General features: G+C 39.8%; 179 protein-coding genes, 1 tRNA gene and 1 pseudogene. 60 read left to right on the top strand and 121 right to left on the bottom strand.

The window, feature by feature from the left end:
- Positions 1-216: 216 nt before the first annotated feature.
- Complete coding sequence (locus tag AC0UA9_RS10660) at positions 217-480, bottom strand: hypothetical protein (RefSeq protein ID WP_475659893.1); 264 nt, start codon at positions 478-480, stop codon at positions 217-219.
- Positions 481-702: 222 nt separating this feature from the next.
- Between AC0UA9_RS10660 and AC0UA9_RS10665 the strand changes: the two genes are divergently transcribed.
- The gene (locus tag AC0UA9_RS10665) at positions 703-834 is read left to right on the top strand and encodes a hypothetical protein (RefSeq protein ID WP_475659894.1); all 132 of its coding nucleotides are present in this window, start codon (positions 703-705) and stop codon (positions 832-834) included.
- Positions 835-892: 58 nt separating this feature from the next.
- Here the strand turns inward: AC0UA9_RS10665 and AC0UA9_RS10670 are convergent, their stop codons facing one another.
- Positions 893-2,011 carry a PilT/PilU family type 4a pilus ATPase gene (locus AC0UA9_RS10670; protein WP_475659895.1) on the bottom strand — a complete coding sequence of 373 codons (1,119 nt, stop codon included), beginning with the start codon at positions 2,009-2,011 and terminating at the stop codon, positions 893-895.
- 52 nt (positions 2,012-2,063) lie between these two features.
- A complete protein-coding gene (locus AC0UA9_RS10675; protein ID WP_475659896.1) occupies positions 2,064-3,107 on the bottom strand; it encodes a type IV pilus twitching motility protein PilT in 1,044 nt (347 codons plus the stop codon).
- Positions 3,108-3,220: 113 nt separating this feature from the next.
- Here AC0UA9_RS10675 and AC0UA9_RS10680 point away from each other — a divergent pair, with 113 nt between their 5' ends.
- From AC0UA9_RS10680 to tadA, 7 genes are all read left to right on the top strand, one after another.
- Positions 3,221-4,000 (top strand): YggS family pyridoxal phosphate-dependent enzyme, encoded by a 780-nt coding sequence (locus tag AC0UA9_RS10680; protein ID WP_475659898.1) that lies wholly within the window; start codon positions 3,221-3,223, stop codon positions 3,998-4,000.
- Between the two features lie 105 nt (positions 4,001-4,105).
- Positions 4,106-4,915, top strand: coding sequence for a pyrroline-5-carboxylate reductase (gene proC, locus AC0UA9_RS10685; protein ID WP_475659899.1), 810 nt, complete (start codon positions 4,106-4,108; stop codon positions 4,913-4,915).
- A gap of 56 nt (positions 4,916-4,971) precedes the next feature.
- A complete protein-coding gene (locus AC0UA9_RS10690; protein ID WP_475659900.1) occupies positions 4,972-5,517 on the top strand; it encodes a YggT family protein in 546 nt (181 codons plus the stop codon).
- 107 nt (positions 5,518-5,624) lie between these two features.
- A complete protein-coding gene (locus tag AC0UA9_RS10695; RefSeq protein WP_475659902.1) occupies positions 5,625-6,065 on the top strand; it encodes a DUF4426 domain-containing protein in 441 nt (146 codons plus the stop codon).
- A 152-nt stretch (positions 6,066-6,217) separates the two neighbouring features.
- Positions 6,218-6,820 carry an RdgB/HAM1 family non-canonical purine NTP pyrophosphatase gene (gene rdgB, locus AC0UA9_RS10700; RefSeq protein WP_475659903.1) on the top strand — a complete coding sequence of 201 codons (603 nt, stop codon included), beginning with the start codon at positions 6,218-6,220 and terminating at the stop codon, positions 6,818-6,820.
- Between the two features lie 80 nt (positions 6,821-6,900).
- On the top strand, positions 6,901-8,160 hold the full coding sequence (hemW, locus tag AC0UA9_RS10705) for a radical SAM family heme chaperone HemW (RefSeq protein WP_475659904.1): 1,260 nt from the start codon (positions 6,901-6,903) through the stop codon (positions 8,158-8,160).
- A complete protein-coding gene (gene tadA / locus AC0UA9_RS10710) occupies positions 8,160-8,672 on the top strand; it encodes a tRNA adenosine(34) deaminase TadA (protein WP_475659905.1) in 513 nt (170 codons plus the stop codon). The genes hemW and tadA overlap by 1 nt, the downstream gene beginning before the upstream one ends.
- Here tadA and AC0UA9_RS10715 read toward each other — a convergent pair.
- A complete protein-coding gene (locus tag AC0UA9_RS10715; protein WP_475659906.1) occupies positions 8,669-8,803 on the bottom strand; it encodes a hypothetical protein in 135 nt (44 codons plus the stop codon). The two genes, tadA and AC0UA9_RS10715, sit on opposite strands and share 4 nt — an antisense overlap.
- A 212-nt stretch (positions 8,804-9,015) precedes the next feature.
- Entirely contained in the window at positions 9,016-10,572 is a 1,557-nt protein-coding gene (mltF, locus tag AC0UA9_RS10720) for a membrane-bound lytic murein transglycosylase MltF (protein WP_475659907.1), read from the bottom strand.
- Between the two features lie 241 nt (positions 10,573-10,813).
- Here mltF and purL point away from each other — a divergent pair, with 241 nt between their 5' ends.
- A complete protein-coding gene (purL, locus tag AC0UA9_RS10725; protein WP_475660210.1) occupies positions 10,814-14,797 on the top strand; it encodes a phosphoribosylformylglycinamidine synthase in 3,984 nt (1,327 codons plus the stop codon).
- Between the two features lie 274 nt (positions 14,798-15,071).
- A complete protein-coding gene (locus tag AC0UA9_RS10730) occupies positions 15,072-15,935 on the top strand; it encodes a TatD family hydrolase (RefSeq protein ID WP_475659909.1) in 864 nt (287 codons plus the stop codon).
- Between the two features lie 2 nt (positions 15,936-15,937).
- On the opposite strand, the gene AC0UA9_RS10735 is transcribed toward AC0UA9_RS10730, so the two are convergent.
- Positions 15,938-16,591 carry an AhpA/YtjB family protein gene (locus AC0UA9_RS10735; RefSeq protein ID WP_475659911.1) on the bottom strand — a complete coding sequence of 218 codons (654 nt, stop codon included), beginning with the start codon at positions 16,589-16,591 and terminating at the stop codon, positions 15,938-15,940.
- A gap of 60 nt (positions 16,592-16,651) precedes the next feature.
- Between AC0UA9_RS10735 and serB the strand changes: the two genes are divergently transcribed.
- Positions 16,652-17,671, top strand: coding sequence for a phosphoserine phosphatase SerB (gene serB / locus AC0UA9_RS10740; protein WP_475659913.1), 1,020 nt, complete (start codon positions 16,652-16,654; stop codon positions 17,669-17,671).
- Between the two features lie 73 nt (positions 17,672-17,744).
- On the opposite strand, the gene AC0UA9_RS10745 is transcribed toward serB, so the two are convergent.
- The gene (locus AC0UA9_RS10745) at positions 17,745-18,404 is read right to left on the bottom strand and encodes an MBL fold metallo-hydrolase (protein ID WP_475659915.1); all 660 of its coding nucleotides are present in this window, start codon (positions 18,402-18,404) and stop codon (positions 17,745-17,747) included.
- 159 nt (positions 18,405-18,563) lie between these two features.
- On the opposite strand from AC0UA9_RS10745, the gene AC0UA9_RS10750 reads away from it, so the two are divergent.
- Positions 18,564-19,904: a sodium-dependent transporter gene (locus AC0UA9_RS10750; RefSeq protein WP_475659917.1), complete on the top strand. Its 1,341-nt coding sequence runs from the start codon at positions 18,564-18,566 to the stop codon at positions 19,902-19,904.
- A 49-nt stretch (positions 19,905-19,953) separates the two neighbouring features.
- Here the strand turns inward: AC0UA9_RS10750 and AC0UA9_RS10755 are convergent, their stop codons facing one another.
- Entirely contained in the window at positions 19,954-21,309 is a 1,356-nt protein-coding gene (locus AC0UA9_RS10755; RefSeq protein ID WP_475659919.1) for a DNA recombination protein RmuC, read from the bottom strand.
- Between the two features lie 230 nt (positions 21,310-21,539).
- Here AC0UA9_RS10755 and ybeD point away from each other — a divergent pair, with 230 nt between their 5' ends.
- From ybeD to lipA, 3 genes are all read left to right on the top strand, one after another.
- On the top strand, positions 21,540-21,803 hold the full coding sequence (gene ybeD / locus AC0UA9_RS10760; RefSeq protein ID WP_475659921.1) for a DUF493 family protein YbeD: 264 nt from the start codon (positions 21,540-21,542) through the stop codon (positions 21,801-21,803).
- Between the two features lie 123 nt (positions 21,804-21,926).
- Positions 21,927-22,562: a lipoyl(octanoyl) transferase LipB gene (lipB, locus tag AC0UA9_RS10765; protein WP_475660211.1), complete on the top strand. Its 636-nt coding sequence runs from the start codon at positions 21,927-21,929 to the stop codon at positions 22,560-22,562.
- A gap of 64 nt (positions 22,563-22,626) precedes the next feature.
- Complete coding sequence (gene lipA / locus AC0UA9_RS10770; RefSeq protein ID WP_475660213.1) at positions 22,627-23,595, top strand: lipoyl synthase; 969 nt, start codon at positions 22,627-22,629, stop codon at positions 23,593-23,595.
- Between the two features lie 265 nt (positions 23,596-23,860).
- Here the strand turns inward: lipA and AC0UA9_RS10775 are convergent.
- Positions 23,861-25,029 (bottom strand): IS3 family transposase gene (locus AC0UA9_RS10775; protein WP_475659923.1). Its coding sequence is split into 2 segments (ribosomal slippage): positions 23,861-24,780 and positions 24,780-25,029, totalling 1,170 coding nucleotides; the frame shifts between segments, so codons are not numbered across the junction.
- Positions 25,030-25,254: 225 nt separating this feature from the next.
- Between AC0UA9_RS10775 and AC0UA9_RS10780 the strand changes: the two genes are divergently transcribed.
- The 3 genes from AC0UA9_RS10780 (at position 25,255) to AC0UA9_RS10790 (ending at position 28,874) form a co-directional block, all read left to right on the top strand.
- Positions 25,255-25,638, top strand: coding sequence for a hypothetical protein (locus tag AC0UA9_RS10780; protein WP_475659924.1), 384 nt, complete (start codon positions 25,255-25,257; stop codon positions 25,636-25,638).
- Positions 25,639-25,799: 161 nt separating this feature from the next.
- A complete protein-coding gene (locus AC0UA9_RS10785; protein ID WP_475659926.1) occupies positions 25,800-27,086 on the top strand; it encodes a S8 family peptidase in 1,287 nt (428 codons plus the stop codon).
- A gap of 1,029 nt (positions 27,087-28,115) precedes the next feature.
- Positions 28,116-28,874, top strand: coding sequence for a hypothetical protein (locus AC0UA9_RS10790; protein WP_475659928.1), 759 nt, complete (start codon positions 28,116-28,118; stop codon positions 28,872-28,874).
- Positions 28,875-29,001: 127 nt separating this feature from the next.
- On the opposite strand, the gene AC0UA9_RS10795 is transcribed toward AC0UA9_RS10790, so the two are convergent.
- Positions 29,002-31,395, bottom strand: coding sequence for a Lon protease family protein (locus tag AC0UA9_RS10795; RefSeq protein ID WP_475659930.1), 2,394 nt, complete (start codon positions 31,393-31,395; stop codon positions 29,002-29,004).
- Positions 31,396-31,570: 175 nt separating this feature from the next.
- A complete protein-coding gene (locus AC0UA9_RS10800) occupies positions 31,571-32,056 on the bottom strand; it encodes a zinc ribbon-containing protein (protein ID WP_475659931.1) in 486 nt (161 codons plus the stop codon).
- A 250-nt stretch (positions 32,057-32,306) separates the two neighbouring features.
- On the opposite strand from AC0UA9_RS10800, the gene leuS reads away from it, so the two are divergent.
- The 10 genes from leuS to AC0UA9_RS10850 all read left to right on the top strand — a co-directional run bounded on the left by leuS (position 32,307) and on the right by AC0UA9_RS10850 (position 43,799).
- Complete coding sequence (gene leuS, locus AC0UA9_RS10805; protein WP_475659932.1) at positions 32,307-34,973, top strand: leucine--tRNA ligase; 2,667 nt, start codon at positions 32,307-32,309, stop codon at positions 34,971-34,973.
- 9 nt (positions 34,974-34,982) lie between these two features.
- Positions 34,983-35,534 (top strand): LPS-assembly lipoprotein LptE, encoded by a 552-nt coding sequence (locus tag AC0UA9_RS10810; RefSeq protein WP_475659933.1) that lies wholly within the window; start codon positions 34,983-34,985, stop codon positions 35,532-35,534.
- Positions 35,535-35,568: 34 nt separating this feature from the next.
- Entirely contained in the window at positions 35,569-36,648 is a 1,080-nt protein-coding gene (holA, locus tag AC0UA9_RS10815; RefSeq protein WP_475659934.1) for a DNA polymerase III subunit delta, read from the top strand.
- Between the two features lie 33 nt (positions 36,649-36,681).
- Positions 36,682-37,365: a nicotinate-nucleotide adenylyltransferase gene (gene nadD, locus AC0UA9_RS10820; protein ID WP_475659936.1), complete on the top strand. Its 684-nt coding sequence runs from the start codon at positions 36,682-36,684 to the stop codon at positions 37,363-37,365.
- 189 nt (positions 37,366-37,554) lie between these two features.
- Positions 37,555-37,878, top strand: coding sequence for a ribosome silencing factor (rsfS, locus tag AC0UA9_RS10825; RefSeq protein WP_475659938.1), 324 nt, complete (start codon positions 37,555-37,557; stop codon positions 37,876-37,878).
- Between the two features lie 149 nt (positions 37,879-38,027).
- Positions 38,028-38,498 (top strand): 23S rRNA (pseudouridine(1915)-N(3))-methyltransferase RlmH, encoded by a 471-nt coding sequence (rlmH, locus tag AC0UA9_RS10830; protein WP_475659939.1) that lies wholly within the window; start codon positions 38,028-38,030, stop codon positions 38,496-38,498.
- Positions 38,499-38,501: 3 nt separating this feature from the next.
- Entirely contained in the window at positions 38,502-40,481 is a 1,980-nt protein-coding gene (gene mrdA, locus AC0UA9_RS10835; protein ID WP_475659940.1) for a penicillin-binding protein 2, read from the top strand.
- Complete coding sequence (gene rodA, locus AC0UA9_RS10840; RefSeq protein ID WP_475659941.1) at positions 40,481-41,596, top strand: rod shape-determining protein RodA; 1,116 nt, start codon at positions 40,481-40,483, stop codon at positions 41,594-41,596. Before mrdA ends, rodA begins: the two co-directional genes overlap by 1 nt.
- A gap of 11 nt (positions 41,597-41,607) precedes the next feature.
- Positions 41,608-42,426 (top strand): septal ring lytic transglycosylase RlpA family protein, encoded by an 819-nt coding sequence (locus tag AC0UA9_RS10845; RefSeq protein ID WP_475659942.1) that lies wholly within the window; start codon positions 41,608-41,610, stop codon positions 42,424-42,426.
- 170 nt (positions 42,427-42,596) lie between these two features.
- Positions 42,597-43,799 (top strand): serine hydrolase, encoded by a 1,203-nt coding sequence (locus tag AC0UA9_RS10850; protein ID WP_475659943.1) that lies wholly within the window; start codon positions 42,597-42,599, stop codon positions 43,797-43,799.
- A gap of 66 nt (positions 43,800-43,865) precedes the next feature.
- On the opposite strand, the gene AC0UA9_RS10855 is transcribed toward AC0UA9_RS10850, so the two are convergent.
- The 5 genes from AC0UA9_RS10855 to AC0UA9_RS10875 all read right to left on the bottom strand — a co-directional run bounded on the left by AC0UA9_RS10855 (position 43,866) and on the right by AC0UA9_RS10875 (position 47,818).
- Complete coding sequence (locus tag AC0UA9_RS10855; protein WP_475659944.1) at positions 43,866-44,984, bottom strand: beta-ketoacyl-ACP synthase III; 1,119 nt, start codon at positions 44,982-44,984, stop codon at positions 43,866-43,868.
- A 207-nt stretch (positions 44,985-45,191) separates the two neighbouring features.
- A complete protein-coding gene (gene rraB, locus AC0UA9_RS10860) occupies positions 45,192-45,542 on the bottom strand; it encodes a ribonuclease E inhibitor RraB (protein ID WP_475659945.1) in 351 nt (116 codons plus the stop codon).
- Position 45,543: 1 nt separating this feature from the next.
- Positions 45,544-46,122, bottom strand: coding sequence for a 1-acylglycerol-3-phosphate O-acyltransferase (locus AC0UA9_RS10865; RefSeq protein WP_475659946.1), 579 nt, complete (start codon positions 46,120-46,122; stop codon positions 45,544-45,546).
- 255 nt (positions 46,123-46,377) lie between these two features.
- Positions 46,378-46,887, bottom strand: a complete 510-nt coding sequence (locus tag AC0UA9_RS10870; protein ID WP_475659948.1) for a YcxB family protein — start codon at positions 46,885-46,887, stop codon at positions 46,378-46,380.
- 109 nt (positions 46,888-46,996) lie between these two features.
- A complete protein-coding gene (locus tag AC0UA9_RS10875) occupies positions 46,997-47,818 on the bottom strand; it encodes a crotonase/enoyl-CoA hydratase family protein (protein ID WP_475659949.1) in 822 nt (273 codons plus the stop codon).
- A 308-nt stretch (positions 47,819-48,126) separates the two neighbouring features.
- Between AC0UA9_RS10875 and nagB the strand changes: the two genes are divergently transcribed.
- A complete protein-coding gene (nagB, locus tag AC0UA9_RS10880; RefSeq protein ID WP_475659951.1) occupies positions 48,127-48,933 on the top strand; it encodes a glucosamine-6-phosphate deaminase in 807 nt (268 codons plus the stop codon).
- Positions 48,934-49,025: 92 nt separating this feature from the next.
- On the opposite strand, the gene AC0UA9_RS10885 is transcribed toward nagB, so the two are convergent.
- The 5 genes from AC0UA9_RS10885 to rppH form a co-directional block, all read right to left on the bottom strand.
- Positions 49,026-49,877 (bottom strand): thymidylate synthase, encoded by an 852-nt coding sequence (locus tag AC0UA9_RS10885; protein WP_475659952.1) that lies wholly within the window; start codon positions 49,875-49,877, stop codon positions 49,026-49,028.
- A complete protein-coding gene (lgt, locus tag AC0UA9_RS10890) occupies positions 49,877-50,737 on the bottom strand; it encodes a prolipoprotein diacylglyceryl transferase (protein ID WP_475659953.1) in 861 nt (286 codons plus the stop codon). The genes AC0UA9_RS10885 and lgt overlap by 1 nt, the downstream gene beginning before the upstream one ends.
- A 45-nt stretch (positions 50,738-50,782) precedes the next feature.
- Positions 50,783-51,574 (bottom strand): sulfite exporter TauE/SafE family protein, encoded by a 792-nt coding sequence (locus tag AC0UA9_RS10895; RefSeq protein ID WP_475659956.1) that lies wholly within the window; start codon positions 51,572-51,574, stop codon positions 50,783-50,785.
- Positions 51,574-53,892 carry a phosphoenolpyruvate--protein phosphotransferase gene (gene ptsP / locus AC0UA9_RS10900; protein ID WP_475659960.1) on the bottom strand — a complete coding sequence of 773 codons (2,319 nt, stop codon included), beginning with the start codon at positions 53,890-53,892 and terminating at the stop codon, positions 51,574-51,576. Before ptsP ends, AC0UA9_RS10895 begins: the two co-directional genes overlap by 1 nt.
- An 83-nt stretch (positions 53,893-53,975) precedes the next feature.
- Complete coding sequence (gene rppH, locus AC0UA9_RS10905; protein ID WP_475659964.1) at positions 53,976-54,488, bottom strand: RNA pyrophosphohydrolase; 513 nt, start codon at positions 54,486-54,488, stop codon at positions 53,976-53,978.
- A 139-nt stretch (positions 54,489-54,627) separates the two neighbouring features.
- On the opposite strand from rppH, the gene mutH reads away from it, so the two are divergent.
- Entirely contained in the window at positions 54,628-55,314 is a 687-nt protein-coding gene (gene mutH / locus AC0UA9_RS10910) for a DNA mismatch repair endonuclease MutH (RefSeq protein ID WP_475659968.1), read from the top strand.
- A 198-nt stretch (positions 55,315-55,512) separates the two neighbouring features.
- On the opposite strand, the gene AC0UA9_RS10915 is transcribed toward mutH, so the two are convergent.
- Entirely contained in the window at positions 55,513-56,397 is an 885-nt protein-coding gene (locus tag AC0UA9_RS10915; protein WP_475659972.1) for a D-hexose-6-phosphate mutarotase, read from the bottom strand.
- Positions 56,398-56,615: 218 nt separating this feature from the next.
- Positions 56,616-57,458, bottom strand: coding sequence for an HDOD domain-containing protein (locus AC0UA9_RS10920; RefSeq protein ID WP_475659976.1), 843 nt, complete (start codon positions 57,456-57,458; stop codon positions 56,616-56,618).
- 297 nt (positions 57,459-57,755) lie between these two features.
- Here AC0UA9_RS10920 and trhP point away from each other — a divergent pair, with 297 nt between their 5' ends.
- The 3 genes from trhP to AC0UA9_RS10935 all read left to right on the top strand — a co-directional run bounded on the left by trhP (position 57,756) and on the right by AC0UA9_RS10935 (position 59,812).
- Positions 57,756-59,168 (top strand): prephenate-dependent tRNA uridine(34) hydroxylase TrhP, encoded by a 1,413-nt coding sequence (gene trhP, locus AC0UA9_RS10925; RefSeq protein WP_475659981.1) that lies wholly within the window; start codon positions 57,756-57,758, stop codon positions 59,166-59,168.
- A 10-nt stretch (positions 59,169-59,178) separates the two neighbouring features.
- Complete coding sequence (locus AC0UA9_RS10930) at positions 59,179-59,424, top strand: YfhL family 4Fe-4S dicluster ferredoxin (RefSeq protein WP_475659984.1); 246 nt, start codon at positions 59,179-59,181, stop codon at positions 59,422-59,424.
- A gap of 61 nt (positions 59,425-59,485) precedes the next feature.
- A complete protein-coding gene (locus tag AC0UA9_RS10935; protein ID WP_475659989.1) occupies positions 59,486-59,812 on the top strand; it encodes a GIY-YIG nuclease family protein in 327 nt (108 codons plus the stop codon).
- On the opposite strand, the gene hemH is transcribed toward AC0UA9_RS10935, so the two are convergent.
- From hemH to AC0UA9_RS10960, 5 genes are all read right to left on the bottom strand, one after another.
- The gene (gene hemH / locus AC0UA9_RS10940) at positions 59,813-60,883 is read right to left on the bottom strand and encodes a ferrochelatase (RefSeq protein WP_475659992.1); all 1,071 of its coding nucleotides are present in this window, start codon (positions 60,881-60,883) and stop codon (positions 59,813-59,815) included. It lies immediately after the preceding gene.
- Between the two features lie 196 nt (positions 60,884-61,079).
- Positions 61,080-62,345, bottom strand: a complete 1,266-nt coding sequence (gene ccmI / locus AC0UA9_RS10945) for a c-type cytochrome biogenesis protein CcmI (protein ID WP_475659993.1) — start codon at positions 62,343-62,345, stop codon at positions 61,080-61,082.
- Between the two features lie 9 nt (positions 62,346-62,354).
- A complete protein-coding gene (locus tag AC0UA9_RS10950; protein ID WP_475659994.1) occupies positions 62,355-62,906 on the bottom strand; it encodes a cytochrome c-type biogenesis protein in 552 nt (183 codons plus the stop codon).
- A 2-nt stretch (positions 62,907-62,908) separates the two neighbouring features.
- Complete coding sequence (locus AC0UA9_RS10955; protein ID WP_475659996.1) at positions 62,909-63,457, bottom strand: DsbE family thiol:disulfide interchange protein; 549 nt, start codon at positions 63,455-63,457, stop codon at positions 62,909-62,911.
- Positions 63,450-65,450 carry a heme lyase CcmF/NrfE family subunit gene (locus AC0UA9_RS10960; protein ID WP_475659997.1) on the bottom strand — a complete coding sequence of 667 codons (2,001 nt, stop codon included), beginning with the start codon at positions 65,448-65,450 and terminating at the stop codon, positions 63,450-63,452. Before AC0UA9_RS10960 ends, AC0UA9_RS10955 begins: the two co-directional genes overlap by 8 nt.
- Before the next feature lie 402 nt (positions 65,451-65,852).
- Here AC0UA9_RS10960 and ccmA point away from each other — a divergent pair, with 402 nt between their 5' ends.
- From ccmA to ccmE, 5 genes are all read left to right on the top strand, one after another.
- On the top strand, positions 65,853-66,518 hold the full coding sequence (gene ccmA, locus AC0UA9_RS10965; RefSeq protein ID WP_475660000.1) for a cytochrome c biogenesis heme-transporting ATPase CcmA: 666 nt from the start codon (positions 65,853-65,855) through the stop codon (positions 66,516-66,518).
- A 171-nt stretch (positions 66,519-66,689) separates the two neighbouring features.
- Entirely contained in the window at positions 66,690-67,379 is a 690-nt protein-coding gene (gene ccmB, locus AC0UA9_RS10970) for a heme exporter protein CcmB (protein WP_475660002.1), read from the top strand.
- Positions 67,380-67,482: 103 nt separating this feature from the next.
- Positions 67,483-68,250 carry a heme ABC transporter permease gene (locus tag AC0UA9_RS10975; RefSeq protein ID WP_475660004.1) on the top strand — a complete coding sequence of 256 codons (768 nt, stop codon included), beginning with the start codon at positions 67,483-67,485 and terminating at the stop codon, positions 68,248-68,250.
- Positions 68,250-68,486, top strand: coding sequence for a heme exporter protein CcmD (gene ccmD, locus AC0UA9_RS10980; RefSeq protein WP_475660005.1), 237 nt, complete (start codon positions 68,250-68,252; stop codon positions 68,484-68,486). Before AC0UA9_RS10975 ends, ccmD begins: the two co-directional genes overlap by 1 nt.
- A complete protein-coding gene (ccmE, locus tag AC0UA9_RS10985) occupies positions 68,483-69,007 on the top strand; it encodes a cytochrome c maturation protein CcmE (protein ID WP_475660007.1) in 525 nt (174 codons plus the stop codon). The genes ccmD and ccmE overlap by 4 nt, the downstream gene beginning before the upstream one ends.
- A 98-nt stretch (positions 69,008-69,105) precedes the next feature.
- Here ccmE and hpf read toward each other — a convergent pair whose 3' ends face one another.
- From hpf to AC0UA9_RS11175, 38 genes are all read right to left on the bottom strand, one after another.
- Positions 69,106-69,462, bottom strand: a complete 357-nt coding sequence (hpf, locus tag AC0UA9_RS10990) for a ribosome hibernation-promoting factor, HPF/YfiA family (RefSeq protein ID WP_475660008.1) — start codon at positions 69,460-69,462, stop codon at positions 69,106-69,108.
- 234 nt (positions 69,463-69,696) lie between these two features.
- A complete protein-coding gene (locus AC0UA9_RS10995) occupies positions 69,697-70,170 on the bottom strand; it encodes a phosphatidylglycerophosphatase A family protein (RefSeq protein ID WP_475660010.1) in 474 nt (157 codons plus the stop codon).
- 50 nt (positions 70,171-70,220) lie between these two features.
- Complete coding sequence (gene thiL, locus AC0UA9_RS11000) at positions 70,221-71,195, bottom strand: thiamine-phosphate kinase (RefSeq protein ID WP_475660011.1); 975 nt, start codon at positions 71,193-71,195, stop codon at positions 70,221-70,223.
- 24 nt (positions 71,196-71,219) lie between these two features.
- Entirely contained in the window at positions 71,220-71,639 is a 420-nt protein-coding gene (gene nusB, locus AC0UA9_RS11005) for a transcription antitermination factor NusB (RefSeq protein WP_475660012.1), read from the bottom strand.
- A 10-nt stretch (positions 71,640-71,649) separates the two neighbouring features.
- A complete protein-coding gene (gene ribH, locus AC0UA9_RS11010) occupies positions 71,650-72,114 on the bottom strand; it encodes a 6,7-dimethyl-8-ribityllumazine synthase (protein WP_475660013.1) in 465 nt (154 codons plus the stop codon).
- A 169-nt stretch (positions 72,115-72,283) separates the two neighbouring features.
- On the bottom strand, positions 72,284-72,970 hold the full coding sequence (locus AC0UA9_RS11015) for an MlaA family lipoprotein (protein WP_475660016.1): 687 nt from the start codon (positions 72,968-72,970) through the stop codon (positions 72,284-72,286).
- A 201-nt stretch (positions 72,971-73,171) separates the two neighbouring features.
- The gene (locus tag AC0UA9_RS11020) at positions 73,172-73,636 is read right to left on the bottom strand and encodes a DUF2802 domain-containing protein (RefSeq protein WP_475660017.1); all 465 of its coding nucleotides are present in this window, start codon (positions 73,634-73,636) and stop codon (positions 73,172-73,174) included.
- A gap of 148 nt (positions 73,637-73,784) precedes the next feature.
- Positions 73,785-74,279, bottom strand: a complete 495-nt coding sequence (locus tag AC0UA9_RS11025) for a chemotaxis protein CheW (RefSeq protein ID WP_475660018.1) — start codon at positions 74,277-74,279, stop codon at positions 73,785-73,787.
- A gap of 98 nt (positions 74,280-74,377) precedes the next feature.
- A complete protein-coding gene (locus AC0UA9_RS11030) occupies positions 74,378-75,166 on the bottom strand; it encodes a chemotaxis protein CheW (protein ID WP_475660019.1) in 789 nt (262 codons plus the stop codon).
- 5 nt (positions 75,167-75,171) lie between these two features.
- Positions 75,172-75,945 (bottom strand): ParA family protein, encoded by a 774-nt coding sequence (locus tag AC0UA9_RS11035; RefSeq protein ID WP_475660020.1) that lies wholly within the window; start codon positions 75,943-75,945, stop codon positions 75,172-75,174.
- Positions 75,946-75,960: 15 nt separating this feature from the next.
- Positions 75,961-76,965 carry a flagellar motor protein MotB gene (locus AC0UA9_RS11040; RefSeq protein ID WP_475660023.1) on the bottom strand — a complete coding sequence of 335 codons (1,005 nt, stop codon included), beginning with the start codon at positions 76,963-76,965 and terminating at the stop codon, positions 75,961-75,963.
- Complete coding sequence (locus tag AC0UA9_RS11045) at positions 76,962-77,708, bottom strand: flagellar motor protein (protein WP_475660026.1); 747 nt, start codon at positions 77,706-77,708, stop codon at positions 76,962-76,964. Before AC0UA9_RS11045 ends, AC0UA9_RS11040 begins: the two co-directional genes overlap by 4 nt.
- A complete protein-coding gene (locus tag AC0UA9_RS11050; protein ID WP_475660029.1) occupies positions 77,701-78,858 on the bottom strand; it encodes a protein-glutamate methylesterase/protein-glutamine glutaminase in 1,158 nt (385 codons plus the stop codon). The genes AC0UA9_RS11045 and AC0UA9_RS11050 overlap by 8 nt, the downstream gene beginning before the upstream one ends.
- A gap of 32 nt (positions 78,859-78,890) precedes the next feature.
- Positions 78,891-81,017: a chemotaxis protein CheA gene (locus AC0UA9_RS11055; protein ID WP_475660032.1), complete on the bottom strand. Its 2,127-nt coding sequence runs from the start codon at positions 81,015-81,017 to the stop codon at positions 78,891-78,893.
- Positions 81,018-81,030: 13 nt separating this feature from the next.
- The gene (locus AC0UA9_RS11060; protein WP_475660033.1) at positions 81,031-81,774 is read right to left on the bottom strand and encodes a protein phosphatase CheZ; all 744 of its coding nucleotides are present in this window, start codon (positions 81,772-81,774) and stop codon (positions 81,031-81,033) included.
- A gap of 74 nt (positions 81,775-81,848) precedes the next feature.
- The gene (gene cheY, locus AC0UA9_RS11065) at positions 81,849-82,232 is read right to left on the bottom strand and encodes a chemotaxis response regulator CheY (RefSeq protein ID WP_475660034.1); all 384 of its coding nucleotides are present in this window, start codon (positions 82,230-82,232) and stop codon (positions 81,849-81,851) included.
- Between the two features lie 55 nt (positions 82,233-82,287).
- Positions 82,288-83,007, bottom strand: a complete 720-nt coding sequence (locus tag AC0UA9_RS11070) for an RNA polymerase sigma factor FliA (RefSeq protein WP_475660035.1) — start codon at positions 83,005-83,007, stop codon at positions 82,288-82,290.
- 92 nt (positions 83,008-83,099) lie between these two features.
- Positions 83,100-83,942 carry a MinD/ParA family protein gene (locus AC0UA9_RS11075; RefSeq protein WP_475660036.1) on the bottom strand — a complete coding sequence of 281 codons (843 nt, stop codon included), beginning with the start codon at positions 83,940-83,942 and terminating at the stop codon, positions 83,100-83,102.
- 57 nt (positions 83,943-83,999) lie between these two features.
- Entirely contained in the window at positions 84,000-85,619 is a 1,620-nt protein-coding gene (gene flhF, locus AC0UA9_RS11080; RefSeq protein ID WP_475660037.1) for a flagellar biosynthesis protein FlhF, read from the bottom strand.
- A 105-nt stretch (positions 85,620-85,724) separates the two neighbouring features.
- Positions 85,725-87,827, bottom strand: a complete 2,103-nt coding sequence (gene flhA, locus AC0UA9_RS11085) for a flagellar biosynthesis protein FlhA (protein ID WP_475660039.1) — start codon at positions 87,825-87,827, stop codon at positions 85,725-85,727.
- A 158-nt stretch (positions 87,828-87,985) separates the two neighbouring features.
- A complete protein-coding gene (gene flhB / locus AC0UA9_RS11090) occupies positions 87,986-89,116 on the bottom strand; it encodes a flagellar biosynthesis protein FlhB (RefSeq protein ID WP_475660042.1) in 1,131 nt (376 codons plus the stop codon).
- Positions 89,117-89,205: 89 nt separating this feature from the next.
- The gene (gene fliR, locus AC0UA9_RS11095) at positions 89,206-89,988 is read right to left on the bottom strand and encodes a flagellar biosynthetic protein FliR (protein ID WP_475660043.1); all 783 of its coding nucleotides are present in this window, start codon (positions 89,986-89,988) and stop codon (positions 89,206-89,208) included.
- Positions 89,988-90,257, bottom strand: a complete 270-nt coding sequence (gene fliQ / locus AC0UA9_RS11100; protein WP_475660044.1) for a flagellar biosynthesis protein FliQ — start codon at positions 90,255-90,257, stop codon at positions 89,988-89,990. The genes fliR and fliQ overlap by 1 nt, the downstream gene beginning before the upstream one ends.
- Before the next feature lie 72 nt (positions 90,258-90,329).
- On the bottom strand, positions 90,330-91,091 hold the full coding sequence (gene fliP, locus AC0UA9_RS11105; protein ID WP_475660047.1) for a flagellar type III secretion system pore protein FliP: 762 nt from the start codon (positions 91,089-91,091) through the stop codon (positions 90,330-90,332).
- A gap of 2 nt (positions 91,092-91,093) precedes the next feature.
- A complete protein-coding gene (fliO, locus tag AC0UA9_RS11110; RefSeq protein WP_475660049.1) occupies positions 91,094-91,708 on the bottom strand; it encodes a flagellar biosynthetic protein FliO in 615 nt (204 codons plus the stop codon).
- On the bottom strand, positions 91,708-92,115 hold the full coding sequence (fliN, locus tag AC0UA9_RS11115) for a flagellar motor switch protein FliN (RefSeq protein ID WP_475660050.1): 408 nt from the start codon (positions 92,113-92,115) through the stop codon (positions 91,708-91,710). Before fliN ends, fliO begins: the two co-directional genes overlap by 1 nt.
- A gap of 71 nt (positions 92,116-92,186) precedes the next feature.
- Positions 92,187-93,251: a flagellar motor switch protein FliM gene (gene fliM, locus AC0UA9_RS11120; RefSeq protein WP_475660052.1), complete on the bottom strand. Its 1,065-nt coding sequence runs from the start codon at positions 93,249-93,251 to the stop codon at positions 92,187-92,189.
- Positions 93,252-93,395: 144 nt separating this feature from the next.
- On the bottom strand, positions 93,396-93,953 hold the full coding sequence (gene fliL, locus AC0UA9_RS11125; RefSeq protein ID WP_475660054.1) for a flagellar basal body-associated protein FliL: 558 nt from the start codon (positions 93,951-93,953) through the stop codon (positions 93,396-93,398).
- Between the two features lie 153 nt (positions 93,954-94,106).
- Entirely contained in the window at positions 94,107-96,086 is a 1,980-nt protein-coding gene (locus AC0UA9_RS11130) for a flagellar hook-length control protein FliK (RefSeq protein WP_475660057.1), read from the bottom strand.
- Positions 96,087-96,373: 287 nt separating this feature from the next.
- Positions 96,374-96,829: a flagellar export protein FliJ gene (gene fliJ / locus AC0UA9_RS11135; RefSeq protein ID WP_475660058.1), complete on the bottom strand. Its 456-nt coding sequence runs from the start codon at positions 96,827-96,829 to the stop codon at positions 96,374-96,376.
- Between the two features lie 35 nt (positions 96,830-96,864).
- A complete protein-coding gene (gene fliI / locus AC0UA9_RS11140) occupies positions 96,865-98,229 on the bottom strand; it encodes a flagellar protein export ATPase FliI (RefSeq protein ID WP_475660059.1) in 1,365 nt (454 codons plus the stop codon).
- 98 nt (positions 98,230-98,327) lie between these two features.
- Positions 98,328-99,113, bottom strand: a complete 786-nt coding sequence (gene fliH, locus AC0UA9_RS11145; protein ID WP_475660060.1) for a flagellar assembly protein FliH — start codon at positions 99,111-99,113, stop codon at positions 98,328-98,330.
- A gap of 117 nt (positions 99,114-99,230) precedes the next feature.
- Positions 99,231-100,286: a flagellar motor switch protein FliG gene (fliG, locus tag AC0UA9_RS11150; RefSeq protein WP_475660061.1), complete on the bottom strand. Its 1,056-nt coding sequence runs from the start codon at positions 100,284-100,286 to the stop codon at positions 99,231-99,233.
- A complete protein-coding gene (gene fliF / locus AC0UA9_RS11155; RefSeq protein WP_475660214.1) occupies positions 100,279-102,015 on the bottom strand; it encodes a flagellar basal-body MS-ring/collar protein FliF in 1,737 nt (578 codons plus the stop codon). Before fliF ends, fliG begins: the two co-directional genes overlap by 8 nt.
- A gap of 115 nt (positions 102,016-102,130) precedes the next feature.
- Positions 102,131-102,493: a flagellar hook-basal body complex protein FliE gene (gene fliE, locus AC0UA9_RS11160; RefSeq protein WP_475660063.1), complete on the bottom strand. Its 363-nt coding sequence runs from the start codon at positions 102,491-102,493 to the stop codon at positions 102,131-102,133.
- A 226-nt stretch (positions 102,494-102,719) separates the two neighbouring features.
- Positions 102,720-104,060: a sigma-54-dependent transcriptional regulator gene (locus tag AC0UA9_RS11165; RefSeq protein ID WP_475660064.1), complete on the bottom strand. Its 1,341-nt coding sequence runs from the start codon at positions 104,058-104,060 to the stop codon at positions 102,720-102,722.
- Entirely contained in the window at positions 104,047-105,369 is a 1,323-nt protein-coding gene (locus tag AC0UA9_RS11170) for a sensor histidine kinase (protein WP_475660067.1), read from the bottom strand. The genes AC0UA9_RS11165 and AC0UA9_RS11170 overlap by 14 nt, the downstream gene beginning before the upstream one ends.
- Before the next feature lie 191 nt (positions 105,370-105,560).
- Entirely contained in the window at positions 105,561-107,078 is a 1,518-nt protein-coding gene (locus AC0UA9_RS11175) for a sigma-54 dependent transcriptional regulator (RefSeq protein WP_475660068.1), read from the bottom strand.
- 340 nt (positions 107,079-107,418) lie between these two features.
- Here AC0UA9_RS11175 and AC0UA9_RS11180 point away from each other — a divergent pair, with 340 nt between their 5' ends.
- The 10 genes from AC0UA9_RS11180 (at position 107,419) to pseI (ending at position 116,718) form a co-directional block, all read left to right on the top strand.
- A complete protein-coding gene (locus tag AC0UA9_RS11180) occupies positions 107,419-107,724 on the top strand; it encodes a hypothetical protein (protein ID WP_475660069.1) in 306 nt (101 codons plus the stop codon).
- Positions 107,725-107,847: 123 nt separating this feature from the next.
- Positions 107,848-108,246, top strand: a complete 399-nt coding sequence (gene fliS, locus AC0UA9_RS11185; RefSeq protein ID WP_475660070.1) for a flagellar export chaperone FliS — start codon at positions 107,848-107,850, stop codon at positions 108,244-108,246.
- Entirely contained in the window at positions 108,246-108,641 is a 396-nt protein-coding gene (locus AC0UA9_RS11190; RefSeq protein WP_475660071.1) for a hypothetical protein, read from the top strand. The genes fliS and AC0UA9_RS11190 overlap by 1 nt, the downstream gene beginning before the upstream one ends.
- A gap of 211 nt (positions 108,642-108,852) precedes the next feature.
- On the top strand, positions 108,853-109,854 hold the full coding sequence (pseB, locus tag AC0UA9_RS11195; RefSeq protein ID WP_475660072.1) for a UDP-N-acetylglucosamine 4,6-dehydratase (inverting): 1,002 nt from the start codon (positions 108,853-108,855) through the stop codon (positions 109,852-109,854).
- A gap of 8 nt (positions 109,855-109,862) precedes the next feature.
- Positions 109,863-111,065 carry a UDP-4-amino-4,6-dideoxy-N-acetyl-beta-L-altrosamine transaminase gene (gene pseC, locus AC0UA9_RS11200; protein WP_475660215.1) on the top strand — a complete coding sequence of 401 codons (1,203 nt, stop codon included), beginning with the start codon at positions 109,863-109,865 and terminating at the stop codon, positions 111,063-111,065.
- Positions 111,065-111,976: an aldo/keto reductase gene (locus AC0UA9_RS11205; protein ID WP_475660074.1), complete on the top strand. Its 912-nt coding sequence runs from the start codon at positions 111,065-111,067 to the stop codon at positions 111,974-111,976. The genes pseC and AC0UA9_RS11205 overlap by 1 nt, the downstream gene beginning before the upstream one ends.
- 63 nt (positions 111,977-112,039) lie before the next feature.
- On the top strand, positions 112,040-112,816 hold the full coding sequence (locus AC0UA9_RS11210; RefSeq protein WP_475660076.1) for a cytidylyltransferase domain-containing protein: 777 nt from the start codon (positions 112,040-112,042) through the stop codon (positions 112,814-112,816).
- Positions 112,809-114,092, top strand: coding sequence for an aminotransferase class III-fold pyridoxal phosphate-dependent enzyme (locus tag AC0UA9_RS11215; RefSeq protein WP_475660078.1), 1,284 nt, complete (start codon positions 112,809-112,811; stop codon positions 114,090-114,092). The genes AC0UA9_RS11210 and AC0UA9_RS11215 overlap by 8 nt, the downstream gene beginning before the upstream one ends.
- A complete protein-coding gene (gene pseG / locus AC0UA9_RS11220; RefSeq protein WP_475660079.1) occupies positions 114,092-115,669 on the top strand; it encodes a UDP-2,4-diacetamido-2,4,6-trideoxy-beta-L-altropyranose hydrolase in 1,578 nt (525 codons plus the stop codon). The genes AC0UA9_RS11215 and pseG overlap by 1 nt, the downstream gene beginning before the upstream one ends.
- Positions 115,666-116,718, top strand: coding sequence for a pseudaminic acid synthase (pseI, locus tag AC0UA9_RS11225; RefSeq protein ID WP_475660080.1), 1,053 nt, complete (start codon positions 115,666-115,668; stop codon positions 116,716-116,718). Before pseG ends, pseI begins: the two co-directional genes overlap by 4 nt.
- 36 nt (positions 116,719-116,754) lie before the next feature.
- Here the strand turns inward: pseI and AC0UA9_RS11230 are convergent, their stop codons facing one another.
- From AC0UA9_RS11230 to AC0UA9_RS11340, 23 genes and pseudogenes are all read right to left on the bottom strand, one after another.
- On the bottom strand, positions 116,755-117,840 hold the full coding sequence (locus tag AC0UA9_RS11230) for a hypothetical protein (protein WP_475660082.1): 1,086 nt from the start codon (positions 117,838-117,840) through the stop codon (positions 116,755-116,757).
- Positions 117,801-118,706 carry a PLP-dependent aminotransferase family protein gene (locus AC0UA9_RS11235; RefSeq protein ID WP_475660083.1) on the bottom strand — a complete coding sequence of 302 codons (906 nt, stop codon included), beginning with the start codon at positions 118,704-118,706 and terminating at the stop codon, positions 117,801-117,803. The genes AC0UA9_RS11230 and AC0UA9_RS11235 overlap by 40 nt, the downstream gene beginning before the upstream one ends.
- A complete protein-coding gene (locus AC0UA9_RS11240; protein ID WP_475660085.1) occupies positions 118,706-119,425 on the bottom strand; it encodes a class I SAM-dependent methyltransferase in 720 nt (239 codons plus the stop codon). The genes AC0UA9_RS11235 and AC0UA9_RS11240 overlap by 1 nt, the downstream gene beginning before the upstream one ends.
- Before the next feature lie 75 nt (positions 119,426-119,500).
- Positions 119,501-121,510, bottom strand: a complete 2,010-nt coding sequence (locus AC0UA9_RS11245) for a motility associated factor glycosyltransferase family protein (RefSeq protein WP_475660086.1) — start codon at positions 121,508-121,510, stop codon at positions 119,501-119,503.
- 439 nt (positions 121,511-121,949) lie between these two features.
- Positions 121,950-124,034, bottom strand: coding sequence for a flagellar filament capping protein FliD (gene fliD, locus AC0UA9_RS11250; protein WP_475660090.1), 2,085 nt, complete (start codon positions 124,032-124,034; stop codon positions 121,950-121,952).
- 121 nt (positions 124,035-124,155) lie between these two features.
- A complete protein-coding gene (locus tag AC0UA9_RS11255; protein WP_475660092.1) occupies positions 124,156-124,575 on the bottom strand; it encodes a flagellar protein FlaG in 420 nt (139 codons plus the stop codon).
- A 190-nt stretch (positions 124,576-124,765) separates the two neighbouring features.
- Entirely contained in the window at positions 124,766-126,208 is a 1,443-nt protein-coding gene (locus AC0UA9_RS11260; protein WP_475660093.1) for a flagellin, read from the bottom strand.
- 340 nt (positions 126,209-126,548) lie between these two features.
- The gene (locus AC0UA9_RS11265) at positions 126,549-127,526 is read right to left on the bottom strand and encodes a flagellin (RefSeq protein WP_475660216.1); all 978 of its coding nucleotides are present in this window, start codon (positions 127,524-127,526) and stop codon (positions 126,549-126,551) included.
- A 78-nt stretch (positions 127,527-127,604) separates the two neighbouring features.
- Positions 127,605-128,015: pseudogene (locus tag AC0UA9_RS11270) on the bottom strand (flagellin N-terminal helical domain-containing protein); the annotation flags it as partial.
- A gap of 412 nt (positions 128,016-128,427) precedes the next feature.
- A complete protein-coding gene (locus AC0UA9_RS11275; RefSeq protein ID WP_475660095.1) occupies positions 128,428-129,870 on the bottom strand; it encodes a flagellin in 1,443 nt (480 codons plus the stop codon).
- A gap of 198 nt (positions 129,871-130,068) precedes the next feature.
- Positions 130,069-131,301, bottom strand: coding sequence for a flagellar hook-associated protein FlgL (gene flgL, locus AC0UA9_RS11280; RefSeq protein WP_475660098.1), 1,233 nt, complete (start codon positions 131,299-131,301; stop codon positions 130,069-130,071).
- A gap of 10 nt (positions 131,302-131,311) precedes the next feature.
- Positions 131,312-133,306, bottom strand: a complete 1,995-nt coding sequence (flgK, locus tag AC0UA9_RS11285; protein ID WP_475660100.1) for a flagellar hook-associated protein FlgK — start codon at positions 133,304-133,306, stop codon at positions 131,312-131,314.
- 43 nt (positions 133,307-133,349) lie between these two features.
- The gene (gene flgJ / locus AC0UA9_RS11290) at positions 133,350-134,492 is read right to left on the bottom strand and encodes a flagellar assembly peptidoglycan hydrolase FlgJ (RefSeq protein WP_475660101.1); all 1,143 of its coding nucleotides are present in this window, start codon (positions 134,490-134,492) and stop codon (positions 133,350-133,352) included.
- A 12-nt stretch (positions 134,493-134,504) separates the two neighbouring features.
- Positions 134,505-135,587: a flagellar basal body P-ring protein FlgI gene (locus AC0UA9_RS11295; protein WP_475660102.1), complete on the bottom strand. Its 1,083-nt coding sequence runs from the start codon at positions 135,585-135,587 to the stop codon at positions 134,505-134,507.
- 77 nt (positions 135,588-135,664) lie between these two features.
- The gene (gene flgH, locus AC0UA9_RS11300; protein ID WP_475660106.1) at positions 135,665-136,372 is read right to left on the bottom strand and encodes a flagellar basal body L-ring protein FlgH; all 708 of its coding nucleotides are present in this window, start codon (positions 136,370-136,372) and stop codon (positions 135,665-135,667) included.
- Positions 136,373-136,421: 49 nt separating this feature from the next.
- A complete protein-coding gene (gene flgG, locus AC0UA9_RS11305) occupies positions 136,422-137,210 on the bottom strand; it encodes a flagellar basal-body rod protein FlgG (protein WP_475660108.1) in 789 nt (262 codons plus the stop codon).
- 53 nt (positions 137,211-137,263) lie between these two features.
- On the bottom strand, positions 137,264-138,037 hold the full coding sequence (locus AC0UA9_RS11310) for a flagellar basal body rod protein FlgF (protein WP_475660110.1): 774 nt from the start codon (positions 138,035-138,037) through the stop codon (positions 137,264-137,266).
- A 225-nt stretch (positions 138,038-138,262) separates the two neighbouring features.
- Positions 138,263-139,567 carry a flagellar hook protein FlgE gene (gene flgE, locus AC0UA9_RS11315; RefSeq protein ID WP_475660113.1) on the bottom strand — a complete coding sequence of 435 codons (1,305 nt, stop codon included), beginning with the start codon at positions 139,565-139,567 and terminating at the stop codon, positions 138,263-138,265.
- A 98-nt stretch (positions 139,568-139,665) separates the two neighbouring features.
- A complete protein-coding gene (locus AC0UA9_RS11320; protein WP_475660115.1) occupies positions 139,666-140,442 on the bottom strand; it encodes a flagellar hook assembly protein FlgD in 777 nt (258 codons plus the stop codon).
- A 139-nt stretch (positions 140,443-140,581) separates the two neighbouring features.
- Complete coding sequence (gene flgC, locus AC0UA9_RS11325; protein ID WP_475660118.1) at positions 140,582-141,001, bottom strand: flagellar basal body rod protein FlgC; 420 nt, start codon at positions 140,999-141,001, stop codon at positions 140,582-140,584.
- Between the two features lie 2 nt (positions 141,002-141,003).
- Complete coding sequence (gene flgB / locus AC0UA9_RS11330; RefSeq protein ID WP_475660121.1) at positions 141,004-141,399, bottom strand: flagellar basal body rod protein FlgB; 396 nt, start codon at positions 141,397-141,399, stop codon at positions 141,004-141,006.
- A gap of 260 nt (positions 141,400-141,659) precedes the next feature.
- Positions 141,660-142,505, bottom strand: a complete 846-nt coding sequence (locus tag AC0UA9_RS11335; RefSeq protein WP_475660123.1) for a CheR family methyltransferase — start codon at positions 142,503-142,505, stop codon at positions 141,660-141,662.
- Between the two features lie 43 nt (positions 142,506-142,548).
- Positions 142,549-143,475, bottom strand: a complete 927-nt coding sequence (locus tag AC0UA9_RS11340; protein WP_475660124.1) for a chemotaxis protein — start codon at positions 143,473-143,475, stop codon at positions 142,549-142,551.
- 246 nt (positions 143,476-143,721) lie between these two features.
- Between AC0UA9_RS11340 and flgA the strand changes: the two genes are divergently transcribed.
- The 3 genes from flgA to flgN all read left to right on the top strand — a co-directional run bounded on the left by flgA (position 143,722) and on the right by flgN (position 145,432).
- On the top strand, positions 143,722-144,426 hold the full coding sequence (gene flgA / locus AC0UA9_RS11345; protein ID WP_475660126.1) for a flagellar basal body P-ring formation chaperone FlgA: 705 nt from the start codon (positions 143,722-143,724) through the stop codon (positions 144,424-144,426).
- Between the two features lie 191 nt (positions 144,427-144,617).
- Positions 144,618-144,920: a flagellar biosynthesis anti-sigma factor FlgM gene (gene flgM, locus AC0UA9_RS11350; protein WP_475660129.1), complete on the top strand. Its 303-nt coding sequence runs from the start codon at positions 144,618-144,620 to the stop codon at positions 144,918-144,920.
- A gap of 80 nt (positions 144,921-145,000) precedes the next feature.
- Positions 145,001-145,432 (top strand): flagellar export chaperone FlgN, encoded by a 432-nt coding sequence (gene flgN, locus AC0UA9_RS11355; protein WP_475660132.1) that lies wholly within the window; start codon positions 145,001-145,003, stop codon positions 145,430-145,432.
- An 83-nt stretch (positions 145,433-145,515) separates the two neighbouring features.
- Here flgN and AC0UA9_RS11360 read toward each other — a convergent pair whose 3' ends face one another.
- Positions 145,516-145,983, bottom strand: coding sequence for an LPP20 family lipoprotein (locus AC0UA9_RS11360; RefSeq protein WP_475660134.1), 468 nt, complete (start codon positions 145,981-145,983; stop codon positions 145,516-145,518).
- Positions 145,984-145,998: 15 nt separating this feature from the next.
- Entirely contained in the window at positions 145,999-146,649 is a 651-nt protein-coding gene (locus AC0UA9_RS11365; protein WP_475660135.1) for a FlgO family outer membrane protein, read from the bottom strand.
- A gap of 360 nt (positions 146,650-147,009) precedes the next feature.
- On the opposite strand from AC0UA9_RS11365, the gene AC0UA9_RS11370 reads away from it, so the two are divergent.
- From AC0UA9_RS11370 to AC0UA9_RS11385, 4 genes are all read left to right on the top strand, one after another.
- Positions 147,010-148,182, top strand: coding sequence for a flagella assembly protein FlgT (locus tag AC0UA9_RS11370; RefSeq protein WP_475660137.1), 1,173 nt, complete (start codon positions 147,010-147,012; stop codon positions 148,180-148,182).
- Positions 148,183-148,231: 49 nt separating this feature from the next.
- A tRNA-Arg gene (locus AC0UA9_RS11375) sits at positions 148,232-148,308 on the top strand.
- 245 nt (positions 148,309-148,553) lie between these two features.
- Entirely contained in the window at positions 148,554-148,772 is a 219-nt protein-coding gene (locus tag AC0UA9_RS11380; protein ID WP_475660139.1) for a hypothetical protein, read from the top strand.
- Positions 148,763-148,990, top strand: a complete 228-nt coding sequence (locus AC0UA9_RS11385) for a hypothetical protein (RefSeq protein ID WP_475660141.1) — start codon at positions 148,763-148,765, stop codon at positions 148,988-148,990. The genes AC0UA9_RS11380 and AC0UA9_RS11385 overlap by 10 nt, the downstream gene beginning before the upstream one ends.
- A gap of 28 nt (positions 148,991-149,018) precedes the next feature.
- Here the strand turns inward: AC0UA9_RS11385 and AC0UA9_RS11390 are convergent, their stop codons facing one another.
- Positions 149,019-151,208 (bottom strand): tRNA(Met) cytidine acetyltransferase TmcA domain-containing protein, encoded by a 2,190-nt coding sequence (locus AC0UA9_RS11390; protein WP_475660143.1) that lies wholly within the window; start codon positions 151,206-151,208, stop codon positions 149,019-149,021.
- Positions 151,209-151,405: 197 nt separating this feature from the next.
- Here AC0UA9_RS11390 and AC0UA9_RS11395 point away from each other — a divergent pair, with 197 nt between their 5' ends.
- Complete coding sequence (locus tag AC0UA9_RS11395) at positions 151,406-151,618, top strand: PA3496 family putative envelope integrity protein (RefSeq protein ID WP_475660144.1); 213 nt, start codon at positions 151,406-151,408, stop codon at positions 151,616-151,618.
- A gap of 230 nt (positions 151,619-151,848) precedes the next feature.
- Positions 151,849-152,502 carry a pyridoxamine 5'-phosphate oxidase gene (gene pdxH / locus AC0UA9_RS11400; protein ID WP_475660148.1) on the top strand — a complete coding sequence of 218 codons (654 nt, stop codon included), beginning with the start codon at positions 151,849-151,851 and terminating at the stop codon, positions 152,500-152,502.
- 188 nt (positions 152,503-152,690) lie between these two features.
- Here pdxH and AC0UA9_RS11405 read toward each other — a convergent pair whose 3' ends face one another.
- From AC0UA9_RS11405 to AC0UA9_RS11420, 4 genes are all read right to left on the bottom strand, one after another.
- On the bottom strand, positions 152,691-153,527 hold the full coding sequence (locus AC0UA9_RS11405) for a M48 family metallopeptidase (RefSeq protein WP_475660151.1): 837 nt from the start codon (positions 153,525-153,527) through the stop codon (positions 152,691-152,693).
- Between the two features lie 240 nt (positions 153,528-153,767).
- Positions 153,768-154,901: a sodium ion-translocating decarboxylase subunit beta gene (locus tag AC0UA9_RS11410; RefSeq protein ID WP_475660152.1), complete on the bottom strand. Its 1,134-nt coding sequence runs from the start codon at positions 154,899-154,901 to the stop codon at positions 153,768-153,770.
- An 8-nt stretch (positions 154,902-154,909) separates the two neighbouring features.
- On the bottom strand, positions 154,910-156,688 hold the full coding sequence (oadA, locus tag AC0UA9_RS11415; protein WP_475660156.1) for a sodium-extruding oxaloacetate decarboxylase subunit alpha: 1,779 nt from the start codon (positions 156,686-156,688) through the stop codon (positions 154,910-154,912).
- Positions 156,689-156,698: 10 nt separating this feature from the next.
- The gene (locus AC0UA9_RS11420) at positions 156,699-156,986 is read right to left on the bottom strand and encodes an OadG family transporter subunit (protein ID WP_475660158.1); all 288 of its coding nucleotides are present in this window, start codon (positions 156,984-156,986) and stop codon (positions 156,699-156,701) included.
- Between the two features lie 417 nt (positions 156,987-157,403).
- Between AC0UA9_RS11420 and AC0UA9_RS11425 the strand changes: the two genes are divergently transcribed.
- On the top strand, positions 157,404-158,216 hold the full coding sequence (locus AC0UA9_RS11425; protein WP_475660161.1) for an alpha/beta hydrolase: 813 nt from the start codon (positions 157,404-157,406) through the stop codon (positions 158,214-158,216).
- 36 nt (positions 158,217-158,252) lie between these two features.
- On the opposite strand, the gene AC0UA9_RS11430 is transcribed toward AC0UA9_RS11425, so the two are convergent.
- The 13 genes from AC0UA9_RS11430 to AC0UA9_RS11490 all read right to left on the bottom strand — a co-directional run bounded on the left by AC0UA9_RS11430 (position 158,253) and on the right by AC0UA9_RS11490 (position 174,794).
- Positions 158,253-158,561 carry a hypothetical protein gene (locus AC0UA9_RS11430; RefSeq protein ID WP_475660164.1) on the bottom strand — a complete coding sequence of 103 codons (309 nt, stop codon included), beginning with the start codon at positions 158,559-158,561 and terminating at the stop codon, positions 158,253-158,255.
- 209 nt (positions 158,562-158,770) lie between these two features.
- Positions 158,771-159,460: a PEP-CTERM sorting domain-containing protein gene (locus AC0UA9_RS11435; RefSeq protein ID WP_475660167.1), complete on the bottom strand. Its 690-nt coding sequence runs from the start codon at positions 159,458-159,460 to the stop codon at positions 158,771-158,773.
- 655 nt (positions 159,461-160,115) lie between these two features.
- Entirely contained in the window at positions 160,116-162,923 is a 2,808-nt protein-coding gene (locus tag AC0UA9_RS11440; RefSeq protein ID WP_475660171.1) for a bifunctional aconitate hydratase 2/2-methylisocitrate dehydratase, read from the bottom strand.
- Between the two features lie 224 nt (positions 162,924-163,147).
- Positions 163,148-163,693, bottom strand: a complete 546-nt coding sequence (locus AC0UA9_RS11445; RefSeq protein ID WP_475660174.1) for an SCO family protein — start codon at positions 163,691-163,693, stop codon at positions 163,148-163,150.
- Between the two features lie 2 nt (positions 163,694-163,695).
- A complete protein-coding gene (locus tag AC0UA9_RS11450) occupies positions 163,696-164,460 on the bottom strand; it encodes a formylglycine-generating enzyme family protein (RefSeq protein WP_475660175.1) in 765 nt (254 codons plus the stop codon).
- A complete protein-coding gene (gene nirK, locus AC0UA9_RS11455; protein ID WP_475660177.1) occupies positions 164,460-165,884 on the bottom strand; it encodes a copper-containing nitrite reductase in 1,425 nt (474 codons plus the stop codon). The genes AC0UA9_RS11450 and nirK overlap by 1 nt, the downstream gene beginning before the upstream one ends.
- A gap of 423 nt (positions 165,885-166,307) precedes the next feature.
- The gene (locus AC0UA9_RS11460) at positions 166,308-167,039 is read right to left on the bottom strand and encodes an AsmA family protein (RefSeq protein ID WP_475660180.1); all 732 of its coding nucleotides are present in this window, start codon (positions 167,037-167,039) and stop codon (positions 166,308-166,310) included.
- Positions 167,040-167,194: 155 nt separating this feature from the next.
- A complete protein-coding gene (locus tag AC0UA9_RS11465; protein WP_475660182.1) occupies positions 167,195-168,319 on the bottom strand; it encodes a DUF3083 family protein in 1,125 nt (374 codons plus the stop codon).
- A 146-nt stretch (positions 168,320-168,465) separates the two neighbouring features.
- A complete protein-coding gene (locus tag AC0UA9_RS11470; protein ID WP_475660183.1) occupies positions 168,466-169,326 on the bottom strand; it encodes a PA4780 family RIO1-like protein kinase in 861 nt (286 codons plus the stop codon).
- A 3-nt stretch (positions 169,327-169,329) separates the two neighbouring features.
- Positions 169,330-170,934, bottom strand: coding sequence for an ABC-F family ATPase (locus AC0UA9_RS11475; RefSeq protein WP_475660185.1), 1,605 nt, complete (start codon positions 170,932-170,934; stop codon positions 169,330-169,332).
- Positions 170,935-171,203: 269 nt separating this feature from the next.
- Positions 171,204-171,863 carry a DsbA family protein gene (locus tag AC0UA9_RS11480; RefSeq protein WP_475660186.1) on the bottom strand — a complete coding sequence of 220 codons (660 nt, stop codon included), beginning with the start codon at positions 171,861-171,863 and terminating at the stop codon, positions 171,204-171,206.
- Positions 171,864-171,942: 79 nt separating this feature from the next.
- Positions 171,943-173,916, bottom strand: coding sequence for an AsmA family protein (locus AC0UA9_RS11485; RefSeq protein ID WP_475660188.1), 1,974 nt, complete (start codon positions 173,914-173,916; stop codon positions 171,943-171,945).
- Positions 173,917-173,972: 56 nt separating this feature from the next.
- The gene (locus AC0UA9_RS11490; protein WP_475660190.1) at positions 173,973-174,794 is read right to left on the bottom strand and encodes a M90 family metallopeptidase; all 822 of its coding nucleotides are present in this window, start codon (positions 174,792-174,794) and stop codon (positions 173,973-173,975) included.
- Positions 174,795-175,060: 266 nt separating this feature from the next.
- Here AC0UA9_RS11490 and AC0UA9_RS11495 point away from each other — a divergent pair, with 266 nt between their 5' ends.
- Positions 175,061-175,597 (top strand): hypothetical protein, encoded by a 537-nt coding sequence (locus AC0UA9_RS11495; protein WP_475660218.1) that lies wholly within the window; start codon positions 175,061-175,063, stop codon positions 175,595-175,597.
- A 107-nt stretch (positions 175,598-175,704) separates the two neighbouring features.
- On the opposite strand, the gene AC0UA9_RS11500 is transcribed toward AC0UA9_RS11495, so the two are convergent.
- From AC0UA9_RS11500 to AC0UA9_RS11515, 4 genes are all read right to left on the bottom strand, one after another.
- Positions 175,705-176,649, bottom strand: coding sequence for a sugar kinase (locus tag AC0UA9_RS11500; protein WP_475660191.1), 945 nt, complete (start codon positions 176,647-176,649; stop codon positions 175,705-175,707).
- A 155-nt stretch (positions 176,650-176,804) separates the two neighbouring features.
- Complete coding sequence (locus AC0UA9_RS11505) at positions 176,805-178,103, bottom strand: MFS transporter (RefSeq protein WP_475660192.1); 1,299 nt, start codon at positions 178,101-178,103, stop codon at positions 176,805-176,807.
- Positions 178,103-178,501 (bottom strand): cupin domain-containing protein, encoded by a 399-nt coding sequence (locus AC0UA9_RS11510; RefSeq protein WP_475660194.1) that lies wholly within the window; start codon positions 178,499-178,501, stop codon positions 178,103-178,105. Before AC0UA9_RS11510 ends, AC0UA9_RS11505 begins: the two co-directional genes overlap by 1 nt.
- 249 nt (positions 178,502-178,750) lie before the next feature.
- Positions 178,751-182,083, bottom strand: coding sequence for a TonB-dependent receptor (locus tag AC0UA9_RS11515; protein WP_475660196.1), 3,333 nt, complete (start codon positions 182,081-182,083; stop codon positions 178,751-178,753).
- Between the two features lie 368 nt (positions 182,084-182,451).
- Between AC0UA9_RS11515 and AC0UA9_RS11520 the strand changes: the two genes are divergently transcribed.
- Entirely contained in the window at positions 182,452-183,183 is a 732-nt protein-coding gene (locus AC0UA9_RS11520) for a FadR/GntR family transcriptional regulator (RefSeq protein ID WP_475660197.1), read from the top strand.
- 380 nt (positions 183,184-183,563) lie between these two features.
- Here the strand turns inward: AC0UA9_RS11520 and AC0UA9_RS11525 are convergent, their stop codons facing one another.
- The 8 genes from AC0UA9_RS11525 to galU all read right to left on the bottom strand — a co-directional run bounded on the left by AC0UA9_RS11525 (position 183,564) and on the right by galU (position 195,180).
- Positions 183,564-184,445, bottom strand: coding sequence for an NAD(P)-dependent oxidoreductase (locus AC0UA9_RS11525; RefSeq protein ID WP_475660198.1), 882 nt, complete (start codon positions 184,443-184,445; stop codon positions 183,564-183,566).
- Positions 184,446-184,885: 440 nt separating this feature from the next.
- Positions 184,886-187,987 carry a TonB-dependent receptor gene (locus tag AC0UA9_RS11530; protein WP_475660219.1) on the bottom strand — a complete coding sequence of 1,034 codons (3,102 nt, stop codon included), beginning with the start codon at positions 187,985-187,987 and terminating at the stop codon, positions 184,886-184,888.
- Between the two features lie 654 nt (positions 187,988-188,641).
- Complete coding sequence (locus AC0UA9_RS11535) at positions 188,642-188,968, bottom strand: YbaB/EbfC family nucleoid-associated protein (RefSeq protein WP_475660200.1); 327 nt, start codon at positions 188,966-188,968, stop codon at positions 188,642-188,644.
- Between the two features lie 99 nt (positions 188,969-189,067).
- Positions 189,068-191,278: a DNA polymerase III subunit gamma/tau gene (gene dnaX, locus AC0UA9_RS11540; RefSeq protein ID WP_475660202.1), complete on the bottom strand. Its 2,211-nt coding sequence runs from the start codon at positions 191,276-191,278 to the stop codon at positions 189,068-189,070.
- A 3-nt stretch (positions 191,279-191,281) separates the two neighbouring features.
- Complete coding sequence (gene apt, locus AC0UA9_RS11545; RefSeq protein ID WP_475660204.1) at positions 191,282-191,845, bottom strand: adenine phosphoribosyltransferase; 564 nt, start codon at positions 191,843-191,845, stop codon at positions 191,282-191,284.
- 61 nt (positions 191,846-191,906) lie between these two features.
- Positions 191,907-192,290, bottom strand: a complete 384-nt coding sequence (locus AC0UA9_RS11550; protein ID WP_475660205.1) for a response regulator — start codon at positions 192,288-192,290, stop codon at positions 191,907-191,909.
- Between the two features lie 171 nt (positions 192,291-192,461).
- On the bottom strand, positions 192,462-194,165 hold the full coding sequence (gene pgi, locus AC0UA9_RS11555; RefSeq protein ID WP_475660207.1) for a glucose-6-phosphate isomerase: 1,704 nt from the start codon (positions 194,163-194,165) through the stop codon (positions 192,462-192,464).
- Between the two features lie 115 nt (positions 194,166-194,280).
- Entirely contained in the window at positions 194,281-195,180 is a 900-nt protein-coding gene (gene galU / locus AC0UA9_RS11560; RefSeq protein WP_475660208.1) for a UTP--glucose-1-phosphate uridylyltransferase GalU, read from the bottom strand.
- Positions 195,181-195,606 lie beyond the last annotated feature (426 nt).

A 195,606-nucleotide genomic window follows, 5' to 3' on the forward strand; every position in this document is an offset into this window, starting at 1 on the left:
ACCGACGAAATTACTTGCTTCATCTACTGCGTTAACTCATTTTTTAAACATAAAGCGAATATGGCTCGAAAAAAAGCAGAGATTTTTATGGTTTAACTTGACGTGGGGAGTCATACCAACGCCCCAATAAGGGGCTAAGTAATAGTTGGCTAAGATGTGTAGCGGAGCGAAACCTAGCCAACTGTTGCGTGTCCCGCTTGATTGACTTGTTATGTGTTAACTACGACAAGCCAGTTCTTTTTTATATTTATGCTCGGTAACGTACCACATAATTACACCAAAAAATAAACCAGCAATAGGCCAGACAACACAGTGGATAATTGCTGCTTTGGAAGTAAAGCCATCGGCAAAAGGCTTGTTCATAAATGCCATCATTATAAACATCGGTAAGCCGTAAGATAAAACACCACTAAATAGAAAAAAGTTTAATTTACCCTTCGCGCGTGTGATTTCCCACGCTTTGAATTGATCATCCTTCACCTAAATATTCTCCACAATTGATTAACACATAACAGCTTATTAGACTGGATAAAAACCTTTTTTGTGCAAGGTTCAACCAACTAACATTTAATTTATTGCTTGGTAATCTATAATTTTAATGTATTTATTTCAACTGGTTATTTTCGTGTCACAATCGAAAACAATTTAATACACAATAAATTTACACTTTTTCTGGTGAAAGTGTGCAATTGGCGCTGTATTATGGTTACACTACAAGCGGGTTTCTTTTTACCTATTGTTGATAAACAAAACTTCCCCATAGGCATTATTACATGGCGTGACCTGCTCAAGGTGCTTGCGTTAAGGTATAAAAAGCGCTTAACACCTAAATAAGCTGAGTTAGACTTAACTCATGCTACCTTAAGCAATTGTTTTGTTTACTGATTGTTTTTTAATCATCAAAACCATCTAAGGTAACTCCTGCCAACCCACCTGTTCTGCCTTGTTCGTTACTGCGCAGTTTAATCATTAAGCGTAAATCATTGGGTGAGTCTGCATGATGTAAGGCATCAGCGTAAGTTATAAGCCCTTGCTGATAATGCTTAAATAACGCTTGGTCAAACGTTTGCATACCCAGTTCATTTGATTTTTGCATCACTTCTTTAATGCTACCTACATCCCCTTTTTTAATAAGTTCACTAATATAAGGAGAGTTAAGTAGTATTTCGATGGCAGCAACACGGCTATTACCGTCTTTTGTTGGTACTAATTGCTGTGCGATAATGCCGCGCAGATTTAATGCTAAATCAAATAACAACTTAGCGTGTTGGTCTGAAGGCACTAAGTGCATAATCCGGTCAATCGCTTGGTTAGCATTATTGGCATGTAAGGTGGCAATACATAAATGGCCGGTTTCAGCAAAACTTAAGGCATGTTCCATTATTTCTCGACTTCGAATTTCGCCAATAAGAATAACATCGGGCGCTTGTCGCAAAGAGCTTTTTAACGCAGCGTCAAATGATTCAGTATCTAGCCCCACCTCACGCTGAGTAATCATACTTTTACCGTGTTCATGCACAAACTCAATGGGGTCTTCAATGGTTAAAATATGACCACGGGAATTACGGTTTCGATAACCAATGAGTGATGCCATTGACGTTGATTTACCAGTACCTGTACCCCCCACAAACAGCACCAAGCCACGTTTTGACATGACCACATCTTTAAGAATTGGCGGTAAGCCAAGGTCGTCGGCGTTGGGGATTTCGGTAACAATGCGACGGACCACCATACCCGCCATGTCTCGTTGCCAAAAGGCAGAGATACGAAAACGCCCTATGCCTTCAACTGAAATGGCAAAGTTACATTCTTTTTCTTCATCAAATTGACGAATTTGCTTTTCGCTCATGGCATTATGCACTAAACCTAACGCTTCTTCTGCGCTTAATGCATGGTCAGAAATAGACACTAACTCGCCATTAATTTTTGCACTAACAGGTAACTTAGCAGTGACAAACATATCAGAAGCACCTTCGGCAACCATTTTTTCTAATAACTGATGAAAAGTCATTGGTATTCCTATCGTATTAATTTACACCTGATTCACTTGAACCGGTTACCCGTTAAAAGCTTTTAAATTGATTTTTATCGACTGCTTTCTCCATTGCTGCTGCCTTGGTGATAAGACCACGGCTCACTAAGTTCTGTAAGCATTGATCCATTGTTTGCATACCATGAGACATACCCGTTTGAATAGAGGAATACATTTGTGCAATTTTATCTTCACGAATTAAGTTACGTATTGCTGGTGTCCCTATCATAATCTCATGCGCAGCCACACGGCCGCCGCCCACTTTTTTAATCAGTGTTTGAGAAATAACTGCCCGAAGTGACTCTGACAACATAGAGCGCACCATCGACTTTTCCGCGGCAGGAAACACATCAATAATACGGTCAATAGTTTTAGGTGCTGAGGTGGTGTGTAAGGTACCAAAAACCAAATGCCCTGTTTCTGCGGCTGTCATGGCAAGACGAATGGTTTCTAAGTCACGCATTTCACCAACAAGAATAACATCTGGGTCTTCGCGAAGCGCCGAGCGTAATGCTGCTTCAAAGCTTAGCGTATCACGGTGAACCTCACGCTGGTTAATTAAACACATTTTATTTTCGTGAACAAACTCAATTGGGTCTTCAATGGTTAATACATGGTCATTTTTTGAATCATTAATGTAATCAACCATGGCGGCTAAGGTAGTAGACTTACCCGAGCCGGTAGGGCCTGTTACCAACACTAACCCCCGTGGCGTGTCTGAAATTTCCCTAAAAATATCGGGACAGCCTAACTCATCAAGAGATAAAACCACACTAGGAATGGTACGAAATACTGCTGCTGGGCCCCTGTTTTGGTTAAAGGCGTTCACCCTAAAGCGGGCCAAATTAGGAACTTCAAAAGAGAAATCCACTTCTAAGTTTTCTTCATACTCTTTGCGCTGACGGTCATTCATAATGTCATACACTAACGCGTTGACGTCTTTAGCGTCAAAAGCAGGTATATTGAGTTTACGCACATCGCCATCAACGCGAACCAAAGGTGGACTTCCTGTTGATAAATGTAAATCGGACGCTTTATGTTGCACACTAAAGGCAAGTAATTCGGTAATATCCATAAAAAACCTCGGTGGTGTATCAGTTAAAATATCAGTGGTAACGTTTTATACCAATCTAACAAACTGGTAGTATTAATAAAAATATAGTTGACCCAATGCTTAGTAATTAAAAAATGAACCAAATTAACGAAAATATTCACCTTGTAAAATCACAAATCAATCAAGCTTACCGTGCAGCAACCGCGGCAAATGCTACGACTAACCTCAGCGTGGCTGAACAAGCAGTTACTCAGAAAACTCAGCCAAACACAAAACCACAAACTCACAGTGAACAAAACCTGATTAAACTGCTCGCCGTAAGTAAAACAAAACCTATAACGGCGATAGAACAAGCGTACTTAGCAGGGCAACGTGACTTTGGTGAGAACTACTTACAAGAAGCGATAGAAAAAATCACCAAGTTGTCACATTTACCTGATCTTTGCTGGCACTTTATTGGGCCAATTCAATCAAATAAAACCAAACAAATCGCACAACATTTTCACTGGGTTCATAGTGTTGATAGAATTAAAATAGCGCAGCGCTTAAATGACCATTTAACGAATGTAAATCAACAAAATCCTTCTCAAGATACCTCGCTAAACATTTGTTTACAAGTCAATATTAGCGAAGAAGCGTCAAAATCTGGCATTATGGCCGACCAGGTATTTTCTTTAGCTGAAGCCGTTAATAAATGTGATAAACTCATCTTGCGTGGCTTAATGGCGATTCCACAAAAAAATGCTGGAGCGGCAAGTTATGCAAAAATGCAGCACTTGTTTAACGCGTTACAAGCCCAATATTCAAGTGTAGATACGCTTTCTATGGGAATGTCGAACGATTTAGCCTTAGCCATTGCTCATGGTTCAACCATGGTTAGAATTGGCACCGCCATTTTTGGGGCAAGAAGTTAAGCCCAATGAGTACTAAATAGTAAAGACCGTAAACAACTATCGCCAACGTAAATTCAATAAAAACACTGGTTGAACAGTGTTTGAACAAAAAAGGTAAGAAATTTTATGAAAAAAATAGCATTTATTGGTGCAGGTAACATGGCACGTGCAATTATTGCTGGGTTAGTTAACGCTGGTGTAGCCGCCAATAATATTATGGTTGCCAACCCTTCCCCTGAAAAAAGAGTACAACTTGCTAAGGACTTTGGCGTACAAGAAACCAGTGACAATATTGCTGCAGCAAGCTTTGCCGATATTATTGTGCTCAGTGTAAAACCACACTTTATTTGTGATGTATGCACACAGCTAAGTAGTGCGCTTGAGGTAAACAGCAAGTTATTTATTTCTGTCGCGGCTGGCACAAAGGTTGAACAAATTCAGCAAGCGTTAAACTGCAAGGCTGCCCTTGTTCGTGTTATGCCAAATACGCCATCACAATTAGGCCTAGGGATGAGCGGATTATTTGCTTCAAAAGAAGTAACCGACGAACAAAAAGCGGCCAGTGATAAGTTAATGTCTGCTGTCGGCAAGGTTATTTGGTTAGCAACTGAAGAGAAAATTAACGACGTTATTGCTGTTGCCGGCTCTGCCCCTGCCTACTACTTCTTATTTATGGAAGCAATGGAAAAACATGCGATAGCATTAGGTTTTACTGCCCAAGAAAGCCGTATGTTAGTGCAACAAACCGCGCTAGGCTCTGCACAAATGGTGGCACAAAATAGCGAGGACGACATTAGCACTTTACGCAGTAATGTTACCTCTAAAGGGGGAACAACACATGCGGCTATTGAGCAATTTAAACGCGAAGGGTTAGATGAAATAGTGAAAAATGCCATGAATGCTGCTATTGCGCGCGCGCAAGAAATGGCAAAATAGTGTTTTATAACACAACGATTAGTTTATAATAATTTTATTTACGTAAAGGAAAAACAATGGAAGCAATTATTTATTTGCTTAGATTCGTCTTCGACGCGCTGTTAATGATATTGATTATGCGAGTTTGGTTACAATGGGTAAAAGCTGATTTTTACAACCCGTTGAGCCAATTCATTGTAAAAATAAGTAACCCATTGGTTGTTCCGGTGCGCCGCGTTATTCCTGGTTTAGGTGGGCTAGACTTAGCCACAGTATTAATAGCCTATGTCGTTGCTAGTTTAAAGTTTTTCACCTTAGCTGCAATAGCAGGTGAAAGCTTAGGCGTATTGTCATTTTATATTGGTTTATTAGTCTTGTTTAAACAAGCTGGCTTTTTACTGTTTATGATCATGATAATTATGGCAATAATGAGCTGGGTAGTACAAGGCTACAACCCAACCTTGGCGATATTCTATCAACTCACCGAGCCGTTTTTAAACCCGATCAGGCGTGTTATTCCTAATATTGGTGGCTTAGATCTTTCCATGATTGTTGCCTTTTTAGCGATGAACGTGATTAATATTTTTCTTGCTAACAGTTTGCCTTACTGGGGCGCATTGTAGTAAAAAATATTGGTTTTACGCTATAAAAAGTACTGTAAAAGGTCTATTCTGTTATAGCCTAGTTTATAACAGAGCAGACCCTGTACCCGCTATTATTAGGAGCAAACATGAACTTTTCACTCATTAAATTGTTAGTCGCCATCACATTGGGCTTATTTACAGTAACCAATGCTAACGCCGAAAACATGAAGTCTTTAGGCTCAATGAACGTACACTACATGGCAATAGGCTCTACTTTTTTTACACCTGAAGTAGCCAAAGCCTATGGCATAACACGCAGCCGATACAATGGTTTAATCAATATTTCAGTACTAGATAACACCAAAGCTGGCAAGCCTGCTAAAACGGTCAGCATTGTCGGCAAAGCCAAAAATAATTTAGGCCAATTTAAAACGCTAGCGTTTGAAGAAGTCAAAGAAGGTGATGCAATTTATTACTTAGCTCAAGTGAGTTATCGCGATGAAGAAACCATGCATTTCACACTGGAAATTAACGACGGTAAAGAACAACAAACGTTAAAGTTTTCACAAAAATTTTACGCTGATTAAGCACAAAACACTGGGTGCTAAGTGCTATCAAACCCACTTAGCGTCTAGTTACCTAAGCTAACATCTTAAACCTAGTGTCTCAAACCTAGCACCTATTCACTTTTTGCCGTATTATAAGCGGCAATAATTTTCTGCTACAGCGTATTTTTCCTATGTCGACAATAGTTCTAGCCACGGGTAACCAAGGTAAAGTTAAAGAATTGGCCAGCCTACTCACTCAACACTCAATAGAAATTGTGCCACAAAGTAACTTCAATGTTCCTGACATCGCAGAGACAGGAACTACCTTTGTCGAGAACGCCATTATTAAAGCGCGTCATGCCGCTAAAGTAACAGGGTTACCGGCAATTGCTGATGACTCTGGCCTTGAAGTCGATGCATTAAATGGTGCCCCAGGCGTACACTCTGCCCGCTATGCTTGTGATCTTATTGGCGAGCATGTCACCGATGACGACAACACAAATAAACTACTTAAGGCTTTAGAGGACACGCCTGACGACCAACGCCAAGCTCGCTTCCATTGTGTACTTGTGTATATGGCACATGAAAATGACCCTACCCCTATTATTTGTCATGGGGTTTGGCAAGGGAGTATTAGCCGAGAAAGGAAGGGAGAACAAGGTTTTGGTTATGATCCTGTTTTTTGGCAGGCTGATTTACAACTGTCTTCGGCGCAATTACCCCGCGATGTTAAAAACAAGCTAAGCCACCGTGGCCAAGCGTTAGCGCAGCTTGTTAAAAAACTAGCGACATAATGCTTGATAACTCTGAGCGCTAAGCTTGATAAAATATAAAAACTTTTATCAAGCCAATAACAGAAACAGACTAAACAATAGTGAGTACCAACTTGTTAACAGCACCACCGCTTTCTTTATATATTCATATCCCTTGGTGTGTAGAAAAATGCCCTTATTGTGATTTTAATTCTCATGCTTTAAAAGCACAAATTCCTGAGCAAGATTACGTTCAAGCCTTAATTGCTGATTTGGACGCCGATATTACCCGTTTTTCCCTGCAAGATAGACCTCTACACTCTATCTTTATTGGCGGCGGCACCCCCAGTTTATTTTCAGCAAGTGCAATTGAGTCGTTACTGAACCAGGTTTTTGCACGTTTTGCCAACACCCGTACTCACACCAGCAATAAAATAGAAGTAACCCTAGAAGCAAACCCCGGTACAGTAGAAGCTGAAAAATTTATCGGCTTTGCTAAAGCTGGCGTTACCCGCTTATCTATTGGCGTACAAAGTTTTGAATCGGAAAAACTGCTTAAGCTAGGTAGGATTCATGACGTTAATCAAGCCAAACAAGCTGCTCAGCTGGCTAAAGCTTGTGGTGTTAATAGCTTTAACTTAGATTTAATGCACGGTTTACCTAATCAAAGTATTGAAAATGCGTTAGACGACTTAACAACAGCCATTAGCCTCAAGCCAGACCATCTCTCATGGTACCAACTTACCATTGAGCCTAATACCGCGTTTCATTCTAAGCCGCCTAAGTTGCCACAAGATGACACCTTGTCGGATATTCAAAATCAAGGCTTTAAGCTATTAGCCGATGCTGGCTATAAACAATATGAAATATCTGCGTTTTATTTAGAAAAACCAGCCACAAAAACAGATGAGCAAGCAAGTAGTTATCAATGCCAACATAACCTTAACTACTGGCAGTTTGGTGACTACCTAGGTATAGGATGTGGTGCTCATGGTAAAATTACTGATGTGGTTAACCAAACAGTACAACGTACAGTAAAAGTAAAACACCCTAAAGGCTATCTTGAGCCAAACCGTGACCCATTAACCCAGTTAACCCGGGTAACTGAGCAAGAGTTACCTTTTGAATATATGATGAACCAACTACGCTTGTTTTCTCCTTTTACCCTGACTCACTTTCAACAACGCACAGGCTTAGCTGCAAATACTATTTTACCAATATTAGCGCAAGCACAGCAGAAGTCATTAATGATTTGCACTGATGCACCACTTAACCATGGTGAAAAAAATAAGCAAACGGCGCCATTGCCACGCCAAGAGACTTGGCAAGTAACACCGCTTGGCCAACGTTATTTAAACGATTTATTAGCGCTGTTTCTCTGATGACACTTGTTAATAGCCAACACGATCAAGCCTTTATGCAACGGGCATTTGAACTTGCTCAACAAGCTGAGCAGCATAATGAAATACCGGTGGGCGCTGTGGTTGTGTACCAAGGGAAAATTATTGGTGAAGGGTTTAACCAGTCTATATTACTTAACGACCCCTCTGCCCACGCAGAAATGCTAGCGATACGCCAAGCAGGGCAACATTTGAATAATTACCGGTTAGTCGACTGTACTTTATACGTAACCCTTGAGCCCTGCCCTATGTGTGCCGGTTTACTGGTGCATAGTAGAATACAGCGCTTGGTGTATGCGTGCCCTGATTTTAAAACAGGTGCTGCAGGCACGGCGTTCAACTTGGTCGACTCTCCGCTACTAAACCACCAAATTACCGTAGACAAAGGGGTTATGGCGGCGCAATGTAGCGCACTATTATCTCACTTTTTCAAGCGCCGACGCAGCGAAAAAAAGTTAGCAAAGAAAATGAGCAAAGAAAACAATAACCGTTAACTGTGCGTTATTGTTTTTTCACCTTTGACTAGTTGATTAAAAAAGAATTGACGCCGTGCATTCATTTTATGATGCTGTACTTTCAATTGCTTTTTTCTTGCAGTTGATAATGCTTGTCTTCTGTTTTTCATAAAATTACCTCTTTATTTGAAGCCTGACTCAAGGCAAAAAGCGCTTACTTATTGCCATAATTAACAATGGCTAAACCGAGTTCAGGTTGATTAATCACTTTTTATCTTTCGCTAATGATTATTATCGATAAAGATGACATTAATATGACAATAATATAAATACTCTCCACACAGAGCAAGGCAATATGAGCAACCCTACTGATTTAGCTAAGTTATTTATTATCAGTGCTGTTTTCGCTATTGTTTTCGGTATTGTTTTCGGTATTGTTTTTCGCACCAATGGCTGCCTCTATCGCGGCTTTTTCAGCAGCCGCAATAGCGTCTTCAATCGCCGCATTTTCAGCAGCTTCCATTGCCGCTGTTGATTTATCGTCTAGCCAAGTTAACGTGTCGTAGTAGCGACGAATATTGTCAACATAGTGAACAGGCTCGCTACCGCGTGCATAGCCATACTTAGTATTTTTATAATATTGCTTTTGTTGTAGTAAGGGTAAGCGACTTTTAACTTCAACCCAACGGTCAGGGTCGCCTCCTTGTCGCTGTGTGATAATGCGGGCATCATTTAAATGACCAAAACCAACATTATACGAAGCTAAGGCAAACCAAATACGATCTGGGTGTGGAATTCTATCTGGCATTTTAGCTATCATGCGCCGAAAGTACTTACTGCCACCTCGGATACTTTGCTCTGCATCTAAGCGACTTTTAATACCCATTTGTTTTGCCGTGGCCAAGGTTAACATCATCATACCTCTAACACCGGTATGAGAGCGTGCATGGGGTTTCCAATGAGACTCTTGATAACTAATGGCGGCCAGTAAGCGCCAGTCAATATCTTGGCTATACTTTTCAAACAGTGGTTGATATTGAGGTAAACGCGTTTTAACGGCTTTAATAAATGTACGTGTTTCTACATAATTAAATTGCTCGATATGTCCATAGTATTTATCATCAAGTGCGAGCAAGCTACCGTTATGATGAACTTGACCAAAAAATTCAACTAAACTTGCCAAAATAGCATCATCACTCTTTTTATTAAGCATCCAAGCTAAAGGCTCAGCTTCTTGTATAGTAAAACCCACGCTTATTTCAGGGTAATACCGACGGTTAGTGGCTAAGGTATTACTGTCAACAATGGTGTAATCAATCTCGTCATCCAGTAATTTAGCCAGTAACTCTTCTCGGTCAAAATCGGTTGTTTCAACCCAGCTAAGGTCTGGGTTAACGCGCTTTAGCTCATTTAAATTTTCTACATGGCTAGAGCTAGCGGTCACCATCAACTCCCCTGTTAAATCATTAATTTTTCTAGGCCTTTTGTTCCCTTGTTTAAAGACTAATTTTTGACTCACTTTACTATAACTAGGCGCAAAGTTATAACGCGACAAGCGCTGTGTGGTAACCGATAAACCGGCTGCTAATATGTCTACTTCACCCGTGTCTAACTTACTAAACAGCTCATCGAGTGAATAACTGGCAACAACTTTCAACTTTACATTAAGGTAATCCGCATATTGTTTGGCTAGTTCATACTCAAACCCTGCATAAGCATCGGCTTGAGCACCATTGCTTTTAAGGTCATTCCCTTGAGTATAGAAGCTGTTCGCGCCATATAAAGTGCCCACGGTAACGTAGCCACGTTTAATAATACGTTCAAGACTTACCTGCTGGCTTTTTTCACCACAAGAAGACAATGTGCTTAGCAAAATAAAAGCGAATAAAGTATGCTTTATTACGCGCGCTAATGTTAGGTTACTACTGATAAATTTCATACGCTAATTGTGTCGTGTATTTCCTTGTTAGCCAAGCATTTTTTTTTAATGTTAATTTTTCACCTAAACATAAAGCTTTAACCCTTACTAAAAGTAGAGTTTTCAACTATACTACGCGCGAAATTACAACGCGTTATCAACGCAAAACTTTAACTTGTGTGAAATAATTTTCGCTTAGGCTAGTCCCAATGCTTAGCCTGCTTAAAAAACCCTATACAAACTTGGTGATTACCCTATGACGATGCCTAAGACTACGTTAATTAAAAACCTTCGTGGCGCTCCAGCACTTTCTGATTTCAGAGTTGAAAAACTCTTAGCTCAATGTGAAAAATTACAACTGCCTGTAAACGACATTTATGCTGAATTTGCCCATTTTGCTCACCTTAGTGACGCATTAAGCCCAAGCGAAGATAAAGTTTTACAACAATTACTCACCTATGGGCCAACCATCGAAGAACACCAGCCTAATGGTTTATTTCTTTTGGTAACGCCACGTCCGGGTACTATTTCTCCTTGGTCGTCAAAGTCGACTGATATTGCCCATAACTGTGGTCTTGCCAGCGTGATTCGTTTAGAGCGCGGCATTGCTTATTACATTACTTTGCAAGACGGTGCTGTATTAACGACCGAGCAAGAAGTACAACTTAATGCGTTATTACATGATCGCATGATGGAAAGTATCTTTAATGACTTTGACCAAGCCCATTTATTATTTGCCAGCAGCGAACCAGGTAAATTAACCGTTATTGATATTGAACATGGCGGGAAAGCGGCTTTAGTTAACGCGAACGTTGAGTTAGGTTTAGCCTTAGCTGATGACGAAGTAAATTATCTTTTTGAAAATTTCACAAAGCTTGGTCGAAATCCGCATGATATCGAGCTTTACATGTTTGCCCAAGCAAACTCTGAGCATTGTCGCCATAAAATATTTAACGCTGACTGGACCATTGATGGCGTTAAACAAGAAAAGTCATTATTTAAAATGATCCGTAATACCCACGAAGTTAACCCTGATTACGTGTTAAGTGCGTACAAAGATAACGCGGCGGTCATGGTAGGGAATAAGGCTGGTCGCTTCTTCCCTAACCCGCAAACTAATGTTTATGGCTATCACCATGAAGACATTCAAATATTAATGAAGGTCGAAACCCATAACCACCCTACGGCTATTTCTCCCTACCCTGGCGCAGCAACCGGTAGTGGTGGCGAGATTCGTGATGAAGGCGCAACGGGTATTGGTTCAAAACCCAAAGCCGGTTTAGTGGGTTTTTCTGTCTCTAATTTACGTATTCCTGAGTTTGTCCAACCGTGGGAAACAGACTTTGGTAAACCAAGCCGTATTGTTACTGCATTTGACATCATGATGGAGGCTCCGCTTGGTGGCGCAGCTTTTAATAATGAATTTGGTCGTCCCGCTATTTTAGGGTATTTCCGTACTTACGAAGAAGAAGTGAACTCATTCAATGGGGTTGAAGTACGTGGCTACCACAAACCTATTATGCTCGCCGGTGGTTTAGGTAATATTCGTGATGAGCATGTACAAAAGCGTGAAATTATCGTTGGCGCGCACCTAATAGCGTTAGGTGGGCCAGCGATGAATATTGGTTTAGGTGGCGGCGCAGCCTCTTCAATGGCTTCGGGGCAATCGGCTGAAAACTTAGACTTTGCCTCTGTACAACGCGAGAACCCAGAAATGGAGCGCCGTTGCCAAGAAGTTATTGATAAGTGTTGGCAGTTAGGTGAACAAAACCCAATCGCCTTTATTCATGATGTAGGGGCTGGTGGTTTATCTAACGCTTTCCCTGAATTAGTCGCAGACGGTGGACGTGGCGGTATTTTTGAACTGCGTAAAGTACCAAACGACGAGCGTAGCATGGCACCACATGAAATTTGGTGTAATGAGTCTCAAGAGCGCTATGTTATTGCTGTTTCAGACCACAACCTCGCCGTTTTTGAAGAAATATGTCAACGTGAGCGTGCTCCGTACGCAATTGTTGGCCGTGCAACTGAAGAAGAGCATTTAACGGTAACCGATGAGCATTTTGCAGACGATGAAGCTCTTAATACCCCCATTGATTTACCCCTTGATGTACTGTTAGGTAAAACTCCTAAAATTATCAAAGATGTGAAGTCAGCAAACGCGGTTGGTGATGTGTTAGATTTTACTGATGTAAGTCTAGCAGATGCTGCAACAAGAATTTTAAGCCTGCCCACTGTTGCAGAAAAAACGTTCTTAATCACCATTGGCGATCGCAGTGTGACTGGTATGGTAAACCGTGATCAAATGGTTGGCCCTTGGCAGGTGCCTGTTGCTGACTGTGGTGTTACCGCAGCAGCACTTGACTCATACCACGGCGAAGCCATGTCATTAGGTGAACGCACTCCCGTGGCATTACTTAACTTTGGTGCGTCGGCGCGTTTAGCAGTTGCTGAGTCATTAACCAACATTGCCGGTACTGATATTGCAGGTGCTGATGGTGAAAGATTAAACCGTATTAAGCTTTCTGCTAACTGGATGTCGCCAGCTGGCCACCCAGGTGAAGACGCTGGGTTATACGAAGCTGTTAAAGCGATTGGTGAAGAGCTTTGTCCTGCTCTTGGCTTAACAATCCCTGTGGGTAAAGATTCAATGTCGATGAAAACCCAATGGGAAGAAAACGGTGTAGAGAAGTCTGTCACCTCGCCTTTATCACTTATTATCACCGCTTTTGGTGCTGTAGAAGATATTCGCAAAACCGTTACGCCTGAGCTTCGCTCTGATCTAGGCGACACGTCACTGATTGCTATTGATTTATCACAAGGTAAAAAACGTTTAGGGGGGTCGTGTTTAGCGCAAGTTTATAAACAATTAGGTAATGAAACCCCCGATGTTGATAACCCTGAAGTGTTAAAAGGCTTTTTTAATGCTATGCAAACCCTGGTTCGCGCAGAGAAACTGATTGCTTACCATGATATTTCAGACGGGGGATTATTTACCACTGTTGCTGAAATGGCTTTTGCTGGTCACACCGGCGTTGATATTGATATTAGCAAGCTATCCAAGGGCGCAAGTGATGATTTAGCCACATTATTTAGTGAAGAGTTAGGGGGCGTAATTCAAGTCCTTAACAGTGAACTTGACGCAGTAAACGCAGTATTAACTGAGTTTGGTATTGCAGAGCACGCAAACGTTATTGGTACATTGAATAATGAAGATACAATTCGCTTTAGCCGCGACGGCGAAGTGGTGCTAGAAAACTCTCGTACGTATTACCGTACAACTTGGGCACAAACAACTTATAAAATGCAATCTCTGCGTGATAACCCAGAGTGTGCCCAACAAGAGCATGACGTTAAGTTTGACACTGAAGATCCTGGTTTAAATACTGCACTGACCTTTGATATTAACGAAGACATCGTTGCTGATTTAATTGTCAAAGATGCAGCTAATTCTGCTAACGGAAAGGCTACTAACCCTCGTATTGCTATTTTGCGTGAGCAAGGGGTTAACTCGCACGTTGAAATGGCGGCAGCATTTGACCGGGCAGGCTTTGTTGCTATTGATGTACACATGTCAGACATTTTATCTGGCCGCACAGACTTAGCAGACTTTAATGGTTTAGTCGCTTGTGGTGGTTTCTCTTATGGTGACGTACTCGGCGCTGGGGAAGGTTGGGCAAAATCAATCTTGTTTAACGCCAATGCGCGTGCCATGTTTAAAGCCTTTTTTGAGCGCGAAGATACCTTTAGTTTAGGTGTTTGTAACGGTTGCCAAATGTTGTCTAACTTAAAAGAGATTATTCCAGGTACGGAACACTGGCCTCACTTTGTACAGAATAAGTCAGAGCGTTTTGAAGCCCGCTTTTCATTAGTTGAAATTCAAGACAGCCCGTCTGTACTCTTTAAAGGGATGGCAGGCTCTCGTATGCCAATTGCTGTTTCTCATGGTGAAGGCCATGCTGAGTTTGCCTCTGAAGAAGCAATTGATGCAGCCAATAACTCAGGCACAGTATCAATGCGCTTTGTTAATAACTATGGTGAAGTGACAGAAACCTATCCTGCAAACCCTAACGGCTCTGCGGACGGTATTACCTCCTTAACAACCACCGATGGTCGCGTAACCATTATGATGCCACACCCTGAGCGTGTCTTTAGAACGGTAGCTCATTCATGGCACCCTGACAGCTGGGGTGAAGATTCACCTTGGATGCGTATGTTCCGCAATGCACGCGCATTTATTGGGTAATACTTTACTAATAAACGCTAATACCGCGATTAAAAGCACAGTGCTGATATACTTCAGTACTGTGCTTTTTGCTTTTTACCCTTTAAGATCAGCTTGAACACTCACCCATGTAAGCAAGGCGCTTGATTGAGCAATAGCGAGCTCTTGTGATTAAGAGCAACGACGCCATGGAATTGTTTAATCAGCACACGTGGGTAATAATTTAGTAAAATTGGTCTTCATTGTGATTACTATTTTATACAATAGGATATTACTGACAAGTTAAAGGACAATAATGAAATTTACTGATAGCCACTGTCACCTTGATTTCCCCGAGTTTAGTGACAACCTCACCCCCCTTTTACAGCAATGTAACCTTGAGGGCATTCACCAAATTATTGTCCCTGGCGTTGAGCCCCAGCATTGGCAAAGGGTGTTGTCGCTGACAGAAAACGCACACTTAACCATTGCTTGCAGCTTAGGTATTCACCCTTGGTTTATCATAGAGCAAGACATGCGCAGCGCTTGTATAGGGCGCAGTATAAACCTGGCTTGCTTAACCGAGCAACTACAGCAAGCTATTGCCACCCATCGTAAAAAAATTGTCGCCGTGGGTGAGTGTGGTATTGATGTTGTAAAAGCAAAAAACAGTATGCCAGACGAGCATGCATTGAAAAAGAACCTCAGTTTACAACAACGTTTATTTGAAATGCAGCTCATGCTCGCCCAAGCCAATGATTTACCTGTTATAGTACATCATTGTAAGTCTCATGCCTTAATACTGCCTTTATTAAAGCAATATAAGCTTGATAACGCTGGGGTTATTCATGCTTTTTCCGGCAGTTATCAACAAGCGAAAGACTATGTAGATTTAGGTTTTAAGCTAGGTGTTGGCGGCACGATTACTTACCCAAGAGCCAAGAAAACCATCAACGCAATAAAACGCTTACCGTTATCCAGTTTGTTATTAGAAACCGACGCGCCCGCTATGCCTATTTTCGGTATGCAAGGACAAAAGAATTCACCTTTACGAATTATTGCAATATTCAAAGCGCTAGCTGCGATCAAAGACGAGCCTGAAATAGTAATTGCTAAGCAAATAGAGCAAAATGTGGCGCAACTATTTTTTAAACATCGCGCAACGTTTGTTCAACGCTAGCCTTAGTAAGTTTTGGGCGCTCTATACCCTTGTCGACTAAAACGATTTAAGCCGCGTGTTAGTAAAAAGCCTACTAAACCTGCGGCAATTAACAATAGCCGAAAAAGCGTATTGCTTTCATGGTTAGTTTTACTCAACGCCTGAGTTAAATAAGATTTTTCAATGGTTAGGCGCAAGTACCCGATTAATTCACCTTGACGGATTTCTTTAATGACAGGAATGTATTGCTTACTTTTATCTAATGTTAACAAGCTTTCATCAATACCATAAAGTAGCTTAATGGTATGGCTAGTTTCACCAGCAGAGTTTGACTTTACCATTAAGGCGCCAGTGCTTTCATACAAGTGTACATGCTTAATGTAGTCAGCGTTGGCCAGGTTATTGACATAAGCCTGCAACTGCGCATTGCGCTCTTTTTTACTTACTGGGGTATTACTGTCAGTTAAAAGCACCAGAATACCCGCAATGGCTTGTTGCAAAAGTTTGTCAGCCACTTGTTCAAAGTGCTGGTTAATCACGCGGTCATTTTTTTCTGTGTTAGCCACTAAAAAGGCCAGTAAAATCACAATTATTAAAATAGCACTAACTAATTGCAGAATTTTATTATAAATTGACGAGAGTTTAGGGTATAAAGGCTGTTCTAATTTAGTCATCATATTCATTCATCATAAACGTGCATGGTATCGATATACTTACACCTATAATAGAGAGTTAACGTGTCTTTTTCTACTACTGTATCTTTTTCTACTGAAATTTCATCTTTATCACTTGAAGATTATTTTGCCAAAAATGCAATTAACTGTGAGCTGCCCCTTAACTTTAGCGTAAGCGATGAGCAGTTAATATTAAATGATAACCATACGAGTAAGTCGCTTAAACCAGAATTAGTTGTTTTTTCAACCTTATCACTACATCATTTACGCTTATTGCAGCGTGATTGTCATTTGAATATTGAAGCCTTAGCAGCCATCAACACGCGCAACAACCAAACCAGTTATCGCTTTAGCGTAAGCTGCGATAACTTTAGTAAGTCGCGCCATGCCCTCGCTGATTTTGCCTTAGCAAATAAAATAGAAGCAGCCTTAATTCAGAGTGCGCCTAAGTTAAATGAGCCTGGCTTGTTAGTCATGGATATGGACTCAACCACAATAGAAATTGAGTGCATTGATGAAATAGCAAAGTTAGCCGGTGTTGGTGAACAGGTTGCTGCCGTAACAGAGCTTGCTATGCAAGGCGCGTTAGATTTTTCGCAAAGTTTGCATCAACGGGTTGCCACCTTAACCAACGCACCAGCACAAATTCTAGAGGATGTTGCCAAAAATATCCCACTCATGCCAGGTTTAGAAACCTTAGTCAGTGAGCTTAAAAAACATCACTGGCGTGTTGCCATTGCTTCAGGCGGTTTTACCTACTTCGCTGATCACCTTAAAGACATGTTAAAGCTTGATGCCGCGTTTGCGAATGTGTTAGAAATTGTTGACGGTAAACTGACCGGTAAAGTCTTAGGCGATGTGGTTGATGCTCAAGTAAAAGCAGACTCCTTACATTTATTGGCAGCAGAATACAAAATACCTAGTGCTCAAACCGTTGCTATGGGCGATGGCGCTAATGATTTAGTTATGATGGCGGCGGCAAGTTTTGGCGTGGCGTTTCACGCTAAACCTATTGTGTTAGCACAAGCTGACAGCAGTATTAACCAACAGGGGTTAGACTGCTTGTTACATTGGTTAGCTTAACTTACTGCGCTATAAGCTAGACTGAGTGCAAGGTGATTACCTTGACATGCACTCAGTCTACTCGCAACACCTGCTAACTGCTTTTATTGGCGACTGCATGGTCACTGACATAAGGGTTGTTAATGCGCTCTTGTCCAAAAGTACTCATAGGGCCGTGTCCTGGAATAAAGCGCACTTCATCACCCAATGAAAACAGATTGTTTCTAATTGAGCTAATTAAGGTCGCTTTATCGCCGCGAGGGAAATCCGTTCTACCAATCGATCCTTTAAATAATACATCGCCAACTTGTGCTAATTTCGATGCACGATGAAAAAAGACAACGTGGCCCGGCGTATGCCCTGGGCAAAAATAAACTTCTAGCGTGATATTACCAAAACTAACGGTATCACCTTGGTTTAAGAAGCGATCTGGTGTGAAAGATTGGGCATCAGGAAAACCAAAGTGTTGCTTTTGCTCTTCCACCAAGTCAATCCAGAACTGGTCCTCTTTATGCGGCCCTTCTACTGTTACCTGATAATGTGTGGCTAATGCATCCGTTGCCCCTGCGTGGTCAATGTGCGCATGGGTGAGGAATATTTTGCTTAATGTTAATTGATGTTGGTCAATTGCAGTGATTATTTTATCAAGGTCACCACCGGGGTCAACCACCGCTGCTTGTTTGGTTTCGTTGCACCAAAATAAGGTACAATTTTGCTGAAACGGTGTTACGGGAATAATTTGATACTTGAGCATACTTGTTTACTCTCAATGCTAAATGTTTCGGATGATAATACCATAAGACAAGATATTTTAGAGAAAAGCGCTAACAACTCGGATTACTGCTTCCCCTGAGCCTTTTTACTAGGTAAGCTCAGCAACTATTATTTTTTTAACAACATAATTATACTCTTTATGCCATCTTCTAGTGTTTCTCGTGATTCTTTCCATTCTCGGTTAGGTTTTGTTTTAGCTGCGGCAGGCTCTGCCATTGGTTTAGGAAATATATGGGGTTTCCCAACACAAGCGGCGAATAATGGCGGTGGTGCATTTTTATTTGTTTATCTTATTGTTACTGTATTGCTTGCTTTACCTGCTTTATACGCTGAGATTTATATTGGTAATCAAGCACAAAAAAATCCTGTAAGTGCGCTTGCAGAAGCTTGTGGGAAGCGCTTTAATACTGTAGGCCGTAACGCCGGTATTATCGGTTTAGTGGGCGCTATGATGATGTTAAGTTTTTATAGTATTGTAGCTGGGTGGATGTTAGCACACGCCTTAAGTGCTTTATTTAATCTACTTGGCTTTAACGATATTGCAACCTGGTTGGCAACATCAAGTACACTGCGTAATGTTATGTTTACCCCTGTGTTTATCTTACTTGGGGCGGCAATTATTCATCAGGGCGTTCATGCTGGTATAGAGCGCTGGTCAAGCCGTTTAATGCCACTTTTATTAATGATGCTTATTGGCCTGATCGTTTATATTTTGCAACAGCAAGGTGCTGCACAAGGTGTGGCTTTATATCTTATTCCTGATTTTTCACAAGTAACGAACCCAAAACTTATTATTTCAGCCATGGGGCAAGCATTCTTTTCATTGTCTATTGGTGTTGGCGGTATGATGGTTTATGGCTCTTATATGAAAAAAGGGCAAGATATTGGCAAACTGGTTGTCTCTATTGCAGCCCTTGACACTTGTATTGCTTTTTTAGCCGGTTTACTTATTATTCCCGCCTTGTTTGTTGCACAACACGCAGGCCAAGAAGTGTTTACCAATGGCCACCTCATTGGCGAGGGACAACTTATATTTCAAATTCTTCCGTCGTTATTTAGCTCTATGGGCACGACCGGTTTAATTGTTGCTTTTAGCTTTTTTACTTTACTCTCAATTGCCGCGCTCACTTCAACTATTTCAACAACGGAAGTGCCCGTGGCCTATTTGGTCGAAAATAAACGTCTGAATCGTAATGGCGCTACTTGGTTAGTGTCTATTGTGGTTTTAGCCGCCAGTATGACTTTAGTTGCCTTTTTTGAGGTGTTATTTGGCTTAGTTGTACAGGCGCTAACGACAGTATTGCAGCCATTAATGTCGTTGTTTTACTTTATAGTTATTGGTTGGATTTGGCAGCGAGGCAATAAACTAAGCAATATTGCTTTAATAAATAATAATGTAAAATTGAAGGTGTTTGGCTTTTACCTGCGCTTTATCTGCCCTGTTTTGCTACTGATCGTGTTCGTCAATGTCGCCTTTTAAGGTACTAGAGGTAAGGACTAAAGTCTTCCTAGTAACTAGTTACTAGTTACTAGGATCTAGTCTCTTCCCCAGCGCCTACTTCTTCTCTATGCGTTTCCTTAGCCATTAAATTCTCTTGAGACTGTTGCAGCTCTACCTGTTCAATTTTTTCAAACCGTCCTGATATTTTATCCGCCGACGTGTGAATTTGTCTTACATCAACTGCAGCTTGGTCAATATGTTTGGCTAAGTTGGCAAAGCGCACCTTAAAGCGGTCAAAGTCTTTGGCTAGATAAGACAGGTGTGCTTGAATAATGTGAATTTGCTTTCTCGTTGCTTCGTCTTTTAAAACAGAGCGAGCCGTGGTTAATATCGCCATCAGTGTGGTTGGTGAGACTAACCAAACCCGTTTTTTATTCGCATAATCAACTAAATCACTTTGATGCCCGTGTATTTCAGCAAATATTGCTTCTGCTGGAATAAACATAATCGCACCGTCTGCTGTTTCATTTTCTATTAAATATTTCTCACTAATGTCATTGATATGTTTTTTTATGTCTATTTTAAATTGTTTTTGTGCGGTTTTTCTGTCTGACTCAGCTAATTCAAAGTCCATCATTTTACGGTAACTTTCTAAAGGGAACTTAGCATCGACAACAACATTGCCGGTAGGGTCAGGTAGCAACAACACACAGTCGGCAATTTTGCCATTAGACAAGGTGTGCTGCATTTTAACGTGTTGTTCTGGCAGTACATTACGAATTAAACCGCTCAGTTGCACTTCACCAAACGCCCCTCTAGAGCGTTTATCGTTTAACACTTCTTGCAAACTGACCACATTGGTTGATAATTCAGTGATTTTTTTCTGTGCATCGTCAATCAACGCTAAACGCTGTAAAATATCACTAAACGTTTTAGTGGTTTTTTCAAAGCCTTCTGCAAGACGTTTTTCAACTTGGGCACTGATGTCTTGCAAGCGTTTATCCGTCGCGTTAGTTAACACGTCAATGCGCTTAGTCATTTGCTCACTGCTTTGTATTAATGACTTACTCAGCTCTTCTCGGTTAGCTTGAGTCGTTTGGTTTAAATGACTAATTAGTTGGTCAAGTGTTTGGTTTTGGTTTTGGCTTAACGTTTGGTTGAGCTGTTCTTTTTGGCTGCTTAATTCCCTTAATAATTTAAGCCGAAGATCAGCTATTTGTTGCTCAAATGAATTGGATAGCTGTAGCTGCTGCTTGTCAAATAACTGTGTTAAAGCGCTCTGTTGTGCGGTGTTTGACAATTCAAGCTGGGCATTGAGCAGAGAAATCGCACCTTGTTGTTGCAAGTTTTGTCGGATAACAAATAACAAGCATAATAATAACACCGTGAGTATTGCATAAATAACAAGCACGGTTATTTCAGATTGTTGCAAAAGTGATAACATTAATAACCTTATGGTTTATAAACAAAAAATCCAGTGTCAGCTGCACTGTAAATAAACACAGTTATTTAATCATAAGTTTTCCCTAACGGCTAGTTATATATTAACGTTACTTTTTGTAAACGCTCATAGCACTTTGAGCTAAATTAATGATAAAATAATACGATTATTACGGTAACTACTTATATCAGAGTAATTACTGCTTATTTGCATTAGCTTTTGTAGAGAAAAACATGAAAACCCATTTCGACGAACTATTAGACTTCCCCACTGTACTTAACTTTAAAGTGATGGGTGTTGCCTGTGATGAACTACCCGACTTAATTATTGCTGAGCTGCAAAAACATACCCCTGGCGATTATACAACTAAGATAACGCCGAGCGCCAAAGGGAACTATCATTCTGTTTCTATTCCAGTCACAGTAACGAGCAAAGCTCATATAGAAAAAATTTACACAACATTAAACGCCATAGAGCAAGTGCGTTACGTTTTATAATGTTACTCACGGCTTTAACTTTACTATAAACAATAATATTATCACGTCAGTACGAGGTTTGTTTTGCCTGCTTCAGCCACTACGGTCAATAAAAGCAACTTAATTGTTCGTCAATTAAATACTATGGATTACAGTAGAGTGTGGCATGCCATGCAAAACTTTACTGACAACCGTGATGAGCAAACACCGGATGAACTTTGGCTAGTTGAGCATCCCCCTGTTTTTACCCAAGGGCAAGCAGGTAAAGAAGAGCACCTACTCATGCCGGGTGATATTGAAGTGGTTAAAGTTGACCGTGGCGGCCAAGTAACCTACCACGGCCCTGGCCAGCAAGTGATATATTTTATGATTAACTTGCGACGCAAAAAAATAGGTATAAGGCAGTTGGTTACCCTTATTGAAGACGCTATTGTTGCTGCACTTAATGACTTCAACATCAAAGCTTATCCTAAGCCTGACGCCCCTGGGGTTTACGTTAACGATAAAAAAATTGCCTCACTTGGGCTAAGAGTTAGAAAAGGTTGCTCTTTTCATGGCTTAGCACTTAATGTAAACATGGATTTATCACCTTTTTTGCGGATAAACCCATGCGGTTATGCTGGTCTTGAAATGATTCAAACATGCGATATTCAAGGCCCACAAAATATGGCTGATGCCTCAAAGGCATTGGTTAAACATATCATCACTTTGTTAGCTGCTAACGAAGTGTCTTACCCAACAGGATTACCGAGCAATTATGAGCAACGACATGTCAAATAACACGATGCCAACGAGTGACAGCAAAGTAGTAAACGCTGACATTGCGGTAAAAAAATCATCTAAAATGGCGCCTGGTACAAAATTACGTGATGCCGATAAACTAGCGCACATCCCTATTCAGGTTGTCAGCTCTACCAAAGAAACCATGCTGCGCAAACCGAGCTGGTTGCGCATAAAGCTGCCCCGCTCTAGTGATAAAATTGATAGTATTAAGGCGAACTTGCGCAAAAATAACCTTCATTCTGTTTGTGAAGAAGCATCATGCCCTAATTTGGCTGAGTGTTTTAACCACGGCACAGCAACCTTTATGATTTTAGGTGATATTTGTACACGTCGTTGTCCATTTTGTGATGTTGGCCATGGTCGCCCATTAGCACCTAACAGTGAAGAGCCTAAAAAACTGGCAAATAGCCTAAAAGATATGGGCTTAAAGTATGTTGTTATTACCTCCGTTGACCGCGATGATTTACGTGATGGTGGCGCGCAACAATTTGCTGATTGTGTTAAAGAAATTGGCGAGCAAGCCCCCAACACTAAAGTAGAAATTTTAGTACCTGATTTTCGCGGCAGAATGGATAAAGCCCTTGAAATTTTGAACCAACATCCACCGCATGTGTTTAACCATAATATGGAAACAGCGCCTCGTCTTTACACTAAAGTTCGTCCCGGGGCAAATTACCAATGGTCGTTAGATTTACTTAAGCGTTTTGGCGAAGCTAATCCTACGGTGAATACCAAGTCAGGTTTAATGGTGGGTTTAGGTGAAACTAACGAAGAAATTTTAGAAGTGATGCAAGACCTGCGCGACCATGGTGTTAGCATGTTAACCATTGGGCAATACTTACAACCCAGTAAAGATCACCTTGCCGTTGAACGCTATGTTCACCCTGATGATTTTGCCATGTTCGAACGTGAAGCCAAGCGCATGGGTTATAAACATGCCGCTTGTGGGCCCTTAGTCCGTTCTTCATACCATGCTGATAAACAAGCTGCGGGTGAAGAAGTTGTGAGTTACAACGCTAAGGACTACTAAACAACGATGTTTTGTACTCACATCGTTATAGTGTACTGGCAGGTTGTCAGTTAATGGCAGGGAACATTCCTAAAATAAGGGAATTTCCCGCTGATGATCACTGCTGGCGAGTAGACGCCTTTGGTGCAATTCTTCGTAATCCCAATGTTCCTTCCGAACCTTTCATCCAAATCGTTATCAGTCCCTTTGTTGATAATGATTTACATACGGTGTTTTTCAAGATAGTTGACACTGTGACCTGGTCAAGTAAATTCAGTCACCCTAGTTAAGCTACTTTTTCTAACTCATTAATTTTCAATTCAAAATCATTTGGGCTTTGATACCTTAAGTAGGAATGCAATCGGTTACTGTTGTACCACATGGTTATGTAATTCATTACGTCCTGCTGTGCTTCATAGCGTGTTTCATAGTTTCTCCAATGAACACCCTCTTGCTTTAAACTACCAAAATAGCTTTCTGCAACGGCATTATCCCAGCAACAGCCTTTTTTACTCATACTGCCAATAAAACCATTATCTTTTAGTAAGTTTCTGTACTGGTGGCTTGCGTATTGAACACCTTGATCTGAATGAATAATAAGCCCTTTATCGGGTTTTCGTTGCCAAATAGCCATTGTTAACGCATCACAGACAAGTTGAGCTTTCATTCTTGACCCCATACTCCAACCAACGACCTTACGGGAATACAGGTCAATAACAACAGCTAAATAGAGCCAACCTTCTGCTGTCCAAATGTAGGTGATATCACCGACAAATGCTTGGTTCGGTTGCTCTGTGGTAAAGTTTTGTTCAAGCTCATTTTTATAGAGCGGTTTATTGTGATCGCTATTGGTTGTTGATTTATATTTCTTTTTGTAACGAACCCAAACATTAGCCTCTTTCATTAATTTGGCTACTTTCCATCGACTTACAGGGAAACTCAACGCATTCAGTACCGCTTTAATACGCCTTTCGCCATAGGTATTGTCACTAAATTTGGCAATATCTTTTACTAACTCAAGCATTTCTTGGTGCGTTGTATCATTTACTTTATCTGTATTACGCTTTTGATAACTATAATAATTATTACTTTTTACGCCCAATACCTGACACATTAATGTAACAGGCCAGATCTTCTTATATTGGGTAACAAACGAATATTTTACTTCGTTTCTTTTGCAAAGAAGACCGTCGCTTTTTTTAATATCTCACGCTCCATCTCCAGGCGCTTTACTTGGGCTTTTAATTTACGTATTTCTTCTTGATCGGGTGTTAGCTTACCGTTACCTCGAAAAGCTTGACCATCTTCACTTTCTTCTTCTTTAATCCAGCGACCAAGCATTTGAGGGCTGACACCTAAGTTTCTACTAGCCTCAGCAACACTAATATTTTGATCTATGACTAAAGAAATTGCATCAAGTTTAAATTCTTTGGTATATTTTTTACGTTTTGTCATTTCTCTTCTCCAGTTAAGCTTATTATGTCTTAACTGGGGTAGTCGAATCCATTAAACCACGTCAGGTTATATGCAACCTATAATATGTTTTACTTTTAGTTTAGCAAAACTAATAACTATCACTTCAAATATAGACTGAGACATTATATTATTCGCGTTAACTCGCACGAATTAACGTTGAGTTATTATCCATATAGAAAATTCTATTTCTCAAAAGGAAGTGTTATGAAAAATTTTAACAAAAGCTATTTACTTACCTTCGCATTATTATTTGGTTGTAATGAATCTAAAAATGATGGAATCGTTTGTGCAACGGTTAAGACACCCGCTTTATCTATAGATGTTAAAGATAAAGAAACGAAACAATCAGTTATTTGCGGTGCGACTATTATCATTGAAGATACAAACTACTCAGAAGAGTTATCAAACCCAAACTCTCAGACCTGCGAAAATAACTATGTGTTAAGCGGCGCGATAGAGCGTGAAGGCATATATAACGTGCATGTTTCTAAAGAAGGTTATTTAGATTGGTCAAAATACAATATAGAAGTAGCATCGGGTACATGTGGTGTAGAGACTGTTAATATTGAAGTTTTACTTGAAAAATAAAAAAGAAACAAATACCGAGGCTTTATTAATTATTTATAAAACAATTGATTAAGCCGAAAAAAACGATCTATAATAGACACTCACTTATCAAGGAAGATTAGTTGAAAAGTATGAACTTTCTTTCTTGATTGTAATAATTGCTAAAAATATGGATATATTTCATGAAAAGAAAACTAATCACTTTAGCATTTGCGCTGGTCTTAGCGTCAACCTCTATTTCATCTTTTGCAAAATCTGATATTGCCGAGTCCTATATAATTAAGTTTAATGATGTATTTATAGGAAAAACTCACATTCCAAAAGAACTTTTAAAGCAAGTTCACTCAGGGAAACTAAATAAAACATTCAAATCTGTCTTTTCTGGAGTTGTTTTAGATTTAACTGAAAAACAAGTTAAGCGCTTATCAAAAATGCCCTTTATCGATATGATAGAAAAAGATGCTATAACTGAAACCAATGTAGATAAGTGGGGGTTAGATAGAATTGACCAAAGAGATTTACCTTTAGACGATTCGTATAGTGTTACAAACGGGGGTAATGGTGCCAATATATACATAATAGATTCAGGTATTAATGTAAACCATAGTGAATTCGCTGGAAGGATTGGAACAGTAACTTCAACTATTTCAGGAGGTGCAACTGCTGATTGTAATGGGCATGGAACACATGTAGCAGGTATTGCAGCTGGGACAAACTACGGTGTAGCTCCTGATGCTACAATACATTCTATTCGTGTCACGTATGACTGTGGGAAAAATGGTCATGCTTCAGATGTTATTGAAGCATTTGAATGGGTAATAGATAATGGCCAACCAAATTCAATTATTAACTATTCCTCGACTTACCCTGGTTATTTAATCAAAAACGTTTTAGCTAGAGTAGTAAAAGCTGGGCATGTTGTTGTTACATCAGCTGGTAACAACGATAAAAACGCTTGTGATGACACTGACAATAAAAATAAAGCAGAGCATTCTATAATGGTGGCGTCGTCTACTAAACTAGATACTGAAAGTGTTGATAGCAACTTTGGCGCCTGTATAGACTTGTATGCTCCTGGGGATCTTATTTGGGCGGCAAATTATGATGACAATTCTAATTTAAGACTTTTGAGCGGAACATCAATGTCTTCACCTTTTGTGGCCGGTATAGCGGCAGGCTATAGGTCGGCACATCCAAATTCTTCTCCGCAGGAAGTTCTTCAAGCTATATCAGATGCTTCATCAACAGGAAAATTATCAGGAATTGTTTCAAATAGCCCAAATAAATTAGCATATAATGTTGTGCCTGCTCCGTCTGTCTACTGGCAGCCAACAGAGGAAATTTTTTATCCTGAACACGATTTTTACGTGGATGAACCCTTTCGTACATGTACTGCCGGAGAGCTAGCTTTAGTAACCGTTGGGCGAGATAGCTGGGGTTATTATCACCGTGTTTGGGAGTGTAAATAACTAAATGTATATTTAATTACTGTTAGTTTTAATATTTAAGCGACTCTAGGGATGGGTCGTTTTTTTATTCTTTAATTATTTTATAAACAGTAGCTCCGCCAATTCCTAATTGGGATTTTGCGCATCCCCTCGAAATCGGCACTAAGCCAATTTCGAGGACTTATTTCATATAAAATCTGTAAAGATAGATGTTGTTTTATGGGGGAAACTTAAAAAACACTGTCCTTTTAAAGCAATAATCTACGTAAAAAGACCATTTATTTAAACCTACACAATAAAACACCACTTAAATGAACCTAAAAAGTCTCTAAGGTTAATTTCGAGAGGGTGTTACAACCCCCCTAATTAAGCCATCACTTTGAATACAAATAAAAATAAGAATAAAATGGACTAAGCCAACGAAAAACCTAGCAGTTTCATAGTGACGGTTAGGTTTTGTTAGAGAATTTTTAATTAATGACTCTATTTCGTTCTTAGCTATATGTGTTCTTAATTTTGCAGACCAATCCATTAATAAGTCCTTAACAATGGAAGTTAGAGCTATATACTATCTTAACAAGCGGATAAGATATCTAACACAGGTTAATATTTTAGATTAAACTTTTTCTTTAAATTTGAGCTTATTTAATGAATCTTCAAGTAACTTTCCACTTTGGTCATATACTTTACATTCAACGTGGCTACTTAAATTTAAAATTTTATTTAAATCTCGTTCAATTGAAGGCATTGCCATAACATTGGCAATTTGCTTTACACTTAAATTGTACTCTTTCCTTAATTTAAGAGTAGCTAAAAGCTATGTAATAATGAATGTAATTGTTTAATATAGTACAACAGAACGTTGTAATTCACAGAAGTAAAGTAAATAAATTATGCATTCTCAAATAGTATACAAAGTTAACGACGAATCTTTTGTTTGGTAGTGACAATTAAACGTGTCACTACCGCACTTATTATTTGACATAGCCTGGTAAAGTAAATAGTCTTAAAGAAAACTTTACAAGAGAGATTAAGGGGTTAGCTGCACTTATGTCCAATAAACTATCCTTTATACTGTGCGCTATTTTGTTGCTCTTTTTCTCCGTTAGTAGCGATGGTCAAGAAAGCTATACCAAAGAGTTCGTTGACCTTTATACTTATATGGACAAACCGCCTTTTATTGTTGATAGCAGTAAAAAAATTGGTTTAAATTATGATTTTGCTAATTTCCTTAGCCAGCATTCAAAAAAATACACTTATCGCGTTGTACTAATCCCTAAACAGCGGGCATTGAAGTTGTTAATTAACCAAGGTGTTCTATTGTGGGTTGAGCCCAGTTGGGTTAACGATACGCAAAAAAATAAGTATTGGTGGATTGACGACTTAGTACCGGATACTGAGCTTTATATTACCAACGATGCTACCTTAAAATATAAAGATCTCACCACACTGATAGGAAAAAAGGTCGTTGGCGTGCGCGGTTATAGCTACTCAACATTGGAAGAAAGTATTCAACAACAAAAGATAACGCGTATTGATATAACAAAAGAAATTTTAGTGCCGTTGATGCTTTACAAAAACAGAGCAGACATTGGTATTATTGATGCTCATACCTATTTTTATTTTCAACAAAAATACCCGCTAATAGCGGCCAGGCTCTATATTTTAGAAGGCTACCAACGCAATTTTTTCAGAAGTATTTTAATTGCCAAAGCACAGGTAAATGTTAAAAATGATATTCATCACAGTTTATCGTCCAAAGCTGGTAAAGCTCATTGGTTGTCTATCAAAGATAAATGGTTGCACTGAGTAGCGACTACTGCCCAACCTGAATAGCCCACCTTTAATCTGAGCACCCTGTCGAAACCAATCTCGCAGCATTAAGTATTGATAAAACAACTCGCTAGGGCGCTTAAACTGTTAGCCACTATTGTCGTTACTCTTCATCTCCTTCGAGCAACTGCGCAAAGTGTGATAGTTTAGCTAAAGCTAACCCATGAATAGACTGTCGAGGGTAGCGACCGGTACTATTCATTTCGCCTGCTTTGGTTTGCATGAGTAACTCCAGTGCTTGGTCAATAGTTTCTACCGCATAAATAGCGAACTCTCCACGTTCAACGGCCTGAATTACCTCGGTGTCGAGCATTAAGTTGATTACATTAGTTTTGGGAATGATCACACCTTGCTTACCTGTTAACCCTTTGTCTTTACACAATTGAAAAAATCCTTCAATTTTTTCATTAGCGCCCCCAATGGATTGCACTTCACCGTGTTGGTTAATAGAGCCTGTAATCGCTAAGCTTTGATCAATAGGTAATAAAGTGATCGCAGAGATCAAGGCACAAAGTTCGGCCATAGAAGCACTATCTCCGTCGATATGGCCATAAGATTGTTCTATGGCAATATTTGCTGAAATAGCAACAGGGAAGTTTTGCCCATATTTATGCCCTAGGTAACCTGTGAGTAATAAGACACCTTTGGAGTGGATCGACTTGCCTAAATCAACCTCACGTTCAATATCAGTAACCCCCTGACTTCCGGCATAAACTGTCGCGGTGATACGTGCCGGCGTCCCAAAAACACTGTCGCCAATTTCTAAAACAGTTAAGCCATTGACCTTACCGATAAATTGTCCTTCGGTGTTGATCAGTACTTGTTGTTCTTTAATTTCATCAAGCCAGGTTTCACTTAAGCGACCAGTACGACGTTTTTTTGCCGCGAGCGCCATGGCAACATGCGTTGAGTTCAATGTGCCAACAGCGCCACTTTTATGCCACCAATAATTCGCTTCATCTAATAAGTCGTTTGTTTGCACAATATTGGCAGAAATTTTATGTTGATGCTCTGCCCGTCTGAGCGCATAACGTACTAATTCAAGTACTGCTGCGTCGTCAACTTCAGGGTAATGGTATTTTTGCGCACGTTGACGAATTAAATTACCAAACGCGATCAGGTTGTCATCCGTTTTGTCGAGGTGGCGATCAAAGTCAGCTAACACTCTAAATAATTCGGTAAACTCTTGGTCGTAATCTTGTAAAGTATAATAAACTTCAGCGTCACCAAGTAAAATAACCTTGATCGCTAATGGAATTTTTTCAGGTTGTAAGCTATAAGCACCTGGCTGGCTTAATTCAGAGTAAGGGTTTTCTATGGTTATTTGCCCTGTTTTAAGCGCTAGTTTTAACCGAGACCAAACCAAAGGTTGTGTTAGCAATTTGTCAACATCAAGTAATAAGTAGCCCCCATTGGCTTTATGCAAAGCCCCAGGGCGAATGAGCCGATAACTGGTGTAAACACTGCCTTGAGAGCTTGAGTAATCAACATGGCCAAACAAGTTTTGAAAAGTAGGGTTTTGCTCATAAATAACCGGCGCCCCGTCGTTTTCATTTCTCGCGACCAATAAGTTTGGCAGGAAACGCTCAACCATTAATTTACGTAATTCTTTGTCACTTGGCCTGTCTTCTTCGTTACTGACTAAAATTTCTAATGACGCATCAACGATATTATTCTTTACTTTAGTTAAATATTTCAATATCCCTGGGTTTTCTTTAAACTCTTGCGCTAATTCTTGTAAATAAGGCTGTATCGCTTGCTCTGCTGTTTCTATTTTTAGCTTACGTAGTAAGTCTGATGATTTTCGTTTCCATAAGGGCAGCTCAATTAACTGCTCTGCCAACACCACTTCCATTTCAGTTAGAATTTGATAAAACTGTGTCCGCTCGGTATCAGAAATTTCAGCAAATTCTTTATCATTTAATGGTTTTCCATCAACTAATGGGGCAAAACTAATTTCACCGTTTTCTTCAAATAATGAAATGTTATTTTGCAAGGCAATGGCTTCAACCACAGCAATCGCCTCGTCATATTTTTTGTTAAAATCACGGTCTATCACCGACTTATGTCTTTGGTAGCTGGGGTTGTCAAAAATTTCAGGAAACAGATCCATTAATTCATCAATAAATTTGTTCATTCTTGACAAGAGTTGTTTGCCATCACCTGGGTTAACATACAGCTTATACGGTGCATGGTTCTCGTCAAAATTATTAATATAGCACCACTCTACGGGGGTTTTTTGCGTTTTCGCTAAACTCGCTAACATTTGCTTAATTAAGGTTTGCCTACCTATACCGTGCTCTCCCATAGCGAAAACATTAAAGCCGATAGATGACATTGAAAGGCCAAAGTCTAATGCTTCTTTGGCACGTTCATGGCCAACAAAAATTTGTTGGTGCTTATCGGTGTTTTTATTTTGGCAGAAAAGATCGCTAGATAAAGTTGAACTAAGTTGTGCAGCAGTAAGTTTACATTGCAGAGCAGGTGTTATGATCATGTAGTTCCTTGAGAAGATAACTTTTTTAAATTGTGGCACGAGAAAAACAATGGCAATAGTGTACTCGTTAACGGTTAAGCGAACAATATAAAGCTAATTTCCACCAAGTTAATTTACCCGCGACTTAACGACAATATTGCTGAGCTGGCAATAAGCAAATATTAAAGTATTGAGGCTAAGGATCTAAAGGCAGACGAATAAAGCTATTGCCGCCACAGCGGGTGCATTCAGTGACTTCACTCAGGTAAACAATATGTTTTGTTTCATCACAGTCTTGGCAGACCAACTCTCCAAAACCAATGATATCGCCGGTATGGTATATGCCGTCGTGTTCAAAGTCTTCTACTAGCTCGGCCCATTCAACTTGTGATTTGTCGGTTAACTGAGCAAGGTTTGACCATAACGTTTCTTTAAGCAAGCCTAAATAGGTTGAACTTTTAGCTTCCGCTTGATTTTGCTGATAAAAATCATATAAATCTAGTTTTAAGTTATGGGTAAATTGATTAAGCTTTTCTTCTGACATATCTCCTGCGGCTTGGGCATATAACTTTGCCTGCTTTATTAATTCCATTACCCTAGGCTTTTGCTCTATTTTCACTTCATTAAGCCAGCGATTAAGATCTTGATAAACTTGCATCAGATACTCTTTCTTGTCAGACATACTTACTTCCTATTACGTTTATTAATTGCCTTGTTAAACACAATGGTAACGCTACTTAACCACAGTATAGACAAAATTTTGCTCTAACAGACAAAATTGCCAATTAAGCTTGTTGTTAACACGCTAGATAAGGTATTCTATCGTGATAATGTAAACTGAATTTTATTTTGTGTTTTAACGACTTTTTTACCATAAAAAAGCAAGTTAAACACGCTCAAATAACACCTAAAACAGCGTTAGAGACCCCTTAATGGAAGCCATTTATAATCCCCAATCGATTGAAGCAACAGTACAAAAGTTTTGGACTGACAACGACACATTTACAGCAATAGAAGACGATAGCAAAGAGAAGTTTTATTGTCTCGCCATGTTTCCATACCCCAGTGGTCGATTACACATGGGCCATGTACGTAACTACAGCTTAGGTGATGTTATTTCACGTTACCAGCGTATGCAGGGTAAAAATGTAATGCAACCTATGGGTTGGGATGCTTTTGGTTTACCGGCTGAAAATGCTGCAATTAACAATAACAGTGCCCCTGCTGCATGGACTTATAAAAATATTGACTATATGCGTAACCAGTTAAAATCATTAGGTTTTGGTTATGACTGGAGCAGAGAGCTAGCAACCTGTAAACAAGATTATTATCGCTGGGAGCAATGGTTTTTTACTCAGCTATATGAAAAAGGCTTAGTGTATAAGAAAAATGCGACCGTCAACTGGGATCCTGTTGATCAAACCGTGCTTGCCAACGAGCAAGTTATTGACGGTCGGGGTTGGCGCTCTGGCGCGCTTGTTGAGAAGAAAGAGATTCCACAGTGGTTCATAAAAATTACCGATTATGCACAAGAACTACTTGATGATTTAGATAAACTCACTGATTGGCCCGAACAAGTAAAAGCCATGCAACGCAACTGGATTGGGCGTTCGCAAGGCGTTGACATGACTTTTCAAATTGACGGTTTAGTTGAAGGGGAACAAGCAAGCTTTGATATATACACCACTCGCCCTGACACCTTAATGGGGGTGACTTATGTAGCACTTGCTGCCGAACACCCACTTGCCTTAATCGCCGCCAAAAATAACACTGCATTAGCGGATTTTATTCAAGAATGTAAAGGCAACCAAACCACTGAAGCCGATATGGCTACTATGGAGAAAAAAGGCGTTGATACAGGTCTACAAGCTATTCACCCGTTGACCGGAGAACTTGTGCCCGTTTGGGCTGCTAACTTTGTATTAATGGATTATGGCTCAGGAGCGGTTATGTCTGTGCCAGGCCACGACCAACGTGACTATGAATTTGCAACCAAGTATGGCCTTGACATCAAGCAAGTCATTGTTCCCTCAGAGCCAAGTAATGACAGCAGTAATGTGGCTAACGCCCCGGTTGCAGACATCAGCAAAGCCGCTATTACTGAAAAGGGTATTTTAATCAATTCTGGTGAGTTTGACGGCTTAAATTTCGAACAAGCATTTACTGCCATTAGTGATAAATTAGCCAGTGAAAACAAAGGTAAAGTAACCACTAATTTCCGTTTAAGAGACTGGGGCGTTTCACGTCAACGTTATTGGGGTACTCCTATTCCCATGATAAACCTTGCAAATGGTGAGTCGGTACCTGTGCCTGAAAACGAGTTACCTGTAGTATTACCTGAAGAGGTGGTAATGAATGGTGTAACCTCGCCGATAAAAGATGACCCAACATGGGCACAAACCACTTATAATGGTGAAGCCGCATTGCGTGAAACCGACACCTTTGACACCTTCATGGAGTCTTCATGGTATTACGCCCGTTATTGCTCGCCCAACGATAACACCCAAATGCTTGACCCAGCCAAAGCCAATTACTGGTTGCCAGTTGATCAGTATATTGGTGGTATTGAACATGCTATCTTACATTTACTTTACTCGCGCTTTTATCATAAGTTGTTACGTGATGTTGGCTTAGTAGCAAGTGATGAACCTTACAAAAAGTTATTATGTCAAGGCATGGTATTAGCCGACACTTATTACCGTGAAGCAGATAACGGCGCACAAGAGTGGATTGCGCCAAGTGATGTTAGCGTTGAGCGTGACGATAAAGGCGATATTATTTCAGCTATCAGTAATATTGATGGTGAACCTGTGATATCTGCTGGCATGAGTAAAATGTCAAAGTCTAAAAACAATGGTATTGATCCACAAGAAGTCATCAATAAATATGGTGCTGACACTGTACGTTTATTTATTATGTTTACTTCCCCACCAGAGCAAACACTAGAATGGTCTGATGCGGGCGTTGAAGGTGCGCATCGCTTTGTTAAGCGTGTCTATAAAATAGTACATGACTTTAATGAAAACCATGGCGCACAGTTATCTGAGTTAAGCTTAAAATTAAACCAAAACTTAACATTGACTTCGCAGCAGAAAAACCTGCGCCGCGAGTTACATAAAACAATTGCGAAAGTGACCGATGACATAGGCCGTCGTAATACTTTCAATACCGCTATAGCTGCCATCATGGAGTTAATGAACCACTTAAATAAAGCGCCACTTGCCAGTGACGAAGACCAAGTTGTGATGCTTGAGTCTTTACGCGCAGTCGTGTTGATGTTAACGCCAATTACACCGCACATGTGTCACTATTTATGGAATACGTTAACGCAACAAACGAGTCCTACCAATGCAAATTCAGTGGAAAACGCACCATGGCCAATCGTTGATGAAAGTGCTTTAGTGGAAGATGAAAAACTTATTATTGTTCAAGTCAATGGTAAGTTACGTGCAAAAATAACGGTTGCTGCAGATGCCAGTAAAGACGTGGTTGAAGCCTTAGGTTTAAAAGAGGAAAGCGTATTAAAATTCACCGAGGGCTGTACTATCCGCAAAGTGATATATATTCCAGGTAAATTATTAAATATTGTCGCTAACTAAGAGCACACTATGATAAACATTTCACCCAAGCAGTATGGAAGTAGCAGACCCTCTAAACACAGGCGTAGTTTATTGCTGGTACTCTTATTGACTAGCTTATTAAGTGCTTGTGGCTTTCATCTGCGCGGTGATTATTTACTCAGTGATGAATTGCAAACTCTGTATGTTAGTTCAAGTGATGTTCATGGCGAACTAACCCGCTTAGTTAAACTGCACCTTACTAACAACCAAGTAAAGGTACTTAAGCATAAAAGCGCTAAAGATCCCGAGCTACGAATCGTCTCTGATAAGCTTGATAGAAGAACATTATCTGTTTTTCAAAATGGTCAAGTCGCTGAGTATGAATTAATTTACTCGGTTCATTATCAGCTACGCTTTAGCCCTGAAGAAGGCAAGCCACTTGAAGAACCGCTAGATTTTACCTTTGAATTAAACCGTGATTATCAAGACGATCCTAATTTTGCCCTAGCAAAATCTCGCGAGCTGTCATTACTGCTAAGTGAAATGAGAAAGGCTGCTGCTGATAAAATTTTGCGGGACATGGCACGAATTCAACGCTAATAGAGCTAACTTAGGTTAAATAAACAATACTTTTATGAAAATTTATCATAACCAGTTACAAGCCACACTTATGCAAAGGTTTATCCCTGTGTGGTTAGTTTTTGGTGATGAGCCTTGGCAAAAAAATGATAGCTTAGCCACCATTAAAAACCACGCTTTACAGCAAGGTTTTAATGAGGTTATTCGCTTTAGCAGTGATAATAGCTTTGATTGGCAGTTATTGATTGACGAATATCAATCAATGAGTTTATTCTCTAACCAACGCATTATTGAAGTTGAATTTAACTCGGTTAAAATTGGCGACAAGGGCAACAACACGTTATTAGCCTTAAGTGAATTAATGACCAAAAACGCCGCTGTACAGGATGTTATTTTCATTTTTCACGGACCTAAACTTGACGGGCCTAGCGCAAATAGGAAATGGTTTAAAACCTTAACTCAACTAGGCTGCTACCTCCCCTTATACGACATAGAGGCAAAGCACCTCCCCCGCTGGCTACAAACGCAAGCCCGAAACCACAATGTTAATTTAGCCAGTGAATTATCGTCACTATTAATCACGCTCTGTGAAGGTAATTTACTTGCCTTAGACCAAGAGCTACAAAAGCTGGCATTATTATTCCCTAATAATAAAATACACCCTAACCAGCCAGCAATTAGCTTATACGATGCCGAACATTTAGTGACTAAGCAGGCTAAGTTTAACCCATTTCAAATAATTGATGCGTTGTTATTAGGACATTGTGAAAAGTGCATTCTGATGTTAGATCAATTACAACAAGAAGGTGTCGCTGTTGGACAAATTACCTGGGTACTTCATAAAGAAGTAAAGCAACTTTATGCCATGTTAACCGCCTTAGCACAAGGAAAATCGCTTAATGAGTTATATAAAGAATACCGTATTTGGGATAAACGAAAACCCTTATACCAACATGCCCTAACCCACATTAGTTTGCCTAATGTAAAGCTGACTATCGTGCGCCTTGCTGAAATTGACTTGATCAGTAAAACCAGCAGTGAGTTTAACGCCTTTATTTTATTGGCTGATGTTTGTGTTAGCCTTTACCATGGTGAAACAACAAAGCACTTTTCGTTAAATTATGAGTACAGTTAATCATGCACCTAGTCATTAGGTATTTTATCTATTATGCGTAATATTGGCATATTAGGGGGTACTTTTAATCCTATTCATTTTGGCCACACCTTACCTGCCAAAATGGTGGCAGCGCATTTGTCATTAGATCAGGTGCTGTTAATTCCTGCGAGCATTCCGCCACACAAAGCATCTCCCAATGTAAGTGCCAAACACAGGGCAACTATGGTTAAACTTGCTTGTGATGACGAGCCATTGCTCAGTTGTGATGAGCGCGAGTTATCACGTGAGGGTTATTCATACACTGTCGACACCTTAACAGAGCTATCGCAGTTATACCCTGATTCAACTTTATACTTTATTATGGGGTTAGACTCCTTACTTACATTTACCCGTTGGCACCACTATCAAAAAATATTAACCCTATGCCACTTAGTGGTAAACACTCGGCCTAACTATCACCTAGCAGATATGAACCAAGCCACTCAACAGCTACTTAAGCAGCATCAAGTTGACGACATTAATACCCTACAAACAATGAATGCCGGCGGGATTATATTACTCACTGAACCCTTGTTAAAAGAACACTCGGGTCGAGAAACTCATCAGGATAAACCGTTAGATATTAATCTTTCATCGAGTGAAGTACGCCAACGCTTATTGAACAATAAAAGCTGTAAAAACCTTTTACCTGCAAAAGTATTAGCTTTTATTAACAAAAATCAGCTTTATCGTTAACGACTGCGTTAAAAAGTGTTATTATTATCCACTTATGCGGCGTGTACTCTCAAGTTACGATTATGTCCCGCACCAAAAGGTAATTTTTACGGTGAGTAAACCTCACTGGTTACCTCAATAACTAAGCGTAACCATAAACAATACCTAATTTTCAAACTAAACCATAAAGCTGATACTAGGAATAACACCTTGCAAACTGAAGAACTTAAAAATTTTATTATCGAAAAACTTGAAGACATGAAAGGCCGAGATATTATTTCTCTTCATATAACTAAAAAAGCGAGTTTTGCGGATTATATGATTATCTGTTCAGGTAACTCGAACCGCCATGTAAAATCTATTGCCCAATCTATTGCAATAGACTGCCGCGCTGCTGGTGTAGAGCCTTTAGGCATGGAAGGAAATGATGTTGGCGAGTGGTCGTTAGTTGATTTAGGCGATATTATTGTGCATGTCATGACGGACGAGCAACGCGATATATACAACCTTGAGCAGCTTTGGGCTGAAGACTAATTATTACTATTTAAAGACATTGCACCTGCTTTAATGTGCCCCACATTAGCTAAATAACCGCTTATTTTCTCCTTAAATTTAGCCGTTTGGGGTAAGTGGTACGCTAGCAGTTTGTTGTGATATTTTTATTTAACTTAACTAATTGATTTATGAAACTAACTTTATATGCCGTAGGCACTAAAATGCCTAACTGGGTCACACAAGGCTTTAGCGAATACACTCGGCGTTTTCCTCGTGACTTAGCTTTTGAGTTAGTTGAAATACCTGCCGGTAAGCGGGGTAAAAATGCCGATATCGCCAGGATTTTAGAAAAAGAGGGTGAGCAGTTACTAAACGCAATTCCTAAAGATAACCGCATAGTAACCTTAGAAGTCACAGGGAAACCTTGGGACACACCACAACTTGCTAAGCAACTTGAACGCTGGCAACTCGATGGTCGAGATGTTGCCTTATTAGTAGGCGGCCCAGAGGGTTTATCACCGGCATGCATTCGTGCTAGTGAGCAAAAGTGGTCTTTATCAGCGTTAACTTTACCCCACCCTATGGTGAGAATTCTCATTGCGGAAAGCTTATATCGTGCTTGGAGTGTTAATAACAACCACCCCTACCATAGAGAATAACCTATGGCTCCTCGTCGTATTGCTATTAGAAACCATACTGCTGAAGCAAACCTGTTTGCACGACGCACTTTTATTATTTTTGTCGGTGTATTATTCCTGATCTTACTGTTATTTAGTAATATTTATACCTTACAAATTAGTTCTTTTGAAAAATACCAGACTCGGTCAAACTCTAACCGTATCAAGCTGTTACCTGTCGCACCCAACCGCGGATTAATATACGACCGTAATGGCGTTATTCTTGCCGATAACAAGCCCGTTTTTAGTTTAGCCGTTATTCCTGAGCAAACTAAACATTTAGCTGACAGCATTGTAAAAGTAAGTGCGCTACTTGACATCAGTAAAGATAGACAAGATAAATTTTTCAACGCTGTCAAAAACAAACGCCGCTTTAAACAAGTTGAATTACATCCACGTTTAAGTGAGCAGCAAGTGGCTATTTTTGCTGTTAATCAACATAAATTTCCAGGTATTTTTGTTGATGCTCGTTTAAAACGCTATTACCCTTTTGGTAAGTTAACCACACATAATTTAGGCTATGTTGCACGGATCAACCGTAAAGATGCCAACAGGCTGGAACTAGAAGGTAAATCTGAAAACTATGCAGCAACACACGCCATAGGAAAGCTGGGCATAGAAAAATACTATGAAGACATTTTACATGGCACCATAGGCCATCAGGAAGTGGAAATAAATAACCAAGGTAGAATTATAAGAACATTAGACTATAAGCCACCTAAGCCTGGGAAAGACCTCACCTTAACCTTAGATATTGAATTGCAAATGATTGCGAAGCGTGCCCTCCTAGGAAAGCGTGGCGCAGTTGTTGCGATGGATCCTCGCACCGGTGGTGTGTTAGCTATGTATTCTAACCCAAGTTATGATGGTAACTTATTTGTTCATGGCATTAGCAGTAAAAATTGGGATAAAATTCGTCATTCTACAGATTTACCCTTAATCAATAGAAGTGTGCAAGGCTACCCTCCTGCTTCAACAGTAAAACCCTTCTTGGCGTTAACAGGCTTAGAAGAAGGGATTATTACCCCTGAAACTAAAATTTGGGACCCAGGCTGGTACCAACTTAAAGGCCTACCTAATAAATACCGCGATTGGAAAAAGTGGGGCCACGGCTGGGTTGACTTAAGCCACGCTATTGAACAATCTTGTAATACCTATTTCTTTGATTTAGCTTTTAAACTCGGCATTACTAAAATGAGTACTATGATGGAACGGTTTGGTTTTGGTGACTACACTGGCATAGACATACACGAAGAAAGTAGCGCCATCATGCCAAGTGTAGAGTGGAAGCGCGCGCGTTACAATAAGCCTTGGTACACCGGTGAGACTTTATCGGTTGGTATTGGGCAAAGCTATTGGACAGTGACCCCATTACAGTTAACACAAGCATTAACAACCTTGGTAAACCATGGCCAGCGCAAAGTACCACACTTACTAAAATCGATCCAGCATCCTGCCATCAGCTCAAATAACGAAAAAACCAATAGTAGCGAAGAGGTTATTTATGAAGAGCAACCGCCTTTAGTGCTAAAACAAGAAGCCCATTGGGATATAATACTTGACGCGATGCACAATACTGTCCAAGACCCTAGCGCCACAGCTTACAGTGCTTTTAAGGGGACAACCTACGATGCTGCTGGTAAAACGGGCTCTGCACAGGTTGCTCGTATCAAACAAGACGAAAAATACGACGCTGAAAACGTTCAAGAAAACCAACGAGATAATGCTATGTTTATTGCTTTCGCTCCTTTTGACAAGCCTGAAATTGTTGTAGCGGTCGCAATAGAAAATGTTGCTAAAGGCGGTGGCGGTACAAACGCCGGCCCGGTAGCGAGACAAATAATGGACCAATACTTTGGCTCTCGCGTGATCACATCTAAGAGCAATGAATCAGACGCCAACCTTGCTGCATTAGATCAGCATAAGCGCCCCCTTCAGCCAACAATGGAAATTGAATCACAGTAATGCGCCCTTCAAGTCACGAACAACAAAAAGTGCGGAGTTTATGGCAAAAACTCCATATTGATTTACCCTTATTATTAGGCATATTATCATTGATGGCGCTTGGTTTATTTATTGTCTACAGCGCTGGCGGTCAAGATATTGACCTTGTTTATCGACAAGCGATTCGGCTCGGTATTGCCTTAGTGGTGATGCTGGTTGTGGCACAAATTCCGCCGCTATCCTACCGAAAGTGGGCGGTACCTATGTTTGTCATAGGTATTTTACTGCTTATTGCCGTATTACTCTTTGGCCATGTTGGCAAGGGGGCACAACGTTGGCTAGATATAGGTTTTATGAAATTTCAACCTTCAGAAATTATGAAGCTCATTGTTCCTATTATGATTGCTTGGTTTATCAGCCAAGAAAGCCTGCCAGTTAAAATACCCACTATTATAATCGCGTTTGTTTTAGTCTTAATGCCTACACTGCTAATTGCTAAACAACCCGATCTAGGCACTTCATTACTGATTGCCAGCTCAGGTATTTTCGCGATATTTCTTGCTGGTGCAAGTTGGAAGTTAATTGGAGTTTGTGCCGGTTTAGCTTCAGCATTTACCCCTATTTTATGGATGTTTTTGATGAAAGACTATCAAAGACAACGCGTGATGACTTTTTTAAACCCTGAGCAAGACCCTCTAGGCTCTGGCTACCATATCATTCAATCCAAAATTGCCATTGGCTCAGGTGGTATGTCAGGAAAAGGCTGGTTACAGGGAACACAATCACAACTGGAATTTCTCCCTGAACGACACACTGACTTTATTTTCGCTGTGTTTAGTGAAGAATTTGGCTTAATTGGTGTGGGGATTTTATTAACCGTATACTTATTTATTGTCATGCGTGGTTTATGGGTTGCCGTTAATGCCCAAACGGCTTTTACTAAATTGTTAGCCGGCAGTATAACACTGACCTTCTTCGTCTATGTTTTTGTTAATATAGGTATGGTGTCTGGCTTATTACCTGTAGTTGGGGTACCACTCCCTTTAGTGAGTTATGGTGGTACATCAATGGTAACGCTACTCGCTGGGTTTGGCATGCTAATGGCGATCAGTACCCACCGGCGTTTTCACGTATAAAGAGTCTTTTGATGAAAAACTTAAACACACTGCTCGTAATGACTTTATTGGTACTACTGACTGCATGTAGTACTGGCCGTTATCAAGATAAGCATGACAGTATTCCCACTAGAGTACCTAATCCGAGTGAATTACAAGATGCCATTGCGCGCGCTGAGCCTTACAGTCGAGGTGGCAATAAAGATTATCAAGTTAGAGGCGTAAACTATAAGGTTTTAAGCAGTGCCCAAGGTTTTGAGCAAACCGGAATTGCCTCTTGGTATGGAAAGAAATTTCATGGCCATCTTACATCTAATGGTGAGATTTATGATATGTATGCCATGAGTGCAGCACATAAACATTTACCGCTACCGACCTACTTAAGCGTAACAAACCTTGCTAATAATAAGTCTGTTGTTGTGAGAGTTAACGACCGTGGCCCTTTTCATCAAGACCGTATTATTGATTTATCATACAGTGCAGCTTATAAACTGGGTATGTTAAAAAGTGGCACAGCAAAAGTAAAGATCAGCGCTATTACAACGTTTGATGAAAAAACACATCTGTTAAGCCCCCGCATTGCCAACAACACTATTGCTAGCCATTTACTTGAAAAAACTCGCAATAAACAAAAAAACCACATTCAAGTGTTTGCAACAACTAAGCATGAGTTAGCACAACAAATTGCGAACGATATAACAACAAAACATCAGCATACGGTTAAATACCCAAAAGAAAATGGTATTTACCGTATTCAAATAGGCCCAATTGCTGACCAAAAAACGCTCAGTGAATTATTAAGTAAGTTACAGTTAAGTGGTTACCCTAATGCCTACTTAAGAGCGTTATAGTAAGGTGTTAAAGAATAACGCTTTATCAACTGTTATCTTTTGTCATTATTTCTTGCAATTTACTTTGCATCAACCGTAGCCAAGTAAATTTGAGGTGGTATACTTTCAAGCAGCTTTATATAAATTAATCCTTCTATTCAACCCAGTATTAACTAATTGTGTCCTTAACTATGCCCATACAGTCAAAAAATATTACTCGTAAGTTTTTTAATCTCATCAATCGCTCCTTATTTGGCGCTGTTTTAACTGTTGCCTCTATCACTATAAGTAACGCGAAAACAATTATCCCTGACGCGCCATCAGTTGACGCCAAGGGCTATATTTTAATTGATTACACTACAGGCAAGGTTATCGCTGAAACAAATGCTGACATACAGCTAGCGCCCGCAAGCCTCACTAAAATGATGACAAGCTACATCATAGGGAAAGAATTAAAAAGCGGTAATATATCAAATAGTGATAAAGTGTTGATCAGTGAAAATGCTTGGGCAAAAAAATTTCCTGACTCGTCAAAAATGTTTATTGAAGTGGGTACAGAAGTTACCGTAGATGATTTAAACCAAGGGATCATCGTCAGCTCCGGCAATGATGCTTGTGTTGCTATGGCTGAGCATATCGCCGGAAGCGAAGGGGCATTTGCTGACTTAATGAACGCACATGCTGAGCAACTCGGTATGTCAAGCTCGTATTTTGAAAACAGCCATGGGTTAGATAGCTCCTCTCATATGACAACAGCACGCGATATGGCAACCTTGGCTCGCGCTATTATCCGTGATGTCCCGCAAGAGTATGCTTTATACAAACAAAAGTCTTTTACCTATAACAACATTGAACAATATAACCGTAACTCTTTATTATGGGACAAAAGTTTAAACGTTGATGGTATGAAAACAGGCCATACCTCAAATGCAGGTTACAGTTTAGTTACTTCAGCAACCAAAGGTAATATGCGACTTATTACTGTGGTAATGGGCACTGACAGCGAGCGCGCTCGTAAAATGGAAAGTAAAAAGCTACTTAACTATGGTTTTCGCTTCTTCGAAACTTTCACACCTTACAAAGCCGGTGAAAAATTTGCGACAAATCGTATTTGGATGGGGGATAAAGCTGAGGTTGATTTAGGCATAGTCGTTGACACGCCTATCACCATTCCTCGTGGCCAGCGTAAAAACTTAAAAGCGACCTTTGAACTCGATCAACAATTAACCGCCCCCATCGCTAAAGGCAGCGTAGTCGGTAAGTTATTCTTACAAATTGAAGGGGAAGATATAGCACAATACCCGCTAGTAACCTTACAAGAAGTGAATGAAGGTAGCTTTTTCTCTAAGATAATAGATTATATAAAGTTATTTTTTGCGCAGTTTTTTGAGTAAAAACTCTGTGTTAGATGTTAGTTGCTCAGTCGTTTGGCAGCTAACATCTACAGTTGATTATATTAATTAAACGTAAGATAAAATTAAGCAACACGCTGAATACCCTGCCCCAAATGAACACAGTACTGACTTATCACCCGAGTTAAATCCATCACTGTATTTGTGCAGTGCAATAATACAACCCGCTGAGCTCGTATTGGCATACTCATCTAAAATTATTGGCGCTTCTGCTGCGCTAGGCTCACGCCCTAGCACCTTTTTGCCGATGAAGTTATTCATATTAATATTGGCCTGGTGTAAATAAAGGCGCTTTATATCTTCTGGTGCTAAATTAACTTTTGCCATTTGCGTTGTAATTAAATGAGACACCATAGGCAGTACTTCTTTAAATACTTTACGCCCTTGTTGAATAAAGTACTTATCCATATCGTCTGCCGTTTCAGGGCTACACCGATTCATATAACCAATATTACTGCGAATATTATTAGAAAACTGAGTGATGGGCTGCTCTGCAATAATGTTAAATTGATGCTTCCCTGTTGCTGTTGATGAATCCTCAATCACGGTGGCAGTAGCAACATCACCAAAAATAAAATGACTGTCTCGGTCTCGGTAGTTAATTTGCGGTGATAATATTTCAGGATTAATAACCAGCACAGTTTTAGCAGTACCACTGCGGATAGCATTGGCCGCATTAATAATACCAAAGGTTGCTGCAGAGCAAGCCACTAACATATCAAAGCCCCAACCAGAGCAACCAAGTGCTTGTTGTATTTCAATAGCGATAGCAGGATAAGAGCGTTGTGTATATGCACAAGCAACAATGATAAGGTCAATATCTTCAGCGGTTTTATTGGCCGCTAGCATTGCTTCTTTTGCCGCCGCAACACCGATTTCAGCCTGTAGAGACAACTCATCATTTGAGCGTTCAACTAGCGTTGGTCGCATAACATCAATATTTAATATGTCTTTTTTTGACATAACATAGCGGCTTTTGATCCCAGAGGCTTTTTCAATAAAAGCACTGTTTGAGTGCGCTAATGCGCTTAGTTCGCCACGGGCAATGGCTTGCTCATGTTCACTATTAAATTGATCAACATACTGATTAAAACAAGTCACTAACTCATCATTTGAAATGCTTTCAGGGGGTGTGAATAACCCAGTACCACTAATTACAACAGACATAAGACACTCTAATAAATACAAATAAGGTATATAGGTTAGTGTATTTTATTTACCTAGTGTTGTCGATTTTGAATGTTAACAGTTCAAGGTAATAGTAAAAGGTTAGGGAAAAAGTGCTGGTGTTGAGACAGGAAGGCTTTAGCTTACAAAGCTGATAGCGCCTAGGCGAGCTAAAACCTTGTTAAACCAGCTACAGCTTAGCCTAGACTACTCTTCAAAATAGGTGCCCCATCCGTCGTAATCTACTTTACACTTTTGTGCTAACTCAAACATGGCTTTGGTTTCAGCGCGAAGTAATGCTGTGTTAAGCATTTGCTCAGTTACAATATCAAAGGCAAACACTTTCTCGCCATTTTCAAGCTCAGCTTCTTCAGGCTCTTCTACTTCTAATCCTAATTTAAAGGCAGCGATAGCGGCTTTTTCAAGTAAGTCAAAGTTTTCACTGGCAAAGTGATGCTCTATGGTGTGATACACTTCATCATTGGTGCCATCTTCTAGCAATTCATTTACCAATGCATCTGTGTGGTCTAACCACCCTTGTAGTTCTTCATTATTCATTTTATTTATCCTTGGCAATTTCGTCATCAAGCAGGCTGATTTCTTTTTTCATTAACGCATGTACTTCATCTGCTATCGTCCGTGCGTTAGCACTGTCGTCTGTAATATAAATGGGGTCTAACAGCGTGATAATAATTTTACCATTATTCCATCGCCCGAGCTTAATTGTGCCCACCTGGTTACTAGCGCAAATAGGCACAATAGGAACATTAGCTTGTATTGCTGTGCGAAAAGCCCCTGTTTTAAAGGGTAAAAGTCCGCGACCTCTATTTCGAGTACCTTCAGGAAACATCCAAACCGACAATTTATTATTGATAACTTTTTTAACCGTTACATTCATGGTACTCATGGCTTTATTACTATTTTTACGGTCAATGAGTATGTTCCCTGTTAGCCAATACATCTGGCCAAATAGTGGGATCCACTTTAAGCTTTTTTTACCTACTGTTACCGTGCCAGGTTGTACTGCATTAGCAAGTGTAAAAATATCATAATTATTTTGATGGTTGGCGACATAGACCGCAGGCCCTAAGTGTTTAATGGACTCGGGAATTCTCACTTCAACAGTAAAGCCAAGCAAACGACTTATTTTGCCTAAGTATTTAGCGCTATGGTAAACATTGTTACGATGAAACGGCCTGAACAAGCAATAAAGACAGGAAACGATGCAAATAAACAGAAACGTAAAAGACATCAAAAAACAGCGTAAAATAATTAACAATAGCTCAATCTCTAGTAAATTTTAAGGAGGCGAGTATAGCAAGTTTGCCCGAGCCAATAAAACAATTACTTTTTTTGGCCATGATGACAGGGAATTCTCTAGAAAGTCGTCTTGTTAAGGTGAATTATTGGCACTTGCTTTTTTTTGAAGCTGAAGATAGCTTTGTGCCTCTTCTGATAAATACGATTTAGATAAATAGCTTTTTCCTTTACTTTTCCCAGCCTTAAAGTGTAAAACATAACCTAAGCGAGTTTCTTCTATAGTTGTCATGTCGCGCCAGAGGATTTTTCCTTGATGATAAAAGGATTCGGTTAACACTCCTTGCGCATCTAGCGTAAGTTTAACTTCACTATTAGACGCCCTACTGAGCATCTGTCTTAACACCCACCAGGGTTTATGATAATACAAGCTTACCGCCTCTAATATCCCTAACGCTACGACAAACCATGCCGCATAAGCATTAACGGGCGTAAACATGAGAATAATCAAACCAAATAACATTAGAACGCCTGACTTTAAAAAAGCTTTTGGGGTAAGTTTTAAGGTTGCCGACTCAGTATAGCACTCAGTGAAATGCGCCTTGTCTAGGGTAAATGTTGTGGTAAAAATAGGTGATTCGTTCATTACTGGCTGATAGATAAATAAAAAAATAATTCTAACAGAAATAATGCATGTTTAACAATTACCACGCCATGACAAGGTATGACGCTTAATACTTATTGACCTGACACGATTAAAAACCACTACGATCAATAAAGGCTTGCTGCTTTTGTCCTTTTGCTAAACCATTTTTCATCGCAATGCGTTGATTTTTCCTCCCTAGTAACCGCAATTGAGTCATACGCTCCCAAAATAATGCAGCCCGGGTGTCCTTTTGCCATGTTTTTTTAAATAGATATTTTGCTGCTGCAATGGCGTCGGGGCTTTGTTGGCAAATGTTATTCGCCAGTGTTTGTGCTTCAACGAGTGGTGTTGTACTTATTTTTGACACAATGCCATATTGTTCTGCCTCGACCCCTGAAAAAAATCGACCTGTCATGGTTAACTCTTGTGCTATATCGACACGGGTTAATCTGGACAAGGTAACCATACCGCTCATGTCGGGGATCAAACCCCATTTCATTTCTAAAATGGATAAGTTAGCATCAGGCGTAGCTATGCGGTAATCGCAGGCTAAAATAATTTGCATACCAGCGCCAAAACAATTGCCCTGCACTACGGCAATGACTGGCATGGGTAAGTCACGCCAAACGTGCGCCACTCGCTGAAACATATTGTCTTTTCGCCAAGGTAACTTAAGAAAAAATTTAGCGATCATTGAAGGGTTTTTGGCCACATAATTAAAATCTAGTCCCGCGCAAAAAGAGGCGCCGGCGCCTTGTAAAATAACACAACGTATGGCTCGGTCTTTTTTAATTTTTTTGGCGGTTGCAACCAATTGCATAATCATAGGTTTGTCTAAACCATTATGCTTGTCTGCCCTATTTAAAGTGACATAAGCGACACTGTCTTCAACGTGAAGTTTAACTCTGGCGTTAGTCATAATATTTATCATGTTAAGGTTCGTTTTCACTGAGTGTGCCACAAAGCAACTGGTACTACCACTATGAAGAGATATTTACTTTACACAAGTAATTTTCTGATCAAAAAACCGATAAATACGATTATTATCTCCCATGTGCTGGTCATTTTGTGGTAAAGTTACCATACGCACCTAGATTTTTTATCATTGCAATAATAAAACAGCTCAAAGCTGTAGCGGTTAAAGATAAATGCCATGCAATGATTTCTGATATTTTGGAAGACTCTCCCCTTTGGTATCAATCCCTTGGGGTAATAGTTTAATTTTTCTAAGGAAATTACATGCAAGTTATTATTTTTGACGATGCCCAACAAGTTGCCGAAAATGCTGCCAATTGGGTAGCCGAATTAATAAAGACAAAAACAGATCCCGTACTAGGTTTAGCGACAGGCAGCACTCCTATAAGCCTGTATCAACAACTCATTAATAAATACAATGCTGGTGAATTAAGTTTTAAGAATACAACGACCTTTAATCTCGATGAGTATTTAGGTATTGATGCGAATAACAAGCAAAGTTATCGACATTTTATGAATGAAAACTTGTTTGACCATGTTGATATTGATAAAAGTAAAACCCACCTACCAACCTGTGGCCAAGGCGAAAACCCGAGAGCGCAAGGCTTAGCTTATGAAGCAAAAATTAAGCAAGCAAACGGCATAGATTTACAAATATTAGGTATTGGTGCTAATGGGCATATTGGTTTTAACGAGCCAACGTCAAGCCTAGCATCTCGTACACGTATCAAAACCTTAACCCAGCAAACACTTAACGATAATTCTCGTCTGTTTGACAAAGACGAATTTCAACCAACGCTTGCGATGACCATGGGGATTGCTTCAATTTTAGATGCGAAGCATGTACTGCTTATGGCAACCGGTCAAAATAAAGCCCAAGCCGTTAAAAACATGATAACCGGCCCGCTCACTGCTAGCTGCCCTGCTTCATCGCTGCAAATGCATGAAAAGGCGATTATATTATTAGATAAAGCCGCAGCAAGTGAGTTAGAAGATCAAGATTATTTCCACTTGGCAAATAGTCAAAATATTAAAGTTACTCAAGAGTTTGGTTTATACCATAACGCTTAAATTAATAATAATATAACGATAATAGTTTTATAAAAAAACCGGCGCTTTAGCCGGTTTTTTTTATTGTGACTCATTAGCCAAGGAGCGCTTACTTACACAGCGAATGGATACTTTATCGGGGGATGGCTTTGATAGCCTTCTACTGAGAAATCATCCATAGTAACCCAAGTTTCTAAATCTTTTAATGATTTAATCTTTGGGTTTATCAATAACTTAGGGGAAGGTAGCGGCTCTCGCTTAAGTTGTACCTCTCTCATTAATGCGAGTTGATCTTCATAAATATGCGCATTGACTATTTTATGATAAGCAATGCCCGGCTTTAGACCAGTAATCTGCGCCATTATCGCTAAAAAGAAAAACACCTGCACTTGATTAAAGTTTAAGCCTAGCGGTACATCGCACGAGCGTTGGTAGCTGGTTAAATAAAGTGTTCCATCTAAAATTGAAAAGTTATGCGTATGCATACAAGGCCGCAAACAGCCCATATGAAATTCACCCGGGTTATAAAAGGTTAATATTTCAGCGCGATCATCAATACCTTGACTTAAGTTATCGACTATTTTTTGGAGCTGATCAATAGTCCCCCCCTCTGCTTTCGCCCAAGCACGGCCTTGAACCCCGTAAACGCGGCCCATATCATCTTCACCCTTACGGTGAACGTTATTGAGCCAGTCTTCATTTAAATTAGCATTAGCATCCCAGGTTTTTGTCCCTAATTTACGAAAATCAGCAGCATTATCATAACCACGAAGATAGCCAATAAACTCGGCAATGGCTGATTTAAAAAAACTTTTACGTGTGGTTATCATCGGAAATTGATTTTGCCCAACATCGTATTCTAAATCGGCATTAATAACGGTTAAACAGCGCTTACCCGTACGGCTATTTTCAACCCAATGCCCTTGGTCAACAATACGTTGACATAAGTCTAAATAAGCGCGCATTATGCTTTTCCTTGTTTAGCGGATTTGCCATGACTTTTAACAGACTTTGAGCTCTTAATAGCCGATTTTTCTTCTATTAAATAACCGCAGTAAATAATGAGTATGCCACCGACAATCATGGGGATACTTAATAATTGTCCTTGAGATATAAAAGAGAAATACAAACCTAAATGTGCATCGGGCTCTCTAAAGAACTCTATCAGGGTTCTAAACACGCCATAACCAATTAAGAAAGCACCAGAGGCTAAACCTAAGCTTCTAGGTTTGCGAGTAATAACAAATAAGATAGCAAATAACACCACGCCCTCAAGAAAAAATTCATACAGTTGTGACGGATGGCGTGGTAGTTGTAAAGGGTCGGTTGGAAACACCATGGCCCAAGGCACGTCGGTTTGTCTGCCCCAAAGCTCAGCATTAATAAAGTTACCTAAGCGGCCCATACCAAGGCCAATAGGCACGAGTGGAGCAACAAAATCACCCACGTGTAAAAAAGGTTTTCCTACTTTTCTAGCAAACAGGTAAATCGCAGCAATAACTCCAAGTAAGCCACCATGAAACGACATTCCACCTGTCCATATTTTAAATATATAGAGTGGATCTGCTAAAAAGTAGTCAAATTGATAAAATAGTACATAGCCAATGCGGCCACCTAAAATTACCCCTAAAAAGCTATAAAACAACAAGTCACTTACTTGTTCACGTGCCCATTTGCCACCACTTTTATCAGCTGCTTTATTGGCAATGAACATCGCGGCTAAAAAGCCAATTAAGTACATTAAGCCGTACCAACGTAATGCAACAGGCCCTATACTAAAAATAATAGGGTCAATAATAGGAAACTGTAAAAACTGTTCTGTCATTTTCTATCCAAATAAAGCTTCGCTTAAGCTAGGTGCGAAGAGAAGTTAAGTAAGCATCATTCTTATCGCGATCACAATAAGAAAGACGGCAAAGAATTTTTTTAGTGTTTGTACTGGCAGCTTAGCGGCACATTTTACGCCAATAGGCGCAAATAATGAAGAGGTCAGTACTATTCCTAGTAATGCCGGTAAGTACACATAACCCAGGCTCCATAGTGGTAATAATTCGTTATCAAGCCCTGAAATAACATAACCTAATGAGCCAAATAGCGCTACCATAACACCACATACAGTGGCAATACCAATACAATGGCGTAGTGGCATGCCAAAATAAGTTAACGTGGGCACCAAAATAGCGCCCCCGGCCATGCCCATTAAACTGGCAACGACACCAGTAAGTAAACCAATAAATTGTAACTTTATCTTTGACGGCATCGTTTTATAACGCTGCAAACGTATCGAGAGCAACATGTAAGAAGCCAAGATAATAACTGCAAAAGCAAAGAAGGTGGTTAAGGCTTGCGCTGACAAAAGATCAGCAATGTAAGCGCCTAACAATGCGCCAAAGGCAACAATAAACATGAGTGGTTTAGTCAGGTGCCAAGGAATATTTCTATTTTTATGGTGGGCCAAGGTTGCACTGGTTGAGGTAATCACAATAGTCGCAAGTGAAGTCGCCAATGCCATTGGCATGACAACCTCACTACTAACGCCCAACTGAGGTAATAAATAGGCTAAAGCTGGCACAACAATTAACCCGCCACCAATACCAAGTAAGCCAGCTAAAAAGCCTGTAAAAGCGCCAAGCAATAGACAGTTAAGGAAAATTAACAGCATTATATGCCTGCACGAACAAAACCGCCCAACCCTAGTTGTTCAAGTTGCTCGTTTAGGTAAGTGTGTACTTGCTTAGCCGTGGTAAGCTGTAAAGTATGCGACAAAATACTTTTTGCTTGGGTAAATTCTATATGGCGAATTATCCATTTTATCCTCGCAATATTGTGGCCGTTCATGCTCAGTTTATCAAAGCCCATGGCCAGCAGTAACAACGCGCCGGCAGGTTCGCCCGCTAACTCTCCACATAAACTTAATGTTACAGCGTACTGGGCAGATTCTGCTGCAATGGCATTTAATGCCCTTAAAACTGCAGGGTGGTAAGCATCATGTAGGTTAGCAACTTGCGTATTGTTACGATCGACTGCGAGCAAATATTGTGTTAAATCATTACTACCAACAGAGAAAAAATCAACTCGTTGAGCTAACTCTTTTAATTGAAAAATAACAGAGGGAACTTCGAGCATAATCCCTATTTTGGGGCGCACTAGTGCTGTAGTTACCTCTTTACTTTGCCCTGTACGCTTGGCTTCATTTTTTAGTTCGCTTTCTGTTTCACTTTTTACCTCAAAGTAGGCTTGGTTAATTAAGCAAATAGCTTCGTCAACCTCAGTAACATTGGAAATCATCGGTAGCATAATTGCTAAATTGTTATTGTGATAGCTGGCACGAATCATTGCGCGTACTTGTACAAGAAATATTTCAGGATGATCCAAGGTAATGCGTATTCCGCGCCAGCCTAAGAAAGGATTATCTTCAGTTATCGGGAAATAAGGTAAAGATTTATCTCCCCCTATATCTAAGGTACGCATGGTCACAATTTTAGGCGAAAATTCATGTAAAACAGCTTGGTATAGCTTGGTTTGCTCTTGCTCCGAAGGGAAGTAATCTCGATCCATAAATGGAATTTCGGTGCGATATAAGCCAACACTTAAATCGGTTAAATTTTCAGTACACTTAAAACCGGCAGACAAACCAGCATTAAGCTGTAACTCTATGGTATGGCCATCTAGCGTGATTGTGGGTAAATGAACCGCCTGCTGAATTTTATCGGTTAATTCACTTTCTTGGGCAATAAAATGATGATATTCACGTATTAGCGCAGCGTCTGGGTTAATAAAGAGCTCACCACTGTAACCATCAACAATCGCTTGTTGTTGATCAAACTGCGCAATTGGAATATTGGGTATGCCCATGATGGCAGGTAGCTCTAAAGCATGCGCTAAGATAGCTGCGTGTGAATTAGCTGAGCCTGACAATGAAACAATACCTTTCAAACCTTTGTGTTGGTATTCAGCCAACATAGAAGCAGTAACATCTTCAGCGAGCAGAATAAAGGTTTTAGGCGGCACTATTTTTTCTGTTTGTTGTTCTTGTAAATGAAGTAATAACCGATTACCTAAATCACGAATATCTGAAGCTCGCTCTTTTAAGTAACTGTCATCGATAACTTCAAACTGACTTACATAATGCTCAATAATCAGTTTTAGTGCGCTTTCTGCCTGCCAACCTGCTTTTATTTTTTTTATGATTTCTTGACGAATATCCGCTTGCTCTAACAACTGTATGTACACGTCAAAAATCGCTAGGTTATCATCGGTAATAATACCACTGAGCTTTTGGCTTAATTGTTCAAAATCAGCCTTGGTTTTATTTACTGCTTGTGTAAACCGCTCTACTTGCTGCGCCTGCTGATTCGGAGTAATTCTTTGGAGGGCTTGTGTGGCAAGGTCTATTTTAGGCTGGTAAACCACTATTTGACTTAAAGCAACACCCGGTGCTCCTGCAATCCCCAATAGTTGCTTTACTGTTTTACTTTTTTCTTTCTGTGTAAATAAATTTTTCACTTCCGCATTCGCTAGTGCTTTAGCCAATTGTGCGGCGAGAGTAACTAAAAAAGCCTCGTCATTTTCAGTGAAGTTTCTTGCTTGCTTTTGCTGAATAGAAATAACACCCAACACCTTGCGTTGGTGAATTATAGGGGTACCTAAGAAGGCATTAAAATTATCCTCTTCCACTTCAGGTGCATGTTTAAAATGTTGATGCTCGCGTGCATTAGCAATATTTAACGGCTCTTCACGTTGGCCAACTAAGCCCACTAACCCTTCTGAAAACCCTACTGCGGTTTGACCAAATGATTTTTTTGCTAGCCCGTCGGAAGCCATTAAGAGGAAGTGCTGCTGGTTATAATCAGCTAAATAAACCGAACAGCAATCAGTATTGAGTGAATTTTTGATTTGGCTAACCATACGCGCTAATGCAATTTGCAAATGCGCTTCTTGCTTAAACTCAAGCAATATATAGTTTAGCGTAGTTAACATAACGTCCTAATTAAATAAAAAAGCCCACATAAGTAGGCTTTTAATAAATACCAAATTGGTATGCATCATAGTAATAATTTAGCTTAACGCTTACGTCGTCTATCTGGGCGTTTTTCATAAGAAAAAGACAGAGCCTGTGCAGCAAACTCTTTCATCACCTTGCGATAAACATCACGCTTAAATGACACAACTTGTCGCACCGGATACCAGTAACTCACCCAGCGCCAATCATCAAATTCAGGATGAGTGCTATGAAGTAAATTAACTGCTGATTCAGGTGCCGTGAGTTTTAATAAAAACCACTTTTGTTTTTGCCCTATACAAACAGGTTTACTGTCGTGTCTTATATAACGTTTCGGTAATTTATACTTTAGCCAATGTTTAGTTGAAGCAACAATTTTTACATGTTCTGGCTTTAAACCTACTTCTTCATGTAACTCTCGATACATGGTTTGCTCAGCAGTTTCCTCACCATCAACACCACCTTGCGGGTATTGCCATGAATGCTGACCAAATCTTCTTGCCCAAAATACTTGCCCCCTGCCATTAATTATTACTATGCCGACGTTGGCTCGGTAGCCTTCGGCATCGATCACAGGAACTCCTGAAAAAACTAAAAAAATTCTTGTATAGATTCAACCATAATAACGACTCTTGAGCAAATGATTACTTTGATTTTTTTAACAAATAACCAGATAATGGCTGTTATATTGGTGCTTCAAAATTTAAGGTCAAATGAAAATTCCCGCTTGTGAACAAGAATTACTTGAAAGAGTACGTAGCTTGGCTGGCTTAACCCTTGCTGAAGTCGCCAATGAGGCGAACATTAAAATGCCCGTAGATTTAAAGCGCAACAAAGGCTGGGTAGGCTTATTACTTGAGCATGTGCTAGGAGCCACGGCTAGCTCTCGGCCTGAGCCTGACTTTCCAACGCTGGGCATTGAACTTAAAACGCTGCCCATCAACAGCCAAGGAAAACCCCTTGAAACCACGTTTGTTTGTGTCGCACCATTAACCGGCCTAGTAGGCATTAACTGGCAAAACTGCTGGTTAAAGCAAAAGCTAACTAAGGTCCTCTGGGTACCTATTATTTGCGAGACTCCAACAGAAAAAAAAGTGCCTTTATCAATGCGTAGAATTGGCAGCGCTTTTCTGTGGTCACCTTCAGCAGAAGAAGAGCAGTTACTCGCCATGGACTGGCAAGAATTAACCGACATGATTGTGTTAGGTGAGGTAGAGAAAATTCAGGGTAAACATGGCCAAGTGCTGCAACTTAGGCCAAAGGCCGCCAATGCCCAAGCGAAAACACAAGCCTTCGACAAACACGGTAAACCCTTTATGACCTTACCGCGTGGTTTTTATTTGAAAATTCCTTTTACTCAAGCATTGCTGAGTAAACACTTGCACATTAATTCACTGTAAAGGTTAACAAAGATAACCGCGTTATGTCGTGAGTTATTGTGACTCACTTTTCATTTGGGTACGGTCCAATGATGAGTCACGAAGAACACTGAGCAAATTTTGTGTTAATGGTGAGCCTATTACCTCTAAGTTTAACGATGAAGTCAAGAAAAGTAGCGGCTTGAGCAGATATATTACACCGAGCTCATCCCTGATGACTTAACAGTCACTTGCCCTAAATACGGCTACTTCTTGCGCTATGGTTGCTGTTTTCCCTGCAGGGAGTAATTGCATTTCAGTATTGGCTGTTTCTAAACAGACAAACTCTTGTTCACCCTGTTGATGGATATCAGCCATATGCTTTGCCGTTTCTACCCCTGGATTCCAGAAAACCCATTGCTTAGCATTCACTGATTGAATTTCTATCGTGCGCTTCCATTGGTTATCAATGAGTTTAACCCTATTGTTGCTCTGGTAAATACGATCGATTGGCCCAACAGCATTGTCAATTTTTTGTGGCTGAACTAATTGCTCAGTAGTTTTGTCGTAAAAACTTGCCTGTTCAAGCCCTGTTATGTTTATTGCTTGAGGCGAGCTAACTGCGAAATAACTGTGTAATGCCCCCGTATAATAAGCATCGGTCTCACTTAAGTTACTCATATGTAATATTTGTTTAAAGGATTGACCAAAAAACAATATTTGTTTCAAGCGACAAGAAAAAGGCCATAAGTCAGCCATATGCTCCCCTTGCCAACATAAACTCACTTGCACCCCCTGTTCACTGATCTCTATGTCATCAACTTGCCATTGCTGTTCGCGAGCAAAACCATGATTACCTGCTGTTTTATCATGATCATCAGGGTGGGCACCAAACCATGGCCAACACAAAGGTATTCCACCACGAATCGCTTTCCCTTGTTTAAAAGCAGCCGCTTTTGACAGCCAAAAAACTTCTTTTTCATCTTCTGGCTGCCAACTTAACACTTGCCCACCATATAAACTTATTTTTGCTTTCACGGATAAGTGTTCAATTTCTAGTGCAAAGAAATCTGGAGCGAGTTTTACTTGATTTACCTGACCAAATGCATTTTTAGCTAATAACACGGCTTGTATACCCTATAATTTAACAATATTTTGTAATAACGACTCGATGTGAAAGCGATTCTAAAAAAATAAACCACTGTTTGAAAGCTTAAAAGCTTTCATCTGTACTATAAAGTAGCATACTTTAACTGGTTAATGCTTAGACCAATAAATTTGATAAACTCCTGTCGCTAAACGGCTAAATAACCACACAATGCGTTCTTTTATACACATTGATATTAAATAAACATGGCCCTCGTTGTAGCACATCTTAGCTTAAAATCGTCAGACTCCATAAAATTGATACTTGGTAAGATTCCCTTGCCTGTATAGCTCTTTAATAAAGCTTCTTGCGTGGCCATATTTTTAAACACTTGATGATAAACTGCTCCCGCCCGAATAAAATCAAGGTAATGTACAGTTTTTGGCCGCAGTGTTAAATCAGCCCAACACTCTGTGATTTGTATCAACTCTTCTGAAAACCCCCAATGACGGGTGATTGTCCCGCCTATTTTACCTGACATTTTAGCAATTGCTTGTTGTAGAAATATTGGTTTGGCAAAAGTAGAAGGATGCTGCTCTGCCTCAGTTAAAATTGGAAGTTCACCAATATTATGGACTACAGCGGCTAAGGTGAGTGTATTTATATTTAATTCTGTTTGTTTATTTTTTTCGAGATACAAGCTCATTAAGCTAACCGCTACCGTTGCGACATCAATGGTTTTATTCCAGGATTTTTTCATATACCTAGCCACAACGTCATTTTTAGAGACATACACTTGTGCTATCGCCATTGCTGTTGCAATACTTTTAATTTGACGCAACCCTATGCGAGTGACCGCTTGAGAGACGGTTTCCACCTTAACAGCTCTGCCTAACAAAGGGCTATTTGCTACTTTTATTAACCCTAAAGACAGGGCGGGATCATGGCCAATAATATCGCTCATGTTATTTAAACTTATCTCTGAATCATTGGCTGCTTGTCTCACTTGTAAAGCAACTTCTGGTAATGTCGGTAGCACTAAGGCATTTTGTTTAATTTTTTCGGTTAAAATCGTATATAAGGCATTTTCAGCACTCATTAGAGTTCTCTTTATGGTTTATTGTTTATCGTTATAAAGTGAAAAAGCGACTATTAACATCAAGCTACTTTACTAATGTTTCAATATTATACGCTAGCTTTTACACGAGACTATACGCTATTTATACTATTCTGGTATTTTGTCGGCAAAGTTAACACAACGCAATTGGTAAACCCTTTAAAAATTCGCCTATCCTTTGTTCTAGAACATATTTTGCGTTGTTTTAAATTGCCCGTAATAATACTATTTTTTATAATAGCCCCAATATTATTCCCTGATAAACCCAATTAAATTGCCATGCTAAAACCTGAATTACTTTCCCCTGCGGGTAGCTTAAAAAACATGCGTTACGCCTTTGCCTACGGCGCTGATGCTGTTTATGCTGGACAACCGCGCTATTCTCTACGAGTACGTAACAATGAGTTTTCTCTAGCGAACATAAAAATAGGCATAGATGAAGCCCATGCTTTAGGGAAAAAGTTCTATTTAGTGAATAATATTGCGCCCCATAACGGTAAGTTAAAAACTTTTCTTAATGATATTGCTCCCATTATTGCGATGAAACCAGACGCCCTTATTATGTCTGATCCTGGCTTAATTATGATGGTACGCGAAAACTTTCCTGACATGGCTATTCACTTGTCAGTACAAGCGAACGCGGTAAATTGGGCCACGGTAAAGTTCTGGCATCAACAAGGGGTAGAGCGAGTAATTTTATCGCGCGAATTATCTCTTGATGAAATTGAAGATATACGATTACATTGCCCAGAAATAGAGCTTGAAGTGTTTGTTCATGGCGCTTTATGCATGGCATACTCTGGCCGTTGTTTATTATCAGGCTATATAAATAAGCGCGATCCAAACCAAGGTACTTGTACCAATTCCTGCCGCTGGAAGTACGACACACATAGTGCAAAAGAAACCGAAACAGGTGATATTATTGCTGTTAACCCTGCTAGTACAGCAGAAATATACACACCTGACAACACCATAATGACCTTACCTTCAAAGCAAGCAATAAACCAACCCATTGACGAGGTTGTATTATTACAAGAACAAGGTCGCCCTGGTGAATATATGCCAGCATTTGAAGATGAGCATGGTACTTATATCATGAACTCGAAAGACTTACGCGCGGTTGAGCATGTTGAACGGTTAACAAAGATAGGCGTTCATTCTTTAAAAATTGAAGGGCGAACAAAATCTTTTTATTATTGCGCGCGAACAGCCCAAGTTTATAGACAAGCTATTAATGATGCGGTCTCTGGTGTTGCTTTTAATCCTAAATTAAATAGTGACTTAGCGCATTTAGCACACCGTGGTTATACCGAAGGCTTTTTAAAGCGTCATCGCCCGTCTGACACACAGAATTATGATTATGGCTACTCAAAAAGTGATACGCAGCAATTTGTTGGCGAAGTATTAGGAAGAAATAAAGCAACTGGCTTAATTGAGATTGACGTTAAAAACAAATTTCTTATTGGTGATGAGCTAGAATTAATGACGCCAAACGGTAATTTATCTTTCACCTTAACTAAAATGGTGCACAGTGATAGCGGCAAAGAGATAATTGATGCCAAAGGCTCTGGTCATAAGGTGGCAATTCAACTAAATACTGACATAGACTTAACCTTTGGCATTTTAATGCGTTACTTAAGCAATGGTGATACCACGAGAAACCCCTTTAGCCAGCAGCAAGCTGGTCAATAGGTAATTTGTGATGGCTTTATTGATTGAAGACACTTGCATAAATTGTGATATGTGCGATCCTGAATGTCCAAACGAGGCAATTAGCTTGGGTGAAGCTATTTATGAAATAGACGCAGACAAGTGTACTGAGTGCATTGGCCATTACGATCACCCCACATGCGTTAGCGTTTGCCCAATTGATTGCATTAAACCTGATGCTAACCGTGTGGAAAGTGAAGCAAGCTTACTGGCTAAGTTTTTAAAAATGCACGGTTGAATTTACTTAACTTGGTTTCAAGTGACTGGCAAAAAACACTTATTGGAGGGCCATTCTTAAGATGAAAGATTTACCTGTAAAAAGTCAGAGCGCAGCGACAGGGAGTGTTTACGTAATGACCCACTCATTTTTCTCAGACGTGGTGAGAATTGGCTGCACACCAGAAGATATAACTGAATACACTCAGTCGTTATCTGCAAAAACCCCAGGAAAGTATACCCTTATTTTTTCGCTGCCCTGCGCAAACCCTTGCCAAGTGAAAAAACGTATTCAAACCTATTTAAACGCACATAAATACGTAAACGAGTTTTACCAAGTCCCTACAGACATTGCCAAACGTTTATTAACTAGAGAAACGTTAGTCATTCCAACATTGAATACGGTTTAATTAATTAAACGAATCAATCTGAGGTTTTACTAGGTTCACTATAGCTGTTATATGATCATCACGGTCATTTAAGGCTGAAATATAATGGTATGTTTCGCCACCTGCATCCATAAAGACTTCACGGTTTTCACACTCAAGCTCTTCTAATGTTTCCAAGCAGTCTGCACTAAATGCAGGGCTAATAATCGCAATATGTTTATTACCTGCCTTGGCTAATGCCTCAAGGGTTTCATCGGTATAAGGCTGCAACCATTCAGCTTTACCAAAGCGAGATTGAAAGGTCATGATAAAGCTATCATCACTTAACATATTACTCCCTGCTCGGCTGTGCAATTCTTGTCTGAGCAAATCAGTTGTTAACTGACAAAAGTCATAGTAAGGATCACCCCATTGGTAAAATAATGCTGGCATACCATGATAGGATAAGACAAGTTTGTCGGGTTTACCGTGCTCATTTAGGTGTTCCATAACCGTATTCGCCAATGCTTTTATATAGTATTGATTGTTATGATAACTGTTTATAAAGTTAAGGCTAGGGACGTAGCGCCATTTTTGTAGCTCATTACTCACGGCATCAAAAGTGGAAGCGGTAGTAGGCCCAGCATATTGTGGATAAAGCGGTAATACAACGATGTTATTAACACCTTGCTGTTGAAAATTTTGTAACGCTTTTGCGATTGACGGTTCACCATAACGCATTGCAATGTCAACAATCACCTTATCTGAATACTGTTGTGCAAGCTGTGCTGCCACCTTTTGTTTTACAGCTTTGCTAATAACAATAAGCGGAGCCCCCTGCTCGGTCCAAACACTTTGATAAAGCTTGGCAGAATTTTTTGGCCGCAAAGGTAAAATAATACCATATAATATGACCAACCAAATAAGGCGTGGAATTTCTACTACTCTAGGATCAGATAAAAACTCACGTAAGTACTTACGAACTGCTCCCGTCGTTGGTGCTGCAGGAGAGCCTAAGTTAGTGAGTAAAACGCCTGTTTTATTCTCGGTGCTTTTGCCCTTTTGGCTAGGGTTTGTATTGTGATAGTGTTTAGCAGTAAAACGTGACTTCATTATTATTTTTAATATTCTTCTAGTGTCATAAACACCGTTGCAGATAAAACAATGGTGTTTAAATTAAGTAGACTTGTGTCGAGTTCAACTTGAACAATATTCGGTGAACTCAGCCAACAAGTGGCGTAAGCGCCGCGTAGTTTTTTATCTACGTAGCGCTAAAAATTTATGATGATTAAATCATTTAGCTTAACAATTATTCTACTAGACTATCAATAACCAGATTAATTGTTTCTGTTTTATCAACCGGTATATTACGAATTTCAGCTTTATAATCACCCGGTTTTATACCTGCGCCGCCTTGTTTAGAAACAATCGCAAAGATATGCACTTCGTTCGCTGTGCTTAAATTACTTTGAGGCGACATTGCTGTATTGTTGTTTAAGGTTACCGTTTTGGGTAAATCACTGGCCATTAACTTTAAGGCGGCTAACGGCATACGTTGCCCATTAGTGGGGGTAGCATAAACAAACACCACCTTGTCTTCACCTTGTGCTAATTGCTCGGTAATTTCTGCGGTCAAGCTAACATTAACCTTAAGCTGGGGCCCAGACACTGTGTCTGCTAAAGGCTCAGGTGATGACGAACCCAGTCGTTTTTTAGCCTCATTTACCGCTTCTTGCAATGCGTCAATATTAACCCCTTTTCTATTGTCATCAATAACTCTTTGCCAGTACTCAACCGCTTTTGTATAGTCTTGGGCAATAAAGTTGTGCATCCCTAACAAAATATTAATCGATGGTTCTTTATTATCTAACGCTAGCGCTTTATCAATTAATGCTTGTATTTCAGCATCTATTTTTTGGTCATTGCGATAGTAAGCGGCTTGCGCAATGGCACCTAATAAGTCTGCATGCTCACCTTCAATACGGATTACTTGCTCAAATGCAGCAATAGCATAGTCAAATTCCCCTGCCCCGACTAAAGCTTGGCCTAAGTTATACCAAGCTTCACTGTCATCAGGTGTTTTTTCTAAGTGCTGTTGTAGCTCTTGTATATACGCTAGCATTTGCTCTTGTCGCACTTGAGCTGACTGCTGCTCTTGCTGATTTTGCCCCGGATGTGACGCAACAGGGTTGGCGATTAATGCATCTATAGTGCCTTGTTTTAAATACAGTGCCACTGAAAAAACAACAATAAACAAAGATAATGCAATTGGCCATAATACACTAAAGTTTTTCGTGTTCTTTGGTTTAGCATTTTCTGCTTCGGTTGATGCAATATCTTGTAACAAGCTTTTATCTAGCTCTGCTAATAAATACTGATAACTTTCTTCGTCAATCGCGCCATCACTAAAGTCTTTTTCAATTTCAGCTTTATGTTCTTTGTATAAAACAACATTCGTTTCATCACGCAAGTTTTGCTCAGTGGTATTTTTTTTTGCTCTTTTACTAAAAAATGGTAACCAAACAATAAATAAAAGTAAGGTAATAAAAACAAAAATTATTAATGCTATTTCCATAATGGGTAACTACTCTTTTTCTACTTTGGTTGTGTGAGGCTCAGATGTATTAGAATGGTTAGAGACGACCACATCATCATTTGGCTGTAATAACTTTGCTAGCTTTTCTTGTTGTTCACTATCAAGGGCTAAGTTTTCTTTGGTTGCCGGCTTTTTTCTTAAAATGATAACAACAACAATAAGCCCCATTAAAATTAGAAAGGCAGGACCAAACCAAAGCACATAAGTAACACTTGAAACCCTTGGACGATAAAGCACAAACTCACCATAACGCGCCACCATTAAATCAACAATTTCCATGTCTGCTTTGCCGTCAATTAACAAGTTATATAACTCTAATCGCATGGCAGAAGCAACAGTAGAGTTAGAGTCAGCTAAGTTTTGATTTTGACATTTAGGGCAACGTAATTCTTTACTAAGTGCCTGAAAACGTACTTTAGTCACTTCATTTTGAAACTCAAACGTTTCCACTGGGCTGGCATTTGTATTATTGGCCATAAAAACAGCAGCGACTGCTATCACAACAGTAAAAAACATTTTGCTTAAAACGCTATTTAACATATTTATTTGCCTTGTTGCCTTTCTGTAATTAGTTGATTAATTAACGGTTCAAATTCTTTACGCCATACCCGAAGATCTAGTGCACCAGCAAAACGTTTGCGAATAATACCGTGGTGATCAATAACAAAGGTTTCTGGTGCACCAAAAACGCCCAGTTTCACCCCTAATAAACCGTCTTTATCAAAAACTGAAAACTGGTATGGATCTTTATCGTTGCGCAGCCATTGTTGAGCAGGCAATAATTCATCTTTATAATTTATACCATAAAGTTTCACTTGTGGGTTTTTAGAAAGCTCAACTAAGTAAGGATGTTCGTATTTACAAGTTGGGCACCAGGTCGCCCAAACATTAATTAACACGATATCACCGATTAAATCTTTTTTTGTCACGGTTCTATCAAGGTTATTTAGACTTGGTAGGGAAAAATCTGGCATGGGGTTACCCACCAATGCTGATGGCATTTCATTAGGATCTAATGATAGCCCGCGATAAAGTACAACACCAAGTGCAACCACTAATATCAGTGGTAAAAAGCGAATAACTTTATTCATTTATATTGGCTCCGCTAACATTCTTATGACTGAGTTTTTTCCCTGGGTTTTTCACACGATAGCGCTTATCCATCATGGCTAAAATTCCGCCTATGGCCATAAATATTGCCCCTAGCCAGATCCAGCGAACAAAAGGTTTATAATGTACCCGAATTGCCCAGGCACCATCATCAAGGGGATCACCTAACGCAACATATACGTCTCTGAATAAACCACCATCAATACCTGCTTCAGTCATGCCCATTGTTTGTACACGGTATGCACGAAGTTCTGGCTTTAATAAAGCGACAAAGTTGTCATTTTTATAAACCTTAATTTGCCCTTGCTCTGCGCTATAGTTAGGCCCTTCTACATGTTTAATACCATTAAACTCTATTTGATAACCCGATATCTCTACTTTCTCATGTAGGTGCATTTTAATATTGGTTTCTGTCTCATAACTCGACACTATCGTAACACCAACAATAGTAACCGCAATACCCGCATGTGCTACCGTCATCCCCCACTGGCTTAAACTCAGGGTTGCACGCAACTTGTACTGGTTAACTAAGTCTTTAATCACCACTAAAAATACCCATGCTGCTAAGGTCATCCCCATGGCAACTAAGAGATCAAATTCCCCCCCATAAATAACGGGAAATAATAAACCAAAAGCAATGCTGATGACCGATGGTTTAATCAACTGCTTACGCAACTCGCCTTTTTTAGCTTTTTTCCATCGAATTAAAGGACCAATCCCCATAATAATGAATAAAAAGCTCATGATCGGAATAAATACCGCATTAAAGTAAGGAGGGCCTACTGATATTTTGCCATAGCCTAGCGCGTCAACTAACAGCGGATACAAGGTGCCCAATAATACCGTTACCGCGGCAACCACCAAAATAACATTACATAACAGTAAAGCCGTTTCTCGTGAGTAAAGCGCAAAACGGCTAAAGCTAGATACATTACTGGCTCGAAACGCATACAAGGTTAATGAACCACCAACGGTGATGGCTAACAAGACCAAAATAAAGACACCTCGAGAAGGGTCAGCCGCAAAAGAATGCACTGAGGTAATCACACCTGAGCGCACTAAAAACGTTCCTAATAAACTTAAACTAAAAGCAAAGATAGCCAGTAGTACCGTCCAGTTTCTAAAGGTTCCTCGTTTTTCTGTTACTGCTAAAGAGTGAATTAACGCTGTCCCCACTAACCATGGCATAAAGGAAGCATTTTCTACGGGATCCCAAAACCACCAGCCACCCCAACCTAGTTCGTAATACGCCCACCAACTCCCTAACGCTATACCTAACGTTAAGAACATCCAGGCGCCCACTGTCCAAGGACGTGACCAACGTGCCCAAGCTGCATCCATTTTACCAGACATTAATGCTGCTACGGCAAAAGCAAAAGCGACGGCAAAACCAACATAGCCCAAATATAATAACGGCGGGTGAATAATTAAGCCAACATCCTGCAGCAACGGATTTAAATCACGCCCTTCCATTGGTACCATTGGCCAAAGGCGTTCAAAAGGATTTGATGTTAATAACGTAAAAGCGATAAAGCCAACAGAAACCATGCCCATTACAGCAAGCACCCGCGCAATAAACTCTTGCTCTATATTTTTTGAAAATTTTGCAACGGCGACTGTCCACGCGGTTAACGAGAATACCCAGAGCAATAATGAACCTTCATGTCCTCCCCATACTGCGCTGATTTTAAAGTAGTACGGTAGGTGTGTATTTGAGTGGCTCGCAATATATTTAATTGAAAAATCATCAACAACAAAACTGTAACCCAAAATAAATATACTAATAGCGGTAAAAATGAACATGCCAAAGGTGAGCGGTTTCGCATAGCTTATTAATTTATTTTGAGCACTATAGACACCAATCATTGGAATGACACTTAGGCAGATAGAAAATGCAAAAGCGATAACCAAAGCAAGGTGACCTAGCTCAGGTATGAGATTAAGGATCAACTCAGGCAAAAGTTGGGGGTTCATTTATTTCTCCGTATACACATTATTATCTTTATTTGGGCTTATGCAGCAGTTATTCGAACTCAAGTATTATCAATTAGCAGCCAAGTACAGCGCACAGAATAGACTAAAAGCACAATTTGCAGTGCAATACTAGCACACTTTTGGCAAGGAGCTGGCTAAATGGTTGGTACAAATTCACTTGATAATTGTTTCTTAATATTACAATTTTTGTATAAACAATCGCTGCTAATTTTCATTAGGGCTATGGTATGATATCTGGCAAAACGTTAATACGATCTAAATCAAAAATTAACTGACAAACTTCAGTTAAACTTTATTAGAGAAAGTAGAGATAAAACTAGCGTTCACATAGTACTATTTACATCAGCATTAACCCGTTTAACTAAAAGAGATTTTGTTATTTTGTCAGTAAATAACCCAACCTGCAATAACGCGCCTTTACTTAGCGCTACCGGTTTAACTTGTATTCGTGAACAACGTTTATTGTTTGATCAATTAGACCTTGAAATAAACGCTGGTGACATTGTGCAAGTTGAAGGCCCTAACGGCTCAGGTAAAACGAGCTTGTTACGCATTCTAGCAGGGTTATCTCAGCCTTATGAAGGGGCTATTTACTTTAATAAACAATTAGTCAAACACGTACGCGAAGTGTTTCATCAAAATTTACTTTATCTTGGCCACTTACCTGGTGTAAAGGGCGCGATGAGCGCACAAGAAAACTTACACTTTACCCTTGCACTTCATGGCTTACATGATCCTGTAGGTTTGGTAAATGAAACATTAAGTAAGGTAAACCTAACCGGTTTTGAAGACAGCCTAGCCTCGCATTTAAGTGCTGGCCAGCACAGGCGTATTGCATTAGCACGCTTGTATCAGTCAACAGCCCGCATTTGGATTTTAGACGAACCCTTTACCGCAATAGACAAGCAAGGCGTATACGATTTAGAGCAGTTATTTAAAGCGCATACAAGTCAAGGGGGGTGTATTGTTTTGACGACTCATCAAGATTTACTTACCTTTGAGCCAAAACGAATAAAAAAAGTGACATTAGAGTATTTACTTGACTGAGTGCTTTAGTTGAATAGTAAGCGACTGAGTGAATACTAAAACTATCATCAGTTAGCTAAGTAGTTAACCGTGAGATAATGAATAATTTGAGTTAATGAGTAATGGATAATAACAACAATATAAACTTAGGTTTTTGCTTAGCGCCAGCCTTAAACACAAATAGAGTACTGTATGGCCCACGCTAATCTGTCTTATCGCGCTGTTTTTTCATTAGTGTTAAAACGTGATTTAACCATTGCTATGCGCCACAAAGACGACATTATTAATCCGCTTTTGTTTTTTGTTATTGTCATCACACTGTTTCCATTAGGTATAGGCCCTGAAGCACAAACGTTAAGCCGCATTGCTCCTGGTATTATTTGGGTCGCCGCATTGCTGTCAACATTATTATCGCTTGATCGGCTATTTAAGTCTGACCATGATGATGGTTCACTCGAGCAAATGTTGTTAAGCCCGCACCCTGTGTTTATATTAGTACTCGCAAAAATTATCGCCCATTGGTTAATTACTGGCTTACCGCTGATTTTAATTGCACCACTGCTTGCTGTACTGTTGCATTTAAATGAACTGAGTTACGGTGCCTTAATGCTAACACTCTTACTGGGCACACCCGTGTTAAGTTTACTTGGTGCTATTGGTGTTGCGTTAACTGTGGGTATTAAAAAAGGAGGGGTGTTGTTAAGTTTATTAGTATTGCCGTTATATATTCCCGTTTTAATCTTTGCCACTAGCGCTATAGATACTGCCGCGCTTGGTTTACCTTATAGTGGACAACTTGCTATAATTGCGGCACTCTTTTTTGGCTCGTTAACATTGGCGCCCTTTGCGGTTGCTGCTGCTTTAAAAGTAAGTACTAATTAACATGAGACTTTATCCGTGAGCAGAGCGCCTGACTCAAGTTCACTGTCGTTGCTTATTACAAGCAAGTAAATACTTTAACGTTTAATTATGAAGAGCATAATTTATGTGGAAATGGTTACACCCTTACGCTAACCCAGAAGTTAGTTATCATTTAACAGGAAGGCTTATTCCTTGGTTTAGTGCTTTAACAGCCTTGTTTTTATCTATTGGTTTAGTTTGGGCCCTGGCCTTCGCACCGGCCGACTATCAACAAGGTGATAGCTTTCGTATATTCTATATACATGTACCTGCCGCATCTTTGTCAATGGGTATATACTTGGGGATGGCCATTGCAGCCTTTACTTCTTTGGTATGGCAATTTAAGTTAGCCGATGCCTCTGCTGCTGCCATGGCACCGATAGGTGCTGTTTTTACCGCTATTGCTTTAATCACTGGCTCGGCATGGGGTAAACCTATGTGGGGCACTTGGTGGATATGGGATGCAAGATTAACGTCTGAACTTATTTTATTATTTTTATATTTAGGTGTTATGGCGCTGCATAATGCATTTGAAGACAAAGCATTAGCGGGTAAAGCCGCTGGGATTTTAACCTTGGTTGGTGTGGTTAATTTACCCATAATTAAATATTCCGTAGAGTGGTGGAACACTTTACACCAAGGTTCTACCGTGAGCCAACTTGGTAAGCCATCGATGTCGGTTGAAATGCTTTGGCCTTTTGTCTTTTGTTTTCTTGGGTTTGCCCTATTGGTAAGCACCATCGTTTGTATTCGCTTTAGGAGCGAAATTTTACTACGTAACAGTATTCGCCCTTGGGTTAAAGCCTTAGCCTTAGCGCAGTTTCCTTTAGATAAAGCCAAGGAGAACAAATAATGCAGTTTGACAGTTTTAGCGCTTTTTTAAATATGGGTGGCTACGGTTTTTACGTTTGGCTGTCTTTTGGTGTGTCAACAGCACTGCTATTAATCATTCTTTTTAGCTCCATTTACACACACAAACAAGTGATTAAAAATATTGCGCTTCACCACCAAAGAGATAATAAATTACGTCAACTGCGTCAGCAGCGAAATACCACTAAAACAGAGAATATTAAAGAGGTTATACAATGAACCCCCGCCGTAAAAAACGTTTAACTATCGTTGCTTCAATATTAATAGGGATTGCTGTTGTTGCAGGCTTTGTGCTTTATGCTTTAAGCCAAAACATTGATTTATTCTATACCCCTTCTGAGATCACGCAAGGTAAAGAAAAAACAGGTGTAAAACCTGCTGTTGGTCAACGGATCAGAATAGGTGGGTTAGTGGTTCCCGGTTCGGTGAAGCGTGATGCTGACAGTTTAAAAGTTAGTTTCAGCCTATCTGACATGAAAATGCCAATTACGTTTGATGAAAACGACCCAATGATCACCGTTTATTACGAAGGTATTTTGCCTGATCTATTTCGTGAGGCACAAGGCATAGTTGCCAACGGCACCTTAGCACAAGACAGCTCTGGTCATCTTCATATCAATGCAAGTGAGGTATTAGCCAAGCATGATGAAAACTATATGCCTGCTGAACTTGCCGACGCTGCTGGTAAAAACTATAAAAAATTAGAATACAGTGAACAACAACTAAAAACGACTGATTAATAACTTAACCTAGTCGTTTGGCTTAGCTTGTTCAAAAAAAAAGCTATGAAGAAATTCATAGCTTTTTTATATCGTGTTAATGATTTAACATGACATAATTATGATAAATTCATCTCTTGCACTATTTCATGCGCTATTTCAGGCGATGTCGTTTGTGGTTTTACGTGCATGTTCGCTTTTAACTGTCCTTTTCTATGTTTCAATGCTGCATCTAATTTTTTAATACCACTTGCAATAGCTGGGTACATAACATCGTCAGTACCTTTCACTGATATACGTCCGCCTTCATAGTTAGTGGTGAGATCCACTTGGTATTTATTGTGCTCTTTAGAGATAATAATATCCAAGGCAATTAGCGTTGGGAAGTGATTCGCTATTTTGGAAAGCTTCTCCTCTAGATCATTTTTAATAGAGGAAGTAATTTCGACGTGGTGACCAGAAAGATTTATTTTCATAGGTATTCCTTTTAACATTTACTTTAAACAATACAGTGAAGTAAAGCTGAGATTCAAAACGTTGTAATAAAAATGTAACGTCTTAATTAATAGCTGAGGGCATTAAAATAAAAAACAACCGTAAACTAATTTTATTTAACACCCTATTTAAAAAGTAGCTCATAATGCAGGGAATTACTATTGATTTAGAATAAGAAATTGTAACTAAAAAAGAAGGAGGGGTTAACCGCAGCGTTAAAAAATTAACTGCATGATAAATAAAGAAAATAAACCAGCAAGAATATCATCAACCATAATACCTAAACCACCAGTCATTGTTTTATCTATAAATGAAATAGGCCAAGGTTTTACAATATCAAACACTCTGAAAAGTAGAAAGCCAACTAACACACTTTGCCAGCTTATGGGCACCATAAACATGGTGATAAAAAACCCAACAAACTCGTCCCAAACTATCGCTGGGTGGTCATGTACACCAACATCTTTTGCCGCTTTCCCGCAAATATATATACCGGCTATACTCATGACAATAATCGCGATTAAATAATACATGGGTGTTAACTGTGCTAACAGTAAAAAAAGCGGTACAGCAGCTAATGTACCAAAAGTACCAGGTGCTTTTGGTGCTAAGCCACTACCAAAGCCTAAAGCTAAAAACTGAATGGGTTGTTTAAGATCAAAAATAACTTTTGTGGCGGGCTTATTCATAATAATAGCAGTATTGTTTAGTTTACTTCCTCAGGGTGGCTTAGGCTTATCTAGGTTTTTCTCTTGCTAGAAAAGTGCTCAAAGCCTGAGCTTTTAATTGGAACGGCTTTATTATTTAAAGTGGTAGAGATAGTCTGCGATGCATTCATTTGCCCAATACAGGTTATTGGCGTGCTAATTTGAGATAATGCGATTTCTAAGCCTACTTTTTTATCTTCTGCAACTGTAAATAACAATTCGTAGTCATCACCACCATTTAGTGCAAGCTCAATTGCATCTTCAAATAGGAGTGAGTTTTTCATCGTTTCAGATAAGGGAATAGCGTCTAACACTACATTTGCCCCAAGATTAGAAGCCTGGCAAATGTGTCCTAAATCGGCAAGTAAACCATCTGAAATATCAATTGCTGCTGAGGCATACTCACGTAACGCTTGTCCGGCAAGCACACGTGGTTTTGGAAAGTCTAATTTTTCTTGTACGTTGGCAATGTCGTCATTATCGGTTAACAGACCTTCTTTAAGGTGTTTTAATGCTAGAGCGGCATCGCCAAGGTCACCTGTCACATAAAGCCAATCACCTGCTTTAGCACCAGAGCGAGGTAAATAGTTATCTTCGGGTGTTAACCCTTGTGCTGTTATCGTGACACTTAACGGCCCTTGGGTAGTATCACCGCCTATCAACTGCACATTATAGTATTCACACAATGCAAATGCGCCCGAGCAAAACTCAGTGAGCCACTGATCGTTTACCTCAGGCAAGGTTATAGCCAGTGATATCCAACTGGGTTTCCCCCCCATGGCAGCAATATCGGATAAGTTTACCGCCACAGCCTTATGACCAATTGCTTTGGGTGTAGTCCCTAAAGGAAAATGAACACCAGCTACTAACGTGTCGGTGGTAACTACGATATTTTGCTTTTGTGTGCACGATATTACTGCACAGTCATCACCAATACCTAAAAGCACGTCTTTTCTGTTAATGGATTGCTTGGTAAAAAACTCTTTTATTAACTCAAATTCTTTCATAGCTTTAACAGTAACTTATTTGTTTCATTGGTCTTTAGGGCGAATTAACTTTACCGCCTTATCTAATACGCCATTGACAAACTTATGGCTATCATCTGCAGCAAATGATTTCGCTAACTCAATTGCTTCATTAATCACTACGCGATAAGGCACTTCTTGGCATTGACTTAATTCATAGATGCCAACACGTAAAATGGCTTTTTCAACATGGTCAATATCATCTATTGGGCGATCAACATGGGGGGAGATTGCTGAATCTAATTCAGTAACACTATTGGTAACCCCATGGAGCAACTGTTGAAAGTAGTCAATGTCAAAACGACGTTTAGCGTTATCCGTGATAAAGTTAAGCTCAATATCACGGACAGAGTTTTGACTAAGTTGCCATGAATAAACAGCTTGAACCGCTAGTTCACGTGCTTTTCTTCTAGGAGAAGGTTTCACAATAAGCTTCCTAAATTTGAGAGAGAACGTTAACCATTTCTAAAGCGCCAAGCGCCGCTTCTGCCCCTTTATTACCCGCTTTAGTGCCTGCGCGCTCTATCGCTTGTTCAATTGAATCTGTGGTAATAACACCAAAAGAAACGGGAATTTCTGCGTCTAAACACACTTGTGCTAAACCTTTATTACACTCACCCGCGACAAAGTCAAAATGTGGTGTACCGCCACGAATAACAGCGCCAATAGCAATAATGGCGTCAAACTCGCCTTTTTTAGCCAGTTTTTTTGCTGCTAAAGGCAATTCATACGCGCCAGGAACACGAACAACAGTAATGTCGCTATCAGCAACGCTACCATGACGCTTAAGTGCATCAACCGCACCGTCAAGCAAGCTATCAACAATAAAGTGATTAAAACGGGATACAACGATGGCAAATTTTTTGCCTTTTGCCTGAAATGAGCCTTCAATAATATTCATCTAACTGTTTCCAATAATGTTTATACCAAATTGATTGCGCCACTCCCTACAAATGTAGAGTTTTAAAATGGTATGAGTAAAAAATTTGCCGCAATTCTAACAAATTACGGCCAACTTCGGTATAGGTTTATCACTTATAACAAAAATAATCACTAAAGCTTAATGCAGCTTACTCATCAAAATCAAATTCATCTAATAAGGCGTCAATTTCAGCTTCTGCCTCTTCATCAACCACAATGGGTGGATTCCCATCATAAACACGGTAATTCATATTTTGAAAATAAGCATTTTTAATAAACTCATAAGAGTCTGTCGAGTTGTTAAGTAATTGCTCTTGATCTTTTACTGACGCTCTTTTTTCTAGGCCAATGACACCTAAACGTACTAAATTAGGCCAAAAATCAATCACAGCTAACGGCCAATATAGTCGATCAACATAATCGCCAACCTCTTCTCGAACTGAGCTTGGACCAATACCGGGTATCACCAGGTAAGGACCATCACCCACGCCATAACTACCAAGCACCTCACCAAACTCTTCTTGCTCTAACGACCAGTCATAATCACTGGCGGGATCGTAAAAACCTAGTAATCCTATGGTTGAGTTAAGTAAAAAGCGCCCTGTCCCTTTAGCCGCTGCCGTCATTTTCAATTGTAATAGGTTGTTAATAATACTCGACGGCTCGTTTAAGTTAACAGCCATATTATACAAACCCGTTCTTAAAAAAACGGGTGTGTGCTTGGTATAAAATTCAGAGGCCGGTTTCGCAACATACTTATCGGCATATTCCCATGTAAATGTCCAAAATGGTCTATTGATGACTTCTATGGGGTCTCTGGGATCACTGATAGCCATATTACTGTTAGGCTTACTGGCACAGCCAGAGAGAAGGAGAAAAGTGCATATACATAGGATGCGGTTGAACGGGGATAAATAAAACTTCACGGGCATTTTTCCTTGCCATGTTAAAACCAAAATAACAACCCAAGTAAACTCTGAAAATTTACGGTCAATTAAACGCGCTAGTTTAACTGGTTTTTATCTTGGAGAATACTATCACTGAGCTTTATTTTGGTAAACAGAGATTAACATTTCAACTTCTGCGTAAGGTAGTTCGCATTCCGTCATTATTTCATCAATATCTGCGCCTGTTTTTGCTAACTTAATGGCACGCGAATAAAATTTGTCGTCACCTTGGTCTATTTGTAGCTGGGATATATGATCTTTTTGCGAATTTATTTGAGTTTGAAGTGCCTTAATTCGATGCTCTAGCTGTTTAGAAACAAGCATGTTTTCAGTGAGGGCTTGCTCTTGCTTTAGTTTCAGTGCTTCTAGTTGCTTATGCAACTTGAGGTTGGTCGATTGTACATTAGTTACCAGTAATTCATTGGCTTGGCTTTGCGATTCGAACACAGCAAATTGTCTATTGTGCCTTTTTATTAATACGACAATAATAATAAGGCACAAAATACTGATAAAAAGCGCAAAAATAGCAATAATAGGGACAGCTAATAAAGACATAAATCGCGTAACTTAATAGTTTTCACTACAATCATAACTCGGGTTACCAACAAGTTAATTTACCAAGACCAATTAATACAGGCTTAATCAAGCCCTTTATCCGATAATTTAGGAAAAAGTATCTACTTAAATGAAGTACTTTTTACTATTAGAATTGTTTTAATTCATCCCACTCATCGTCAGATAATAGTTTATCTAGATCAACTAAAATAAGTAACTCACCTTCGCGGTTAGAAACACCTTGAATAAACTGAGCGCTTTCTTCGTTACCTACATTGGGTGCGTCGTCAATGTCAGAGGCTTTTAAGTAAACCACTTCTGCAACACTATCAACCAATATACCAATGACTTGCTTCTCTGACTCTATGACCACAACCCGTGTATTGTCGGTCACATCACAAGGCTCTAAACCAAAGCGTGAACGTGTATCAATAACAGTAACAACATTACCACGCAAATTGATAATACCAAGTACATAAAGCGGTGCCCCAGGTACTGGTGCAATTTCACTGTAACGTAATACTTCTTGCACCTGCATAACGTTGATGCCGTAAACTTCATTTGCTAACTTAAATGTTACCCATTGAAGCACTTCATCGTTTTCATCTGCTTTATCACTTGATTTTCGTCTTTCATCAGACATAATTCTTGCCCCTCAATTATTTAAAAATATTGGCTTAACATTATAAAACTTATTATTGTTATAAGTTTACGATTTAACAAAGCTTAATCATGACATTATTAATCATCTTGGTGAATTGTGCTACCGTCATTGAGTAATTGAATTAATGCATTTACATCAAGTAAAGCACACATTTTTTCTTTTACTAAGCCAGCTAACCATGGACGTTTACTTGGTTCATTTAACCACTTAACTTCATCTTGTTTTAATACAACAGTATCAACTAAGTTTTCTGCTGTTAAGCCCCAAGTACTGTCGCTTAACATGATAACATATTGATAGTTTAATGAACTTTTCATCTTTTCGTCACATTTTTCTGGCATTACCCAAAGCGCGGTATCAACAACATTAATTTTTTCTTCTCTGTGAAGCATAACACCTTTAAACCATTGAGGTTTACCCATTAATGTTGTGGTTTTATCAATATTATAAATCCCGCCTAGTTCAATTAACGGAACAGCAATGGTTAAACCACCAACATTAAAGAACAATGCTTGAAAATCACCTTGGCGGTACAGTTTTTGCTCAGGTGGCACACTGCCCCCTGCACTTTTTTCTGTGGCTAAAACCTCAGTTTTATCGTCAACAATAACGTCATCTGTTAGTATTTTATTACTGTCTATTGGTTCATTTTTGCTTTTTGTCGTAACTATGCCTGCTTCTTTTACAGTTAATTCGGCATTGACATTTTTCAACAGTGTTTCTAAACGTTGCTCTTCCAATGTTTTCTTTTTTGTACTCACGTCTAGCGTTGGTTGAGGGCTTTCTTGCATAAGTGAAGGTTCTGTCAATAACTCTGACAAATAGTTTTTCATCACTTTTTTACTTGCTGCTAAGGGTTTTGACATGGACGTTATACTTCTTTAGAGGCGATTAATAGATAGTCTAATAAGTTTTGGTAGGCAAAAACACCGCGTGAATTTGCAGCAAAATGAGACGGAACTTGTTGGGCTACACTCGCATTTCTAAAGTTTGTATCAACAGGGATGACACCTGGCCAAACTTTGTTAGGATAAGTTTCTTGTAACTGATGATACGCTAAAAGTGATGCTTTAGTTCGCTTGTCAAACATAGTTGGCACTATCGTATAGTTAAAAGGAGTCGTTTGCTCGGTCTGCATTAAGTCTAAGGTTTTGATCATACGATCTAACCCTTTTAATGCTAAGAACTCTGTTTGTACAGGGATTATAATTCGATCTGATGCCGCCAGTGCATTCACCATTAATACCCCTAAAATAGGTGGGCAATCGATTAAAACATAATCATAGTGTTGCGAGAGCTTGGACAGTGCCTTTTTTAGTACCAGCCCCATACCACCTTTAGCGCCGAACGCTCTATCTAATGTTGCTAAGCCCATCGTAGCAGGAAGAATATCAATATTACTGTATTGTGTTGGGCAAAGGCTTTGTAATATCTGCTCTTGTGATGCTACTTGAAGAAATAAATCATAAACACTGAGGTCTAGATCTTCAGACTCTATTCCAAAATAATAGCTTAACGAGGCATGTGGATCAGTATCAACAAGCAATACCTTTTTACCACATTCGGCCAATAAACCCGCTAATGCGATAGTAGTTGTTGTTTTACCAACACCACCCTTTTGATTTGCTACAGTCCAAACGTTCAATCGTTATTCCTATACTTAATTATTACTATCTTTTTGATTATTGATACCTTCACCACCCTGTAAAAGCGCTTCGTTGTCATTTCTTGTCGTTATTCTAATACCGCCATTGGGCAGACGAATAACTTTCACTTTATCAAGATGCTCATCAGACACTGGGGGACTGGTGATAACTTCAACTGCTTGCTCATCAGCAACTGAGCTATTTGATGCCTTAAGCCTTGCTAAGGCAAATTTTGAAATAGCTATCACTACTTTTCTATTTTTTGCACGCCCTTCAATAGTGTTATTATCTGCGGTTGGGTAATACTGCCCATAACCTTCAATAGCCATTCTAGCAGGGTTCATACCCAAGCTCTCTAACTTACGTAAGATCGCGGTAGCACGAGCAACCGACAACTCCCAATTAGATGAAAATATTTCAGTGTGTATTGCTTGATTATCAGTATAACCTCTTACCCGAACAAAATTGCGACTGTCACTAATAACGTCATAAATGATAGTAATAATATTGACGGCTGAATGGGTGGCTGATGCAGAGCCACTTGGAAATAATAAACCACTGTTGAGCTCTATTTCCAGCCAGTTTCCATCAATTTGTAATTGCGCGTATCCCGACTCAATTAAATCATAAAGTGCAAGCTGTAATTCTTCTTCTAATGCTATTAAGTTACTCCCAACTTCTGCATCTGATACCTGAGAAAGTGCCGTTTCGCCTTCTACTAATTCAGGCCCTGGGTCGTCAAGTATTCCATCACCATAAAGCCGCTTATTGCTATCACGGGTATTTACATTAAGTATCCCTTCCCCCTGACCACGGTTTTTTGTTTTAGTGTCATTTGCCTGAAAAACTTTCCCTACCGACTCAGTAATACGTTCAAAAGGTTTTTCATTTACCATTGCCATGGCATAAAGCACGACAAACAAAGCAAAAAGCAGCGTCATGTAATCAGCATACGAAACTAACCACCGATGAACATTGTCATGCGCTATGTTATGCCTTTTTTTACGCAAACGTTTCACTGCTGTAACCTAAAAGCAGATAACTTGTTTTCAATGGCGTGTGGATTTTCGCCCCGAGCAATAGCAATAAGCCCTTCATAAATTAGCTCTCTATACAAGGTTTGTTGATGTATTATTTCTTTTATTTTATTGGCAATGGGTAAATAGAGTAAATTAGCAAAAGCTACGCCATAAATTGTGGCAATAAATGCGGTTGCAATACCTTGTCCAAGTAAGTCTGGTGCTGTTAAGTTATTCATCGCATGAATTAAGCCTAAAACAGCGCCTAAAATTCCAATGGTTGGGCTGTACCCTCCCATAGATTCAAAGACATGGGCTGCGCGTAGGTTATGTTCTCGGTGTAGTTCAATATCAAGCTCAAGTGCCACTTGCATATTTTCTATTTCTACCCCGTCTACCAGTAAGCCTAAGCCTTTTTGTGTGTAGATGTCTTCTTCGTCTAATGCTTCATTTTCAAGCACTAAGTAACCTAGCTCTCTGGATTTGTTAGCCCAATTAAGTATTTTTGCTATACCTTCGTCGATATCATATTTAGGCGGAGTGAATACCCACTTTAACAAGGAAAATGCGTGAAAAAATTGGCTACTTGAAGATTGCAGCATAACGGCGCCTAAAGTACCACCAACAACAATAATAAATGCAGGCAATTCAAATAGAGCTGAAATAGCGCCACCATCTAACATAAAGCCTAAATAAATAGCAAGTACGGCAATTAAAAGCCCTGTTATGCTTAGCCTATCCATGCTTTATTTCCTTCAATACTGAGCTGGCAATGCTGTCTAAAGGTAAAGATAACTCTGAAATTCCAGCCACAGTAACGGCTTGCGGCATACCGTAAACAACGCAGCTTGGCTCATCTTGTGCCCATATCGTTGCACCACTGGTTTTTAACATGCGTGAGCCATCTCTACCATCAGCGCCCATACCTGTTAAGATAATGCCTAAAACATGACGACCAAACACTTTAGCCGCCGAACCAAAACTTATATCAACACTAGGCTTAAAGGTGACTTTTGCCGAGTTATCGTCAATTATTTTAATTTTTGCCGCTTTTTCATTACCAGTAATCAGCATTTGACGGCCACCTGGCGCTAGGTAGGCGCACCCCGGCTTAAGTACATCGCCATCACTCGCTTCTTTGACATTTATTTTACATAAGGTATTGAGCCTGTTAGCAAAAGCCTGAGTAAAGGTCGCCGGCATATGCTGAATCATAATAATGGGTAATGGGAAGTCTTGCGGCAGTTGCGTTAATATTTTCTGTAGTGCAACCGGCCCACCTGTTGAAGTACCTATGGCTAACAAGTGGTATTTTTTTCCTGAGGCACGCTTTAATACTGCAGAAGAAGGGCGGGTGCTGTTAATATTTACTGCTGAACTTGCAGCTAGTGGCGCTACAATGGGTTTTCTAGCGGAGGTATTTGGTTGAGGCTTGGTCTCTGATAAACGAGTAGCCGCTGTACGCGCTTTAAAGGTGGGACGTCGAGGAGCGCCACCTTTTTTGGCTAATTGTATAACCCGTTGGCGTAGTAAGCTTCCTGCCTCATCACTATTTTGTGCGATTTCACTAAATTTTTTAGGTAAAAAATCGAGTGCCCCAGCTTCTAGCGCATCAAGGGTTGACTGTGCTCCTTGATGAGTTAACGAAGAAAACATTAAAATAGCTGTTGGTGATTGCGCCATTATTTGCTTTACTGCAGCAATGCCGTTTAATATCGGCATTTCAATGTCCATTGTAATGACATCTGGCTTAAGAGAAAGTGCTTTTTCTACCGCCTCTTGACCGTTAATGGCAACATCAATGACGTCTAGTTGCGGATCTTTGGTTAAAATATCACTGACTCGTCGTCTAAAAAAACTTGAATCATCAACAACAAGCACTTTATAAGCCATTTATATTTCTCTACCTTTATAATAATTCTACTTTATGAATGCAGCTTTTTATTTACCGGTGATTTCTTCGCATAAAACTTTAACATGTTAGGTATGTCTATGATTAAGGCGATACCGCCATCACTTGTAATAGTTGCACCTGCCATGCCTGGTGTGCCATGTAACAGTCGATCAAGTGGTTTAATAACAACTTCTTCTTGGCCGATTAACCGATCCACGACAAAAGCAACTTGTTGGTTTCCTAATTGCACAATAACCACATGACCTTGCTCGAGTTGTTTTTCTTTACTGCCTCTAACTAACCATTGATCTAAATAAAATAACGGGATGGCTTTTTCTCGAACAATAACCGTTAATTGACCGTCAACATTGTTAGTTTTAGTAAGATCTAAATGGAATATTTCATTGACTGCAGCAAGGGGTAATGCAAAGGTTTGCTCACCAACCACCACCATTAAAGTAGGGAGTATCGCTAAGGTTAACGGTACTTTTATCTCTAAAATTGTACCTACACCCATTTCAGAGTCGATATTAACAGTCCCATTAAGTTGGGTGATTTTGGTTTTAACAACATCCATTCCAACGCCACGGCCTGAAACTTCTGATATTTCGGTTTTAGTAGAAAACCCTGGGGCAAAAATTAAACTAAAGGCTTCTTTATCTGGCATTTTTGCCGCTGCTTCTGCGTCAATAACCCCACGATCAATAGCGATAGATTTTAACTTTTCAGCATCCATTCCTGCACCATCATCTTTAATGGTTAACAAGATATGATCACCTTCTTGCGAGGCAGATAGCACAACACTACCCTGGCGTGTTTTGCCTTTAGCCTCACGCTCATCGGGCATTTCAATCCCATGGTCCACAGAGTTACGGACTAAGTGCACTAGCGGGTCGGCTAATGCCTCCACTAAGTTTTTGTCTAGATCGGTGTCTTCACCCTCGAGAATTAACTGTATATCTTTGTTAAGACTACGCGCTAAGTCTCTTACCACACGCGGAAAACGACCAAATACTTTTTTTATTGGTTGCATGCGGGTTTTCATGACCGCGCCTTGTAAGTCTGTCGTTACCGCATCTAGGTTTGAAACCGCTTTTGTGAGGTCTTCATCATCAGAAGTTAACCCTAAACTCGTTAAACGATTTCTAACTAAGACTAACTCCCCCACCATATTCATAATTTTATCAAGCCGCTTGGTGTCAACACGTACTGTGGTTTCTCCCTGAGGAGCAGCAGGTTGTGCTGGTTTTTGCGCGGCGGCAGGACTTGCTTTTACTGGAGCAGACGGTTGGGTTTTGGCCGCTGCTTTAGGTTTGTTGATTGGCGTAACAGCTTTTGCTGCAGGCGTGTTCGCACTAGGCTTTGCTATTGAAGCGCTCGCTGCTGTCGGTGCATTTCCTTTACCGTGCAGTTCATCAAGTAAACTTTCAAACTCATCATCGTTAATTTCATCAGAAGCGTTATTGTTTGCCGCTGAAGCGTTATGAGTATTAACAGAAAAAGCGCCCTGCCCATGGAGTTCATCTAACAATGATTCAAATTCTTCATCAGAAATATCAGTATCTGACTCTGTATTTTCTGGCGTACTGCTAGGTGTTGAAGCCGCAGTGTCGTTACTTGGCGCTGGAGTAGCTGAAGGACTACCGTTACCATGTAACTCGTCAAGTAAGCGTTCAAATTCATCTTCGCTCATCTCATCTGCGCTTACGTTCTCTTCTACTATAGCAGGAGCAACCTCTTGCACTACTGGGGGAGAAGTTTCTTGACCTTCTGGTTGACTTAAACGCTCTAACTCTGCGAGCAGTTCAGGCTCTGCAGCGATCAGCGGTTCTCTATTTTGTACTAAGGCGAACATATCATTAACGGTATCAAGAGCCGATAATATGGTATCCATTAAGTCTGCATTGACAACGCGTTGTCCAGTTCGCAATAGATCGAATATATTTTCGGCACCATGACAAACATCAACAAGTTCGTTTAATGCAAGAAAACCGGCACCACCTTTTACCGTATGAAAGCCTCTAAAAATAGCATTGAGTAAATCTGCGTTATCAACATCATTTTCAAGTTCAACTAGTTGCTCAGATAGCTGTTCAAGTATTTCTCCTGCTTCGACTAAAAAGTCTTGTAGAATCTCTTCATCTGCTTCAAATGACATTAACTCACTCCTGTTAAAAACCTAAACTTGATAAAAGATCATCAACATCGTCTTGGTCTTCAACAACGTCGTCTCTTTCTTTTTTATTAACTATTGGCCCTTCAACTAAGTTATCACCCATCTTAGTGCTAACTTTTTCTTGTTTATTATCAGAAGAAATACCAAATGCTGTTAACATATTAATTAAACTGTCTTCAACTTCACGCACTAACTCAATCACTTTACGAATAACCTGGCCGGTTAAATCCTGAAAATCTTGCGCCATTAATACATCGGTCATTAAACTATGAATATGCTCTGTTTCTTTACCTGTTGTCGTTAGCAAAGAATCAATTCCTATACATAAATGTTTAAACTCTTTAACATCTATTGCGTTATTCATCAGTTTAGTCCAAGCAGGGTTCACTGCTTGAATTTGACTAGAAATATTGTCAATCACGGGAAATATTGACTCAACAGCATCCATGGTTTTATTGGCAGCTTCTTCCGTGCGGGTAATAACATAACTTAACCGCTCTTTAGCATCAGGAATATCGGCTGTTGCTAAATCATTTAATCTAGAATCCAACTGAAAATTTGTTAAAGAGTCATGTAATTGACGCGTTAATTTGCCGATTTCCGCAAATAATTCTGAGTTGATTGGGTTTTGGATGTCAGCAATCAGCGCATCAGCCTTGTCTTGCTGATCATTTTCTAAAAACTCAACCAAAGATTTGGCCTGTTCTAATGAAACACGCCCTGTTCTTGCCATATTCATGCAAAGTCCTTAATGCTTAAATTAACGCTATTTATTCTGATTAACTAACGATAATTTACTCAATTAAACAAAGACTACCCTAGACGTTCAAAGATTTTATCTAGTTTAGTTTTTAGTGTCGCGGCCGTGAAAGGTTTAACAATATAACCATTAACGCCAGCCTGAGCTGCCATCACAATTTGCTCTTTTTTAGCTTCTGCTGTAATCAGTAATACCGGTATATGGGCTAATTTAGCATCTGCGCGTATTGCCTTTAATAGGTCAATGCCCTGCATGCCTGGCATATTCCAGTCGGTGACGACAAAATCAAAATCTCCGCTTTGCAGCATAGGTAAGGCTGTACTACCATCATCCGCCTCTTGAATGTTGGTAAAGCCTAAATCGCGTAATAAGTTCTTCACTATACGTCTCATGGTTGAAAAATCATCAACAACAAGCACTTTCATATTTTTATCCAAGGCACCCTCCGGCTACACATTCAAATTAAATTGGTTATCACTGTTCTTATTGTACTTAACTTTGCCAAGATTGCATACGAGCTTTTAATCTATGCATTGCTTGGCTATGAATTTGGCTAACTCGTGATTCACTTACATCAAGTACTTGACCTATTTCGCGTAAGTTCAATTCTTCATCATAATATAAAGACAGTACTAAAGCTTCTCGTTCGGGTAAAGTACTTATACATTCACTTAGGCCTTTTTTAAAGGCGCTTTGTTCAATACTTTGATATGGATCGTTACTGTGGCATGTTTCATCAAACTTTAGGGCGTCATCGCTCACCCCTAAATCTTCAATTCCTATTATTTTACCAGTACTTACTTCACTGAGTATCTGGTGATATTCATTTAATGAGATATCAAGCTTTTCTGCAACTTCAACATCGGTAGCGTCTCGCCCTAACACTGCTTCTAACTGCTTAATGGCCTCGCTGACCATGCGACTGTTTTTGTGAACTGACCTAGGTGTCCAATCGCCACGGCGCATTTCATCTAGCATGGCGCCTCGGATGCGGATACCTGCAAAAGTTTCAAAGCTCGCACCTTTGCTGTTATCAAAGTTATTAGCGGCTTCAAATAGGCCAATCATGCCTGACTGGATTAAGTCATCAACAATGACACTTGCTGGTAATCTTGCCAACAAATGATAAGCGATTCGTTTAACTAAAACAGTATGCTGTTCAAGTAAGGCTGTTTTGTTAATTGTGTTATTGTAGGCTTTAGCTTTTACCACTAGTTACTATCCCACTTAAGTTTTTGGAAATAATTATCGGTTCATTGATAGGCAATATCTGATAACACTGAATTATAGCGAGTAATTAAGTGTTAGTAATCAAGTAATTGTTCAATAAAAAACTCTAAATGCCCTGAAGCCTGATGTGGTATAGGCCAGGTGCTAACATCTTTAGCTAACGCTTTAAATGCTATTGCTGCAGGTGAATTAGGAAAAGCCTCAACAATGGCTTGTTGTTTACGTACTGACTTTCTAATATTTTCATCAAAAGGAACAACCGCTACAAGTTCAAGTGCAACGTCTAAAAAGCGGTCGGTTACTTTAGTGAGTTTCGAAAATAACTGTTGCCCTTCTTTAGGTGTACGCACCATATTTGCAACCACTTTAAACTTAAAAACGCCGTGGTCACGGCTGAGAAGCTTCATTAATGCATAGCAATCGGTAATAGAGGTAGGCTCATCACATACAACCAAGACGACGTCTTGTGCTGCACGCGTGAAACTAAGCACCATATCTGATATACCCGCCGCAGTATCAACAATAAGCACATCAAATTTTGTTTTCATTTCGCTAAAAGCACGAATAAGTCCTGCGTGTTCGGCTGGCGTGAGGTCAACCATAGATTGTGAGCCAGAGGTGGCCGGTATAATTTTAATATTACTTGGGCCTGTGATAATGATGTCATCAAGCTCACACTCTCCCGATAATACATGAGATAAATTACGCTTTACTCTTAACCCTAGCATAACATCAACGTTAGCTAAGCCTAAGTCGGCATCGAGTACTAATACCCTTTTCCCTTGCTGCCCAAGGGCAATAGCCGTGTTTAGCGACACGTTAGTTTTACCAACGCCACCTTTACCGCCAGAGATCGCTATTACTTTAACTTTATTTAAATCTTGCATTTTTCTTAAGCCGCTCGCTTGATCTACCATTTATTACTTCTTATATTATCGCTTTATTTAAACTAAAATGCTGCTTTAAAAATACAGCTATACTGCCACCGTTTGCGAAACTGGCATTGGTCTTACGATACGCTGGACATTTGCTACATTGTTATTTGCTGACTTTGTTGCCATTTTATCTGCAAGCGTAACTAATTTCTCAGCATTTGCAACTTTAATATCTTCAGGCACCCTTTGTCCATCGGTAAGGTAGCCTATTGGTAAACCATTTTGGATGGAAGTCGTAATAATTTCGCCAACACTGATGCTTTCATCAAGTTTAGTATAAATACAACCCGACAAGGGAATTTTTTTAAAACGCTCAACATTTTCTTGCATCACTTGCTGTTGGCTATTGGCGGCTAACACTAAATAATTTCTTATTCTAACGCGTGTGTTAGCAACTAAATTTGCTAAATTTTCTGCTAAACGAAGGTCTCTTTGCCCCATTCCTGCGGTATCGATTAAGATTAATTTTTTTTGAGAAAATTGCTCAAGTAATAGATCTAATGCTTGGCTATCTTTAGCTAGCTTAACTTGGCAACCAATTATTTTGCCATAAGTTGCTAGTTGTTCAAAGCCGGCAATACGGAAAGTGTCGGTTGAAATAAGTGCCACTTGTTCATGGCCATGTACTTGTGAAAAACGTGCCGCAAGTTTAGCAATAGTGGTTGTTTTACCAACGCCGGTAGGGCCAACTAACGCGACAATCCCACCACGGTTGATAATATCATTTTGGGTAGTATTAAGTTGTTGACCAACTAACTTAGTGGCTTCTTGCCAAGCTTGCTCTTCTTGATATTGCGCAGGCACGTATCCCGCTATTTGATCGGCAATTTGCTCGTTCAAACCTAGCGTTAATAAACGGTTAACTAGCAAAGCCCGTTGTGGTTCTTTTTGTGCCATATCTTGCCACATAAGCCCTGATACCTGGTGCTCAAGTAACTTTCTAATGGAAGCCATTTCTTGTTGCATTTTATCAAAATCTTGTTGATTAACTGGGCTACTGGCTACAGTAGTGTTTGTTGGTGACTGCTGAGATTGAATTTTCATTGCCATTTGTTCAGCTTCAACACTGGTATGCTCATCATGTTGAGCGCTGTGGTTACTTGTCGGTGTGATTTCTGGTGCTGGGATAGTACCGTCAGGCTTGGAGTGACGTAAACGCTGGGTAAAGTTTCGCAGCTGACCTTCAATGGTGTCATCTTCAGGCATATTATGCGCTTGTTGCGAGAGAGTATTTTCTTCTGTCGGTGCTTGAGTTCCCCCTTGATGCTGAGCTTGTCTTTTTAATAACTCAGACAAGCTATCAGCTGGCGCTTGAGCTTGAGCCGCCGCAGTATGGTTTTGCATCATACCCAGCATCGCTTCATTTAATGCCGGTGCCGCCGCTGTAGAAAGACTGACCGTATCATTAGATATTTCCCGTTGGCTTGGATGACTAGGCACAGCAGCTTGATTAGTACGCTCGTTAGGGGCAGGGGCTGTTGTAGTGGTTTGTGGTGCTGAGGCTTGTGGCGCTGATTGGTTATAATCAACCGCTGCCATCAGTTCAACACCCTCAGGGATTTTTTTATTAGACATGATCACCGCATCTAAGCCTAATTCTTCTTTAATTTGTGCTAATGCGCTACGCATATCTTTGCCAACAAAACGTTTAATTTTCACAATTAATCCCCTTTTTATCATAACAAACTCGGTGGTCCAGTATTCGGTTACTGTTACGCTCTTTTGCTCGTTATTTTTTGCTTGTCTCTTTGCTGATTAAAATAATTATTGCCCGATAGCGCTGACTATTTTAATTTGTTTGTCATCAGGTATTTCTTGATAAGAAATAACCCGTAGCCCTGGGATGGTGTATTTAACAAATTTAGCTAGCACAGTGCGTAATATACCCGATGTTAACAGTATCGGTGTATCACCTTCTAACTCCTGTTGCTGTGCTCCTTCTGTTAATGATTTTTGCAAACGTTCTGCTAAGCCAGGCTCTATACCTGCGCCATCATCTCCAGCCATCTGTATTGACTGATGCAACATTTGTTCCAATTCTGGCGCCAAAGTTATGACAGGTATTTCATGTGCTGAGCCAACCAGATCTTGTATGATAAATTTACGTAAACTGATCCTCACCGCTGCGGTTAATACTTCTGCATCTTGGCTTTTAGGGCCATATTCAACCAATGTTTGTACAATAGAACGCATATCACGAACGGCAACACCTTCATTCATCAAACTTTGCAGGACTTTAACGACAGTGCCAAGTGATAATGTTTCAGGAATAAAGCCCTCGACCAGTTTTGGATAGCTCTTAGCTAACATATCTAATAAATTTTGTACTTCTTCATGGCCTAATAATTGCGCAGCATTATTAGTTAAAATTTGACTTAAATGTGTTGCGAGTACGGTTGCTGAATCAACCACGGTGTAACCGAGCGTTTGTGCTTGCTCACGTTGGTTTTGATTAATCCACACGGCATCTAAACCAAAAGCAGGGTCTTTGGTGGTGGCTCCGTCTAATTTACCAAACACTTGCCCAGGGTTTATGGCTAGCTCTTGGTCATGGCGTATTTCTGCGCTGCCGATTGTTACCCCCATTAGTGATATTTGATAACTATTAGGATCTAAATCAAGGTTATCTCGAATATGTACCGCTGGCACTAAAAAACCAAACTCTTGTGACAGTTTTTTACGCACTCCTTTGATTCGGCTTAATAACTCTCCACCTTGGGCTTTATCTACGAGGGGAATTAAGCGATACCCTATTTCTAAACCAATAACATCGACGTGATTAACATCATCCCAATCAAGCTCTTTTATTTCTTCTTCTTTTTGTTGGCTTTGTACTTGCTCTTCTGCCGAAACTTGCGCGAGCTCTAACGCTTTCGACACTTTGTGTTTGCTACCAAAATAGGCGAGCGCAGCAATGATTAGTGCAAAAAGTATAAAAGCAAAATGTGGCATGCCTGGTATAATACCAATAGTAAACATAACCCCAGCAGCAATATACAGTGATCTCTCTTGCCCTAACTGGCTACTCACTTGCTCACCCATATCTTGGGACGTGTTTTGGCGTGTTACAACAATAGCCGTTGCCACTGACAACAATAAGCCTGGTATTTGTGCGACTAAGCCGTCACCAATAGTGAGCAAGGTATAAATTTCAACGGCTTCATTAAAGCTTAGGTCGTGCTGCGCCATACCAATCACGAACCCACCAATAATATTAATAAATAAAATAAGAATACCTGCAATGGCATCGCCTTTAACAAACTTACTCGCACCGTCCATTGAGCCGTAAAAATCAGCTTCACTGGTCACTTCAATACGGCGCTCTCGGGCTTGCTCTGCATTAATGAAGCCCGCATTAAGGTCAGCATCAATCGCCATTTGTTTACCTGGCATGGCATCAAGGGTAAAGCGAGCAGTTACTTCAGCGATCCGCCCTGCGCCTTTAGTAACCACTACAAAGTTAATAATAATTAAGATCAAAAACACCACTAAGCCAACGGCATAGTTACCACCAATAACAACAGAGCCAAAAGCTTCAATTACTTTACCAGCTGCATCGGTTCCTTCGTGCCCTTCTAGTAACACCACCCGAGTACTAGCAACATTCAGTGCTAAACGTAAAATAGTTGCAATGAGGATAACAGAGGGAAATGAGCCAAATTCTAGGGGTTTTAGTGTATATACTGTTATCAGTAGCACAACTAGTGATAAGGCAATGTTGAACGAAAACAATACATCAAGTAACCAAGCAGGCATAGGTAAAATAACCATACCTAGTGCTGCCATTACCAGTAACGGCGTGCCAAGACCTGAGATATGCGATAATTTTTTTTTGTCGAATTTATTAAAATAGGCGTTTAATTGCATTGGATACTGCTTGCTCTTTGTGATGTATTTTTGACACTAACGATGAATCTGCAAAAGGTGTACCAAGAAAAAAGTACTGTTAAGGTGGGTGCTTGCTTTAATTAACCTTAGCCAAACTTGCCTGAGTATATTTTAGCAATAACCTAGTTAAGCTGTTATTAATACTTAAACTCATCTGGGATGGGTAAGTCTTTAGCTACCGGTATAGGTTTTCGGCCTTTACCTCTTTTATGTTCATTAAGCTGAAAGATAAAAGCAAGCACTTGGGCTACTGCTGCATAAAGTTCTTCCGGAATGTCTTGGTCTACTTCTGCGGTATAGTAAAGCGACCTTGCCAGCGCAGGTGACTGAACAATTTCAACATTGTGCTCTTTTGCAATAGTGCGAATATGAATCGCCATTTCATCAATGCCTTTCGCGACAAGTAAAGGTGCACCCCCTTGAACTGGATCATATTTTAGCGCAATGCTGTAGTGGGTTGGGTTGGTGATCACAACGTCTGAATTAGGCACTTCCGCCATCATTCGCCGCTGAGACATCTCATACTGTGTTTGCTTTATCCGGCCTTTGATTTCAGGGTTACCCTCTGTGCTTTTAAATTCATCCTTAATTTCTTGTTTAGTCATTTTAAGCTGACGGGTGTGATTCCATACTTGGTAGGGAGCATCAATCGCTACAATAATACCAATAGACAGGGCTAAAGCTAAAAACATCCAGAGCAACATGTTAACCGCATGGCCAAAGTTTAATGGAATTGCTTCTAAACTTAATCCTAAGATTTGTTCGAAGAGGCCATACAGTAGTAAGTAAGCAACAATAAATACTACAAAAAACTTTAAAATCGATTTTAATAACTCAACCGCTGCTTGTACGCCAAACATACGTTTAAAACCAGCCAGTGGAGAAAGCCTACTTGCCTTGGGTGCCATAGCCTCCCATGAAAAAGCCATACCTCCTAACATGGTATTACCAACAAAGGCTGCAATTACTATAATAAGATAAATACCTAACATAGGAAAAATAATATTACCGACACCATCAGCAACAATGCCCGCAATAGCATGCGTGTCCATCGCTTCACGGCGGCTCAAGGTAAATAAACGCTTCATCGTTAAGGATAAAGCTTCAACCAGCGTGCTACCCATTACCATTAAGGCAAAAGCACTGCCTACTAATACAAACATGGTACCTAAATCTTTAGATCGGGCTATTTGGCCTTTTTTTCTGGCATCAGACAGTTTTTTTGCTGTGGGTTCTTCTGTTTTTTCACCACTATCTGACTCAGCCATACCGCATCTCTTTGAAGTAGTTAGCGATGAAGTCAGTCATGAAGAAAGTAGCCGAAAACACCTTGAATATTAGCACAACGCCTCCTGAACTACGCTGCAGCACAGCCAATTAAATAACAACTAAACTCGAGCGCTCGTTGCCATTGTAAGTCAAAATGGGTTAAGAAGTTGCCAAAAGTTAACCACATAATTAATAAGCCTGCCATCATGGTAATAGGAAAGCCTATCGCAAATATATTCAATTGTGGCGCAGCTCGAGTCATCACCCCAAACGAAAAGTTAATTAATAACATTGCCGTTAATGGCGCTAGCGCAAGTGATAAAGCGGTGGCAAAAACCCATTTTGCCCATAACACTAATTCTTTATATTTTATACTGGCGAAGAATTCATTGCCAATAGGTAGGGTATCAAAACTTGCTACTATTAATTGTAAATAGGCTAAATGCCCGTCCATCGTCCAAAAAAGCAAGGTAGATAAGATCAAGAAAAACTGCCCTACCGCTGGTACATTCATACCACTAGATGGATCCACTAACGACGCAAAACCTAAACCAGATTGCATTGCAATAATTTGTCCTGCTAAAGTGAACGTTTCCACGACTAATACAGTAACAAAGCCTAAACTAATACCAATGAGAATTTGCTGCGCTATAATTAAAAAAGTACTAAAGGATAAGAGTTGATCGATATTAGTTGGCGGTATTGCAGGCATTACAGCAATTGTTAAGGTGACACATAAAAAAAGCTTGATGCGCGTCGGAATATTGCGCGCACTTAAGCCAACCATCATCATGACTAAAGCTGAAATGCGTGTAAAAGGCAAAATAAAATCAGCTAGGTATTGATTAACAACTGACTCTGTAAATTCCATTAGCTCACTACACTTGGAATACTGGCCACCAGTCTAAAGGTGTAGTCCATCAATTTTTGTATGCCCCAATGTCCGCCATAAACAAGCGCCAGCAGGGTGACAATTAAGCGAGGCAAAAAACTTAATGTTTGTTCATTAATTGATGTAGCCGCCTGAAATATAGCCACTAACAAACCAACAAAGAGGCTAGGCAAGATAACAGCGCTAACCAGCATAATAACTAGTAATAAGGCATCTCTTAATATGTCAACAAAGACTTCTGGTCCCATCTTATGCTCTCTTGTTTTCGCTTATTTACACTGTTGCTTCGCTATTTATTGGTTATACCACCATGAACTAAGTTAAGTCCCTAAACCGTAACTGGTTGCAATAGTGCCTATCACTAAATTCCAGCCGTCAACCAACACAAACAGCATCAATTTAAAGGGTAATGACACTATCATTGGCGAGAGCATCATCATCCCCATAGCCATTAAAATACTCGCGACAACTAAATCAATAATTAAAAAAGGGATAAATAATATAAAGCCAATTTGAAAGGCGGTTTTTAATTCACTAATAATAAAAGCAGGAATGATCACTGTCATTGGCAAGTCTGTTGGTTTATCGACAGCGTCAAGCCCTGCCATTGCTGCTAAGGTGTCTAAATCTTTTAAACGTGTTTGCTCAAGCATAAAGGTGCGCAAGGGTACTTTACCCTTATCAATTGCTTGTACTGAGGTTAATTGGTCTGATAAGTAAGGTTGGATTGCCACAGCATTTATTTGATTGTAAACAGGCGTCATTATAAAGAGCGTCATAAAAAGGGTTAAGCCAATAATCACTTGGTTTGATGGTGTTTGTTGTAAGCCAAATGCCTGCCGCAGGATTGCCATAACCACCACAATACGAGTGAAGGAGGTCATCATAATAACCGCTGCAGGTATAAAACTTAGCGCGGTCATAAACATTAAAATTTGTAATGTTACTGAATATTCCTGCGAGCCATCTGCATTGGTAGTTAACTTTAACGCCGACATTGACAAGTCTTCAGCAGCAAAGGTCGCGAAGCTAAATGTTGATATTAATAATGTAAATAAAACTAACCAGGCAATTTTTTTCATAGTCACTTATTTGTTATTGGGGCTTCACTTGCCACTGTATTGCGGCCACCTTCGGCTTTAACGAGTTTACTTTGCAAGAAAGTTAGCACATTACCAGATAGCGCTAGGGGTTTGTTTGCCTGTGTATCTATCGGTTTTTCTAAGTGTTTAAGTAAAGACACTTGCTGCGGGCAAACACCTAATAGCAATTGCTCTTCACCCACTTGTACCACAATAGCACGTTCTTTCGTGCCTAAAGATAAGCTTGCAATAACTTTTAATTGCCCTGGGTTTTGTTGTGTAAGGTTAAATCGCCTTAAAACAAAGGCACTCATAAAAATTAATGCCAATACCATCAACAACGAGACTATCATGCTACCGGCGTCCATATTCGCCATAACATGCTTACCCACTGCTGGCGCTTTGTCTGGCGTAGGTGCTTCAGCTGGGTTGACAGGGGTGTTAACTCGCGAACTGTCCACGCTAGTCGCTTCAATGTTGGCTGCTTTAACCTCAGTAAAATCAGGGCTCGTTTGTTCGGTTTTTGCCTCGTTAGCATTAACAGCCGTCTCTTGTGCTACAGACAAGGGCGGTAACAACAATAAAAAACAAAAAAGTGAAACGAGTAGCTGAGTCATTATTTTAATTTTTTAATACGTTCTGTTTGGCTAATAACGTCAGTTAAACGAATACCAAACTTGTCGTTAACAACCACGACTTCACCATGAGCAATCAGGGTGCCATTAATCAAGACATCGAGCGCCTCCCCGGCCACACGGTCAAGTTCAACCACTGAACCTTGGTTCAACTGCAGTAAGTTCCTAATACTTATATTACTACGCCCTACTTCCATTGAAATAGTGACAGGAATATCTAATATAGTGTCGAGTTTACGCTTTTCTTCATTGGATATAGGGCGCTCGTCTTCCGTTAACTCTTCTAATTCCACTTTTTCAGCATTATTAGGCGTTTCTGATGAGGCTTCAGCCTGTTCGTCTAACGCTTCATCCCACATACTTAGATCTTCATCATTATCATTACTCATACCGCTGCCTTTATATTCAATTTTTTTACAATTAATGTTTATGCTTATGCACTCTGTGAAACCATTATGGACTATAAGTCGTCTTCTAGTAATTCAAGCTCTGCATCACTATCAAGGCGTTTCCCACCTTTAGTTAAAATAGTTAACTCTGATTTGACAGACTCAGGACGTTTAATTTTCTCTTCTATTTTTAATGCTATGTTTTCTCGACTACGCCCTAGCTTGGCTCTAAACGTTGGTAGATCTTCAATTAACACGGTAATATGCTCTGGCATTTCTATCGGGATAATATCCCCTGCTTGTAGCTCCATTACTTGGTTTAACGGTAACTCCACTTCTAAAAATTTAGTATTGAGTGCCACTGGTACATCCATAATTTCATCACGCAATGCCTTAGACCAACGCATATCCGTGTCTTCTTTATCACTTTGCACACCCGCGTCAAGTAACTCTCGAATAGGCTCTAACATTGAATAAGGTAGCGCAATATGGAAATCTCCTCCACCACCGTCAAGCTCAATGTGAAACGAGCTAATCACAACCACTTCGGTGGGACTTGCTATATTCGCCATTGATGGGTTCACTTCGGAGTCTAAATATTCAAATGACACATCCATCACTGGTGACCAAGACTCTTTATAATCTTCAAATATTAATTTTAATAACATTTGAATGATTCGTCGTTCTGTTGGGGTAAACTCTCGGCCTTCAATTTTCGCGTGATAACGACCATCGCCTCCAAAGAAGTTATCCACCAAAATGAACACTAAGCGTGCTTCCATAGTAATTAGGCCGGTACCCTTTAATGGACGGAAACGCACCATATTTAAACTTGTTGGAACAAATAAGGTGTGGATGTACTCGCCAAATTTAATCATTTGAATGCCATTTATCGACACTTCAGCCGTTCGGCGCATCATGTTAAATAAGCTAATACGCATATGGCGAGCAAAACGTTCGTTAACCATTTCCAGTGTTGGCATTCGTCCACGAACAATGCGGTCTTGTGATGAGAAATCATAGTCAGCACTACCATCCCCTTGGGTGGAGTCATTTTCAACGACTTCTTCTTCATCAACTTCATCAACGCCGTGTAAAAGCGCATCAATTTCGTCTTGGGATAGTAAATCACTCACTGGTCATACTCTTTATCGCTTATTTTAGCTAGTGCTTTGGTTGCTTGGTTAAACTATATTGCAAAAACAACGTTGGCGTTATTGTGCTTTAAAACTAACAATTGAAAACGCAATACCTTGTTTGCGCCTTCTTTACTGTATTTTTTACTGCATGACAAAACCGGTAAATAATACTTTTTCAACCGTTTCATCGCCTTCAAGGTCTTTCATAGCCAACTGCACCGCAGTAAGGGCTTGTTCCTTTAACACCTCTTTACCTAGACTGGTTGATAAGTCATCAGCATTCGCTTGTGAAAAAATATTTAATAAGCTGCTTTCAATTAACGGTATATTCATTTTAGCATTTTCTTCATTTTTGCTACCACGCACTAATAACTGCACACGAATTTCCACAAAACGATCACGCACTGCGCCTGGTACATTAAAACGAAACGGTCTGGGCATAGGGACATATAATGCCGTTCCTACTTGCGCAACGGCACTTTTGTCTGTTCCACCTTCAGCGCCATCAGTAGAAGCTAACACCTCTTCAGAGCCTGCTTGCGCAGACGCTACCTTGCTATCATCACCCATAAAAAAGTAATAGCCACCAATACTCCCCGCCAATATAACGAGCACCGCAACAGCAATGATGATTATTTTTTTCTTTTTGCCACCACCATCAATTTTTAAATCAGCTTCTGTACCTTTTTCGTCAGCCATGAGTTACCTTTATTGCTATATGAGTAAATATTATAAAACGCTACCTTAACTACCAGTAAACTATATCCTTGAATAGCATTTTAGCCAATGTGTTTTCATCAACTTAGTGCTATTTAGCCTAATTTATCAGCAGTTTTATTAGTATAGTCTGCTTTATGCGTAATAATCGATAACCTGAGCCGATCCATCCTGTTTTATTACAGACAAATCATGCGCGACCACATCACTTGCTGCTGCCGTTTCGCCCATAAATTGACGCTGGGTATGTTCGTGGTCAGCTGTTTTTTCATCGGTATCTGATTGTTGTGACTGCTGTTCAACATTAGCATCACCTACATCAACACCTTGTTCTGCTAGCATGTCTTTTAATTTTTGCATGTTTTGCTCGAGTGCTTCCCTCGCTTGCTGGTTTTGCACAACAAAGTTAACCGCTGCTTGTTCCCCTTGTAAGTTAACTCGCACTTGCATATTGCCTAATTCTGGTGGGTCGAGGGTAATATCAAATTGCTGTAATTTTTGTGAAATCATGACCATCACTTTGTCTTTTACTGCGTCAGCGAAGTCTTTTCTAAAAATTGAAATAGTTTCATGATGCAATTGTATGTTGCTTTTTTGGCTTTGTGACACATCACTGGTATTGGTTAAGGTGAGCGCTTCAGCAGACTGTTGTTCTATTGCATTATACGCCTCTTGTATCGTTTGATTCGCGTGACCAATAAAGTTACCACTTGTTAAAGTTGTCTCTGCGGGCGTTGTAGGGATCACGCTAACATTTCCCCCACTTGCTTGCTCACGGTTTACTGCTTTACTATGCGCCATAAAGTCGGCTTCAGATTTCACCTTAACTTCCGCTTCTCCCTCAGCCTCATTAGTTTCTTTAGTCGCCTGTTCTACAGAAGCATCTTCTGCGCTAGGAGGTGCTGAATTTTTATTCATCATTTGGGAAGCTAAATTTTGCGCGGCAGCGTTTTTACTACGCGAATTTTGCTCAACCATGCTTTGAGCCCCAGCATTTCCCTCTAATTTCGTCGCATTAGTAGCTGACTGGGCGTCTAGTTTAGCGGAGCCTTCTTCTCCTTTCATTACCCTAGTAATTTGTTCATTAAGCTTTGCTTCTACTTTAATGGGGCTTTGCGCGAGTGTTACTTTTTCAACATTTGCTACTTTGGGGGATGGTGTTAAATTACTTGCACTTACTTCTTTACTAGACGACATTAACACCTGTTGGGAATTAATACTTTGTACTTGCTGCCCTAACGCTGCAGCTTCTTTACTGGTATTGCCCCCTTTGCCTATGTCTTGCTCAAGGTTAACTGATTGCCTAGCGTTGGCTTCTTTCTGTATTTTATTATTATTTAAACCTGTCAGCTTTTCGTCGGTGGTGTTGGTATCATCCACTTTTTCCACGCCGGTTGGCATGCTAGTGTCAATTAATTGTTTGCTACTTTTTTGTTCTCTCTCTCCCTTTAAATTGCTGGTTTCACTGCCAGCCTGGGTCAATCGTGTTGGTGTAGCTATTGTTTTTCCTTGTTCGCTAGACGCGGCTGATAACGACTCTGGCGTGGTCGTTACCGCCTTAGCAATACTTGATAACTCTGCAGCTAAGCCACTTGATTTTAATAGTTTATCTGTTTCTTTTTCTGCTGTTGTCACCTTAGCTTCAGCTAAGCTTTGCGCTTGTGCTAGTTCTTGTTCAGACGCTCCTTTTGCAACCAATGTTTTATCAACCTTGGTTAAAAAAGACATTAACAAGTCTGATTCATCGCGTGCTTCATCTGCTTTTTCAACAGCAACTTTACCTAGTTGCTGTTCGTTATTGCCGCTTGCGGCAACTTCTTGCGCGGTCGTGACTTGTTCACTTGTATCGGCATGAGAAGACGGCTCTTGTTCATCGGCAACTTGTTGCTCGTGGGAAAGTTTTGCTTGTTCAGACAATGTATGCGCTGTTTTTATCTTATCACTTTGTGCTAGTTCAAGATCCGTATACTCACTAACCTCTTTGTTTTTAGCTAGTTGCACATCAATATGCTGCGAAAAGTCGTCCTTTGACAGCGCAGGAGTGAAAGCGGATACATCGTTTTTCTTGTCAACACTTGGTGACGCGTTAATCGATAAAATATTGAGTTGTTGCATAATGGTCCCAATCGCTAAAATCTGTCTATATAAAGTAAAAGCTAAAAAGATCTTTTACTCAGCTTCTCTTACCGTATTTATTTAAAACCAAGCAATAATCGTTCCACACTATACATTTAACAACTAGAACGAGGGGAAGTGAAGGTTAGGAGAAGTGGTTAAGCAGGTGCAACTTAGCATTGTTCGCCTAGCAGTAGCTTAGTTTATAAAAGGGTTGGTAAAGCGCTGGCGTCGTTATGCTAAACCCGTTGTAACGGTCAGCCCTATTATTCTCAACATTGCCAATATTAACGCCCCACTTTTCTGCGTAAAAATTGTTGCGTGGCTATTTCATCAAACATGCCTTGTTCTTTTTTAGCCTCAATTTTCATTAAGGCAGCGTTGCGCTTACTGGCTAACATTTCTACAGCTCGTACCTTTTCTCGCTGTTTTATCCACACTTGCTTACTTTGTTCAGCTAATGCTTTCGCTTGATGCATGGCAATTTTTACTTGCTCTGCGGCATAGTCAAGTTTACTAATAAAGGCATGATAATGATTATAAGTAACGCTATCTAAGCCGAGCATGGTACGTTCACTGAGCCTTGACATATACTCTAACCGGTAATCTGAAACGCTTTGTAAACGAATGACATTTTGCTGGTAATCATGTTCAGCATTACGTAACGCTTTTTCGGCTTGTTCCGTTTTACTTTGTTCAAATTTTAATAAGGTTTGTAGTTGTTGATTATTTTTTGTCGCCATAATACATACTCCTTAAGCCGTTAATACGTAAAAATTTATGCTTGTGCATTTTGGCTCTGACTATTCGCCGTTGCCGCCGCTATAATTTCTTGTAACTGCTGTACACTTTGCTCGTAAGGTATAACTTCTTGAATTTGTTGCTGTAAGAAAAAGTTTATTACCGGTTGTACATTAATAGCTTGGTCTATTCTAGGGTCATTACCTCGGGTATATGCACCAATGGCAATCAGATCTTTGTTTTGTTGGTATAGTGAATAAATTTGTTTTAATTGGCGAGCAAGTTGTTGGTGCTCTGTGCTGGTAACCATAGGCATAACACGCGAAATAGAGCCTTCAATATCAATGGCAGGATAATGCCCTGCATCGGCCAGATCTCTTGATAACACAATATGACCATCTAAAATAGCGCGAGAAGCATCGGCGATAGGGTCTTGTAAATCATCCCCTTCAGTTAGCACAGTATAAAACGCAGTGATTGAGCCCTGCCCTTCACCGCCATTACCCGCGCGTTCAACCAACTGGGGTAATTTAGAAAATACAGAAGGGGGATACCCTTTTGTTGCAGGAGGCTCGCCCACCGCTAAGGCTATTTCTCGTTGCGCTTGTGCATACCGTGTTAATGAGTCTAACAGTAGTAAAACATCGAGCCCTTGGTCACGAAAATACTCACTTATTTGTACCGCTGTTTCACAACCTTTTAGTCGCATTAACGGTGAGTTATCAGCAGGAGCGGCAACAACTACCGAGCGAGCACGCCCTTCTTCCCCTAAGATTTCTTCTATAAATTCTTTTACTTCTCGGCCACGCTCCCCTACCAAGCCAACAACAATAACGTCAGCAGTGGTGCCACGAGTCATCATCCCCATGAGTACACTTTTCCCTACTCCTGAGCCGGCAAACAGCCCCATTCGTTGGCCTTTGCCTACGGTAATAAAACTATTAATTGATCTGACCCCAACATCTAACGGGTCGGTAATTGCACGTCGTGACAAGGGGTTAATTGGACTGGTATTTATTTTATAGTTTTCGTCTGTCTGAATAGGGCCTTTTCCGTCAAGGGGTTTTCCTATGCCGTTAATTACTCGCCCGAGCAAATTCATAGACAGCGGTAACTGCATTTTATTTGAGATAGGAAGCACTCTAGCGCCTGGCAAAACCCCGCGCAAGCTCTCTTCTGGCATGAGGTAAGTTATTTCTTGTGCAAAACCAACAACTTCAGCGAGTAAGTCTCCATGGGCTGTTTCTACAATGCACTGACTGCCAATATGCGCTTTAACACCTACAGCTTCTAGCGTTAAACCAACAACGCGCACTAAACGCCCGGCAACCGGCTCCTTAAAGGGCTGAATATATTGTTGAGTGTTTTTTAATCTGTCACTGATGCGTTGGCTATCGACCATTGTTTAAATTACCTTGTTGGGAAATTTTAGGCGCTAGGCTCTCCTAGTGTCTCGCTTCTTCACTAGCACCTATGTCTTCCTAGCACCTATCGCTTCCTTTATTGATGTAATGCTTCTTGCAAAAAAGACTCTAACACTTGCTTTAAACGAGACTTCATCTGTAAGTCGATATTAGAAGTGCTGTTTTCTATTTGACAACTGCCTGGGGTTAATTGCGGCGCGGGCAACAATCTCCAGCCACTTTCTTTTATGTGCTCTGCGCCAAACTGTTGCTCTACTCGTTTAATATCGTCTGGGTTAAGGTATATTTGCGTGCTTGTTTCGTTGCTTGGTAATGCTTTAATGCCTGTGTTAATCGCTGCCATTAAAATATCTGGGTTTGTTTTTGCTTCTTGTAAAACAACAGCTTCAGTTAATTGCACCACTAAATGTAATAGCTGCTCTTCAACATTTTTTTCAATACTGGCTAACGGGGCATGTAGCTGCTCAATTAGGTTCTCCCAGCTTTCACTTAAGGAGTCAATCGTTTCTTTACCTTGGGCTAACCCCTGTTCAGTCCCTAGCTCCAGGCCTTCAGCTGTACCTGCTTCTATGCCTTGCGCTTTACCTTCTTCATAACCTTGGCTAAACCCTGCCTCTTTACCTTGTTCAAAGCCTTCTTCATGCGCGGCTTGTCTAATTGCTTCAATCTCTTCAGCGGTCAGTGGCTCTGGCTCAATCACTTCTTCTTCGGGTGGTTCAAATCGCCAATTGTTTTTTTTACCTAACGCATTGGTTTGACTTGCTTGTTCTTCAGTCTCAACTGCTTGCACCTTTGGGTACGACCAAACATCTAATGCTTTAGATTGGTTTGCTTTTATAATGTGTGAAGGGGTTTGGCTCATGTCTTGACCTTTATATATGTTAACCTTGATTAATGCATTCGCAATACTGCACTCTTCATGGTGTAATTATATCGCTTGCTTTAGGGTTAACTCATTACAAATACTGCTAGATATTGGCTATAGGAACTCATCACCGCCGCCGCCGCCCAGCATAATTTCACCAGCGTCAGATAACCGACGAGCAACCGCAAGAATTTCTTTTTGTGCAATTTCTACATCACTAACGCGTACAGGCCCCATGGCTTCAAGATCATCCACTAACATGTCAGCGGCACGTTTAGACATATTGCTAAGAAACTTCTCTTTAAGTGCTTCATCAGCCCCTTTAATGGCTTTCATTAATGAGTCTTGCTCAACTTCTCGCAATATTGACTGCATACCACGGTCGTCAACATCAATTAAGTTTTCAAAAACAAACATTAAATCTTGTATCTGTTGGCTCATCTCTTCATCGTTTTCACGCATAGAGTCCATCAATATACCTTCAACATTGGTATCAAGGTAGTTCATGATATCAGCCGCTGCTTTTAAACCGCCCATTTTGGCTGCTTGAGCACCAGCTTGGCCAGCAAATTGTTTTTCCATAATTTCATTTAATTCTTGTAGCGCCGCTGGTTGTACTTCTTCTAAGTTAGCAATACGCATCATTAAATCTAAGCGTACTTTGTCCGTAAATTGACTCATGATTTCAGCAGATTGTTCTGGTGCTAAATAAGAGAGCACAATAGTTTGAATTTGCGGGTGCTCATTTCTAATAATATTAGCAACCTGCTTAGAGTCCATCCATTTTAAAGAGTCTAACCCTTTAGAGGCTCCTCCCATCACAATTTGATCAATTAAGTTACCCGCTTTATCTTCACCTAGCGCTGCGGTTAATGCTTTACGCACAAAATCTTCACTTTGAAAACCAATAGTTGAGAAGTTTTGAATGTCATGAATAAACTGTTTGTGTACAGCGGTAATTTTTTCTTGGGTAAAGTCTTCCATTGCCGCCATAACCGTACCAACTTGTTGTACTTGTTTTGGCTCTAAATGTTTTAAAATTTGTGCAGCATCTTCTTCTGACAAGCTTAATAAGAGAATCGCAGCCTTTTCACTGCCTTCTAGTTTATTGATGTCAAAATTTGATTTTGCAGCGGCAAGGTCTCCGCCTACTTGATATTCATCACTCATCTTCGGTCAACCAACTTTTAACTACTTGAGACGACAATTCAGGTTCATTAGCAACTAAGGCTCGCACTGCTTTTAATATATCTTCATCACGGTGAAGATCAGGTAATTGTAAACTACCATCTGAAGCAAAACCAACGTTACCCGCATCGAAGTCTGAGGTTAGCATATCCATGGTTTCATCACCAAGGTCTATATGGCTATCAAGTGATTTATCACCGTAATCCTGTGGTGTTTGGTCTGGGTAAATTAAACGTTTCAACATGGGACGAACAACCGCCATAATTAATACAATAATGACCAAGGCAGCCATAATAAGCTTAACAAGTTTTAAGAACCAAAGTTGCTCCCACATAGGGGCAACATCATCTTCGCCAAAATCAACCCGGTTAAATGGAATGGTAATGACTTCTAATACATCACCACGTTGAAGATCAAAGCCGATACTGCCTTGCAATAAGCGGCGAATAGAAGCAATTTCTGTCACACTTCTTGGCTGTTTAGCTGCTGCAGATGCTTGCGTTTCTGTACTATTTTCATCACTGGCATCTGGAGTTGGTATTGCGCTGTCTACATAATCTAGGGCTACCGACACACTTACTCTGCGAATAACACCCGTTTGTTGTTTTGTATGACTAATAGCTTCATCCAGCTCATAGTTTTTAGTGGATTCTGTATGCTTTCTACTGGGTGAAGGTTTTTGTTGCTGACCGAGTGCATTTTCTGGAATAGCAGATTCTAGCGGGGGCTGGTTCGTTAATGCGCCTGGTATACCCCCTAATAAACCACCAACAGTACTGTCTTCTACTTTCATTTCGCTACGTAGTGCGGGTAAGTCTGAATTATAACGACGTGCAGTTTCTTCTACGTTAGTAAAGTCCATTGTAACATCAACTTGCGCGGTATAATTACCTAAGCCTACGACAGGAATTAGAATATTATCTATTTTGTCCATGTATTCTTTTTCACGCTTTTGCTCTATATCAAGCTCATTACGTGAGCGAGCCGAAACGGAGCTTTGGCTACCTGAGTTCAATAACCGCCCATTTTGGTCGGTCACTGTGACACGGTTTGGGCTTAAGCCTTGCACTGCTGAAGCCACTATATCGACGACAGCATCAACTTCTTCCACTGATAATAAACGTCCGCGTTGCAAAGTAAGCACTACGGTTGCTGAAGGGTTTTTCTCGCGACGGGCAAAAATATTTTCTCTTGGGATAGCGAGTAAAACTTGCGCTTTTGAAATACTTTGTAATTGCTCTATTGTTTTAGCTACACGTTGCTCTCTGCCATATTTTAAGCGTTCACGTTCAACACGCTGACTAACACCAAAGCCCATGTCTTTCATAACCATATCTTCGCCTTGTGATGGCTCAGTTGATAAACCTTCACGGGCCAATAATAACTTTATTGTTTGGTATTCATCAGCTGGTACAGACAATGTGTTGTTTTCTTGACGGTAATCTACTTTATTTGCATCAAGAAAATCCATGGTTTTAATGAGCTCTTCAGTGGGTTGTTTAGCTAAGAAACGATATTCAGGCTCATTAGCCAACATAATAACAAACACTGCAATTGCTAAACATATTGATAACGCCACCACCAACGTAATTTGACGTAACGTATCAGCATTACCTAACATAGCCGCAAAGCCTGATTGCTGCTCTTGCATAGCATTATCATCACCTGAATCATTAGCGAGCATTGTACTATCGTTATCAGTTGCTACCATTGAATTTGTATCTGCCACTTTATTTCTCCGCTTACTACGTTATTTTTAGCGCTAGGCTGTAAGTTGTTGGTTTTGGGTGCTAGTTTGCTACTTCCCCCTCAACCTACCCTACCAGCTAAACAGGCATACTCATGATTTCTTTATAAGCTTCAACAAACTTATTACGCACTTGTACCGTGGCATCTAAGGCAACGCCTGACTTTGATGAGGCAATCATTACATCACCTAAAGTAACGCTGTCGTCGCCCATTTCAAAGGCCATTTTTTTTGCGCCTGTATCTTGTTGCAGTTCGTGTACTGTTTGTAATGCATCGTTAAGTAAATTACCAAAGTCATTACTAGAAGTATTAATTTTATCGGTAGCATTAACACCTGATACGCCTTGCATATCACCGCCAACCGTAGGGAGTTGGTTGCCTGATGCTTGTAATGACATACTTTGCATTTGTGCAAATAAAGAATTAGTACTTATGTCCATGGTCATCTCACTTGTGTCAATTTATTGTTATAACGCAATAAAAATTATCTATAATTAGTAAGCATGCAAGCATAATGCCAAAAGAAATTTAAGGCTAATTGACTTTTAAGAGTTAAGTGTTGTGAGTTAAGTGTGGGGTATAAAGTTAAGCGCTAAAGAGCAACTAACGTGAAAAACCCCGCTAAAAAACGGGGTTAATAAAACGCTAACAAAACTAACATTCACACTACGCCGGTATTTTAATACCTGAGTCGCGCATTTTTGCAATTTTGTAACGTAAAGTTCTTGGGCTAATACCCAAGCGCTCGGCAACTTCTTTTCGGCTACCGTGGCAAGCATGTAACGTATCTAAAATTATCTGGTGCTCTTGTAGTTTTAATTCATTGCCAAGTTTATCGTCTACCACCACGGCTTTGTTATGACTGTCAATACTGGCTGTTTCAAAACTTTCAATCAGTAAATCACCTGCATCTATGACTTGATTTGTGTGCAAAATTAATGCTCTTTGGATTACATTGTCAAGTTCACGTACATTACCTGGCCAATGATAAGCACTTAATTTACTGCGAGCTGCTGCGCTAAGTTCAGCAATTTTATCACCCTTTTTTTGGCAATGACTAGACACGATATGTTGTGCTAGCGGGATAATATCTCCTGGCCTTTCAGCCAAAGGTAACCAAGTAAGTGGAAACACATTTAACCGGTAGTATAAGTCTTCTCTAAAATCACCTTGGCTTACTGCTTCTTGAAGGTTTCTATTGCTAGTGGCGATCACCCTAACATCTAACTTTATTGTTTTTCTTCCGCCTAAACGCTCAACTTCGCGCTCTTGCAATACTCGTAAAATTTTAGCCTGTAAGCCTAAGTCCATTTCAGTGATTTCATCAAGTAAAATAGTGCCACCTTGCGCCTGTTCAAACTTACCCGGACACGCTTGAATTGCACCAGTAAAAGCACCTTTTTCATAGCCAAATAGTGTTGCTTCAAGCATATTTTCAGGGATTGCCGCACAGTTAATCGCAACAAAAGGTTGTTGGTTTCTTGGTGAGTTATTATGCACATATTGTGCAAGTACTTCTTTACCTGAGCCGCTTGGACCAAGCACCATGACCGAAGCGTCTGTTGTAGCAACTTTACGTGCTAAACTCAGTAGCTCTACACTATTTTTATCAGCGACTATTGGTGTATTTTTACTGACTGTAGACAATGGAATGTACTGACTAACCATATTCAGCAATACTTCCGGCGAAAAGGGCTTAGCGATATAGTTACAAGCACCATCTTGCATTGCTTGTACAGCATCATCTATTGTGCCGTAAGCTGTCATCAATAACACCGGTAAATTAGGGTAATTGACTTTAATATTTTTTAATAACGACAACCCTGACATACCGCCCATTTGTACATCACTTACCACAATATCAACAGATTGCGCTTTCAGTGCTAGTAACGCGCTTTCGCCAGAGTCGGCCTCAATACATTGATAATGTGCTAATGTAAGCGTATCAATCAATGCCTCTCGTAAACCGGCATCATCTTCAACCACTAATATTTTATGCTGACTCATGAGACTTCTCCTGTTGGTTTGCTGTTTGTACTGGCTGAGCCTGTGTTGCAGCTGCTTGTCCTAATAAAGGTAGCTTTATACAAAAATGTGCACCTTCTCCTGCCTTACCCAAGTAATTAACTTGCCCTTGATGAGCCTCTACTACGGATTTAACTACCGCAAGACCGAGTCCAGTCCCTTTACTGCTAGAGGTATAAAAAGGCTCAAATATTTTATCTATATTCTTACTACTAATACCTGCACCATTATCTTTTACACTGACGTAAACCGACTGGTTTTGTTGATACACTTGAATGTTAATAATAGCTTGCTCAATCTGGGGGGAGTTAGTTGCACGCAATGCATTATCGAGTAAGTTTTGAATTGCGCCTGTTAAAGCATTTTTGTTTGCTAAGATAGTACAGTCACTCTCGGGTAAGCCTATATTTACTTGTGCATTAACTTTGCTGGTTAAAGCTTCCATTGACTGAACTGAGTTATTAATTAAGTCGTTTACTGATATCGACTCAACCACTTGCTCATTGCCACTTTTTGAAAATAACAGCATGTCGTTCACTTGCTGCTCTAAATCATGTAACCGCGACGTAAGCTTTTTTTGAAAGCTTGCATGCGACTCACTAGACAAGTTTTTATTCGACAAGTTAGCGCTATATAAAATAGCCGCAGACAATGGCGTACGAATTTGGTGCGCTAGCGTTGATACCATACGACCTAAAGATGATAACCGTTGCATTTGACCGACTTTATCTTGCAATAAGCGTGTTTCGGTTAAGTCAGTGATCATGATCAATTGACCTGGTTGCTCACCTAAGCTGGCAATCTCTAACTTTACTCGACGCCCATCTTTTAGTGATACTTCGTGCCAGTCATCTGCTCTGGGTTTAAATGAGCGCGCTATTACACTAAACCAAGGTTGCCCTAAAATGGGTTCGTCGAGTAAACCACGGGCAACCTTATTTATTTTAACTACCACACCATTACCATCGAGCATAACAAGGCCAGTTGGCATCATTTCAATAAGCTCATCTGCCATTTGTGTATTACCAGAATACTGCAGCTGGGGCTGTGCAAAGTTCATCGCTGCATGTGAAGCATTTGTAGACGACATTTGTTCAGCCGCTACTTTATTTTTCGCTTGATAGTCTTTAGTACTTTGTTGTTTTTCAGCTACTTGGGCACGTAATGCGGCTAACTCACCAGGAAAGGCTTCTTTTTCTAACAAGGTTGTTTTGGCCAATGCATGGGCAGGCAAAGTGGGTGTTACTGGGTTAAAACCATTGTTAGCGATAAAGTGCTGTGCAAGTGCCATAAAATCAACATCCAAATAAAAATTTAGTTCATGTTGAATGATGCACTTTGTGTACCAATATTTTAACTTTATTTATCAATAGCCTACAACAAAACCTTGCTGTCAAAGTTTTGGCTTTAGCGACTTGCTAGCGCTATTAGTTGAGAGGATAGAAAACAGTGTGAGAGAATAAAGTCTGTGCAAGGGGTACGTTATTCGGTTGGCTTTTGTAAATGATATTTACGCATTTTCTCAACCAAAGTTGTTCTGCGCATACCTAAAGTTTCAGCGGCACGGGCAACAACGTAATCATGCTTATATAATGCTTGTGAAATAAGTGACACTTCTAACTCAGCCAAATGCTCTTTTAAGTTAATCCCTGCTGCTGGCAACACGCCGCTTGTGTTAATGCTAGTGTCGCTGCTTGCTTCATCAATAAACTGATCGCCAGTTTCACTGTCAGCTTCATCACTTTCATCGTCGTCATCGTCAAAGTCGCCAAACAATTCGTTGATCGCTTCTCTTTCTTGTAACTCTTCAGGGTATTGAGGTGTGTATTCTTCTACCTCTATATGTTGGTACTTTTTTGGGAGCTCAGCTACATCGACAATTTGGTCGCCGTACATAATTAACATACGCTCAATTAAATTAGATAATTCACGTACATTACCTGCCCAGCCATGCTCCATTAGTGACTCTATCGCTTTGTCAGTAAAGCGCACCGTTCTTTTTTGCTCTTGCTCAAAGCGCGTGAGTAATTCTTTTAATAGTAAAGGAATATCTTCTTTTCTGTCTCGCAACGCTGGGCTTTCAATAGGGAAAACATTTAAACGATAAAACAAGTCTTCACGAAAATCGCCTGTTTTGATCATTGACTCTAAGTCTTGATGGGTTGCGGCAATAATACGCACATCTGCTTTTAAGCTTTTACTGCCACCAACACGTTCAAATGTTCGCTCCTGCAATACTCGCAACAGCTTAACTTGCATTGGCTGTGGCATATCGCCAATTTCATCTAAAAATAACGTACCACCCTCTGCTAGTTCAAACCGCCCTTTGCGCGTTGAAATAGCGCCAGTGAATGCGCCCTTTTCATGACCGAACAACTCACTCTCTAATAGCTCGGCTGGAATTGCGCCACAGTTTACCGGCACAAAAGCACCTTGGGCACGGTCAGACAAGTTATGGATATTGCGCGCAATCACTTCTTTCCCTGTGCCTGACTCTCCTAGCACTAAGACACTGGCTGGATTTTTTGCTACTTGCTCAATTAAAAAACGCACATCATGCATTAGCTTGCTTGTACCAACTAGTGAGCGAAATAAGGCGCTTGAGTGGAACTTTTGCCCTGTGCGCGGCAATTTATTATGGTATTGATGGCAATGGTGAATCAACTCCGTGAGCTGGGCATAGTTTAATGGTGTACTTACACTAGCAATAATATTGACGTAACCCGTTAAAACATTAGCATCAATAACATCATGCAATAAAAAAGGGACTTTAGGGTTTTGCTCAACAAGCTGCACTACTTCAGGTGACACATCACCTGAAAGTATAGCAGTTAGCAAGTGCTCACTTTCCTGGAGGTACTTACTAGCCTGTGCTTGCGTGCACTGAAGAAAGTGTTCACCAATAAAAGATAACACCGTTGCCATTTGATGCGACCTACTGGCATCATCATCAATAATAAGAATTTGTTTATAACCTTGAGGATGACGTATTGAGTTCATAAGCAACTGTTAATTATATCGATTAGAGTAAAGCTAATGATTATCTTAACAACTACTTAGAAATTGGCAACAAAAAATTGACACTAACAAGCGCTTTGTTTGTCATTCTTTTGTCGCTTTATAAGAGTTACCCCCATTATCAGTTCATTCTCTTTATAAAAATAATAAAGAAAATATAAAGGCTGCCGATAATGATTATATACGTTAAAATTACAGCTTAACGTTGACACGTTAAGCGTTAAACTAATATGCTCAACATACCAAACCAATGGCTATTAAAAAATAATGGCACAGTTTATGAATAAGACATTCTACCTCTAGCAATTCAATGGGAAATAACATGCTTATATTAAATGGTAGTGCTGAATACATGGTTATCAATGGCGAACACGGTAAAGGTAATAGACATGGTTTTAATATGTTTGTTAAAAGTGATGACCTCAATAGTCAATTAGAGGCGATAGAAAGTTATCTGGTCGCGCGAGGTTGGGATAACATTGAAATTACTGATAACGGTCTTATTGAAAATATTGAAGGCATTAATCACGCTGTGCTAATTGAAGCGTTTAAAAAAGCACAAGCTGAAGGCCTTGCGGTTGTCATTAATAATAACGCAATAGCAACCAATACAGTGGCAGCTAATTAAGCGCCACTTACCACATAAAGTGTATGAACTATACAGTCTTTGAACTATAGAACAACTAGTTCAACCATGGTAAACATACACTATATTAACACCTTATTGGTATTACTATTTTTGGAGTAAAAAATGGCTCATTTATCATTAAAAAAGTATCAACAAACAACGGTAAGTAACGCGGGTGAGGCCTCTCCTTACCAATTAGTCGCCATGTTGTTTCAAAAATTATTGGATAATATTGCCACAGCTAAAGGGGCTATTACCCAAAAAGATTATGCCAAGAAAGGGGCGCAAATCTCAAATGCCATCGCTATTTTAGGTGTACTAGAAGGCGCATTAGACCATGAGCAAGGGGGCGAGATTTCAAGTAACTTGTCTGCCTTGTATACCTTTTGTTCAGAGAAATTATTTGAAGCTAGTAGTACCAATGATATTGAGTTACTGAATGAAATTGCACTGATTATTATTCCTATCAAATCAGGCTGGGATTCAATTCCGCTTGAAGAGCAAGGTAAGGTAAGCTTTTAGTGTTTAACACTGAGCCCAACGAAATAAATACCAAGCTTAATGCTATCATTGAAGTATCACAACAGCTACTGTCGCAACTTGATATGCAACTGCGCCAAGTGATTAATGTTAATGATGAAACGTTATTAACAGACAACTTATCGACCAGTACTGAGCAACAGATAGGTAATGAGCAATTACTGAACTTAACCTCAGTGCGTGACTCACTTATTAACCAACTTTTTAAAGAGTATACACAAGAGCAGCTTAGCGCTGAACTAACAATGCTTAATGAAATAGTTACGCTTGATAAGCAACTGGCTGAGTTATCACAAAATAATAAACAAGCATTAGCACAGCAAATAAAAAAGTTAAAACAAAGCAGTAAAGTCAGGGATATTTATCAAAAGTATTAATTGAACCTATTAACTAAATCACGACACACTTTGTAAAAACACTACATTAACACCCTTTAGCTAGCACATAACAGACGCTTATCTATTAACTTCTAGTACCACAAACCTAAAACGTAAAGGCTATATTCAATTAAAAAGTTAATTGGTATATTATATGCTTATATTAGAGAATAAATAATTAATAAAAACAACCCAATAGGTATCTAAAGCAATGTTCAACAATAAAAGCATTCTCATCACTGGTGGTACTGGCTCATTCGGGAACAAATACGTTAAAACGCTACTTGAGCGCTACTCACCTAAAAAAATAATTATTTACTCTCGCGATGAACTTAAACAATTTGAGATGCAGCAAGAGTTTAATCAGCCTTGCATGCGTTACTTTATTGGTGATGTCCGTGATAAAGAACGTTTGATACAAGCGATGAATGGTGTTGACTTTGTTATCCATGCCGCTGCTTTAAAGCAAGTACCTGCGGCTGAATACAACCCTACCGAGTGTATCAAAACCAATATAAAGGGAGCTGAAAACATTATTGCCGCAGCCCTTGCTAATAATGTAGAGCGGGTCATTGCACTCTCTACCGATAAGGCAGCAAACCCAGTCAACTTATATGGGGCGACAAAACTTGTTTCCGATAAATTATTTGTTGCCGCCAACAATATGTCAGGTGGTTACCGTACATTATTTTCTGTCGTGCGTTATGGTAATGTTGTTGGCTCTAGAGGGTCTGTTGTGCCTTTTTTTCAAAAGTTAATTAATGACGGCGCAACCGAACTCCCTGTCACTCATGATGAAATGACACGCTTTTGGATCACTTTACAAGACGGCGTAGATTTTGTACTAAAAAACTTTGAACGTATGCTAGGTGGTGAAATTTTTGTGCCTAAAATTCCTTCGATGCGCATAGTAGATCTTGCTAAAGCCATGGCACCTAACTTACCGATTAAAATTATTGGTATTCGTCCCGGTGAAAAGTTACATGAAATTATGTGCCCGTCTGACGACTCTTATCACACCTTTGAATATGACGACCATTTTGTTATAGCACCATCCATCATTTTTTCAAGCCGCAGTAACGATTTCACTATCAATGCGCTTAATGAAAAAGGCAAACAAGTTGCTCATGGTTATGAATACAACTCTTTGAACAATGAATGTTTTTTGTCAACACAAGAACTACTCGACTTTAATGACTTAGCAGAACTGTAATGAGTGCTATGATCCCTTATGGTAAACAAGATATTAACCAAGACGATATCAATGCTGTGTTAGACGTTTTAACTTCTGACTTTTTAACACAAGGGTCAAAAGTACCGTTATTTGAGCAAGCAATTGCGCAAAAATGCCAAGCCCGTTTTGGCATTGCAGCAAATAGCGCAACTTCTGCCTTACATATCGCCAATTTAGCCCTAGGCGTGGGCAAAGGTGATCTCGTATGGACCACGCCAATCACCTTTGTCGCCACGGCCAACAGCGCATTATATTGTGGCGCGACAGTCGACTTTGTTGATATTGACTTAACCACAGGCAATATGTGCGTTAATGCGTTAGCAAATAAGCTAATGCTTGCTAAAAAAACTAATACTTTACCTAAGGTGGTTATTCCGGTTCACCTTGCGGGGCAATCGTGTGATATGGCGGCGATACATGCCTTATCACTGAAATATCATTTTAATATTATTGAAGATGCATCCCATGCCATAGGCGCCTCATACAAAGGAAAACCTGTAGGTAGCTGCCAATATGCTGATATTAGCGTTTTTAGTTTTCACCCGGTAAAAATTATCACCACAGCTGAAGGTGGTTTAGCGGTAACTAATAATAAAACACTCGCTCAAGCAATGCGAAAACTTCGCAGCCATGGCATAGTGTCTGATGAAGCAAGCATGACCGAGTCTTCTCACGGCCCTTGGTATTATCAACAGGTTGGCTTAGGTTTTAATTACCGCATGACTGAATTACAAGCGGCTTTAGGCCTTAGCCAAATAAATCGATTAGAACAATTTGTTAATAAAAGAAATGAATTAGCAAAAGTATACGACCGCGCCTTCGCCAATTCTTCTTTGACCTGTTTAACGCCAGCTAAAGACGCTTATTCTTCTTATCATTTATATATAGTGCTATTACCAAAGCTTGAACAAGGTTTACAAAAAGTTAAACACAAAGCCATTATTACCGCGCTCAGAGAAAAAAACATTTGCGCGCACCTGCATTATATTCCCGTTCATACACAACCATATTATCAACAATTAGGTTTTAACGTCGGCGATTTTCCTATTGCCGAAGAATATTACCAACGGGCAATATCATTACCTTTATACCCAAATTTAGGCGCACAAGCACAAGCGTACATTATTGAAACCTTATTAACTGAAATGAAAAAAGTAGACAACAGGCTAAATGTTACAGGTAAAAACTAATGGAGTTGGCCTTAGGTACTGCTCAGTTTGGTTTAGATTACGGTATTAGCAATCAGCAAGGACAAGTGCCGCCGAGCCAAGTTAACGACATATTACAACAGGCGATAGCTTTAGGTATTAACACGTTAGACTGCGCAGGTGCTTATGGAGACAGTGAAAAAACACTCGGTGAGCTAGGTGCTAGTGAGCACTTTAACTTAATCAGTAAAATACCGGCATTAACGGCAAAACAACGCTCTATTCTGCCTTTTATTGAGCAAAGCTTCGTTAATTTACACTGTAACAAACTAGAGACAGTATTATTTCATCAAGCCGATAATTTACTTGCACACCCAAATAGATTGCAGTTATTTTCTCAATTGGCTTCACTTAAAGAACAGCAGCTCGTAAAAAATATTGGCGTATCCGTCTATAGCCCTGAACAATTAATAGCGATAGCGCAATGTTACTCAATTGATACTGCGCAAGTGCCAATTAATATTTTTGACCAACGTTTTCTCTCCCCTAATATAATTCAGTTATGTTGCGATAAACGAATTAAACTGCATGCGAGATCGCTTTTTTTGCAAGGTCTACTCTTAATTGAAGAAAAAGAACTAAGTCCTTACTTTGCCCCTTACCAACATAAGCTTAAAGCTTTTAGTGCACTAGCTCAGCATTTATCTTGCTCAAAATTAGCCTTAGCACTCGCACTATTGGCACAAGATTCGCTTAACAAAGAGAAGAAAGGCGGATATCCAGTTGACTCTGTCATTGAAAAATTAGTTATTGGGGTCTGTAATACACAACAATTAACTGAAGTAGTAACCGCTTACCAGCAGGCAAGGAGCTTAGCTGTAACAAGTGAGGAACTCTCTTTATTAGCTGATACACGATTAGGCTTTATTAATCCTAGCTTATGGCAAATTTAGTAAGTATTACTGATATTAATATAAATCATAAATCAGTAACGTATAAAAAGATGGAAAATACTCATGACTGATATTTTAATTGTTTTACAAGCCCGTATGTCTTCATCAAGACTACCAGGGAAAGTATTAAAAAAAATACTCGGCAAACCTATGCTTGAGCACCAATTGCATCGACTGTCATACATTTCAACACCGCATCAGTTAATTGTTGCGACAAGTGATAACACCAGTGATGACGCTATTGAGGCATTATGCAAGCAACTTAATATTGGTTGTTATCGGGGGGATTTAGACGATGTACTTACTCGGTATTATCACGCTGCACAAAGTGTTAATCAAGATAAAAAAATAAAACACATTGTACGACTTACCGGTGATTGCCCCTTAATTGACGCTGAAGTTGTTGATAACGTTATCGCATTTTATTTAGCTAAAAAAGTAGACTATTGCTCAAACTGCGCTCCCGCAACCTTACCTGACGGTTTAGATGTTGAAGTTTTTAGCTTCGATGCATTAGAGAAAGCCTATCAACTCGCTAAAAAGCCTTCAGAACGCGAGCATGTAACACCTTTTATTCGCAACAACCCGCAGTTGTTTAGTCGTGCAAATTTCACACACACACCTGATTTATCACATTTACGCTGGACAGTTGATGAGCCTGAAGACTTTAAGTTTGTTAGTCAAATCTATCAATGCCTGTATAATAAAAATAACACCTTTACTATGACTGATGTTGTATCATTACTAAAGCGACATCCTCACTTGAATACGCTAAATAACACCTATCAACGTAATGAAGGTTTGCACAAATCACTACAGCAAGAGCAAGGCTATGAATAAAAGATTTACTAATTCCCAACAAATGCTTGCACGCGCTGAAAAAAGCATTCCATTAGGCTCACAAACGTTTAGTAAATCTAAAACCGCTTATCCTTATGGTGTATCACCTTTTTTCATTGAACGAGGCCAAGGTTGTCAAGTGTGGGATATTGATGGTAACCACTATATCGATTTTGTTAGTGCTTTATTATCGGTTTCACTGGGTTATTGCGATAAAGAAGTCGATAATGCCGTTATTGAGCAATTAAAATTAGGTGTTACTTTTTCGCTTCCTCACCGTTTAGAAACAGACGTTGCCGAGATGATCATCGACATGGTGCCTTGCGCCGAAATGGTACGCTTTGGTAAAAATGGCAGTGATGCAACCTCAGCCGCAATACGATTAGCCAGAGCTTTTACTAAAAATGACCACATTGCTGTTTGTGGCTATCATGGTTGGCAAGACTGGTATATTGGCTCAACATCACGTGATTTAGGTGTGCCAGCGGCAACTAAAGCACTCACTCATACTTTTACGTATAACAACATAGATTCCCTTAAAAAATTACTCGAACAAAATAACTTTGCTGCCGTTATTATGGAGCCAATGAACAGCAGTTACCCTGAGGCTAATTTTTTACAAGAAGTTAAAGACTTATGCCATCAACACGGTGCCTTATTAATTTTTGATGAAATGATCACCGGTTTTCGTTTTTCAGCAGGAGGCGCACAGGAACTCTTTGGGGTAACCCCTGATTTAGCCACGTTTGGCAAAGGCATGGCCAATGGTTACCCTATTTCTGCAGTCGTTGGGCGTAAAGACATTATGATGCTCATGGAAGATATTTTCTTTTCGGGTACTTTTGCAGGCGAAACATTATCACTAGCGGCAACTAAAGCGGTCTTAAATAAAATCAACCATGAGCAGGTATTACCCCATATTCATGCCATGGGCGAGAAGCTAATAGCAGGCCTACAACAAATTCTGCACGCTATGGAAACTCCAAATTGGTTAAAGGTGTGCGGTCACCCTAGCTGGTCATTTTTACAAGTTTTTGATTGTCCACCATACTCAAGTTGGCAGTTAAAATCATTATTATTGCAAGAAATGACTGAACGGAACATATTACTTGGTGGCGGCCACAACCTTAATTACGCTCACAAAAGTAAAGATATTGAAACATTATTAGCTGCTTATAGTGAAGTGCTACCTTTATTAGCTGACACCATTAAACAGCAAAATTTTGATCAAGTATTTCACGGTAAAGTATTACAACCTTTATTTAAGGTTCGTTAATGGAAACTATTGTTTTTAGAGCTGACGCTTCGCCAGTACTAGCAACTGGACATATAATGCGCTGCTTAACCTTAGCACGAGCATTAAAATTAACATTCCCTTTAGCACGCATTATTTTTATTTCTAATCACTTGCCTAATAATTTAGCTGCTAAATTAATGCAATTACCAGTAGAGCTTATTACGCTACCATTTGACATAGACAGTGATAATTGGCGACAAATGGATGATGCTAAAGCTTGCATCTCTTTGATAAAAAAACAAGTATTAACTGTAAACACTTCCATAGACCTACTCATTATTGATCATTACCTTATTGACTGGCAGTGGCAAAAAGAGTTAAAAAACTATTACCGGAAATTACTGGTTATTGATGATTTAGCTAACAGACAACACCTCGCTGACTTTTTACTTGATCAGACGTTAAATCGTAAAACAAATGATTATTTATCGCTTGTTCCTCCGTATTGCCAGCTTTTATTAGGCACAAAATACACAGTGTTAAGAGATGAGTTCAAGCAACTTATTCCAAATGCCAAACAAAAAAGGGCACAAGTAAAAGCAACAAGAAACATTATTTCATTTAGTAATATTTTAGTTAATTTAGGTGGTTTAGACACAACAAACCTAACTAAAGTAATTATCAATGCATTAATAAAATATAGAAAAAGCGCTAATAATCATAAGTTAACTGTTGATATAATCATGGCAAGCCACTCCCCGCATGTAGCAAGCATAAAAGCACTTATTGCAGATTTTCCTTGGCTAACTCTCACCCTTGATTGTAATGATATGTCTAACAAGATGCTTAACGCTGATCTAGCAATTGGTGCTTGTGGAACTACTGCCTGGGAGCGCTGTAGTTTAGGACTCCCGACTTTAGCTATTGTTCTAGCCGACAACCAAAAAGAGGTCAACAATAGCTTGGCTAATGAAAACGCTATTATTAACCTAGGTCATTACCAAACACTAACAATACAAGGGGTTGTTGACGCTATACACTCATTAGAAAGCCAACCCTTTACCTATTTATCATTAATTAAAAACAGTTTTAACTGCTGTGACGGTTTGGGCACACAACGTGTGATAGCCAGATTATCTCTGCCGGAAGTGACACTAAAACTCGCAACTATCGATGATTTAGCGTTAATATTTCAGTGGCAATCAAATCCTCAAATAAGACGTTTTTCTCGTAATACAAAAGCAATAAAATACGAAGATCATAAACAGTGGTTTTTATCAAGTATATCCATGGAGCATCGCCATATGTACCTGATATGTTTGGCAGGTAAAAAACTCGGCGTATTACGCCTAGATAAACAAGCAACAAAAAAGTGCATTGAACGCTATGAAATATCGATTTTGGTCGCTCCTCAAGCGCAGCGACAGAAACTAGCGCTTAAAGCTATTCATGCTATACCAAAACGCTTTGATTGTTGTGAAATTTATGCTTATGTTCACCCTCAAAACTACGCTTCACAACAATTATTTAACCAAGCAAATTTTATAAAACTAACCGAAAGCAGTTACCTTCGTGCTCCTTATCAATACCCAAATAATGAGGATTCTCAACCATGAATGCCAATGAAATTAGCATTAATAACCGAAAAATAGGCCCGAACCACGCCCCTTACATTATTGCGGAACTGTCAGCTAATCATAATGGTTCTCTTAACAGCGCTATAAAAACTATAAAGATGGCAAAGGATAAAGGCGCTGATGCAGTCAAAATTCAAACGTACACTGCTGAAACGATGACGATTGACTGTGATAACGATCACTTTAAAATACAAGGGGGCTTATGGGATGGTTATAGCCTCTATCAACTTTACCAAGAAGCGCATACCCCCTATGAATGGCACAAAGAACTCTTTGACTATGCTAAAAAAATTGGCATTACCCTCTTTAGTAGCCCGTTTGATGAAACGGCCGTAGACCTCTTAGAAACACTCGATACACCTGCCTATAAAATTGCATCTTTTGAGTTAACTGACTTGCCGCTAATTGAGTATGTTGCTAAAACATTAAAACCCATGATCATGTCTACTGGCATGGCTAGTTTAGCAGAAATCGAACAAGCCATAACTTGCGCACAGCAAGCTGGCTGTAAAGCGTTAGTTATTTTGCATTGTATTAGCGCTTATCCAGCGCCTGTACAAGAAAGCAATTTAGCCACTATACAAGACTTAGCAAGAAGGTTTAACGTTATCGTAGGTTTGTCTGATCATACTTTAAGTAATACTGTTGCCATAACAGCAACAGCATTGGGGGCTAGTGTTATTGAGAAGCATGTGACGCTATCAAGAGATAACAAAGGCCCTGACAGTGAGTTTTCACTTGAGCCTAATGAATTAAGTGCTTTATGCCGTGAAACTAAAATAGCATGGCAAGCACTCGGTAATGCTGGCTATGAATTAAAGCCCGCAGAAATACAAAATAAAAAATTTAGGAGATCCCTTTATTTTGTTGAAGATATTGCAGAAAACACCATAATAACTCCACAACATGTTCGTAGAATCAGGCCGGGCTTTGGGCTAGCTCCCAAATATTATGACGATATTATCGGTAAAAAAACCAGTAAAACTATTAAACGTGGTACTCCTGTAACAAGAGATTTAATAAAATAAGAGCCAAGTGAATCAATAAGTGCTTTAGCTGCTCACTTAATCAAAAGTTAATATTGCATTTGCTTCAATATCAATAGTATTACTAAACCCTTCTTTAAAGAAGCCGATAGCGCTTTCTTTTTCTGTCGGCATATTTTGCTCAAATCTATGGTGGCGATTCCCTAAAAAATATCGCGTAACACCAAGTGTTTTCATGTATTCAATCGCTTTAGCTTGCACCACATGACCAAGGGGTAAATCAAACAGGCTACGATCATATACACCTACACTATATGAGGCCTGCAAAGGGCTAAGATTGAACAACGCTACGCCAATTAAGTGATGATGATCGTTATGCAAGGTAACACAAAAGGCCTCACCAGCATTCACCATGTTTTGCTGCAGTTTCCACGTTGAAATCGGCCTTGTTTCTTTACCAGATATCTCAATATGAAACTTTCTAAATTGTTTAAGTAAATCATCAGACATTTGCGTATGCAAAGTAGACTGCCATAATTTTAACCCTTTATTAATTAATGAACGATAGCTTTTTCTAAAGCTCTTTTGTATATCCACTAATTCAGCGCTAAGGTTAGCAATTAAATATTGTTGGTAATCAACCGACTTAATAACGGGAGTAAAGGTACGTTGCCATAACATGTTATCTAGTGGACTATAAGATAATTTAATGTCGTGATGGTTATGTAAACTAAAGTCTTTTAATAAATGAAAACATTGTTGATATATTTTTTTAATTATTTTTTTACTAATACCGTCAATAAAAACTGGTGGAATTATATTTTTACAGTTACTTTGCAAAGTAATAGTATTGGCTTTTTTATATAAGGTTAAGGGCCAAATAGCCACGGGGTTGTTATTTTCATATATCGTAAAAGCACAATTTTTTGCCGTTAATAAATAATCATGATGATATGCAATAGTTAAAGGCAAATATTCACTGCAAGCTTGCTGACTCTGCGATAACACGTTTTCCCACTCTACTTGGCTTTGCGCTAGTTTCACTACTTGAATAAAATGCTTGTCAGCTAAATTTTGTAACAAATGTGCTTGTTGCGTCAAGCTAGCCTGATCTTTCATTGCTATTAACACCAATTGGCCTGCGAGTGACAAGGTAATAGCCATACTTTTGAGCAAACTTGCTGATTATAATTAAAAGCATTGCGTTGTTTTTCCATAACATGAAAAGGCACTGAGGAATATAAGCTATCGTGCGTTATCTTCTCTTGCGAAACAGCAATGTTAGCAGGTAATCGCATATCGTCACTGCCAGTATTAAGTGCTAGCTGCGGAAAGTTTTTCCTAATAACCGCTCTATTTAACTTTATTTTATTTGCCGAGTTATTGATTAATACCTCAATACTTTTTGCTATTTTAGGTGCTAAAGTTGGCTTAGCTTGCAATACCGCCTCTTGTAAACAAGTGTTGTCCAAATACGACGTAGGTACGTCAAGTGCTTGTGCCATTTGCTCGCGTTGCTTTATCAGCTGATAATAATCAACATCATGTTGGCAAACCACTAATGCCCCAACAGAAGCAGAACAAATTTTAGGTAAGGAAATCAGGCAAAAAGGTGCATTATTTGGAAAAAGCTCACTCTTTTTGTTCGTGAGAATAAGAGAGTCTACTGCATCTTCAATTAAAATATTTTTATAAAGCTGTTCGTCAACCAGTGTTTTACTGCCCCACTGGTGGTAAATTATTTGCTGTTCGCATTGCTGAGGGTAAGTCGTGGATGGCGTACTTTGATATGCAACAGCCGACAACACACAATGCGATGAAAATGGCTGTACAAAGGTTAGTTGTGACCTTGTCAGCTCTCGCATAGCTGATATAGCCATAATTCCGACTCTCGCCCTTGAAAAATAAACTACTTTATAAGGCGCATACAAGTCAGAAAAGTATCGCTCTATCGCGGTAAGTATCGACTTATCGTCTGTTACAGTAGTACTATTAATGGCTGTTTTGGGCCATAGCCAAACACGCTTCATTACCATTTCCTAATGAGAATATCTTCACGAGTATTAGAAAAGGGTAACTGTTTACTTTGAGGTACAAGGTAAGTTTCATAGCCCATTTGACGGTATCTCATCATTAACATGATGACTAACGCGTCATCTAAACTGCCTGGTTCAAATTGATTCCAATTAACTTCAGGCGTACTTTGCTCACCACTCCACGCTTGATGAAATGCTTTGCCATGCTCTGATGATAAAAAACGTTTCTTTTTTGTCGCATTAGGTAAATCAGCCAATAATAATGAACCGCCACTTTTTAAAAGCTTCACTAATGAATCAACAAAGGTAATAAAGTCACTTTCAAGATAAACACAATGAAAAACACTATACACAATAATTGCATCCGCTTTGTTTTGATACCTTTCAACAAAGCCTTGATCAGGAAATTGAACAGCAACCTTAGATACGTTATCAACTTCTGGTAATAACGAGAGCATTTCTTTGCTGTCTACGAGTACCAAGTTGTTTTGATAAGTGTGGCTATTTTTAATGAGCTTTTTTACTGGATCAGAGCAGCCACAGCCAATATCAATGATTAATGAGCCTTTTTGTGTTAGCGCGGGCAACTTAGTACAAATATCGGCAAAAATATTTAGTTCATCATCACTTTGATTTAAATAACGACCACATTTTTCAGTTGTGGTTAAGCTTTCATCTTTAGACGTTTTTTTATAATAATCAAAAGGATCCATAGTTTATCTCTACATCATTAATTTTAAAGTATTGTTTTGTAAACTAGTTTACTTTGTGGCCAGATAGCAATTTAGTTACACTTTTGACGGTTTGTTATATGAAGCCACTAACTCTTGATATAACGCGTTAATATGCCTACGCAGCTCTCCTATACTAAACTTTATAAATTCTTTTTGCGCTGCGGCATCATCATAATAATAACAGTTAGACATAATATAAGCCTGAAAATATCTAAAGGTACCTTGTACTAACCAATAACTGACTTTATATTCGTCGCGTGCCTTAAGCCTCATTAGTAATTTGTTTTGTAAATGAAACGCTGCTGATAGATCATTTCTATCGTCAATTTTACCATTAACAATTTTCATCAATTCATCAAGTATCACTTTGACTTCTTTAAATGATTCAGATATTGCGCGATCTAATTTTTTTACTGAGAACTGTTTGTTGTCAAAAGAAGAAGCTAACAATGCTTCTAAAGCCTGCGTTTTATCAGAAAATTCATCAAACGAATTAAGTTCGGCTAAAGGTTGAGGAGTACAACCTTGAATTTTAGCGCCATCAGAGCAATTATGCACCATTACATCAGGATTGAGTTGCAGTAACATTTCCATGTTAGCACGAGACATATCTAAAATATCTGTGGTGTAAACAAGCTCGCTAAAGTTACCGGCAACTTGCATATTTTCATCTGCTTGTACAACGTCATTAAATTCATTAAATACTTCGTCATAATAAATACTGTCTTTTGAGTGGTGATGCTCACTACTTTTATAGCCTAAATCGACACCAACAAGATAAATATTTTTAAAGCCAAGTGAAGTGACAACCGCTAATGCAGTATTACTAACGGTTGGGTTACTATAATCAGGTGCTGCATACATATTTAATTTATCATATTGCTGAATAAGTTTACCACCCGCATCATTTAACTTAGTGAGTAACAAAGGTGTCTTAAACCTACTCAGTAACTTGGTATAAACAGTATTTAGGGCAACTATTTGTATGTCTTTTAGCTTTATTTCTTGATCTTCTTGTTGTTTTTCAATCACCTCTATATAAGGTAATAACGCAGCTGTACGCTCCATTTCAATGTGAATATCTGGTTTAATGTTGTTTTTTAACAGTGCTTTTAAGCCAGTGCCGCAACTTACAATAATGATGTTAGCTGAGTTTTTTTGTAGAAAGTCTACTGATTCATCAAACGAGGGGCCATTAGCGACAATGAACACAGGTTTTGTTGCTAATTGATTGTTATTTAAGCTTTCTTTTTTACAAATTTTATAACCCGCTTGTATATTAGTTAAGGTATGGGAAATACTAATAATTTCATCTTCCATAAAGCCCCAACCAGCAGTCCAACGGTGACCTATTTCACGAATAAGCTTTACCGTGTCTTCCGTAGTGTCACTCAAATAGTGTCGGAAAAAGAACATTCTACTTAAGTTGAAATGACCTTGTTGGTGAAGCATCTTAGAAATAGCATTGATCACACCTGCTGACGAGCCACCAACCCGTACTGTAAACGCACCTCCTAAAGCAATACATTGCTCAAGAATAACTCTTAATTCAATACAATGTAACATGGCATAAAAAACATCTTTAGACGGCTCGTATAAAAAGAAATTAACAATGCTTTTTTGATTAAATAATGCTTCTATTTGATAACCTAAACCCGCACCAATCATACAAACGCAGTCTATTCTATCTTCATCAATGGGTCTGTGTAGCGTATCTTTAACATCATTCTTTCGCTTGTTGAGTATCTTTTTTAATATGTGCGCATGGTCAAAGTAGATATCTTTATCTTCTTGATGCTCTAGAGTGTAGGTCATCATGGCAGGATCTTTTATAAATAAAGCAACCTGTTCTTTAGCATGTGCTTTGGGATCGTTATAAACAAATGCGTCGTTATTAAATAAATTAGCTTGGCCATTTTCATCAATAGCTACCCCCGCACTTTCTGGCTGATAATTTTTAAACTCTTCATAGATTTCAGGAATATAAACTTTTAACGCATCTAGGTTTGCATTCAGTGTTGCTTGCATTAACATTTTTTGAATTGTAATTGATGGGTCTTCCATTAATATCTCCGGCTTAAGTTTTAACTATTATGAATTAATCACTTAAACATTAGAGTCATTACCTTGCTAAAACAAAGTAAGGTTTAGTGATTGCTTGCGTTTGCTTGTAACTATTAGTGTCACATAGATATAAACAATATACCAAGCAAATTTAATACCAAGGCAACACTGGCATGACTTTATTAAATTAAGGGGCATTGTCACTGTGCCGTACTAACTTTACAGGCTTGTGCACTGAAAAACGTATAATATATAAGGTATGGTGTGGTTATTTTGGCGTCTATTACATTTTTATGTCAACATTAAATGGTAGTGTAAATAATTCATCTAAAAATTGACTAAAAAAATAATACTGTGGGAGTAATGATTAAAGCAGCATTCGCTCGATGTGATTAGCAGCAATAGTAGCTCAAAAAGCACAATTGCTGCGGGTTAATTGTTAACTAGAGCTTTTTACCACGCCGGGCATGTTCTCTAATTGCGACATTAAATAGGAGCTGGTTGAGTTCATTTGAGCAACCATTAAATCCATCGCATTATATTGCGCATATAACCTTGATTCTAACGACGCCATTTTTAATTGAAAGCCTTCTAGATCACTAGTTAACTTGTCTATTTGATTATTTTTACCTTCAATTCTTTGACTAAGTACACCACTAGCGTCAGTATAAAAGCCGACAAAGGTTTCCATATCTTTGACAAAACCATTATCACCTTCATCGCCTAAGAAAAAGTTTTGCACTTGATCCGGTGACTCTTTTATTAACTCGTCAAGCGTGTCTGAATCAAAACTCAACTTACCATCACGCTCGGTACGAACACCTAATTGAGACAAGGTTAATGTATCACCATTACCGGTATCAAACCCTTTATTAAACTGACTTCGTATTTTAGACATGACGCCACGTAGCATAGCATCACCTGCTAGCGCGCCAGCACTCTCTAACTCGCCATCGGCATTTAACCCTGACTTACCTAACTGATCCGTTAAGTCAACCAAGGCATTAAAGCTTTCAATAAAGGTATTAATACCTGCAGCAACATTTTTATTATCTTCAGTAACTGACACTTTACTAAGGTCATCATCAAGGCCGTGTGCCTTGTTTGCTGTAATAGTTATTCCATCAATTACAGAATCAAAAACATTACTACTATTAGTAACCGTGATGGTGCCATCAATAGTAATTTTAGCATCTGTAGGGGTATCAACTTGTGTCATATTATCAAGATTTGCGGTCGCGACTTGGTTGGCAGAGCTAAACTGTGAAAGCCCTGCCATATCGCTATTGTCACCGTCATCATCAACTGCCGTTACCGTAATAGCATGCGCACCACCTGATTGCCTACTATTAAAGACGAGGTAATCACCCGCACCGTCGTTAACAATACTGGCTTTAATCGAGCTATTTTCACTACTGTCATTAATTGACTTCATAATGTCAGATAGGTTATCAAACGCCCCAACAGTTACATCAAAACTATTACCACCCGAGCTAAAGGATAATGTGCCCGAGCCAACGGTGTCAGTTGATGCAAAGCTATTGGCCGAAGTGAGCGTATTGGTTGCGGCAGATGTCAAGCGAGATAACCCGGTATTATCACTGTTAGAAACACTAGGAGTATCCATATTAGCAGAGGCAAATTGAGAAATTCCCGTAGCATCACTGTTATTACCATCATCGTCTGTTGCTGTCACTGTTACTGCGTTAGCAGCTCCTGGCTCAATAGAATTAAACACTAAATGTTGGCCTGTGCCATCAGTAACGATCCTAGCCACCACTGAAGTATTATCGGCACTTTCATTAATAGCAGTAACAATATCTGATAAAGTGTCTGCAGCGCCTACTGCGATATCAAAATTATTGCTTCCTGAGCCAAACGATAGCGTTCCTGAGCCAACCGTATCTGTATTAGCAAAGCCTGCGGTTGAAGTTAACTTATTGCTCGCTTCTGCAGCAACGACAGTGATAGCATTATCAACCCCTGTTTGCTTACTATTTAAGACTAAATGTTGTCCTGATGCATCGGTTATAATGGTGGCACTAACGGATGTATTATCAGCATTATCATTGATGGCATCACGAACATCACTTAATGTTGCTGTACCCGACACCACAACATCAAACGCATTATCACCTGAGGTTATCGACAGCGTGCCTTCACCTACTTCTTCTGTTGCCCCCATGGCTGATGACATTAATTTATGCTGAGTTGCTAACGCTTCAACTTTAACTGAGTATTGGCCAACCTCAGCCTCTTTGTCTGAGGTTAGGCTAACAAAGTCATCACGGCCAGAAATTGTCCGGTTTTGATATTTATCAATATCACCAAGGCTCTCAAAAGAAGCTGTTACCGCTTCTAAGGCAGACTTTAATGCACCGACAGCAGAGATATCTGTAGTAAAGTCACCCTGTTTTTGAGCTACTCTTGACTCATACGGTACTTTTTCAGCATTAACGATTGCCGAAACAATTTCGCTAACCTGTAAACCTGAACCAATACCTGTAAATGAAATACCTGCCATGATAATCTCCTTAAGACGTAACTTTTAATACCTAATTGTTAACTTGTACTCTTTAGCCTTTAACTACTCATTTATATAAAACTTAGCTTCGTGTTCTAGCTGAGTGTGTAGCTAAGGTGAACTAAACCTTGGCATCAACAAAGCCACCAACCATATTTGACAACTTAGACACCAAAGTAAGCACTTCTTCAGATGGGTATTGCTTAATTAAGTCACCTGAGCCTTTGTCAATTACTTTAATCACGTTCCGGCCAGAATCTTCATCTACTGAGAATTCTATATTCCTGTTCAGCTCACCAACAAAATCTTGCAATTGTTGCGCCACTTTATCAAGTTGTTCCGATGTTAAAGGTGACGGTGACGGAGTGGTTTCAGCTGGTTTGAGGTGAGTATCTGTTTGCTCAGTATTAGCGTTCACATGAGTTGTAATGGGTGAGGAGCTTTTATCAACAGTATTATTTTGCGTAACTGGATCACTGATGCGTTTATGTTCAGGGAGTAAGCTTAAACCACCTATTTCATTAGCATTATGGATATTCATAGTATGCTCCTATTTTAATCATACCACGCACTTTGACAGCGAATATATTACGTTAATAGTCAGTATAAATTATCGTGGTGTGTATATCAAAAAACACAAAATATAAAAAGACAAAAGGAAGGGGGAATAGGCCCCTTCCTTTCTCTTAACGTTATAGGCTGAACCTAAGCCTAAATTACACTTAGCTTAATTAGCCAATTAAACTTAATGCCGCTTGTGGTAACTGGTTAGACTGAGCCAAAATTGATGTACCTGCTTGTTGCAATATTTGGTTCTTCGTCATTACCGCAGTTTCTGAAGCAAAGTCGGTATCTTCAATTCGGCTGCGTGATGCTGATACGTTTTCAGCAACGTTAGCTAAGTTACTAATAGTGTGTGAAAAACGGTTTTGCACCGCACCTAAATCTGCACGTTGGCTATCAATTTGCGCTAGTGCCGCGTCAATCGTTTTAATTGCCGCTTGAGCGCCCGTTGAATCAACACCTGAGATATCCATCGATTTAATCGTAGTTAACTCACTTGCACCACCCGTAGAGGCAATAGCAGCCGCACCAGTTCCAAGTACTTCATTAGCAGTCGCACCACTAATACCGATTTTATTTGACGATGATAAATTAAGCTCGGCTGACACACTTACCGCAGCAGCTAATGTAGCTACAGCTTGCCCACCAATAGTAAAACCACTGGTATCACCTGTACCCGTTGCCTCAATACCGTCAACATCAGTTGCTTTAAAGGTAATAGTATCAGTGTCTTTGTCATAAACAGCATCATAACCATCTGCTTGCATTTCTTCAGCTAAACGGGCTGAGTCGCCACCAAACTTACTTAAGTCATACTCATGAACCGCTGTTCCACCTTTAGAAATTTCAATGGTAGATGAGCTGCTTGAGTCAATACCAGCAATTTTTGTATTTAAACTTGCCTCGGCAACAACACCTGTCGCTGCACCATTTATACTGTCAGCAATAGTCGCGGCACCATCACCAGCACCAACAGACACATCCTTACCATTAATATTTAAGGTGTCGGCTGTTGTATTCATATTAGCAGCTAAGGTTAGTGTTTGAACATCGCCAATACCTGTTGATGCTGCAGTACCTTTACCTTTTATTTCATGCGCACCAATCGCTTCAGCTGACATGTCACGTAAGGTTACATTGATTGTTTCATTGGCATTAGCACCAACTTGGAACTGCTTTGTACCAAAACTACCATCAAGTAAGCTAGTTGCACCAAATTTAGTGGTTTCAGAAATACGGGTTAATTCTTGTTGCAGGGCGCCTACTTCTTTTTGTAGCGCTGCACGGTCGTCTGCACCGTTTGAACCGTTAGCTGATTGTAATGCTAAATCACGCATACGTTGTAAAATAGCTGATGATTCTTGCATTGCACCTTCAGCGGTTTGCGCCATTGAAATACCGTCGTTAGCATTTCGTTGTGCTACGCCTAAACCATTCACTTGTGATGTTAAACGGTTAGCGATTTGCATACCTGCTGCATCATCTTTAGCGCTGTTAATACGCATACCCGATGATAAACGTTGCATTGAAGTCGCTAAACCTTCGCTTGATTTACTCAAGTTGCGTTGCGCGTTAATTGATGAGGTATTCGTAATTACTGATAAAGCCATGATTAACTCCTGATTACATAATGTAATTGTTTAGTTGTATAAATCAGAAACCGTTCATTAACCAAATTAATTAAAACAGCTCCGTACTAAACACCTTAACGGCAGTATAAAAATTAACTTGAATGTTTTTTGTAAAAAAAAACAAAAAAATATTATTACCCCTACCAAACACTCAGCAAAAAAAACATAATACATTGTTTTAATATAACTTTTACCTTTATACTCAGCATAACATCCTCAGAAAAATAAAATAATAAAAACAAAAAAGGCCAAACATTAACTGCCTGGCCTTATAAACTATTACTTTATTACTCACTAACTTTGGTAAATCACCTCTAAGCTAATTACCCAATAAACTAATGGCTGCTTGTGGTATTTGGTTGGCTTGAGATAATATTGTAGTACCTGCTTGTTGTAATATTTGGTTTTTGGTCATCACCGCTGTTTCTTTAGCAAAGTCGGTATCTTGTATGCGGCTACGTGATGCTGATACGTTTTCTTGTACGTTGGCTAAGTTACTTATCGTATGCGTAAAGCGGTTTTGCACCGCCCCCAAATCAGCCCGGTTAGCATCTATTTGTGACAAAGCCGCATCGATAACTTCTATAGCTGCTTGCGATCCAGCTGCAGTAACACCTGATATATCTATGTTTTCTACTGAATTTAACGCACTAGTACCACCACTAGCGCCAATGTTATTACCGTTGAACCCCTGCCCTAGGATTTCATTAACCGTATTACCCGAAATACCAATTTTTTCAGCCGAAGATAAATGCAATTCAGCTGAGTGAGATATAGCGCCAACGCCTGATGTTAATAAAGCACTTGGGGGTCCCATTTGTACCGTACCCGCAGCTGAAGCGGTAACTTCAAAACCATCAATCCCCGTGGCTATTACATCGATACCGCCAGCCCCTGAATTTAAGTCTTGATCAAATACAGCATTGTAGCCTGCTGCTTGCAGATCTTCAGTAAGGCGCTCCATATCGCCACCATAAGAAGCTAGATTAAAAGTATCTTCCACTGCTCCCTCTTTATAAATGTTAAACGTTCCAGCATCTGAAGCAGACAAGCCTTGTATACGGGTTGACAATACAGCTTTAGCGGTAACTCCTGTTGACTCATCATTAATATTCGCTGCTATGGTAGATGCACCATCACCATTAACAAAAGTTACATCCGTACCATTGATATTCCAAGTGTCACCCGTTGTATTCATATTTGCCGCTAACAGTGAGGCTTCAACATCACCAATACTATTACTCGCGGCAGTGCCGCTACCTTTAATTTGATGTGCGCCAATATCATCGGCAGCCATATTACCTATAGTAACGTTAATAGTTTCATTTGCATTAGCGCCAACTTGAAACTGTTTTGTACCAAAACTACCATCAAGTAAGCTGGTTGCACCAAACTTGGTTGTTTCTGCAATACGGGTTAGTTCTTGTTGTAGAGCCCCTATTTCTTTTTGTAATGACTGTCGGTCACTAGCGGAGTTTGAACCATTGGCAGACTGTAATGAAAGATCTCGCATTCGCTGCAAAATAGCCGAGGATTCTTGCATCGCGCCTTCAGCAGTTTGTGCCATCGAAATACCGTCGTTGGCATTACGCTGTGCTACTGCCAACCCATTTACCTGGGACGTTAATCGGTTGGCAATTTGCATCCCTGCTGCATCATCTTTAGCACTGTTAATACGCAAACCTGAAGATAAGCGTTGCATTGATGTTGCTAAACCTTCACCTGATTTAGTTAAATTTCGTTGAGCGTTAAGTGATGGTGTGTTAGTTACTACTGATAAAGCCATAATAATCTCCTAATAGTACGCTTTAGAAGCTTATTAAATAAAGCCCCTTTACTAGCCTTATATACAATCAAAAACCGAGCCAACTTTAAAAACAACAATAAAAACAACAAAGTAAGGCTAAACTTAAGTTACAGTAAGGACGACAGCATTAGGTGCGAAGGGGATATATTACTTATTTTGTTTTTCAGTCAAAGTATTGACCCTCGATAATTCACTTGTTGTATTTATTTTTGTATTTATATCGATATAAATACAAAAATTACAGTTAAGCTTTGAAAAAATAAATAACCAAAACAAAAAAGGAAACCCTATAAAGGTTTCCTTTTAATAAATACACATGCATCGATTAACGTATAACAGTAACTTTATTAAAAATAAAAAATACTGCTCGTAATAACCAACATTACATAAGCTAGCCTAATAAACTTAAGGCTGCTTGCGGTATTTGGTTTGCTTGTGACAACATGGTTGTACCTGCTTGTTGCAATATTTGGTTTTTGGTCATTGTCGCTGTTTCAGCAGCAAAATCTGTATCCTCAATTCGACTTCGTGACGCTGATACATTCTCAGCCACGTTAGCTAAGTTACTAATGGTATGAGAGAAACGATTTTGCACCGCACCTAACGAAGCTCGGCTTGAGTCTATTTGAGCAAGTGCTGCATCAATCGCTTTAATAGCACTTTGCGCGCCAGTTGCATCAACGCCGGAAATATCGAGGGAGTCAACACTTGTTAACCCACTTGCACCACCGGTTGATTGAACAGCTGCGGTACCAGTACCTAAAATTTCATTCGCTGTGGTACCACTAACACCAATTTTAGATGATGAGGACAAGTTAAGCTCTGCTGACACACTTAGTGACCCTGCAGTTGACGCAACCGCTTGACCACCAATTTGAAAACCACTGGTATCGCCAGTACCAACCGCCTCCATACCGTCAACATCGGTAGCTATAAAATTGATAGTATCAGTATCTTTATCATAAACGGCGTCATAACCATCTGCTTGCATTTTTTCAGCCAAACGCTCAGAATCACCACCAAAGGTACTTAAGTCATAACTATCCACTTCAGCGCCATTTTTAGAAATTCTAATTTCAGAATTACTCGATGCGTCAATCCCTGAAATAGTCGTCACTAATTTCGCCTCGGCTGTCACCCCTAAAGCTTCAGCATTAACTTTGTCAGCGATTGTCGCTGCACCACTACCAGCACTATAGGTAACATCGCCACCATTAATATTAATAGTGTCGCCGGTCGTGTTCATGTTAGCTGCTAATGCTATTGTTTGAACATCACCAATACCTGTTGACGCTGCAGTGCCTGGGCCTTTAATTTCATTCACACCAATATTGTCAGCCGCCATATTACCTAAAGTTACATTAATTGTTTCGTTAGCGTTAGCGCCAACTTGAAACTGTTTAGTGCCAAAAGTGCCATCTAATAAGCTGGTAGCACCAAACTTAGTGGTTTCAGCAATACGGGTTAATTCTTGCTGTAGTGCGCCTACTTCTTTTTGTAGGGCAGCTCTGTCTTCAGCGCCGTTTGAGCCATTCGCTGATTGCAGTGCTAAATCACGCATACGTTGTAAAATTGCTGCTGATTCTTGCATAGCACCTTCGGCTGTTTGTGCCATTGAAATACCGTCGTTAGCATTTCGTTGTGCTACCCCTAAACCATTCACTTGTGAGGTTAAACGGTTAGCGATTTGCATACCTGCCGCATCATCTTTGGCGCTGTTAATACGCATACCTGATGATAAACGTTGCATTGAGGTTGCAAGTCCATCACCCGACTTCGTTAGGTTTCGTTGTGCATTTATTGACGCTGTATTGGTTACTACTGATAAAGCCATAATAAACTCCTAATGTATGAAATTATTTATTAGAAGCTTGTTCAGCAAGCCTCTTTACTCTTCTTATTAAGAAATACTGATAACAATAATGGTGATAGTTACCTACCGACGGTTATTGGTTACCTGTTGTTACTGATTATAAATAAAGCATAAACAATGCCACTTTTATTAAATCAGATAAAAACTTTCATCTTCCGGTTAAAGATAATTAAATAGGGATAAATTTTGCACCTTACTAAACGTTTGCTGTGATGCCTGTAGCGCTATTTTTGACTGTTCAAACTCTGAAATAGCTTTTGCAAAGTCTAGATCCTCTATTTTGCCTCTATCCGTTGCCGTTGCTAGTTCGGTATCTAAGTGCCTGTTTTTTTGAGTTTCCAGTACCTGCAAGCGCACACCTGCGTCAACGCGCCTTGAAGTAATATGCCCCATGGCCTCATTAAGTTGGTTAAGCAAGGTGTTATAGTCAACTTGGTGTTGCTCTTGGTCACTTGACATAACACCTTTTTCCATCCATTCAATGGCGCTATTAACGGTTTCAAAGATGCTAACCTCTTCTTGTTCGTTAATAACAAAGCTTTCACCCGGCAATGGATTGCCACTTAAAGTAACGGCAATGCCGTCAAAGGTAATTGTTTGCCCCGCTTCATAGGGAGCTGGTACTGCAGGTGCTACGGGAAAAGCCACATTGCCTCCGCTATCAGTTACCGTTAAGTTATTGGTGGTGGCGTCAAAATCGAATGTATATTCATGGGGTAAAACACTGCTGTTATATGCGTCACGGTCAACCACTTTGGCACTTTCAACAGCAACACCTGAGGTATTAGCTGGGCTAGCATTATAGTGAGCGGCAAAGTCGCCTAATGCGTTATTAACCGTTAAAAAAGAAGCGTCGCCTGCTTGGTTAGTTGGAATATTAATATTTTTTGATATTTGTAATTGGTTTACCCCTGCATCACCATTGTAAACAACGGACCCGTCAACTTTTTGGCTAAACGGGCGTAAGTCGGTTTGGTAACCAGCAAAGATATAGTCTCCGTTTTCATTTTGTGTATTAGAAATATCAAGTAATTGATCAAAGCTATCTCTGACCTGATTAGCTAAGGTCTGCAAGTCTTCGCTAGACATGCGGCCATTATTAGCTAAAAGCATATCTTGTTTAATCTTATCTAATACTAGCTCGGTATCAGCAAAAATAACTTCTTGTAAGTTATTATCACTCTCGGCCATAGTAATATTACGCTTATATTTTTCAATATTGGCTAAATCATCTTTTAGACCTGATAATGTGCCATATGCAACGGCATCGTCTTTGGCAGTGTGTATACGCAAACCACTGGATATATGCGCCATTTGGTTATTAACCTCTGCACTTTTATTACCCATCATTTGCGAGCTTTGCAGATAAAACTGAGCAGTAGATACACGCATAATAAACTCCTTACCTTACGGCAGCTAAAATAGTGTCAAAAATAGTATTTGCCGTTGAAATTATTTGTGATGCCGCTTGATAAGCTTGTTGAAACTTCAATAAATTTGCGGCTTCCTCATCAAGGTTTACACCTGATGTTGCTTGGTTTCTATTGTAAGCTTGCGTGAATAACGCTTGGGCTGTATCAGCGACTAAGTCGGCATTACTGGCTTTAGCACCAACAACAGCGGTAGAAGTTGCTAAACTTTGGCTAAAGGTTTGTTTGCCGCCGTCAGTAACCCCCACCTCTTGTGTTTTGGCTAGTACCGCAGCGTGGTTTCCATTACCTACCCCAAAAGCATCACCTAGCACAAATGTTTCTCTTGCATTAGCACCTGAGCCAACAAGGTCTCCGTTAATTTCAATTTGAAAGTCTGGTGAGCCGGTAGGAATGTCTACCGTAGCACTTGTGCCTGCAGCATAACTGCCTGTGGCTATTGCCGGAGCTGGCGGCGGTGTGGTGGTGTTATATACCCGGTAGCTAAAAGTGCCCGGGGCGCTTTCGTAAACATCAACGGTTACGTCATAAGATCTGGCGGCAACGGGATTAATAACATTGGTTATTTCAATTGAACCATCACTCACATTGTTACTTGAGGGCGTAACCGCAATAGCAGAACTTGCTGCAATTGCACTGCCGTCGGTTAGTGTTGCCTTCATTAGCGCTGCACTATTTTTTGTAGGTACGACAATAAAGGTATCACCTGCGTTAGGTATGCCCGCTTCAATAAATGAAAAGCCATAATCAGGTGAAGAAGGCGTATGAGTGCCCGCAGGTATACCCGAGCCTGGCGGGCCTAAATTTTCACTCGCACCCGTCGTTAAGTTATGTAAACTAAAATCGGTTCCATCAAAGCGCACTTCAAAATCATCAGTGGGTAATAATGACACATCCGTAATACTAATTTGTGCTTGTGTAGTGCCGGTATTAGCATCTGTCGGTGATACACGCCCTTGCTGCAGTTGGGTGGTGTTAACATTGGTAAATATATTAGCACCTTGCAAGCCATTTAAATCTAAACCGCTGGCCTGGGTATCGTTTAAGGTTGATGAAATAGCCATCGCTAACCGGTCTACTTCTTTACGTGTTTGGTTTAAGTGCTCATCTCTAAATTCAAAACTTGCTGCTAAAGAGCCACCTAAGGTGTCTCCTTTTATAGCAACACTACTATTACCTCTTACTAAGCTTAATGTGGTTTGCTTAACATCAGGGTTACCGGCATTAACTTGCAGAGTAAGCGGGGTAATTCCTGCCACCAGTGTTGTCCCCTGACCTATCATTACCGTTTGAACACCATGTACATCTTCAACCGTTGTAACTTGGGTATAACCACTGAGCTCACCGATGAGTTGATCTCTTTTATCAAGTAAGTCGTTAGGCTGGCCTGACTGTGTTATTTGCCCCGAATGCATAATGGTTTCATTAAGCTTGGCCAGTTCTCTTGATATTTCAGAGATTCTCGTCGCTACTTGTGTTATTTCACCATTGACTGCGTCAGTCATTTTTTCAAAGTTGCTGCTTAACTCATTAAAATCACTGCTTAGAATCTTTGCTTGACTCAGTACTATGCTACGTAAACCTGAATCATTGGGATTGTCTGCAATGCCATTCATTGCTTGATAAAAGTTTTCTAAAGAATTGACCACTGCCCCACCTGCAGTGCTCATTATTTGATCTAGCTGCGCTAGGCGGCCATCAAGCAAATCAGCATGCCCTAAGTTACTTTGACTAAGTAATTGTTCCTTATGAGAAAACTTATCATATACACGGGCAATATCTTGAATGTAACTGCCTGAGCCAATAAAATTATTGCCGTGGCTCATACCAACCAATGCATTTTGCTCTGCACGTTGCCTGTTATAGCCTTCAGTGTTTACATTGGAGATATTATGACCAGTAGTAGCCAACTGTTGTTGGGCTGCTAACAAGCCACTTACGCCGCTTTGGTATAAATTTACTGACATAATGATAGCCTCAACACTTATCGCAGCACGCTACGATTTGCCTTTATTTGGTAATTAAATTTGAGACTGTGCGAAGTGTTGCCATTATTTTATTGGCATATTGTGGGTCGGTCGCATAGCCTGCCTTTTGTAAACCATGCAAAAAGTGCTCCACATTACCAGAATTTTTTAATGCGTCTTGGTATCGACTGTTATTCGTGAGAAAATTAGCATAATCAGTAAAGCTGTCATCAATAGACTGGTAAGCCCTAAAAGGTGCTGATTTCTTTACCATAGCGCCAAACTCAAACTCTAATGTATCTTTTTGAATATGTTCGCCACCCCAACGACTATCGGCTTTTATATTAAATAAATTATTTGAGCTGCTGCCTTGTTGATCTTTAATTATTTTTTGTCCCCAGCCTGTTTCAAGCGCGGCTTGGGCTATAACTACCTCAAAGGGCACTCCTATTTTCTCTTGTACCGCTTTTGCCGGTTTAATCAGTGCGCTAACAAAGTCTTTTGGCTGGGCAAACGAAGGCGTTAATAAATTGACACTTTGCTCATTAATACTTTGATCTTTTATATTGACAGCACTTGTCGTTTTTCTTGTCGGTATAAAAGGCACTGGGCTGACCTTTTCAACTGACGGGCTTATTGCTTCGTTTCGCGTTACTTTATTGCTACTTGAAAAAATACTAAATGAAGTAGTACTTTGTGCACTGTTACTTGGTAATTCATTACGCTGTGAATGAACACTCTGCGCTGGGTTATTTGCTAAATTAGGGTGTGCAGCGCTACTGGCTTTGCTTATGTTGGCAAGATTGCCATCATTGCGCAACACCGTTCTGGGCGTAAAGTCATCATCACCGCCTCCGAGTTGCCTAACGATTAAGTCAGTTAACCCTAATGAGCCATTTGACGATAATTCAACCGCCATTTGTTGGTCGTTCATATCACGATAAAACTTGGTTGACTCAGAGTTAAATGGGCTGTCAGACTCTAATACGTCTTGTGCTTTACGCATGCTTTTTAATAGCATTTGCATAAAAATGGCTTCAAACTGCTGTGCGGCTTCTTTTAAGGCTGCTTTTTTGCTGTCTCCATCGGTTTCTTTAGACTGCTGACGAATAGCATTTAAGCCATTAAGCTCTAAAAAATTTCGTGATTGTGCAAAGTTTGCTGTGGTTGTTAATTTGTCAGCCATAGTTTATTACCATTAAATAACAATAAGCTGGCCACGAATAGCGCCCGCTTGATCCAGTGCTTCTAAAATTGCCATCACGTCGCCTGGCCCAGCACCTACTTCATTAATTGCTCGTACTAACGTATCAAGCGTTATTCCCGGCTCAAAGACAAACATGCGGGCATCTTCTTGTGTAACATTCACATTAGACTGGGTTGTAACAGCGGTTTCGCCCTCAGCAAAAGCGCCTGGCTGCACCACATTTTGCACTTCATTGATGGTTACGGTAATACCACCATGAGTAATGGCAGCGGCAAGTAGTTTTACTTCAGAGCCAATAACTATCGTGCCTGTACGAGAGTTAACTATAATTTTAGCTGCTGGTGATGCTGGCTCAAATTCTAAGTTTTCTAATACAGACAAAAAGCTCACTCGGTCGGCAATATCTCTTGGTGCTGTCACTTGTACTGACGTTGCATCAATCGCTTGCGCTGAACCTGCAATAAAATCATTGATGGTGTCTGATAATCGCTTTGCGGTGGTAAAGTCTGATTTGTGTAAATTAAAGGTAATATGATCCCCCATTGAAAAAGGGGATTTTATTTCACGTTCAACCGTTGCACCATTAGCAATACGCCCAACAGTAGGTGTGTTTACCAATATTTTAGAGCCGTCAAGCCCGCCAGCGCCCATACCACTAACAACCAAGCTCCCTTGAGCTACAGCGTAAGCATTGCCGTCAAGCCCCATCAGCATTGTTTGCAATAAAGTACCACCTCGCAGGCTTTCAGCACTCCCCATACTAGAAACAGTAACATCAATGGTTTGCCCAGCTTTAGCAAAGGCAGAAAGCTCTGCATGAACCGCAACAGCCGCAACATTTTTAATTTTAGGCTTCATGTTAGCGGGCATGGTAATACCAAAATTACTTAACATAGTTTTAAAGCTTTGCTCTGTAAACGGGCTTTGCTCCCCTGTACCAGGTAAACCAACAACTAGCCCATAACCAATGAGTTGGTTAGCGCGAACTCCTGCAACATCCGTTAAGTCTTTAATACGCTGTGCATGACTAGAGAATGTTAAAAAAATAATGATAATGGTTAGTACTGCTTTCATAATATTGCCTTTAGAAAATTAAACTCTTTCTTTTAAGTGCTAAACACTAGCTGCTTAATGCCTGCGCAATTTTTCTGTTAAATTGGCCACCACGAGCTATTAAAGAATTTTGTTAACCACCCTTGCTCATTAGCATCAGCAAAGCTACCTGTACCTGAGTATTGAATGCGGGCATTGGCAACTTTAGTTGATAAAATAGTGTTATTTGCATTAATATCTTTAGGGCGAATTACTCCCGTTAACCGTATGTATTCGTCACCACTGTTTAAAGTTAACCACTTTTCACCGCGTATCATTAAATTACCATTGGGTAGTACTTTTAATACATGTACAGAAATATCACCACTTAAACTATTACCCTGATTAGCTTTTGAATCCCCTTTAAAATTAGAGTTTTGATTAAGCCCAAACTCTATTGAGTTGCCATTCAGTGTTAACGGGGTGCCGCCTAGGCCAATAACAGAGTCTAATGCACTGCTATTCTCTTTTTTCAATTCTGTTTTCGCATTTTTGTTGGCTTGAGTACTTTCGCTTAATATCACGGAAATAATATCGCCAGTACGATGTGCTTTAGAGTCAGAATAAATATTGTTGATGTAGTTTTGTTTAAATAATGATCCTGTTGGGATAATTGCTGCTTCTTCTGCCTCAGGCAAAATAGGAGCGAAATCTGGGTCATTTGGCAAAGCTTTGCTTAATTCTACCGTGTTACTACAGGCACTTATCAGAGCCGTTAGCATAACCACGGTTATCATAATACTGCTGTTATAATATCTATTGTTCATGATTGCCTCCAACCTATTACTCTGTAAATTTTACTTATGCCACAATGAGTTATAATTGTTGATTAATGTAACTTAACATTTGATCAACCGCTGAAATAACTTTTGAGTTCATTTCATATACACGTTGCGATTCAATTAAGTTAACCAACTCTTCAGTGGTATTTACGTTAGACGTTTCTAAAGCGCCTTGTACCAACATACCGTAGCCTTCTAGCCCAGGAACCCCTTCTTGTGGCGCACCGCTAACCGCTGTTTCGGTATATAAATTTTGCCCTATAGGCTCTAATCCTGTTGGGTTAACAAAATTAACAGTATTAATTTGTCCGATAACTGCTGGCTCTGCTTGTCCTTGCTGTGTTACTGATACCTCACCGTCTTGAGAGATAACAATACTAATAGCATCGTCTGGAATGGTAATTTGTGGTTGTAACGCATAACCGGCACCTGGGGTAACCATATTGCCTTCTTCATCCATGGTAAATTGTCCGTTTCGGCTATAAGCCGACGAACCATCAGGCATTAATATTTCAAAAAAGCCTTCTCCTTGAATCATTATATCTAGTGAGTTGTCGGTTGTTTGCATATCCCCCTGGGTATGAATTTTTTGTGTGGCCACCACTTTAGTACCTGCACCAAGCATCAAACCGGAAGGTGCTTCACTGTCATTAGCTGTGCGCCCACCAGGTTGATTAATATTTTGATAAAGCAAATCTTCAAAAACCGCTCTACTCTTTTTAAAACCAACTGTACTAGCATTCGCTAAGTTATTAGAAATAACCGCAATGTCTTTGGTTTGCGCGTCTAAGCCTGTTTTACTGATCCATAATGCTGGGTTCATACATCACCTCAAAAAATTTATTGCTTTCGTGTATTCGCTTAATGCTCTTAGTACTAGAATGCACGTAATAACGAAGAGCTACTCGCGTCAACTTCTTCAGCTGTTTTCATTAGCTTCAAGTGCATTTCAAATTGTCTTTGTAGCGCTATCATGTCGGTCATTTCAGACAAAGGATTAACATTACTTGATTCAAGTGCCCCTCCTTGTACCTGTACATTGGCAGCCGCCAATTCTAGTTGACCGTCTTTACGTCTAAATAAACCATCTGCGCCTTTTTCAAGTAGACGAACATCAGGGTCAACCAGCTTAATTCGACCCACTTCTTCTTGCACACTGCTAGGGGCGCCCTCAGGTTGAACCATAATAGTGCCGTCAGAGGCAATTTGTATATTGGCCACAGGTAAAGGGACAATAATGGGCCCATTATCACCTAAGACAATTTCACCGTTTGACGTTTCTAACGTGCCTGTTTCTGTTAAACGCAAGTGCCCTTGTCTGCTATACGCTTCACTTTGACCAAAAGGATCGGCAACACTATTGGCAACTTGTGGTGTTTGTACCGCAAACCAACCATCGCCTTTAATTGCCATATCAAGTGGCCGGCCAGTCATTAGTAAAGGGCCTGAGTCAAAATTTTGGCTTGCGCGTTCAGTCATGGCAAACACACGTGTTGGCTGGCCTTCACCAAAAGCCTGCATAGTGCGCGCTTGTGCTAAATCGGCTTTAAAGCCTGTAGTTTTAGCATTTGCTAAGTTATTAGCGTTAATAGCCAGCGCTTGCATGTTTTGTTTGGCACCGCTCATGGCGACATAAAGCATCTTATCCATAATGGTTTCCAGAAAATAAAAATTGTTACAATAACACTTGCAAGGAAGGTGCCAGAAAAAGACTTTTTAAAATACTTAATGTTTAATTTTAAATTTGAAAAGTAATCACTGAAGAATAAAGAGCGGGTGAAACGAGTGGAGCTGAGAAGCTAGTAACTAGGTTCTAAAGCCTAGTTACTAGGTTCTAGAGTCTAGAGTCTAGTAACTAGATCCTAGCTTTATAATCTATCTAATTTGTAAGATAGTTTGATTCAACTGGTTATCAACCTCTAATGAACGAGAGTTAGCTTGAAAGTTCCGCTGTGCAGAAATTAAGTCAATTAATTCCGTAGTTAAGTTTACATTAGCTTGCTCTAGTGCTGATGAGTTGATCGTACCAAAAGTACCTGAGCCTGCTTCACCTGCTAAAGCTTCACCAGAGCTAATACTTTCTTTCCAGCTGGTTCCCCCTATTTGCTTTAAGCCCTGCTCGTTAGCAAAGTTTACCATAGTAATTCGCGCTAAAGGCTCTGAGGTACCATTACTGTAGGTTGCCCGTACTAAACCATCAGTACCAATGTCAATACCAGTTAAACGCCCTACCGCTAAGCCATCTTGGCTTAAGGCGGTTACTTCAAAGTTAGAGGCAAATTGGGTCGGTTCATTTGGGTTAGGCCCACTTGCATCCAAATTAAAGTCAATAATGATTTGTTGAGTGGGATCAGAGCCATTGGCTAAAATACCAGGGCCTAATGCAGCTGTTTGTATCAAAGCTGGATCTTGGTTAATAAAGTCGCCACCGGCATTAAAAGTAAGCTGTGCGCCATTAACACCTGCCCCTGTAACTGGGCCACCCGGTATATCAACCATTTGCTCATCAACAGCAGTAAACATACTCCACTCATTAGCCGCAGACTTAACAAAGTAATAAGTCATAATGTGACTATCGCCTAGCGAGTCAAAAACTGTCACCGACGTTGAGTTATTAAAAGTTAATGGATCTGTTGGGTCAAATACTGGGTTTGCCGGTGGCACATCACCTGCCGGCAAGTTCATGCGAATATCAACTTCACTCGATTGAGTTGGCGCACCCGATGAGGTCGGGATTCGAATAGGGCTTGCTGTGCTTAAGCTTACCGATGCCGATGTACCATCAGCGTTAATTGGAAACCCTAATAAGTGTCCACCGCCTGAGTTAACGACAAAATTATCTTTATTTAACTTAAACTGCCCTGCCCGCGTATAGGAAGTTTCTAATGAGCCTATTTCAGGTACTGTAGCAAAAAAACCATTACCTGTTATTGCTAAGTCGAGCGCATTATTGGTGAACTGAATGCTACCTTGTGAAAATTGTTGTGCGACTTCTGAGGTTAAAACACCATCTCCTACTTTCGTTTTACCGGCTGCCAAAAGTGATGATGCATAAACATCAACGAACTCAGCGCGCGACTCTTTAAAGCCCACGGTATTAACATTGGCAATGTTATTTGACGTTACATCTAAATCTTTTTGTGCTGCGTTTAGCCCGCTTAATGCTATATTGAATGACATAATTTAACCCTCTTTTATATTCAATTACTTCTTTTATAGGTTGAGCTTTCGTGCGGTACCAACCCAAAATGTCTACTTTTATAAAACCAACTACTTAATTAACCTTCTGAAACTTCCACTACATCAGCTAACTTCATGGCACTACCACCATTAAGATTAAGCACCACGTCACCGCCAGAGCCTGCTAATGTTACACTGTCTACTTTTCGATAAGTCATTGTTTCTAGCTCGGCTGCTTGCCCTTCAACTAAACCAACCACTCTAAAACGATAAGCACCTGCAGGAGCATCTTCTCCTTTTGCTGTTTGCCCATTCCAAGTAAAACCAAATTCTCCTGCCTCAACATCGCCAACAGGTACTGTTTGAACAACCTCGCCAGCAACATTTTCTACGTAAATATTGACGTTAGTTGCACCTTTATCAGCAACTAGCTTGCCTTTAACGTCTTCACCTTCGCCCATGCCAAAAACATTATCTTCAACTAAAACACTACGCCCTACTAACGATGAGGCTTGTAATGCTTGGCTTGATGTCATGGAGTTAGCAAATAAACCAAATGACTCATTAAGTTTTTGTACACCGTCAGTAGTAGAAAAAGCAGTCATTTGCGAAATCATTTCGTTGTTGTCGACAGGTTTTGTTGGATCCTGGTTCGCTAGCTCTTGCGTTAGTAAGGCAAAAAAGTCGGCTTGCGTTAACATCCCCTGACTTCCATCAGATTCTTTGATATTTTGCTTCGCTAACGTTTCTCTTATGAGTTCTTGCTTTTCCTCTAACGTTAAAATATTTTGTTTCGCTAAAGCTTCATTGGCTATTTTCTGTTGCTCTTCCAAAGTCAAAGTGCTTTGTGAACTAGTACCTGTTACTGATTGCATTTTACTTCCACCTTGTTAATTATTTACCAAACAACAGTGTTGGCTGTTTTAGTTAACTGTACCTTGGTTTGGTATGAACACGCTGCACAATTGACTGTGTTAGCAACCTGGTTCACTTTTTTATAATCAAAATTAATCATTATCCTTGGCCAAGCTGTAATGTTTTATTTAGCATGTTTTTGGCTGACTCAGCTAGTTGCACATTAGTTTGGTATGAGCGCGAGGCTGAAATCATATTAGTCATTTCTTCTATTACATTGACATTAGGTTTATAAATATAACCGTCTTTGTCTGACATAGGGTGCTCTGGCGCATATTCAATATTTAAAGGCTTGTCACTTTCAACAATCCCTAATACTTGTACGCCAACATTGGCTTCTTGCCCCCCGGCAGCTTCTTGCATAGCGGCGGCAAAAACTGGGTGTCTAGCGCGATATGTTTCATTGACACTTGAACTAACACTGTCAGCATTAGCGATATTACTGGCGGTGGTGTTCAAACGCATTGATTGCGCGCTCATACCACTAGCAGTAATGTTAAATACGTTAAAAAGGCTCATGGTTATCTACCTCCTGATATGACATTCTTCAAGGCTTTTATTTTTCCGTTGAGAAATTGCACACTTGCTTGGTACTCTAATGAGTTTTCTAAATACAAGTTTCGTTCCACTTGTACGTCTACCGTATTGCCGTCTCCCGTATCAGGTTGATTTGGCGTACGAAATGCGACGTTATTATTTATTTCACTGCGTACATCAAAGTGCTTGGCATGGGTTTTGTTCATTCCCATTTGCTGTTGTCCGGCTTGTTGCATCGCTGCTTGAAAATCCATGCCCTTCGCCTTATAGCCAGGCGTGTCGGCATTAGCAATATTGCCAGCGATCACTTCCGCTCGCTGTGCACGCAAAAGCATCCCTTTAGCATGAAGTTCAAACCCTTTATCAAAACTGATCGCCATAATAATTCACCCTCAATTACATTTAACGATAATACATTCAATAAATATGCCAACAAACAACAAACTAAACCATTCGTACTAAAATCAAGGAAGGTTGAGACCAAAGTTACTCAAATGAAAATAACTTACCTAAGCAAGGTAACCACTTAGTGGTAAGGTAAAAGTTACTGGGGAGGTATACGCAAGGGGGGAAGTGATAAGGGATAACAGTAACTGATACCCTTCTAATTAAGTGGCTTAAAAGCTTATCACTTCGTGGGCTAATTGGCCTGCTTAGGTTTTTTTTGGTAAATAATACCTGGACTGCAACGCAGCATGTCAAAATTGCTGTTTAGTCCTGAAAGAGATTCTGATGCGCCTAAAAACAAATAGCCACCGTCATTTAAAGTGTCATGAATTTGACTAATTATTTGTGCTTTTATCTCAGGAGCAAAGTAAATCAGTACGTTACGACAAAATACAATATCAAACCGCCCCATTAAACTGTAACTATTAAGCAAGTTAAGCGGGCGAAAGCTAACCATTCTTTTTACTTCATCTTTTACTTTTAACATGCCATTATCGCCACTTTCAAAGAATTGTTTCTTTCTTTCTTCTGACAAACCACGCGCTAAAGCAAGTGCGTCGTAATGGCCATATTTACAGTGCTCTAACATAGTAGTTGAAATATCGGTTCCAACAACTTGTACACCTCTTGAAAAACTACCGGGTTTACTCTGTTGATATTCTAAAACAGACATGGCAATTGAGTATGGCTCTTGCCCTGACGAACTTGCTGCTGACCATATTTTAACTGGCATTTTTCGATTAGCCAGCTCTGGAAATATCTTACTTTTTAACAGCCTAAAAGGATAATCGTCACGAAACCATAGTGTTTCATTTGTGGTCATAGCGTCAATCACAGCTGCACGTAACTGCCGCTCTACCGGTAACAGTGTTCGGGTCACTAATTCACCAAGTGAGCTAACGCCAAACTTACTCATCAAAGGAGCTAAGCGACTTTTTACTAGGTACTGTTTGTTTTCACCTAATACAATGCCGCACTGTTGCTCGAGAAAAACTCTAAATTGATGATAACTTTTATCGTCAAGTTGTCTTGCTAGCACTATTACTACTTCCTAATTGATATGTGTACATGGTGCGTTATTATTAGTGGTGGTTTAACCATTTTTTAACAGCTGTTGCCAATTCATCGGGGTGAAATTTAGGAATGAAGTCTTCTGCACCAACTTTTTTAACCATGGCATTGTTAAACACCCCGCTTAATGAGGTGTGCAGAATAATTGGCATTTTAGCCATACGTTCGTTACCTTTTACCTCAGCGGTTAGGGTGTAGCCATCCATTTCTGGCATTTCAATATCTGAAACCATTAGCGCTACTTTTTCCGTGATACTGTGTTCACATGTCTCGGCTATGGCAGTGAGTTGCTCTAATGCGTCTTGGCCATTTTTCGCCAAAGCCATGGTAATACCTAATGGCTCTAACGCTCTTTTTACTTGGTTTCGAGCAACACTTGAATCGTCAGCAATCATAACAATACGCTCACCAAGCTCTACCCCAACATTAGTATCAACAACACTGTCACTTAAATCGGTAGAGACTGGGTTAATATCATTTAATATTTTTTCTACATCTAAAATAGAGACCATCTGCTTATTTATTTCTGTTACCGCTGTTAAGTAACTGGCTTTACCTGCCCCCTCTGGCGGAGGCATCATATCCTTCCAGCTTAGCGTCACAATACGTTCTACGCCTGCCACAAGAAAGCCTTGTACGCTACGATTATACTCGGCAATAATGATGAAAGACTCATCAGTTTGAGTAATAGCAGGGCCACCAATGGCTTTACTCATATCAATAACTGAAATGGTTTGCCCTCTGATATGCGCAACCCCTTTTATAAAGGGGTCTTGTTTAGGTAAAACTGTTAATGTAGGGCACTGTAGAACTTCTCTTACTTTAAAGACATTGATACCAAAGCGCTGAGTGCCTACTAATTTAAAGAGCAGCAACTCTAGCCTGTTTTGACCGACTAGTTGTGTTCGTTGATTAACTGAATCGAGTATACCTGCCATAAAAACCTCATTTGTATTCAAGCACTGTATTATATACCTACCAGTGTAGGACAATAAGGCACAATTCTTGATTGTGTATTGTAAGCCATATTAAGTGACAAAAAATTGATGAATGTTAAGTAAATTACCACGCTATGGGTAATGAATAAAACTAGAATTAATACACTTATAACACAAAGTGATACACTTATTACTATGTAAATTGTTATAAGCATAGTCGAGTATAAAAAATTAACCTAAGGATAAATGACAAAAAATATGCCTACAATGAAACTTTTTTTATCTGTCCTCTATTTTATAGCACTATTTTCAGGCGCGAGTTCGGCTTCTACTTGGGATAGCGCTTATATAGAATCGTTTGTACAAAAACAACTTGAAAGCGCAATACCCCCACCTATGGGAGGACGAATATCTTTTGACGTTACCCCGATAGACCCACGAATAATAATCAAACCTTGCCAAAAGCCTATTACAGCAAATATACCTGAAAATACCAACCGGAGAAATATTAATATTAAAATAACCTGTGATGACGCCACTCCTTGGTACCTCTACATACTCGCTAAAATTGAACGAACCTTTGCTGTGGTTATAACCACAAGTACTATTGAGAAAGGCGAAATACTGACAAAAAAGAATATCGCTATAGATTATATCGCAAATAATAGAATTCGGGGGGAAAGATTAAGTGATATTAATGCAGTGCTTGGGAGTAAAGCAGAAAGAAGAATAGGTATAGATAATGCCATCACTAAAAATAGTATTTGCTTAGTCTGCAAGGGTGATACTGTCACTATTACTGCAAAAAGCGATAATTTTGTTATTAAAACGAAGGGAACTGCGCTAAGCTCAGGTAACCTAAATGAACAAATTAGGGTTAAAAATACACGTTCAGGACGCATAATAAAGCCTAAAATTAGTGCTGTTAACCAAGTGGTAATTAACCTATAATTTTTTAGCGCTCACTTAGAGAGTAAGATTCATCGTTAAAGCGCTAACAGAAGGCTGTATTTTTTGCTTGATACCCGCAACCAAAATAAAACGGTAATTTAACAAAACTTTTACTAAAGTTATCGTGCAGCTTGCCGATATAAAGCTAACGAACAAATTGACAAAATACACCTTTACCGCAGGGTAACATTATGACTATAAATATCAACAACTTAAATAATCAAGCTCATATTAATCAAAGTAAGCTGGCGCAAAATAAGCAGGCAAACGCTCAAACAGCAAACGATACCCAAGTAAAACATGCTGCTCGCGATTCTGTTTCTTTTACCCCACAAGCACAACAATTTAAAGAGCTGCAAAAAAAATCTGCCGATGCACCTGTCATTGATCAAAAAAAAGTTGAAGAGCTGAAAAAAACAATTGCCGCTGGCGAGTATAAAGTTGACTCTCAAAAACTTGCTGCTAGCATGGCAAAGTTTGAGTTTAGTTTATAGTTTAATCCCTTAGTTTATCGTTTGATCTAAGCAGTAGACTGGGTGATAATCACCTTTTACTTATATTTAAAGGTACTTTCATGTCAGCTTCATCTCAATCATTAGAGCTGCTTGCCCAACAGTTTGCTCAGTTACAATCACTTGAACAAATCATTGACGACGAAAAGCGCATTTTAGAGCAGCACCAACCTGAGGCATTACTGCAAATTAGTGAGCAGAAAAACCAAGCCTTGCTTGCGATACAAGCCTTAGATCAAAAGATAATGGTTAACCAGGCATTTGCCCAAGATAAAAAGGCCGGTTTACTTGATGAAGCACTAACTGACATTGAAAATTTATTGCAACTCTGCCAACAAAAAAACCAAATTAATGGTCAAATAATCGTGCAATCTCAACTGGCCGTTGAACGTATGAAAACCACTTTATTAGAAAACAATAACAAGAATTCTGTTACTTATGATAATAAAGGTAAAAAATCTGGTGGCTTAAGCAGTATAGGTTTAAAGGCTTAAGTATGCTTGGGCTAAGCACAACCAGCTAGCAAAAGGTTTACCGTCTAGTTCAGTAATTCAGAGATACACTATGTCCTTCTTACTTAAAAGTAGTCTACTTTTTTTATTTCTTTACGCTGGATACTCGCTTGGTAAATTTCATAAACATCTTTAAAGTCTAGCTGTAGCTCTGTTGTGTATGTATCTCCAACGGGGTAACTTTTGACAACTTTGGCTCCTCTAATTAAACCTTTAATCGACGATGACAATTGTTGGTTATCAATAATCATATCTGCCATTGTGGTGCTACTGGTAACTTTTTGACCATACACCTGCTCGGCTAACTCTGAATAAGCGGCAATCTTCGACGCTTTAATGGCCATTAACATCCGTTGGGTTTCATTTTCTGACTTTTGTAAACTAATAGGTGCATAGCCTACACCATAAATGATCGGAAAAACCTCTGGTTCAATGGCCTGCCACTGAACATGTTTATCATAAAGGTTTGTACAAGCGCTAATAAAAAGTAGGCTTACAAGCACAACAGTGCTTTTGCAAAGTATATTTATCATATTATTACCTATTATTTATTGTTGAGTTATCACAGTACGCTGCATTTTAATTAAGTCATCATTACTTCTAATGAGCTTACCCTCTTTTATTTTAACACGATCACTGTCGTTCTTTTCACGCCCTAAAGCCCACTTTGGGATAAAAGATTGGGCTGTAGCAGCAACCAAATGAGATTGAATACCCACCATACGCGCATTAATAATAATGCCGTCTTCTTGTTCAACCATAGTGCCTGCAACAACATAGTCAATATCCTGACGCCCAGGCAATTCCTGCCAGTCTCGGGTAAAGACATAATCACCGGTTTTAGTCACACGAATATGCCCCATTGACTTAAAGTCAACTACTGACATTCCATGGTGTTGTAATTCATAAATAAAGCTTTCAGCAATTTGGTTCCCTAACCAATTAGTGGATTCAAGATCGTGCAAGTTTACAAATGAACCTACCGCTATTGGGGCTTTATCATCAATAAAAGTACTGCTAGTTAACAGTTGATATACTAAGCCTTTGACCAAATCATTTATCGCATGCTTAGGTAGGCTATAATGGTTTATCTCACCCTGATCTGTTTGTGCTACTTGATAAAAATTGTCATTGCCTGTTCTACTACCACTACAAGATACAAGTACGGGTAAAATTAATGGTATAAACCACTTTTTCATAGTACACCCCTTAATAATTCAACGTTTACACTATAAGATGCTAGCCTAAACACTGATAACTTTAGTTATTTGAGTATTCAATATTATTATAATTATACAATGCATATTTCAAGCCAATAGTACTTTCTGTTTTATTAGCAAGTTTAGCTAGCAAAGAGAGGCGCTGTTGGCGGCAAGTGCTTTGCTTACCAAACGGCACTCGCAAAACGACTAAACAAATACAGCAAATTTATATTATTAACATCTGCATCACCAACAACAGGCATAAATTGTGCATAGATTATTCTTAAGTACCGGATAGACGTTAATTACTAATGGCATCATGCCTAACAATAGGCTTTTGTTTTGATGAGAGAGTATATGCATACTATAACCAAAATATCGATTTTACTTGTCAGCTTAATGTTAACTAGCACAGCGAACGCACAGTGGTATGAGGCACAAGGGCATGCATCAACCGCTAAAGATTCTGTTGAAGTGGCGCGTACGAAAGCCATGGAGAATGCGTTAAAGAAAGCTTTATTAGTCGCAGGTGCTAGCGTTTCAAGCATTCAACAAGTAGTGAATGGTTTATTAACACAAGACCAAATAAGTATTCGCGCTAGTGGCAGCGTTAACTCGATTGAATTAATTGAAGAAGTACACAGCAATAACATGCTTAGTGTTACCGTGCGTGCAGATATTTTTCCGCAAGAAAGAAAATGTTTTTCTTTAGATTACAAAAAATCCATCTTGCTCACTAAGAGCCACATACTCCAAAGAGAGCAAGCAAACTTGGGCAGTATTTATCAAATAGATGCTGGGGTTATAAAGCAATTACAAAAAAAATTAACCAGCCAAAGTAGTTATAGTGATGCTAAATTATTACTTAAAAATGCAACTGAGTTCTCTCGTTTGAAGCACAGTTTTAATGAAGAAAAAATTAAGCAATTAACCCTATCACTCGCTGAAACAACCGACAGCCAATATGTTCTCTATAGTGACATTAATGATTTATCATCTGACGGCCAACGAACTAATGCTTTTAAAGTATGGCAGCAACCGACCTACCCTAGAAGTTTTGCGGTTACACTTTACCTCTATAACGGTTTAAGTGGTGAACTAATATGGCAACAGCATTATCAAGACTCAGCCGTGTGGGACTTTAATAAACGAGATAATATTGATGTTAATGCTATTGCTTTTTGGCAAAGTCATTACGGAAATATGATAAATACCTTACTTGATAACGCAGTAGCTGATATTGACGAAAACATTATGTGCGAACCCAGTGAGGGTAAAATAGTGCAGGTGCGAGGGAATGAAATTACCATTAACTTAGGCCGGCACCATGGCGTGAAGGTGGGCGATGAATTTACCTTACTCCACAGTAACAGCTTTGTTAGCCAACAAGGAAAAAGGTACGTTGGCTACCATATTAGCCCACACAAAGTAAAAGTAACGCAACTCACCAGAGAAAGTGCTACTGCAAGAACAGTCGATAATAATTTATTAGGCAATATTCAAATAAATGATTTAGCAGTACGGTATTAATTATTATATAATATTGTGTTTAACATCACTGTATTGTTCAAATAAATTTGTCCCCTTGGCGCAATTGGATAGCGCAATTCCCTCCTAAGGAATAGGTTACAGGTTCGACTCCTGTAGGGGACGCCACTCGCTTATATCAACTCACTGTAAAGCAATACTTTTTAAACGTTAGCACAGTCAAGCTACCCAAACCTTAATAAGCAAAGCAATGAGTATTTCTGCTGTGATCTCACTATAAATGCTTAATTAAGTTTTCCTTTCAAAAAACACCAAACAGTAACAATTATCATTTGCATTTAGTTTTTTATTCGTATATTTTAACTATACAGCGATTACAAGCTGAGAAAACAAACTAAATTAAGGAGCATAAAATGGCAATGCAGCAAGCAAATGACAACAGCGGCAACACGCGCGTACAACTTGAACTATCAAGCAATACATTACAGCAGTTACTTAAGTCAGGGGTATTACGCGGTGGTGATTGTAAATGTTTAAACGCCAATGCCAAGCAAGTACTCTGGCAAGCATTACTCACAACAAGTACAAGCCCAACTAATGAGGCTTATGCGGAGCACTACTTATGCGCATAACTACCTCTACCGAATGTTTGCAGCTTGAAAATTGGTTAATGATTTTACTGAGCACTTATAAAGACCACCCCACGCCAGGGTTAGCTAAAACTATTTACTACTATGTAACGCGTTTATTAAACCATGAAGACATTAATGGTTATAGTGAGAACCAGAGTGACAAGCGTTGTCAGTACCTGTCTATGAAGAAATTTTGGGGTTGGCAGGTAAAAAAATAAAGCGGCAGTTAACTTAAGCGCTTAACTCCTACAACAATAAGTTGTGCCTAACTTTGTTTCTTAAAAAGCTCTCTAACGCTTTTTTACCCGTAAAACCATAAGCGTCACAGGTTTCACTGATGCTTTTCTTTTGAAAAATACGGCTGATAAATACCCATAAGTCTTTATCATCCTCTGTTGTAGCATGAGCAAGCATTCGCTTTAGCCATAAGTGTAAGCTAAATACACAACTTGAATACTGCCTATGCCCCTGTGCAAAGGCGGCAATACTTGCTTTATCCCTAGGCGTTAACTTAGTACACAATGACACCGGACAGTATGCCATAATTAACGCGACCAACTCTGGGGCTAATAACCGGTATTCATCTGTTAATAGATAATCAAAACTTTGATAAAAGGTAGAATAAATATCTTTAAGCGCCTGCCCGCCTTGCGAAGAGAGTGCGTTAAGCACTAAAGCTGATTGCTCACCGCTAGCCTTATCTTTATTAAACCCTATACGTGCTAAGCGAAAACCATTCGTCAGCCAAAAAGAAAGCAAGCTTTTATTTGCACCAAAACTTGCCGCGAGAAAATCAGCACCTTGGCTGCTAGCCCAATCTGTTATTTTCTCTAAAAAGTAACTGCCAATACCTTGGTAATGCAGCTGAGGATGCACCGCAATGCGCATTACGCGCAGATAAGAATAATCAAAAGCGTAGTCAATACCACATTGGGTTAACAAAGATTGCGGTACAAAGTGGTTTTTAAATCGCCGGGTCGAGTTTTTTATTGCACGAATGTCTTTCGCGTCAATCGCAGCTGGGTGAGCATTATCAACCGCACAACCGCTACCTTCTTTAATCAATAAAGCAACAGCGATCACTTGTGGCTGGGACGACTTGTTAGACAATAAACAAACTAATTGCACTTGTTTATTATCTAACATCATCTGCACATCGCTGGGTTTAGTTTGATAATGCGCAGTAACCAGAATAGCAAAAATTTGCTTAAAGAGTCGCTCATCATGCATTAACTCTGTCGCACTAAACAAGGTAAATTGCAATGCTGAGGGCCTAGTACCATGAAAGTCTTGCGCTATATCAGGTAAGGCGGCATTTAATAAACATGCTTCAAAAACCAAACGCTCAAGTGGATCATCTACTCGCCAGCGAATTGGTGCTTGAATATGCAAACTTTGCCATTTAGGGTATTTAAACGCTAACGTTTTCTGAAACTTTAATGTAAAACCTCGCCCTGCGCCCTCATAACCATGAATAGTCGTTGAAAACACTAAACGAGCACTGAGTGATAAAAGCTTTTCTAGCAAATAAATGGGAATTGCGGCAGCTTCATCAACCAAAAGTAAACTGGCATTGACGGGCTGCTTGATCAGCTGGTCAATAGCAATAAATTCAACGCTGCCATGTAAAGTGGTTAACTTACCTTGGTGTAATGTACTTTCCGGTAAACGGGCTTGTAAGCAGTTAAAAAAAACAGCGAGCGCGCCAATATCACCCGCGGTAATCACCAATCGCAAGGTATATGCTTTCGTGGCTGACTTTAACAAGAACGCACAAGCAATGGCAAGTGCTGAAGACTTCCCTCTCCCTCTGTCAGCCGTTAGTACTAACGGCCTATTTCGCTTGCCTTTAAATACACTAATAATTGACTCAACTGCCGTTACTTGCTCAGGCGTTATACAGCCATAAGGCAACATTGTTTTGGTGCTGCATTTTGTTAATTCAAGGGCAGCTTGATCTACCGGTAAATCCGGTAATGAAAAGTTTTTTTGCTCAAGTACAACATGCTCAGGAAAATCACTTAACAGGTGAAAAAATCGTTGATAAAAAGTACTCGCTGTTAGTTGTTGTTGTTCTTTTATTAACAGGAAAAGTATACCACCAGCGACTAACGTGCCAGATAAACAAGCAAAAGCATCAATGGATAGCTCACTGTCTTGAAATACAACAAAGTTACTTTCGCTGCCTAACTTATCACGAAAACGCTGCTTGCTAACATTCGCCTTAAAACCCAGTTCAGTAGCGTCGCTGTCACCATAAACTAACCAAGTATTGCCTTTTTCTTGTTCACTCGCATCACAGCGCTTACCAACACTGTTGACTAAAGTTGTTGCCCAAGTATTATCTCCTATCAATACAATTAAGCGACGCTCATTTAGCAACTCCGCTTGCTGCTGGTAGGGGTGAAACCAAAGAGGAAAAGCAACCTGGTGCATATAAAGTGAGTTCTAATAATTAACTGTATTAATAGCAATAGTTTATCAAGCATTCTCGCAGACACCAATAAAAGATAATGTGAAATTTACAAACTTTTTTACAAATAATTGAGAAACTATTTTGCAAATAATTTGAAAATAGTTTATTACTTGCCTACCTTTATTACTGACAAGAAGATTTTTTAAGAGTTAAGCCAATGATAGATGATGAGTTTTTAGATAATATAGATGAAGATGATGAAACGCTTGATCCAAATATCGATTTAGAGCCTCTTGAACCTGCCGAAAAAAAAGCCGAAAACACGGCGCAAAGCAAAGCAAAGAAAAACTTGCTCGCACGCAAGCGCATTGATGAATTAATGGAAAGAAAAAGACTTAAAGAGTTATTAGATGACGAAAACGATTGGTAAATAATGAGTAAAAAAGATCACGATTAAAACATAGTACACTGTTCAAACACCAGTAACAAAACTCCCTTCCCCGTTAATATTAATAGAACCCTTCAAATTCAGGGTAGTGTAAAAATAAAGCTCGATTATATTTACACTACCCAAAAACATCCCCTACTGAGCAAAAGGAAACGCTGTTCTTTAACGTAAATACTGCTAGAATAACGTTTATTTTAGCAGTATTTATTCCCATGACCTTATTAGAAAAACTACGATGCTTGTTCACTTTTGGCCAAGGTGTTGCTTTGCCACTCCCCGAAATACCCGCCAACTCAACCCCACTTGCTTTATTTAAACAATGGTTTGACGATGCCAATAAATCAGGCATATTACTTCCTGAGGCGGTATCGGTTAGTAGTTGTAGCGCAAATGGCCAGCCCAGCTCCCGCATGGTTTTGTTAAAACATTTTGATGACCAAGGTTTTGTATTTTTCACCAATTACAGCAGCCGAAAAAGCCATGAGTTAACTGATAACAACAAAGTAGCCTTGTTGTTTCATTGGAATGTTTTACAAAGACAAATACGTATTGAAGGTAGTGTTGAGCGCGTTAGCACACAAGAGTCTGCTAACTATTTTCACAGCCGAGATCGCGGTAGCCAAATAGGTGCCTGGGCTTCGAAACAAAGCCAAAAGCTGAGTACGGACGATGAATTAACAACACGCATGGCACACTTTAGTGAAAAATTTGCTAGCAGCAAAGTACCACACCCTGAGTTTTGGGGTGGATGGCGCGTAAAACCAACTTATATTGAATTTTGGCAGGGCAGAGCAAACCGCTTACATGACAGAATTTGTTTTGAAAAACATGCCGATGAATGGGTAAATTTCAAGCTACACCCTTAAAATTAAGTTACCCCCTTAAAACATTATTCCCTAAAGTCATCGTTTAGCAATAAGGCAACGTATTGCCCTAAGCGTTACTATTACCAATCATTGTCACTAGACAGCTAGCCTACGATATTGTGTGCCTATAAGAAGCACTACAAGACACACAATAACTTGTTAAGCACTTAGAGCTTACCGTGTTTGTATTAAGGTTTAGCTTTCGGTTTTGGCTTAGGGATCACGGTAGGTTTATGACATGTTGGCAAACTATTACTCTGCTTTTTAGCTAAATAATAAGGCGTTGAAATCGCCAGCTGTTCATTAAGCTTTTTAATTCGGGTTTCATTTGATGGGTGGGTCGACATAAATTCAGGGGGTGCTGAGCCACTAATTTTTGACATGTTTTTCCACAGAGCAACACTGGCTTCAGGTGCAAAACCTGATTTAGCCATTAAGTTTTGGCCAATAATATCGGCTTCATTCTCATGAGCACGGCTATAAGGCATAATAACGCCATACTGTACGCCGATCCCCAAACCTGCAAGCCATAAGCCTTTGTTATCAAGCTCACTTGCTCCAAGGGCAATGGTTGCCACCGCCAAACCTACATTAGACAGCTGATTTGCCGACAACCGCTCGTTAGAGTGTCGCTCAAGTACATGACCAACTTCATGCCCAATAATAGCAGCTAGTTGATCTTGGTTTTCGGTCACATGTAAAATACCAGTGTAAACACCTATTTTTCCCCCGGGTAAAGCAAACGCATTCACTTGTTCAGAGTCAAAAACTACCACTTCCCATTCACCTGAATATGATGCAGCGGGGACATTGGCTACAATGGCATCAGCAACACATAAGACAAAATCATTGGTTGCTTTGTCGGTACTGATTGGAATTTCTGTTTTCATTTGCTCAAATGAAGTTATGCCCATTTGGTTTAAATCACTATCTGAATAAAGTGCGACTTGATTACGCCCTGTTGAAGAGGTAGAGCAACCAAATAAGCTAAAAAGAACAGTACTAAGTAGTAAAAGGTGTTTCATATAGCCTCGATATCATGATGTTAATAAAAAATATTATAGCAAATTAATACCAAGCAGCCTAAAAAAGCCCACATTAACTCCGCCTTCAAAAGCGAGTAGCCACTTAGTATTTCACGTAAAAAAGCCGAGGCAAGCTCGGCTTTTATGTCGACTTAAACACGACTTTATGTTTTATTGCAGCGCTATCTCACTCAGATACTACACGTTAACGTGAAATAGCGCTAATAGCATAACAAGGTATTAAGCTCCCACAAGCGCAAGTAGTATACCCGCGGCCACGGCGGAACCAAGTACCCCTGCTACATTAGGGCCCATAGCATGCATAAGGAGGAAGTTGTGAGGGTTAGCCTCTAAACCAACTTTATTGGCAACACGTGCTGCCATAGGCACCGCAGACACACCAGCCGCACCAATTAATGGGTTTACTTTTTCTTTCGCAAACTTATTCATTAACTTAGCCATTAATACACCCGAAGCAGTACCAATAGAGAAGGCAACCGCACCTAAGGCCAAAATACCAATGGTTTGCACGTTGAGGAAAGCTTCAGCACTTAGTTTTGAACCAACCCCTAAACCTAAAAAGATTGTTGTTATATTAATTAATTCGTTTTGTGCTGTTGCACTTAAACGATCAACCACGCCAGACTCTCGCATTAAGTTACCTAAACAAAACATTCCTACCAAAGGTGTTGCTGTTGGTAAAAAGAAAATTGTCATTAACAATACGCCAAGTGGAAAAACAATCTTTTCTATTTTCGACACTGGACGAAGTTGACCCATTTCAATTTTACGTTCTTCTTGTGTCGTTAACGCTTTCATAATTGGTGGCTGAATAATAGGCACCAATGCCATATATGAATAAGCAGCTACAGCAATTGCACCAAGTAGCTCAGGCGCTAACTTAGAGGCTAAAAAGATTGCTGTTGGGCCATCTGCACCACCAATAATAGCGATAGCTGAAGCATCTTGTAAGCTAAACTCTATACCAGGTACTGCATTAAGTGCTATGGCACCAAACAAGGTGGCAAAAATACCAAATTGTGCTGCAGCACCTAAAAATAAGGTTTTAGGGTTGCCGATCAAGGCGCCAAAGTCAGTCATGGCCCCCACACCCATAAATATAATTAGCGGAAAGATACCCGTATCTATTCCTACATTATAAATGTAATGTAGTAACCCACCCACTTCAGAAAAACCTGCTAGTGGAATGTTTGTTAATAATGCGCCAAAACCCATTGGTAATAAGAGCAACGGCTCAAAATTTTTCGCAATGGCAAGGTAAAGTAAAAGGCAACCTACAAGCATCATAATCACTTGATCAAATTCAAAGTTAGCCAAGCCTGTTGAGTGCCATAATAAAAGTAACGATTCCATAAAGTTTCCTATGAAAAGCTAAGCAATACATCACCAACGGCAACAGAGTCACCTTCTTTGGCATGCAAACGAATAATACTACCGGCATTAACGGCACGAATTTCTGTTTCCATCTTCATCGCTTCCATAATAATGACCACGTCACCCGCTTCTACCGCGTCACCTTCATTAACAAGCACCTTAAAGATATTACCTGACAAAGGAGCATTTAATGTTTCTTCCGCAGAAATTGACGTTGATTGTTTAATCGCATCATCGCCAGCTGGAAGGGTAATTGACTCAATAGAGCCACCCGGTGCTACTATGACATCATAAACTTTACCGTCTACACTCACCGCATAGCTTTCTGGCCCTGCTGAATCTGTAGCGTTTGATGAGTTACTCGACTGTGCACTCGCTTTCGTTGGTATGGGTTCAAATGCTGCTGGATTGTTACGGTTTTCTAAAAACTTCAGCCCTATTTGTGGGAATAACGCATAAGTTAATACGTCGTCAATCACCTCACTGGCTAAGTCAATGCTTTTCTCTGCTGCTAAATTTTGCAACTCTGTTGTTAGCCTGTCAACTTCTGGCTCAAGCAGATCCGCTGGGCGGCAACTAATAACATCTTCACCATCTAACACACGCGCTTGTAATTGTGCATCAACCGGTGCTGCAGTTGCACCATACTCACCTTTTAATACGCCCGTAGTTTCTTTCGTGATTGACTTATAACGCTCACCGGTTAGTACATTTAGTACCGCTTGTGTACCAACAATTTGTGAGGTAGGTGTAACAAGTGGAATATAACCTAAGTCTTTACGAACTTTAGGGATTTCAGTTAACACTTCATCAAACTTGTCTGCCGCGCCCTGCTCTTTTAGCTGGTTTTCCATATTGGTTAACATGCCACCAGGGACTTGTGCAGTTAAAATTCTTGCATCTACGCCTTTTAAACTTCCTTCAAACTCGGCATATTTTTCTCGAACATCACGGAAATAAGCCGCAACTTCTGCCATTTTTTCAATGTTTAACCCCGTATCACGTGCACCACCTTCAACAATAGAGGCAATGGTCTCTGTTGGCGAGTGTCCGTAAGTCATGCTCATGGAAGAAATTGAGGTATCTATCACATCTACACCGCTGTCAATCGCTTTCATTTGGGTGGCAACACTTAAGCCCGTTGTTGCATGACAATGTAAAGCAATAGGCAGTCCAACTGCTTCTTTCAAGCGGTCTATTAACTCTGCTGCATCGTACGGTTTTAATAGGCCTGACATGTCCTTGATACACAATGAGTGTGCCCCCATGTCTTCAAGTTGCTTAGCCATAGTTAACCAGCCTTCAAGGGTATGAACTGGGCTTTCGGTGTAGCTTAATGTACCTTGAGCATGTGCACCAACTTTCACCGCGGCTTTAATCGACGTTTGTAAATTACGTACATCGTTCATCGCGTCAAAAATACGGAAAACGTCCACACCATTAACATGGGCACGTTCAACAAATTTTTCTACAACATCATCAGCATAATGGCGGTAGCCTAATATATTTTGGCCACGAAATAGCATTTGCTGCTTTGTTTTTGGCATGGCTTTTTTCAAAGCACGAATACGTTCCCAAGGATCTTCGCCTAAGTAGCGAATACAAGAATCAAAGGTTGCACCACCCCAGGACTCAATTGACCAATAGCCAACGTCGTCTAATGTTGATGCAATCGGTAACATGTCCTCTAATCGAAGACGGGTTGCAAGAATTGATTGATGACCATCTCTTAAGACAACTTCGGTAATACCTAATGGTTTGCTCATGGTTATGCCCTTATTTCTTTTTTAAATTCTGTTGTATAGCATGTTTTTGGCGGTATTGATTTACCGACCCGCTTATTGCTGCGACTATCGCAGGCGATATTTCACCGTCTACTTTTTTTTGCGCCTGTTTTTTTGAGTTTCTTCTATTTTGTGTATTAGACTCAGGGAACTTAACTGCTAGTTTTACTAAGACAGTGTTAATAAAAATAATTAATAAGCCTAAAAAAGCGAACACAAACACCATTCCGGTTAGCATAAGTGTGCCAGCTTCTATAAACTGCTGCTCCATACTGTTCATTTTTTCTTCTCGTTCGAAAAATTATGAAATTAGAATAATCACTCCAATTATTAAAAACAAACATTATTTTGCAGTTTCAGAAAAATAATTTTTAGTCAAGCGCCAAAACAATGGATATTCATGTTTTTTTACTAAATATTCAGATTTTTTTACTAAATATTCAAAACAAACTGCATAACAAGATATTGTATACAATATAATTGCAGCGTATATAAGCCACAAATGAGCAATATCGCGTATTTTATACAATATACACAGATGAATGACTTATTCATTTGCTATGCATAATATGCATAGACTCATGCGTTATTTTCTGGCTAGTTTGCTGAAGAAAACCAAGCAAGGATTTTTTTTCACGCGATTATCTTGTAAAATTTGACCTTAATAACAACGAAATAAAAGTGAATACACCACCTAATGCATAAATTTAATAAGCAAAAATTAGCCCGTTTACTGTGCCTGTGGTTAATTATTATGCCTGGTATCCCTTTTATACTTATTTCATTAGGGTTATTAATTTACCCTCACTGGCCTCGTGATTTTTCATCGGTTAGCCAGTTTACACTTACAAAAGATCTTGAATACATTACTTTGTCTGCCCACGGGGTCAACGACTCACCACGTAGTTGGAGTGACGAATTACAACAGTTAATGGCATTAGCGCCTTATACCCAGCTTAAGCATGTAATTATGCAAAACCACAGTATTAACTGGCAAGATTATGCCAGCAATGTCTTTAGTTGCTCTGTTTCAGGGAAAAAAATAGGCTTTGGCATTGGTCAAAGGTTAGCTAGCCAAACGACGCTCAAGGCAATTCATGCTATTGGTCATAGTTGTGGTGCTTTTGTTGCTTTAGGTATATGCAAGGGGGCAAAATCAGTTAACCCAAGTATTATTGTGCAAACCACTTACTTAGATCCTGTCGCAGTATATTCGGGTATATTTTGGCAATATGGCATTGAAAATTTTGGCACCTGTGCCAACTATAGTGATAGCTATATTGATACACGTGACACTGTACCTGGCAGCAACCAAGCATTACCCTATGCTTACACATTTGACGTAACAGGTCAGCAAACTGAAAAAGACAGCCAATACCCACCCCATGCTTGGCCAACACGTTTTTATATTCAAGCCTACCAAAGTAAAGACGTCCCCATATTATACCAAGCAGACTCACCAATAACGGCACAACATCAAAAAGACGAACTTATCCCCTGGCAACCGTAACAAGCTAAACAGTGAATAATTCAAGGCTATTAGCACTTACTTTTGAATCGCTTTTAGCTTAAGGTCAATATATTCACACCAGGCTTTACTCGCTCGTTGTGGCACAGTTGAGTTTTCTCGAACACCTAGCTTAAATTCAACCACTGATTGCCATTCATCTGAACCAAGATCAGGGCCATGCCCATTACCATCACTGGTGTCAATAATGTCGTCAACATAACGCTGCCAGGACGCTGTGCAAAGGTTACTCGATATATTGGCCTGCTTAAGCTGGTCGTTAATTATAATACCAATAATAATGGCAATCAGCATTATTGAAATAAACATAACTAACCATTGCTTCATAAAGCCCCCTGTACCTCTAATCGCTTTCAATCAACGCATTGAAACTGCTTAAATTGAGCCCCGCTTAGCTAACCTTATCACCTGGTAATGCTACGCTAAAAACTTTAGAAATAAAAATGCCGCTCGACTTAAGTGAACGGCATTAGCACCTGTATGCTGTTTTTATCCTTCCTGTTTATTCGTTAACTTTAATCAACAAGGCAAAGTAATTATCTAGGCGCCTTTGCTCTACGGACTAATAATAATGCTAAACCTAAACCGAATAACGCTACCATGTTTGGCTCTGGCACTGACACTGCTAGTGTCGGACCGCTGCCGGGTTTAATATTCACGTTTAACGATGAGCTATATAAATTAAAGTTATTTGACCCCCAAGCTTTATCACCTAGCCAAAACCCAAAAGTTTCATTATCTAAAATTTCATCATATACCGATTTATTGGTATTAGCAGCATCAAAAACAAAGCTTTGTGACGTTAAATCATTAACACGGTTTATATCTTTTGGGTTAAATGTATCTGCCTTATTGGCAGATGAAGCTGCCATCACCTTCCAGTCTTCTGCTACAGAAAAGAAACCCCAAAAGTAATTATAATCGTCGGTATTAGAAAAGGTTAATGTTAACTCAAAGCTTTCAATTTCATAATCAGCAAACGCTGACAAGCTAAAAGCATCGTAGAAACGACTACAACCACTGTTAGATGTTGTATCAGTTACCTTGATATAGTCAGCGGCTAGTTGGTTACATTGACTAGGCGCACCATTTAAGCTGCCACTTGGTATGCTCTTATCTACACCATAGTCATGGGTTAACTCAGTAATTAATGCTGCTTGTGACGTATTAGCAGCTAAACATAACACAATGACAGAGATAAATTTATTTAATACACGGTTTTTCATACTACTTCCTTTTTAAAAACAATCATAACACTTGCAAACACCCTTTTAATTTACTTGGCACTGGCATTGATAACTCAATATAAAATACACAAGGCATAAAGCAGGTATCGTGCCAACCTACAAAAACAAGTAAACCACTGTTTTGTATGTACTAAAGAACAGCCAAAAAAATTACTAGCCAGCTATTTATTGCACAATCGTAGTAATGTAAATATTTATGACAATAATTTAAAAGCATAATTAAAGCACAATTAGCTGATGTAAATACGGTGTTCCAAATGTTAACTTATTGTACAAATAAAATAGTACAAATGTGATATAAATAAGTAAGCAGTGACAAGGTGCTTTTTCTGAGGTGTTCAGACTGAGTTATTCTCTAGTACGCTTGGTTTCCCCAAGTTTATGTAAAATTATCTGACATTATCTCGCGCAAGCGTTTTGCTCAAAGCCCGTCATTTCTTTCATGCTATTAACAGTATTCGTCAGGTGAGTATGATAAATGTCATCATATGAGCAAACACTACCCGCCTGGCAAAAAAAAAGAGTTGCCATTTTAACTAAGCGCGATTTTTACCTCACCACTTCATTAAAATAAGCAACCCTTAGGTTTTATGTTTGGGCTATTCTATTTTACCCGTTTCGCTAGTAAGTAAACTTACATCACTTTGATAGGTACCGCTGTATCTACAAACTGTGTACTCATTTCTTCAGCCGGCGGTACGAAGTCAGTTAAGGTAATACCTTCTACTGCTTTTTTGTACTCTTCAAGTGAAGGGAAGCGGCCAAGAATCGTTGATAGTACAACTAACGGGGTTGAACCTAGTAGCGACTCGCCTTTTTTCTCTGCTGTATCAGCCACTACACGGCCTTGGAATAAACGAGTAGAGGTAGCAATAACCGTGTCACCTGGTTCAGCTTTCTCTTGGTTACCCATACATAAGTTACAGCCAGGGCGCTCTAAATACATAATTTTTTCATATTTAGTACGTGCAGTGTTTTTCGGGCTCACATCGTCAAACTCAAAACCTGAATACTTCTGTAAAATATCCCAGTCACCTTCTGCTTTAAGCTCATCAACGATGTTATACGTTGGTGGCGCAACCACTAAAGGCGCTTTAAATTCAATTTTAGTGCCTTGAGCTTCCATATTACGGAACATTTGCGCAATAATTTGCATATCACCTTTATGAACCATACATGAACCAACAAAACCTAAGTCTACGGTTTTATTGTTGTAGTACGACACAGGGCGAATAACATCATGTGTGTAGCGTTTTGACACATCATCGTTATTAACATCAGGGTCTGCAATCATTGGCTCATCAATTTTGTCTAAGTCAACAATAACTTCTGCGTGGTACTTAGCGTTGTCATCTGGTCTTAGAGCTGGTGTCTCGCCTGATTTAAGTTCATTAATCCGTTTGTCTGCTAAAGCAATTAAGCCATGCAGTGTTTTTGCAGCATTTTCCATGCCTTTATCAATCATGATTTGGATACGGCTTTTCGCTAACTCAAGTGAGCCTATTAATGTTTCATCTTGCGATATGCAGATTGACGCTTTAGCTTTCATCTCTGCAGTCCAGTCAGTGAAAGTAAAGGCTTGGTCAGCCAGTAAAGTACCTATATGTACTTCAATAACACGGCCTTGGAAGACATTTTCACCACCAAATTGCTTAAGCATTTGCGCTTGTGTTGCGTGAACAACATCACGAAAGTCCATGTGCTGTTTCATTTCGCCTTTAAAGGTAACTTTTACCGATTCTGGAATTGGCATTGCTGATTCACCCGTTGCCAAGGCAATTGCGACAGTACCTGAGTCAGCACCAAAGGCAACACCCTTAGACATACGAGTATGTGAGTCACCACCAATAATAATAGCGCGGTCGTCCACAGTAATGTCATTCAATACTTTATGAATAACATCCGTCATTGCTGGGTAAACACCTTTAGGATCACGTGCTGTGATTAAACCAAACGCATTCATAAAGCTCATTAATTTAGGCGTATTTGCTTTTGCTTTGCTATCCCAAACAGATGCTGTGTGACAACCTGACTGAAATGCACCGTCAACAATGGGCGAGATAGTAGAAGCTGCCATCGCTTCAAGTTCCTGACATGTCATAGGGCCTGTAGTATCTTGTGAACCAACAATATTCACTTTAACACGCACGTTTGAACCTGCATGCAATGGTGATTCAGATAAAACGCCAACAGCATTACGGTTAAATATTTTCTCAACTGCCGTTAAACCTTGGCCTTCATGTGAGATTTCTTTTGACGCTGCATACACACTAGCAGGTTCAACACCCAAAGCCTCTGCAGCAAATGTTTGTAGTTTTTTACCAAACGTTACCGCGTATGAACCGCCAGCTTTCATAAACTCCATTTTTTGTGGTGTAAAGGCTGATGAAATATCTGCAAGTTCTTTATCACCGTTGTAGAGTTTTTTTGCTTTTGTGTCAATCGTTAACACAGTACCTGTGGCTACAGAGTATGCTTCTTTTAATACCGCATCGCCATTTTCATCAACAATGGTGTTACCATTAGCGTCTACTTGCTTAACCCAGTTTTTCAGATCAAGCCCAATACCACCGGTTACATCAACCGTAGTTAAAAAAATTGGCGCAATACCATTGGTACCAGCAACAATTGGGGCAATATTAATAAATGGTACATAAGGACTGGCTTTTTTACCCGCGATAAGTGCAACGTTGTTGACACCGGACATACGCGATGAGCCAACACCCATAGTACCTTTTTCAGCAATAAGCATAACTTGCATGTTAGGATGCTTCGCTTGTAAGGCTCTGATTTCTGCTTGTGCTTCTGGTGTACTCATACATTGGCCGTGTAGTTCACGGTCAGCACGAGAATGAGATTGATGACCTGGCGATAATAAGTCAGTTGAAATATCACCTTCGCCAGCAATATAGGTTACTACGTCAATTTTTTCAGCAACATCTGGCAGTTTAGTGAAAAACTCAGCTTTTGCATAACTTTCTAACAGGTCTTTAGCAATACTGTTGCCCGCTTTAAACGCAGCCTCAAGGCGAGCTGTATCAGCTTCATATAAAAACACTTGTGTTTTTAACACATCTGCGGCTTGAGCAGCTAATGCGGCGTCGTCGCCTAAGGCAAGATCAAGTAGTACTTCAATTGAAGGGCCGCCTTTCATGTGTGAAAGTAATTCAAACGCAAATTCAACAGAAATTTCAGCAACAACCGCTTCGCCAAGAATTATTTCTTTTAAAAATTTAGCTTTTTCATTTGCAGCGCTGGTTGTGCCAGGCAGGGTATTGTAAATAAAAAAGTTTAGTGAATCAGCACGATACTCATTTGTTTGATCTTTAATTTGCTCGATAATTTCAGCTAATAAATCAGCGCTATCAATTGGTTTAGGCGCGAGACCTAGCTCATTTTTGCGAGTTTCGATTTCTGCTATATATTCTAAATACAGGCTCATTAAATGCTCTCTCTAGTATAATGCGCTAATTACATGATAATTAATTAGCGAGGGGAAATATCGCTCTAGTTTACCTGATTTTTTACTGACTACTAATCATTTGGTTAAATAAGCACTATTCATGCAAACTATAGGGTGTAGAGATTTTAGTTATAATGGTTATACCAGACGGTTAAATCATTGATATACAACACCATTCACCACTAACCTGTCTCTACAGCTTTTTATTCAGCCCATAACTTGTTAATTAACGCGTCAGGGCCGCCAGTTAAACCAACTTGTTGTAGCTGTAATTGCCCGTACTCATCCAGTACGGTAATAGCATTAGTGTGAGATACCTCATTATTTGCTACGCCCATGTATTGAATATTCAGTGTCATGGCTAACACTCGCACATCATCATCATTACCACTTAACAAGGTCCAGTGATGATCCAGTTCGCGTTTTTTGGCAAAGTTCGTCATAATTTTTGGGGTGTCGCTATTAGGCGTTAATGACACCAAGACAAAACCTATCTCTTCTTGTTGTTTGGGCGTTAAAGCCGCTTGAATTGCTTTAATATCTGACACAATAATAGGGCAAACGGTAATACAGTCTGTGTACATAAGTGCAATAATTTGCTTTTTCCCCGCTAAGCTTTCCAGTGTTACTGTTTCGTCATAACGGTTTTGCCATTGGCTATTTACTTGATAAATGGAAGCTTCAGGTAATGAAACCGCCTGCGTGCTTAGCGTTGTTAACACTAAAAGTAGCAATATTATTATCTTCATCTTTATTTTCCTTTATTTGCTTGTGCTAAATCTTGTGCGCACCTAAAGCCTAAATTACCTAGAGTGTAATTAGCTTTTAAGCTAGAGCGAAAACCAAAGCGCATAAATGCAGCGTAGTCAGACGGGTCTGCACTACCTGCAGCAGCCGAACCACAAAATAAACCTTGGTCTAGGCTGCTATCACCACGTGATTCCCCCGTAACCAAAGTAGAGTTAAAGTCTTGTGTCCATTCCCACACCATGCCATGCATGTTGTACACCTGCCAGTAATTAGGCTCACCTTGTGCGACATCTGCCAAACCATCAGACGTGGGTCGAGCATACCAAGACAAAATACGCTGGGTATAGCCTGGCTCTTTGCTACCATTAGCACTTTGTTGAGAAGCTTGTGCCACATATTCCCATTCAGACACTGTCGGCAAGCGTTTTCCCTGTGCTTGGCAATAAGCACTGGCAGCGAACCAAGACACATGCGTTACTGCTTGGTTATTCTGCGCTGCAGTGGGCGCGCCGTCTCTCCAGTGCTGTAAATACTGCTTTTCTGCAAATAAAGATGGAACCGAACCAATTTTCCAGCGCTTTTCATGCTGTAAAAAGGCTGCAAATTGCCGATTAGTCACTGGGGTAGTGTCTAACTTAAAACCAGCAACTGCCGTTAACGGGCTGTCTTTAGTTAAGTAAAGTGGGCGAACTTCCCCAGCGGGAAGTTCAACCATACTCGGTTGCGATGTTTGCAATGCAGCAAGCACAAGTAGCAACGAATTCATTAGTGCGCACTACCCTCAAAAACAACAGTTTTGCCTTTTTCACGACGCTCTTTGGCTTGCTCTACTGAGATAACCGTGCCGTTATTGCCCCAACTGTTTAGTATATAAGTCAGTACATTAGCTGTATCTTCATCCGTCAATTCCATACTTGGCATAATACTGTCGAAGGCTTCACCATTAACCTTAATTGGCCCTTTCAAACCATGTAGCACCACATCAATAGCACGAATAGGGTCCGCATTTAAAAAGTCTGAATTAGCCAACTGAGGGAATGCGCCTTTGATACCCTCACCACTACTTTGGTGACAAGCTTGACAGTTAGCTTCGTAAATACGTTTGCCGTATCGTATTTGTTCATCAACCGTAGTAGCAATCAATGCTTCTTGGCCATTGGGCATGGTTTGTACTGCAGAACCTTCTGGTAAATATACGTTGTCAGCTAGTTTACCTGAATAAACAACTTTATCTTCAGGGCCATCAACAGCAATCATCCCTAGGGCTCCCTTATTAAAGGCACGGAAAATTGAATGATCGACCATTATAAAGTTACCCGGCACATCTAGTGTAAATTCAACCATGGCAGCGCCACCAACAGGAATTAAGGTAGTTTGTACGTTTTCATTAATTAACGAGCCACCTTCTACATTCACTTTGTCAAAAATTTCGCCAATTATATGGAAAGACGAAGCTAAATTAGGACCGCCATTACCAACAAATAATCGTACTGTTTCGCCCACATTCGCTGTTAATGATTTATCACCGTTCAGCGCACCTACCGAGCCATTAAAAAGTACGTAGTCAGCATCTTCTTTTATCGCTTTACCCATATCAAACGCTTGAAGGCCTTGTTCACCGTAAGCACCTTTGGTGTAGAAGTCACCTTGCATGACGTAGTATTCTTTATCTACTTTTGGTAGGCCTTCTTTTGGTTCAACTAAAATTAAACCGTACATACCATTGGCAATGTGCATACCAACAGGCGCAGTAGCACAGTGGTAAACATACAGGCCTGGGTGCAATGCTTTAAAGTGAAATTCAGAGGTGTGCCCCGGTGCAGTAAACGAAGCCGCTGCGCCACCACCTGGGCCATTTACTGCGTGTAAGTCGATATTGTGTGGCATTTTAGAGCTTGGGTGATTTGACAAATGAAATTCAACTTCATCACCTTCTCGAATACGTAAGAATGTACCTGGAACCGAGCCACCAAAAGTCCAGAACATGTATTCAACACCGTCGGATATTTCCATTACTTTTTCAACGGTTTCCATTTTAATGACTACCCTTGCAGCATGATCACGCGTAATAGGCGGTGGCACCATAGGGGGTGAGGTAAGCACAGCATTAATGACAGGTAAAGTTTCCGCTTGTGACGATAGTGCAAAAGCCAAGCTGATTACGGCTAATACGAGTTTTTTAAATTTCATATATTGTCCACTTCTGGTTGGAGTTTCTTATTAAATTCATTTTTGATTTAACGCATGTTCGATCAAAAATTAGCTACCTACATAACTCCGAGCACTATTGTATATTTAACGATGAAAATAGTTGATGTAAATCAACAGGAATATAAAAAATAGTAATAATTACCTAAACCTTGCGACGAAACATGTTTTTAAGTGGTTATTTTAAACGCGCACGAAAATGACACGGTTTTGCTTACACCTTATCTATTGAGCGAAGGTAAAACGAAGTATTAATGTAGACACAGGGGGCTGTAAAAAAGCCCCCCTACAAGAATGGGGTAGCCTTGTAGGGAAATGAGAGGGAGTGATTTTATCTTAAATATTGGGCTTGTTGCGCTAAGGGTTACTATTACTTTAGTAGAATGTTTTTTATACTACTCACAATTAACCAGCTAACTTGTCTAGCAATCCGCCAATTTTTTCTTTCGCCTTGTCTTGCGCTTGCTCTTTCAGCCGTTTAGTTTGTGCTTTTTTAGCTTGCTGCCAAACCGACGATAACGCTTGTTTAGCTAGCGCCGCACCTAATTCACTTGCTGGCATTCCAGCTTCACCACCGATATTGGTTAACCGAATATCAGCTAAAGTCCCTTGATAAGGTTGATCACCCAGTTGAGTTAAATCAACCGTTAACGCAACGCCCGCTAAAATAAAGTGATTCACTTTAATATGTCGCTCAACGTTCGCTGCTTCTTCCTTGGCCGAGCCAGTCCCGGCAGTATTTTTATTAATAGCGTCAAGTATCTCTTTGATATTAGCGCCACCTGATTTGGTAAACTCAACCACGGCTTCAGGCTTATTAATCTTGAGTGTTTCAATTACTACAAGGTCGCGCGTAGTATTTTTTACATTAATATCAACTGTTATTTCATTTAGATAAAATGCTGAGGGCGCATGATATTTTGACGGATTAGCTAACACTAACCCCTTAATAGTACCGGCACCATCGAGTAGCCTCATATCTACTTGCTCAACAGTCACTGCTTGTTCAGTCAGTGCTGTGCCTATTTTTTCAATTTGATTTTTCATTAACGCATTAACCGCGTCACCACTAACAAAGACAAATGCGCCACCGGCAATCAATACGAGTATGCCAACAAGTACCATCAATTTTTTCATGAGTTCAATATCCTTAAAACTTAGCGCTTAAGTTGTCATGGGCTTAAAGTAAAAAATCCAGCATTTAGGTTAAACGCTGGATTTACAATATGGAAAATTATCGTCTGTTAGTTATCATATAACCTAAGTAACTAACCCGTGGTTATTACCAAACGTTATATTTTCAACATAAGATGCTGATGAACGCGTACGATTATATCGTCGCTTTCTTTTTTCCAGTTTACTTCGTCTGCAAAGCTTCTTAACGCACCCAATACCTGATTAACAAACTTACCATAGTTATTATGTGTTTCATCACTTTTGTCAGCAATAAATACAAGGCGTATGGTGTCAACTAATTTATCTGCTTGCCAATGCACACAAAAGCGAGATTCTGGGTTGTTAGGGTTTATACCAATAGAAATTAGCTCGCCGCGTATTTCGGCGACTTCGCTCTCATCATAACGAACAAAAGGCGATACATCTTTAGCGATCATAGCCGCTTGATCAATCTTGTTATTATTACATGCCTTTTTAAACGCTTGCTCTATTTCTTGATACAAGTTAGTAAAAGGCAACTCCGAAGTGTAATCAATTTCTGTCCCTTTTAATAAGCGACGTGCCATTGGCACACTGGCTATTGCATAAGTAACCGAGGTGTGATCATCGTCAATACTTTCGTTTTGGCTGTCATAACGCTCAGCAATTTCTCTAAAGGTATGAGCAAGCGAGTTACTACCGCCCTTTTCTTTGGCAAAAACGTCAAAGGTTAAATGCTGGTGGTCGCGTAACTTAATTTCACCTTTAGCTAAACCAATGATAGATGAAATTTCTTCAACCGCTTTGCGAACCGCATTATGGAATTTGCCTGCATTAATTCTGAGTTCTTCACCTGTTGCTAAAAATAGTATTTTTATTTTACGTACACGTACAGCGCCGTCATAGTAGCCTTTAAAAGTGCTGTTATGTTGTGGACAATAAAAGAAATAAGACTGTTGCTCTGTGTGCAAAACTCTTTGTTCATCGCTATATCTTACGCGTACTAAACGATTATTAGCAACAAAGTTCACGTGTGTTAAACCATGCTTTTCAACCACTTCAAAAACTTTGTGGGACAAAGTTTGATAAAAACGTTGATACGGCTGCGCTAACGTTTCATCAATTTTGCCACTAATTAAGTCAATTAAATTATCAGTCAGTGGTATTTCAGCTATGATATATTGATTGTCGCGCGAGTCACTAGGTAAAAATACCCGCTCTCCGGCACGGTGTTTTCTTAAAATTGATGAAGTTCTTCTCATATTCCCTCTCTAATAATGGTACAGCAAATCAAATTCATTACGTCCTTTATAGCATAAAGTGAGTAAAGTATTCACCTTATTTTTACTGCAGTAAAAATAATTATAATTTGCGCTTTATTTATACAGGTAAAAAGTTAATCATCTGATTATTCTTCAATTTCATTGGCATCTGCAATACGCTGTAAACGGGCTTGTTCTGCAAGAAAAGCCGCATTTATTTCTGCTATTACATTGTCAACATCAACAGCAGTTGTGCTTTCTTTAAATAAGCCTGTTAACTTAGTGTCGAAAGTGAGTTCGCCACTTTCGTATAAGGCCCACATTTCCTGGGCATATTTACTTAATAGCAAGGTTGGCGCAAACTGCCCATAATAATTAGTCATATTTTCGACATCACGAATTAACATGGCTTTGGCATTATTATTTGCAGAGGCGTCTACCGCTTGCGGTAAGTCAATAATAACAGGGCCATATTCATCAACAAGTACATTAAATTCTGACAAATCACCATGAACAATCCCAGCACATAACATGCGCAAGACGTAAAGCATCACTAACTGGTGATCTTCTATGGCCTGCTCTTCTGACATAACCACGTCGTTTAGTCGAGGAGCAACGTTTCCTGCTTCGTCTGTGATTAATTCCATCAGCAATACACCATCAAAACAACCAAAGGGTTGTGGTACTCTAACGCCAGCTTCAGCCACGGTGTAAAGTGCATCTACTTCTGCATTTTGCCATGCTTGCTCTTGTTGGTTGCGGCCATACTTAGAGCCTTTCTCCATTGCTCTAGCGCGCCTACTATTTCTGCTTTTTCTGCCTTCTTGGTATTGCGCTGCTTTTTTAAAGCTTCTTTTATTGGCTTCTTTATATACTTTAGCACAGCGAATGTCATCGCCACAGCGAACCATAAAAACAGTCGCTTCTTTACCGCTCATTAATTGGCACAGTACTTCATCGACTAAGCCATCGTCAACAAGTGGCTGAATACGCTTGGGAGTTTTCAAACTTTAAGCAACCTTCTGGTGATTCATTTGATTGTCAAGATACTCATCTAATGAGCCATCAAAGCTCACCAGTTTTTTATCTTTAATATCAATAATACGTGTTGCCAAGCTTGAAACAAACTCACGGTCATGACTAACAAAAATTAAGGTGCCTTCAAAATCCTTTAACGCGTTATTTAATGCATCTATGGCTTCAATGTCCATGTGGTTAGTTGGCTCATCCATAATTAAGACATTAATATCTGCCATCATTAACATGCCAAATAACAAACGGTTTTTTTCACCACCTGAACAGTTACGCGCTTTTTTATTCGCGTCGTCGTCAGTAAATAACATACGCCCTAACATACCACGAACGCTTAAATCGTTATGGCAAGGCCTACGCCACTGTGACATCCAGTCCATTAAGGTGAGGTCGTTCTCAAAAAATGCACCACTGTCTTGTGGGCAGTAACCTATTGAGGCATTTTCAGACCACTTAACTACCCCTTCATTATGCGCTAGCTGATTCATTAAGCAGCGTAAAAATGTGGTTTTACCGACGCCATTCTCACCAATAACGGCAAGTTTAGCGCCAGCTTCTAAGAGTAAGTCACCCTGTTCAAATAATATTTCGCCGTCAAAACCATGGCCTAAGTTCTCAAGCTCTAGGGCTTGGCGGTGCATTTTTTTACCTGGCGCAAAAGCAATTTTAGGGCTAATACGGCTTGACGCTTTAACATCATCTAATTTAATTTTATCCATTTTTTTAGCGCGAGAGCTCGCTTGTTTTGCTTTTGAGGCGTTTGCGCCAAAACGGTTGACGAAATCTTGCAGCTCCGCAATCTCAGCTTCTTTTTTCTCATTACCTGACAATAACTGTTCACGTAATAGTGCAGACTGAGACAAATAAAACTCATAATTGCCTGGGTAAATACGTAATTCACCGTAATCAATATCAGCCATGTGTGTGCAAACAGCGTTAAGAAAATGCCGATCATGTGAGATAATAATCATGGTGCATTTACGCTTGTTTAATTCCCCTTCTAACCAACTAATGGTGTGAATATCTAAGTTGTTGGTGGGTTCATCAAGTAGTAAAATATCAGGGTTGGCGAACAAAGCTTGGGCAAGTAATACCCGCAACTTCCAACCTGGCGCAACTTGCTGCATGGAGCCGAAGTGAAATGACTCTTCAATGCCCGCATCTAAGAGAATTTCACCTGCACGACTTTCGGCAGTGTAACCGTCCATTTCTGCAAATTCACTCTCTAACTCGCCTGCGCGCATACCATCAGCTTCACTCATTTCTGCTTGTGCATAAATAGCATCACGTTCTTGCTTAACTTGCCATAAAGCCATATCACCCATGATCACTGTGTCGATAACATTATGCTCTTCAAAGGCAAATTGATCTTGCCCTAAAGTACTCACTTTATTACCTGAAGTAACAGAAATATTACCCGAGCTTGGTACTAAATCACCACTGAGTATCTTCATAAAGGTAGATTTACCACAGCCATTTGCGCCAATCAAACCATAGCGATTGCCATTGCCAAATTTAGCCGAAATGTTTTCAAATAACGGCTCTGCGCCAAATTGCATTGTAATGTTAGACGTTGTGATCAAAGGATATTCCTGAATATTGCTGGTGGGTGTTGAGTGCTTATGAGGTTTATTGTTAATAAGTGTTATGACTTGCCAACCTACTTATTTAAATAATAAAGCCAGACTGTTAAAGTGGCGCATTGTACAGGAGAACGCGCGCAGTCTAAACCTATTAATGAATTTTAGTGGTTATTTTTTCACCTGCAAAACAAAAACCAATAAACTTAAGCTTAATTAGCCGGTGAAATGTTAACAGAATAATGATGAAACCCCGCACTCCCCCTTAACACTTAACTCTTAACAACTATATTATTAATAACCGTTAACGTTGCCTGAGCGTTTTGATAGTTCACAGGAATCATGTACCTATGTCCTTGGCACTCAAGCACAAGCGAAGGGAAACCTTGGGTTGTTAAGTCACGCGCCAACTGAATTTGCGCGAGTAATGTTTGTTGCGTTGTTTGGCTATAAAATTCACGTGTGAAACGTGATATGTCAAAGGTTTGCTTTACCCTCTGGTTCTGTTTTGCATCTTTCGTTGCCAGTTTGTCTGCTAAGCTAAGTAGCACCTCATCATCTGAAGGATTCAAGGCATCTAAGTAATAAGCTTGCTGGATCGCTGCTAGCATCTGCTGTTGAAAGCCTTGCTTGCTAGCGGCAATAACTGCCCGGCAAGCGTTATAAGTCGAGCGCCTTGGCGTATTATTATGCCAAAAATCAAAGTTAAACTTTGTCCCTAGTTTTTTTTCTATCGTATGCCAATGTGCTTTAATCATTGCTTGTTGTTGCGCTGACATGACCTCATTTGTGTCAGGTGCTAATCCCCCAGCCACATAGTTAACCTGGATACTGTCAGGCAGCATTGGTTGAAGCATATCCCATGTTGGGCGGTAACCCCAACACCAGCTACACATAGGATCATAAATATAGTATAAAATAGCTTTCGTCATCACGTGAACCTCAACCGTAAAGCGCTAACATCACACGTTAAGCAGCAAGTGTAAAAACTGACAATAAACGTATCAGGCATTAAGGCTTGGATTTATCAAAAAAACCTTTCAACTTATCTGCCACTTTGTCTTTTACTTTTTCTTTCGCCTTTTCCTTTGCCGAGGCGCTTATATCTGGACGTACCTTTATTTTATCAAAAGGCCCTGAAATTTTAACCGGAATTTTAATCCCTGACTTAACCTCTGATGCTGCTTGTCCCTCTAGCGAGGCTACCATTTCAGTCACTACTTGCATGTTAATGTTTGTCGCCGGCAAATCAATATCCCCAACGCCTGAAACACGAATAAAAGGGTTGGTTAACGACAAATCTCGGGTACTTGCTACACCATTTGTTAAGGTAAAGCTTGCCGTTAATGCTGCAAAGTCTGTTTTAGTAGCCTGACTAAAATCGCTGTCTAAACTTACCTCAGATAAGTTACCAGACATAACATTGCTGGCACTCTTGGCTATGGCCGCCAAGTTAGCGCCTTTAACTGCACCATCAATAAAACTAAAATTAAACGCACCATTGAGTTGCTCAATAAAGTCTTTTTGGCTAAGGCCTTGGGTAGATAAGCGCCAAGCTAACTGACCTTTTCCCATCAGTTTGTCAAAACCTATCGCATCAGTTAGCAAAGGCTCTGCATTTATTTTTGCTAATTCAAATTGCGTAGAGACCTGATAAGGTTTTTTATTGGCTGCCACTTCAATAATGCCTGATCCTTGGCCTTCATAGCCCTGAAAATCAAGTAACTTAACCGTGGCAACACCACCTGCTGTTTTAACCGAAAACTGACTTTTGCCTAATTTAATTTCTTGTACAATTAACGCACTTGACTTGACGGTTATATCGGCATTTAGCAATGCGATAGCCGATAGGTCTAGCTCAGTGTCATCCCATTCCAAGGGGGCACCACTGGGGTCATCAGTGCTTCCTTGCTTGGTTTGCGCTAAATACGGATTAAGGTTTAAAGTCCCTAAGTCAAACTCCGCTTGTACAGCCAAAGGATCTGATAACGTGAGGGTTGAAGTGCCCGTAAAGGCGAGTTTATCAAGCTGAGCGTTCAACGCATTTAACGTTAGCTTATTATTGGCAAAGTGCATATTTGTGCTTAATGAGAATTGATTAAAGGCCTCATCTTTCGCTTCAAGTGCTACATTCTGCCATTGTAACAATTGTTTCACTGAATCACCGGTTATTAACAGTTTACCACTAATATCTTGCCCTTGCGCTTTTATCTCGCCTTCATAATTTGCATTAATCAAGTTTGAGGTGAGCGCAAGATTAACGTTAAACGCTTGGTTATTAATTGCGTTTTCAGGCGTAGTCACACTGGTTTCTAGCGTAAACACTTCTGCCATATAGCGCACGCTACCCGAGATTTTTAGTGTTTCTTTTAATGACGGTAGTAACACAGCTAAATTCAGTTCATCAACCGTTTGTCTTGTTTTAGCTTTATGGTCGATGATGGTTAACGTACCACCTTGAATTTCAACTTGGCCGAGGCTAATGTCAAAATTTTCCGGTAAGGTAAAACTCGGCTGTTCTTTTGAGTTTTTGCCTGTGTCACTGCCTTGCGCTGAGCTCGGTTCAACACTTTCCTCACTTGCCTTGTTTTTAGCCACTGAAAATTGCCAGTTAACCTCACCCTTTGCTGTGGTTTCCAGTAAGATATTAGGGTTAACAATCACAAATTTATCGACTTTGAGTTCGCCCGACAATATAGTGAGCCAAGGGATATGAATATTAACCTGTTCAACCATTGCCATGTCAGCTTTTGAGCCATTAGCAATATTAGAAAAGCGAACATCATTAAGCACTAACGATAGCGAAGGGAAGAAACTTAACGCTTTGTCACCGTCAACAGATAAGGTGCGACCTGTCGATGCTTTTACCTTATTACTGATCTGATCAAAAATATCTTGCGTTGAAATTAGCTGTGTCGCTGCCACAACTAATAACACTAAAATAGTGACGATTATCGCCAGTGTTTTTATGACTGTGTTCATCATTGTTTTAAATACCTTAATTCCATTAAGTTCGTTGGTTACTTAGCTAATAATAGCCCTTACCAGTGAATAGGATCAACCTGATAGTACTGTTTTAGTTGCTGATACAGTCGAGGGTGTTCAAAATGAAGCTGTGCGGCCTTTTCGAAAAACACTTCACTGGCTACGGCAAAAAACTCAGCGGGATTAGTTGCACCGTAATAGTCAAACAAAGCTGTAGTCCCATCGTTTGCTTGTTGTTTTAGTCGTTCAAATTGCCGAGAGAAAACCGTAGACCAATCCTGATAACTTTGTCCTTTGTCCAAAATAGGCGCACCATTTGCTTGGCCACTTTCCTGATCTAACTGGTGGGCGAATTCATGAATAACCACGTTGTGTCCATCGTTGGGGTGTTGTGCCCCCTTCAAGGTGTCGTGCCAAGATAAAACCACTTTACCGTAGTCCCACGACTCACCTGCCAGTACTATTTTTTGAGTAAAGTGTACCCCATCATTAGCACGGCTTTGCTGCTGCTTAACAAAGGCATGTGGGTAAACCAATATAGTGTGTAATTTCGGGTAAAAGTCTGTTTTTCTATTAAGCAACAACAAACAAGCTTGTGCTGCAATGGTTATTTTAATTTCATCAGTGATAGTGACACCGTTACAACCAACAAAGTCTTTTTCTGCCAAAAACACCTGAATATGTTGTTTAAGCTGCAACTGCAAGTCTACCGGCATTTGCCTAAAATACGGCATTCTTTGTTGAATAATTTGCCGCCACGCTTTTTTAAAAGGCTTACTAGCAATTTTTTTGCGTTGGTAAGCACGCCAGTAAGGCTTACCCGCTGAATAACCGATAAGCAAAACACCAATAACAATAGGGAAAAAATAAGACAACATAATGCTCTTAAGTAGGTGGTTCAATAGTATGATATAGGTACGACAACGTGTAATTTCAATAGTCGCTAGCATTCCTGAGTCTATGCTATAGCACAAGATAAGAAAGTTGCTGTTCACTCTGGGATTGACTATAGTGCAGCTATTCATTATTTAATTTTTTAGGTCTGTCTATGTTGCTAAAGAAAAGTACATTAGCCTTATTTACGGGGTTATCTTGCGTACTTGTACACCAAGGGGTTGTGGCAAAAAATGTTTCAACCACCATAATGGAGGCGCCACTGGTTTCAATAAAGTCACACAACGAGTATTTTAACAATATTAAACAATTGTGTGGCAAAGCTTTTGCCGGTGAAGTCACTGAAGATAATTCAAACAGTGACAGTTTTGCTAATAAAAAATTAGTGATGCATGTGCGTAAATGTACTGATTCACAGCTGCAAATACCTTTTCATGTTGGGGAGGATGCCTCAAGAACATGGCTAATTACTAAAACAGGATCAGGTTTATCACTCAAGCATGATCATCGCCTTAACGACGGTACATATGATGCTTCAACCATGTACGGTGGGCATACAGTCGATGCTGGTTGGCCTAGTGTACAATCGTTTCCGGCCGACCAATACTCTAAAGAGCTGTTTGTTCAACAAGGTATCGCGCAATCCGTTGGAAATACTTGGCAAATGTTTATTTCTCCAACGCAATTTACCTACAGACTTATAAGATCAGGTAGAGAGTTTAGGGTTGATTTTGATTTAACTAAGCCAATTACACCACCTGCCGCTCCTTGGGGGTATAAAGACTAAGGTAACCTGAGTGAGTTCTGGTTGGTTACGGTACATAAAAACAAAGGCTAAAATCAAATGATTTTAGCCTTTGTAAAGTCAATATTGTTGCCTAGCGGTTAACTGGGTTAGTTAACTAGCTCTTTAATAAAGGTTTGGTAAGCACCTGGCTCAACAATAGCACCATGGTGTTGAATAACAAAAGCTGCTGACTTAGACGCTAATGCCACTGCCTCAGTAAGCGATAAGCCATTTGCTCTCGCACCAAGGTAAACACCATTAAATGAATCACCAGCAGAGGTAGTGTCAACCACCTTCTCTACCGGTGTGATAGGAAACTCATGAGCGGTATCATCAAGATAACAGAAAATACCCGCCTCACCATTTTTAATAATTAACTCTTTGCACTGATAGGGCTGGCAAAAGTCATACACTTGTTGCGATGTTGTTAAACCATAGAGTTGCTCAAAGTCATCAACACCTGGTAAAAGTGTGTCTGCGTAGCTAAAAGCTTGCTCAAATTGTGCTTTTGCTTGCGCTGGGGTTTCCCACATTCGTGCACGATAGTTTGGGTCAAAAACGATACTAACGCCAGCAGACTGCAATTTTTCTACCATACTCCAAAAGTTTGCACGGTCTTCTGGTGCTATCACCGCTAAAGAAATTCCTGAAAAGAAAAACATATCACCTTGAGACAAGGTCGCAATAGCACTTTCGTCAATATGTTGCATTACTTGCCGTGCTGCTGAGTCATTACGCCAATAAGTGAAACTGCGCTCACCTACATCATCCAGTTGAATAGAGTATAAACCCGGTATTTTATTGTCTGATTTAAAGACCAAATCAGTGCCAATATTTTCATTTTCAAAGTATTGCACCATGTCTTGGCTAAAATTATCCTTACCCACAGCAGTCACTAAATGCACTTTTATGTCTGAAAAAGTACGCTTTAAATAAACAGCTGTGTTAAAAACATCACCAGCGAAGGACTGCTTCAGTGTTTTTGACAACTTATCTTGTGAAGCCGTCATCAACTCAATCATGCATTCACCGAATAGAAAAATGTTTTTCATCTACAAACCTTATTATATCTAACGAAATTACGTTAACTATCATTTACCGACTACAGCTTAACATGTTATCGGTTTACTTATAATTAAAAATTAAGCTAATTAGCGCTAACTTAGCAAACCTGAGCTCAGTGTCCTAAGCTCAGGTTTATAAGCGCCTAGTTCTTCGACTTTAATGGTTCAACTTTTGGGATAAGAATCCACACTGACAATATGGCAGTTATAGCTAACGATGCACCAATAATAAAGGCGGGGGCGTAATTACCACCTGCCGTTAAAACAGGCACTAACGCAGTTAAGCCTAAAGCACCTAATTTAGCTGCCATACCTGACAAGCCTGATAAGGTACCAACGGCTTTTTTGCCAAATAAATCACTCGGTAATGTTTGTACATTACCAATGGCAGTTTGGAACCCAAATAAAATAACAGCCATAATTAATACTGCTGCTGTAGGGCCACCCGGATTCGCCATTGCTAATAAGGCTGGTAGCATAATTAAACAGCCTAACGTAATCGTTAGTTTACGTGTTTTATCAACGTTCCAACCAGCTTTTAACCGGTTTTGTGCAAGCAAACCACCAAACCAAGCACCAAACATGGCGCCTACATAAGGTACCCAGCCATAAATACCAATAGATTGTACATCCATTTGATACACTTCGTTCAAATAAATGGGAATCCAGAAAACAAATAACCACCAAATTGGGTCAATTGCTGCAGAAGCAATAATTACTCCCCAACTTTGCTTACGTTTAAGAATTTCAGCAGTCGACGGGTTATATTCATTTTCATCGGTGTCATCTTCTACTTCAGCCGTTTTTTGCCCTGATAAAATATACTCACGCTCTTCTGGTGTAATCCAAGGGTGTTTACCTGGTGGTGCTTTAACTAAAACTATCCATGGAATTAGCCATAACAAACCAACCAAACCAATAACAACAAACACCATTTGCCAACTAAAGAAGACAGTTAGGTAGGCAATTAATGGAATTGCAATAATACCACCAATAGCAGCACCTGAGTTAAAAATACCTTGTGCTAAAGCACGCTCTCTGGTTGGAAACCAATCCGCATTACTTTTTGCAGCTCCTGGCCAGTTACCAGCTTCAGAAACCCCCAATATTGCACGGAAAATACTGAAGCTAAGTACGCCCTGAGCAAATGCGTGTGCGGCGGTTGCAAGCGACCAAATACCAATAGAAAGTACAAAACCTAAACGGGTACCGACCCAGTCAAATATACGACCAAAAATCGCTTGACCAAAAGCATAAGATAAAATAAATACAATAGAGATATTCGCATAAATTTGCTTACGCTCTAATGCCGTTTCATTAGGAAACAACTCTTCTACAATATCCGGCCATAAAACGCTAAGCGCTGAACGGTCAATGTAGTTAATAACTGTAGCTATTGCGATTAACGCAATAACCCACCAACGTAATCCTTTTAATTGCATTATTTTACTCCTGGCGGCTTGCTGTTAAGTTTTTCAAGATCTAGGTTATCTAGCGTACCTGGTGGTAAAAAATCTTCTCGAGGAGGACTAAAGGTATCAATTAAAATACCGCCAGTAGGCGAGGTTGCACCATGGTCATCATACGGTGACATAAAGCAACTATCGCCAGCCTTTAATACTTTGGTAACTCCACCAATATTGAAGTGGAATTCACCTTCAACAATATAAGTAACTTGTGAGTGTCTGTGGGCGTGATTATAACCAACGGCGCCTTTATCAAACCAAATTTTAACTGCCATAAGTTCATGGTTGTACCCTAGCATTTGACGTTTCAAACCGCCACCAAGGTCTTCAATTTCTGCTTCACTACCCAATGTAAAAACTTCACCTTTACTCATAACGTGCTCCTAAAATACTATAATGTTTAAACTAAATGCCTGGATAAATAATTGTTTAAATTTAAATAAGCTTGAGATAATTAATAGCCAACAACTTGACCACTGTACAAACCAGCCCACCTAAAACACATAGAGTTCTCAATTAACCTAATAAAAGAGAACTCCTTTTCTACTTGTTTTCTTGTTTTTTCACCACTTAAGGACATGTATAGTTTAGTTAGGTACCACTAGACTATACATTACTTCAGTTTAGAAACTTGCTTTTATACCAAAAAACAATTTACGTCCTGAATAAGAGTAATCAGTTACGGTTCCAGGTCCGCGTGTCATCACTTGCGCTTCTTCTAATAAGTTAAGTGCTTTTAATGATACTGAAACATTTTTGCTAATTTTATACTTAACAGCTGCGTCAAGGTAATCACTGTCTTCTACCCAACGGTGACCTTTATGCGGGAAAGGTAGGTTGTTAGGTTGGAAGTAACGAGAGCGATATTTATACATTAAACGCATTGATAGTTTATCACCTTCCCAGTAAATAGAGCCTGAAGCAACATTTTTAGAAAAACCAAATAAATTAGCATCTGGGCTAATACCCCAGTTTGCCGGTTCAATCGTATTAAAGTCTGAAATTGCATGGTTCCAAGCACCTTTAATACCAAGACCACCTAAAACGCCTGGTAATTCAGAGAAATGCTTTTGGAAAGTTAATTCAAAGCCTTTAATTGTTGATTCATCATCAGCTACTTGGTTTGCCGTATAAGGAATAGCGTGAGAGTACGGTTCTTCACTTACTGTACCGTCAGCTAATACTTTTGTAACCATAGGCACACGATCTTCTATCACTAGTTCAGTACCACCCGTAAAGTTTTTCCAGTAACCACCTAAAGTCACTGCCATATCTAAACTCGGGTACCATTCTATTGATAAATCAAAGTTATTTGCCGTATATGGATTCATCATATTACCTTGTGCAGTTGCACTAGCTAATTGAACATCGTAACTACCACATTGAGCACTTTCGCTGGTATCAGCTTTATTACAGTCTGTAATCGTTTGTCCTGCAGACATCGCATTTAAAGAAAAACGCGACAGTGAACGATAAGCTGCTGTTCTTAGCAACCATTCATCATTTAAATGAAAAGTAAGGTTTAAGCTTGGTAACCATTCATCGTATGAGTCATCTAAGTATAATTGTGCTGTTTCAAAAGAGTAACCCCATTGTTCAACACCACCTTCATCTATATCAGGTGTGTCTGGGTTATCTATCGTAAACGACTGAGTCAAAATTGGCTTTTCACCCCAAGACTTTGAGTCTGTTTCTGTTCTTACAAAACGTAAACCAACATTACCCGTAACCGGTATCCCGGCAACATCAGTATAGATATTTGCCATTGCATATAATGCAGTAACATTCTCTTCTACATCAACTAGCTGGCCATCACGTTGATCTGGGTTTTCACCTATATCATAAAAACCTACATCAGGGTTATTACCTTCTGGAGTGTCATACCCTACTTGACCTAAGTAAGCACCAATTATACATTTTGAGTCAAATGTTAAGAAGTTCCCTGCATCAGCAGCACCACCTTCGCTACCCAAGAAGCCTTCTAAACTATGGCCATTGTCACCACAAGCTTGCGCTCTTGCCGTTGCTTCAGCATGCCCTTCAATATCATTTCTTGACCAGTCGTCACCTGCAGAATCATTATTTACACCATTTCTGAAAATATGGTCATCTGAGTTCCAGTTGTAGTCAATAGGACGACGCGTGCCATCATCAACATGTAATGCTGTTTGAATGCCTGAGTAATCATATAAATGCTGGCTTGAATAACGCACACCAAAATCTATAGAAGTCACCACTTTATAGTCATCAAATACATACTGGCCATCGAATGCAACCGCCCAAATGTCGTCTTCACGCTTATCATGTTCACGGCCATACTCTAAATATGCACCGCCATCACTAGCGACAAAGCTAGCCATGTCACTAACATCAAACGCCGCACCAGCATAGGCACTGTTTTCAACTAATTCGCCACCTTCATTTTTATAGAAGAAGTTAGCGTTTTCAATTTGTTCGCTATCACCTAAGTATAGTTTAGGCACTGTACCTCGTGAATCTAACGAGTAGGCTGTTGTTGATTCATGACGGAATTTGGCGCGATGACGTAAACGGTATCGGTAAGACTTAGAATAAGACGCATCCATAGCAACACTTAAGTTGTCATTAGGTCTAAATTCAATATTTAAACCATAGCCGTTATATTCGTCAACTTGGTTACGGTTTTCACCTTGCAAGGTTAATTTACCTTCGCCTTCTTCATAAAGTAAATTACCGTAATCATCAATAATCAAGGCATCCGCATTCATATTCTTAGCACGCTCTTGTGCCAATTCCATACGGTCTTCGGTATACTCTAAATGTGAGTAGGCATAATCAAAGTTAATGTCCCACTTATCGTTAGGCACCCACTGAAATGTACCAACAACGTTTTGACGTTCGTCTTTATCTGTTCCTGTACGCCAGTAAGAGTCATCTGGTACAAAGAAAATTGAGTCAGGATCAAATTTGGCTAAATGATCAGCGCCATTAACACCAAATCTATCTGCGTCAGCATTTGGTCCTAATGTTACTAAGTCAGCCGAGCGACCAGGACTTACCATTGAGTCATTGTCAGGCATACCATTGCCATCAAGGTCGCGGTCACCACAACGTTCATTGTCACCATTATTAGTAATTAAAGGAGAACCATCAGCCGCTCTAAAACTACAGGCAGCTAAGGTAGAGCTGGTACCATAGTTTTCTTCTGGGTTAGCTGAGCTACTTTGTACATAACCTAAGCTAAAGCCCATATCACCAAAAGAATCTGTTTCAAAACTTTGTACCGTTGAAATGGTAAACTTATTCCCCCAAGCAGACTGATTATCAGCTTCGGTGTAGTAATCATTGTAATCACCTTGTATTTCTACTGTGGTTTTACTCTTACCGTAATCAACCGCACGAAGTGAACCAACATCGATAGTACCAGAGGTACCACCTTCAACTAAGTTCGCTTGCTGAGATTTATAAATTGTTACTTTATCAACTAAGTTAGACGGGAATTTTTTAAAGTTAACTGCACGACCAGAACCAGCATTAGTAATAGTACGGCCATTAAATGTTGAATAACCCCAATAAGAGCCTAAACCACGAATAGATATTTCGTTTTGACTACCTTTTAGTCTGTGGCCTGATGCACCTGAGATGTTTTCAATAACATCCGATAATGAAAGGCCTGGTAAATCACCAAAATCAGCAGCAGCAATCGCATCTACGATAGCTGTATTGTGTTTTTTCTCGCTCAATGAACGTGTCATTGTACCGCGCATTCCTGTGACTTGAATAACTTCTATGTCACCTTCTTTATTTTTAACCTCAATGGTGCTCGTTGTGTTATCTTGCTCAGCTTCTTGTGCGTCTTGTGCCAACGCAGGTGCGCTAAGTAGTGCTAGAAAAGCAGAAGTGACCAAGGCCGCCTTCCCTCTGTTGTGAATTTTGTTGCTGGCTTTGAGAGCCGAGCTAATTTTATTTAATTTCACCTTTTTCTCCCCTTACTATTATATGTCATGTTGTATGTCATGTTTTTAGTTTTTATATATGGTGCGTTAAACGATCTATTAATTATTTATATGTAGCAAATTTCAATATAACGAACAAAGGTGCTTTTTGTCAACCACTTTATATTACCAACCTACATTACCAATAAGTAAAATCAAAACAACAGGTGTAATACCAGCTTATTCATTATAATTTACACTTCCTTAATCAATTGTTTATACCAATATGACATAAAAAAGCAGCATAAAATGAAAAAAAAGCTGATTTTTTTTGCCAAAAGCTTGATAAATATATATGATATCCTAACAGATTAATCTTTTTAATAATGATAGATAGTTAAGGAAGTATTATGGCCAACCGCAGGTTGTTTTGGCGCATTGTCGAAAATATTGAAGCGTCTATAGACTCTGGCATTTATACTGTTGGCAACCGATTACCGCCCGAAAGAGAGCTTGCTGAAATATTTAACGTCAGCAGACCCACCATCAGAGAAGCGATTATTGCACTTGAAGTAAGAGGCCGTATTGAAGTAAAAACCGGCTCAGGGGTATATGTTCTTGAATCAGCCAACGCGGCAAACGCTGTTGAAAACATTAACGCGTTTGAAGTAACGCAAGCAAGAGCACTAATTGAAGGGGAAGTTGCGGCTATTGCAGCAACCACAATAACCGAACCTGAGCTAGAGCTACTCAACAAAACACTGATCGACATGGAAAACAACCATAATACAGCGCAAGCAGATGAAGAGTTCCACAGCATTATAGCCAACAGCACACGTAATGCTGCCATGATACTGTCGGTAAAAAACTTATGGAATTTACGCTCTTCTACTCCTGAAATCATTGAAGACTACAATAGTGTGTGTAGCTCTGACAACGCGCAAACATTGGCTGAGCATAAAAATATTTACGATGCGTTAAAATCAGGTAATTCAACAAAAGCTCGCCAAGCCATGCACTGCCACTTTAACCGCCTTATTAATACCTTATTCGATGCAGCTGAAACAAGAGCACTTGATGAAATAAAGCGTAAAAACAGTGAACAACGCGGGCTTTACTCAATCCCTAGCACCAACTCATAAACTCATGCATTAGCAAACCTACCAACAAGTAACGGTTGGTAGCTTCTTGCTCGCTTAAAACAGTCACACACCTAACCCCAACTTACTGCAGTTATCACCGCCACATACCCCCTTACAGTAACCCTGAGCTAATTGCCTTGAGGTTGTTTGTGTAAAGCAGTTGGTTTTTCACACGCCTTTACACCCAGCACAATAACCGAGTACTACTTCACCAACGACTTTTACCAACGACTGCTCTGATAAAACCTCTGTCAGTGAAAGCAAAGCGACCGACAAAAAAAAGGCCTTTCAAATGAAAGGCCAAAGAGAGAAGTGCAAGACCAATCCCATCAAAAAAACATGTATAACTCACCTGAATAATACAGGTAAACTAAGTCAAACTACTTCGTTAACTTAGTAAAGTAATCAAAGATTACAGGAACATCATTTTGTCCAAGACCTGCATCAACTGCAGCTTGCAAGTTAGCAGAAGTGCCTTGAGCAATTAAAGACTCACTACCTAAGTCTGCAACCATTTGGTTAAAGTAACCTAAGTCTTTATTAGCATTAGCCACTGAAAAACCTAATTTTTCTTCGCCATCTACCGCATAGAACTTAGTGAACTGCATAAATGGTGAGTTAGACGGACCTGCAGACATAATGTCAAACAATTGTTGACCATCAACACCGGCTGCTTTAGCGATAGCAAAAGCTTGAGACATGGCTGTAACCGTCGTCATGCCAATAAAGTTATTAATTAACTTGGTTGTATGACCAGCACCTAATTTACCCAGGTGAAATACGTTTTCGCCTTGCTCTTCTAATAAAGGTTTAACTTTATTGAAAGTGTCAATATCACCAGCTGCCATAATGTTTAACAAACCATCTTTAGCGTGTGCAGGCGTACGGCCTAATGGCGCATCGATCATGCCTACACCTTTTTCAGCAAGTGCTGCACCAATTTTAATGGTTGAAGCTGGAATTGACGTACCAAAGTCAATCAAGGTTGAACCTTCTTTAATACCTGCTAAAACACCGTCTTCACCAAAAACAATTTTCTCAACAACAACAGAAGTTGTAAGACAAAACTCAACAATGTCACTTGCTGCTGCTAATTCTTTAGCCGAGGTAAACTGAGTAGCGTTACCACGAGCCAGTACAGCGTCAACTGCATCTTGGCTAAGATCCATTACGTTTACTTGAAAACCACGTTTTTGTAAATTTTCAACCATGTTGCCGCCCATAAGGCCAAGGCCGATGAAACCAATAATAGGTTTTGTCATGTCTAACTCCTAAATATATTTTATGTTTCTCTGAGTATTAGATCATTCATCTAAGGCTCAGATTAATACTTGATATAAGTACCAAATTAATTAACGGTATAAACCAATGTTAGTTGCAAAGCCTTTAGTTATGTTTGCACTAAACACCAACTTACTCTAAATCTAAATACTAACTTTGCCAGAACAAAACCATCCTAACGAAGGGTGACCACTATGTCAACCAATAATAGTATTTTGGTAATAACTAAAGGTAAGTCAATTGAGTCAACTAACAACACCAAATGCGCAATAAAGTTATTAATAAAAAACGCAGTATTTAACTTAAGCCAAATACTGCGTTATATTTTTTAACGTTTGAAGTGCTAATACTTATCTGGTAAAGCACGAGCACTTTACCATAAACACTAGCAACACTCGGGTTAAGGTTAAGCTATTATCGCCTAGAAGCGGTAGCTAGCACCAAAAGTAATACGACGGTCTGTTATACCTTGAGCACACACCATAGCACCTTTGTTCACACAATATTGAGTAATATCTGATTCAGTTAAGTTCACTGCTTCAACCCCAATATTAAAGTCGTCGTTGATGTCATAACTTATACTCGCATTAAGTTGGCCTCTGTCATCGGTAACAACAGGGAAACCTAATGTAGAGTTAAGGCTTGCACCCGCCGCAGTATCTTCTGTACGGTACGCTTCACGCCATGTGTAACGGAATCGAGCAGAAAGACCATGCTTCTCATAGTAAATGGCAAAGTTATACGCGTTTTCAGAGAAATCAAGTAGACCTTGGTTGGTGCTTACAGTAACAAACTTGCTGTCGTCATAAATACCATTGATAGCATTAAATATATCAGTACCACGAGTTGCTGATGTATAAGTAGCAGAGCCACCTTTATAGTCTTGAATGGTATAGTTCGCTAAAACACCAAAACCTGACGCCCAACCTAACTCATCTTCAAAACTAGACAAGTCATACTGGAAAGCCATTTCTATACCAGATTGTGTCACTGTCGCAGCGTCATTAAATTTAGATTGACGGTCGACACATAAACCTTCGGTATTAGGGTCACCTAAAGTGTTTGGCTGTACTGCTGGATTCCAGATACCACCACCTGAACAACTTGGGTTATCATCACGTAAACCATTAGCATCTAATGTTGCACTGTCTAAAGAGGTGACAAATAAGTTAGTGCGGTCTTTTTGGAAGTAACCAATACTAACGACTGCTGCTTCAGCAAAATACCATTCAGCTGATAAGTCAAAAGAAGTCACTTCTTCTGGTTCTAAGCCTGCATTACCAAGCTCTAACGCTTGGTTTTCATTTGTACCATATGACACAGATGTATTTAAATCACCAAAATCAGGGCGTAATATATCTTTACCCCAACCCAAACGTAAAACAACATCATCGGTAACATCTGCAACAATGTTTACACGCGGTAAGGTATAGCTGTAATCAGCTGTTGTTGTTACAGGTGTAACAATACCATTACTTACAGTATTACCTGTTGAAGCAATATCAGACGTTAAGTGACGCACACCGAAATTACCACGAACCATTTCATATTCAAAGTTTGCTTGCGCATATAATGCGTGTGTTTCTTCTTCAATGTTAAAGGCAGCAGTGTCACCTGGGGTTAAATCAGGAAGGCTTGGTGAGCCACCCGTTATCGCAGCATTATCAATCATTGCTTTTGATAAAATGTCAATGATGCCATCTGGATCATCAAATGAACGTTCTGGGTCAATAATAAGAAAGTTACGCATCGCTAGTTCACGACCATCAGCACTGCCAAAATGGCTAGGGCCGTCAACAAGAAGCTCTTCAAATAACGTACCATTGGGGCTATCAATCATTTTACTAAAGCCACCAATACGGTCAGAAATAGTTAAAGCAGCATGTTTAGTTTTATTATAACGGTAACCCACATCTACTGAGGTAATGATATTGTCATCAATAAAGTAAGTAGTATCAACACGGAATGCTGTATCTGAGTTTTCACTTGAACTTTGAGAAATATCAACCTGATCTAACACAACATTTTCAGGGTTGTGGAGGTCGGCAATACTTGGTGCGTAAGGTGAATCAAAATCAATACCAAAAGTTAATGATTTACCTGTTAAGTCATAAATAAAAGGTACAGCATTATCGTTATCTGTAGAGCTGGTAATATTACCATTTTCATCTAAATCAGACAGCGGTGTGTTTGGGTTGATAAAGTTCAACTGAGAGTTAAATGACGGTGTTCTCGTTTTAGATTTAGCATGTGAGATTTCAGCACTGACAAATAAGTTATCACCCTGCCATTCGCCACCAAATCGATAAACTTCAGAATCAGTAACACGTGCACCAGTATCACTGTTAAAACGTAAGTTTGGATCTGAGTCTTTTACGTCAAAAAAGGGTTGAATGGTACCTGTTTGAGCCGCTTGAATGCTACCTAGGTTTTGGCCATTAAGAGAGCCAAAGTTAATTGTTTGGAATGAGTCAGGTAAATTATAATTTAGCGGGCTCGCAACACCAGATGCTTGAACACGTGTACTGTCTTGACGTTGTTCTTGGTTTGTTATTATCGCATCAACGAAAAACTTCATATCTGCATTGGGTGCGTATTCAAACGTAGTGGCAATATTTTTTGTTTCATATTCAAAGTTTTCTAATTCTTGGTTTAAGAATTGAATACCAAGAAAGTCGAATTCTTGAGCGATTGGTCTGTCTTCGGCTTGATTTTCTAATTCACCACTTCTTATTACGTCAGCATTCTTATTCTCAACCAAGCTGCCATCACGGTCAACACGTGGACGAAAAGATGTTGCTTCTTGTCTAGAGTAGCTACCACTGATAACAAAACCGACTTTGCCACCTGAATTAAGTTCCCAATTATCACCATAGGCGCCTGAAAAACGAGGCTGTACCCCATCCGTAGTAAGACTACTGTCTTCACCTTGTACACGAAGTGAGCCTAATGTTTCTGATAACTCTAATGGACGAATAGTACGCAAGTTTACCGTACCACCAATAGAACCTTCTGTTGTTTTCGCTTCCGGTGATTTGGTGATTTCAACACCCGCAATAATTGCGGCAGATAAATCTTCAAACTTCATGCCCGTACGGCCACCACCAGTACCTACTGTAGAAGCACCGTTGATTTCAACTCGGTTAGCATTACTACCACGAATTTGTACGCCAGTACCTACACCAGCTGTACGGGTGATTTGAATACCCGTTACATTTTCAAGTACTTCTGCTAAGTTTTGGTCTGGCAGTTTACCAATGTCAATCGCGTTGATAATTTCTGTTAAGTTATCTGTATCGCGTTTTTCTGCTAGAGCGCTAGTTAATGAACCTCGCATACCTGTTACGGCAATAACTTCAATTTCTTCATCTTGTGCAGCGGTATTTGCTGTTGGCTCTTCTGCTGCTACTGCCGCAAATGGTAAGGCCAAACCTAAGCACGCAACCGATAAATTATTGCGAATGTTTTTAGTTGAAAATAATTGCTGCACCGTAGATGCTAGCTTTGTTTTTTGAGTTGTCATTACGTTTTTCATATTTCCCCACTTTATGGTTTTATTCTTTAATGTCGTAATTTTGTAATGTTTAGAATGTAATCTGTAATGTTTTAATCTTACTTTATAAACAATATTAAACTAACCAACAAAAAGAAAATTGTCAACAAGGTATTATTACCAATAGTGATTTATTTTCACTTACCAAAAACAAACCAGGTAAGTCCACTTTGTAAACCAGTGAAAAATAAGAAAAATATACCAATACTAGCCCAAACGATGAATTTACCTTGTACAATTATCCCTCAAAAAACACTCTTGATAGTTAGGAAGCTATACTAAGAGTTTCGTACTAAGGGTGAAGTGTATAAACGTGAAGTGTATAAACGTGAAGTGTATAAACGTGAAGTGTATAAACGTGAAGTGTATAAGCGTGAAGTGTTAAGGGTGAAGTGTATAAGCGTGAAGTGTTAAGGGTGAAGTGTTAAGGGTGAAGTGTTAAGGGTGAAGTGTTAAGGGTGAAGTGTTGAGGGTGAAGTGTTAAGCGTGTGTTGTAAAATGGATCGCTAGCCTCAGACCTGATCATCTAAATCAAATTGCTAGAAAACTTGGACAATGTGACCCAAAGTCGACCCATTTAAAAATCATTGAAACTAAATAACTGTTTTAGTTAGATAAAAAACACTAAAATGGCATTTTCATCCCTGGGGGTAACTGCATACCGCCTGTTAATGCGCCCATTTTTTCTTTATTTTGCTCTTCTACACGGCGTACCGCGTCATTGACCGCAGCGGCAAGTAAATCTTCTATCATGTCCTTATCATCTTCCATCAAGCTATCATCTAGCTCAACTTTACGTACATTGTGGCTACCTGTCATCGTCACTTTCACCATGCCTGCACCAGACTCACCAACCACTTCCATATTTGCTAATTCTGCTTGCGCCTTTTGCATCTTCTCTTGCATTTGTTGGGCTTGCTTCATTAAGTTGCCCATGCCGCCTTTCATCATTTTACTCTCCAATAAATTGTTTTACATTAGTCTTATTTCTTAATATGGTGTCAAATATAAATTATAAAAGTGTTAGCAATAAAAAATATCGCACTAGCACTAAATTGCCACAATGCTATCTTCGTCTAAGGTTGCTTGAAATGTGTGCACTAAGCTTTGTACTATGTCATCTTTTATTAATAATTGTTTGGCATAAACATAACGTTTATCGTTTATGTCTGACTGAATTTGATAAGGGTCAGCAACCGTTTGCGCTACTATGTTAATAACAACTTGCACTTCCCGGGCTAAAAACTGGCTAATACTCTGTTGTAACTGTTGTTGTGCTACCTCAGTGTACAAGTGTTTAGTTGCTTGGTTTAAACTGAGAATTAACGTGTTGTCGGTTGAGTTTTCATCAATGGTTGCATGAATCGCTAACTGCCTTAAGCGTGCAGTGAGCTCCATTGAGTCAATCATATGTGCCCATTGGTCAACTTGGTTCGCTTTACGAATAATAGCAGGATCAATAGCGTCTGCTTGATAAGGCTGTTCAGGTTTAGTCAGTACTGCCGTATTATCCACGCTTGGTGCTGTACTGACATCGTCCGCACTGATGCTCTCAGCGGCAGTTGCCTCCATACCAGCACTGCTATTAGCTCCCCCTTTGCTTTCCTCGACAGTATTGCGCTGTAGCGTGTCAGTATTTACCCCGGTTTGCCTAGTTTCCTTAACTTGACGCGCTAGGGCGCCATCAGACTTTTTTCCTTGCTGCTCCAATTGTTTTTTGCGACTACGCAGCATATTTCTTGTCGCGATCACTGAGCTAATTGGGCTATTAAACGTAGCAGGCTCACTTGGCGTTTGTAACTGTGTGGTTGCGGTTTCAACGGTTGGCACGTCTGGCGCTAAACTTTCTGTTGTCAAAGTCTCTGCTGCTAAGTTTGTCGCAGACGGAATTGGCGGCTCACTAACAGTGTTGGGTATAATATCAGCAGGCGCTGACGTTGCAGCCGCTTGCGCTAATACAGGCTGATGCACTGGCTCTGGCGTAGTCGGCAACACAACGTGTTGTTCTACCGCTTGTTGTTCTATGTCTTGCATTTGTTGCGCTAACGCTTGGTCATCTACTGGTTGCGCTGCAGTATACTCATTATTAATATCATTTGTCTGAGCGATATTGGGTCTATCTGCTATAGCCGTTTGTTCAAGGGAGCTAGCATTTGCTTCTGGCAAAGCTTCTTTTTGCATCGGTTTAAAAGCAAGCAGTCGCAACAAGGTCATATCAAAGGCGGCTTGTTCATCTGGCGCATAAGGTAAATCTTTGCGGCCATTAAGACATATTTGGTAATAGAGCTGCACATCTTCTGCGGTTAATGCCTGGCTAAACTTTTTCAACAACTGTGCATGCTCTGGCGATAAATCAAATTGCTGCTCGACCAGTTGTACTAGCGCAATTTGATGAAATAACTGTATCAGCTCGGCATATAAGCGACTATAACTTGGGGCATAGCTCGCTATTTCTTGGCTGAGCGCCATTAAACTCGCACCGTCTTGCTTTAATAAGGCAATAACAATTTTATAGACCCAGTTTTGGTCTACCCCGCCCAACATTTGCTGAATATTGGCAAGCGTAATATTACCTTGGCCTTGCGCAATTGCTTGGTCTGTTAAACTTAACGAGTCACGCATACTACCACGAGCCGCTTTAGCAAGGAGTGTTAAAGCCCCCTTATCATGAGTGACGGCTTCATGGCCTAATATGTCTGTTAGTTTACTTTCTATTTGCGTAACAGTGAGCGCCTTTAAATGGAACTGTAAACAACGCGACAACACAGTAACCGGCAATTTTTGTGGATCTGTGGTCGCTAAAATAAATTTTACATGTTCAGGCGGCTCTTCTAGGGTTTTCAATAAGGCGTTAAAACTGTGGCGCGACAGCATGTGTACTTCATCAATAAGGTAAACTTTATACCGCCCACGGGTGGGGGCATATTGCACATTGTCAAGCACCTCACGGGTATCGTCTACTTTAGTTTTAGAAGCTGCATCTATTTCAAGTAAATCAACAAAGCGCCCTTGATCAATCTCTAAACAAGTATCACATTGTCCACAGGGCGTTGCGGTAATACCGGTTTCACAGTTTAAGCTTTTAGCAAAAATTCTGGCAATGGTTGTTTTACCCACACCACGGGTTCCCGTAAATAAATACGCATGGTGTAAACGTTGTTGCGCCAAGGCATTAACCAGTACAGTAACAACATGTGCCTGCCCAACAAGCTCTTCAAAGCATTTAGGACGCCATTTTCTTGCTAAAACTTGATAGCTCATTATTTACTCACCCGCATATTGCACCAGTGAAAAAGGTTTTAAACCTGAGGCTTCTAGCCGTTTTTCGCCGCCTAAGTCAGGTAAAGAAATAACAAAACCGGCATCGTCAACTTGTGCGCCAATACGGCGTATTAATTTAGTTGTTGCTTCAATGGTACCGCCAGTGGCGAGTAAGTCATCAATAATTAATACTTTGTCATTGGCACTTAAGGCGTCTCGGTGAATTTCTAATACGTCTTCACCATACTCAAGTTGATATGCTTGTGCGTAAGTTTGTCTTGGCAGTTTGCCTGGTTTGCGCACGGGAATAAAACCAATATCCAAGGCTAACGCTAATGGGGCACCAAATAAAAAGCCGCGTGCTTCCGTACCTACAATTTTAGTGAAACCTTGGTTTTTATATTTATTTGCGAGTAACTCAATCGTTAATGCAAAGGTTTTTGCGTCTTCAAGTAGACTCGTGACATCGCGAAATAGAACGCCTTCTACCGGATAGTCAGGAATGGCTTTTATAGCGCCTTTAAGTTGTGCTAATTGTTGTTCAGTCATTACTGTTCTTATTACCATTGAAATTTAACAAGGACAAAGAATAAAACAATTTAAGCAAAATTTATAGTAGTGTTATCGTTTATAACGCGACTTTTGCTAAAGCATGATTAGTGATTCGCGCGACTGTTGCTATAAACTTCTCTTCGTTTAACGGCTTAGTAATTATGTCGTTGAACAAGGTATATTCCGGCAAGCTTTCTACGCACTCTTTACTTTGCGTGGTCATAAACAAAATAGGTGTTTGCGCGCAAAAAGGTGTTTGAGTGAGGTTTTTAGCCAAGGTAGCACCATTCATTAATGGCATTAAATGATCAACAATATAAAGATCAAAATTCTCTTTTTGTGCTTTTTCAAAGCCATCTAAACCGTTGACTGCCGTACTAACGGTATACCCCATGGGTGTTAATAGTTTACTAACATGCTCTCGCACATTTTTTTTATCATCAACAACTAAAATATTCATATAAAATTTCGTGCCTATGTACTGCTATCAGCCTATGCTTATATCAGCCTAAGTGAATTATAAAAAATGTAGAAGGTTCTATCAACGTTTAACCGAGCATACTCTACCTTAAATGCTGCTAATTAAAAAGGACCTAATATTGATTTAAAGCAAGATACTTTACTAATTATTTTACCCGCTCCTGTCTTTATTTTTAGCCACCTTACCCCACTGCGCTATTAACTTAAGACTTGATGACGACATGCTACTCTCTGTAGCCTGGTCATCCATATAGGTAAGTACTTGCTCACTTAATTGTTTGCCTAATTCAACCCCCCATTGATCATACGAATTAACCTGCCACAAAGTACCTTGTACAAATATTTTATGTTCATATAATGCTAGCAATGCGCCAAAGTTTTGAGGCGTTAGTTGGGTCATTAACAAGGTATTGCTGGGCGTATTTCCTGGCATTGTTTTATGTGGCGCTAACAAAGCACTGTCGCTTTTGCTCATGCCTTTATTCACTAATTCTGCTGTAACTTGTGCAATATTTTTACCTTGCATTAACGCTTCACTTTGTGCAAAACAATTAGCGACCAGTATTTTATCGTGTTCCTCTAAGCTATTATTTCCTTGTAAAGCAACAATAAAGTCGGTGGGAATAATGTCATCCCCTTGGTGCATCAACTGCATAAAAGCATGTTGACTGTTTGTACCTTCTTGACCAAAAACAATTGGGGCAGTAGGCCAGTGAAGTGCATTACCCTGTGTGGAAACTGATTTACCATTGCTTTCCATATCGGTTTGTTGCAAATAACCTGGCAACGCCCTCAGGGCATGGTTATAAGGCAGCACAGCCAAATGAGCATAACCTAAACCATTACGGTTCCATAACCCAAGTAATGCCATTAGCACAGGCATATTATCCGCAAAGTCGGCTTGTTGAAAGTGCTTATCCATTTGATAAGCCCCCGCTTTAAAAGCATTAAAATGCTGGTTACCAATAGCTAGAGCAAGGGGTAAACCCACAGCAGACCACACAGAAAACCGCCCACCAACCCAGTCCCACATTGGCAGTACATGGTCAGCGTTTAAACCAAAGCTTACTGCCTTTTCAACATGGCTACTAATAGCAAACCATTGTTTTTTAATGGCGTCACTCCCCATGCGCGCTGCCTTGTCTGGGCGCAAGTTACCGTACTCAGCGCACAGCTGCGCTCGCATCCAGCTCTTAATAGTTTTAGCATTTAATAACGTTTCTTGTGTGGTGAAGGTTTTAGAAATTATCACTACTAGGGTTGTACTAGCCTTAAGGCTATTCAGTTTGTCAGTGATTGCGCTACCGTCAACATTGGCAACAAGATGCACCTTTAACCCTGTACAGTGATACGGTTGCAAAGCGCTTAAACCAACTTTAACGCCATAGTAAGAGCCTCCAATACCAACGGCTAAGACATCAGTGAACTTCTCACCGGTCGCACTTAATTTTCTCCCTTGCTGTACATCATTAACAATAGCTGCCATACGCTGCTCTGTTGCTTGTACTTGCGTAGCTTCTGTGGCTAACACTTGTTTTTTAACCTGTTCAGGCGCTCGCAATACCGTATGCAAAACAGCGCGTTGCTCGGTATTATTAATTTTATCGCCACGAAACATCGCCTGAACTTTTTGTGTTAAGCCCTCGTTTTTTGCCCAGTCAATCAAGGCATCTAGCTCTGTTTGGCTAATATTTTGTTTGGCATAGTCAAGGTAAAGGCCAGCTGCACTAACAGAAAAACAGTCGGCTCTATTATTGGCATGGTTTGCCTCTTCGGCTGGTTCAAACAATGAAAAAATAGTCCGGCATTTAGCCAATGCTGCTTTTTCTTGTATAGATTTATTAAAAAGTTCCATATTGAGTAATCTACTGTTTGGTGAACAACTGTTAAATAATTGACTGTTTTATCTGTGTATTGCTTTATTTATTAAGGTGTTTAATGGGCGGAATGACTCACCGCCCTACCCCATATTATAGTGACAAGGTTTTCAAATACTGTGTAAACTCTTCGCCTAATGTTTCATGGCGCATGGCATATTCAACATTCGCTTTCATATAGCCCAACTTAGAGCCACAATCATGAGACTTACCTGTCATATGAAAAGCTTCCACTGTTTCTTTGTCCATCAGCATAGCAATGGCATCGGTCAATTGTATTTCATCACCTGCGCCCGGCGGGGTTAATTTTAATAACTCCCATATTTTTTCTGACAATACATAGCGGCCAACTACCGCTAAATTTGACGGTGCTTCATCTATTGCAGGCTTTTCAACAATGGCTGTCATCGCTTTAGAGTCACCTGGAGTTAACTCAACATTGCCACAGTCAACCACACCATAATTACTGACTTCTTCCATAGGTACAGGTTCAACCATTATTTGGCTATACCCACCCACGTCGTTATAGCGAGCCAACATTGCTGCTAGGTTTTCAGTTTTTAAATTAGCCGTTGAGCTATCTAAAATAACGTCGGGTAGCACCACAACAAAGGGTTCATTACCAATAATAGGACGTGCTTTTAATACCGCATGCCCCAAGCCCTTTGCTTCACCTTGGCGAACATGTAGTATAGTCACATCTTTAGGGCAAATAGCCTGAATTTCATCAAGCAACTGGCGTTTAACACGTTTTTCTAATGTGGTTTCAAGCTCAAATGATTTGTCAAAATGGTTTTCAATGGCATTTTTAGAAGAATGAGTTACCAAAACAATTTCTTTAATACCTGCAGCAACACATTCGTCAACAATATATTGAATTAATGGTTTATCAACAATAGGTAGCATCTCCTTAGGGATAGCCTTTGTTGCAGGTAACATACGGGTACCTAAGCCAGCCACAGGAATAACGGCTTTGGTGATTTTCTTATTCATACTAAATCCTTGTCTTTGTGTTTTCATTTTTGATTTCAATAACAAAAGTATAACATATGCTACGCACGCATCACCCTAATAGTCTGTAAATTAAATTGCTACCACCGATTATGTCGCGCTACAAAGCGTATTAGCCCTTTAATTAATTTGTAAAATAAAGTTTCTCTACTTGTTGCAGATATATATGTCAAGTATCATAGCTCGCGCACAATGGTTAAGTCGTCACATAATGCTTATTTTACTTTCATGGTTAACTCAATGGTTTTACCCAATAACTTCAACTTTATTAACAGCTTAACAGCAAAATTACCGCATAAAAAAATAGCACAAGCGCTGAGTCTTGGCTTGTTAATTTATATTGCTTTTATTTTAGCTAAAATCACATGGTTAATTGTGCCTAGCACTAGCCAAAGCGTTGGGCATGAA

This window comes from Colwellia sp. F1 (genome assembly GCF_056238625.1).

What these genes read in the sequence shown, in the direction of transcription:
- lgt (WP_475659953.1), bottom strand. Translation starts at nt 50,737, where the DNA reads ATGACAGAACAGTTTTTACAGTTTCCTATTATTGACCCTATTATTTTT.
- AC0UA9_RS11510 (WP_475660194.1), bottom strand. Translation starts at nt 178,501, where the DNA reads ATGAGTAAAGGTGAAGTTTTTACATTGGGTAGTGAAGCAGAAATTGAA.
- AC0UA9_RS11445 (WP_475660174.1), bottom strand. Translation starts at nt 163,693, where the DNA reads ATGAAGATAATAATATTGCTACTTTTAGTGTTAACAACGCTAAGCACG.
- AC0UA9_RS11485 (WP_475660188.1), bottom strand. Translation starts at nt 173,916, where the DNA reads ATGATGAACACAGTCATAAAAACACTGGCGATAATCGTCACTATTTTA.
- nagB (WP_475659951.1), top strand. Translation starts at nt 48,127, where the DNA reads ATGCAAGTTATTATTTTTGACGATGCCCAACAAGTTGCCGAAAATGCT.
- flgJ (WP_475660101.1), bottom strand. Translation starts at nt 134,492, where the DNA reads ATGGCTGACAAATTAACAACCACAGCAAACTTTGCACAATCACGAAAT.
- AC0UA9_RS11395 (WP_475660144.1), top strand. Translation starts at nt 151,406, where the DNA reads ATGATAGATGATGAGTTTTTAGATAATATAGATGAAGATGATGAAACG.
- flgH (WP_475660106.1), bottom strand. Translation starts at nt 136,372, where the DNA reads ATGAACAATAGATATTATAACAGCAGTATTATGATAACCGTGGTTATG.
- AC0UA9_RS10920 (WP_475659976.1), bottom strand. Translation starts at nt 57,458, where the DNA reads ATGAGTGCTGAAAATGCCTTATATACGATTTTAACCGAAAAAATTAAA.
- AC0UA9_RS11505 (WP_475660192.1), bottom strand. Translation starts at nt 178,103, where the DNA reads ATGCAATTAAAAGGATTACGTTGGTGGGTTATTGCGTTAATCGCAATA.
- AC0UA9_RS11230 (WP_475660082.1), bottom strand. Translation starts at nt 117,840, where the DNA reads ATGGCTATTACCTTGTCACTCGCAGGCCAATTGGTGTTAATAGCAATG.
- AC0UA9_RS10870 (WP_475659948.1), bottom strand. Translation starts at nt 46,887, where the DNA reads ATGAACGAATCACCTATTTTTACCACAACATTTACCCTAGACAAGGCG.
- AC0UA9_RS11530 (WP_475660219.1), bottom strand. Translation starts at nt 187,987, where the DNA reads ATGACAACTCAAAAAACAAAGCTAGCATCTACGGTGCAGCAATTATTT.
- AC0UA9_RS10670 (WP_475659895.1), bottom strand. Translation starts at nt 2,011, where the DNA reads ATGACTTTTCATCAGTTATTAGAAAAAATGGTTGCCGAAGGTGCTTCT.
- pgi (WP_475660207.1), bottom strand. Translation starts at nt 194,165, where the DNA reads ATGGAACTTTTTAATAAATCTATACAAGAAAAAGCAGCATTGGCTAAA.
- pseG (WP_475660079.1), top strand. Translation starts at nt 114,092, where the DNA reads ATGGAAACTATTGTTTTTAGAGCTGACGCTTCGCCAGTACTAGCAACT.
- flgC (WP_475660118.1), bottom strand. Translation starts at nt 141,001, where the DNA reads ATGAGCCTTTTTAACGTATTTAACATTACTGCTAGTGGTATGAGCGCG.
- AC0UA9_RS10960 (WP_475659997.1), bottom strand. Translation starts at nt 65,450, where the DNA reads ATGAACCCCCAACTTTTGCCTGAGTTGATCCTTAATCTCATACCTGAG.
- ccmB (WP_475660002.1), top strand. Translation starts at nt 66,690, where the DNA reads ATGGCCCACGCTAATCTGTCTTATCGCGCTGTTTTTTCATTAGTGTTA.
- AC0UA9_RS11500 (WP_475660191.1), bottom strand. Translation starts at nt 176,649, where the DNA reads ATGAAAAACATTTTTCTATTCGGTGAATGCATGATTGAGTTGATGACG.
- AC0UA9_RS11050 (WP_475660029.1), bottom strand. Translation starts at nt 78,858, where the DNA reads ATGGCTTATAAAGTGCTTGTTGTTGATGATTCAAGTTTTTTTAGACGA.
- AC0UA9_RS10930 (WP_475659984.1), top strand. Translation starts at nt 59,179, where the DNA reads ATGGCTTTATTGATTGAAGACACTTGCATAAATTGTGATATGTGCGAT.
- AC0UA9_RS11550 (WP_475660205.1), bottom strand. Translation starts at nt 192,290, where the DNA reads ATGAATATTTTAGTTGTTGATGATAAAAAAAATGTGCGAGAGCATGTT.
- AC0UA9_RS11490 (WP_475660190.1), bottom strand. Translation starts at nt 174,794, where the DNA reads ATGTTGTCTTATTTTTTCCCTATTGTTATTGGTGTTTTGCTTATCGGT.
- ribH (WP_475660013.1), bottom strand. Translation starts at nt 72,114, where the DNA reads ATGAATATTATTGAAGGCTCATTTCAGGCAAAAGGCAAAAAATTTGCC.
- AC0UA9_RS11235 (WP_475660083.1), bottom strand. Translation starts at nt 118,706, where the DNA reads ATGAAGCGTGTTTGGCTATGGCCCAAAACAGCCATTAATAGTACTACT.
- AC0UA9_RS10695 (WP_475659902.1), top strand. Translation starts at nt 5,625, where the DNA reads ATGAACTTTTCACTCATTAAATTGTTAGTCGCCATCACATTGGGCTTA.
- AC0UA9_RS11075 (WP_475660036.1), bottom strand. Translation starts at nt 83,942, where the DNA reads ATGGTAGATCAAGCGAGCGGCTTAAGAAAAATGCAAGATTTAAATAAA.
- mltF (WP_475659907.1), bottom strand. Translation starts at nt 10,572, where the DNA reads ATGAAATTTATCAGTAGTAACCTAACATTAGCGCGCGTAATAAAGCAT.
- AC0UA9_RS10730 (WP_475659909.1), top strand. Translation starts at nt 15,072, where the DNA reads ATGAAATTTACTGATAGCCACTGTCACCTTGATTTCCCCGAGTTTAGT.
- AC0UA9_RS10745 (WP_475659915.1), bottom strand. Translation starts at nt 18,404, where the DNA reads ATGCTCAAGTATCAAATTATTCCCGTAACACCGTTTCAGCAAAATTGT.
- pseI (WP_475660080.1), top strand. Translation starts at nt 115,666, where the DNA reads ATGAATGCCAATGAAATTAGCATTAATAACCGAAAAATAGGCCCGAAC.
- AC0UA9_RS11310 (WP_475660110.1), bottom strand. Translation starts at nt 138,037, where the DNA reads ATGGATAAGATGCTTTATGTCGCCATGAGCGGTGCCAAACAAAACATG.
- flgK (WP_475660100.1), bottom strand. Translation starts at nt 133,306, where the DNA reads ATGTCAGTAAATTTATACCAAAGCGGCGTAAGTGGCTTGTTAGCAGCC.
- AC0UA9_RS10665 (WP_475659894.1), top strand. Translation starts at nt 703, where the DNA reads ATGGTTACACTACAAGCGGGTTTCTTTTTACCTATTGTTGATAAACAA.
- AC0UA9_RS11215 (WP_475660078.1), top strand. Translation starts at nt 112,809, where the DNA reads ATGAATAAAAGATTTACTAATTCCCAACAAATGCTTGCACGCGCTGAA.
- fliH (WP_475660060.1), bottom strand. Translation starts at nt 99,113, where the DNA reads ATGAGCCAAACCCCTTCACACATTATAAAAGCAAACCAATCTAAAGCA.
- proC (WP_475659899.1), top strand. Translation starts at nt 4,106, where the DNA reads ATGAAAAAAATAGCATTTATTGGTGCAGGTAACATGGCACGTGCAATT.
- AC0UA9_RS11275 (WP_475660095.1), bottom strand. Translation starts at nt 129,870, where the DNA reads ATGGCTTTATCAGTAGTAACCAATACAGCGTCAATAAATGCACAACGA.
- flgE (WP_475660113.1), bottom strand. Translation starts at nt 139,567, where the DNA reads ATGTCATTCAATATAGCATTAAGCGGGCTAAACGCAGCACAAAAAGAT.
- AC0UA9_RS10715 (WP_475659906.1), bottom strand. Translation starts at nt 8,803, where the DNA reads ATGAAAAACAGAAGACAAGCATTATCAACTGCAAGAAAAAAGCAATTG.
- AC0UA9_RS11520 (WP_475660197.1), top strand. Translation starts at nt 182,452, where the DNA reads ATGGCCAACCGCAGGTTGTTTTGGCGCATTGTCGAAAATATTGAAGCG.
- AC0UA9_RS10895 (WP_475659956.1), bottom strand. Translation starts at nt 51,574, where the DNA reads ATGCTGTTAATTTTCCTTAACTGTCTATTGCTTGGCGCTTTTACAGGC.
- AC0UA9_RS11425 (WP_475660161.1), top strand. Translation starts at nt 157,404, where the DNA reads ATGCATAAATTTAATAAGCAAAAATTAGCCCGTTTACTGTGCCTGTGG.
- AC0UA9_RS11320 (WP_475660115.1), bottom strand. Translation starts at nt 140,442, where the DNA reads ATGCAATCAGTAACAGGTACTAGTTCACAAAGCACTTTGACTTTGGAA.
- AC0UA9_RS10995 (WP_475660010.1), bottom strand. Translation starts at nt 70,170, where the DNA reads ATGAATAAGCCCGCCACAAAAGTTATTTTTGATCTTAAACAACCCATT.
- AC0UA9_RS10735 (WP_475659911.1), bottom strand. Translation starts at nt 16,591, where the DNA reads ATGATGACTAAATTAGAACAGCCTTTATACCCTAAACTCTCGTCAATT.
- AC0UA9_RS11410 (WP_475660152.1), bottom strand. Translation starts at nt 154,901, where the DNA reads ATGGAATCGTTACTTTTATTATGGCACTCAACAGGCTTGGCTAACTTT.
- lipA (WP_475660213.1), top strand. Translation starts at nt 22,627, where the DNA reads ATGGCGCCTGGTACAAAATTACGTGATGCCGATAAACTAGCGCACATC.
- AC0UA9_RS11245 (WP_475660086.1), bottom strand. Translation starts at nt 121,510, where the DNA reads ATGGAAGACCCATCAATTACAATTCAAAAAATGTTAATGCAAGCAACA.
- AC0UA9_RS10680 (WP_475659898.1), top strand. Translation starts at nt 3,221, where the DNA reads ATGAACCAAATTAACGAAAATATTCACCTTGTAAAATCACAAATCAAT.
- fliI (WP_475660059.1), bottom strand. Translation starts at nt 98,229, where the DNA reads ATGGTCGATAGCCAACGCATCAGTGACAGATTAAAAAACACTCAACAA.
- AC0UA9_RS11450 (WP_475660175.1), bottom strand. Translation starts at nt 164,460, where the DNA reads ATGAATTCGTTGCTACTTGTGCTTGCTGCATTGCAAACATCGCAACCG.
- AC0UA9_RS10935 (WP_475659989.1), top strand. Translation starts at nt 59,486, where the DNA reads ATGAAAGATTTACCTGTAAAAAGTCAGAGCGCAGCGACAGGGAGTGTT.
- AC0UA9_RS11205 (WP_475660074.1), top strand. Translation starts at nt 111,065, where the DNA reads ATGGAGTTGGCCTTAGGTACTGCTCAGTTTGGTTTAGATTACGGTATT.
- rraB (WP_475659945.1), bottom strand. Translation starts at nt 45,542, where the DNA reads ATGAATAATGAAGAACTACAAGGGTGGTTAGACCACACAGATGCATTG.
- ptsP (WP_475659960.1), bottom strand. Translation starts at nt 53,892, where the DNA reads ATGTTAACTACGCTAAACTATATATTGCTTGAGTTTAAGCAAGAAGCG.
- ccmI (WP_475659993.1), bottom strand. Translation starts at nt 62,345, where the DNA reads ATGGAAATAGCATTAATAATTTTTGTTTTTATTACCTTACTTTTATTT.
- AC0UA9_RS11180 (WP_475660069.1), top strand. Translation starts at nt 107,419, where the DNA reads ATGCTTATATTAAATGGTAGTGCTGAATACATGGTTATCAATGGCGAA.
- AC0UA9_RS11255 (WP_475660092.1), bottom strand. Translation starts at nt 124,575, where the DNA reads ATGAATATCCATAATGCTAATGAAATAGGTGGTTTAAGCTTACTCCCT.
- purL (WP_475660210.1), top strand. Translation starts at nt 10,814, where the DNA reads ATGCCTAAGACTACGTTAATTAAAAACCTTCGTGGCGCTCCAGCACTT.
- AC0UA9_RS11015 (WP_475660016.1), bottom strand. Translation starts at nt 72,970, where the DNA reads ATGGCTATCAGTGATCCCAGAGACCCCATAGAAGTCATCAATAGACCA.
- AC0UA9_RS11420 (WP_475660158.1), bottom strand. Translation starts at nt 156,986, where the DNA reads ATGAACAGTATGGAGCAGCAGTTTATAGAAGCTGGCACACTTATGCTA.
- holA (WP_475659934.1), top strand. Translation starts at nt 35,569, where the DNA reads ATGAAAATTTATCATAACCAGTTACAAGCCACACTTATGCAAAGGTTT.
- fliR (WP_475660043.1), bottom strand. Translation starts at nt 89,988, where the DNA reads ATGGAATTTACAGAGTCAGTTGTTAATCAATACCTAGCTGATTTTATT.
- trhP (WP_475659981.1), top strand. Translation starts at nt 57,756, where the DNA reads ATGCTAAAACCTGAATTACTTTCCCCTGCGGGTAGCTTAAAAAACATG.
- AC0UA9_RS11405 (WP_475660151.1), bottom strand. Translation starts at nt 153,527, where the DNA reads ATGAAACACCTTTTACTACTTAGTACTGTTCTTTTTAGCTTATTTGGT.
- AC0UA9_RS10810 (WP_475659933.1), top strand. Translation starts at nt 34,983, where the DNA reads ATGATAAACATTTCACCCAAGCAGTATGGAAGTAGCAGACCCTCTAAA.
- AC0UA9_RS11130 (WP_475660057.1), bottom strand. Translation starts at nt 96,086, where the DNA reads ATGCAACAACTCAATATTTTATCGATTAACGCGTCACCAAGTGTTGAC.
- pdxH (WP_475660148.1), top strand. Translation starts at nt 151,849, where the DNA reads ATGACCTTATTAGAAAAACTACGATGCTTGTTCACTTTTGGCCAAGGT.
- AC0UA9_RS11030 (WP_475660019.1), bottom strand. Translation starts at nt 75,166, where the DNA reads ATGTCAAAACCCTTAGCAGCAAGTAAAAAAGTGATGAAAAACTATTTG.
- AC0UA9_RS10780 (WP_475659924.1), top strand. Translation starts at nt 25,255, where the DNA reads ATGAAAAATTTTAACAAAAGCTATTTACTTACCTTCGCATTATTATTT.
- AC0UA9_RS11295 (WP_475660102.1), bottom strand. Translation starts at nt 135,587, where the DNA reads ATGAAAGCAGTACTAACCATTATCATTATTTTTTTAACATTCTCTAGT.
- pseB (WP_475660072.1), top strand. Translation starts at nt 108,853, where the DNA reads ATGTTCAACAATAAAAGCATTCTCATCACTGGTGGTACTGGCTCATTC.
- fliN (WP_475660050.1), bottom strand. Translation starts at nt 92,115, where the DNA reads ATGAGTAATGATAATGATGAAGATCTAAGTATGTGGGATGAAGCGTTA.
- fliQ (WP_475660044.1), bottom strand. Translation starts at nt 90,257, where the DNA reads ATGGGACCAGAAGTCTTTGTTGACATATTAAGAGATGCCTTATTACTA.
- hpf (WP_475660008.1), bottom strand. Translation starts at nt 69,462, where the DNA reads ATGAAAATAAATCTTTCTGGTCACCACGTCGAAATTACTTCCTCTATT.
- AC0UA9_RS11460 (WP_475660180.1), bottom strand. Translation starts at nt 167,039, where the DNA reads ATGAAAAAATTGATGGTACTTGTTGGCATACTCGTATTGATTGCCGGT.
- fliP (WP_475660047.1), bottom strand. Translation starts at nt 91,091, where the DNA reads ATGAAAAAAATTGCCTGGTTAGTTTTATTTACATTATTAATATCAACA.
- AC0UA9_RS11535 (WP_475660200.1), bottom strand. Translation starts at nt 188,968, where the DNA reads ATGATGAAAGGCGGCATGGGCAACTTAATGAAGCAAGCCCAACAAATG.
- AC0UA9_RS11525 (WP_475660198.1), bottom strand. Translation starts at nt 184,445, where the DNA reads ATGACAAAACCTATTATTGGTTTCATCGGCCTTGGCCTTATGGGCGGC.
- AC0UA9_RS10875 (WP_475659949.1), bottom strand. Translation starts at nt 47,818, where the DNA reads ATGATAAATATTATGACTAACGCCAGAGTTAAACTTCACGTTGAAGAC.
- AC0UA9_RS11435 (WP_475660167.1), bottom strand. Translation starts at nt 159,460, where the DNA reads ATGAAAAACCGTGTATTAAATAAATTTATCTCTGTCATTGTGTTATGT.
- AC0UA9_RS11390 (WP_475660143.1), bottom strand. Translation starts at nt 151,208, where the DNA reads ATGCACCAGGTTGCTTTTCCTCTTTGGTTTCACCCCTACCAGCAGCAA.
- rlmH (WP_475659939.1), top strand. Translation starts at nt 38,028, where the DNA reads ATGAAACTAACTTTATATGCCGTAGGCACTAAAATGCCTAACTGGGTC.
- AC0UA9_RS11360 (WP_475660134.1), bottom strand. Translation starts at nt 145,983, where the DNA reads ATGATAAATATACTTTGCAAAAGCACTGTTGTGCTTGTAAGCCTACTT.
- AC0UA9_RS11380 (WP_475660139.1), top strand. Translation starts at nt 148,554, where the DNA reads ATGGCAATGCAGCAAGCAAATGACAACAGCGGCAACACGCGCGTACAA.
- AC0UA9_RS11365 (WP_475660135.1), bottom strand. Translation starts at nt 146,649, where the DNA reads ATGAAAAAGTGGTTTATACCATTAATTTTACCCGTACTTGTATCTTGT.
- ccmD (WP_475660005.1), top strand. Translation starts at nt 68,250, where the DNA reads ATGCAGTTTGACAGTTTTAGCGCTTTTTTAAATATGGGTGGCTACGGT.
- AC0UA9_RS11060 (WP_475660033.1), bottom strand. Translation starts at nt 81,774, where the DNA reads ATGAATATGGCAAGAACAGGGCGTGTTTCATTAGAACAGGCCAAATCT.
- AC0UA9_RS11240 (WP_475660085.1), bottom strand. Translation starts at nt 119,425, where the DNA reads ATGGATCCTTTTGATTATTATAAAAAAACGTCTAAAGATGAAAGCTTA.
- pseC (WP_475660215.1), top strand. Translation starts at nt 109,863, where the DNA reads ATGATCCCTTATGGTAAACAAGATATTAACCAAGACGATATCAATGCT.
- ccmE (WP_475660007.1), top strand. Translation starts at nt 68,483, where the DNA reads ATGAACCCCCGCCGTAAAAAACGTTTAACTATCGTTGCTTCAATATTA.
- mrdA (WP_475659940.1), top strand. Translation starts at nt 38,502, where the DNA reads ATGGCTCCTCGTCGTATTGCTATTAGAAACCATACTGCTGAAGCAAAC.
- AC0UA9_RS10885 (WP_475659952.1), bottom strand. Translation starts at nt 49,877, where the DNA reads ATGCGCGCTTATTTAGACTTATGTCAACGTATTGTTGACCAAGGGCAT.
- AC0UA9_RS10675 (WP_475659896.1), bottom strand. Translation starts at nt 3,107, where the DNA reads ATGGATATTACCGAATTACTTGCCTTTAGTGTGCAACATAAAGCGTCC.
- AC0UA9_RS11495 (WP_475660218.1), top strand. Translation starts at nt 175,061, where the DNA reads ATGGAGGCGCCACTGGTTTCAATAAAGTCACACAACGAGTATTTTAAC.
- dnaX (WP_475660202.1), bottom strand. Translation starts at nt 191,278, where the DNA reads ATGAGCTATCAAGTTTTAGCAAGAAAATGGCGTCCTAAATGCTTTGAA.
- AC0UA9_RS11440 (WP_475660171.1), bottom strand. Translation starts at nt 162,923, where the DNA reads ATGAGCCTGTATTTAGAATATATAGCAGAAATCGAAACTCGCAAAAAT.
- leuS (WP_475659932.1), top strand. Translation starts at nt 32,307, where the DNA reads ATGGAAGCCATTTATAATCCCCAATCGATTGAAGCAACAGTACAAAAG.
- AC0UA9_RS10855 (WP_475659944.1), bottom strand. Translation starts at nt 44,984, where the DNA reads ATGTCTGTTGTAATTAGTGGTACTGGGTTATTCACACCCCCTGAAAGC.
- AC0UA9_RS11370 (WP_475660137.1), top strand. Translation starts at nt 147,010, where the DNA reads ATGCATACTATAACCAAAATATCGATTTTACTTGTCAGCTTAATGTTA.
- AC0UA9_RS11175 (WP_475660068.1), bottom strand. Translation starts at nt 107,078, where the DNA reads ATGAACTCAATACGTCATCCTCAAGGTTATAAACAAATTCTTATTATT.
- AC0UA9_RS10975 (WP_475660004.1), top strand. Translation starts at nt 67,483, where the DNA reads ATGTGGAAATGGTTACACCCTTACGCTAACCCAGAAGTTAGTTATCAT.
- nadD (WP_475659936.1), top strand. Translation starts at nt 36,682, where the DNA reads ATGCGTAATATTGGCATATTAGGGGGTACTTTTAATCCTATTCATTTT.
- fliO (WP_475660049.1), bottom strand. Translation starts at nt 91,708, where the DNA reads ATGACTCAGCTACTCGTTTCACTTTTTTGTTTTTTATTGTTGTTACCG.
- galU (WP_475660208.1), bottom strand. Translation starts at nt 195,180, where the DNA reads ATGAATAAGAAAATCACCAAAGCCGTTATTCCTGTGGCTGGCTTAGGT.
- fliG (WP_475660061.1), bottom strand. Translation starts at nt 100,286, where the DNA reads ATGAGTGATGAATATCAAGTAGGCGGAGACCTTGCCGCTGCAAAATCA.
- AC0UA9_RS10785 (WP_475659926.1), top strand. Translation starts at nt 25,800, where the DNA reads ATGAAAAGAAAACTAATCACTTTAGCATTTGCGCTGGTCTTAGCGTCA.
- AC0UA9_RS11430 (WP_475660164.1), bottom strand. Translation starts at nt 158,561, where the DNA reads ATGAAGCAATGGTTAGTTATGTTTATTTCAATAATGCTGATTGCCATT.
- flgB (WP_475660121.1), bottom strand. Translation starts at nt 141,399, where the DNA reads ATGGCGATCAGTTTTGATAAAGGGTTTGAACTTCATGCTAAAGGGATG.
- fliF (WP_475660214.1), bottom strand. Translation starts at nt 102,015, where the DNA reads ATGGTAGCAACTGATAACGATAGTACAATGCTCGCTAATGATTCAGGT.
- rdgB (WP_475659903.1), top strand. Translation starts at nt 6,218, where the DNA reads ATGTCGACAATAGTTCTAGCCACGGGTAACCAAGGTAAAGTTAAAGAA.
- rodA (WP_475659941.1), top strand. Translation starts at nt 40,481, where the DNA reads ATGCGCCCTTCAAGTCACGAACAACAAAAAGTGCGGAGTTTATGGCAA.
- AC0UA9_RS10850 (WP_475659943.1), top strand. Translation starts at nt 42,597, where the DNA reads ATGCCCATACAGTCAAAAAATATTACTCGTAAGTTTTTTAATCTCATC.
- flgA (WP_475660126.1), top strand. Translation starts at nt 143,722, where the DNA reads ATGACAAAAAATATGCCTACAATGAAACTTTTTTTATCTGTCCTCTAT.
- fliL (WP_475660054.1), bottom strand. Translation starts at nt 93,953, where the DNA reads ATGGCTGACGAAAAAGGTACAGAAGCTGATTTAAAAATTGATGGTGGT.
- AC0UA9_RS10845 (WP_475659942.1), top strand. Translation starts at nt 41,608, where the DNA reads ATGAAAAACTTAAACACACTGCTCGTAATGACTTTATTGGTACTACTG.
- AC0UA9_RS10750 (WP_475659917.1), top strand. Translation starts at nt 18,564, where the DNA reads ATGCCATCTTCTAGTGTTTCTCGTGATTCTTTCCATTCTCGGTTAGGT.
- flhA (WP_475660039.1), bottom strand. Translation starts at nt 87,827, where the DNA reads ATGCAATTAAACGCCTATTTTAATAAATTCGACAAAAAAAAATTATCG.
- AC0UA9_RS10790 (WP_475659928.1), top strand. Translation starts at nt 28,116, where the DNA reads ATGTCCAATAAACTATCCTTTATACTGTGCGCTATTTTGTTGCTCTTT.
- flgG (WP_475660108.1), bottom strand. Translation starts at nt 137,210, where the DNA reads ATGAACCCAGCATTATGGATCAGTAAAACAGGCTTAGACGCGCAAACC.
- AC0UA9_RS10795 (WP_475659930.1), bottom strand. Translation starts at nt 31,395, where the DNA reads ATGATCATAACACCTGCTCTGCAATGTAAACTTACTGCTGCACAACTT.
- AC0UA9_RS11045 (WP_475660026.1), bottom strand. Translation starts at nt 77,708, where the DNA reads ATGGATAGGCTAAGCATAACAGGGCTTTTAATTGCCGTACTTGCTATT.
- apt (WP_475660204.1), bottom strand. Translation starts at nt 191,845, where the DNA reads ATGGTAATAAGAACAGTAATGACTGAACAACAATTAGCACAACTTAAA.
- AC0UA9_RS11020 (WP_475660017.1), bottom strand. Translation starts at nt 73,636, where the DNA reads ATGTCTTTATTAGCTGTCCCTATTATTGCTATTTTTGCGCTTTTTATC.
- AC0UA9_RS10955 (WP_475659996.1), bottom strand. Translation starts at nt 63,457, where the DNA reads ATGAATAAAGTTATTCGCTTTTTACCACTGATATTAGTGGTTGCACTT.
- fliS (WP_475660070.1), top strand. Translation starts at nt 107,848, where the DNA reads ATGGCTCATTTATCATTAAAAAAGTATCAACAAACAACGGTAAGTAAC.
- tadA (WP_475659905.1), top strand. Translation starts at nt 8,160, where the DNA reads ATGACACTTGTTAATAGCCAACACGATCAAGCCTTTATGCAACGGGCA.
- AC0UA9_RS11210 (WP_475660076.1), top strand. Translation starts at nt 112,040, where the DNA reads ATGACTGATATTTTAATTGTTTTACAAGCCCGTATGTCTTCATCAAGA.
- AC0UA9_RS11025 (WP_475660018.1), bottom strand. Translation starts at nt 74,279, where the DNA reads ATGTCTGATGAAAGACGAAAATCAAGTGATAAAGCAGATGAAAACGAT.
- nirK (WP_475660177.1), bottom strand. Translation starts at nt 165,884, where the DNA reads ATGAAATTTAAAAAACTCGTATTAGCCGTAATCAGCTTGGCTTTTGCA.
- lipB (WP_475660211.1), top strand. Translation starts at nt 21,927, where the DNA reads ATGGATTACAGTAGAGTGTGGCATGCCATGCAAAACTTTACTGACAAC.
- fliD (WP_475660090.1), bottom strand. Translation starts at nt 124,034, where the DNA reads ATGGCAGGTATTTCATTTACAGGTATTGGTTCAGGTTTACAGGTTAGC.
- oadA (WP_475660156.1), bottom strand. Translation starts at nt 156,688, where the DNA reads ATGAGCAAACCATTAGGTATTACCGAAGTTGTCTTAAGAGATGGTCAT.
- flgL (WP_475660098.1), bottom strand. Translation starts at nt 131,301, where the DNA reads ATGCGTGTATCTACTGCTCAGTTTTATCTGCAAAGCTCGCAAATGATG.
- AC0UA9_RS10800 (WP_475659931.1), bottom strand. Translation starts at nt 32,056, where the DNA reads ATGTCTGACAAGAAAGAGTATCTGATGCAAGTTTATCAAGATCTTAAT.
- fliE (WP_475660063.1), bottom strand. Translation starts at nt 102,493, where the DNA reads ATGGACATAAGTACTAATTCTTTATTTGCACAAATGCAAAGTATGTCA.
- AC0UA9_RS11480 (WP_475660186.1), bottom strand. Translation starts at nt 171,863, where the DNA reads ATGACGAAAGCTATTTTATACTATATTTATGATCCTATGTGTAGCTGG.
- mutH (WP_475659968.1), top strand. Translation starts at nt 54,628, where the DNA reads ATGAAAATTCCCGCTTGTGAACAAGAATTACTTGAAAGAGTACGTAGC.
- AC0UA9_RS11170 (WP_475660067.1), bottom strand. Translation starts at nt 105,369, where the DNA reads ATGGCACTTGCACAGCACTTTATCGCTAACAATGGTTTTAACCCAGTA.
- AC0UA9_RS11260 (WP_475660093.1), bottom strand. Translation starts at nt 126,208, where the DNA reads ATGGCTTTATCAGTAATTACGAATACCTCATCAATTAACGCGCAACGC.
- hemH (WP_475659992.1), bottom strand. Translation starts at nt 60,883, where the DNA reads ATGAAGTCACGTTTTACTGCTAAACACTATCACAATACAAACCCTAGC.
- AC0UA9_RS11055 (WP_475660032.1), bottom strand. Translation starts at nt 81,017, where the DNA reads ATGTCATTTGAAGCAGATGAAGAGATTCTACAAGACTTTTTAGTCGAA.
- AC0UA9_RS10755 (WP_475659919.1), bottom strand. Translation starts at nt 21,309, where the DNA reads ATGTTATCACTTTTGCAACAATCTGAAATAACCGTGCTTGTTATTTAT.
- AC0UA9_RS10950 (WP_475659994.1), bottom strand. Translation starts at nt 62,906, where the DNA reads ATGTTAAATAGCGTTTTAAGCAAAATGTTTTTTACTGTTGTGATAGCA.
- ybeD (WP_475659921.1), top strand. Translation starts at nt 21,540, where the DNA reads ATGAAAACCCATTTCGACGAACTATTAGACTTCCCCACTGTACTTAAC.
- AC0UA9_RS11340 (WP_475660124.1), bottom strand. Translation starts at nt 143,475, where the DNA reads ATGGCAGGTATACTCGATTCAGTTAATCAACGAACACAACTAGTCGGT.
- AC0UA9_RS11465 (WP_475660182.1), bottom strand. Translation starts at nt 168,319, where the DNA reads ATGAGAAGAACTTCATCAATTTTAAGAAAACACCGTGCCGGAGAGCGG.
- flhB (WP_475660042.1), bottom strand. Translation starts at nt 89,116, where the DNA reads ATGGCTGAGTCAGATAGTGGTGAAAAAACAGAAGAACCCACAGCAAAA.
- thiL (WP_475660011.1), bottom strand. Translation starts at nt 71,195, where the DNA reads ATGAAAGAATTTGAGTTAATAAAAGAGTTTTTTACCAAGCAATCCATT.
- fliJ (WP_475660058.1), bottom strand. Translation starts at nt 96,829, where the DNA reads ATGGCGACAAAAAATAATCAACAACTACAAACCTTATTAAAATTTGAA.
- flgM (WP_475660129.1), top strand. Translation starts at nt 144,618, where the DNA reads ATGACTATAAATATCAACAACTTAAATAATCAAGCTCATATTAATCAA.
- flgN (WP_475660132.1), top strand. Translation starts at nt 145,001, where the DNA reads ATGTCAGCTTCATCTCAATCATTAGAGCTGCTTGCCCAACAGTTTGCT.
- AC0UA9_RS11385 (WP_475660141.1), top strand. Translation starts at nt 148,763, where the DNA reads ATGCGCATAACTACCTCTACCGAATGTTTGCAGCTTGAAAATTGGTTA.
- AC0UA9_RS11165 (WP_475660064.1), bottom strand. Translation starts at nt 104,060, where the DNA reads ATGAGTCAGCATAAAATATTAGTGGTTGAAGATGATGCCGGTTTACGA.
- AC0UA9_RS10690 (WP_475659900.1), top strand. Translation starts at nt 4,972, where the DNA reads ATGGAAGCAATTATTTATTTGCTTAGATTCGTCTTCGACGCGCTGTTA.
- AC0UA9_RS11265 (WP_475660216.1), bottom strand. Translation starts at nt 127,526, where the DNA reads ATGGCTGCCGATGATATTGGCGCACATCAAATTAAAGGTAGCGGCACT.